The sequence below is a fragment of the Ramlibacter sp. G4-7 genome (assembly GCF_057784995.1).
Genome location: NZ_JBYNTT010000005.1, coordinates 1 through 217,617, shown reverse-complemented (window position 1 = coordinate 217,617; position 217,617 = coordinate 1). Strand labels below are relative to the sequence as shown.

General features: G+C 69.5%; 223 protein-coding genes and 1 pseudogene (1 of these 224 only partly in view). 97 read left to right on the top strand and 127 right to left on the bottom strand.

Annotation, left to right across the window (positions count from 1 at the left end; all coding sequences use genetic code 11):
• The 3 genes from AC3EGR_RS09315 to hemN all read right to left on the bottom strand — a co-directional run.
• Positions 1–83, bottom strand: partial view of a hypothetical protein gene (locus AC3EGR_RS09315; protein ID WP_488546187.1) — the start only. 1,636 nt of this gene lie to the left of the window's left edge; 83 of the gene's 1,719 nt are visible here — the first part of the coding sequence; it begins with the start codon at positions 81–83; the stop codon falls past the left edge of the window.
• Positions 84–159: 76 nt separating this feature from the next.
• Positions 160–840, bottom strand: a complete 681-nt coding sequence (locus AC3EGR_RS09310; protein ID WP_488546186.1) for a sulfite exporter TauE/SafE family protein — start codon at positions 838–840, stop codon at positions 160–162.
• Position 841: 1 nt separating this feature from the next.
• The gene (gene hemN, locus AC3EGR_RS09305) at positions 842–2,227 is read right to left on the bottom strand and encodes an oxygen-independent coproporphyrinogen III oxidase (protein ID WP_488546185.1); all 1,386 of its coding nucleotides are present in this window, start codon (positions 2,225–2,227) and stop codon (positions 842–844) included.
• 194 nt (positions 2,228–2,421) lie between these two features.
• On the opposite strand from hemN, the gene AC3EGR_RS09300 reads away from it, so the two are divergent.
• Both AC3EGR_RS09300 and AC3EGR_RS09295 read left to right on the top strand, forming a co-directional pair.
• A complete protein-coding gene (locus AC3EGR_RS09300) occupies positions 2,422–3,087 on the top strand; it encodes a helix-turn-helix domain-containing protein (RefSeq protein ID WP_488546268.1) in 666 nt (221 codons plus the stop codon).
• Between the two features lie 131 nt (positions 3,088–3,218).
• Positions 3,219–3,434, top strand: coding sequence for a CsbD family protein (locus AC3EGR_RS09295; RefSeq protein WP_488546184.1), 216 nt, complete (start codon positions 3,219–3,221; stop codon positions 3,432–3,434).
• Between the two features lie 56 nt (positions 3,435–3,490).
• Here AC3EGR_RS09295 and AC3EGR_RS09290 read toward each other — a convergent pair whose 3' ends face one another.
• Complete coding sequence (locus tag AC3EGR_RS09290) at positions 3,491–6,388, bottom strand: penicillin-binding protein 1A (RefSeq protein WP_488546183.1); 2,898 nt, start codon at positions 6,386–6,388, stop codon at positions 3,491–3,493.
• A gap of 229 nt (positions 6,389–6,617) precedes the next feature.
• Between AC3EGR_RS09290 and AC3EGR_RS09285 the strand changes: the two genes are divergently transcribed.
• Positions 6,618–6,941 (top strand): DUF2917 domain-containing protein, encoded by a 324-nt coding sequence (locus tag AC3EGR_RS09285; RefSeq protein WP_488546182.1) that lies wholly within the window; start codon positions 6,618–6,620, stop codon positions 6,939–6,941.
• A gap of 4 nt (positions 6,942–6,945) precedes the next feature.
• Here the strand turns inward: AC3EGR_RS09285 and AC3EGR_RS09280 are convergent, their stop codons facing one another.
• Together AC3EGR_RS09280 and AC3EGR_RS09275 are read right to left on the bottom strand one after the other, a co-directional pair.
• Positions 6,946–7,590, bottom strand: coding sequence for a response regulator (locus AC3EGR_RS09280; RefSeq protein ID WP_488546181.1), 645 nt, complete (start codon positions 7,588–7,590; stop codon positions 6,946–6,948).
• Positions 7,587–8,660, bottom strand: a complete 1,074-nt coding sequence (locus AC3EGR_RS09275) for a PAS domain-containing sensor histidine kinase (RefSeq protein ID WP_488546180.1) — start codon at positions 8,658–8,660, stop codon at positions 7,587–7,589. Before AC3EGR_RS09275 ends, AC3EGR_RS09280 begins: the two co-directional genes overlap by 4 nt.
• Before the next feature lie 126 nt (positions 8,661–8,786).
• Here AC3EGR_RS09275 and AC3EGR_RS09270 point away from each other — a divergent pair, with 126 nt between their 5' ends.
• Complete coding sequence (locus AC3EGR_RS09270) at positions 8,787–9,533, top strand: hypothetical protein (RefSeq protein ID WP_488546179.1); 747 nt, start codon at positions 8,787–8,789, stop codon at positions 9,531–9,533.
• Here the strand turns inward: AC3EGR_RS09270 and AC3EGR_RS09265 are convergent.
• Positions 9,502–11,982, bottom strand: coding sequence for a sensor domain-containing protein (locus AC3EGR_RS09265; protein WP_488546178.1), 2,481 nt, complete (start codon positions 11,980–11,982; stop codon positions 9,502–9,504). The genes AC3EGR_RS09270 and AC3EGR_RS09265 overlap by 32 nt on opposite strands.
• 160 nt (positions 11,983–12,142) lie before the next feature.
• On the opposite strand from AC3EGR_RS09265, the gene AC3EGR_RS09260 reads away from it, so the two are divergent.
• Positions 12,143–12,565 carry a response regulator gene (locus tag AC3EGR_RS09260; RefSeq protein ID WP_488546177.1) on the top strand — a complete coding sequence of 141 codons (423 nt, stop codon included), beginning with the start codon at positions 12,143–12,145 and terminating at the stop codon, positions 12,563–12,565.
• On the opposite strand, the gene AC3EGR_RS09255 is transcribed toward AC3EGR_RS09260, so the two are convergent.
• From AC3EGR_RS09255 to ccoG, 3 genes are read right to left on the bottom strand one after another with little or no spacing between them, the layout of a single operon-like run.
• Positions 12,566–12,859 (bottom strand): hypothetical protein, encoded by a 294-nt coding sequence (locus tag AC3EGR_RS09255; protein ID WP_488546176.1) that lies wholly within the window; start codon positions 12,857–12,859, stop codon positions 12,566–12,568.
• A gap of 36 nt (positions 12,860–12,895) precedes the next feature.
• Positions 12,896–13,150: a FixH family protein gene (locus AC3EGR_RS09250; protein WP_488546175.1), complete on the bottom strand. Its 255-nt coding sequence runs from the start codon at positions 13,148–13,150 to the stop codon at positions 12,896–12,898.
• 10 nt (positions 13,151–13,160) lie between these two features.
• Positions 13,161–14,579: a cytochrome c oxidase accessory protein CcoG gene (gene ccoG, locus AC3EGR_RS09245; RefSeq protein WP_488546174.1), complete on the bottom strand. Its 1,419-nt coding sequence runs from the start codon at positions 14,577–14,579 to the stop codon at positions 13,161–13,163.
• Positions 14,580–15,227: 648 nt separating this feature from the next.
• Here ccoG and istA point away from each other — a divergent pair.
• Together istA and istB are read left to right on the top strand one after the other, a co-directional pair.
• Positions 15,228–16,232 carry an IS21 family transposase gene (gene istA, locus AC3EGR_RS09240; RefSeq protein WP_488546173.1) on the top strand — a complete coding sequence of 335 codons (1,005 nt, stop codon included), beginning with the start codon at positions 15,228–15,230 and terminating at the stop codon, positions 16,230–16,232.
• A complete protein-coding gene (gene istB / locus AC3EGR_RS09235) occupies positions 16,229–17,059 on the top strand; it encodes an IS21-like element helper ATPase IstB (RefSeq protein WP_488546172.1) in 831 nt (276 codons plus the stop codon). The genes istA and istB overlap by 4 nt, the downstream gene beginning before the upstream one ends.
• A gap of 492 nt (positions 17,060–17,551) precedes the next feature.
• On the opposite strand, the gene AC3EGR_RS09230 is transcribed toward istB, so the two are convergent.
• On the bottom strand, positions 17,552–19,513 hold the full coding sequence (locus AC3EGR_RS09230; RefSeq protein WP_488546171.1) for a sigma-54-dependent Fis family transcriptional regulator: 1,962 nt from the start codon (positions 19,511–19,513) through the stop codon (positions 17,552–17,554).
• A 154-nt stretch (positions 19,514–19,667) separates the two neighbouring features.
• Between AC3EGR_RS09230 and pedF the strand changes: the two genes are divergently transcribed.
• Entirely contained in the window at positions 19,668–20,138 is a 471-nt protein-coding gene (pedF, locus tag AC3EGR_RS09225) for a cytochrome c-550 PedF (protein WP_488546170.1), read from the top strand.
• Between the two features lie 11 nt (positions 20,139–20,149).
• Positions 20,150–20,989 carry a substrate-binding periplasmic protein gene (locus AC3EGR_RS09220; RefSeq protein WP_488546169.1) on the top strand — a complete coding sequence of 280 codons (840 nt, stop codon included), beginning with the start codon at positions 20,150–20,152 and terminating at the stop codon, positions 20,987–20,989.
• A 58-nt stretch (positions 20,990–21,047) separates the two neighbouring features.
• On the opposite strand, the gene adh is transcribed toward AC3EGR_RS09220, so the two are convergent.
• From adh to AC3EGR_RS09205, 3 genes are all read right to left on the bottom strand, one after another.
• The gene (gene adh, locus AC3EGR_RS09215) at positions 21,048–22,568 is read right to left on the bottom strand and encodes an aldehyde dehydrogenase (RefSeq protein WP_488546168.1); all 1,521 of its coding nucleotides are present in this window, start codon (positions 22,566–22,568) and stop codon (positions 21,048–21,050) included.
• A 285-nt stretch (positions 22,569–22,853) separates the two neighbouring features.
• Positions 22,854–23,867, bottom strand: a complete 1,014-nt coding sequence (locus tag AC3EGR_RS09210; protein WP_488546167.1) for a Bug family tripartite tricarboxylate transporter substrate binding protein — start codon at positions 23,865–23,867, stop codon at positions 22,854–22,856.
• Positions 23,837–24,847, bottom strand: a complete 1,011-nt coding sequence (locus AC3EGR_RS09205; protein WP_488546166.1) for an AraC family transcriptional regulator — start codon at positions 24,845–24,847, stop codon at positions 23,837–23,839. Before AC3EGR_RS09205 ends, AC3EGR_RS09210 begins: the two co-directional genes overlap by 31 nt.
• A 116-nt stretch (positions 24,848–24,963) precedes the next feature.
• On the opposite strand from AC3EGR_RS09205, the gene AC3EGR_RS09200 reads away from it, so the two are divergent.
• Entirely contained in the window at positions 24,964–25,698 is a 735-nt protein-coding gene (locus tag AC3EGR_RS09200) for a response regulator transcription factor (protein WP_488546165.1), read from the top strand.
• 19 nt (positions 25,699–25,717) lie between these two features.
• On the opposite strand, the gene AC3EGR_RS09195 is transcribed toward AC3EGR_RS09200, so the two are convergent.
• The 9 genes from AC3EGR_RS09195 to AC3EGR_RS09155 form a co-directional block, all read right to left on the bottom strand.
• Positions 25,718–26,980 carry a BaiN/RdsA family NAD(P)/FAD-dependent oxidoreductase gene (locus tag AC3EGR_RS09195; RefSeq protein WP_488546164.1) on the bottom strand — a complete coding sequence of 421 codons (1,263 nt, stop codon included), beginning with the start codon at positions 26,978–26,980 and terminating at the stop codon, positions 25,718–25,720.
• A gap of 136 nt (positions 26,981–27,116) precedes the next feature.
• Positions 27,117–28,073 carry a Gfo/Idh/MocA family oxidoreductase gene (locus AC3EGR_RS09190; protein WP_488546163.1) on the bottom strand — a complete coding sequence of 319 codons (957 nt, stop codon included), beginning with the start codon at positions 28,071–28,073 and terminating at the stop codon, positions 27,117–27,119.
• Positions 28,070–28,927, bottom strand: a complete 858-nt coding sequence (locus tag AC3EGR_RS09185) for a class III extradiol dioxygenase subunit beta (RefSeq protein WP_488546162.1) — start codon at positions 28,925–28,927, stop codon at positions 28,070–28,072. The genes AC3EGR_RS09190 and AC3EGR_RS09185 overlap by 4 nt, the downstream gene beginning before the upstream one ends.
• Positions 28,928–29,314: a protocatechuate 4,5-dioxygenase subunit alpha gene (ligA, locus tag AC3EGR_RS09180; protein WP_488546161.1), complete on the bottom strand. Its 387-nt coding sequence runs from the start codon at positions 29,312–29,314 to the stop codon at positions 28,928–28,930. It lies immediately after the preceding gene.
• Positions 29,315–29,329: 15 nt separating this feature from the next.
• Positions 29,330–31,009, bottom strand: coding sequence for a tannase/feruloyl esterase family alpha/beta hydrolase (locus AC3EGR_RS09175; protein WP_488546160.1), 1,680 nt, complete (start codon positions 31,007–31,009; stop codon positions 29,330–29,332).
• On the bottom strand, positions 31,009–31,947 hold the full coding sequence (locus tag AC3EGR_RS09170; protein WP_488546159.1) for an amidohydrolase family protein: 939 nt from the start codon (positions 31,945–31,947) through the stop codon (positions 31,009–31,011). Before AC3EGR_RS09170 ends, AC3EGR_RS09175 begins: the two co-directional genes overlap by 1 nt.
• An 8-nt stretch (positions 31,948–31,955) precedes the next feature.
• Positions 31,956–32,639, bottom strand: coding sequence for a 4-carboxy-4-hydroxy-2-oxoadipate aldolase/oxaloacetate decarboxylase (ligK, locus tag AC3EGR_RS09165; RefSeq protein ID WP_488546158.1), 684 nt, complete (start codon positions 32,637–32,639; stop codon positions 31,956–31,958).
• Positions 32,640–32,687: 48 nt separating this feature from the next.
• Positions 32,688–33,722: an amidohydrolase family protein gene (locus AC3EGR_RS09160; RefSeq protein WP_488546157.1), complete on the bottom strand. Its 1,035-nt coding sequence runs from the start codon at positions 33,720–33,722 to the stop codon at positions 32,688–32,690.
• A gap of 43 nt (positions 33,723–33,765) precedes the next feature.
• Positions 33,766–34,458, bottom strand: a complete 693-nt coding sequence (locus AC3EGR_RS09155) for a substrate-binding domain-containing protein (protein ID WP_488546156.1) — start codon at positions 34,456–34,458, stop codon at positions 33,766–33,768.
• Positions 34,459–34,555: 97 nt separating this feature from the next.
• Between AC3EGR_RS09155 and AC3EGR_RS09150 the strand changes: the two genes are divergently transcribed.
• Positions 34,556–35,470, top strand: coding sequence for a LysR substrate-binding domain-containing protein (locus AC3EGR_RS09150; RefSeq protein WP_488546155.1), 915 nt, complete (start codon positions 34,556–34,558; stop codon positions 35,468–35,470).
• A 111-nt stretch (positions 35,471–35,581) separates the two neighbouring features.
• Here AC3EGR_RS09150 and AC3EGR_RS09145 read toward each other — a convergent pair whose 3' ends face one another.
• The 7 genes from AC3EGR_RS09145 to AC3EGR_RS09115 all read right to left on the bottom strand — a co-directional run bounded on the left by AC3EGR_RS09145 (position 35,582) and on the right by AC3EGR_RS09115 (position 42,242).
• Positions 35,582–36,565, bottom strand: a complete 984-nt coding sequence (locus AC3EGR_RS09145; RefSeq protein ID WP_488546154.1) for a Bug family tripartite tricarboxylate transporter substrate binding protein — start codon at positions 36,563–36,565, stop codon at positions 35,582–35,584.
• Positions 36,566–36,570: 5 nt separating this feature from the next.
• Positions 36,571–37,275: an ABC transporter ATP-binding protein gene (locus AC3EGR_RS09140; RefSeq protein ID WP_488546153.1), complete on the bottom strand. Its 705-nt coding sequence runs from the start codon at positions 37,273–37,275 to the stop codon at positions 36,571–36,573.
• The gene (locus AC3EGR_RS09135) at positions 37,268–38,032 is read right to left on the bottom strand and encodes an ABC transporter ATP-binding protein (protein WP_488546152.1); all 765 of its coding nucleotides are present in this window, start codon (positions 38,030–38,032) and stop codon (positions 37,268–37,270) included. Before AC3EGR_RS09135 ends, AC3EGR_RS09140 begins: the two co-directional genes overlap by 8 nt.
• On the bottom strand, positions 38,032–39,084 hold the full coding sequence (locus tag AC3EGR_RS09130; protein WP_488546151.1) for a branched-chain amino acid ABC transporter permease: 1,053 nt from the start codon (positions 39,082–39,084) through the stop codon (positions 38,032–38,034). The genes AC3EGR_RS09135 and AC3EGR_RS09130 overlap by 1 nt, the downstream gene beginning before the upstream one ends.
• Positions 39,081–39,944 (bottom strand): branched-chain amino acid ABC transporter permease, encoded by an 864-nt coding sequence (locus AC3EGR_RS09125; protein ID WP_488546150.1) that lies wholly within the window; start codon positions 39,942–39,944, stop codon positions 39,081–39,083. Before AC3EGR_RS09125 ends, AC3EGR_RS09130 begins: the two co-directional genes overlap by 4 nt.
• A gap of 120 nt (positions 39,945–40,064) precedes the next feature.
• The gene (locus AC3EGR_RS09120; protein ID WP_488546149.1) at positions 40,065–41,237 is read right to left on the bottom strand and encodes an ABC transporter substrate-binding protein; all 1,173 of its coding nucleotides are present in this window, start codon (positions 41,235–41,237) and stop codon (positions 40,065–40,067) included.
• Positions 41,238–41,483: 246 nt separating this feature from the next.
• Positions 41,484–42,242 (bottom strand): GntR family transcriptional regulator, encoded by a 759-nt coding sequence (locus AC3EGR_RS09115; protein WP_488546148.1) that lies wholly within the window; start codon positions 42,240–42,242, stop codon positions 41,484–41,486.
• Between the two features lie 180 nt (positions 42,243–42,422).
• Between AC3EGR_RS09115 and AC3EGR_RS09110 the strand changes: the two genes are divergently transcribed.
• The 5 genes from AC3EGR_RS09110 to AC3EGR_RS09090 all read left to right on the top strand — a co-directional run bounded on the left by AC3EGR_RS09110 (position 42,423) and on the right by AC3EGR_RS09090 (position 47,886).
• Positions 42,423–43,466: an aromatic ring-hydroxylating dioxygenase subunit alpha gene (locus tag AC3EGR_RS09110; protein WP_488546147.1), complete on the top strand. Its 1,044-nt coding sequence runs from the start codon at positions 42,423–42,425 to the stop codon at positions 43,464–43,466.
• Between the two features lie 81 nt (positions 43,467–43,547).
• Positions 43,548–44,504 carry a PDR/VanB family oxidoreductase gene (locus tag AC3EGR_RS09105; RefSeq protein WP_488546146.1) on the top strand — a complete coding sequence of 319 codons (957 nt, stop codon included), beginning with the start codon at positions 43,548–43,550 and terminating at the stop codon, positions 44,502–44,504.
• Positions 44,505–44,612: 108 nt separating this feature from the next.
• Positions 44,613–45,722 carry a 5-methyltetrahydropteroyltriglutamate--homocysteine S-methyltransferase gene (locus AC3EGR_RS09100; RefSeq protein ID WP_488546145.1) on the top strand — a complete coding sequence of 370 codons (1,110 nt, stop codon included), beginning with the start codon at positions 44,613–44,615 and terminating at the stop codon, positions 45,720–45,722.
• A 67-nt stretch (positions 45,723–45,789) separates the two neighbouring features.
• On the top strand, positions 45,790–46,839 hold the full coding sequence (locus AC3EGR_RS09095) for a response regulator transcription factor (protein WP_488546144.1): 1,050 nt from the start codon (positions 45,790–45,792) through the stop codon (positions 46,837–46,839).
• 51 nt (positions 46,840–46,890) lie between these two features.
• Entirely contained in the window at positions 46,891–47,886 is a 996-nt protein-coding gene (locus tag AC3EGR_RS09090) for a Vgb family protein (RefSeq protein WP_488546143.1), read from the top strand.
• Here the strand turns inward: AC3EGR_RS09090 and AC3EGR_RS09085 are convergent.
• From AC3EGR_RS09085 to AC3EGR_RS09020, 14 genes are all read right to left on the bottom strand, one after another.
• On the bottom strand, positions 47,883–48,146 hold the full coding sequence (locus tag AC3EGR_RS09085) for a hypothetical protein (protein WP_488546142.1): 264 nt from the start codon (positions 48,144–48,146) through the stop codon (positions 47,883–47,885). The genes AC3EGR_RS09090 and AC3EGR_RS09085 overlap by 4 nt on opposite strands.
• A gap of 23 nt (positions 48,147–48,169) precedes the next feature.
• The gene (locus AC3EGR_RS09080; protein ID WP_488546141.1) at positions 48,170–48,658 is read right to left on the bottom strand and encodes a GFA family protein; all 489 of its coding nucleotides are present in this window, start codon (positions 48,656–48,658) and stop codon (positions 48,170–48,172) included.
• A complete protein-coding gene (locus tag AC3EGR_RS09075) occupies positions 48,655–49,338 on the bottom strand; it encodes a hypothetical protein (protein WP_488546140.1) in 684 nt (227 codons plus the stop codon). The genes AC3EGR_RS09080 and AC3EGR_RS09075 overlap by 4 nt, the downstream gene beginning before the upstream one ends.
• Before the next feature lie 4 nt (positions 49,339–49,342).
• A complete protein-coding gene (locus AC3EGR_RS09070) occupies positions 49,343–49,735 on the bottom strand; it encodes a DUF4345 domain-containing protein (RefSeq protein WP_488546139.1) in 393 nt (130 codons plus the stop codon).
• Between the two features lie 69 nt (positions 49,736–49,804).
• Complete coding sequence (locus AC3EGR_RS09065; RefSeq protein WP_488546138.1) at positions 49,805–50,227, bottom strand: DUF1801 domain-containing protein; 423 nt, start codon at positions 50,225–50,227, stop codon at positions 49,805–49,807.
• 23 nt (positions 50,228–50,250) lie between these two features.
• Positions 50,251–51,153, bottom strand: a complete 903-nt coding sequence (locus AC3EGR_RS09060) for an SDR family oxidoreductase (protein WP_488546137.1) — start codon at positions 51,151–51,153, stop codon at positions 50,251–50,253.
• Positions 51,154–51,222: 69 nt separating this feature from the next.
• Complete coding sequence (locus AC3EGR_RS09055) at positions 51,223–51,948, bottom strand: sensor histidine kinase (RefSeq protein ID WP_488546136.1); 726 nt, start codon at positions 51,946–51,948, stop codon at positions 51,223–51,225.
• Between the two features lie 7 nt (positions 51,949–51,955).
• A complete protein-coding gene (locus AC3EGR_RS09050; RefSeq protein WP_488546135.1) occupies positions 51,956–52,984 on the bottom strand; it encodes a hypothetical protein in 1,029 nt (342 codons plus the stop codon).
• Position 52,985: 1 nt separating this feature from the next.
• On the bottom strand, positions 52,986–53,222 hold the full coding sequence (locus tag AC3EGR_RS09045) for an RNA recognition motif domain-containing protein (protein WP_488546134.1): 237 nt from the start codon (positions 53,220–53,222) through the stop codon (positions 52,986–52,988).
• A 10-nt stretch (positions 53,223–53,232) separates the two neighbouring features.
• Positions 53,233–54,012 carry an enoyl-ACP reductase FabI gene (fabI, locus tag AC3EGR_RS09040; RefSeq protein ID WP_488546133.1) on the bottom strand — a complete coding sequence of 260 codons (780 nt, stop codon included), beginning with the start codon at positions 54,010–54,012 and terminating at the stop codon, positions 53,233–53,235.
• Positions 54,009–54,542, bottom strand: a complete 534-nt coding sequence (locus tag AC3EGR_RS09035; protein ID WP_488546132.1) for a GNAT family N-acetyltransferase — start codon at positions 54,540–54,542, stop codon at positions 54,009–54,011. Before AC3EGR_RS09035 ends, fabI begins: the two co-directional genes overlap by 4 nt.
• Positions 54,543–55,724: an acetate/propionate family kinase gene (locus AC3EGR_RS09030; RefSeq protein ID WP_488546131.1), complete on the bottom strand. Its 1,182-nt coding sequence runs from the start codon at positions 55,722–55,724 to the stop codon at positions 54,543–54,545. It abuts the gene before it with no gap.
• 9 nt (positions 55,725–55,733) lie between these two features.
• Positions 55,734–56,672, bottom strand: coding sequence for a phosphate acetyltransferase (locus tag AC3EGR_RS09025; protein WP_488546130.1), 939 nt, complete (start codon positions 56,670–56,672; stop codon positions 55,734–55,736).
• Positions 56,669–59,017: a DUF3141 domain-containing protein gene (locus AC3EGR_RS09020; protein WP_488546129.1), complete on the bottom strand. Its 2,349-nt coding sequence runs from the start codon at positions 59,015–59,017 to the stop codon at positions 56,669–56,671. Before AC3EGR_RS09020 ends, AC3EGR_RS09025 begins: the two co-directional genes overlap by 4 nt.
• Before the next feature lie 367 nt (positions 59,018–59,384).
• Here AC3EGR_RS09020 and AC3EGR_RS09015 point away from each other — a divergent pair, with 367 nt between their 5' ends.
• Positions 59,385–59,840 (top strand): hypothetical protein, encoded by a 456-nt coding sequence (locus AC3EGR_RS09015; RefSeq protein WP_488546128.1) that lies wholly within the window; start codon positions 59,385–59,387, stop codon positions 59,838–59,840.
• Here AC3EGR_RS09015 and AC3EGR_RS09010 read toward each other — a convergent pair.
• The 7 genes from AC3EGR_RS09010 to AC3EGR_RS08980 form a co-directional block, all read right to left on the bottom strand.
• Entirely contained in the window at positions 59,827–60,726 is a 900-nt protein-coding gene (locus AC3EGR_RS09010; protein ID WP_488546127.1) for a DMT family transporter, read from the bottom strand. The two genes, AC3EGR_RS09015 and AC3EGR_RS09010, sit on opposite strands and share 14 nt — an antisense overlap.
• A 29-nt stretch (positions 60,727–60,755) precedes the next feature.
• Positions 60,756–62,306, bottom strand: a complete 1,551-nt coding sequence (locus AC3EGR_RS09005) for a SpoVR family protein (protein ID WP_488546126.1) — start codon at positions 62,304–62,306, stop codon at positions 60,756–60,758.
• Positions 62,303–63,583, bottom strand: coding sequence for a YeaH/YhbH family protein (locus AC3EGR_RS09000; RefSeq protein WP_488546125.1), 1,281 nt, complete (start codon positions 63,581–63,583; stop codon positions 62,303–62,305). The genes AC3EGR_RS09005 and AC3EGR_RS09000 overlap by 4 nt, the downstream gene beginning before the upstream one ends.
• 84 nt (positions 63,584–63,667) lie before the next feature.
• Entirely contained in the window at positions 63,668–65,590 is a 1,923-nt protein-coding gene (locus tag AC3EGR_RS08995) for a PrkA family serine protein kinase (RefSeq protein ID WP_488546124.1), read from the bottom strand.
• Between the two features lie 196 nt (positions 65,591–65,786).
• Positions 65,787–66,797, bottom strand: a complete 1,011-nt coding sequence (locus AC3EGR_RS08990; RefSeq protein WP_488546267.1) for an SIS domain-containing protein — start codon at positions 66,795–66,797, stop codon at positions 65,787–65,789.
• A complete protein-coding gene (gene nagA, locus AC3EGR_RS08985) occupies positions 66,787–67,920 on the bottom strand; it encodes an N-acetylglucosamine-6-phosphate deacetylase (RefSeq protein ID WP_488546123.1) in 1,134 nt (377 codons plus the stop codon). Before nagA ends, AC3EGR_RS08990 begins: the two co-directional genes overlap by 11 nt.
• Positions 67,917–68,801 carry a glucosamine kinase nucleotide-binding domain-containing protein gene (locus AC3EGR_RS08980; RefSeq protein WP_488546122.1) on the bottom strand — a complete coding sequence of 295 codons (885 nt, stop codon included), beginning with the start codon at positions 68,799–68,801 and terminating at the stop codon, positions 67,917–67,919. Before AC3EGR_RS08980 ends, nagA begins: the two co-directional genes overlap by 4 nt.
• A 157-nt stretch (positions 68,802–68,958) precedes the next feature.
• Between AC3EGR_RS08980 and AC3EGR_RS08975 the strand changes: the two genes are divergently transcribed.
• Complete coding sequence (locus AC3EGR_RS08975) at positions 68,959–69,564, top strand: DsbA family protein (RefSeq protein ID WP_488546121.1); 606 nt, start codon at positions 68,959–68,961, stop codon at positions 69,562–69,564.
• A gap of 10 nt (positions 69,565–69,574) precedes the next feature.
• Here AC3EGR_RS08975 and AC3EGR_RS08970 read toward each other — a convergent pair whose 3' ends face one another.
• Positions 69,575–70,450, bottom strand: a complete 876-nt coding sequence (locus AC3EGR_RS08970) for an amidohydrolase family protein (RefSeq protein WP_488546120.1) — start codon at positions 70,448–70,450, stop codon at positions 69,575–69,577.
• 104 nt (positions 70,451–70,554) lie between these two features.
• Between AC3EGR_RS08970 and AC3EGR_RS08965 the strand changes: the two genes are divergently transcribed.
• From AC3EGR_RS08965 to AC3EGR_RS08875, 19 genes are all read left to right on the top strand, one after another.
• Positions 70,555–71,331: a crotonase/enoyl-CoA hydratase family protein gene (locus AC3EGR_RS08965; protein ID WP_488546119.1), complete on the top strand. Its 777-nt coding sequence runs from the start codon at positions 70,555–70,557 to the stop codon at positions 71,329–71,331.
• A gap of 23 nt (positions 71,332–71,354) precedes the next feature.
• On the top strand, positions 71,355–73,238 hold the full coding sequence (locus AC3EGR_RS08960; RefSeq protein ID WP_488546118.1) for a feruloyl-CoA synthase: 1,884 nt from the start codon (positions 71,355–71,357) through the stop codon (positions 73,236–73,238).
• Entirely contained in the window at positions 73,235–73,999 is a 765-nt protein-coding gene (locus AC3EGR_RS08955; RefSeq protein ID WP_488546117.1) for an SDR family NAD(P)-dependent oxidoreductase, read from the top strand. The genes AC3EGR_RS08960 and AC3EGR_RS08955 overlap by 4 nt, the downstream gene beginning before the upstream one ends.
• A gap of 88 nt (positions 74,000–74,087) precedes the next feature.
• Positions 74,088–75,224: an ABC transporter substrate-binding protein gene (locus tag AC3EGR_RS08950; RefSeq protein WP_488546116.1), complete on the top strand. Its 1,137-nt coding sequence runs from the start codon at positions 74,088–74,090 to the stop codon at positions 75,222–75,224.
• A gap of 136 nt (positions 75,225–75,360) precedes the next feature.
• Positions 75,361–76,425, top strand: a complete 1,065-nt coding sequence (locus tag AC3EGR_RS08945) for a branched-chain amino acid ABC transporter permease (RefSeq protein WP_488546115.1) — start codon at positions 75,361–75,363, stop codon at positions 76,423–76,425.
• Positions 76,425–78,185: a branched-chain amino acid ABC transporter ATP-binding protein/permease gene (locus AC3EGR_RS08940; RefSeq protein ID WP_488546114.1), complete on the top strand. Its 1,761-nt coding sequence runs from the start codon at positions 76,425–76,427 to the stop codon at positions 78,183–78,185. Before AC3EGR_RS08945 ends, AC3EGR_RS08940 begins: the two co-directional genes overlap by 1 nt.
• Position 78,186: 1 nt before the next feature.
• The gene (locus AC3EGR_RS08935) at positions 78,187–78,927 is read left to right on the top strand and encodes an ABC transporter ATP-binding protein (protein ID WP_488546113.1); all 741 of its coding nucleotides are present in this window, start codon (positions 78,187–78,189) and stop codon (positions 78,925–78,927) included.
• Positions 78,928–78,961: 34 nt separating this feature from the next.
• Positions 78,962–79,951: a Bug family tripartite tricarboxylate transporter substrate binding protein gene (locus AC3EGR_RS08930; RefSeq protein WP_488546112.1), complete on the top strand. Its 990-nt coding sequence runs from the start codon at positions 78,962–78,964 to the stop codon at positions 79,949–79,951.
• 13 nt (positions 79,952–79,964) lie between these two features.
• A complete protein-coding gene (locus AC3EGR_RS08925) occupies positions 79,965–81,593 on the top strand; it encodes a tannase/feruloyl esterase family alpha/beta hydrolase (RefSeq protein WP_488546111.1) in 1,629 nt (542 codons plus the stop codon).
• The gene (locus AC3EGR_RS08920; protein ID WP_488546110.1) at positions 81,590–83,374 is read left to right on the top strand and encodes an acyl-CoA dehydrogenase family protein; all 1,785 of its coding nucleotides are present in this window, start codon (positions 81,590–81,592) and stop codon (positions 83,372–83,374) included. Before AC3EGR_RS08925 ends, AC3EGR_RS08920 begins: the two co-directional genes overlap by 4 nt.
• 5 nt (positions 83,375–83,379) lie before the next feature.
• Positions 83,380–83,859, top strand: a complete 480-nt coding sequence (locus AC3EGR_RS08915; protein ID WP_488546109.1) for a MarR family winged helix-turn-helix transcriptional regulator — start codon at positions 83,380–83,382, stop codon at positions 83,857–83,859.
• Between the two features lie 114 nt (positions 83,860–83,973).
• Positions 83,974–84,294, top strand: a complete 321-nt coding sequence (locus AC3EGR_RS08910; RefSeq protein ID WP_488546108.1) for a winged helix-turn-helix transcriptional regulator — start codon at positions 83,974–83,976, stop codon at positions 84,292–84,294.
• Positions 84,294–85,460 (top strand): fumarylacetoacetate hydrolase family protein, encoded by a 1,167-nt coding sequence (locus AC3EGR_RS08905; protein WP_488546107.1) that lies wholly within the window; start codon positions 84,294–84,296, stop codon positions 85,458–85,460. The genes AC3EGR_RS08910 and AC3EGR_RS08905 overlap by 1 nt, the downstream gene beginning before the upstream one ends.
• Positions 85,461–85,480: 20 nt before the next feature.
• On the top strand, positions 85,481–85,831 hold the full coding sequence (locus AC3EGR_RS08900) for an FKBP-type peptidyl-prolyl cis-trans isomerase (RefSeq protein WP_488546106.1): 351 nt from the start codon (positions 85,481–85,483) through the stop codon (positions 85,829–85,831).
• 190 nt (positions 85,832–86,021) lie between these two features.
• The gene (grpE, locus tag AC3EGR_RS08895; RefSeq protein WP_488546105.1) at positions 86,022–86,573 is read left to right on the top strand and encodes a nucleotide exchange factor GrpE; all 552 of its coding nucleotides are present in this window, start codon (positions 86,022–86,024) and stop codon (positions 86,571–86,573) included.
• Between the two features lie 102 nt (positions 86,574–86,675).
• Entirely contained in the window at positions 86,676–88,619 is a 1,944-nt protein-coding gene (gene dnaK, locus AC3EGR_RS08890) for a molecular chaperone DnaK (RefSeq protein ID WP_488546104.1), read from the top strand.
• A 120-nt stretch (positions 88,620–88,739) separates the two neighbouring features.
• Entirely contained in the window at positions 88,740–89,894 is a 1,155-nt protein-coding gene (dnaJ, locus tag AC3EGR_RS08885; RefSeq protein ID WP_488546103.1) for a molecular chaperone DnaJ, read from the top strand.
• 96 nt (positions 89,895–89,990) lie between these two features.
• Positions 89,991–90,539, top strand: a complete 549-nt coding sequence (locus AC3EGR_RS08880) for a hypothetical protein (RefSeq protein WP_488546102.1) — start codon at positions 89,991–89,993, stop codon at positions 90,537–90,539.
• An 85-nt stretch (positions 90,540–90,624) separates the two neighbouring features.
• Positions 90,625–91,536, top strand: coding sequence for a cation diffusion facilitator family transporter (locus tag AC3EGR_RS08875; protein WP_488546101.1), 912 nt, complete (start codon positions 90,625–90,627; stop codon positions 91,534–91,536).
• Here AC3EGR_RS08875 and AC3EGR_RS08870 read toward each other — a convergent pair.
• The 5 genes from AC3EGR_RS08870 to AC3EGR_RS08850 form a co-directional block, all read right to left on the bottom strand.
• A complete protein-coding gene (locus tag AC3EGR_RS08870) occupies positions 91,533–92,645 on the bottom strand; it encodes a PA0069 family radical SAM protein (protein WP_488546100.1) in 1,113 nt (370 codons plus the stop codon). The genes AC3EGR_RS08875 and AC3EGR_RS08870 overlap by 4 nt on opposite strands.
• A 37-nt stretch (positions 92,646–92,682) precedes the next feature.
• Positions 92,683–93,660 (bottom strand): NAD(P)H-dependent flavin oxidoreductase, encoded by a 978-nt coding sequence (locus tag AC3EGR_RS08865; protein ID WP_488546099.1) that lies wholly within the window; start codon positions 93,658–93,660, stop codon positions 92,683–92,685.
• A gap of 46 nt (positions 93,661–93,706) precedes the next feature.
• Entirely contained in the window at positions 93,707–95,497 is a 1,791-nt protein-coding gene (locus tag AC3EGR_RS08860; protein ID WP_488546098.1) for an acyl-CoA dehydrogenase, read from the bottom strand.
• Between the two features lie 116 nt (positions 95,498–95,613).
• Entirely contained in the window at positions 95,614–96,546 is a 933-nt protein-coding gene (locus AC3EGR_RS08855; protein WP_488546097.1) for an electron transfer flavoprotein subunit alpha/FixB family protein, read from the bottom strand.
• Positions 96,547–97,296 (bottom strand): electron transfer flavoprotein subunit beta/FixA family protein, encoded by a 750-nt coding sequence (locus AC3EGR_RS08850; protein WP_488546096.1) that lies wholly within the window; start codon positions 97,294–97,296, stop codon positions 96,547–96,549.
• Between the two features lie 283 nt (positions 97,297–97,579).
• On the opposite strand from AC3EGR_RS08850, the gene AC3EGR_RS08845 reads away from it, so the two are divergent.
• Genes AC3EGR_RS08845 through AC3EGR_RS08835 form a run of 3 tightly spaced genes read left to right on the top strand, consistent with a single transcriptional unit; the run spans position 97,580 to position 100,374 of the window.
• Positions 97,580–98,596 (top strand): TRAP transporter substrate-binding protein, encoded by a 1,017-nt coding sequence (locus AC3EGR_RS08845; protein WP_488546095.1) that lies wholly within the window; start codon positions 97,580–97,582, stop codon positions 98,594–98,596.
• Positions 98,597–98,599: 3 nt separating this feature from the next.
• On the top strand, positions 98,600–99,085 hold the full coding sequence (locus AC3EGR_RS08840) for a TRAP transporter small permease (protein WP_488546094.1): 486 nt from the start codon (positions 98,600–98,602) through the stop codon (positions 99,083–99,085).
• Positions 99,082–100,374 carry a TRAP transporter large permease gene (locus AC3EGR_RS08835; protein ID WP_488546093.1) on the top strand — a complete coding sequence of 431 codons (1,293 nt, stop codon included), beginning with the start codon at positions 99,082–99,084 and terminating at the stop codon, positions 100,372–100,374. The genes AC3EGR_RS08840 and AC3EGR_RS08835 overlap by 4 nt, the downstream gene beginning before the upstream one ends.
• On the opposite strand, the gene AC3EGR_RS08830 is transcribed toward AC3EGR_RS08835, so the two are convergent.
• The 3 genes from AC3EGR_RS08830 to AC3EGR_RS08820 are packed head-to-tail and all read right to left on the bottom strand — an operon-like array spanning position 100,343 to position 103,419.
• Positions 100,343–101,653, bottom strand: a complete 1,311-nt coding sequence (locus tag AC3EGR_RS08830) for a mechanosensitive ion channel family protein (RefSeq protein ID WP_488546092.1) — start codon at positions 101,651–101,653, stop codon at positions 100,343–100,345. The two genes, AC3EGR_RS08835 and AC3EGR_RS08830, sit on opposite strands and share 32 nt — an antisense overlap.
• Positions 101,654–101,659: 6 nt before the next feature.
• The gene (locus tag AC3EGR_RS08825) at positions 101,660–102,436 is read right to left on the bottom strand and encodes an enoyl-CoA hydratase (protein WP_488546091.1); all 777 of its coding nucleotides are present in this window, start codon (positions 102,434–102,436) and stop codon (positions 101,660–101,662) included.
• A 29-nt stretch (positions 102,437–102,465) separates the two neighbouring features.
• Positions 102,466–103,419 (bottom strand): histone deacetylase family protein, encoded by a 954-nt coding sequence (locus AC3EGR_RS08820; protein ID WP_488546090.1) that lies wholly within the window; start codon positions 103,417–103,419, stop codon positions 102,466–102,468.
• A gap of 43 nt (positions 103,420–103,462) precedes the next feature.
• On the opposite strand from AC3EGR_RS08820, the gene AC3EGR_RS08815 reads away from it, so the two are divergent.
• The 6 genes from AC3EGR_RS08815 (at position 103,463) to AC3EGR_RS08790 (ending at position 109,661) form a co-directional block, all read left to right on the top strand.
• Complete coding sequence (locus AC3EGR_RS08815; RefSeq protein ID WP_488546089.1) at positions 103,463–104,383, top strand: AAA family ATPase; 921 nt, start codon at positions 103,463–103,465, stop codon at positions 104,381–104,383.
• A 97-nt stretch (positions 104,384–104,480) separates the two neighbouring features.
• The gene (locus AC3EGR_RS08810; RefSeq protein ID WP_488546266.1) at positions 104,481–105,443 is read left to right on the top strand and encodes a DUF58 domain-containing protein; all 963 of its coding nucleotides are present in this window, start codon (positions 104,481–104,483) and stop codon (positions 105,441–105,443) included.
• Entirely contained in the window at positions 105,437–107,455 is a 2,019-nt protein-coding gene (locus AC3EGR_RS08805; protein WP_488546088.1) for a transglutaminase TgpA family protein, read from the top strand. The genes AC3EGR_RS08810 and AC3EGR_RS08805 overlap by 7 nt, the downstream gene beginning before the upstream one ends.
• Positions 107,440–108,531, top strand: a complete 1,092-nt coding sequence (mltB, locus tag AC3EGR_RS08800; protein WP_488546087.1) for a lytic murein transglycosylase B — start codon at positions 107,440–107,442, stop codon at positions 108,529–108,531. Before AC3EGR_RS08805 ends, mltB begins: the two co-directional genes overlap by 16 nt.
• The gene (locus AC3EGR_RS08795; RefSeq protein ID WP_488546086.1) at positions 108,528–109,154 is read left to right on the top strand and encodes an HD domain-containing protein; all 627 of its coding nucleotides are present in this window, start codon (positions 108,528–108,530) and stop codon (positions 109,152–109,154) included. Before mltB ends, AC3EGR_RS08795 begins: the two co-directional genes overlap by 4 nt.
• 144 nt (positions 109,155–109,298) lie before the next feature.
• Positions 109,299–109,661: a SpoIIAA family protein gene (locus AC3EGR_RS08790; RefSeq protein WP_488546085.1), complete on the top strand. Its 363-nt coding sequence runs from the start codon at positions 109,299–109,301 to the stop codon at positions 109,659–109,661.
• Positions 109,662–109,678: 17 nt separating this feature from the next.
• Here AC3EGR_RS08790 and AC3EGR_RS08785 read toward each other — a convergent pair whose 3' ends face one another.
• The 18 genes from AC3EGR_RS08785 to AC3EGR_RS08700 all read right to left on the bottom strand — a co-directional run bounded on the left by AC3EGR_RS08785 (position 109,679) and on the right by AC3EGR_RS08700 (position 130,163).
• Positions 109,679–110,632, bottom strand: coding sequence for an alpha-E domain-containing protein (locus AC3EGR_RS08785; RefSeq protein WP_488546084.1), 954 nt, complete (start codon positions 110,630–110,632; stop codon positions 109,679–109,681).
• Between the two features lies 1 nt (position 110,633).
• Positions 110,634–110,810: an alpha-E domain-containing protein gene (locus AC3EGR_RS08780; protein ID WP_488546083.1), complete on the bottom strand. Its 177-nt coding sequence runs from the start codon at positions 110,808–110,810 to the stop codon at positions 110,634–110,636.
• Between the two features lie 20 nt (positions 110,811–110,830).
• Positions 110,831–112,327, bottom strand: a complete 1,497-nt coding sequence (locus tag AC3EGR_RS08775) for a circularly permuted type 2 ATP-grasp protein (protein WP_488546082.1) — start codon at positions 112,325–112,327, stop codon at positions 110,831–110,833.
• Between the two features lie 67 nt (positions 112,328–112,394).
• Positions 112,395–114,842, bottom strand: coding sequence for a DNA internalization-related competence protein ComEC/Rec2 (locus AC3EGR_RS08770; protein ID WP_488546081.1), 2,448 nt, complete (start codon positions 114,840–114,842; stop codon positions 112,395–112,397).
• A gap of 55 nt (positions 114,843–114,897) precedes the next feature.
• Positions 114,898–115,953, bottom strand: coding sequence for a protein-glutamate methylesterase/protein-glutamine glutaminase (locus AC3EGR_RS08765; protein WP_488546080.1), 1,056 nt, complete (start codon positions 115,951–115,953; stop codon positions 114,898–114,900).
• The gene (gene cheD, locus AC3EGR_RS08760) at positions 115,950–116,552 is read right to left on the bottom strand and encodes a chemoreceptor glutamine deamidase CheD (RefSeq protein WP_488546079.1); all 603 of its coding nucleotides are present in this window, start codon (positions 116,550–116,552) and stop codon (positions 115,950–115,952) included. Before cheD ends, AC3EGR_RS08765 begins: the two co-directional genes overlap by 4 nt.
• Before the next feature lie 10 nt (positions 116,553–116,562).
• Positions 116,563–117,399: a CheR family methyltransferase gene (locus AC3EGR_RS08755; protein WP_488546078.1), complete on the bottom strand. Its 837-nt coding sequence runs from the start codon at positions 117,397–117,399 to the stop codon at positions 116,563–116,565.
• The gene (locus AC3EGR_RS08750; RefSeq protein WP_488546077.1) at positions 117,396–119,033 is read right to left on the bottom strand and encodes a methyl-accepting chemotaxis protein; all 1,638 of its coding nucleotides are present in this window, start codon (positions 119,031–119,033) and stop codon (positions 117,396–117,398) included. The genes AC3EGR_RS08755 and AC3EGR_RS08750 overlap by 4 nt, the downstream gene beginning before the upstream one ends.
• Before the next feature lie 16 nt (positions 119,034–119,049).
• Complete coding sequence (locus tag AC3EGR_RS08745) at positions 119,050–120,765, bottom strand: methyl-accepting chemotaxis protein (protein WP_488546076.1); 1,716 nt, start codon at positions 120,763–120,765, stop codon at positions 119,050–119,052.
• 58 nt (positions 120,766–120,823) lie between these two features.
• Positions 120,824–121,291, bottom strand: a complete 468-nt coding sequence (locus tag AC3EGR_RS08740) for a cache domain-containing protein (RefSeq protein ID WP_488546075.1) — start codon at positions 121,289–121,291, stop codon at positions 120,824–120,826.
• Between the two features lie 285 nt (positions 121,292–121,576).
• Entirely contained in the window at positions 121,577–121,996 is a 420-nt protein-coding gene (locus AC3EGR_RS08735; RefSeq protein ID WP_488546074.1) for a hypothetical protein, read from the bottom strand.
• A gap of 176 nt (positions 121,997–122,172) precedes the next feature.
• Positions 122,173–123,546 carry a methyl-accepting chemotaxis protein gene (locus AC3EGR_RS08730; RefSeq protein ID WP_488546073.1) on the bottom strand — a complete coding sequence of 458 codons (1,374 nt, stop codon included), beginning with the start codon at positions 123,544–123,546 and terminating at the stop codon, positions 122,173–122,175.
• A 19-nt stretch (positions 123,547–123,565) separates the two neighbouring features.
• Positions 123,566–124,072 (bottom strand): chemotaxis protein CheW, encoded by a 507-nt coding sequence (locus AC3EGR_RS08725; RefSeq protein WP_488546072.1) that lies wholly within the window; start codon positions 124,070–124,072, stop codon positions 123,566–123,568.
• Between the two features lie 178 nt (positions 124,073–124,250).
• The gene (locus AC3EGR_RS08720) at positions 124,251–126,434 is read right to left on the bottom strand and encodes a chemotaxis protein CheA (RefSeq protein WP_488546071.1); all 2,184 of its coding nucleotides are present in this window, start codon (positions 126,432–126,434) and stop codon (positions 124,251–124,253) included.
• Positions 126,435–126,450: 16 nt separating this feature from the next.
• Positions 126,451–126,813 (bottom strand): response regulator, encoded by a 363-nt coding sequence (locus tag AC3EGR_RS08715; protein WP_488546070.1) that lies wholly within the window; start codon positions 126,811–126,813, stop codon positions 126,451–126,453.
• Positions 126,810–127,685: a response regulator gene (locus AC3EGR_RS08710; protein ID WP_488546069.1), complete on the bottom strand. Its 876-nt coding sequence runs from the start codon at positions 127,683–127,685 to the stop codon at positions 126,810–126,812. Before AC3EGR_RS08710 ends, AC3EGR_RS08715 begins: the two co-directional genes overlap by 4 nt.
• A 1-nt stretch (position 127,686) precedes the next feature.
• On the bottom strand, positions 127,687–128,538 hold the full coding sequence (locus AC3EGR_RS08705; RefSeq protein ID WP_488546068.1) for a serine/threonine-protein kinase: 852 nt from the start codon (positions 128,536–128,538) through the stop codon (positions 127,687–127,689).
• A gap of 2 nt (positions 128,539–128,540) precedes the next feature.
• Positions 128,541–130,163, bottom strand: a complete 1,623-nt coding sequence (locus AC3EGR_RS08700) for a protein kinase domain-containing protein (RefSeq protein WP_488546067.1) — start codon at positions 130,161–130,163, stop codon at positions 128,541–128,543.
• A gap of 215 nt (positions 130,164–130,378) precedes the next feature.
• Here AC3EGR_RS08700 and AC3EGR_RS08695 point away from each other — a divergent pair, with 215 nt between their 5' ends.
• From AC3EGR_RS08695 to AC3EGR_RS08680, 4 genes are all read left to right on the top strand, one after another.
• The gene (locus AC3EGR_RS08695) at positions 130,379–133,858 is read left to right on the top strand and encodes a transglutaminase family protein (protein WP_488546066.1); all 3,480 of its coding nucleotides are present in this window, start codon (positions 130,379–130,381) and stop codon (positions 133,856–133,858) included.
• A gap of 70 nt (positions 133,859–133,928) precedes the next feature.
• A complete protein-coding gene (locus tag AC3EGR_RS08690; RefSeq protein ID WP_488546065.1) occupies positions 133,929–136,505 on the top strand; it encodes a circularly permuted type 2 ATP-grasp protein in 2,577 nt (858 codons plus the stop codon).
• Between the two features lie 2 nt (positions 136,506–136,507).
• Positions 136,508–137,428, top strand: a complete 921-nt coding sequence (locus tag AC3EGR_RS08685) for a transglutaminase family protein (protein ID WP_488546064.1) — start codon at positions 136,508–136,510, stop codon at positions 137,426–137,428.
• A 64-nt stretch (positions 137,429–137,492) separates the two neighbouring features.
• On the top strand, positions 137,493–137,945 hold the full coding sequence (locus AC3EGR_RS08680; protein WP_488546063.1) for a RidA family protein: 453 nt from the start codon (positions 137,493–137,495) through the stop codon (positions 137,943–137,945).
• Between the two features lie 39 nt (positions 137,946–137,984).
• Here AC3EGR_RS08680 and AC3EGR_RS08675 read toward each other — a convergent pair whose 3' ends face one another.
• The 6 genes from AC3EGR_RS08675 to AC3EGR_RS08650 form a co-directional block, all read right to left on the bottom strand.
• Complete coding sequence (locus AC3EGR_RS08675; protein WP_488546062.1) at positions 137,985–138,185, bottom strand: hypothetical protein; 201 nt, start codon at positions 138,183–138,185, stop codon at positions 137,985–137,987.
• A complete protein-coding gene (parC, locus tag AC3EGR_RS08670; RefSeq protein ID WP_488546061.1) occupies positions 138,185–140,518 on the bottom strand; it encodes a DNA topoisomerase IV subunit A in 2,334 nt (777 codons plus the stop codon). The genes AC3EGR_RS08675 and parC overlap by 1 nt, the downstream gene beginning before the upstream one ends.
• A 10-nt stretch (positions 140,519–140,528) precedes the next feature.
• Positions 140,529–141,689 (bottom strand): diguanylate cyclase domain-containing protein, encoded by a 1,161-nt coding sequence (locus AC3EGR_RS08665; RefSeq protein WP_488546060.1) that lies wholly within the window; start codon positions 141,687–141,689, stop codon positions 140,529–140,531.
• A gap of 50 nt (positions 141,690–141,739) precedes the next feature.
• Positions 141,740–142,564, bottom strand: a complete 825-nt coding sequence (locus AC3EGR_RS08660; protein WP_488546265.1) for a lytic transglycosylase domain-containing protein — start codon at positions 142,562–142,564, stop codon at positions 141,740–141,742.
• The gene (locus AC3EGR_RS08655; RefSeq protein ID WP_488546059.1) at positions 142,564–143,115 is read right to left on the bottom strand and encodes a GNAT family N-acetyltransferase; all 552 of its coding nucleotides are present in this window, start codon (positions 143,113–143,115) and stop codon (positions 142,564–142,566) included. The genes AC3EGR_RS08660 and AC3EGR_RS08655 overlap by 1 nt, the downstream gene beginning before the upstream one ends.
• A gap of 141 nt (positions 143,116–143,256) precedes the next feature.
• Positions 143,257–145,224 carry a DNA topoisomerase IV subunit B gene (locus AC3EGR_RS08650; RefSeq protein WP_488546058.1) on the bottom strand — a complete coding sequence of 656 codons (1,968 nt, stop codon included), beginning with the start codon at positions 145,222–145,224 and terminating at the stop codon, positions 143,257–143,259.
• 158 nt (positions 145,225–145,382) lie between these two features.
• Here AC3EGR_RS08650 and AC3EGR_RS08645 point away from each other — a divergent pair, with 158 nt between their 5' ends.
• The 7 genes from AC3EGR_RS08645 to AC3EGR_RS08615 all read left to right on the top strand — a co-directional run bounded on the left by AC3EGR_RS08645 (position 145,383) and on the right by AC3EGR_RS08615 (position 151,042).
• Complete coding sequence (locus tag AC3EGR_RS08645) at positions 145,383–146,609, top strand: MFS transporter (RefSeq protein ID WP_488546057.1); 1,227 nt, start codon at positions 145,383–145,385, stop codon at positions 146,607–146,609.
• A gap of 1 nt (position 146,610) precedes the next feature.
• Positions 146,611–146,742, top strand: coding sequence for a hypothetical protein (locus tag AC3EGR_RS08640; protein ID WP_488546056.1), 132 nt, complete (start codon positions 146,611–146,613; stop codon positions 146,740–146,742).
• A gap of 67 nt (positions 146,743–146,809) precedes the next feature.
• A complete protein-coding gene (locus AC3EGR_RS08635) occupies positions 146,810–147,622 on the top strand; it encodes an SDR family oxidoreductase (RefSeq protein WP_488546055.1) in 813 nt (270 codons plus the stop codon).
• Between the two features lie 39 nt (positions 147,623–147,661).
• Positions 147,662–148,198: a class I SAM-dependent methyltransferase gene (locus AC3EGR_RS08630; RefSeq protein ID WP_488546054.1), complete on the top strand. Its 537-nt coding sequence runs from the start codon at positions 147,662–147,664 to the stop codon at positions 148,196–148,198.
• A 30-nt stretch (positions 148,199–148,228) separates the two neighbouring features.
• On the top strand, positions 148,229–149,122 hold the full coding sequence (gene dapA / locus AC3EGR_RS08625; RefSeq protein ID WP_488546053.1) for a 4-hydroxy-tetrahydrodipicolinate synthase: 894 nt from the start codon (positions 148,229–148,231) through the stop codon (positions 149,120–149,122).
• Between the two features lie 20 nt (positions 149,123–149,142).
• The gene (gene bamC, locus AC3EGR_RS08620; RefSeq protein ID WP_488546052.1) at positions 149,143–150,225 is read left to right on the top strand and encodes an NlpB/DapX family lipoprotein; all 1,083 of its coding nucleotides are present in this window, start codon (positions 149,143–149,145) and stop codon (positions 150,223–150,225) included.
• 40 nt (positions 150,226–150,265) lie between these two features.
• The gene (locus tag AC3EGR_RS08615; protein ID WP_488546051.1) at positions 150,266–151,042 is read left to right on the top strand and encodes an MBL fold metallo-hydrolase; all 777 of its coding nucleotides are present in this window, start codon (positions 150,266–150,268) and stop codon (positions 151,040–151,042) included.
• A gap of 260 nt (positions 151,043–151,302) precedes the next feature.
• Here AC3EGR_RS08615 and AC3EGR_RS08610 read toward each other — a convergent pair whose 3' ends face one another.
• The 3 genes from AC3EGR_RS08610 to AC3EGR_RS08600 all read right to left on the bottom strand — a co-directional run bounded on the left by AC3EGR_RS08610 (position 151,303) and on the right by AC3EGR_RS08600 (position 153,345).
• Positions 151,303–151,548, bottom strand: a complete 246-nt coding sequence (locus AC3EGR_RS08610) for a hypothetical protein (protein ID WP_488546050.1) — start codon at positions 151,546–151,548, stop codon at positions 151,303–151,305.
• A 166-nt stretch (positions 151,549–151,714) separates the two neighbouring features.
• Entirely contained in the window at positions 151,715–152,215 is a 501-nt protein-coding gene (locus tag AC3EGR_RS08605; RefSeq protein ID WP_488546049.1) for a hypothetical protein, read from the bottom strand.
• Positions 152,212–153,345 (bottom strand): JmjC domain-containing protein, encoded by a 1,134-nt coding sequence (locus tag AC3EGR_RS08600; RefSeq protein ID WP_488546048.1) that lies wholly within the window; start codon positions 153,343–153,345, stop codon positions 152,212–152,214. The genes AC3EGR_RS08605 and AC3EGR_RS08600 overlap by 4 nt, the downstream gene beginning before the upstream one ends.
• Before the next feature lie 30 nt (positions 153,346–153,375).
• On the opposite strand from AC3EGR_RS08600, the gene AC3EGR_RS08595 reads away from it, so the two are divergent.
• Positions 153,376–153,870, top strand: a complete 495-nt coding sequence (locus AC3EGR_RS08595) for an FKBP-type peptidyl-prolyl cis-trans isomerase (protein WP_488546047.1) — start codon at positions 153,376–153,378, stop codon at positions 153,868–153,870.
• A 41-nt stretch (positions 153,871–153,911) separates the two neighbouring features.
• On the opposite strand, the gene AC3EGR_RS08590 is transcribed toward AC3EGR_RS08595, so the two are convergent.
• The 3 genes from AC3EGR_RS08590 to coaBC all read right to left on the bottom strand — a co-directional run bounded on the left by AC3EGR_RS08590 (position 153,912) and on the right by coaBC (position 156,244).
• Positions 153,912–154,406: an outer membrane lipoprotein gene (locus AC3EGR_RS08590; protein ID WP_488546046.1), complete on the bottom strand. Its 495-nt coding sequence runs from the start codon at positions 154,404–154,406 to the stop codon at positions 153,912–153,914.
• 158 nt (positions 154,407–154,564) lie between these two features.
• Positions 154,565–155,011 (bottom strand): dUTP diphosphatase, encoded by a 447-nt coding sequence (gene dut / locus AC3EGR_RS08585; protein ID WP_488546045.1) that lies wholly within the window; start codon positions 155,009–155,011, stop codon positions 154,565–154,567.
• A 9-nt stretch (positions 155,012–155,020) separates the two neighbouring features.
• Positions 155,021–156,244 (bottom strand): bifunctional phosphopantothenoylcysteine decarboxylase/phosphopantothenate--cysteine ligase CoaBC, encoded by a 1,224-nt coding sequence (gene coaBC / locus AC3EGR_RS08580; RefSeq protein WP_488546044.1) that lies wholly within the window; start codon positions 156,242–156,244, stop codon positions 155,021–155,023.
• A 126-nt stretch (positions 156,245–156,370) separates the two neighbouring features.
• Here coaBC and pyrG point away from each other — a divergent pair, with 126 nt between their 5' ends.
• From pyrG to AC3EGR_RS08550, 6 genes are read left to right on the top strand one after another with little or no spacing between them, the layout of a single operon-like run.
• The gene (gene pyrG / locus AC3EGR_RS08575) at positions 156,371–158,056 is read left to right on the top strand and encodes a CTP synthase (RefSeq protein WP_488546043.1); all 1,686 of its coding nucleotides are present in this window, start codon (positions 156,371–156,373) and stop codon (positions 158,054–158,056) included.
• Positions 158,056–158,910, top strand: a complete 855-nt coding sequence (kdsA, locus tag AC3EGR_RS08570; protein ID WP_488546042.1) for a 3-deoxy-8-phosphooctulonate synthase — start codon at positions 158,056–158,058, stop codon at positions 158,908–158,910. Before pyrG ends, kdsA begins: the two co-directional genes overlap by 1 nt.
• Entirely contained in the window at positions 158,903–159,193 is a 291-nt protein-coding gene (locus tag AC3EGR_RS08565) for a DUF1330 domain-containing protein (protein ID WP_488546041.1), read from the top strand. Before kdsA ends, AC3EGR_RS08565 begins: the two co-directional genes overlap by 8 nt.
• 52 nt (positions 159,194–159,245) lie before the next feature.
• Complete coding sequence (eno, locus tag AC3EGR_RS08560; protein ID WP_488546040.1) at positions 159,246–160,529, top strand: phosphopyruvate hydratase; 1,284 nt, start codon at positions 159,246–159,248, stop codon at positions 160,527–160,529.
• A gap of 6 nt (positions 160,530–160,535) precedes the next feature.
• Positions 160,536–160,811, top strand: a complete 276-nt coding sequence (locus tag AC3EGR_RS08555; RefSeq protein ID WP_488546039.1) for a septum formation initiator family protein — start codon at positions 160,536–160,538, stop codon at positions 160,809–160,811.
• Entirely contained in the window at positions 160,808–161,272 is a 465-nt protein-coding gene (locus tag AC3EGR_RS08550; protein ID WP_488546038.1) for a hypothetical protein, read from the top strand. The genes AC3EGR_RS08555 and AC3EGR_RS08550 overlap by 4 nt, the downstream gene beginning before the upstream one ends.
• Here the strand turns inward: AC3EGR_RS08550 and AC3EGR_RS08545 are convergent.
• The 3 genes from AC3EGR_RS08545 to AC3EGR_RS08535 form a co-directional block, all read right to left on the bottom strand.
• Positions 161,269–162,201: a MerR family transcriptional regulator gene (locus tag AC3EGR_RS08545; protein WP_488546037.1), complete on the bottom strand. Its 933-nt coding sequence runs from the start codon at positions 162,199–162,201 to the stop codon at positions 161,269–161,271. The genes AC3EGR_RS08550 and AC3EGR_RS08545 overlap by 4 nt on opposite strands.
• Positions 162,202–162,266: 65 nt before the next feature.
• Positions 162,267–163,223 carry an Hsp33 family molecular chaperone HslO gene (gene hslO, locus AC3EGR_RS08540; RefSeq protein WP_488546036.1) on the bottom strand — a complete coding sequence of 319 codons (957 nt, stop codon included), beginning with the start codon at positions 163,221–163,223 and terminating at the stop codon, positions 162,267–162,269.
• Positions 163,223–163,747, bottom strand: a complete 525-nt coding sequence (locus AC3EGR_RS08535) for a gamma carbonic anhydrase family protein (RefSeq protein ID WP_488546035.1) — start codon at positions 163,745–163,747, stop codon at positions 163,223–163,225. The genes hslO and AC3EGR_RS08535 overlap by 1 nt, the downstream gene beginning before the upstream one ends.
• A 121-nt stretch (positions 163,748–163,868) precedes the next feature.
• Between AC3EGR_RS08535 and AC3EGR_RS08530 the strand changes: the two genes are divergently transcribed.
• Positions 163,869–164,669: a ferritin-like domain-containing protein gene (locus tag AC3EGR_RS08530; RefSeq protein WP_488546034.1), complete on the top strand. Its 801-nt coding sequence runs from the start codon at positions 163,869–163,871 to the stop codon at positions 164,667–164,669.
• 51 nt (positions 164,670–164,720) lie between these two features.
• Here AC3EGR_RS08530 and infA read toward each other — a convergent pair whose 3' ends face one another.
• The 5 genes from infA to AC3EGR_RS08505 form a co-directional block, all read right to left on the bottom strand.
• Positions 164,721–164,987 (bottom strand): translation initiation factor IF-1, encoded by a 267-nt coding sequence (gene infA / locus AC3EGR_RS08525; protein ID WP_488546033.1) that lies wholly within the window; start codon positions 164,985–164,987, stop codon positions 164,721–164,723.
• A gap of 164 nt (positions 164,988–165,151) precedes the next feature.
• A complete protein-coding gene (locus AC3EGR_RS08520; RefSeq protein ID WP_488546032.1) occupies positions 165,152–165,370 on the bottom strand; it encodes a cold-shock protein in 219 nt (72 codons plus the stop codon).
• Between the two features lie 221 nt (positions 165,371–165,591).
• Complete coding sequence (locus AC3EGR_RS08515; protein ID WP_488546031.1) at positions 165,592–166,569, bottom strand: Bug family tripartite tricarboxylate transporter substrate binding protein; 978 nt, start codon at positions 166,567–166,569, stop codon at positions 165,592–165,594.
• 10 nt (positions 166,570–166,579) lie between these two features.
• A complete protein-coding gene (gene xerD, locus AC3EGR_RS08510; protein WP_488546030.1) occupies positions 166,580–167,464 on the bottom strand; it encodes a site-specific tyrosine recombinase XerD in 885 nt (294 codons plus the stop codon).
• A gap of 110 nt (positions 167,465–167,574) precedes the next feature.
• Positions 167,575–168,546, bottom strand: coding sequence for a tripartite tricarboxylate transporter substrate binding protein BugE (locus AC3EGR_RS08505; protein WP_488546029.1), 972 nt, complete (start codon positions 168,544–168,546; stop codon positions 167,575–167,577).
• A gap of 128 nt (positions 168,547–168,674) precedes the next feature.
• Here AC3EGR_RS08505 and AC3EGR_RS08500 point away from each other — a divergent pair, with 128 nt between their 5' ends.
• A complete protein-coding gene (locus tag AC3EGR_RS08500; RefSeq protein WP_488546028.1) occupies positions 168,675–169,589 on the top strand; it encodes an AEC family transporter in 915 nt (304 codons plus the stop codon).
• Between the two features lie 129 nt (positions 169,590–169,718).
• Positions 169,719–170,147 (top strand): response regulator, encoded by a 429-nt coding sequence (locus AC3EGR_RS08495; RefSeq protein ID WP_488546027.1) that lies wholly within the window; start codon positions 169,719–169,721, stop codon positions 170,145–170,147.
• Here the strand turns inward: AC3EGR_RS08495 and AC3EGR_RS08490 are convergent.
• On the bottom strand, positions 170,144–170,530 hold the full coding sequence (locus AC3EGR_RS08490) for a response regulator (protein WP_488546026.1): 387 nt from the start codon (positions 170,528–170,530) through the stop codon (positions 170,144–170,146). The two genes, AC3EGR_RS08495 and AC3EGR_RS08490, sit on opposite strands and share 4 nt — an antisense overlap.
• A gap of 104 nt (positions 170,531–170,634) precedes the next feature.
• Positions 170,635–171,690, bottom strand: coding sequence for a tRNA epoxyqueuosine(34) reductase QueG (gene queG / locus AC3EGR_RS08485; RefSeq protein ID WP_488546025.1), 1,056 nt, complete (start codon positions 171,688–171,690; stop codon positions 170,635–170,637).
• Positions 171,691–171,717: 27 nt separating this feature from the next.
• On the opposite strand from queG, the gene tsaE reads away from it, so the two are divergent.
• The 4 genes from tsaE to AC3EGR_RS08465 all read left to right on the top strand — a co-directional run bounded on the left by tsaE (position 171,718) and on the right by AC3EGR_RS08465 (position 174,410).
• Positions 171,718–172,212, top strand: coding sequence for a tRNA (adenosine(37)-N6)-threonylcarbamoyltransferase complex ATPase subunit type 1 TsaE (gene tsaE / locus AC3EGR_RS08480; RefSeq protein ID WP_488546264.1), 495 nt, complete (start codon positions 171,718–171,720; stop codon positions 172,210–172,212).
• Positions 172,209–173,519: an N-acetylmuramoyl-L-alanine amidase gene (locus AC3EGR_RS08475; RefSeq protein WP_488546024.1), complete on the top strand. Its 1,311-nt coding sequence runs from the start codon at positions 172,209–172,211 to the stop codon at positions 173,517–173,519. The genes tsaE and AC3EGR_RS08475 overlap by 4 nt, the downstream gene beginning before the upstream one ends.
• A 210-nt stretch (positions 173,520–173,729) precedes the next feature.
• Complete coding sequence (locus AC3EGR_RS08470) at positions 173,730–173,936, top strand: YMGG-like glycine zipper-containing protein (RefSeq protein WP_488546023.1); 207 nt, start codon at positions 173,730–173,732, stop codon at positions 173,934–173,936.
• Positions 173,937–174,185: 249 nt separating this feature from the next.
• On the top strand, positions 174,186–174,410 hold the full coding sequence (locus tag AC3EGR_RS08465) for a YMGG-like glycine zipper-containing protein (protein WP_488546022.1): 225 nt from the start codon (positions 174,186–174,188) through the stop codon (positions 174,408–174,410).
• 100 nt (positions 174,411–174,510) lie between these two features.
• Here AC3EGR_RS08465 and AC3EGR_RS08460 read toward each other — a convergent pair whose 3' ends face one another.
• From AC3EGR_RS08460 to AC3EGR_RS08445, 4 genes are all read right to left on the bottom strand, one after another.
• The gene (locus tag AC3EGR_RS08460) at positions 174,511–174,987 is read right to left on the bottom strand and encodes an aromatic-ring-hydroxylating dioxygenase subunit beta (RefSeq protein WP_488546021.1); all 477 of its coding nucleotides are present in this window, start codon (positions 174,985–174,987) and stop codon (positions 174,511–174,513) included.
• On the bottom strand, positions 174,984–176,309 hold the full coding sequence (locus tag AC3EGR_RS08455) for an SRPBCC family protein (RefSeq protein ID WP_488546020.1): 1,326 nt from the start codon (positions 176,307–176,309) through the stop codon (positions 174,984–174,986). Before AC3EGR_RS08455 ends, AC3EGR_RS08460 begins: the two co-directional genes overlap by 4 nt.
• A gap of 101 nt (positions 176,310–176,410) precedes the next feature.
• Positions 176,411–177,067 carry a VTT domain-containing protein gene (locus AC3EGR_RS08450; RefSeq protein WP_488546019.1) on the bottom strand — a complete coding sequence of 219 codons (657 nt, stop codon included), beginning with the start codon at positions 177,065–177,067 and terminating at the stop codon, positions 176,411–176,413.
• A gap of 8 nt (positions 177,068–177,075) precedes the next feature.
• Positions 177,076–178,395: an Hsp70 family protein gene (locus AC3EGR_RS08445; protein ID WP_488546018.1), complete on the bottom strand. Its 1,320-nt coding sequence runs from the start codon at positions 178,393–178,395 to the stop codon at positions 177,076–177,078.
• 37 nt (positions 178,396–178,432) lie between these two features.
• Here AC3EGR_RS08445 and mutL point away from each other — a divergent pair, with 37 nt between their 5' ends.
• A complete protein-coding gene (mutL, locus tag AC3EGR_RS08440) occupies positions 178,433–180,256 on the top strand; it encodes a DNA mismatch repair endonuclease MutL (RefSeq protein WP_488546017.1) in 1,824 nt (607 codons plus the stop codon).
• A gap of 39 nt (positions 180,257–180,295) precedes the next feature.
• Positions 180,296–181,141: an alpha/beta hydrolase gene (locus AC3EGR_RS08435; protein ID WP_488546016.1), complete on the top strand. Its 846-nt coding sequence runs from the start codon at positions 180,296–180,298 to the stop codon at positions 181,139–181,141.
• On the opposite strand, the gene aroD is transcribed toward AC3EGR_RS08435, so the two are convergent.
• From aroD to AC3EGR_RS08420, 3 genes are all read right to left on the bottom strand, one after another.
• Positions 181,128–181,844: a type I 3-dehydroquinate dehydratase gene (gene aroD, locus AC3EGR_RS08430; RefSeq protein ID WP_488546263.1), complete on the bottom strand. Its 717-nt coding sequence runs from the start codon at positions 181,842–181,844 to the stop codon at positions 181,128–181,130. The two genes, AC3EGR_RS08435 and aroD, sit on opposite strands and share 14 nt — an antisense overlap.
• Before the next feature lie 113 nt (positions 181,845–181,957).
• Positions 181,958–182,173, bottom strand: coding sequence for a hypothetical protein (locus tag AC3EGR_RS08425; RefSeq protein ID WP_488546015.1), 216 nt, complete (start codon positions 182,171–182,173; stop codon positions 181,958–181,960).
• Between the two features lie 83 nt (positions 182,174–182,256).
• Positions 182,257–182,643, bottom strand: coding sequence for a response regulator (locus AC3EGR_RS08420; RefSeq protein ID WP_488546014.1), 387 nt, complete (start codon positions 182,641–182,643; stop codon positions 182,257–182,259).
• Between the two features lie 119 nt (positions 182,644–182,762).
• Here AC3EGR_RS08420 and miaA point away from each other — a divergent pair, with 119 nt between their 5' ends.
• Positions 182,763–183,701 (top strand): tRNA (adenosine(37)-N6)-dimethylallyltransferase MiaA, encoded by a 939-nt coding sequence (miaA, locus tag AC3EGR_RS08415; RefSeq protein WP_488546262.1) that lies wholly within the window; start codon positions 182,763–182,765, stop codon positions 183,699–183,701.
• A complete protein-coding gene (locus AC3EGR_RS08410; RefSeq protein ID WP_488546013.1) occupies positions 183,701–184,345 on the top strand; it encodes an ABC transporter ATP-binding protein in 645 nt (214 codons plus the stop codon). Before miaA ends, AC3EGR_RS08410 begins: the two co-directional genes overlap by 1 nt.
• Here AC3EGR_RS08410 and AC3EGR_RS08405 read toward each other — a convergent pair.
• The 3 genes from AC3EGR_RS08405 to AC3EGR_RS08395 are packed head-to-tail and all read right to left on the bottom strand — an operon-like array spanning position 184,342 to position 185,617.
• Positions 184,342–184,929, bottom strand: coding sequence for a thioredoxin fold domain-containing protein (locus AC3EGR_RS08405; RefSeq protein ID WP_488546012.1), 588 nt, complete (start codon positions 184,927–184,929; stop codon positions 184,342–184,344). The two genes, AC3EGR_RS08410 and AC3EGR_RS08405, sit on opposite strands and share 4 nt — an antisense overlap.
• Positions 184,926–185,318 (bottom strand): response regulator, encoded by a 393-nt coding sequence (locus AC3EGR_RS08400; RefSeq protein WP_488546011.1) that lies wholly within the window; start codon positions 185,316–185,318, stop codon positions 184,926–184,928. The genes AC3EGR_RS08405 and AC3EGR_RS08400 overlap by 4 nt, the downstream gene beginning before the upstream one ends.
• A gap of 35 nt (positions 185,319–185,353) precedes the next feature.
• Positions 185,354–185,617 (bottom strand): hypothetical protein, encoded by a 264-nt coding sequence (locus tag AC3EGR_RS08395; RefSeq protein ID WP_488546010.1) that lies wholly within the window; start codon positions 185,615–185,617, stop codon positions 185,354–185,356.
• Positions 185,618–185,843: 226 nt separating this feature from the next.
• Between AC3EGR_RS08395 and AC3EGR_RS08390 the strand changes: the two genes are divergently transcribed.
• From AC3EGR_RS08390 to AC3EGR_RS08380, 3 genes are all read left to right on the top strand, one after another.
• Positions 185,844–186,320, top strand: a complete 477-nt coding sequence (locus AC3EGR_RS08390) for a hemerythrin domain-containing protein (RefSeq protein ID WP_488546009.1) — start codon at positions 185,844–185,846, stop codon at positions 186,318–186,320.
• Between the two features lie 115 nt (positions 186,321–186,435).
• Positions 186,436–188,952, top strand: a complete 2,517-nt coding sequence (locus tag AC3EGR_RS08385) for an FtsX-like permease family protein (protein WP_488546008.1) — start codon at positions 186,436–186,438, stop codon at positions 188,950–188,952.
• Between the two features lie 223 nt (positions 188,953–189,175).
• Positions 189,176–190,186 (top strand): lipocalin-like domain-containing protein, encoded by a 1,011-nt coding sequence (locus AC3EGR_RS08380; protein ID WP_488546007.1) that lies wholly within the window; start codon positions 189,176–189,178, stop codon positions 190,184–190,186.
• A 40-nt stretch (positions 190,187–190,226) separates the two neighbouring features.
• Here AC3EGR_RS08380 and AC3EGR_RS08375 read toward each other — a convergent pair whose 3' ends face one another.
• The 4 genes from AC3EGR_RS08375 to AC3EGR_RS08360 form a co-directional block, all read right to left on the bottom strand.
• A complete protein-coding gene (locus AC3EGR_RS08375) occupies positions 190,227–191,198 on the bottom strand; it encodes a TRAP transporter substrate-binding protein (RefSeq protein WP_488546006.1) in 972 nt (323 codons plus the stop codon).
• 73 nt (positions 191,199–191,271) lie between these two features.
• Entirely contained in the window at positions 191,272–191,730 is a 459-nt protein-coding gene (locus AC3EGR_RS08370; protein ID WP_488546005.1) for a cupin domain-containing protein, read from the bottom strand.
• 104 nt (positions 191,731–191,834) lie between these two features.
• Positions 191,835–193,058, bottom strand: a complete 1,224-nt coding sequence (locus AC3EGR_RS08365; RefSeq protein WP_488546004.1) for a CoA transferase — start codon at positions 193,056–193,058, stop codon at positions 191,835–191,837.
• Positions 193,055–194,740: an acyl-CoA dehydrogenase family protein gene (locus AC3EGR_RS08360; protein ID WP_488546003.1), complete on the bottom strand. Its 1,686-nt coding sequence runs from the start codon at positions 194,738–194,740 to the stop codon at positions 193,055–193,057. Before AC3EGR_RS08360 ends, AC3EGR_RS08365 begins: the two co-directional genes overlap by 4 nt.
• Positions 194,741–195,248: 508 nt before the next feature.
• Between AC3EGR_RS08360 and AC3EGR_RS08355 the strand changes: the two are divergent.
• A pseudogene (locus AC3EGR_RS08355) lies at positions 195,249–195,433 on the top strand (type II toxin-antitoxin system HicA family toxin).
• A 7-nt stretch (positions 195,434–195,440) separates the two neighbouring features.
• A complete protein-coding gene (locus tag AC3EGR_RS08350) occupies positions 195,441–195,653 on the top strand; it encodes a type II toxin-antitoxin system HicB family antitoxin (protein WP_488546002.1) in 213 nt (70 codons plus the stop codon).
• A 398-nt stretch (positions 195,654–196,051) separates the two neighbouring features.
• On the opposite strand, the gene AC3EGR_RS08345 is transcribed toward AC3EGR_RS08350, so the two are convergent.
• On the bottom strand, positions 196,052–197,068 hold the full coding sequence (locus AC3EGR_RS08345) for an IS110 family RNA-guided transposase (protein ID WP_488546001.1): 1,017 nt from the start codon (positions 197,066–197,068) through the stop codon (positions 196,052–196,054).
• A 647-nt stretch (positions 197,069–197,715) separates the two neighbouring features.
• Here AC3EGR_RS08345 and AC3EGR_RS08340 point away from each other — a divergent pair.
• The 10 genes from AC3EGR_RS08340 (at position 197,716) to AC3EGR_RS08295 (ending at position 203,286) form a co-directional block, all read left to right on the top strand.
• Complete coding sequence (locus tag AC3EGR_RS08340; RefSeq protein ID WP_488546000.1) at positions 197,716–198,345, top strand: dihydrofolate reductase family protein; 630 nt, start codon at positions 197,716–197,718, stop codon at positions 198,343–198,345.
• A gap of 84 nt (positions 198,346–198,429) precedes the next feature.
• Complete coding sequence (locus AC3EGR_RS08335; protein ID WP_488545999.1) at positions 198,430–198,933, top strand: hypothetical protein; 504 nt, start codon at positions 198,430–198,432, stop codon at positions 198,931–198,933.
• A gap of 101 nt (positions 198,934–199,034) precedes the next feature.
• Positions 199,035–199,415, top strand: coding sequence for a RidA family protein (locus AC3EGR_RS08330; RefSeq protein WP_488545998.1), 381 nt, complete (start codon positions 199,035–199,037; stop codon positions 199,413–199,415).
• Positions 199,416–199,422: 7 nt separating this feature from the next.
• Positions 199,423–199,761: a GlpM family protein gene (locus AC3EGR_RS08325; protein ID WP_488545997.1), complete on the top strand. Its 339-nt coding sequence runs from the start codon at positions 199,423–199,425 to the stop codon at positions 199,759–199,761.
• Between the two features lie 67 nt (positions 199,762–199,828).
• The gene (locus AC3EGR_RS08320; protein WP_488545996.1) at positions 199,829–200,254 is read left to right on the top strand and encodes a VOC family protein; all 426 of its coding nucleotides are present in this window, start codon (positions 199,829–199,831) and stop codon (positions 200,252–200,254) included.
• 111 nt (positions 200,255–200,365) lie between these two features.
• Positions 200,366–200,863: a hypothetical protein gene (locus AC3EGR_RS08315; RefSeq protein ID WP_488545995.1), complete on the top strand. Its 498-nt coding sequence runs from the start codon at positions 200,366–200,368 to the stop codon at positions 200,861–200,863.
• Positions 200,848–201,090 carry a DUF1653 domain-containing protein gene (locus AC3EGR_RS08310; protein WP_488545994.1) on the top strand — a complete coding sequence of 81 codons (243 nt, stop codon included), beginning with the start codon at positions 200,848–200,850 and terminating at the stop codon, positions 201,088–201,090. The genes AC3EGR_RS08315 and AC3EGR_RS08310 overlap by 16 nt, the downstream gene beginning before the upstream one ends.
• Before the next feature lie 11 nt (positions 201,091–201,101).
• Positions 201,102–201,788 carry a hypothetical protein gene (locus AC3EGR_RS08305; RefSeq protein ID WP_488545993.1) on the top strand — a complete coding sequence of 229 codons (687 nt, stop codon included), beginning with the start codon at positions 201,102–201,104 and terminating at the stop codon, positions 201,786–201,788.
• A gap of 99 nt (positions 201,789–201,887) precedes the next feature.
• Positions 201,888–202,289 (top strand): cupin domain-containing protein, encoded by a 402-nt coding sequence (locus tag AC3EGR_RS08300; RefSeq protein ID WP_488545992.1) that lies wholly within the window; start codon positions 201,888–201,890, stop codon positions 202,287–202,289.
• A gap of 31 nt (positions 202,290–202,320) precedes the next feature.
• Positions 202,321–203,286 (top strand): Bug family tripartite tricarboxylate transporter substrate binding protein, encoded by a 966-nt coding sequence (locus AC3EGR_RS08295; RefSeq protein WP_488545991.1) that lies wholly within the window; start codon positions 202,321–202,323, stop codon positions 203,284–203,286.
• A gap of 27 nt (positions 203,287–203,313) precedes the next feature.
• Here AC3EGR_RS08295 and AC3EGR_RS08290 read toward each other — a convergent pair whose 3' ends face one another.
• Positions 203,314–204,090 carry an IclR family transcriptional regulator domain-containing protein gene (locus AC3EGR_RS08290; RefSeq protein ID WP_488545990.1) on the bottom strand — a complete coding sequence of 259 codons (777 nt, stop codon included), beginning with the start codon at positions 204,088–204,090 and terminating at the stop codon, positions 203,314–203,316.
• A gap of 68 nt (positions 204,091–204,158) precedes the next feature.
• Between AC3EGR_RS08290 and AC3EGR_RS08285 the strand changes: the two genes are divergently transcribed.
• Genes AC3EGR_RS08285 through AC3EGR_RS08275 form a run of 3 tightly spaced genes read left to right on the top strand, consistent with a single transcriptional unit; the run spans position 204,159 to position 206,909 of the window.
• Positions 204,159–205,436 carry an SRPBCC family protein gene (locus AC3EGR_RS08285; protein ID WP_488545989.1) on the top strand — a complete coding sequence of 426 codons (1,278 nt, stop codon included), beginning with the start codon at positions 204,159–204,161 and terminating at the stop codon, positions 205,434–205,436.
• A gap of 2 nt (positions 205,437–205,438) precedes the next feature.
• Complete coding sequence (locus AC3EGR_RS08280; protein WP_488545988.1) at positions 205,439–205,921, top strand: nuclear transport factor 2 family protein; 483 nt, start codon at positions 205,439–205,441, stop codon at positions 205,919–205,921.
• Between the two features lie 25 nt (positions 205,922–205,946).
• Positions 205,947–206,909, top strand: coding sequence for a Bug family tripartite tricarboxylate transporter substrate binding protein (locus AC3EGR_RS08275; protein ID WP_488545987.1), 963 nt, complete (start codon positions 205,947–205,949; stop codon positions 206,907–206,909).
• Between the two features lies 1 nt (position 206,910).
• Here the strand turns inward: AC3EGR_RS08275 and AC3EGR_RS08270 are convergent, their stop codons facing one another.
• Together AC3EGR_RS08270 and AC3EGR_RS08265 are read right to left on the bottom strand one after the other, a co-directional pair.
• On the bottom strand, positions 206,911–208,809 hold the full coding sequence (locus tag AC3EGR_RS08270) for a multicopper oxidase family protein (protein WP_488545986.1): 1,899 nt from the start codon (positions 208,807–208,809) through the stop codon (positions 206,911–206,913).
• 23 nt (positions 208,810–208,832) lie between these two features.
• Positions 208,833–209,303, bottom strand: coding sequence for an SCO family protein (locus tag AC3EGR_RS08265; RefSeq protein ID WP_488546261.1), 471 nt, complete (start codon positions 209,301–209,303; stop codon positions 208,833–208,835).
• Between the two features lie 333 nt (positions 209,304–209,636).
• Here AC3EGR_RS08265 and AC3EGR_RS08260 point away from each other — a divergent pair, with 333 nt between their 5' ends.
• Together AC3EGR_RS08260 and AC3EGR_RS08255 are read left to right on the top strand one after the other, a co-directional pair.
• Positions 209,637–210,071: a DUF1810 domain-containing protein gene (locus AC3EGR_RS08260; RefSeq protein ID WP_488545985.1), complete on the top strand. Its 435-nt coding sequence runs from the start codon at positions 209,637–209,639 to the stop codon at positions 210,069–210,071.
• A complete protein-coding gene (locus tag AC3EGR_RS08255; protein WP_488545984.1) occupies positions 210,068–210,379 on the top strand; it encodes a GNAT family N-acetyltransferase in 312 nt (103 codons plus the stop codon). The genes AC3EGR_RS08260 and AC3EGR_RS08255 overlap by 4 nt, the downstream gene beginning before the upstream one ends.
• 83 nt (positions 210,380–210,462) lie before the next feature.
• On the opposite strand, the gene AC3EGR_RS08250 is transcribed toward AC3EGR_RS08255, so the two are convergent.
• Complete coding sequence (locus AC3EGR_RS08250) at positions 210,463–211,902, bottom strand: NAD-dependent succinate-semialdehyde dehydrogenase (RefSeq protein ID WP_488545983.1); 1,440 nt, start codon at positions 211,900–211,902, stop codon at positions 210,463–210,465.
• Positions 211,903–211,999: 97 nt separating this feature from the next.
• On the bottom strand, positions 212,000–212,359 hold the full coding sequence (locus tag AC3EGR_RS08245) for a DUF4148 domain-containing protein (protein WP_488545982.1): 360 nt from the start codon (positions 212,357–212,359) through the stop codon (positions 212,000–212,002).
• Positions 212,360–212,582: 223 nt separating this feature from the next.
• Here AC3EGR_RS08245 and AC3EGR_RS08240 point away from each other — a divergent pair, with 223 nt between their 5' ends.
• Complete coding sequence (locus tag AC3EGR_RS08240) at positions 212,583–212,801, top strand: DUF6494 family protein (protein ID WP_488545981.1); 219 nt, start codon at positions 212,583–212,585, stop codon at positions 212,799–212,801.
• A gap of 74 nt (positions 212,802–212,875) precedes the next feature.
• Here the strand turns inward: AC3EGR_RS08240 and AC3EGR_RS08235 are convergent, their stop codons facing one another.
• From AC3EGR_RS08235 to AC3EGR_RS08225, 3 genes are read right to left on the bottom strand one after another with little or no spacing between them, the layout of a single operon-like run.
• A complete protein-coding gene (locus tag AC3EGR_RS08235; protein ID WP_488545980.1) occupies positions 212,876–213,325 on the bottom strand; it encodes a DUF6691 family protein in 450 nt (149 codons plus the stop codon).
• An 11-nt stretch (positions 213,326–213,336) separates the two neighbouring features.
• Positions 213,337–213,768 (bottom strand): YeeE/YedE family protein, encoded by a 432-nt coding sequence (locus tag AC3EGR_RS08230; RefSeq protein ID WP_488545979.1) that lies wholly within the window; start codon positions 213,766–213,768, stop codon positions 213,337–213,339.
• A 3-nt stretch (positions 213,769–213,771) separates the two neighbouring features.
• A complete protein-coding gene (locus tag AC3EGR_RS08225; protein WP_488545978.1) occupies positions 213,772–214,128 on the bottom strand; it encodes an ArsR/SmtB family transcription factor in 357 nt (118 codons plus the stop codon).
• 88 nt (positions 214,129–214,216) lie between these two features.
• Here AC3EGR_RS08225 and AC3EGR_RS08220 point away from each other — a divergent pair, with 88 nt between their 5' ends.
• Complete coding sequence (locus AC3EGR_RS08220) at positions 214,217–215,089, top strand: MBL fold metallo-hydrolase (RefSeq protein WP_488545977.1); 873 nt, start codon at positions 214,217–214,219, stop codon at positions 215,087–215,089.
• An 80-nt stretch (positions 215,090–215,169) separates the two neighbouring features.
• Here AC3EGR_RS08220 and AC3EGR_RS08215 read toward each other — a convergent pair whose 3' ends face one another.
• The 4 genes from AC3EGR_RS08215 to AC3EGR_RS08200 all read right to left on the bottom strand — a co-directional run.
• Positions 215,170–215,646 carry a hypothetical protein gene (locus AC3EGR_RS08215; protein ID WP_488545976.1) on the bottom strand — a complete coding sequence of 159 codons (477 nt, stop codon included), beginning with the start codon at positions 215,644–215,646 and terminating at the stop codon, positions 215,170–215,172.
• Positions 215,647–215,722: 76 nt separating this feature from the next.
• Positions 215,723–216,634, bottom strand: a complete 912-nt coding sequence (locus AC3EGR_RS08210; RefSeq protein ID WP_488545975.1) for a LysR family transcriptional regulator — start codon at positions 216,632–216,634, stop codon at positions 215,723–215,725.
• A 47-nt stretch (positions 216,635–216,681) separates the two neighbouring features.
• Positions 216,682–216,846 carry a hypothetical protein gene (locus tag AC3EGR_RS08205; protein WP_488545974.1) on the bottom strand — a complete coding sequence of 55 codons (165 nt, stop codon included), beginning with the start codon at positions 216,844–216,846 and terminating at the stop codon, positions 216,682–216,684.
• Positions 216,847–216,859: 13 nt separating this feature from the next.
• Positions 216,860–217,617 (bottom strand): Tim44 domain-containing protein (locus AC3EGR_RS08200; RefSeq protein WP_488545973.1); only part of this gene is annotated, 758 nt, incomplete at its 5' end.

The following is a 217,617-nucleotide window of genomic DNA, read 5'->3' as shown; positions in this document are numbered from 1 at the left end:
AGCGCCGCGAGCAGCACCATGGCCGGGAACATGCCGGTCAAGGCCACCGTGATCGGGTCCGGGGCAGCAGGGTTGTCAGGCATGGCGCCCTCCCCTCGCGCCGTCGCGAGGCTCCGTCCCATTGTGGTCGCGGGCCGTCAGCGCGGCCAGCGCTTCAGCTCAACCGATGCCGCACCATTCCGCAACCCGGTGCGCAACGTCGATCCAGAGCGCCCAGGCGGCCGTCAGGGCCAGCAGGCCGCCTGCGATGCGCGTGCCCCAGTCCTGGCGCAGGCGGTTGCCCAGTTGCTGCAGCTTGCGCAGCGCCGACGGCCCGAGCCCCAGCGAGATGCCGCTGCCGGCCGCGAACAGCGCCATGCACAGCGCCCCCTGCAACGGCCCGCCCGAGAGCGAAGCGACGAGCAGCGCCGAGTACAGCAGCCCGCAGGGCAGGAAGGCCCACAGGGCGCCGGTGGCGACCAGGCCGCCGCGCCGCTGCGCCAGCGGCCGCACGCGCGACCAGACGCTGCGCCCCGCGCTTTCCACCCAGGCCGGTTGCCTTGCCTGCGCGAACAGGACCAGCCCCCACAGCAGCACCATGACGTGGAACAGCGTCCACACGGGCCGCAAGGCCACTGTCTGCGAGGACAGCCACGCGAAGGTCTGCACCGCAAACCCTGCCGCGGCGCCCGCGACGGCGTACCCCAGCAGCCGCCCGCCCTGGAAGGTCCACATCCCGCGCGCCGGCTTCGCGCCCGCGGCCCGGATCACCCCGCCGCAGGCGGCGCCGCACATGGCCAGGCAGTGGGGCCCTCCCACCAGCCCCATGAGGAATGCGGTCCCTGCGAGCGTGAGCGTCATGTCAGATGATGCGCGAGAAGCGCTTGCGGTTGCGGTCGGCCTGCAGGTACTTGTCGAACTGCATGGCCACCGCGCGCACGAAGAACCAGCCCTGGGCCGTCACCTGGATGCCGGTGCCGTCCAGGATCACCAGCCCCTGCTTGCGCAGCTCCTCCATCTGCTGCATCTCCGCGGCGAAGTAGCTGCGGAAATCGAGCAGCCATGCGAGCTCGATGGACTCGAACACCACCTGCCCCTGGCACATCAGGGCCATGATCACGGCGCGCCGCGCCAGGTCGTCGCGCGAGAGCGCCAGGCCCCGCACCACCGGCAGCTTGCCCTGGTCCAGCAGGTCGCAGTACTCCTCCATCGTCTTCGCGTTCTGGCTGTAGGTGGCGCCCACCTTGCCGATGGCGGACACGCCCAGGCCGACCAGGTCGCAGTCCGCATGGGTGCTGTAGCCCTGGAAGTTGCGGTGCAGCCGGCCCTGGCGCTTGGCGATGGCGAGCGCATCGTCGGGCAGCGCGAAGTGGTCCATGCCGATGTAGACGTAGCCGGCGCTCAGGAAGGTGGCCAGCGCGTTCGACAGCATGTGCACCTTGGCGCCGGCTCCGGGCAGCTCCGAGGCCGCGATGCGGCGCTGCGGCTTGAAGCGCTCCGGCAGATGGGCATAGGCATAGAGCGCGATGCGGTCCGGCTTCAGCCCGGCGACCTGCGCCAGCGTGCGGGCGAACGATTGCGAGGTCTGCCGCGGCAGCCCGTAGATCAGGTCGACGTTGACGGAATCGAAGCCGATGCGGCGCGTGTCCTCGATCAGCGCGGCGACCTGCGCATACGGTTGCACCCGGTGCACCGCCTTCTGCACCTCCAGGTCGAAGTCCTGGACGCCGAAGCTGATGCGGTTGAAGCCCAGATCGGCCAGCACCTGCAGGCGCTCCGCGGTCACGGTGCGCGGGTCGATCTCCACGGAGCACTCGGCGCCGGGCAGCAGCGCGAAGTTCCGGCGCAGCATCGCCATCAGGCTGCGCAGTTCGTCGTCGGACAGGAAGGTGGGCGAGCCGCCCCCCAGGTGCAACTGGCTGACCGGCTGCGCGGTGCCCAGGGCTGCCGTGTGCAGCTCGATCTCGCGCGCCAGGTAGCGCAGGTAGGCCGCGGCCCTGGCATGCTGCTTCGTCACGATCTTGTTGCAGGCGCAGTAGTAGCACAGCGACTCGCAGAAGGGGATGTGCACGTACAGCGACAAGGGCAGGTTCATGGCCGCCGGCCCTTCCCGGCGTTGCGCCAGGGCGCAGCCGTAGTCGCCCGGCCCGAAGGCCTCGACGAAGCGGTCCGCCGTCGGGTACGAGGTGTAGCGCGGCCCGGGGACGTCGTACTCGCGCAGGAGCTTGGGCAGGATGGAGGCGTTCATGGCTTGTTCTTGCAGCGAGCCGCCATGGTGCGCGCCAACCGGTCCGGCCGGCTTGATTTGCATCAAGCCCCGTCCGCCCGTCGCGCCGCAGAATTTGATGCAGGTCACCAGGCCCTCCCTCCGTGAAACCCATCCCCACCGCTGCCGTCGCCCAGTCCGTCGCCTGCTCCAACTGCAACCTGCGCGAGCTGTGCATGCCGGCGGGCCTCTCGCCCGAGGAGATGTCCCGCATCGACCGCCTGGTCGCCACCCGGCGCAGGGTCAAGCGCAAGGCACCCTTGTTCCGCACGGGCGAGAAGTTCCAGGCGCTGTACGCGATCCGCACGGGTGTGTTCAAGACCTGCGTGACGGCGGAGGACGGCCGCGGCCAGGTGACCGGCTTCCAGATGGCCGGTGAGATCGTCGGCCTGGACGGGATCGTCGGCGACGAACATACCTGCGACGCCGTGGCCCTGGAGGACTCCGAGGTCTGCGTGCTGCCCTTCGAGCGCATCGGGGAGCTTTCCCGCGAGGTGGGCGCGCTGCAGCACCACCTGCACCGCGTCATGAGCCGCGAGATCGTGCGCGAGCACGGCGTCATGCTGCTGCTGGGCACCATGAACGCGGAAGAGCGCCTGGCCGCCTTCCTCCTCAACCTCGTGCAGCGCCTGCAGGCCCGCGGCTTCTCGCCCTCGGAGCTGCTGCTGCGCATGACCCGCGAGGAGATCGGCAGCTACCTCGGCCTGCAACTGGAGACGGTCAGCCGCACGTTCTCGACCTTCGCCGGGCAGGGCATCCTGGAGGTCCACCACCGCCACGTGAAGATCGTCGACGTCGAGCGGCTGCGCGCGGTGCTGGCACAGCCGGTCGGCGCTCTCTAGGCCGGACGCCTGGCCCTGCCGTGGTGTCCTCTGCTGTAGGAAGGCGCGCACGGCAACTGCGGCCCCCTACGCCTACCTCGTCACAGCCCGCGACCCAACATGGAAGTATCGGAAACACAAAGGAGATCCTCATGAACAAGGACCACGTCAAGGGCGCCGCCAACCAGGCCACCGGCGAGATCAAGCAGCAGGTCGGCAAGCTGACCGGCGACAAGACCCTGGAGGTCAAGGGCCACGCCCGCGAACTCAAGGGCAAGCTGCAGCAGCGCGTCGGCGATGCGAAGGACGACGTCCGCACCGAGCGCGAGCTGGACAACGTCGAGAAGGACCGCGACCTCGATAATTGAGGCGCAGACGATGTGAAAGAGCCGGGTTTCCCCCGGCTCTTTTCATGTGGCCTCCCTCACTGCGAGCTCGTCGCGCTCCCCGTCGCGTCGCCGACCGAGCCGGTCGCAGTAGGCGCGCTGGACGATGACGGGCTGCTGGCACCGTTGCCGGAGTCGCCGTCGAAGAGCGGCGCCGTCCGCGGCGACGCCGGGGTGCCGGACCCCACCTGGCTGCTCGTCTCGCGCCGGCCCGCCGGCGGTGATGCGCCGTCGTGCGGCACCGTCACCGTCGCCGCCGAATCCCGCGACAAGGTGATGGTGGAACCACCCTCGCGAGTGCTCCGAGACGAAGACGCCGCCGCGCCGTTGCTGCCCATGGACGCGGTGGAACCATTGCCCGTGCCCGTGCCCGCCGCCGGCGCCACCCGCGCGCTTTGCGTCGGCGCCCTCGCCGCGTCCGCGGGGCTCGCAGCCTCGGGCGTGCGCGTTGCCGTCTCGGGACTGCGGTACACCTGCGTGCCCGGGATCGTGTCGACCGGGCGCGTGGCCTCCAGCGGCCGCGGGAAGGTCGGCACGCGCTGCGAATCGGTGGCGATCACGGGCGCCGTCGGCATCACCGCCGGCGCAGCCGGCGTCTGTGCCATGTCCAGCGACCTCGGCGGCGGCTCCAGCCTGGGCGGCTCCGTGCTGATCTCCGGCAGCTTCATCTCCGGGATGGTGGCCACCGCGGGGGCGCTTTCGGGCGACGACGGTGTGTTGAACACGCTGTTCCACCAGTCGCCCATGCGGTCCATCAGCGGCTTCTCCTGGTCCAGCAGGTGCGGCGCTGCGAAAGCGGCCTTGGTGTCGATCACGCCGGCCTTCTGCGCCTGCTGCATCATGTCGCCGACCAGGAACAGCGCGTTGTGCGCGCCCTGCCCCCAGTACGAGCTGCGCATCGTCACGCGGTTGTCGTTGAAGCCGACCCAGGCGCCGGCGACCAGTTGCGGGTGCATCAGGATGAACCAGCCGTCGGTGTTGTCCTGGGTGGTGCCGGTCTTGCCGGCCAGGTCGCCGGCGAGGCCGAAGCGCGGGCGCAGGCCGGCGGCGGTGCCGTAGTCGATGGTGCCGCGCATCACGTCCAGCAGCGTCTGGGCCGCCTGGTTGGACAGCGCCTGCTCGGTCGTGCCGCGGCCGAAGCTCTCCAGCACGTTGCCGTTGCGGTCTTCCACCGCCGTCACGACGATGGGCTCGACGTAGCTGCCGCCGTTGGCGATGGTGGCGAAGGAGGTCACCATCTCCTTGAGCGTCACCGGGCTGGTGCCCAGGGCGAGCGAGGGCACTTCGTTGAGCTTGCTCTGGCGCACCCCCATGGCGCGGGCGAGGCTGGCGACGCGCGATGGGCCGACCTGCATCATCAGCTGCGCCGTGATGGTGTTCTTGGACTTGGCCAGGCCGTCGCGCAGCGTCATCGGCAGGTTGCTGGGCGAGCCTTCCACGTCGCCGGGGCGCCAGACCTGGTTGCGGTCGATCTGGATGGCCACGGGCTGGTCCATCAGGGTCTCGCTCGGCTGGTGGCCCTGCTCGAAGGCGGCGCCGTACACGAAGGGCTTGAAGGTCGAACCGGGCTGGCGCCTGGCCTGCTGCACGTGGTCGAACTTGTCGTCGCCCCAGTCGCGGCTGCCGACCCAGGCGCGGATCGCGCCCGTGCCCGGCTCGATGGCCAGGAAGCCTGCCTGCAGCATCGTCTTCTGCCGGCGCAGGTCGCGCATGAACTCCGCGTCGCCCTGCAGCTGCTTGATGGCGTCCGCCTCGCTGACGCCCTTGTCGCGCGCCTGCTTGTACTCCACGGAGTCCTTGATCCAGGACTTCACGAGGGGCGCGTTGCTGGTCCAGAAGTACTCGAAGGGCGACACGCGGCTGCGCGCGGCGACATAGGCCGCCGTGTCGCTGCCCAGCCCCGGCAGGCCGCTCTTGCTCCACTCGACGTCCGCCACGGCCTGCAGCGCCTTGGTCTGGCGCTCCACGGCCTCGTTGGCCATCGCCTGCAGGCGCGAGTCGATGGTGGTCTTGACCACCAGGCCGTCGGCGTAGACGTTGTAGTCGTGCTTGTCCGCCCAGTCCATCAGCCAGCGGCGCAGGGACTCGGCCAGGTGGGGCGCGGGCCCGGTGTTCTCCTCCACGCGCTCGAAGTTCAGCTTCAGCGGCTGCGCCTTGAGCTGCTCGTAACGCGCCTCGGGCAGCTTGCCTTCCTTGACCATCATGGCCAGCACCGTGTTGCGCCGCTGCACGGCGCGCTCCGGGTTGATCACGGGGTTGTAGTAGGCGGTGCCCTTGAGCATGCCCACCAGCGTGGCCGCCTCCAGTTCACTCAGCTGCTTGGCCGACTTGCCGAAGTAGGTGCGCGCGGCCATCTCGATGCCCCACGCGTTGTAGAGGAAGGAGACGGAGTTGAGGTAGGACTCCAGGATCTCGTCCTTGCTGTAGATCGCCTCGATCTTCAGCGCGGTGATCGCTTCCTTCACCTTGCGCGAGACGGTCTGCTGGCGGCCGATCTCCTCGGGGTACAGGTTGCGCGCGAGCTGCTGGGTGATGGTGGAGCCGCCTTCGACGTCGCCCGTCAGGGTGTTGATCACCGCCTTGCCGGTGCGCACCAGGTCGATGCCGTGGTGGTCGTAGAAGCGCTTGTCCTCGGTCGCGAGCAGCGCCTCGGTCACCTGCGGCGCGATGTCGGGGAGCTTGACCCAGTCGCGGTTGGCGCGCCGGAAGACGGCGAGCTGCTTGCCGTCGGCGGACATGACGACCGAGGGGGACTCCTGCTTGGACTTGCGGATGTCGCCGATGCTCGGTGTGAACGGGTACAGGGCGGCCACGTAGAGCGCCACGGCCAGCGGGGCCGCCGCGACGACCTTGATCGGGTGGCGGCGCATCCATCGTCCGAGGCGAAGCAGTCTTGCGCCCAGGCCCGCCGCCATGCCCTCGATTCTTTCGTTCATGGTGCTCTCTTCCAGGTGGTGCACGAATCTAGAAGCGCCGAGCTAGGCGCGACTGTAGGACGCCTGCGCAACGGAATCGGGGCTTTGCCCCGCGCTCGCGGGGCGCGGCGACTACGCAGCCGAAGCGCGGTCCGGCGCCCGCCTACAAGGAGGTGCGGCGCCGTCCTACGATCGTGCTACGCGTTTGTCCGGCTGTGCTTGCGCCGCGGCGGCCGCAAGATCCGCAGCCATGCAGCTGACGGTCCCCGCCCTCCCCTGGCTCCCCGCCTTGAGCGACATGGCGCGCCTGGTGGGGCTCGCGCCGACGGTGCGGCCCAGCATCACGCGCCGCTTCTTCGCCCTGGTGACGGGCGGGCGCACGCGGGAGGTCAATCCGCCGCCCGGCGTTGTGACGGTGCACTGCCGCCAGGGGGAAGTCTGGATCACGCACGACGGGGACCCGCGCGACGTCGTGCTGCGCGAGGGCGAGAGCTACGTGGCGGACACGAGCAGCCGCATGACCGTGCATGCGCCGCGGCACGATTGCGTGCTGGAGTTCGAGGTCGTGGAATAGGCGGTCAGGACAGCGGGTCCGCCAGCCCGTGCTTCAACGCGTAGCGCACCAGCTCCGTCTGGTTCGCCAGTCCCAGCTTCTGCATCAGATTTGACTTGTGCGTGCTCACCGTCTTCACCGACAGGTTGAGCTTGGCCGCGATGTCCGACACCGCGTCGCCCGCCACCAGCGCCCGGAACACCTCGAACTCGCGGTCCGAGAGCGTGTCGTGGGCCGGCGCATCGCTGCCGGGCATGGCGCCCAGCGCGAGCTGTTCCGCGACTTCCGCGCTGATGTAGGCGCCGCCGCCGGCGATCTTGCGGATGGCCTGTTCCAGCTGCGCGGGGGCGCTCTCCTTGGTCAGGTAGCCGCTGGCACCCGACTTGATCGCCCGCACCGCGTATTGCATCTCCTGGTGCATGCTCAGCACCAGGATGCGCAGCCGCGGCTTTTCGGCTTTCACCAGCTTGATCAGCTCCATGCCGCTGCGGCCCGGCATCGACAGGTCCAGCAGCAGCACGTCGAACTCCAGGCTGCGCACGATCTGCATCACCTGGGCGCCGTCGGCCGCCTCGCCCGCCACCGCGAAGTCGGCCACGTCCGAGACGATGCGCTTGAGGCCTTCGCGCACGATGGCATGGTCGTCCGCCAGCACGATGCGCACGGTCATGACGCCACCCTCGCCGACAGCGGGATGCGCGCCTCGACCCGCGTGCCGCGGCCGGGGCGGCTGTCGACGCGGACCTCGCCGCGCAGCAGCTGCGCCCGCTCGCGCAGACCGACCAGGCCCAGCGACTGCGGCGGGCGCGCATCGGTGACGCAGAAGCCGACGCCGTCGTCCTCCACCCGCAGCAGCAGCTGCGCAGCGGCAGTGCGCAGCTCCACGTGCACGTGGCTCGCCTGCGCGTGCTTGGCGACGTTGGCGAGCGACTCCTGCAGCATGCGGAACACGCCCGTGGCGCAAGGCTCCTGCAGCTCCAGGGATTCGTCCACGTCCAGGTCGCAGGGGATGCCGGTGCGCTGCCGGAAGCCCTGCACCAGCCACTCGATCGCGGGCACCAGGCCCAGGTCGTCCAGGACCAGAGGCCGCAGGTCGGCGGCGATGCGGCGCACGGCGGCCACCGAGGAATCCAGCAGCGCCAGCATCTGCGTGACCCGCTGCTGGGCGGCCGTGTCGTGCGCGGCGAGCTGTTCCCGCAGCCAGATCGTGTCCATCTTCAGCGCGGTGAGCGACTGCGCCAGTTCGTCGTGCAGCTCGCGCGCGATGCGCGACTTCTCCTGCTCGCGCACGCCGGCGGACTCGGCGGCGAAAGCGGCCAGTTCTTCCTGCGAGCGGACGCGCTCCGTGACGTCGCGCAGGATCACCGTGTACAGCTTGCCCTCGGGCGTCTGCAGCTGCGAGATGGACGCCTCGATCGGGAATTCGCTGCCGTCCTTGCGCAAGGCGTGCAGCACCGTGGCGTCGCCCATGCGGCGCGAGGTGGTGCCGGTCGCGCCGAAGCGGCGCACCTGCTGGCCATGCACCCCGCGGTAGCGCTGGGGCAGCAACACGTCCAGCGACTGGCCCTGGATCTCCTTGAGCGACCAGCCGAACATGCGCTCGGCCGCGCGGTTGTACAGCACGATGCGCTGGGTGTCGTCGACGCTGATGATCCCGTCCATCGCGGAGTCGAGCAGGCCCCCCAGTCGCGCGGCGGCACTGTCGTCGGACGGCAAGGAGAAGGTCACGGGCACCTGCATGGATCAAAATTACAGCACAACCGCAGGATATCGCACGCGTCCTACAGGCCGGCCCGGGACCTCCTGACATGTCGAATGGAACCGGGACAGGAGACTTGGCTCAGGAATGCATCAACCTTAGCAGTGTTGGCCATCGAAGACTCCATCGTCCCTCCCGCAGGGGCCCCGCCCCCGGCCGCCTCGGACGCATCGCCGCAGCGCCTGCGCAGCCTTGCGCGCGCGGCGCAGCACGACATCCTGCGGCGGGTGACGCCGCCGCTGCGGCACGACATGGTCGTGCACCTGCAGTCCCTGGGCATGATGGCCGAGGCGCTGAGCGCCCGGGTGGAACGCGGCGCCGTCGCGGGCGAGGACCTCGCGAACTCGGTGTCCAAGCTGAACCGGCTGTCGCGCCAGGCCGTGGCGCGCTGCCTGGACGTCTGCACCTGGATGGAGCCGGCCGAAGACGACAACATCACGCTGCGCGACGGCGTCGGCGAAATGGTGCGGCTGCTGTCCACGAGCCTGAACTTCCGCGGCTTCGACCTGCGCACGGAACTGGGCGACGGCGAATTCGCCGTGTGCCGCAGCGCCCTGCGCTTCCTGCTGGCCGCCGTCATCCTGACGCTCACCGACGCGGCGCCCGCCCCGGGCGAAGTGGCGGTGCGCACGGAGCAGTCCTCCTCGCACGGGGTCATCGCCGTGGAGTACCAGCCGCAACCGGAAGGCAACTTCACGCAGCTGCACGATCCTGGCGACGCGCCGCTGTCCTGGGTGGAGGTGCAGGCGCTGGCGACGCAGTACGACGTGGAGCTGCAGCGCAAGGGGCAGGCCATCATCCTGCGCCTGCCGCGCGCCGTGGTCACGACCCCACTGAAGATGGTTCCGGTGTGAGCGCGGCGCCGGCGCCGCCGGCCGCCTGGATGAAGGCCTCCAGCTGCTCGATCGGCAGCGGCCGGCAGAACAGGTAGCCCTGGTAACGCTGGCAGCCCTGGCGCGCCAGGAAGGCGCGCTGCTCCTCCGTCTCCACGCCCTCGGCGATCACCTCCAGGCCCAGGTTGCGGCACAGGCCGATGATCGTCCCGGCGATCGCCGCGTCGTTGCCGTCGGTGAGGATGTCCTTGACGAAGCCGCGGTCGATCTTGAGCTCGTCGATGGGCAGCCGCTTCAGGTAGGACAGCGACGAGTAGCCGATGCCGAAGTCGTCGACCGACAGCCGCACCCCCATGTCCTTGAGCGTGCGCATCTTGGCGATGGTGGCTTCGATGTTCTCCATCAGCAGGCTCTCGGTGAGTTCCAGCTTGAGGCGGTCGGGCCGGATGCCGGCCCGCTGCACGCAGCTCACGACCTCGTCGACGAACTCGGGATGGCGGAACTGGCGCACGCTGACGTTGACGGCGATCAGCAGGTGCGCGCGCTCGGGCCGCTGCGCCCAGAGCGCCAGCTGCGCGCAGGCCGACTCCAGCACCCAGTGCCCGATGGGGATGATGAGCGAGGTCTCTTCCGCCGTCGGGATGAACTCGTCCGGGCCGACCGTGCCCCGCGTCGGGTGCTCCCAGCGCAGCAGCGCCTCGACGCCGGTCATGCGGCCGTCCATGCCCACCTGCGGCTGGTATTCGACCTGCAGGTGGCTGTCCTGCCAGGCCTGGCGCAGGTCGGCCGCGAGCGCCGCATTGGCCGTGGCCACCGCCTGCATCTCGGGATCGAAGAAGCGCACCGCATTGCGCCCGGCCGCCTTGGCCTGGTACATGGCCAGGTCGGCCTGCTTGAGCAGCTCGTTGACGCTGGAGGGCGTCTTGCCGAACAGGGTAACCCCCACGCTGCAGGTGCTGTGGTGCAGGTAGCCGGGCAGCACGTAGGGCTCGCCCAGGCCGTCCAGGATGCGCTGGCTCACGACGCGGGCAGCGGTCAGGGGGTCGAGCGGCTTTTCCGGCGTGTTCTCGATCAGCACCACGAATTCGTCGCCGCCCAGGCGCGCGACCATGTCGCCCTTGGCGACGCAGTTGCGCAGGCGCCGCCCGACCTGCTGCAGCAGCATGTCGCCCTTCTGGTGGCCCAGCGTGTCGTTGAGCACCTTGAAGTTGTCCAGGTCGATGAACATCAGCGCGCCTTCGTGCGCGTGGCCGTTCTCGCCGACCGCCGCCTGCAGGCGGTCCAGCAGCATCCGCCGGTTGGGCAACTGCGTGAGCGTGTCGTAGAAGGCCAGGTACTGGATCTCCTCCTCGTCGCGCTTGCGCTCGGTGATGTCGCGCCCCACCGCCACCCAGTGCGTGAGGCGGCGCGACTCGTCCCACACGGGGGAGACGTCCAGGTCGACCCAGTAGGCTTCGCCGGCCTTGGTGTAGTTGATCAGGTCGACGCGCACGCGCTCCCACTGCTCCAGCGCGGAGCGGATGCGATCGAGCTGCGCGCGCTGGGTATCGGGGCCTTGCAGCAGGCGCGGCGAATGGCCGATCACCTCCTGCCGGGTGTAGCCCGTGCGGCGTTCGAAGGCCTCGTTCACGAACACGATGCGCGGCCCGGGCGCGCGGAAGGGGGCGGCCTCGGTGATGATGACGATGTCGTTCAGGCGGGCGATGCTGCTTTCCAGCAGCGTCAGGTGCTGCTGGGCGTGGCGGCGCGTCGACACGTCGCGCAGGTGCAGGGCCAGGCCGGCGCCGAAGGGAAAGCCGCGCACTTCCAGCCAGTGGACCACCTGCGCATCGAGCTCCTCGAGCTCGATCGCCTCGCGCTTTTCCAGCGCGTGCATGAAGCGCTCTTCCAGCGCGAGCCGCACCCGCTTCTGGAAGAAGCTCCAGATCTTGCGTCCCATGAGCGGCTCGCCGCCCGGGGCGAGCACCTGCTCCGCCTGCTCGTTGGCATAGTTGATCCGGCCTTGCCGGTCGACCGTGACGAAGGCTTCGGCGCTTCCGAGCGCCCCCCCCATGCCGACCGTGTGCCGCAGCAGCGTGCCGGGTGCGTATCCCGCGGGAGCGATCTCCTGCACGAAGCCTTCGCAGCCCACGGGCCGGCCGTCCTCGTCGCGCAGCGGCTGTCCCACGCAGCGCACCCAGATGCGCCTGCCTTGCAGCGACAGCACCTGCACCTCGACGTCGAAGGCTTGCCCCTTTTCGCCGCACGCCTGCAGGCGCGCCGCGAGTTCGGCGCGATGCTCCTCGGCGAAGTGGGTCAGCGCGTGGTCGAAACCGGGCGTGTAGCCGGGCGGCGCGCCGTGCAGGCGCGCCATCTGCTGCGACCAGTACAAGGTGCGCTCGGCTGCGTCGAGCCGCCAGAAACCCACGAAGGTGCTGCGCTCGACGAGGTGCAGCAGTCGTTCTGGGTCGTGGACGGTCACCGGATCCATGTCGTTCCTTGTCGGGCATCTTACGTGGAGCACGCCCGCACCGGGTCCGGCCGTAGGCACTCTCCTACGTGCAGACGGGAGCCCAAGGCGGAACATGTCGCCTACCTCAGGGGCTAGAGTCCCTTACGCCTTGACACCCACCCTTACCCATTGAGCTCTCGTGCAACTGGAAGTCTTTGTCGTCGAGGACAACGCCGAGATCCGGGAGAACCTCGTGGGGGCCCTGGAGGAGCTGACCTGCGTGAAAGTGGTCGGCGGCACTCCGACCGAGGAAGGCGCACTGGCCTGGATCGGGGCGCAGAACCACTGGGACATGCTGATCGTCGACCTGTTCCTCAAGGGCGGCAGCGGCATGCGGGTCGTGCAGCACGTGCAGCGCTCGCGGCCTGAACAGAAGATCATCGTGTTCAGCAACTACGTCAACGCGAGCGTGCGCAAGCGCTGCGCGCAGCTCGGCGTCGACGCCGTGTTCGACAAGTCCACCGAGATCGACGCGCTGGTGGACTACTGCTCGCACCAGTGCACCGTCATGGGAGCGAACTCCGCCCCGGCGCCGCTCACTCCGTCCGGAAGCTCGATGTAGTCAGGCTGCGGTGCGGCCCTGCTCCTGCGAGCCGATCGGCGCCGGGCTCGCGTCGAACGGCCGCGCGTTGACCTGGGTGGGCGCGAGCCGCAGCAAGGTCGTCAGCGCGCAGGCCCCCATCGTCACCAGCCAGAACACGAAGAAGCTGGCGGTGTACACCGCCTGCCGCGACCAGCCCAGGTCGCGTCCCGACCACTGCAGTTCCATCGGGTCGACGAAGGCGAAGACGAGCAGCTCGAGGGCACAGGCGGCCATGAAGGCCGGCCAGGCAATCCACAGGAAGCGGTTGGTCACGGTCGATGTCTCCTGAAGCGCGATGGACTGCACCGCTCAGCGCGCGGGCGTCGCCGCATGGTTGCGGCCCTGCACGGCCGGAAGCGTGGCGCGCTCCTGCGCGGCCGCCAGCGCCTTGTTGATCTCCATGCCGCGGCGGTAGTAGTCGGCTTCCACCACCGGGTCGGCACCGCGCACGGCGATCACGGCCGTCACGATGCCCGCCACCACCACGGCGGCCGGTCCGGCGATCACCAGCCAGACAAGGCCGTACTTCCACCAAGGGCCCGTCGTCGTCGTGTCATCGTTCATTCGTCTCTCCTCAACGGGGCACCAGGAACACCGACTTCTCGCGGACGTGGGCGTCGCCGCCGACGGTGCGGACGTCGAAATGGATGGGATGCGAGCCCGCCGGCGCGCTGCCGTAGGGGACCTGCAGCCGCACCGCCACCCAGCGTGACTCGGCCGGGCCGACCTCCACCTCCGCCTCGGAGGCGATCGAAAGCCCTTCGAGTCCCTCGGCTTCGATGCGGTAGCGCTGCGGCTGCTCGGTGGCGTTCATGACCTGCAGCCGATAGACGTTCTCCAGCCGGCCGCCCGCGACGATGCGCGAGAGCGCGGCGCGGTCGCGCACCACGTCGACCTTCAGCGGCATGCGCAGCGCCAGGCTGAACATCATGGCACCCGTCAGTGCCAGCAGGATGGCCCCGTAGACCAGCACGCGCGGCCGCAGCACGCGGCCCAGGATGAACTGGCGCCCGCGGCCGCCGCCCTCCTTCAGCGCGTTCTGCGTGGTGAAGCGGATCAGGCCGCGCGGATAGTTCATCTTGTCCATGACGCCGTCGCACACGTCCACGCAGGCGGCGCAGCCGATGCACTCGTACTGCAGGCCCTCGCGGATGTCGATGCCGGTGGGGCACACCTGCACGCACAGGGTGCAGTCGATGCAGCTGCCCAGGCCCATGGCCTGGAAGTCGTCCTTGCGCCCGCGCGTGCCGCGCGGCTCGCCGCGCACGGTGTCGTAGCTGACGATCAGCGTGTCCTTGTCGAACATGGCGCTCTGGAAGCGCGCGTAGGGGCACATGTACTTGCAGACCTGCTCGCGCATGAAACCCGCATTACCGTAGGTGGCGAAGGCGTAGAAGAAGACCCAGAACACCTCCCAGGAGCTCATGCGCGTCTGCAGGAACTCCATGCCCAGCTCGGTGATCGGCGTGAAGTAGCCCACGAAGGTGAAGCCGGTCCACATGGCCACCATCCCCCACAGCAGGTGCTTGAACCACTTCTTGACCAGCTTTTCCAGCGAGAACTCCGCCGCATCGAGCTTCATGCGGTGCGGCCGGTCGCCTTCGACCTTGCGCTCGATCCACAGGAACATCTCGGTGTAGACGGTCTGCGGGCAGGCGAAGCCGCACCACAGCCGCCCGGCCACGGCGGTGAACAGGAACAGCGACAGCGCGCTCACCACCAGCAGGCCCGTGAGGTAGATGAAGTCCTGCGGATAGAGCACGAAGCCGAAGATGTAGAACCGCCGCGCCGCCAGGTCGAACAGCACCGCCTGCCGCTCGCCCCAGTGCAGCCAGGGCAGGCCGTAGAAAACGATCTGCGTGAGCCAGACGAACGCCCAGCGCCAGCGCGCGAACGGGCCGGTCACGGCCCGCGGATAGATCTTCTTCTCGGAAGCGTACAGCCCCTGCCCTTCCTCTCCGGAAGCCACAGGAGTGATGGGGATCACTTTCATCGTGCTGGGATGGTGCGCGGGGGAAGATGCAGGGGACTTGACCTTGATCAGATGGGAAGGGGAAAAGAGGGATTCGTCATCACCGCGCAGGCGGACCGGGGGCGTTCAGGAGCGTGCTTACCAGCGCTGCGCCAAGGGCCGTCGGTCCGGGCACCCGCTCTCCGGTCAGCTCGCGATGAAGCCGCCGTTGAGAACCCAAGGCCAGTTGCTCGGAATCCGGCAAGCGCCACACGAGCGCCTCAGGGGCCGCGAATGATCCCTGCGATCGGGTACCCGAACCGCCGACCCCTCGTGGACAGTGACGCATTGGGAAGTTCCCGGTCCTGGGCACGGCGCGCGATCAGGCGTCCTCGATCAGCCGCGGCGATGAGGGGGTGAAGGGTTCGGGTATCCGATCGCAGGGATCATTCGCGGCCCCTGGGGCTCACCATCAGCCACTGGCCGTGTTCCGAGCCGAGGCCGTGGCAAGCCACAGGCACTTCATCGCGAGCTGACCGGAGAGCGGGTACCCGGACCCTTGCCCCTGGGTGTGGGTGGCGGACGTAAATTGCACGAAATCGGCGGACGAAATTTGCACACTCGGGCAAGGTGGCGACTCCACCAGAGACCGGGGAGCCGCCGATGTATGGGAGGGAACAACGCGTGCTATTGCGTCACTACCTCGAGCAAGGCCTGCCCAAGGCGGAGATCGCCCGACAACTGGGCATCAGCCTGCGCACCCTGTACTACTGGATGGAGGCGGGGCACCTGGATCGAGCGCTTGATGACGCCCCGGTGCGCTACAGGCCTCGACCTGCAGTGCCGCGCAAGATCGACAGCTTCACCGGCATCATCACTGCCCGCCTGGCCGAATACCCCCGGCTGAGCGCCGTCCGGTTGCACGAGGAGATCCGGGCTGCCGGCTATGGAGGCGGCTATACGCAGGTCAAGGACTTCGTGCGCCAAGCACGTCCGGGCGCACTCCCCGAGCCCGTCGTGCGCTTCGAGACGCCGGCCGGACGCCAGGCGCAGGTGGACTTCGCCGAATTCCGGCTGCCCTGGGGCAAGCGCTATGCCTTGGTCGTGGTTCTCGGCTACTCGCGCCGCCTGTGGCTGCAGTTCTATCCGCGCCAGACCATGGCAGTTCTCATGCGCGGGCTGGAGGAGGCCTTTGCCTTCCTTGGTGGCGTGCCCACCGAGCTTTTGTTCGACCAGATGAAGGCGGTGGTGATCGATGACCAGCGCACCATCGGGGGCAAGGTATTGGAGAACGCCGAATTCGCTCGCTTTGCCGCGCACTGGGGCTTCCGCATCCGCGCTTGCCGCCCCTACCGAGCTCAAACGAAGGGCAAGGTGGAGCGGCCAATTGGCTATGTGCGGCAGAGCTTCTTCTACGGCAGGCACTTTCTCAACGACGCCGACTTGAACGCACAGGCCCTGTCTTGGCTCACGCAGAAGGCCAACCGGCGCATCCATCGCACCACGGGCGAAGTGCCGGATGTCCGCTTCCTGCGTGGCGAGCTGGCGTTGCTGCAACCGCTGGCGCGCACAGCCTATCGAAGCGTGGTCGCCGCCGCGCCGGCCCAGACGCGCACGGCCATGCCAATGGCGCTGCCGCGAGTCGAGCGCCGTCCATTGAGTGTCTACGGCAGTCTCGCTGGAGGTTTCCGATGAGCACCGCACATTCGTCCCGCGACACCATCCGCGGCATGCTGGCCGACCTGAAGATGCCGGGAGCGCTTGAGGCGGTGGACCACATCCTCAGCGACGTCGATGGCGGCCAGCTCACGGCATCCGAGGCCATCCAGCGCCTGTTGGATGCACAGATCTCGCTGCGCAACAACCGTCGCCTAGAGGCTGCAATGCGATCGTCCAGGCTGCCGGCCATCAAGACTCTGGAGAGTTTTGATTTCGCCTTCCAGCCCTCCATCAAACGCGAGCAGATCGAGAGCCTGCACGAACTGGGCTTCCTTGAGCGCAAAGAGAACGTCGTCCTGCTTGGCCCGCCGGGCGTAGGCAAGAGCCATCTGGCCATCAGCCTGGCCATTGCGGCCGCGCAGCGCGGGCGTCGCGTGTACTACGGCACACTGATCGACCTGATCACCTCCCTGGAGGAAGCGCAGGCCGCGGGGCACTTGATGCGCCAGTTGGCCGTACTCTCGCATCCGGCACTGCTGGTCGTCGATGAAATCGGCTACCTGCCGATCTCGCATACCGGCGCCGTGCTCTTCTTCCAGCTCATGAACCGGCGCTACGAACACGCCTCGACCGTGCTGACGTCCAACAAGGGCTTCGAGGACTGGGGCTCGGTGTTCGGCGACGAAGTCATGGCTGCTGCGCTCATCGATCGCGTGCTGCATCACTGCCACATGGTGAACATCCGTGGCAACAGCTACCGCATGCGCGAACACAGCGACCTGTATCGCTCCCTTCGCGATGAGCTCCTCGTCTCACCGGACGCAGAGCGGCGCAGTCGGCGCCCGAAGGTCACCCAGCAATGAAGTTGGACGGCGTGCAATTTCCAGCCGCCACGACCATGCAATTCTCGATCGGCGTTGACACCACGGCGCGCGATCAGGCGTCCTCGATCAGCCGCGGCGATGAGGGGGTGAGGGTTCGGGTATCCGATCGCAGGGATCATTCGCGGCCCCTGGGGCTCGCCATCAGCCACTGGCCGTGTTCCGAGCCGAGGCCGTGGCAAGCCACAGGCACTTCATCGCGAGCTGACCGGAGAGCGGGTACCCGGACCCTTGCCCCTGGGCGCAGCGCGCGATCAGGCGTCCTCGGTCAGCCGCGGCGATGAGGGGGTGAGGGTTCGGGTATCCGATCGCAGGGATCATTCGCGGCCCCTGGGGCTCGCCATCAGCCACTGGCCGTGTTCCGAGCCGAGGCGGTGGCAAGCCACAGGCACTTCATCGCGAGCTGACCGGAGAGCGGGTACCCGGGCCCTCGCCCCCGGGCGCAGCGCTCGATGAGGGGACTCCTGAGGCGTCCTATTTCCCCCGCAACTTGCGATAGATCGTGTTGCGGCTGATGCCCAGGCGCTTGGACACCGCGGAGATGTTGCCGTCGGCTTCGGCCAGCGCGCGGTGAATGGTCTGCAGTTCCACGGCTTCCAGCGTGAGGGGGGAGCCGCCATCCGTGGCTCCGGGGGCCACCTCCTCCGCCACCGCCATGTTGCGTACCGGCCCGGGGCCGGGCTTTCCGGCCAGTTCGCCCAGCGCCCGTTGCGCGTCCTCCAGGAAGTCGTCGGAGAGGTGCGCCTGCGTGATGCGCCCTTCTCCGCCGGACATCACGCACGCGGTGCGCAGCACGCTCGCGAGCTGGCGGATGTTGCCCGGCCAGCGGTAGGTGCGCAGCAGCTGCAGCACGTCCTCGGCGAGTTGCGGCGGCGTGCCCTGGCATTCGGCGCGCAGGATCTTCTGCACGATCGCCTCCAGGTCGCTGCGTTCGCGCAGCGCGGGCAGGCGCACGACCAGGCCGTTGAGGCGGTAGTACAGGTCCTCGCGGAAGGCCTGGCGCTCGATCATCTCGCGCAGGTTGCGGTGCGTCGCGGCGACCACGGCGACGTCGACCGGGATGGGCTTGGCGCTGCCCAGCGGGGAGACCTGGCGCTCCTGCAGCACGCGCAGCAGGCGCGCCTGCAGCGGCAGCGGCATGTCGCCGATCTCGTCGAGGAACAGCGTGCCGCCGTGGGCCTGCAGGATCTTGCCGGCGGCGCCCTTGCGGCGCGCACCGGTGAAGGCGCCCTCCTCGTAGCCGAACAGCTCGCTTTCGATCAGGTTTTCCGGGATCGATGCGCAGTTCACCGCGACGAAGGGCTGGCGGGCGCGGTCGGAGTCCTGGTGCAGGGCGCGCGCGAGCAGTTCCTTGCCCGTGCCGGTTTCCCCCAGCACGAGGACGGCAATGCCGCGGTTCAGCACGCGCCGGACCTTGCCGATCACGGCTTCCATCTGCGCGTCGCCGGTCTGCAGGTAGCGCAGGCCCGAGAGCGCGCCGGCGCCGCCGCTGGCTGCGCGCGGTGCGCTCGGTGCGGCCGCCGCGAATCCATCGTCCGCCCCGAGCGCCGGCACGCTGCCCAGGTGCTGCCACGTCGGCCAGTTGAAGCGGGCCTGCACGTGCACGACACGGCCGTCGACCAGGTGCAGCGGCAGCGGCATGGCCATGGGCGAGCGGAAGTGGTCGACGAGCGCGCTCACCGGCACCCCGAACAGCGAGGTGACGCTGTTCATGCGCAGGCCCGCGCCGCTCATGCCCAGCATGTCGAGCGCCGCCCGGTTCGCGCCGAGGAAGCGGCCGTCGCGGTCCAGCGCGAGGATGCCTTCCATCAGCGTGCCGATGAATTCCGGCCGGATGTGGAAGTGCAGCTTCAGGGCGTGGCGGAAGTCGTCGTTGAGCCAGTGGTTCTCGATCATCCGCGCCGACATCTTCACCAGCCCCATGGTGTGCTGGTGGTACGAGCGCTGCTCGCCCGAGACGTCGAGCACGCCCAGCATGCTGCCGCGCGGATCGAAGATGGGCACCGCCGAACAGGTGAGGAAGCCGTTGGCGCGCATGAAATGCTCGTCGGCGTGCACGAGCGTCGGCGCCTCGTTCATCAACGCGGTGCCGATGGCGTTGGTGCCCTTGCTCGGCTCCGACCAGTCCGCGCCCGGGGCCAGCGCCACGCGCGATGCGCGCTGCAGGAAGTCGTCGTGCCCCACCGAGTGCAGCACCGTCCCTTGGGCGTCGGTGAGCACCACCATGCTTTGCGTCGCGAGGATCTGCTCCAGCAGCAGTTCCATCACCGGCATCGCGTGCCCGCACAGGCGCAGGTTGCGTTCGCGCGCGATCGCCAGCTCGGCCCGTCGCAGCGCGCTGTGGTCCGGCCGGTTGGCGCGGTCCAGGCCGAGCGCCGTGCAGCGCTCGTGGGAACGCTCGATGGCATCGCGGTGGGCGGGGTCGGGAGTGTCCATGGCGGATTCTCATTCTGGGTGGGCGCGCCGGCACGCACTTGACCTGGGTCAAGGCGTAACTGTCTCAATCTGGAGCACTCGCGGGCGCTGCGCCCCTGGCATGTTGCTTGCGCTCCACCCCTCGTCCGCAACCCCCTTCCTGAAGGAGACAGCCATGACGAGACCTTTCCCCCGACGCATCGCCTGTGCGCTCGCCGCACTGCTGGCCGCGCCCCTGGCACTGGCGCACGGCGACGTGACGCCGCAAGCCGTCGACACGCGTGAACTGCCGCCTCTCGGCCAACAGTGGCGCGAGCAGAACCCCTACCGCAAGGACGACGCGGCCATCCGCATCGGCACCTCCGCGTACAACCAGAACTGCGCGCGCTGCCACGGGCTGGAAGCCATCTCGGGCGGCATCGCGCCGGACCTGCGCAAGCTGGACAACGAGTGCGCCACGATCAAGGACGAGAAGAAGAAGGCCGCCTGCACCAAGGAAATCGACGGCTACTTCCTCACCACCGTGCGCAACGGCCGCACGCGCAACGGCGCCGTCTACATGCCGCCCTTCGAGGGCACGCTCAACCAGGAGGCGCTGTGGTCGATCAAGAGCTACCTCGAGACGCGCCGCGAGAAGCCCTTGTGAGGAGGACTGCGATGGACCACGCCCACGATCCCGGCCGGCGCCGCTGCCTGGCCGGCGCGCTGGCGGCGGCCGCGTGTGCCGCTGCCTGGCCCGTGCGCGCCGCGGAAGGCGAGGCGCTGGCGCGCATCCGTGCGCGCGGCAGCCTCGTCGCCGGCGTGTACGCGGACATGCCGCCCTTCCACGTGGCCGGCAAGGGCATCGACGTCGAGGTGGCGCGTGCGCTGGCCGCGCGGCTCGGCGTCGGCCTCTCGCTGCTGCCCTTCGCCGCCGGCGAGAGCATGGACGACGACCTGCGCAACATGGTGTGGCGCGGCCACTACCTGGGCTGGGGGCCGGCCGACGTCCTGCTGCACGTGCCGGTCGAACCCGGCCTTGCGACGGCGAACCCGAAGGTGCGCATCCTCGCGCCCTACTACCGCGAGCGGCTCGCCATCGCGCTGCGCCGTGACGCCCTGCCCGCGCTCGCCACGCTGGGCGCCTTGCGTGGGCACCACGTCGCGGTGGCGGGGCGCTCGCTTGCCGGCTGGCTTCTGATTGCAGCGGAAGACGGTGCGCTCGCCGCGGACCTGTCCACCGGTTTTGCCGATGGCGTGGCCGCGGCGCAGGCGCTGCGCGAAGGCAGGGTCGCGGCCGCCGCCGGCCTGGCGTCCGAGCTGGAGGCGGTGCTCTCCGGTGACGCGCGCTTCGCGATCGAGCCCTTCCCTTCGGCGCGCGTGCCGCGCGAAGGCTGGGCCATCGGCTGCGCGGTGAAGAAGGAAGCCGGCGACCTCGCCGCTGCGTTGCAGGAAGCGATGCCGACGACCCAGCTGGCGGAGATCTTCGAGCGCGGCGGGGTGAAGTGGCGGGTCTGAGCCGACCACGCAAGAAAAGGCCCGGGATCCCCGGGCCTTTTTCCTGCCGCCGCCGTGTTCAGAAGAACCCGAGCGGCTTTTCCCCATAGCTCACGAGCAGGTTCTTCGTCTGCTGGTAGTGCTCCAGCATCATCTTGTGGGTTTCGCGCCCGATGCCCGACTGCTTGTAGCCCCCGAAGGCCGCATGCGCGGGGTAGGCGTGGTAGCAGTTGGTCCACACGCGTCCGGCCTGGATGCCGCGGCCCATGCGGAAGGCGGTGTTCATGTCGCGGCTCCACACGCCCGCGCCGAGGCCGTAGGGCGTGTCGTTGGCGATGGCAAGCGCCTCCTCCTCGTCGCGGAAGGTCGTGACCGACACCACGGGACCGAAGATCTCCTCCTGGAAGATGCGCATCTTGTTGTGGCCCTTGAACACCGTCGGCTGGATGTAGTAGCCGCCCTGCAGGTCGCCCTCCAGCACGTTGCGGGCGCCGCCGGCCAGGCACTGCGCGCCCTCCTGCTTGCCGATCTCCAGGTAGGACAGGATCTTCTGCAGCTGCTCGTTGGACGCCTGCGCGCCGATCATGGTGGACTTGTCCAGCGGGTTGCCCTGCCGGATGGCCGACACGCGCTGGAGCGCGCGCTCCATGAAGCGCTCGTAGACGGATTCCTGCACCAGCGCGCGCGACGGGCAGGTGCACACCTCGCCCTGGTTCAGCGCGAACATCACGAAGCCCTCGATCGCCTTGTCGAGGAAGGCGTCGTCCCTGGCCATGACGTCGGCGAAGAAGATGTTGGGCGACTTGCCCCCCAGCTCCAGCGTGACGGGGATGATGTTCTGGCTGGCGTACTGCATGATCAGCCGGCCGGTGCCGGTCTCGCCGGTGAAGGCGATCTTGGCGATGCGCGGGCTGGAGGCGAGCGGCTTGCCGGCCTCCAGGCCGAAGCCGTTGACGACGTTGACCACGCCCTTGGGCAGCAGGTCGCCGATGATCTCCATCAGCACGAGGATGGAAGCCGGCGTCTGCTCCGCCGGCTTGAGTACCACGCAGTTGCCGGCCGCCAGCGCGGGCGCCAGCTTCCACACCGCCATCAGCAGCGGGAAGTTCCACGGGATGATCTGGCCGACGACGCCCAGCGGCTCGTGCAGGTGGTAGGCGAAGGTCTCGTGGTCGACCTCGCCGATCGAGCCTTCCTGGGCGCGGATGCAGCCGGCGAAATAGCGGAAGTGGTCGATGGCCAGCGGCAGGTCGGCCGCCATCGTCTCGCGGATCGGCTTGCCGTTGTCCCAGGTCTCCGCCGTCGCCAGCAGTTCGAGGTTGGCCTCCATGCGGTCGGCGATGCGATGGAGCACCTGCGCCCGCTCGGCGGGCGAAGTGCGGCCCCAGGCGGCCTTGGCGGCGTGCGCCGCGTCGAGCGCGCGTTCGACATCCTCCGCCGTCGAGCGGGGGATCTCGCAGAACGGCTTGCCGGTGATGGGCGTGACGTTCTCGAAGTAGCGGCCCTGCGTGGGGGCGACCCACTCGCCGCCGATGTAGTTGCCATAGCGTTTCCTGAACTCCACCGCGAAGCCGAAGCGGCCAGGTTCCAGCATGTCCATGCGAGTCTCCAGAGAGCTGAACGCCACGGCAGATGCGCCGGTCGCGGCGTGAGGTTGGAAGGTCGGCGCTTGGGCAGGAGAACGCGAATGCCGTGCCAGTGCCTCGAAGCTGCGTCGAAGGCCGCCGGGATGCGGGAACACCCTGAGCGCCAGGCTCTCTCCGCGCGCACGGCGTCGTGCGGGACGGCGCAGTGTCACGCGATGGAACAGGGGTGGAACAGCAGCGGACCTCGCGCGGCCGGTCGCGCTGGAGCGCAAGCGCGACCCGGGCGGCCAGCGGACACCTTACTCGGGCTTGAAGCCGATCGCTCGCAGCACCCTGGCGTTCTCCTCGCCCGCGCGGCGCATGTCCTGCGAGAGTTCCTCGCTCGCCAGGGGCAGCCCCGGCTCCATGCCCAGCTCCGCCAACCTCCCTTGCGTTTGCGGGCTGGCCAGGTACAGCAGCGTCGCCGCACGCACCTGCTGCTGCAGCGCCGCCGGCATGTCCGGCCGCGACCACAGCGCGAACCAGCTCACGTCCGTGAGTTCGGGGTAACCGAGTTCCGCGAAGGTGGGCACGTCCGGCAGCAGCGGCGAGCGCTGCGGGCCGGTCGTCGCGTGCGCACGGACCTTGCCCGCGCGCAGCATCGGCAACACCGCGGCAGGGCCTTCCACCATCAGCGGCAGGTGCCCGGCCACCAGGTCCTGCAAGGCGGGAGGCGCGCCCCGGTAGGGAACGAAGGTGAGCTCGATCCCGGCAAGCTGGGCGAACTGCACGCCCAGGGTGTGCGAGCGCAGCCCGACACCCGCGGTGCCGAAGGCCAGCGTGCCGGGTTTCGACTTCGCGAGAGCGACCAGCTCGCCCAGGTTGCGGGCCGGCAGCTGCGGGCTGGCCAGCAGCAGCTGCGGCTGCCGGGCCAGCTGCACGATCGGCCTCAGGTCCTGGTAAGGCTCGTAGCGCACCCTCATGGCCTGCGGCACCTCGGTGACGATGCCGCGCTGGATCATGAGGAAGGTGCCGCCGTCGGCCGGTGCGGACAGCAGCTCCTGGACCGCCAGCACGCCGCTCGCGCCCGGCTTGTAGTCCACGATCACGGGCCGCCCGAGCGCCCGCTCCAGGCTTTCGGCCAGGGGACGCGCCACCACGTCGGCCGCGCCGCCCGGCGGGCCCGCGATGACGATGCGCACGATGCGCGTCGGCCATTCGGCCGCGCGCGCCGGCGCGGGCGCCGCGAGCAGCAGGCCCGCCAGCGCGAGACCGCCGAACGCCACCAAGCGCCGGCTGCGGTTCATGCCGCTGCCCGCCCTGCGCGCCGCCATTGCGACGGTGACTGCCCGAACTCCGCGCTGAACCAGCGCGAGAACGCACTCGTGCTGGTGAATCCGACCCGCGCCGCGACGTCCGCCACCGGACAGCGCGGGTCGCTCATGTACCGGCCCGCAAGCCCCCGGCGGGCCTGCGTGACCACGCGGGAGAATTCCGTCCCCTCCTCTTCCAGCCGCCGCTGCAGCGTGCGGGGACTCATGCCCAGGCTGGCGCCCACGTCCGCGATGCCGCCGCGCCCCTGCGGCAGCAGCACTTCCAGCGTGCGGCGGACGTTGGCGGTGTTCGCACCCGGGCCACCGGGTGCCGGCTGGTCGAGCAGTTCCTGCGCGTACTGCGCAAAGGAGGCGTCGGCCTGGGGATTGGGCCGGTCGAGGTGCGCGCGCGGCAAGACGATGCCATCGACTTCGCAGCCGAATTCCACCGGACAGCAGAACAGCTGGTGGTGCAAGGCGATGTCCGCCGGGGCGGAGTGCACGAAGCGCACCTCCTGCGGATGCCAGCTCGCCCCCAGGAAGGCGCGCAGCAGCGTCATCAGCGAGCCGAGTGCCAGTTCCACCGTGTGGCGGCCGGGCCGTGCGCGCTCGGTCCGCAAGTGCAACTGGATGACGGCAAGCTCGCCGGCTTCGTGCAGGTGGAGGGTGACCGGTTCGCTGCGCAGGTGCCGGTAGTGCTCGAACTGGCGCAGCGCCTCGCGCAAGCTGGCCTCGTGCTGCATCAGCAGGCCCAGGCGGCCGAAATCGGACATGCGCCAGGACCGTGCGACCAGCAGCCCCACGGAGCGCAAGCCGGCCTCGCGCTCTGCCGCGTCGATGACGCTCGCCAGCCACGATTCAGGCACCCGCAGCTCGGGCGAGACCATGCATTGCGGGTCCACGCCGGCGCGCCGGAACAGGCGCGCGACGTCCACACCGGCGGATCCCGCGACCTCCGAGAACTTCACCAACGGAGCGCTGCGAATCAGCTTGGCCGCCATGCGGTCCATCTTACGCGCCAGTTGACGAAACGCGCCATCCCTGCGCGGATCGCGCCACGCGGTGCCGTCCGGTGGATCGCGCTTCCTAGGATGGTTCCCACAGCAGGAGCCAGACCATGCATGACGACACTTCGACCGGGGGCGACAGCCAGGCGGCACCGACGGTGCACCTGGTGGACGACGATCCGATGGTGGCATCGGCGCTGGGCCGCCTGCTGCGATCGCATGGCTACGAGGTGGTACTGCACGACCATGGGCAGGCCTTCCTGGATGCCTATCGCCCCGGGCGGCCAGCCTGCGCGGTCGTCGACATCGTCATGCCCGTGATGGACGGCCTCGCCTTGCAGGCCAGCTTGCTGGATCTGCCCGAGCGTCCGGCGCTGGTCTTCCTGTCCGGGCTGGCCGATATCCCGGTGTGCGCCACCGCGATGCGGCGCGGCGCCATCGATTTCCTCACCAAGCCCGTGGACGAGGAGAGGCTGCTGGCCGCCATCCGCACCGCGCTCGAGCGCGACGCCGAGGCCCATGCGAAGCGCGCGTACCAGCGTGCCGTCGAGGAGCGCTTCGCCAGGCTGACCGGGCGCGAGTGCGAGGTGCTGGGACACGTCGCCCGGGGCCGGCTCAACAAGCAGATCGCCTACGACCTGGGCATTGCGGAGAAAACCGTGAAGGTCCACCGGGCACGCGCCATGGACAAGGTCGGTGCCCGCTCGGTGGCGGCACTGGTCAAGCTGCTGGAGAGAAGCACCGTCGTGCTGGAGCACGACGGTGATGCCTGGCCGGGCCAGGTGACCGTGGTGGACCTGCCTTGCCGACCTCAGCCGCAGCAGCAGCACGCCGCCCAGGTGTGACGTTCCTTGGCGGAAGGGCTCAGCCGGCTCCGCGCAGCCAGCACGCGGCGCCCTCCCCCGCCACCCGGCCCGTGGCGAAGCAGGCCGTGAGGAGGTAGCCGCCGGTCGGCGCCTCCCAGTCCAGCATCTCGCCCGCGCAGAACACGCCGGGCAACGCGCGCACCATGCCATTCGCATCGAGCGCCTCCAGCCGCACGCCGCCCGCGGTGCTGATGGCTTCCGCCACCGGGCGCGGGCGGACAAGCGTCAGCGGGAGCGCCTTGAGCGCGATGGCGAGGGCCTGCGGATCGTTCAGCTGCTCATGCGAAAGCAGCTCGTGCAGCAGGGCCATCTTCAGTCCGGCGATGCCCAGCCGGCTCTTGAGGTGCGTGGACAGGCTGCGCGGTCCGCGCGGACGCGTGGTCTCCGCCAGCACCTGCGCCGCACCGTGCTGCGGCAGCAGGTCGACGAGCAGCGTGGCCTTGCCCTGCGTGGCGATCGCGTCGCGCAGTGGCGCCGAGAAGGCATAGACCAGGCTGCCCTCGATGCCGGTGTCGGTCAGCACGAACTCGCCCTGGCGCGCTTCCTGCGGCGCCTGCGTGGAAAGCCGGGCCGCGACCGGCTTCACGGGCTGGCCGGCGAAGCGCTGCCGCAGGTGATCGCTCCAGCCGGCGGCGCCGGCACGCGTGGGCGCGACGTCGAAGCCGCAGTTGGCGGCTTGCAGCGGCGCGATCTCCACGCCGCGCGCGGCCAGCAGCGGCACCCAGGCGCCGTCGGAGCCCAGCCGCGGCCAGCTGGCGCCGCCGAGGGCCAGCACGGTCGCGTCGGCGGCGTGCGTGATGCGGCCGGCCGGTGCGTCGAAGACCAGGGCGTTGGTGGCCTCGTCCCAGCCCTGCCAGCGGTGGCGCGTGTGCAAGCGCACGCCGGCCGCGCGCAGGCGGTGCAGCCAGGCGCGCAGCAGCGGCGCGGCCTTCATGTCCTCGGGGAACACGCGGCCGGAGGTGCCGACGAAGGTGGTGATGCCCAGGTCGGCCGCCCACCGGCGAACTGCGTCGCCACCGAAGGCGCCCAGGGCCTTGTGCAAGTCGCCGCTGCGTTCGCCGTAGCGCGCGAGGAAGGGTTCGGCTGGCTCGGAGTGCGTGAGGTTCAGGCCGCCGCGTCCTGCGAGCAGGAACTTGCGGCCCACGGAGGGCATGGCATCGAAGAGGTCGACGCTGACGCCTTGCTGCGCAAGGACTTCGGCCGCCATCAGGCCGGCGGGTCCGCCGCCGATGACGGCGGCGCGGGAGGAAGAGGAAGTCACGGCAGCGATTGTCGTCGGGCGGGAAAGCAGAAAGCGCCGCGGGTGCGGCGCTTTCACTGGGAAGCCCTGGGTCCCCGCCTGTCGCGCAGTCACGCGGCCATGCCGCCTTGCAGGCGGCGCGGCCACAGGAAGGGCGTCAGGTGGCCAGCTGCCGTTCCAATTGGTCCAGCACCTCGTAGCAAGGCAGCACCTGGCGCACGCTGGAATTGGGCTCGCGCCCTTCCCTGATCGCGGCGATGAATTCGCGGTCCTGCAGTTCGATGCCGTTCATGGACACGTCGACCTTGGACACGTCGATCTTCTCTTCCTTGCCGTTGACCAGGTCGTCGTAGCGCGCGATGTAGGTCGCGGTGTCGCCGATGTAGCGGAAGAAGGTGCCCAGCGGCCCGTCGTTGTTGAAGGACAGCGACAGCGTGCAGATCGCACCGCTCTCGGTCTTGAGCTGGATGCTCATGTCCATCGCGATGCCCAGCTCCTTGTGGATGGGACCCTGCACGGCGTTGGCCTTCACGACCTTGCTGCCGGTCTGGTACTGGAACAGGTCCACCGTGTGCGCGGCGTGGTGCCACAGCAGGTGGTCGGTCCAGCTGCGCGCCTGGCCCAGCGCATTCATGTTGGTGCGGCGGAAGAAATAGGTCTGCACATCCATCTGCAGGATGTTGAACTCGCCGGCCTGGATCTTCTTGTGCACGTACTGGTGGCTGGGATTGAAGCGGCGCGTGTGGCCCACCATGGCGACAAGCCCGGTCTTCTTCTGTGTCTCCACCACCGCCCGGCCCTCTTGCAGCTTGTCGCACAGGGGAATCTCCACCTGCACGTGCTTGCCCGCCTTCATTGCGGCGATGGATTGCGCGGCGTGCATCTGCGTGGGCGTGCACAGGATGACGGCGTCCACGTCGGGACGCGCCAGCGCCTCGTCGAGGTTGGTCGTCACGTGCCTGGCGCCATACTTCTGCGCCACTTCCTGCGCCTTGGACAGCTCGCGGCCGATGATGGAGGTGACCTCCACCCCCTCGATGTTCTTCAGCCCGTCGAGATGCTTGATGCCGAAGGCGCCGGGTCCGGCGAGTGCGATGCGGACGGTCTTGGTCACGGGTTGTTCTCCAGGATCATGTGGCCCACGGCGGTGTTGCTCGCCGGGACGTGATAGAAGCGGTGCTTCAGGGTGGGCTTGCCGCCGCCGTTGACGTCGGCCATCGCGCCGCGCGCGATCAGCCACATCACCAGTTCGATGCCTTCGCTGCCGGCCTCCTGCACGTACTCCATGTGCGACATGGCGGCCAGGCCTTCGGGGTCGTCGACCAGGCGGTCGAGGAAGCGGTTGTCCCACTCCTTGTTGATGAGGCCGGCACGCGGGCCCTGCAGCTGGTGGCTCATGCCGCCCGTGCCCCAGATCTGGACGTTCAGGTCCTCGTCGAAGCTCTCCACCGCCTTGCGGATCGCCTGCCCGAGGCGGAAGCAGCGCATGCCGCTGGGCACCGGGTACTGCACCACGTTGACGGCGAAGGGGATGACCTTGAAGGGCCATGCCCGCGGCTGGCCGCACATCAGCGACAGCGGCACCGTCAGGCCATGGTCCACGTCCATCCTGTTGACGATGGTGAGGTCGAAGTCCTGCTGGATGACCGAGTGCGCGATGTGCGACGCGAGCTCGGGCGCGCCCTGCACGTCGGGCACCGGACGCGGGCCCCAGCCCTCGTCGGCCACCTTGAACTCCGCCGCCGTGCCGATCGCAAAGGTCGGGATGATGTCGAGGCTGAAGGCCGTGGCGTGGTCGTTGTAGACCAGGAAGACGACGTCCGGCTTGTTCTCCTTGATCCACTGGCGGGAGTACTCGTAGCCGGAGAAGACCTTCTGCCAGTACGGCTCCTGGGCCTTGCCCAGGTCCATCGCCGCGCCGATGGCCGGCACGTGCGAGGTGTAGACGGAAGCGGTGATGCGCGCCATTTATTTCTTCTCCTCCTTGCCCGTCCACGACGCGGGGCGGCCGCCGCCCACCATCATGTCGCGGTAGGCCTCCTCGCTCATGCCGGTCATGGAGCCGGCCATCTGCTGGAAGCTCTTGCCGTCGGTGGCGCCGATCTTGGCCAGGAAGTAGATGTTGCCGCCTAGCGCGATCATGGCGTTCATGTCACGCGAGATCACGGCCTTCTTCTGCTCCTCGCTCATGGGCCACTGGTCCAGGTAGGCGCGCTCGTCGGCCTTGAACTTCTCGCGGTTCTCCGCCTTCATCAGCGACATGCAGAACTGGTTGAGCCAGTAGCCCTTGCGGCTCTGTTCGGCGTCGAAGATCGTGGTGCCGGGGATGTTGGTATAGGGTCTGTCCAAAGGCATGGGGGCCTCCTCTCGTCATTGCAGGCAGGCGAAACTCGCCGCCGCGTTGGGGTCGCCGGCGCGGTAGCGCGGCACTTGCGGCCATTCGCAGGCGGGCCGGCCACGCTTGACGGCGAATGGCGCTTTCGCATCCTGTTCGACCAGCACCAGGCCCGTGGGTACCCGGCCCTGCTCCACCCAGCCGACGAGCGCCTGGAAGAAGTCGGCATTCGCCGGGCCGCCGCTGCCGACGTGGTCGACGTTGGGAGCCGTGTAGGCCTTGAAGAACGAATCCACGTTCTCGCGGCCCAGGCGCTGCACCACCGACTGGTGGTACTCGAGGCCCGTATACGGGCTCTGCGCATAGTCGCCCAGGTTCTCCAGCAGGATCAGCTTGCCGCCGGCAGCGCGGAAGGCGGAGAGGTCCGGGTTGGTGGAGTCCATCAGCTCGGACACTTCGCGCACGCGCGGCAGGTGGTCCTGGATGCGGTAGCTGCGCAGGTCGGCGTTCGGGTTGCGGGCGTAGAAGTACTGGATGGCGCCCGCTCCGTAGAACCAGGCGATGCCGTTGGCCTGCACCGGCGGGAAGGCCGGCGCCTGGGTCCCCGTCCACCACGACTGCCAGCCGCCGGTGGGCCCGAAGGACGCCGTGCCTTCCCCGCTGGGGCCCCGGCCCGGATAGCTGGTGAGGCCGTTGGCGAGCCCCGCGCCGCTGAGGTCCAGGCGCGAGTGCAGCGTCTGCACCGCGCGGATCTGCGCGTCGGTGAGGCAGTTGTCGCCGGCCGCCGCGGGGCAGCGCAGCTTGGCGAGGTCGAAACGGGTGCGGCAGCTCACCGGGTCGGAGACCAGGCCGTCGGCAACGCCGTCGGCGGTGTCGCAAGCCCCCAGCACCGCCTCGTGCACCAGCTTCACCTGCGCCGGGTTGATCCAGCCGCCGTCGGTGAGCGCCAGGCCGTCGCGCAGGCCGGCGTGCTGCAGCGCGGTCCAGTGGATCACGGGCACGCGGCTGAAGATGCCGTTGAAGTCGCGCGGATAGCGCTGCGCCATCGTCAGGCCCTCGCGCCCGCCTTCGGAGCTGCCCACGAAGTACAGCTTCTGCGGTCCGCGGCCATAGGCCTTCGTCATCACGGCCACGGCGACGTCGCGCACCTTCTTGTACGAGGCATGCGCGAAATTCACCAGCGCCTCGTCATTGAGCGCGAAGGTCTGCGGCGGCTCGTTCGGCTTGTTCTGGTGGCCCGAGTCGGTGCCGTAGGTCACGTAGCCCTCGGCCAGGGGCGCGGGCCGGTCGTAGCGCGCCGCGGGCACCAGCGCTTCGCCCGAGATCAGCACGCCGTTGAAGCCGCCGCCGCCGTACTGCACCGAGCGGCCGTTCCACTGCACGGGCAGGTTGATCTGGAACTGGATCGGAGGAGCGTTCGGGTCCAGGGGGGCGATCTGCCCCAGCACCTTGCAGCGCTCGGGCAAGGCCGGCGTGATCATGGCCGCGGGCGTCGGGCCGCGCTCGGCGACGGCCAGCGGGCTCGCGGGCTGCAGCACGGCGGAATTGAGCACGGCATGGCCGCTCGGGATGCCGATGGCGGACGCTGCAATGGTCGTGCCGGCCAGCGACGCGCAAACCGCCTGCGGATTCGCGGCGAGCAGCGTCTTCGTGGGCGTCGATGCGCAACCGGCCAGCAGCACGAGGGCGCCGGCGACCAGGATCCTCTTGTCCATCACTTGCCTTCCTCCGGCCAGTACAGGCGGTTGGGGTTGTCGACCAGCAGCTTCTGCTGCAGCTCCTTCGTCGTCGCGATGTGCGGGATGAAGTCCACCAGCAGGCCGTCATCGGGCATGTGGCCCTTGAGGTTGGGGTGCGGCCAGTCGGTGCCCCACAGCACGCGGTCCGGGAAGGACTCGACCACCTTGCGCGCGAACGGCACCACGTCGCGGTAGGCATTGCGCTCCCCATTGAGCGCTGGCGGGCCGGAGACCGACAGGCGCTCCGGGCAGCTGACCTTGCTCCACACGTTGCCGTGCTCGCGCATGAACTGCAGGAACAGCTGGAACTCGGGGCCGTCGATCGGCTTGCTCACGTCGGGGCGGCCCATGTGGTCCACCACCACGGTGGTGGGCAGCGCGGTGAAGAAGTCCCACAGCTGCGGCAGGTCCACCGCCTCGAAGTAGATCACCACGTGCCAGCCGAGCGGCGCGATGCGGCCGGCGATTTCCAGCAGTTCGTCCTTCGGGGTGAAGTCCACCAGCCGCTTGACGAAGTTGAAGCGCACGCCGCGCACGCCGGCGGCGTGCATGTCCTGCAGTTCCTGGTCGGTCACGCTGCGCCTGACGGTCGCCACGCCCTTGGCCTTGCCGTTGGCGTGCTGCAGCGCGTCCACCAGCGCACGGTTGTCGGCGCCATGGCAGGTGGCCTGGACGATCACGTTCTTGCTGAAGCCCAGGTGGTCGCGCAGGGCGAACAGCTGCTGCCAGCTCGCGTCGCAAGGCGTGTACTTGCGCTCGGGCGCGTAGGGGAACTGGTCGCCGGGGCCGAACACATGGCAGTGCGCGTCCACGGCATTGGGGGGCAGCTTGAACTGCGGCTTGCTCGGGCCGGCGTACCAGTCGAGCCAGCCGGGAGTCTTCTCGAATCCGCCGGAGGTGGGTTTTCCGCTCATGGTTGCCTTCAGTCGATGTAGCGCAGGCCGGCTTTTTCGAGGCCTTCGCGCATCTTGTACATGTCCAGACCCAGCACGCCGCCGGCCAGCTTGGCGCGCTTCTCGCCTTCGTTCGCTTCGCGGGCCGCGGCGGCGTCCAGGGTCTTCCTGGCCACGGCCGCGGGCACGCACACCACGCCGTCGTCGTCGGCCACGATCACGTCACCGGGGTGCACCAGCGCGTTCGCGCAGACCACGGGAATGTTCACCGAGCCCAGCGTGGCCTTCACGGTGCCCTTGGCGCTGATCGCCCTGCTCCAGACCGGGAAGTTCATTTCCGTCAGCGTCTTCACGTCGCGCACGCCGGCGTCGATCACGAGCGCGACCGCGCCGCGGGCCTTGAACGAGGTGGCGAGCAGGTCGCCGAAGAAGCCGTCGGTGTTGGGCGAGGTGAGCGCCGCGACGACGACGTCGCCGGGCCGGATCTGCTCCGCCACGACGTGCAGCATCCAGTTGTCGCCGGGTTGCAGCAGCACGGTGACCGCGGTGCCGGAGACCTGGGCGCCCGCGAAGATGGGCCGCATGTAGGTGTTCATCAGCCCCACGCGGCCCATGGCCTCGTGCACGGTTGCCGACCCGTACTGGGCCAGCTTGTCGGCCACCTCGCGGTCGGCTCGCTTGATGTTCCGATAGACGACGCCTAGTTCGTACATGGTTGCTTCTCCAGTTCATTCACCGCTGGGCGCAGGGTGAGGGGCATTTCACTTGCCGCGCTTCTTCAGCTGCGCGTCCAGCCGCGGGAAGACGCGGCGGGTGTTGGCTTCGAAGATCGCGTGCTTGTCCTCGGCCGAGAGGATGGGCGACGCGTCGATGTACTTCTTGGTGTCGTCGTAGTAGTTGCCGGTCTGGGGATCGATGCCGCGCACGGCGCCGATCATCTCGGAGGCGAACAGCACGTTCTTGACCGGGATCACCGTGTTCAGCAGGTTGATGCCCGGCTGGTGGTACACGCAGGTGTCGAAGAACACGTTGTTCATCACGTGCGTGTCCAGCGTCGGCTTCTTGATCTCCTGCGCCAGGCCGCGGAAGCGCCCCCAGTGGTACGGCACCGCGCCGCCGCCGTGCGGGATGATGAAGCGCAGCGTCGGGAAGTCCTTGAACAGGTCGCCCTGCACCAGCTGCATGAATGCTGTCGTGTCGGCGTTCAGGTAGTGGGCGCCGGTCGTGTGGAACGCGGGATTGCACGACGTGGACACGTGCACCATCGCCGGCACGTCGTACTCCACCATCTTCTCGTAGATCGGGTACCACTGGCGGTCCGTCAGCGGCGGCTCCTTCCAGTGGCCGCCCGAGGGGTCCGGGTTCAGGTTGATGCCCACCGCCCCGTACTCGCGGATGCACTTCTCCATCTCGGGGATGCAGGTCCTGGGGTCCACGCCGGGCGACTGCGGCAGCATGGCCACCGGCACGAAGTGCTCGGGGAACAGCTGGCTCACGCGGAAGCACAGCTCGTTGCAGATGGCCGACCAGGTGCTGGAGACGTTGAAGTCGCCGATGTGGTGCGCCATGAAGCTCGCCCGCGGCGAGAACAGCGTCAGGTCGTTGCCGCGCTCCTTCATCAGGCGCAGCTGGTTGTTGACGATGGTCTCGCGGATGTCCTCGTCGCTGATCTTCAGCTCGGACACCTTGGGCATCGCGGACGGATCCTTGATGCCGGCGATCTGCTTGTTGCGCCACTGTTCCAGCTGCGGGGGAGCCGTGGTGTAGTGGCCGTGGCAATCGATGATGATGCTCATCTCGTCTTTCCTCGGGGTTGCCGCGCGGCGCGCGGCGGGTTCTTCAGGCGGCGGGTTCCATGCCGTGGCGGCGCTTGGCCGCCTCGGCATCCGGCGAGGCCATGAAGGCCAGCATGGCGTGCACGGCCTCGCCCTGGGTCGAGGCCTTGCACAGCGCCCCGGAGAATGTGGTGGTGATCTGCACGGGCGGCGGCATGGCGCCGATGACGTCGATGCCTTCCAGGTGGATCAGCTCGCTCAGTTGCTGGAAGCCCAGGGCGACCTCGCCGCGCGCGACCAGCGCGCCGACCGGGATGCCGGGTTGCGCCTGCACCAGGCGGCCCTGCAACTCCTGCGCGATGCCCCAGCGCTCGAACAGCTTCACCAGCGACACGCCGCTCGGGCCCGTGGAGTAGCCCACGGTGGGCGCGGCGAGCACGGCGCGCTGGAGCGCCTCCTCGCTGAACACGTCGGGGTGCGGTGCACCGGAGCGCACGGCGATCGCGACGCCCGAGTCGACCAGGTCCACGCGCGTGCCGGGCACGACGTGGCCAGCGGCCACCAGTTTGTCGATCGCGTCGGCCGCCAGGAACACCACATCGAAGGCTTCGCCCGCGGCAACGCGCTTGGCCGCATCGACCCCGCCCACCGACTCGATCTGCACGGCGCGTCCGGAGCGCTGCTCCCACGCCTTGGCCAGCTCGTTGAGCACCTGGCGCGTGGCCATGGAGGAGATTCCCGTGAGCTTGGCGGTCATGGCGGAATTGTGGGCGCCACAGGCACCCCGTCAAAGCCAGCCGTGCCACTAGCAGCTATAGCGCTTCGGCATAATTGCTGATCAGCTATTCACGCCCATGGACCTCAAGCAGCTCGAATACTTCGTTCGCGTCGCCGAGCTCGGCAGTTTCACGCGCGCCGCGATCGAGCTCGACGTGGCGCAGCCGGCCCTGAGCCGGCAGGTGCGCCTGCTCGAAGTCGAACTGCGGCAGAACCTGCTGGTGCGCAACGGCCGCGGTGCGGTGCCGACCGAGGCAGGCAAGCTGCTGCTGGACCACGGTCGCGGCATCCTGCACCAGGTCGAGCGCGCGCGCGACGACCTGGGGCGGCTGCGCGGCGGGCTGGCCGGCCGGGTCGCCGTGGGCTTGCCCAGCAGCGTGGCGCGGGTGCTGACCGTTCCCCTCACCCGCGCCTTCCGGGAGGCGCTGCCGGAGGCGCGGCTGTCGATCAGCGAAGGCCTGTCCAGCGGGCTGCAGGAAGGCCTGATCTCCGGCCGGCTGGACATCGTCGTGCTCTACAACGCGCAGCCTTCGCGCGAGCTGGACCTCACGCCGCTGATGGAAGAGGAGCTGGTGCTGGTGCAGGCGCGCCCGCCCGGCATCGCGGAAGACCCGCCGCCGGGGCCGCTGTCCCTGGCCGAAGTGGCCAGGCTGCCGCTGGTGATCCCGACCCGGCCGAACGCGATCCGCATGCACGTGGAAGCCGAGATGGCCGACATCGGCTGCCGCCCGGACGTGGTGCTGGAGATCGACGGCGTGTCGGCCATCCTGGACCTGGTGCTCGATGGCGCGGGCTGCGCCATCCTCTCGCGCAACGCCCTGCTCAACTCGCCGCGGCCCTCGGCCTACACCGCCCGGCAGATCGGCGCGAACCCGCTGCGCATCCGGCTGTCCCTGGCCACCAGCCTGCAGCGTCCGACGACGCCGGTGCAGAAGGCGACGCTGGAACTCATTCGCGACAAGGCGCCGGCGGTGGTGGCGCGTCTGCTCTAACCCGTCATCCCCGCGCAAGGGGCGCGCAGGCGCAGGCCCAAGGCGGCCATGGTCCTGCTCCCTAGCGCTGCGCGCAGGGCCGTCGGTGCGGGCACCTGGACGCAGCGTGCGCTACATCTTCGGGATCTTCGCCTGTGCGATCACGCCGCTCCAGCGCTTGATCTCGCTGGAGAGCAGGCTCGCCAGCTGCGCCGGCGTGCTGGACTTCGCGTCCACGCTCAGGTCGGCCAGCTTCTTCTTCAGGTCCGCACTCGCCAGCGCCACCTGGCATTCGTGCGCCAGCCGCTCGATGATGTCTTTCGGCGTCTTCGCGGGCGCGGCCAGCGCGTTCCACGACGCGATGTGCAGCCCCTTGAGGGCGCCGCCGGACTCGGAGGCGGTCGGCACGTCGGCCAGGCCCAGCGCCCGCTTCTCGCCGAAGGTGGCCAGCGCGCGCAGCGCCTTGGAGGTGATCTGCGAGCGGATCGGCGCCAGGATCTCCACGCCTGCATCGACCTCGCCGCCCCGCAGCGCGGTGACGACCGCCGGCGTGCCGTTGAAAGGCACCACCTGCGCCTGGATGCCGGCCGTGGTCTTGAACAGTTCGGCCGCGAGGTTCTGCGTGCTGCCCACGGCGATGGTGGCGATGTTCAGCTTGCCCGGCTTGGCCTTGGCTTCGGCGAGCAGGTCGCCCAGCGTCTTGAAGCGCGAGTTCTCCGGCACCACCAGCGCGATGTCGAAGGTGCCCAGCAGCGAGATCGGCGCGAAATCCTTCTCGGCGTCGAAGGGCAGCTTGGAGAACAGGCCTTCGCTGACGGCGGTGCCGTTGCTCATGAGGAGCAGCGTGTAGCCATCGGGATCCGCTTGCGCGACGAGGTTGCCCGCCGTGACGCCGCCGGCGCCCGGCCGGTTGTCGATGATGAAGCTCGTGCCCATCTGCTCGCCGAGCTTCTGGCCCACGGCGCGCGCGGTGAGGTCGGCCACGCCGCCGGCGCCGAAGGGCACCACGATGCGCACCGGCTTGGCGGGCCACTTGGACTGGGCCCGCACCCAGGGGGAGGCGATGGCGGCGCCCAGCGCGGCCACCGCATGGCGACGGGAAAGCGAAGTGTTCATGGTCCTTATCGTGCCACGCCCAGGAGGCGGTCGAGGAGCTCGGGGGCGCCGCGAAGTGCAGCGGCGGTATCGGAATGCACCACGGTTCCGTGGTCCAGCACGATGGCGCGGTCGGAGATGGCCAGGATCGCCTGCGGGTGCTGCTCCACGATGATGGCCGACAGGCCCTCCTCGCGCGTGATGCGCGCGATCGCCTTGAGCAGTTCCGCCACGATGATGGGCGCGAGGCCTTCGAGCGGCTCGTCGAGCAGCAGCAGCCTGGGGTTCACGACCAGTGCGCGACCCACGGCGAGCATCTGCTGCTCGCCGCCGGACAGCTGCGTGCCCAGGTTGGTCTTGCGCTCGGCCAGGCGCGGGAACATCTCGTAGACGCGCTGCGGCGTCCAGCGGCCCGGACGCGCCACGGCCGTGAGGTTCTCGTGCACCGTGAGCGACTTGAAGATGTTGCGCTCCTGCGGCACCCAGCCGATGCCCGCCGCGGCACGCTGGTGGGACGGCAGCTTGTGCAGCGCCGTGCCAGCCAGCGTGATGCTGCCGCCGTGCTGGCGCGTCGCGCCGGCCAGGGTGTTGATCAGCGTCGTCTTGCCGGTGCCGTTGCGGCCCAGGAGCGCGAGCGTCTGCCCTTCGCCGAGGCCGAAGGACACTTCGTTGAGGACCACCGCCTCGCCGTAGCCGGCGCTGAGCTGGTCGACCCGCAGCAGTTCAGACATGGGCAGCCTCCTCGCCGTGTCCCAGGTAGACGGCCTTGACTTCCGGGTTCGCGGCGATCTCGGCCGGCGAGCCTTCGGTGAGCACGGTGCCGTTCACGAGAACGGTCATGCGGTTGGCGAAGCTGAAGACCAGGTCCATGTCGTGCTCGATCAGCAGCACGGACACGTCGGCGGGCAGCGCCGCCACGGTCTGCAGCAGCTCCTCGCGCTCGCCCGCCGGGACGCCGGCCACCGGCTCGTCGAGAAGCAGCACGCGCGGCTCGCACGCCAGCGCGATCGCGATCTCCAGCAGCCGGCGCTTGCCGTAGGCGAGGTGCTCGGTCTTCTGCGTGGCCACTTCGGCCAGGTGGAACTGTTCCAGCAGCAGCTGCGCCCGCTCGGCCACGCCGGCATCGCTGCCCAGCGACTTCCACCAGCGCGCGCCCAGCCCGCGGTGCTGCGACACGACCAGCGCCAGCGTCTCCAGCGGCGTCATGGACGCGAACAGCTGGTTGATCTGGAAGGTGCGCACCATGCCGCGGCGCACGCGCTTGTAGGGCGCCAGCTGCGAGATGTCCTTGCCTTCGAGGGTGATGCTGCCCGAGGTGGGCTCCAGCACGCCGGTCAGCAGGTTGATCAGCGTCGTCTTGCCGGCGCCATTGGGGCCGATCAGTGCGTGACGCGCGCCGCGGCGCAGGTTCAGGGTGACGTCGTTGGTGGCGGTGATGCCGCCGAACTTCTTCACCAGCCCCTGGCAGGAGAGGACGACGTCGTTCATCAGGAACCTCCCCCGGGCTTGCCCACTGCGGGGTCCGCGCCTGCCGCCTCCGGAACGAGGGGGCCCGCAGCTTCGGGCGGCCGCGCTGCGTCGGGCCGCCTCCTCCACCAGGTCCAGGGCTTCAACAGGCGGTCGCGGCCGACCAGCACCAGCACCACCAGGAACAGGCCCAGCCAGAAGGTCCAGTACTGGGGCGTGATCTGCGACAGGAAGTCCTGCATCAGCCGGAACACGGCGGCGCCCAGCACGCCGCCATACAGCCAGCCGGTGCCGCCGATCACCAGCATCAGCATCACGTCGGCGGAGCGGTGGAACTCCAGCACGTCGATCGATGCGAAGCCCGAGCTCTGCGTGAACAGCGCCCCGGCGGCACCCGCCATCGCGGCGGCGACGGTGTAGACGGCGACCAGGCGGGCATGCACCGGCACGCCGATGGCCATGGCACGCAGGCGGTTGTCGCGGATCGCCTTGAGCGTTGCGCCGAAGGGCGAGTTGACGATGCGCCGGGCGACGAGGAACAGGATCAGCAGCACCGACAGCGAGTAGTACGAGGCGGTGTGGCCGGCGAGGTCGAACTCGAACTTGCCGAGCACCGGCGAGAACAGCAGGCCCTGGATGCCGTCGGTGCCGCCGGTGAGCCAGTCCAGCTTGTTCGCCAGTTCGGCGAGCAGCAGCGCGACGCCCAGCGTCACCATCAAGCGCGTCAGGTCGCTGCCGCGCAGCACGGTCAGGCTCGCCACCAGCCCGAGCAAGGCCGCGACGCCCATGGCCACCAGCAGGCCCAGGTGCGGGTCCGGCATGACGTGCTTGCAGAACAGCGCCGCGGTGTACGCGCCCAGTCCGAAGAAGGCCGCGTGGCCCAGCGACACGATGCCGGCGAAGCCGAGCACCAGGTCGAGCGACACCGCGAACAGGGCCAGGATGGCGATCTCGTTGATCAGCGCCGCATGGGAAGGGAACACCAGCGGCATGGCGAACGCGGCGAGCCACAGCACGGGCTCCCAGGGCTTCATGCGGCTGGCGCGCTGCAGGTTGGTCTGGGCCGGGATCATGCCTTGCCCCCTTGCCGCACGAACAGGCCGTTGGGCCGCCACAGCAGGATGACGATCATCAGGCTGTACACGATGAAGGCCCCCATCTTGGGGATGTAGTACTTGCCGGCCACGTCCGCGATGCCGAGCAGCAGCGCGGCCAGCAGCGGCCCGGTGATGGAGGACGTGCCGCCCACGGCCACCACGATCAGGAAATAGATCATGAACTTGAGCGGGAAGGTGGGGTCCAGCCCCAGCACCTCGGCGCCCAGCGCCCCGCCCAGGCCCGCCAGGCCGGAGCCGAAGGCGAAGGTGGAGAGGAACACCACGTTGACGTTGATGCCCATGCCGGCCGCCACGCGCTGGTCGTCGACCGCGGCGCGCAGGCGGCTGCCGAAGCGCGTGCGCGAGAGGATGTATTGCAGTCCCAGCGTCAACGCCGCGCACACCGCGATGATGAACAGCCGGTAGTGGCCCATGCCCAGCGAACCGATCTCCGTGCGTCCCTTGAGCCACGGGGGCAGCTGCATGATCTGCTGCGTCGAGCCCACGTAGTAGTCCACCGCCGCCACCGCCATGAACACCAGGCCGATGGAGAACAGCACCTGGTCCAGGTGGGGCTTGTGGTACAGGGGCCGGTACAGCGTGCGTTCCAGCACCGCGCCGAGCAGCGCCGAGCCCGCGAAGGCGATCGGCAGGCAGACCAGGAACGGCACGTCCAGCCGCTGCATCAGCAGCACCGTGATGTAGCCGCCCGCCATGGCGAAGGCGCCGTGGGCCAGGTTGATGAAGTTCATCAGGCCCATGGTCACGGCCAGTCCGACCGCCAGCACGAACAGCAGCATGCCGTAGGCGATGCCGTCGAAGAGGATGGTGAGCATGGTGGGAGTGGAGGTTACTCCCTCCCCTCTCGGGGGAGGGTTGGGGCGGGGGCGCGCCGTCCTGCGGGCTTGCGCGCCCCCCTCCCGGCCTTCCCCCGCAGGGGGAGGAGCAAGGCAGGATTACTTGGTCTTGCCCGGGTCCTTCACGTCCTTGATGACGTCGAACTCCACGTTCCAGAGCTGGCCGTCCTTCTTCTCCACCTTGCGCAGGTAGATGTTCTGCACGACGTCGCGGGTCTGGGCGTCGATGAACACCGGGCCACGCGGGCTCTCGAAGATCTGGCCCTTCATCGCCGCCAGCAGCGCGTCGCCGCCGCCCTTGCCGCCGGTCTTCTTGAGCGCTTCGTAGATGACGCGCATGCCGTCGTAGCCACCGACGGCCATGAAGTTGGGACGCAGGTTCTTGTTGGCCTTCGTGAAGGCTTCGACGAACTTCTTGTTGGCCGGCGAGTTGTGGTTCGTAGAGTAGTGGTGCGAGGTCACCACGCCCAGCGCGACGTCGCCCATGTCGTTGAGCTGGTCGTCGTCGGTGATGTCGCCGGTGCCGATCAGCTTGATGCCGGCCTTGTCCATGCCGCGCTCGCCGAACTGCTTCATCAGCGCCGCGCCGGCGCCCGAGGGCGTGAACACGAACAGCGCGTCGGGCTTGAGGTCACGCACCTTCTGCAGGAAAGGGGCGAAGTCCGGGTTCATCAGCGGCACGCGCAGCGACTCGGTCACCTTGCCGCCGTTGAACTGGAAGCGCTCCTTGAAGAACTTCTCGGCGTCGATGCCCGGGCCGTAGTCGGACACCAGCGTCACCACGTTCTTGATGCCGTTCTTGGGCGCCCAGTCGGCCAGCGCCACGGAGGCCTGCGGCAGGGTGAAGCTGCTGCGCACGATGTAGGGCGAGGCTTCGGTGATGCTGGAGGTCGCGGCGGCCATCACCACCAGCGGCGTCTTGGACTGCGTGGCGATCGGCGCGACGGCCAGCGCCGAGGGCGTGATGCCCATGCCGGCCAGCACGTTGACCTTGTCGTTGACCACCAGTTCCTGCGCCAGGCGGCGCGTGTTGGCGGGCACGCTGGCGTCGTCCTTGACGATCAACTGCACCTTCTTGCCGGCCACCGTGTCGCCGTTCTGCGCCATCCACAGCTTGGCGGCCGCCTCGATCTGGCGGCCGGTGGTGGCCTGCTGGCCGGTCATCGGCAGGATCAGGCCGATCTTGAACACGTTGTCCTGCGCCAGGCTCAGGCCGCTGGCCCCGGCGAGCGCGAGGACCGCGGCGGTCTGCAGAAGGGTTCTTTTGTGCATGGCGTGGGATCTCCTTGGTTGACTTGGACCGGGCGCGTGCGAGCGCTGCCTGCCGAAGCGTGCGCTGCGCATTCTGAAGGCCCGCTTCGCCATCGCAAACCTCAGGCGCGTCTAGCAGTTATGAGGCTTTGCGATATCGAAGCGCGAGTTATTGCACATGGCTGGGTGGCTGGCCGGAAAACACCGGACTGCCGAGCCAGGTGGCGGGAGTATCGCCCATGCCGCATGAACGCAACCGGCCCTGCGCTACCGCTGTCGGATCAAGCGCACCCCCGGCATCCGGCCCAGGTCCTCGGCCCGCACGGCTTCGCGCAGGTTGCGCTGGGCGATGCGCGAATGCTCGCGCATGATGGCCTCGGCCCGCGCGCCTTCCCGCCCCTCGATGGCGTCGAGCACCTGCCGGTGCTGGTCCTGGGCGACGATCAACATGTCGCGGGCCCGGGGCGAATCGGCCTGCACCACCACGAACCCGGAGGGCGAGGCGAACGGCAGGTTCACCACCCGCTCCAGTTCGCGCGACAGCACGGGGCTGGCCGCCATCTCGACCAGCAGCACGTGGAAGCGCTGGTTCAGCACGACGTAGCGGGTGAAGGCCTCGTCGTCCAGGGCGGGCTGCAGCAACAGCGTGTCGATGTCGGCCAGGCACGCGCGGGCTTCGGCCAGCACCACGGGGGCGACGCCGCGCTCCGCCGCCACGCGCGCCGACAGGCCTTCCATGGTGCCGCGCAGTTCGATGGCGTCCGCCACGTCCCGCTCGGAAAAGGTACGCACGGCGTAACCGCCGTTGGGCAGGGCCTGGAGCAGCCCTTCCTGCTCCAGGCGCATCAGCGCGGCGCGGATCGGCGTGCGCGACACGCCCAGGCGCTCGACCAGGTTGAGCTCGGCGATGCGGGCGCCGCCCGGCAACTCGCCGGCCAGGATCATCTCGCGCAGGCGCAACTGGGCCTTCACGGCCTGCGAACCACCCTGCTCGTCCGCCGGCACGACCGGCATCCCGGCGTTCATGCTGAGCCTCTTGTATACATGGACGGCAGATTAACCGCCGCACGCGGCACCGTCAATCGGCTCTCTCCAGAGGTAAACATCGGCGGAGACCCTGGCGAGGTCGGCCGAGCCTGTATACAACGCGTATCCCGTGACGTATGATCCGGCCGAAATTTCCCCCCAACCCTGCCGGACCCGCCCATGTTTCCCAAGAACGCCTGGTACGTCGCCTGCATGCCGGACGAGATCGACGACAAGCCGCTCGGCCGCACCATCTGCAACGAGAAGATCGCTTTCTACCGCCGCGGCGACGGCCAGGTGGCGGCGGTCGAAGACTTCTGCCCGCACCGCGGCGCCCAGCTGTCCCTGGGCTACGTCTCGGAAGGCAACCTGGTCTGCGGCTACCACGGGCTCGTGATGGGCTGCGACGGCAAGACCGTCGCCATGCCCGGCCAGCGCGTGCAGGGCTTCCCGAAGAACAAGTCCTATCCCGTGATCGAACGCTACGGCTTCGTGTGGGTGTGGCCCGGCGACGCGGCGCAGGCGGATCCGGCGAAGCTGCACCACCTGGCGTGGGCCGAGAGCCCCGACTGGACCTACGGCGGCGGGCTGTACCACATCAAGTGCGACTACCGCCTCATGGTCGACAACCTGATGGACCTCACGCACGAGACCTACGTGCACACCACCAGCATCGGCCAGAAGGAGATCGACGAGACGCCGGTCACGACGAAGACCGAAGGCGAGCACGTCGTCACCAGCCGCTTCATGGAGAACGTGATGCCGCCGCCGTTCTGGCGCGCCAACCTGCGCGGCAACGGCCTGGCCGACGACGTGCCGGTGGACCGCTGGCAGGTGTGCCACTTCTACCCGCCCTCGCACATCATGATCGAGGTGGGCGTGGCCCATGCCGGCAAGGGCGGCTACAACGCGGATGCCAAGGACAAGGTCTCCAGCATCGTCGTGGACTTCCTCACCCCTGAGACCGAGACCACCATGTGGTACTTCTGGGGCATGGCGCGCAACTTCAACGTGAAGGACACCAACCTCACGGCGCAGATCCGCGAGGGGCAGGCCAAGGTGTTCTCGGAAGACACGGCGGTGCTGGAGGCCCAGCAGCGCAACCTGCTGCTGAACCCGCAGCGCAAGCTGCTGATGCTCAACATCGACGCCGGCGGCGTGCAGTCGCGGCGCATCATCGACAAGCTCGTTGCCGCGGAAGACCCGCAGAAGCTGGTGGCCTGAAAATGTGCCCCCACGCTCACATTCGTTCGCTGCCCCCCGAAGGGGCTTCAGCCTCCTTGAGGCGGCTCGGCGGAGGCTGACATGACGCAGATCACCGTCAAGGTTGCGCGCAAGGCGCAGGAAGCGCAGGACATCGCCAGCTTCGAGCTGGTCAAGCCGGACGGCTCCGCCCTGCCCGGCTTCAGCGCCGGCTCGCACATCGACGTGCAGGTGCCCGGCGGCCTCACGCGCCAGTACTCGCTGTGCAACGACGCGGCGGAAAAGCACCGCTACCGCATCGCGGTGCTGCGCGACCCGGCTTCCCGCGGCGGCTCCGCGGGCATGCATGACGCGGTCAAGGAAGGCGACACGCTCCTGATCAGCGAGCCGCGCAACCACTTCCCCCTGGTGCATGCCCAGCGCACGGTGCTGCTGGCCGGCGGCATCGGCGTGACGCCCTTGTTGTGCATGGCGCAGCGCCTGGCGCAGATCGGGGCCGAGTTCGAGATGCACTACTGCACCCGCTCGCCTTCGCGCACCGCCTTCCGCGACGAGATCGCGGGCGCCGACTGGGCCGAACGCGTGGACTTCCATTTCGACGATGGAGATGCGGGCCAGAAGCTGCAGCTCGAGGAAGTGCTGGCCAAGCATGACCCGGGCACCCACGTCTACGTCTGCGGCCCCACCGGCTTCATCGACTGGGTGGTCAAGACCGCGGACCGTCTCGGCTGGGCCAAGGACCAGGTGCACCTGGAATACTTCGGCGCTGCCCCGCAGGACACCACGGGCGACCGCCCCTTCCAGGTGAAGATCGCCAGCAGCGGCGCGACCTACGCGGTCGGCGCCGACGAGACGGTGGTGCAGGCGCTGCAGAAGCACGGCATCGAGATCCTCACCTCCTGCGAGCAGGGCGTCTGCGGCACCTGCATCACCCGCGTGCTGCAGGGCGAGTGCGACCACCGCGACCTGTACTTCACCGACGAAGAGAAGTCCAAGCACGACCAGTTCACGCCTTGCTGCTCGCGGGCGAAATCGGCGGTGCTGGTGCTGGACATGTGAGGGGGCACCGGTGGGGTTCGCGCGGAGGGTGAGCGAACGCGAACCCGCCGCGCCCGGAGCACCCCTCCCCGACCGTTTAAGATCCCCGCTTCCCCGAGAGACACCACCATGATGAAACTCCCCGCCCGCTACGACCACGTCGGCAGCTTCCTGCGCCCGAAGTACCTGCTCGAAGCCCGCGCGCAGAAGGCCCGCGGCGACATCACGCCCGAGCAGCTGCGCAAGGTGGAAGACCAGGCGATCACCGAGATCGTGAAGTTCCAGGAGGACGTGGGCCTCAAGAGCGTCACCGACGGCGAGTTCCGCCGCACCTACTTCCACATCGACTTCCTCGAGCAGCTCGGTGGCGTCAAGACCGACATCCCGGTCACGATCAAGAAGCCCGACGGCACCGAGGAGCTGGCCCCGCCGGTGATCCGCGTCACCGACAAGGTGCGCCACGCCAAGGACATCCAGAAGGCCGACTTCGAGTACCTCAAGTCCCAGGTCTCCGCCGGCCACACGCCCAAGGTGACCATCCCCTCGCCGACCATGCTGCACTTCCGCGGCGGCCGCGCGGGCATCAGCAAGGACGCCTATCCCGAGCTGGACCCGGCCTTCTACGACGACGTGGCCAAGGCCTATGGCGACGAGCTGCGCTCCCTGTACGAGGCGGGCTGCCGCTACGTGCAGATGGACGACACCAACCTGGCCTACCTGTGCGACGAGAAGATGCGCGAGGCGGCCCGCCAGCGCGGCGACGACCCCAACGAGCTGCCGCACCGCTACGCGAAGTTCATCAACAAGGTCGTGGCGCAGAAGCCCGAAGGCATGCTGCTGGCCATGCACCTGTGCCGCGGCAACTTCAAGAGCACGCACGCCGCTGCCGGCAATTACGAGCCCGTGGCCGAGGCGCTGCTCACCGAGATGAACATCGACGCGTTCTTCCTGGAGTACGACGACGAGCGTTCGGGCGACTTCCGGCCGCTGCGCTACCTGAAGCCGGGCAAGACGGTCGTCCTGGGCCTGGTCACCACCAAGTTCGACCAGCTCGAAGACAAGGACGCCCTGAAGCGCCGCATCGACGAAGCGGCGAAGTACGCCCCGATGGAGCAGCTGGCACTGTCGCCCCAGTGTGGCTTTTCCAGCACGGTCCACGGCAACAACATCCACGTCGAAGCGCAACGCAACAAGCTGCGGCTGGTGATCGACACCGCGCGCGAGATGTGGGGCGACTAGGCGTCCGTCTCGTCCGCTCAGTCAAGCGCCGCCCCCGCGGCGCTTTTTTTTCGCCGAGAATGACCGCATGGCAGCTGTGTTGTTGATCGAGGACGACGAGGCCCAGCGCTTCGTCGCCCGTTTCGCCCTGAAGAAGGCAGGCCACGAAGTGCAGGAGGCCGCAGATGGCGTGGAAGGCCTGCGCGCCGCGCGCGAGCAGTGCCCGGACGTGATCGTGTGCGACGTGATGATGCCGGCGGTGACCGGCTACGACGTCCTGGCACAGCTGCGCGCGGACCCCAACCTGGCCACGATTCCCGTCATCCTGCTGACGGCCATGTCCGACCGCAAGCACATGCGCCAGGGCATGACCGCGGGTGCCGACGACTACATCACCAAGCCGTACCGCCCCGACGAGCTGTGCGAAGCGGTGACCGCGGTGCTGGCGCGCCGCCAGGTGCAAGAGGAAGCGTTCCGCACGTCCGTGTCCGACATCGTCGAGACCGCGCTGGAGCAGCAGAAGGAAACCCTGGGCCGCCACTACGAAAGCCAGCTGCAGCGCGCGATCAACAAGCGCTGGACGCAGGCCCACGGCGCCACCGACCTGCACTACGCGCGCGCCTTCCTCCTGCTGGCCGACCTGATCGGCGACACGCCGGACGAAGAGGCAGCGCTGGCGGAGCGCGTCAAGCAGGGGCAGCAGGCGGCGCGCGACACGCTGTACCTGTTCGGCGCCACGCAGGTGCTGCCTTATGGGCCCAAGCTGATGGCCGTGTTCGCGGCCGATGCCGAAACGAGGACGACGCCGGTGGAACGGCAGGTGCTGCGCGCCGCCGTCGCGCTGGCAAAGAGCGTGCCGCGCGAGCGCAAGGTGCGCATCGCCCTGCACGCCGGCCCGGTTGCGCTGGTGGCCATGACGGACGGGCTGCACGGTGACCAGGGCCATGCACTGGTCCCCGGTGAAGCGGTGCACGCGGTGGGCGCGCTGGAGGAAGCGGCCGCCGCCGAAGGCTGGCGCATCGCCGCCAGCGACAGCCTCGCGACCTTGCTGGGGGCGCAGGCCATGCTCGGGCGGCGCGGCCGCACCCGGCGCGGCGACGCGGGCGTCGAGATCCTGGGCGTGGCGCCGGCCACTTGAGCCCTCCCCCCGCGGCGCGCACAATGGCGCGGCGCAACGCAGGAGGCTTCCATGCTGCAGTTCCCGCTGTCCCGCCGTCCCGTGCTGGCCTGGCTGGCCGCCGGCGCCCTGCTCCCTGGAACCTCACGCGCGCAAGCCGGCAGCGCGTTCCAGTCCTGGAAGCTCGCGACCTCGCGCCGCACCGGCATCCACGACGTCGCGCCGGCGCCCGATGGCGGCGTGTTCTTCTCCGCACAGGCCAGCGGCCACCTAGGCTGGTTCGAGCCGTCCACGGGCCGCACCGAACTCGTCCCGCTGGGTCCGGGCTCCTCGCCGCACGGCGTGGTGCAAGGGCCGGACCGCGCAGCCTGGCTCACCGACGGCGGACAGAACGCCATCGTGCGCGTCGGCTGGCCGGACCGCAAGGTGAGCGCCTTCCCCCTGCCCGCCGGCACGCCCTGGGCGAACCTCAACACCTGCACCTTCGATGGCGACGGCGACCTCTGGTTCACCGGCCAGTCCGGCTACGTCGGCAAGCTCGCCGTGAAGACGGGACAGGTGAGCGTGAAGCAGTCGCCGCGCGGCCGCGGGCCCTACGGCATCTGCACGACGCCTGCCGGCGAGGTGTGGTGGTGTTCGCTTGCCGGCTCCTTCATCGCCCACGTCGACCGCAAGACCGGCGAGTCGCGCATCGTGGAGCCGCCCACGCGCGACCAGGGCGCGCGGCGCGTCTGGAGCGACAGCCGCGGCCGCATCTGGGTCAGCGAGTGGAACAGCGGCCAGGTCTCCATGCACGACCCCGCCGCGAACAGCTGGCGCGCCTGGAAGGTCCCGGGCGACCGGCCGATGATCTACGCCGTCTACGTGGACGAGCGCGATCGCGTCTGGGTCAGCGACTTCGGCGGCAACGCGGTGTGGGCGTTCGACCCGCGCAGCGAGAAGTTCGAGAAGTTCGCCCTGCCGCGCGAGAGCGGCAACGTGCGGCAGATCCTGGGTCGCAAGGGCGAGGTGTGGCTGCCGGAAAGCGGCACGGAGCACATCGCCGTGATCCGCAGCGCGGCCGCCTAGTTCAGCACGTACACCAGGCCGAAGGCGCCCACGGACAGCGTCCTGTCGCCGGCGTTGGTGTACGAGGCGACGCCCAGCGAGTGGTAGTTCGATGCGAAGGCCTTGAGCGCCCCCACGCCGAACACCTTGGCGACCGGGCTGCGCTCGCCCACCGATTCCTGGATGCGCTCGCGGTGGCGCTGCGGCGAGGGGTTCAGCACGGCGGCGAGCAGCAGCGCGGCGACGAGGACGATGGCGGTGGTGAGGGTCTTGTGGCGCATTCGGTTTCCGTCAGGGCTGCGGCTCAGGCGCGTCCGAGCAGGACGTCGCGCCGCTGCAGGCTGTCCGCCGGCCAGTACTGGCGGCGGTCGTAGTACGCGGGCACCGCCGGAACGCCCGCAGGCAGTTGCACCCAGGGCTGCCTGGAGGCGGTGTAGATGTGGATGTCGGGCGGCAGCGCGTCCGGGTCGTCCAGCGTGCCCACGCGCACGAAGTGCACGCGCGCGCCGGCACCGGCGTAGTTGCTCCAGACCGCGATCTGGCAGCGCGGGCAGCGCGCGATGCGCTGGCCCTTGCCGCTTTCCGACGGCGTGTCGACCACGACCGGCTCGCCGGCCAGCAGCTCGACGCGGTCGGCCTCGATCATCGCGTTGAGGGCGAAGGAAGCGCCGCTCTCGCGCTGGCACCAGCGGCAATGGCAGCAGTGCACGAACAGCGGCGCCGTGCGCATGCGGTAGCGCAGGTAGCGGCAGTCACAGCCACCTTCGAGCGGGAAGTGCGCGGGACTCGTCACGGTTGGGCTGCATCATCCGGGAGTTCGGCGGCAGGCACAAGCCGGGCGCGGCCCAGCCACCACACCGCCCCGCACAGCGCCAGCAGCGTGGCGAGGGAACTGGCGGCCATCGCCCGGGCCGAAGGCGGTGGCGGCGCGACGGTCATCCCGGCCAGCGTCAAGCCAAGGATGGCGAGCACCAGCACGACCAGGGCGCGCGAGCGCCCTTGCGCAAGTGCCGCTCCCCTGGCGAATACCCAGAGTCCGGCCAGGACGATGCCCGACTCCAGCGCGAGCGCCCAGGGCAGGTGGTCCCACGCGCCCAGCCCCAGGTGCGGCGAGTCCGCGCCAAGCAGCGGCAGTTCGGGCCGATGGACCAGGAGGTCGAGGATCCAGTGCGAGAACACGGCCGCGGCGAGCAGGAGGGCGGCCCGCCGGCTGCCCGTGACGCCGAACGCCGCCGCGCCGACGGCCGCCGACCACCCGAGGCTGGCTGCCAGGCCGTGCGACCACGGGAAGACGAACGCGGCCTGGTGGGATGCCGCGAAATCCGGCGGGATGGTGACGGACTCCCACCCCAGCAGGATGAAGGTCCACAGGAGCAAATCCGACAGCAGCGCGGCGGCGACGAAGGCGCCCGCATTCACGCGGCGCTGCGCACCCGCGAGCGCCAGCGCCGCCCCGACGTGCCCGGCGAACACGGTCTCACACGGCGGGTCGCACGCCGGCGTGCGTGCCGGCCCATTGGCCAGCGACGATGACCAGCGGGATCAGGAGCTCGGCGATCACGTAGGTGAGCCACAGCGCATGCGGTTCGGGCAGGCCGACCTGGGACATGGAGATCAGCCGGCCGACGCCGCCCATGAAGCAGCCCAACGCGATCAGGTAGACCAGCGTGCCCTGCTCCCGCACGGTCCACGCCGCCCAGGCCGCGATCACTCCCATCGACAGGTAGACGGCGCCGAGGAAGCGGTGCAGGTTGTCCAGCCGCGGGGTGGTCTCGGGCTGGCCCAGGCTGACCTGCAGGGTGCCGCCGAACAAGGCGATGGCGGCGACGAGGAAGAGGCAGACCTGCACGACGCGTTGGCTGGCTGGCATGGGGCACCCCGCTGGATGCGCGCATGGTAGCCCTGCGCCCCGGCCCGGCCAACCCCGGCCGGCGCCGCCCTATTTCGCCCGCTTCGCCTTCGCGGTGGAGGCGTTGAGGGCCACCGCGGCGCGGACCAGCGCCTTGAACGCGCCTGCGTCCACGGTCTCGCCCTCGTGGATGTCGATCGCGCGCCGGGTGTTCCCTTCCAGGCTGGCGTTGAACAGGCGCGCCGGGTCCGCCAGCGCGGCGCCCTTGGCGAAGGTCAGTTTCACCACCGCCTTGTACGACTCGCCGGTGCACAGGATCCCGTCGTGGGACCAGACCGGCGTGCCCCGCCACTTGACCTCCTCCACGACACCGGGGTCGGCTTCCAGGATCAGCTTGCGCATCCTGGCGAGGGTCGTGCCGCGCCAGTCGCCGAGATCGGCGATCCTGCGGTCGATCAGGGTGGACGCGTTCGCGTCGCCCGGCGCGGCGGCGGTCGAAGGCCGGGATTTCATGGGCGGGAGCCTGGCGCCGTCCTTCAACGCTGCGCCTTGTCCTTGGCGTTCTGTGCCTCGATGCGCTCGCGCGCCGCCTGCCACTCGGCGTCGCTCCAGTCGCGCAACTCGTAGAAGTTGCCGCCGGTGGCGAGCGCGTTGCCGCCGTCCATCATGATGGCCTGGCCGGTGAGCCAGTCGCATTGCCCGGGCGCCATGAGGAAGGCGGCGAGGTTCTGCAGTTCGCTCATGCGGCCGGCGCGCGCCATCGGGTTGCGCGCCTTGCTGCGCGCGCCCGGCTCCTCGCCGGGATTGAGCCGCTTGCTCATGCCCTCGGTCGGGATCTCGCCGGGCCCCACGGCGTTCAGGCGCACGCCATGGCGCGCCCACTCCACCGCGAGCGACTTGGTCATGACCTCGATGCCGGCCTTGCTCATGGCCGAGGGCACGACATAGGGGCTGCCGTTGTCCACCCAGGTCGTGATGATGCTCATGACGCTGCGCCAGGGCTGGTCGGGCTTCCACTCGCCCGACTTGGCCTGCGCAATCCAGCGCTTGCCCACGGCCTGGGTGACGTAGAAGGTGCCGTGGAAGACGATGTTGGCGATGGCGTCGAAGGCGCGCGGCGACAGGCTTTCGGTCGGTGCGATGAAGTTGCCCGCCGCGTTGTTCACCAGCCCGGTGAGGCCGCCGCCGTCCCACAGGGCCTGCACCATCTCCTCCACGGCCTGTGCCACGCGGATGTCGACGCCGAAGGTGTCGACGCGCCGGCCCGGGAAGCGCTCGCGCCACTGCGCGGCGGTCTCGTCGCAGACCTGCTTGCGGCGGCCGCAGATGGCGACGTCGCCGCCGAGGGAGAGGAAGTGTTCGGCCATCGCCCGGCCCAGGCCGGTGCCGCCGCCGGTGACCAGGATGCGCTGGCCCGCGAACAGTTGCGCTGCGTACATGGCTGTCTCCCCCGGGCGGCGCCCGATGCCGGGCAATGTAGCAGCCGCCGCGGCTGCCAGGAAGCCGGCTCAGGCCGGCAGCGGCACCTGGACTTCCAGCCGCGTGCCCCCGCCCGGTTCGCTCGCGATGGCGAAGGTCCCTTGCAGCAGCTGCACGCGTTCGCGCACGCCCACCAGGCCCAGCGAGGCCGGCCGGCGCGGCCGGGCGGGCGCGAAGCCCACGCCATCGTCCTGCACGGCGAGCACCACGTCGTCGCCCTCGCGGCGCAGGCGCACCTGCACGCGGCTGGCGTGCGCGTGCTTGGCCACGTTCACCAGCGATTCCTGCAGGATGCGGAACAGGCCGGTGGCCTGCGGGTCCTCCACGTGCAGCGCCGCGTCCACGTCCAGCTCGCAGGCGATGCCGTGCCGTTCCTCGAAGTTGTGCGCCAGCCATTCGACCGCGGCCAGCAGGCCCAGGTCGTCGAGAACGGGCGGGCGCAGGTCCGCGGCGATCCTGCGCGTGGCTGCGACGGCCATGTCCAGCAGTTCCAGCATGGCTTGCAGGCGTGCCTGGCTCGCTTCGCGCTGCTCCAGGTTGTCGCGGACCCACGCCGTGTCCAGCTTGAGCGCCGTGAGCGTCTGCGCCAGTTCGTCGTGCAGCTCGCGAGCGATGCGCGCCTTTTCCTCCTCGCGGGCGCGCACCGCCTCGGCGGCGACGGCCGCGAGCTCCTCCTTGCCGCGTGCGCGTTCGCCCGCATCGCGCACGACGACGGGCAGGATGCGGCCTTGCGGTCCCTGAAGCTGTGCGTCCATGCGGCCCCTAGAGGTAGCGTTCCGCCTGCGCGAGCAGGTCCTGCGGTGGCGGCACGTCGGCGCGTGCGCAGCGCACGAACGCGACCACCGCCTGCGTCCGCTCGCCGATGCGCAGCTCCACGAGCGTCAGCGCCTGCTGCGGCTCGGCCTCGGCCGCGTCCACCTTCACGTTCATGCGGTCCAGGCGCAGCTCGGTGCGCTCCAGGCTCACGTAGCGCGCGGGATGGCCGAAGACCTCCTTGATCTGCGCGATGTAGCCGTCCAGGGTGACCAGCGTGGACTTGACCTCGATGTAGTCCTTGACGGCCTCGTCGAGCTCGCGCTTGACCTCCGCGATCTGCTGCTCGATGGTGGCGGGGTCGTCCACGATGCCCTGCATGCCGTCCTGCGCCAGTTTCAGGAAGCGCAGGCGGGTGGAGAGCCAGGCCTTGTGCTGCTCCTTCTTCACGCCCTGGCGATCGATCTCCAGGATGCGGCCCAGCGCCACCTGGGCCAGGCGCAGCACGATGCGCTTGCCGACCTCCAGCCGCGTCTGCGCCTCGCTGTCGGACGGCCCGACGAGCCGGTGGCCGGTGAACGCCACCGTCGTGCGCGTCACGTCCTCCATCAGCATCCCGCCCTGGTAGCGGGGCGCGAACACCGTCTTCTCCTCGCGCCGCATGCCCAGCAGCGCGATCGCCTCCTGCGCACCCGCGTGCGAGGCGAAGAAGGCGCGCAGTTCCTTGCTGCGTCCCAGGAAGGCGGGGATGTCGTCGGGACTGGCGAAAAAGGCGTTCAGGCAGCGGTCCTCGCCCCAGCGGCTGCGGGTGAGCAGCAGCGGCTCCAGCGGCGTGCGGCCGATCTCGCGCAGGTAGGCGATGGTGGCGCGGATGCACGGGTCCAGCTTCTCGCGGTAGCGCCGGTCGGCCCGCACCCGGGGCTCCACGGTGTCGACGACCAGGTCCGTCAGCTCCGCGACCAGCGCCTGGTCGGGCGCGTCTTCCGTGCGGCCGAACAGGGCCGCGACCACGCGGTCGATCAGGGAGGCGGCGGCCACGCTACCAGTCCATGGTGGGCACCCACGCGTTCAGCGGCTTGCCCTGGTACAGGCGGCCCCGGATGCGGTTGGCCAGTTGCTCGGCATGCGAGCGGGTGGTTTCCATTTCGATCAGCGCCGTCGGGGCGCCGCTCTCGTGCACGAGCTTGATGGCCTCCACGGGCGCGAAGGGCGACAGCGCGTCGCGGATGCCCTCCTCGTCGACGTCGTCGGGCAGGTTGCCGATCACGATGCGCATGGTTTGCTCCTCACCCCATGATGTTCACGCCGCCATCGACGTACACGGTGCCGCCGGTGATGCGGCGCGCGTACGGCGTGGCCAGATAGGCGCAGGCGAAGCCCACGTCCATGATGTCCACCAGCTCGCCCACGGGCGCGCGCTGCATCGCTTCGTTCAGCAGCAGGTCGAAGTCCTTCAGGCCGGAGGCGGCACGGGTCTTCAGCGGACCGGGCGAGATGGGATGCACCCGGATGCCCCTGGGCCCGAGCTCGTAGGCCAGGTAGCGGCAGGACGCCTCCAGCGCCGCCTTCACCGGGCCCATCAGGTTGTAGTTGGCCACCACCTTCTGGGCGCCGTGGTAGCTCATGGCGAACAGGGTGCCGCCTTCCGTCATCAGGGGCGCGGCGAGCCTGGCCATGCGGATGAAGGAGTGGCAGGAGATGTCCATCGCGCCGGCGAAGCCCGCGGCGCTGCTGTCCAGGAGGCCGCCCTGCAGGTCCTCCTTGGGCGCCCAGGCGATCGAGTGCACCACGATGTCGAGCCGACCCCAGGTGTCGCGCACGCGCTCGAACACGGCCTCCATCTCGCCCGGCTTGGCCGCGTCCAGCGGCAGCAGCAGCGGCGACTCGATCTGCCGCGCCAGCGGCTCCACGTAGGTCTTCGCCTTCTCGTTCAGGTAGGTCAGCGCCACCTCGGCGCCCAGTTGCCGGAAGGCCGACGCGCAGCCCCAGGCAATGGAGTGTTCGTTGGCGACGCCGACGACCAGCGCCTTCAGGCCCTTCAGGGGCGGCGTGGGGACAGGCTTCATGGTGCGCTCCTCGGTTCCAGCGTGAGGGTGAGGTGGACGGCGCCCGAGGCGCGTTGCTGCGCGAGCGGCAGGCCGGCGCCGCGCAGCAGGCGCAGCATGGGGGTGTTCTCGGCCAGCACGTCGGCGTGGATGCGTTGGATGCCCGCGGCACGCGCGACCGCGCCCAGGTGACGCAGGAGCACCGTGCCCAGGCCGCGGCCCTGGTGCGTGTCCTCCACCGCGCAGGCCATCTCGGCCTCGCCCGGCGCCAGCACGACGTAGCGCGCGCCACCCACGATGCGCTCGCCCCCGGCATGCGGCTCGGTGGCGACGAGCGCCACGTGCCGGATGAAGTCGACATTCACGAAGCGGGAGACTTCCTCCTCGCTGAAGCCGTTGCGCGGCGCGAAGAAGCGGCGCACGACGGATTCATCGCTCATGCGGCCGACCGACTGGCGCAGGGCGTCCGCGTCGCCGGGGCGCAGGGCGCGGATCTCCACGCACGTGCCGTCCCGCAGCGTGTCCCGGGCACGGTAGGCCGCCGCATCCATTCAGCCGGCCATGAGCGCCCGCGCATGCCGGGCGATCATCAGCTCTTCGTTCGTGGGAAGCACCCACGCGGACACGCGGCTGCCGGCGGCGCTGATGCGCGGCCCGTCCTTCGCGTTCGCGGCCGGATCGAGTTCGACGCCGAGCCAGGCGGCGTCCTCGCACACGCGCTGGCGGATGAAGGCGGCGTGCTCGCCGATGCCGGCGGTGAACACGATCGCATCCAGCCCGCCGAGCGACGCGGCCAGCGAGCCCAGCTCGCGGCGGATGCGGTAGATGTACAGGTCGATCGCCATCCGCGCCCGCGCATCGTCGCTGGCCAGCAGCGCGCGCATGTCGCTGGAGATGCCGGACACGCCCAGCAGCCCGGACTGGTTGTAGACCAGCTTCTCGATCGCGCGCACATCCATGCCGCGCTGGTCCATGAGGTAGAGGATCACGCCGGGGTCCACCGCACCGCAGCGCGTCCCCATCGGCAAGCCGTCCACCGCCGTGAAACCCATGGTGCTCGCCACGCTGCGGCCCGCCTGCAGCGCGCACATGCTGGCGCCGTTGCCCAGGTGCAGCACCACGGTGCGGCCCTGGGCCGCGCGCTCGTCCACCTGCGGCAGCACCGAGGCGATGTACTCGTACGACAGGCCGTGGAAGCCGTAGCGGCGCACGCCCTCCTCGTGCAGCTTCGCGGGCAGCGCGAACATCTGCGCCACCTCGGGGTTGCCGCGGTGGAAGGCGGTGTCGAAGCAGGCGACCTGGGGCAGTTCCGGCAGGCGCTCCAATACCACCTGGATCGCCCCCAGGTTGTGCGGCTGGTGCAGCGGTGCCAGCGGCTCGAAGCGCCGCAGCTGCTCCACCACCGCCGCGGTGACGCGCACCGGGGCGGCGAAATCCATCCCGCCGTGCACCACGCGGTGCCCGATGGCGGCCAGCCGGTCACGCCCCAGGTGCGTGCGCACGTAAGGCACGAGGTGGTCCAGGGCCCCCGCATGCCCCAGTTGCACGCCGTCGGCCCAGGTGGTCTCTTCCAGCACTTCGCCGTCCTTGTCCTTCGCCACGAAGCGCGGACGCGTGTGCAGGCCCTCGACCTGGCCGCGCAAGGACAGCTCGAGGCCGTTGCCGCGCAGCAGGAACAGGGAGTACTTGATGCTCGAGGAGCCGGCGTTGAGGACCGCGATCGCGTCTGCCATGGCCTGCTCCTATTGCACCGCCTTGGCCAGCGCGTCGCGCCGGGCATTGGCCACCAGGGAGGCGACGGCGCAGGAAGCGAGCCGGGTCATCACCGAGTCGGCGCGGCTGGTCAGGATCACCGGCACCTTGGCGCCCAGGACGATGCCCGCGGCATCGGCGTCGGCCAGGAAGCTCAGGCTCTTGGCGAGCATGTTGCCCGCCTCGAGGTCCGGCACGATCAGCACGTTGGCCCGGCCGGCCACCGGCGAGTCGATCTTCTTGATCGCCGCCGCCTTCAGGTCGATCGCGTTGTCCAGCGCCAGCGGACCGTCCAGGATGCCGCCGGTGATCTGGCCGCGGTCGGCCATCTTGCACAGCGCCGCGGCCTCGACCGTCGAAGGCACTTTGGGGTTGACCGTTTCCATGGCCGACAGGATGGCCACGCGCGCCTCTTCCCCGCCGAGGGCGTGGATCAGGTCGATCGCGTTCTGCACGATGTGGACCTTGTCTTCCAGGGTCGGGGCGATGTTGACCGCGGCGTCGGAAATGACCAGGGGCGTGTCGTGGTTCGGCACGTCCATGACGAAGCAGTGGCTGACCCGCCTGGAGGTGCGCAGGCCGCCTTCCCGCGCGACCACCGCTGCCATGAGTTCGTCCGTGTGCAGGCTGCCCTTCATCAGGCATTCCGCCCGCCCTTCGCGCACCAGCCGCACCGCCTCCGCCGCCGCGGCATGGCTGTGCGGCGCGTCGACGATCTCGTACTTCGAGATGTCGATGTCGGCCGCCTGCGCCGCCGCCCGGATCTTGTGCACGGGGCCGACCAGGATGGGCGCGATCAGGCCCAGCTTCGCCGCGTCGACGACGGCCGTGAGCGAGGACGCGTCGCACGGGTGGGCGACGGCCGTCGGCACCGCCGGCAGCTTCTTGGCCCGGGCGAGCAGCAGCTCGTAGTTGTGGTGCGTGCTCATCGCGCGCCTTTCTGCGCCACGCGGCGCCCACCGGAGCGACTGCGGCTGCCGCCGTTGCCCGCGCCCACGCTGGTGCGGATGCGCTCCATCATCGCGACCTGCTCGGGCAGCGGCTTGACCTTCTGCACGCGCTTGTCGGCCAGCACGTGGTCCAGCAGCGACAGGAAGCGCTCCCGGTCCGAAGCCGCGGGCAGCAGCCGCGGCAAGGTCTCGATGGCCTGCTCGGGCGCATACCGCACGATCAGCTCCTGCTCGCCGCGCACGCGCCGGGCCTCGTCCAGCGTCATGGCGGGCAGCAGGTCCTTGTATTCCTTCATCAGGTCCTTCTTCAGCTCCAGCCGCTCCAGCGGCAGCGGCTCGCCCTTGCGCGCGAGCAGGTAGGCGGCGCGCGCGGTCGCTTCGGCATAGCCGCCGTGGTCGATGGCTTCCAGCGCCTCCTTCACCACGGGAAGCTGGCGCGGGTCGCGCACCACGTCGCGGGCGCCGGGCGCGTCCCCGGCGCGATCGGCGAGATAGACCGAGAACATGTTGCCGTACAGCTGGAAGAACTGCGCCTCGCTGAGCGCGTCGCGCACCCCGCGGTAGTAGTCCATGGAAGCGCTGGTCAGCTCGGACATCAGCTTCTCGCCCTGGCGCGACGGGTGCTCGGGCGGCAGCGCCTTGCGCTGCTGCCGCACCATCTCCGCCGCCGGCTTGAGCCACCAGGTCGCGGGATTGAGGTCGGACACCGCCCAGCGCTGGTAGCGCAGGGGGTGGAAGCTGCGCCCGAGCTTGGCCCCGAGGTCGGTGGACATGGCCTGCACCAGCGGCCGCGCGAACAGCTCGTAGGCGTGCTGGTTGAAGTCGGAGAGGGCGGCGACCGCCTCGAAGGGCTTCTCGTCGCTGCGCTCGAAGCGGTTCAGGTTCGGGGTCAGCTCCTCCAGCGTCTTTTCCTGGAAGCTCACCTCGTACACGGGCTTGCCGTCCGGCCCCTTGCGCTCGGCGATCGCCATGCCGTACAGGCCGGGCGCGAGCGCCTCGATGGACTCCATCACCTCGACGATCTGCGCGTGTTCCTTCTTGGCCACCTTGCCCGAGACGAAGATTCCGAGGTGGCCGATGTCCTGGTGCAGCAGCCCGACGATCACCTGGCCGCGCACCTTGATCTCCTCGGTGCTGCCGTACACGTCGGCGACCCAGTTGAAGGCCTGTTCCGGCGGCGTGATGTTGTCGCCCATGGAAGCGAACAGGATGATGGGCACCTTCATCTCGCGCAGGTCGAACACGCCGCCCGCGCCGTCCTGCACGCCGCCCTTCCACAGCTTGTTGCCGACGAACAGGTTGCGGGTGATCCACTCGATCTCCTCGCGGTTCATCAGGAAGAAGCCGCCCCACCAGCGCTCGAACTCCAGGTAGCGCGGCGGCTCGGTGTCGACGTTCGCGAACAGGTGGTAGTACTTGTCCCAGTAGGTGTTGGCCGGATGCAGGTTCTCGAAGTTCTGCACCAGCCAGGCGCCGTCGAACTTGCCGCCGCCGATGTCCGAGGTGAGCGATGCGAGCCAGGTGCCACCGAGCAGCCCGCCCGCGTAGCGCATCGGGTTGTCGCCCTCGCCCTCTTCCCAGGCGCCACCCCAATACGACATCGGAGCGCCGTTGATCACCACCGGGCCGGTGTCGTCGGGATTGGCGCTGGCCAGCATCATCGCGGCCCAGCCGCCCTGGCAGTTGCCGACGATCGCCGGCTTGGGCGCGTCGGGATGCCGCGCGCGCACGTGCTGCACGAACAGGCGCTCGGCCTCGCACACGTCCAGCAGCGTCTGGTCCGGCTCGGGCTCCGGGAAGAAGATCACGAAGTAGACGGGGTGTCCTTCGCGCAGCGCCACGCCGACCTGCGAGTCGTCCTTGAAGCCGCCGATGCCGGGGCCATGGCCCGCGCGCGGGTCGATGATGACGTAGGGGCGCAGGCCGTCGTCCACGGTCACGCCGCGCGGCGGCACGATGCGCACCAGCGCGTAGTTGACGGCCCGCTCCAGGGTGCGGCCGTCCATGACCATCTCGTACTCGAAATGCAGCACGGGCGGCAGGCCGGCGCGCGTGTGCTCCACGAAGTTGTTGCCCCGTTCGCGCAAGGTGTCCCAGAACAGCACGGAGCGCTGGGCGAAGTCGATCGCGTACTGCCCGGCGCTGGCCAGGGCCTCCATTGGCGTGGGCGGCGTGTCGCCGGCGGCTGCGCCATAGCGGTCGACCGCTGCGCGGGCGCGTTCGGTGAACAGTTCGCGGGCGACGTTCAGGCGCTTCTGCAGCAGCTGGCCGACCTTGGCCGACAGCTCCGCGCTGCGCGACAGGTGACGGGTGGGGTCTTGCATGGCTCTCCCGGTGCGACGAGGTTGCGCCCGCGGCGGAACGTCCGCACGGGCTGCAGCGATGGTCGGGAATTGCTGCAGCGCCGGCCATCGGACCAAGGTCCCATGGGTGCCAAAGAGGCGCGCCACCCCTGCCAATGCGAGCGCGCGGGGCCGCCGCTGCCGCGTCGTGAAGTCGTGGCCAGCATCGGGGCCGCGCCGATCCATTCCGAAAAATCGCAGGAGGTCTCTGCGCGGGCCGAACGCAAAAGGTCGAGGCGCCGGGCCCGCGGCGTGTAACAGTTTTTTGTTACACGCTCGCCTCTGAGCGGCCATTGCGGGCCGGCAGCGGGAGTGCTACCTTCTGTTACCCCATCCAACGGAGCCCGCCATGAAGGTCCGCACCCTGGTCGCCGCGATCGCGACACTCGTCGTGGTTCCTGCCTTTGCGCAGGCCGTAGGAACCGTGACGACCGTCAACGGCGTCGCCACCATGCTGACGGGTGGGTCCGCGACCGCGCTGGCGCCCGGGATGACCGTCGTGCACGGCGCGCGCATCGTCACCACCAGCACCTCGTCCGCCACGCTGCGCATGAACAGCGGCTGCACGGTCACGGTGCCGCCCGGCCATGGGCTCACGGTGCTCTCCACGCAGACCTGCCCGCAGCTGCAGGCGGCGCTGCTACCGGTCACGCCGGCCGGGCCGTCCACCACGGTCATGGGCCAGACCGGCATGTTCGGCGGCGGGGTCGACCCTGCGGTCGCCCTCTGGGGGCTGGGTGTGGCCGGCTTCGTCATCTACGACGCGACCCGCGACGACGACGCGGTGCCGATCAGCGGTCGCTGAGCGGCTTTTTTTCCGGCTTCTTCGCCAGCGCGAGATAGAGCGCGCCGGCGGAGCACGCCATCGCTCCCAGCTGCCAGGGGCCGAGCGGCTCGGCGTGCACCACGGCTCCCGTGACCATGGCCACGACCGGCACCATCACCGACGACAGCCCGGCGACGCTGGGCGGCAGCAGCCCCACGATCGCGAACCACGCGGCATTGCCGATCGCCATGGGCACGACCGTGATGTAGGTGATGACGAGGACGGTCTGCAGCGACACGGCGTGGGTCTGGCCGCGGGCGAACCAGACGGCGCCGATGGCGAGCGGCACCGCGGCGATCAGCAACTGCCAGCCGGTGAGCACCAGCGCCGGCACCGGCACGTTGGCCCGTTTCAGCAGCACGGTGCCGATGGCCCACCCCAGGCCGGCCAGCAGTCCCAGCAGGAACCCCGCCGGGGCGTCGGCATAGGCCGCGCGTGCCGGCACCGCCAGGAGCGCCACGCCCAGCGCCGCCAGCGCGATCGCGAGCAGCATCCGCGGCGCCGGCTTCTCCCCGAACGCGAGCCACACGACCAGCACTGTCCACAGCGGCATCGTGAAGCCCAGGATGGCCGCCTGCCCGGAGGGGATGAGGATGGCGGCATAGGTGCTCGCGAGGTTCCACACCACCAGGTAGACCAGCGCCGCCGCGGTCACCGCGGGCCAGTACCGCCGGGGGATGGCGATGGGCAGGTGGCGCGCGCGGGCGAAGGCCAGGAGCAGGACGCCAGCCACGGTGAGGCTCACCGCGCGAAAGGTCCAGACGGACACTTCCTGCACGGCCAGGGGGAACAGGGCCCAGTTGGTGCCCCAGACGAGGGTGAGGACGAGGACGAGGGGAAGGGCTTTGGCGGCGGGAGACTTCATGCGCCCGCGATTGTGTCATCCACGGCGGCTCAGTGATGCTGCGGCGGCGTGACTTCCCAGTGCTGCATCACCCGGTCGTGGCCGTCCACGCTTTCCAGGCGCACGCGGAAGCCCCACAGCCTGGCCACGTGCTTGACGACTTCCTCCGCGCTGTTGTCCAGCGGACGGTCGTTGTGCCGGATGTGGCGCAGCGTGAGCGAGCGGTCGCCGCGCGCATTGACGTTCCACACCTGGATGTTCGGTTCGCGCCAGCCCAGGTCGTGCTGCCGCGAGAGCGACTCGCGCAGGCGCCGGTAGCCGTTGTCGTCGTGGATCGCCGCGACCTCCAGCTCCGACTGCGCGGCATCGTCCAGCACGGCGAACAGGCGCAGGTCGCGCATCAGCTTGGGCGAGAGGTACTGGCCGATGAAGCTCTCGTCCTTGAAGTGCCGCATGGCGTAGTCGAGCGACTTGATCCAGTCGCTGCCGGCGATGTCCGGGAACCACTCGCGGTCCTCGTCGGTCGGGTTCTGGCAGATGCGCTTGATGTCCGAGAACATGGCGAAGCCCAGCGCGTACGGGTTGATGCCGCTGTACGCCGGGTGCGTCACCGGCGGCTGGAACACCACGTTGGTGTGCGAGCTGAGGATCTCCATCATGTAGCCGTCCGAGAGCTGGCCCTCGTCGTACATGGTGTTGAGCAGCGTGTAGTGCCAGAAGGTCGCCCAGCCCTCGTTCATCACCTGGGTCTGGCGCTGCGGATAGAAGTACTGCGCCACCTTGCGCACGATGCGCACGATCTCGCGCTGCCAGGGCTCCAGCAGCGGCGCGTTCTTCTCGATGAAGTACAGGATGTTCTCCTGCGGCTCCTCCGGGAAGCGGCGCACCTCCTTCTTGGCCTGCTTGCCCGCCTTGGTGGGCAGCGTGCGCCACAGGTCGTTGACCTGTTGCTGCAGGTAGGCCTCGCGGTCCTTGCGGCGGTTCTCTTCCTCCACCATCGAGATCTTCTGCGGCCGGCGATAGCGGTCCACGCCGTAGTTCATCAGCGCGTGGCAGGCGTCCAGCGTCTGCTCCACCGCCTCGATGCCGTGGCGCTCCTCGCATTCGGCGACGTAGCTCTTGGCATACACCAGGTAGTCGATGATGGAGCTGGCGTCCGTCCACATGCGGAACAGGTAGTTGCCCTTGAAGAAGGAGTTGTGCCCGAAGCAGGCGTGCGCCATCACCAGCGCCTGCATCGGCATCGTGTTCTCCTCCATGAGGTAGGCGATGCAGGGATCGGAATTGATCACGATCTCGTAGGCCAGGCCCATGTGGCCGCGCCGGTAGCTCTTCTCCGTCTGGATGAAGTGCTTGCCGTAGGACCAGTGGCGGTAGTTCACCGGCATGCCGACGGAGGCGTAGGCGTCGAGCATCTGCTCGGAGGAGATCAGTTCCAGCTGGCTGGGATAGGTGTCCAGCCCGAAGCGCTCCGCGGTGCGGCGGATCGCCTGGAAGTAGGTGTCGATCAGCTCGAAGTTCCAGTCCGAGGGGCTGGGCAGGCGCCTGCCCTCGTCCTTGCCCTTCGCATCGGACGGGGTGAGAAGTGCTTCTTCCATCATGTGGTCCCGGCGGGTTGCTTCTTGAACAGGTCCCGGAACACCGGGAAGATCTGCGAGGGCGTGCAGATCTTCTGCATCGCGAACTGCGGGTTGGCGTCACGCACGCGCGTGTACTCCTCCCACAGGTTCTGGTCCTCGTCGGCCACCTGCACGTACGCGTAGTAGCGCACCAGGGGCAGGATCTTGTTCTCCAGCAGCTCACGGCACTTGGACGAGTCCTGCTGCCAGTTGTCGCCGTCCGAGGCCTGGGCGCCGTAGATGTTCCACTCGCTGCCCATGTAGCGCGCGCGGATGATGTCGTTCATCAGCGTGAGGGCGCTGGACACCACCGTGCCGCCGCTTTCGGTGGCGTGGAAGAACTCGTCTTCGGTCACCTCCGCCGCCTGCGTGTGGTGGCGGATGAACACCACCTCGGTCTTCTCGTAGTGCCGCGTGAGGAACAGGTACAGCAGGATGAAGAAGCGCTTGGCGAGGTCCTTGCGCGACTCGTCCATCGAGCCGGAGACGTCCATCAGGCAGAACATCACGGCCTTGCTGGTCGGCTTGGGCTCGCGCACGCGGTTGCGGTAGCGCAGGTCGAAGGGATCCAGGAAGGGCACCTTCTTCAGGCGCTCGCGCAGTTCGGCGACGCGCTTCTTCAGGATCTCGACCTCCGGCGGCGCGGCATCCGGCCGGCGCTCCAGGTCCTCGAGCTGTTCCAGCGCGCGCTTGAGTTCGATGCGCGCGTCGCCGCCCATGGCGATGCGGCGGGCGAGCCCCACGCGCATGGAGCGCACCACGTGCAGGCTGGTGGGGTTGCCTTCGGAGACGAAGCCGGCGCGGCGCAGTTTCCATTCGGGCACGTCCGCCAGCAGCTGCGTGCGGATCATGCGCGGCAGCGCCAGGTCGTCGAAGAAGTACTGCATGAACTCTTCGCGCGAGATGCGGAAGACGAAGTCGTCCTCGCCCTGCCCGTCCTGCGACGCGCCGCTGCCGCCGGAGCCGCCGCCACCGCCGCCCTGCGGCCGCTGGATGCGGTCGCCTCGGACGTATTCCTGGTTGCCGGGGTGCACGAGTTCGCGGCTGCCGCCGGGCGCGTGGCCGAAGGTGGGCTCGGTGACGTCGCGCTTGGGCAGCGTGATGTCGGCGCCCTCCTCGATGTCGCGGATGCTGCGGTCGCCCACCGCCTTGCGCACCGCGTCCTTGATCTGCTCGCGGTAGCGGCGCAGGAAGCGCTCGCGGTTGCCGATCGACTTGTTCTTGCCTGAGAGGCGGCGGTCGATCACCTGGTGGAGCATGGACCGCTCGCCTCCGCTCGAATTGCTCACTGGGCGGCCCTTCCTCTGTTCAAGTCGTGTGGCCTGTCGGTTCGCATCGCTCCGTCAGGAGCTCTTTCGCACGCGCAGGTACCACTCGCACAACAGGCGCACCTGCCGCTTCGTGTAGCCCTTCTCGACCATCCGGTTGACGAAGTCCTCGTGCTTCTTGGCCTCGTCGGCGCTGGCCTTCGCGTTGAAGCTGATGACTGGAAGCAGCTCCTCCGTGTTGGAGAACATCTTCTTCTCGATCACGGTGCGCAGCTTCTCGTAGCTGGTCCACACCGGGTTCTTGCCGGCGTTGTTGGCCCGCGCGCGCAGCACGAAGTTGACGATCTCGTTGCGGAAGTCCTTGGGGTTGGACAGCCCCGCGGGCTTCTCGATCTTTTCCAGTTCCGCGTTGAGGGCGGCGCGGTCGAAGATCTCGCCCGTGTCGGTGTCGCGGAACTCCTGGTCCTGGATCCAGAAGTCGGCGTAGGTCACGTAGCGGTCGAAGATGTTCTGGCCGTATTCCGAATAGGACTCGAGGTAGGCGGTCTGGATCTCCTTGCCGATGAACTCCGCGTAGCGGGTGGCCAGGTGTTCCTTGATGTACGCCAGGTACTTCTGTTCGGTCTCCGCGGGGAACTGCTCGCGCTCGATCTGCTGTTCGAGCACGTACATCAGGTGCACCGGGTTGGCGGCGACTTCCTCGGAGCCGAAGTTGAAGACCTTGGAGATGATCTTGAACGCGAACCGCGTCGAGATGCCGTTCATGCCCTCGTCGACGCCCGCGTAGTCGCGGTACTCCTGGTAGCTCTTGGCCTTCGGGTCCGTGTCCTTGAGGTTCTCTCCGTCGTAGATCAGCATCTTGGAGAAGATGCTCGAGTTCTCCGGCTCCTTCAGGCGCGTGAGCACGGAGAACTGCGCCATCATCTTCAGCGTGCCGGGGGCGCACACGGCCTGGGCCAGCGAGGAGTTGGAGATCAGCTTCTCGTAGATCTTCACTTCCTCGGTCACGCGCAGGCAGTAAGGCACCTTCACCACGTAGATGCGATCGAGGAAGGCCTCGTTGTTCTTGTTGTTCTTGAACGCCTTCCACTCGCTTTCGTTGGAGTGGGCCATCACGATGCCGTCGAAGGGGATCGCGCCGAAGCCCTCCGTGCCCTTGAAGTTGCCTTCCTGGGTGGCGGTCAGCAGCGGGTGCAGCACCTTGATGGGCGCCTTGAACATCTCGACGAATTCGAGCAGGCCCTGGTTGGCCAGGCACAGGCCGCCGGAGTAGCTGTAGGCGTCCGGGTCGTCCTGCGCGAAGCTCTCGAGCTTGCGGATGTCGACCTTGCCCACCAGCGAGGAGATGTCCTGGTTGTTCTCGTCGCCCGGCTCGGTCTTGGCGATGCCGATCTGCTTGAGGATCGACGGGTAGCGCTTGACGACCTTGAACTTGCGGATGTCGCCGCCGAACTCCTCCAGGCGCTTGACCGCCCAGGGCGACAGGATCTTCTGGGTGTAGCGGCGCGGGATGTTGAACTGCTGCTCCAGCAGCGGCCCGTCCTCGTCGTTGCTGAACAGGCCCAGCGGCGACTCGTTCATCGGCGAGCCCTTGAGCGCGTAGAAGGGCACCTGCTCCATCAGCTGCTTGAGGCGCTCCGCGATGGACGACTTGCCGCCGCCGACCGGGCCCAGCAGATACAGGATCTGCTTCTTCTCTTCGAGGCCCTGCGCCGCATGCCTGAAGTGCGAGACGACCTGCTCGATCGGCTCCTCGAGTCCGTAGAAGTCCTTGAATGCCGGGTAAACGCGGATCACCTTGTTGCCAAAGATGCGGGACAGGCGCTGGTCGTGGCGCGTGTCGACCATTTCCGGTTCACCGATCGCGGCGAGCATGCGCTCGGCAGCCGTTGCGTACGTCAGCGGCTCCCTCTTGCACAGCTCGAGGAATTCCTCGATCGACATCTCTTCCTCGCGCTTTTGTTCGTATCGCGTGAGGAAATTGCGGACGACGTCCATGAAGCCTCCTTCGTTACGCACCAAGCCGATCATTGCGCAGTGCGGAAATCACTGTACTCCGCGAGCGGCGTCCTGACTCAACGTGTGATGTAGTCCAAACGCCGACTTCACTGTAGGTGAACGGTAGATAAAAACAAGGGGCGAGAGTTCGTTGCAGCACTGTCAGCAGCGTGTAAACGACAGTGCGGATTTTCCCTCAGCTCGTGCGCGTCACCTTCTTCAAGTGCGGCGGGCTGTCAGGATCGTTGCCGCGTGCGCGCGCCAGCGCTTCGACCATCGGGTAGAAGCTCTGGATCGCGCACACGGGATCGAGTTCTTCGACCGGCGCTTCCACCAGCGGCAGCACCGCGTCGGGGACGCCGGGTGGTGCGGCGAGCAGCACGCGCGCACCACGCGCGCGCATCGCGGCCGCGAGTTCGAGCAGGCCCGCCTGCGCGGGGCCGCGCGGCGCGAACACGAGCAAGGGATAACCCTCCTCGATCAGCGCCATGGGGCCATGCTGGATCTCCGCCCCGGAGAAGGCCTCGGCCTGGATGCCGCAGGTCTCCTTGAACTTCAACGCCGCTTCCATGGCAACGGGCAGGCCGAGACCGCGGCCGACGACGAACAGGCGGTCAGCTTGCGACAAGGGTTGCAACGCGCGCGACCAGTCGGCGTCGACTGCACGCTGCATCGCGCGCGGAAGGTCTTCCAGTCCCGCCGCGAGTGCGGCATCATCCTGCCAGGACGCCACCAGCCGCGCCCCGGCGACCAGCTGCGCGATGAAACTCTTGGTGGCGGCCACGCTGCGCTCCTCACCGGCGTGCAGGGGGAAGAGCCACTCCGCGGCACGCGCGAGCGGCGACGCCGGGTCGTTCACGAACGCGCAGGTCAGCGCGCCGCAGTCGCGGAAATACCTTGTAGGACTGACCAGGTCCGGGCTCTGCCCCGATTGCGAGAACGCGAGCGACGCGAGGCCGTCGCAGCGGATGCGCGACTGATACAGCGTCACCAGCGACATCGGCATCGAGGTGACCAGGCGGCCGAGCCGCGCCATCACCAGGTAGGCCGCGTAATGCGCGGCATGGTCCGAACTGCCGCGCGCGATCGTCAGCAGCGACGCGGGAGGCTGCTGCCGCAGCCGTTCGCCGAACGCTCGCCAGCGGTCGCGGTCGGCGGCGAGCTGGCGGGTGACGGCCTGCGGCGCCTCGCGGGCCTCATCGAGCATGCGCGACATCGAGCGAACCTCCTTCGACGAAGACCTCCTGCACACGCAAGTCCCGGTCCAGCACCACCACGTCCGCCCAGGCGCCGGGCTGCAGCCGGCCGCGGTCGGCCAGCTCCAGGAAATCGGCGGGGAAGGTGGAAACCCGGCGTGCCGCGTCGTCCACCGGCAGGCCGATCACGTCCACCAGGTTGCGCAGCGCGCGGTCCATGGTGAGCGTGGAGCCGGCCAGCGTTCCGTCGGCCAGCCGCACGCCGCCCAGGCACTTGGTGACGGGCTGGCGGCCCAGGCGGTACTCGCCGTCCGGCATGCCGGTGGCAGCCGTGGAATCGGTGACGCAATAAAGACAGGGGATGCTGCGCAGGGCGGCGCGGATCGCGCCGGGATGCACGTGCAGCAGGTCGGGGATGATCTCGGCGAAGCGCGCATGCGCCAGCGCCGCGCCCACCATGCCCGGCATGCGGTGGTGCAGCGGGGTCATGGCGTTGAACAGGTGCGTGAAGCCGCGGGCACCGCGTTGCAGCGCCTGCACGCCGTCTTCGTAGCTGCCCACGGTGTGGCCGATCTGCACGCGGAAGCCGGCTTGCACCAGCTCGGGAATGGCCTCGAGGTTGCCGGGCACCTCGGGGGCGAGCGTGAGCAGGCGCACCGGCGCGAGTGCGTGCAGTTCCTTCAGCTCCGCGAGCGAGACCGGCCGCGCGAAGTCGGGCTGCGCGCCCAGCTTCTGCTTGTTGATGTACGGGCCTTCGAGGTGCACGCCCAGGATGCGCGCGGCACCGCCGGCGCCGGAGGCGGCCAGGGCGCCGATGCCGGCCAGCGCCAGCCGCAGGTCTTCGGCCGGCGCCGTCATCGTGGTGGCAAGCAGCGCCGTGGTGCCGTGCTCCGCGTGGCGGCGCGTGACCTGCAGGGCGGCGTCGCCGCCTTCCATGATGTCGCGCCCGGCGCCCCCGTGCACGTGCAGGTCGACGAAGCCGGGCAGCAGCAGGGGCGCCTTGCCGTCGCGGGCTGCGTCGGTCGCGACCGAGCTGCCTTCGACCGCCGCGATGCGACCGTCGCCGCCGATGCGCAGGGTGCCCTTCACCAGGCCCGCGGGCGTCAGGATGCGTCCCTGCAGGCTGCGCGTCACAGGGCCGCTTCCGTCTCTTTCCGCAGGGCGCGGGCCAGCATCAGCGCACCCTCGGCCGGACCGGCCTGGGCGGGGACGATGCGGCTGCGCACGAAGGGGCGCATGCGCGGGACGAGCCGTTCGCCGATGCTGCCGGCCACGGCCAGCGGCAGCCGGCCGCGCGGATCGATCGCCAGCGCGAGCTCTTCCAGCGCCGAGGTGGCCTGGGCGAGCAGGCGGCTGGCCACCGGATCGCTCTCCTCGCACTCGAAGACCGCGCGGGCGAGCTGGGCGAATTCGAACTGGCCGGCCCGGCCGCACCACTCCTGCAGGCTGTCGCGCTCGTCGCCGCAATGCATCCAGACCCGGCGCGCGAGCGGGCTGGGGTTGGCCCGGCCGTCGAACGCCGCCAGGCCATGGCGCACGGCCTGCTGGCCGAGCCAGCCGCCGCTGCCTTCGTCATCCACGCGGAATCCCCATCCACCGACTGTAGCGCGGCTGCCGTCGGCGCGGAGGGCTTCGGCGATGCTGCCGGTGCCCGCGATCAGGATGGCCCCGGGCTGGCCGCCATGGGCGCCCATGAGCATGGTGAAGGAATCGGTTTCCGCCTCCAGCGCCGCAAAGCCGGGATCGCGAGCGAGGAAAGCCTCCCGCCACGGTGCATGGCTGACCCCGGACAGGCCGGCGGCAAGGACGCACCGGTCCCAGGACGGCACGGCGCGGCCGGCGGCCGCGAAGGCGTAGCGCACGGCCGCCAGCACGTTGTCCCAGGCCTGCGGGATGCCTTGCTGGAGCGCGGACGGGCCGGCGGCGCCGGTGCCGACTTCACCGCCGCGCAGCGAATGGACGAGCGCACGGGTGCCGCTGCCACCGCCATCGACGCCGACGAGGTAGTCCACCATCAGAGCGGGCCCCTCCCCCCGCTGGCACTCAGCTGGTCCATGACGGTTAGAAGCCTTTGGCCCCGCGGAGTTGCAGCCCGGCGGCGTGCGCGAGCAACGCATCCGCACGTAGTCCTCGGCCTGCGGTCGAGCTGCCGCTAAGCTGTGGGGGATGGGGATGCCGCCCGTCCGGTTCTATTTCGATTTCATCTCGCCCTACGGCTACTTCGCCAGCCTGCGCATCGACGAGATCGCCGCCCGCCATGGCCGCACGGTCGACTGGCGGCCCATGCTGCTGGGCGTGGCGGTGATGAAGGTCATGGGACTGAAGCCCCTGCTGGAGACGCCGCTGAAGGGTGACTACATCCGCCGCGACGTGCTGCGCTATGCCCGGCGGCACGGCGTGGCGATCGGGCGCGACCTCAATGCGTCCGTCGGCAATCCGCTGCCGCCCGCGCGCGCGCTGTACTGGGTGAAAAAGCACCGGCCGCAGCTCGCGGCGCCGCTGGCGCATGCGCTGTTTCGCGCGTTCTGGGTCGACGGCCTGGACCTGTCGACGCCCGAGGCGCTGGGGCAGGCCAGGCTGCCGCAGGGGCTGGATGGCGACACGCTCATCAAGGGTGCGGCCAGCGACGAGGCCGCGACGCTGCTGCGCACGGCGGTGGGCGACGCGATCAAGGCCGGCATCTTCGGCTCGCCCACCATCGTCGTGGACGACGAACCGTTCTGGGGATCGGACCGGCTGGCGGACGTGGAGGAGTGGCTGGCGAGCGGGGGGTGGTGAGGGCGACCCCTCACCCCTTCGGCTGATCGAACCCCAGCAACCGGATCGCGTTGCCCTTCAGGATCCCCGGCATCACTTCCGGCTTGAACCCCGCTTCCTCGAAGTCCTTCATCCAGCGGTCGGGCGTGATCAGCGGGTAGTCGCTGCCGAACAGGATGCGGTCCTTCAGCAGCGTGTTGGCGTACTGCACGAGCTGCTTGGGGAAGTACTTCGGGCTCCAGCCCGAAAGGTCGATCCACACGTTCGGCTTGTGCGTGGCGACCGAGAGCGCTTCGTCCTGCCAGGGGAAGCTCGGATGCGCCATCACGATCTGCATGTCGGGGAAGTCGATCGCGACGTCGTCGAGGTGGATCGGGTTGCTGTACTCCAGGCGCAGGCCGCCGCCGCAGCGCATGCCCGAGCCGATGCCGCTGTGGCCCGTGTGGAAGATGGTCGGCATCTTGTAGGCGTTGATCACCTCGTAGATCGGCCACGCCATCTTGTCGTACGGGTGGTAGCCCTGCACCGTCGGGTGGAACTTGAAGCCCTTGATGCCCTCTTCCTTGATCAGGCGCTCGGCCTCGCGCGCGCCCATCTTGCCCTTGTGCGGATCGATGCTGGCGAAGGCCACCATCATGTCGCTGTTCTCGCGCGCGGCCTGCGCGATCTCCTCGTTGGGGATGCGCCGGCGGCCCAGCTTGGACTCGCTGTCCACGGTGAACATCACCAGGCCGATCTTGCGTTCGCGGTAGTACGCGATGGTCTCGGGGATCGTCGGGCGGCGGTTGCTGCGGAAGTACTTGTCGGCGGCGCGGTCGTACTCCTCGCCGTAGTTGTCGAAGGGGTTCCAGCAGCTGACTTCGGCGTGCGTGTGCACGTCGATGGCGACAAGGTTGGGGTGGTCCATGGTGTCTCCTGTTTCTCTCGGGAACCTAGGGTAAGCCCTAGGGCGTCAGGCATTGAGTTGGTTATTGTTTATAACAATAATCCGCCCACTCCGCAAACGTTCCCATGACCTCCACCCAAGACATCCAGCTCGAGATCGACGGCGAAGTCGCCATCGTGCGCCTGAACCGCCCGGCCAAGCGCAATGCCCTCTCCGACGCGCTGGTGCTCGCCGTGCGCAACACCTTCCAGAACCTGCCCTCCACCGTGCGCGCCGCCGTGCTGGACGGTGCAGGAGAGCACTTCTGCGCCGGACTCGACCTGTCCGAACTCAAGGAGCGGGACGCGGGCGCGGGGCTGATGCACTCGCGCATGTGGCACGCCGCACTGGAAGAGGTCCAGTACGGTCCGGTTCCCGTCATCGCCGCGCTGCACGGCGCCGTGGTCGGCGGCGGCCTCGAACTCGCCGCCTCCTGCCACATCCGCGTGGCCGATGCGAGCACCTTCTACGCCCTGCCCGAAGGCTCGCGCGGCATCTTCGTGGGCGGCGGCGGCGCCGTGCGCATCCCGCGCCTCATCGGCGCCGCGCGCATGGCGGACATGATGCTGACCGGGCGCGTGTACCAGGCCGAGGAAGGCGAACGCGCCGGCTTCGCGCAGTACCTCGTGCCGCAGGGACAAGCCTTCGCCAAGGCGCTGGAACTGGCCAGGCGCGTCGCCCAGAACGCGCCGCTGACCAACTACGCCCTGATGCACGCGCTGCCCCGCATCGCCGAGCAGCCCGCGGACCAGGGCTTCCTGACCGAAGCGCTGATGGCGGCGATCGCGCAGAGCGCGCCGGAAGCCAAGAAGCGCGTGCGCGACTTCCTCGAAGGCCGCGCCGCCAAGGTCAGCAAGAGCTGACCGGACCCGCAGGAGACAAGCCGATGAGCACCACCCCGGGCACGCAAGTCCGCTACCGCCCCATGCGCTTCGGCGTGACCCGCGGCGTGCTGCGCGAGGGCGCCGGCGGCGTGCAGTACCTGCGCGCCGACGTCCCGCTGGAACCGTACGCGCGGCGCATGACCGACCGCCTGCTGCACTGGGCGGAGACCACGCCCGAGCGCACCTTCATGGCCCGGCGCGTGCGCAATGCGGACGGCAGCACCGGCGACTGGCAGCGCATCAGCTACCGCCAGGCCCTCGACAGCGCGCGCCGCATCGGGCAGGCGCTGCTGGACCGCGGCCTGTCGGCCGAGCGGCCGGTGGCCATCCTGTGCGAGAACAGCCTGGAGCACGCGCTGATGGCGCTCGGCTGCGTCTATGCGGGCATCCCGTTCTCGCCCGTGTCCTCCGCCTATTCCACCGTGAGCCAGGACTACGAGAAGCTGCGCCACGTGCTGCAGACGCTCACGCCCGGGCTGGTGTTCACCACGGACGCCAAGGCCTATGGCAAGGCGATCCTCGCCGCCGTGCCGCCGGACGTGGAAGTGGTGCTCGCGCACGGCGAGATCGAAGGCCGCAGGACGACCCGCTGGCAGGAGTTGCTGGACACGCAGCCGACGCCCGCCGTCGACGCCGCCATGGCCGCCACCGGACCGGACACGATCACCAAGTTCCTCTTCACCTCGGGCTCCACCAAGCTGCCCAAGGCGGTGGTCAACACGCACGGCATGTGGTGCGCCAACCAGCAGCAGATGCGCCAATCGATGCCCGTGCTGGCCGAGGAGCCGCCGGTGCTGGTCGACTGGCTGCCCTGGAACCACACCTTCGGCGGCAACCACAACATCGGCCTGACGCTCTACAACGGCGGCACCTACTACATCGACGACGGCAAGCCGACGCCGGCGCTGATCGGCGAGACGCTGCGCAACCTGCGCGAAATCGCGCCCACCGTCTACTTCAACGTGCCCACCGGCTTCGAGATGGTGGCGCACGCCATGAAGGCCGACCCGGTGCTGCGCAAGACGCTGCTGTCGCGGGTGCGCATGTTCTTCTACGCCGGCGCCGCGCTGGCGCAGCCGGTGTGGGACCTGCTGCACGAGGTGCAGGAGCAGGAGATCGGCGAGCGCGTCGTCATGGGCACGGGCCTGGGCATGACGGAGTCCTCTCCCTTCGCCGTGTTCATCACCAGCCCGGAGGTCAAGTCCGGCTACCTCGGCCTGCCCACGCCCGGCATGGAGCTCAAGCTCGTGCCGGCGGAAGGCAAGACCGAGATCCGCTACAAGGGCCCGAACATCACCCCGGGCTACTGGCGCAATCCGGAGGCCACCAGCGAGTGCTTCGACGAGGAGGGCTTCTTCGCCACCGGCGACGCCGTGCTCTGGATCGACGAGACCGACATCCACAAGGGCCTGAAGTTCGACGGCCGCATCGCCGAGGACTTCAAGCTCGCCACCGGCACCTTCGTCAGCGTGGGGCCGCTGCGCGCGAAGATCATCGCCGCCGCGGCGCCTTACGTCTGGGATGCGGTGATCACCGGCCTGAACCGCAACGAGGTGGGTGCGCTGGTCTTTCCGACCCCGAAGATCCGCCAGCTCGCGCCGCACCTGGCCGCCGACGCGCCCCTGCGCGAGGTGCTGGAAAGCGCCGCCGTGCAGGACCACTTCCAGGACGTGCTGAACGCGCTGGCGCGGCAGGCCACGGGCAGCGCCAACCGCGTCGCGCGCCTGCACCTCATGGACGAAGCGCCTTCGATCGACAAGGGCGAGGTCACCGACAAGGGCTCGATCAACCAGCGCGCCGTGCTCAAGCACCGCGACGCGCTGGTGCAGGCCCTGCACGACGACCGCCTGCCCTTCACCCTGAAACCGCAGAAGGAGAAAGCATGAAGATCCAGGGACAGGCCGCGCTGGTCACCGGCGGCGCCTCCGGCCTGGGCGAAGCCACCGCGCGCGAGCTCGCGCGGCTGGGCGCCAAGGTCGCCGTGCTGGACGTGAACCTCGCGCTGGCCGAGCAGGTCGCCAGGGAGATCGATGGCATCGCCTGCCAGTGCGACATCACCAACGCCGACAGCATGGCCGCGGCCATCGCCAAGGCGGCCGACAGGCACGGCCCCGCGCGCATCCTGATGAACATCGCCGGCATCGGCACGGCCAAGCGCATCGTGCAGAAGGACGGAAGTGCCGCGCCGCTGGAAGACTTCGCTCGGGTGGTGAACATCAACCTGGTCGGCACCTACAACGCCTCGCGCCTGTTCGCCGCCGCCTGCGCCAAGCTGCCGCCGCTGGAGGACAACGAGCGTGGCGTCATGCTGTTCACCGCCTCGGTCGCCGCCTTCGACGGCCAGGTCGGCCAGCAGGCCTACAGCGCGTCCAAGGGCGGCCTGGTCGGCATGACCTTGCCGATGGCGCGCGACCTGGCGCAGCACGGCATCCGCGTGTGCACCATCGCGCCGGGCCTGTTCGCCACGCCGCTGATTAAGCAGTTGCCCGAGCCGGTGCAGGAGTCGCTCGCCAAATCCATCCCCTTCCCGCAGCGCCTGGGCAAACCCGAAGAGTTCGCCGAGCTGGCCTGTCATATCGTCACCAACACCCACCTCAATGGCGAGGTGATCCGCCTCGACGGCGCGCTGCGCATGGCGCCGCGCTGAGGAAGCAACTAGGGAACGGTGCAGCGCGGCCGGTGGCCGCTCCCGGCCCGTCCCGCAAAGTCCTTTGTTAACCCGGAGACAAGAAGCAATGAAACTCGCACGCACCCTGGTCGCCGCCGCGATCGCCCTCACGGCCGCCGGCGCGGCGCTGGCCGACATCAACGTCGGCGTGGTCCTGTCGCTCACCGGCCCCGGCTCGGGCCTGGGCATCCCGATGCAGAAGCAGCTGCAGCAGTTCCCCAAGGAGATCGGCGGCCAGAAGGTCAACCTGATCGTCCTGGACGACGCGTCCGACCCGGGCAAGGGCGTGAGCAACACGCGCCGCCTGATCACCGAGGACAAGGTCGACGTGATCCTGGGCTCGACCCTGACCCCCGTTGCCGCCGCGATGGCGCCCGTCGCCGCCGAAGGCAAGACGCTGCAGATCGCCGCCTCGCCCGTGGGCGTGCCGCCCGGCCAGGACCAGTGGCTGTTCCGCCTGCCGCAGGGCAACGACGTCATGGCCCATGCCATGGTCGAACACATGAAGAAGCAGGGCATCAAGACCATCGGCTTCATCGGCTACACCGACGCCTATGGCGAGCTGTGGCTCAAGGCACTGGAGGCCGAGGCGGCCAGGAACGGCATGAAGATCGTGGTGGCGGAGCGCTTCGCGCGCACCGACACCAGCGTCACGCCGCAGGCCCTGAAGGTCACGGCCGCCAACCCCGACGCCATCGTGGTCGTGGCCACCGGCTCCGGCGCGGCGATGCCCGAGAAGGCCATCGTCGAGCGCGGCTTCAAGGGCAAGATCTACCAGACGCACGCCGCGGCCACGCCCGACCTGGTGCGCATCGGCGGCAAGGACGTGGAAGGCACCTTCGTCGTTTCCGGCCCGGCCATCGTCGCCGAGCAGCTGCCCGACAGCCATCCCTCCAAGAAGGCTTCGATCGACTTCGTCACCAAGTACGAGAAGGCCAACGGCGCCGGTTCGCGCAACCAGTTCGCGGGCCACTCCTACGACTTCGAGATCGTGATGGAGAAGATCGTGCCGGTGGCGCTGAAGAAGGCCAAGCCGGGCACGCAGGAGTTCCGCACGGCGCTGCGCGACGCCGCCGAGAACATGGGCCGCACCATCTTCTCGCACGGCGTGATGAACTGGACCAAGGACAACCACTGGGGCTACACGAACGAGACCGGCGTGATGCTGCAGGTCAAGGACGGCAAGTTCGTCGTGGCGCAGTAAGGCGCCCGGCAGCAAGACAGCTCCTTCCCCCTCCGGGGGAAGGTTGGGGAGGGGGGCTCGCGGCGCGCGTACCGGCCGGAGCCTCCACCCCGGCCCTCCCCCGGTGGCGGAGGGAAAAACGACAAGAAACTTTCCCATGGATCTCTCCGTCGCCGGCATCCTGGCACTCGATGGCCTCACGAATGGCGCGGTCTACGCGCTGCTCGCGCTGGCCACCGTGCTGGTGTTCGCCGTCACCCGCGTCATCTTCATCCCCCAGGGCGAATTCGTCGCCTTCGGTGCCCTCACGCTGGCGCTGCTGATCGCCCCCAAACTGCCCGAGACGCCCTGGTACCGGCAGGTGCCCGGCACCGTGTGGTTCCTGCTGGTGCTGGCGGCACTGGCCGCGGTGGCGGATCTCGTGAACGGACTGCGCCATCACCATGGCGCCGCACGCACCGCCCGGGCCGTGGGCAAGACCCTGGCCTGGCCCGTCCTCGTTTCCCTCGTCACGTTCTGGGCTGCGCCGCGCGGCCTGCCCCTGGCCGCCTACGCCCTGCTCACGCTGGCCCTGGTCGCGCCCTTCGGCAACCTGATCTACCGCCTCGCCTACGAGTCGCTGGCGGACGCCTCCGTGCTGGTGCTGCTGATCGTCTCCGTCGGCGTGCACTTCGCGCTGGTGGGCCTGGGCCTGTTCTTCTTCGGCGCGGAAGGCTTCCGCAATCCGAGCTTCTGGGACCAGCGCTTTGCCGCCGGCCCGCTGGCCCTGAGCGGCCAGACGGTCATCATCTTCGTGGCCTCGATCGCGCTGATCGTGCTGCTGTACCTGTATTTCGAGCGCACGCTCAGCGGCAAGGCGCTGCGCGCGACCGCGGTGAACCGCGCCGGTGCCCGCCTGATGGGGATCTCTTCCAGCGCTGCCGGCCGCCTCGCCTTCACCATGGCCGCGGTGATCGGGGCGCTCTCGGGACTGCTGATCGGCCCGACCACCACCGTCTTCTACGACAGCGGCTTCCTCATCGGCCTCAAGGGCTTCGTGGCCGCCGTGTTCGCCGGCCTCTCCAGCTACCCGCTGGCCCTGGTCGGCGCGCTGGCCGTCGGCCTGCTGGAAAGCTTCGGCTCCTTCTGGGCCAGCTCCTTCAAGGAAGTGATCGTGTTCTCGGCCATCCTGCCGGTGCTCCTGTGGCGCTCGATCGCCGATCCCCACGGCGAAGAACACTGATGCGCCGCTTCGCCTTCCCCCTCTTCGCCCTGGTGATGCTGGTCCTGCCGGCGCTGCCGGTGCCCGATTTCTGGATCACCCAGAGCAACTACATCGGCCTGTACGCCCTGGTGGCCCTGGGCCTCGTGCTGCTGACCGGCGTGGCCGGCCTCACCTCCTTCGGCCAGGCCGCGTTCGTGGGCATAGGCGCCTACACGGCCGCCTTCCTCACCGTGAAGATGGCGGCCTCGCCCTGGCTCGCGTTGCTGGTCGGTGTCGGGCTGGCGGTCATCGCGGCCATGGTCGTCGGCGCGATCACGCTGCGCATGTCGGGCCACTACTTGCCGCTGGCGACCATCGCCTGGGGCCTTGCCCTGTACTACACCATGGGCAACATGGAGTGGCTGGGCAAGTACGACGGCATCCTGGGCGTGCCCACGTTGCGCCTCTTCGGCGTGGACCTGGGCACCGGCCGCGGGCTGAACGTGCTGATCTGGGCGATCGCGCTGCTGGCGGCCTGGGGCTGCGCCAACCTGCTCGATTCGCGCCCGGGCCGCGCGATCCGCTCGCTGCGCAGTGGCGCCACGATGGCCGAGGCGATGGGCATCTCCACCTTCCGCTACAAGATGGTGGTGTTCGTGCTGGCCGCGGTGCTGGCCGCCGTCTCCGGCTGGCTGTTCGCCTTCTTCCAGCGCGCCATCAATCCTTCGCCCTTCTCCATCGGCAAGGGCATCGAGTACCTGTTCATGGCGGTGCTGGGCGGCGTCTCGCACGTCTGGGGCGCCTTCCTCGGCGCCGCGGTGGTCAAGCTGCTGGAGGACCAGCTGCAGGTGCTGCTGCCCAAACTGATCGGCACCAGCGGCAACTTCGAGACCATCGTCTTCGGCATCATCCTGATCGTGGTGCTGAAGTACGCGCCCGACGGCCTGTGGACCTTCGTGCAGAAGCTGCTGCCGCGCAGCGACCGCAAGCGCGACTGGGAAGGCGCGCCCGCCCTGCCCGCGCGCGAGAAGCCGGCGCGCGGCGAGGCGCTGCTGCAGGTGGACACCGTGCGCAAGCAGTTCGGCGGCCTCACCGCGGTGAACGACGTGAGCTTCGACATCCGCGCCGGCGACCTCGTCGGCCTGATCGGCCCCAACGGCGCCGGCAAGTCCACGACCTTCAACCTGATCACGGGCGTGCTCTCGCTCACCGGTGGCCAGGTGCGCTGGCGCGGCGAAGCCATCGGCGGCCTGCCCTCGCGCGAGATCGCGCGCCGGGGCATCTCGCGCACCTTCCAGCACGTGAAGATGATTCCCGAGATGACCGTGCTGGAGAACGTGGCGCTGGGCGGCTACCTGCGCGGGGCCAGCGGCACCACGCGCGCCATGCTGCGCATGGACCGCGCGGAAGAGCGGCGCCTGTTCGCCGAGGCCGAACGCCAGCTGGCGCGCATCGGCATGGCGGATCGCATGAACGAGCTCGCCGGCAACCTGGCGCTGGGCCCGCAGCGGCTGATGGAAATCGCCCGCGCCCTCTGCACGGACCCCGCGCTGCTGCTGCTGGACGAGCCCGCCGCGGGCCTGCGCCACAAGGAAAAGCAGGCCCTCGCCGACGTGCTGCGGCAGTTGAAGGGCGAAGGCATGAGCCTGCTGCTGGTGGAACACGACATGGAATTCGTCATGGGCCTCACGGACCGCATCGTGGTGATGGAGTTCGGCACCAAGCTGATGGAAGGCACGCCGCGCGAAGTGCAGGCCAGTCCGCAGGTGCGCGCCGCCTATCTCGGGACGGAGCACTGACATGAACAGCACGCCATTGCTCCAGGTGCAGGCCCTGCATGCCGGCTACGGCCGCGCCGAAGTGCTCACCGGGCTGGACTTCGAGCTGCCCGCCGGCCAGGTGGTCACCGTCATCGGCCCCAACGGCGCCGGCAAGTCCACCACGCTCAATGCGCTCATGGGCCTGCTGCCCGCGCGCGGCCGCATCGTCTTCGACGGCCAGGACATCGCCGACAGCACGCTGGAGGAACGCGTGATGATGGGGCTGGCGCTCGTCCCCGAAAAGCGCGAGCTGTTCGGCACCATGCCGGTGGAGGACAACCTGGTGCTCGGCGGCTTCCGTCCGATGAAGTTGCGCGTGCCGGGCTGGAAGTCCGGCCTGGACCGCGTCTACGAGCTGTTCCCGCGCCTGAAGGAGCGCCGCACGCAGCTGGCCGGCACGCTGTCCGGCGGCGAGCGCCAGATGCTGGCCGTGGGGCGCGCCCTCATGTCGCAGCCCAAGCTGCTCATGCTCGACGAACCCAGCCTGGGTCTCGCCCCGCTGGTGGTGCGCGAGATCTTCTCGATCATCGAGCGGCTGCGGCGGGAGGGCGTGTCGATCCTGCTGGTCGAACAGAACGCGCGCGCGGCGCTGCAGGTCGCCGACTACGGCTACGTGCTGGAGACCGGCGAGATCAGCATGCAAGGGCCGGCCAGGCAGCTCGCCGGCGACCCGCGCGTCATAGAGACTTACCTGGGTGCGGCGCGTGCCGCGCCGGGGTGACACTGGAATCCTTCCCCCCACAGGAGACCTCCGCATGAGCACACGCCGCCTCTTCGTGCATTCGGCCGCCTCGCTCGGCCTCGCGTCCGCGCTGCCGCTGCGGGCGCTGGCGCAGGCCTTCGAGCAGCCGAAGATCATCAACGGCTTCCCCCCCGGCGGCACGGCCGATGCCACCAGCCGCCGCATCGCCGAACGCCTGGGCGGCACCGCCTACGCGAAGAACGCCGCCGTGGTGGAGAACAAGGTGGGCGCGGGCGGCCGCATCGCCTGCGAGGTCGTCAAGGCGGCGCCGCCGGACGGGGCCACGCTGCTGCTGACGCCGTACTCGTGCATGTCCATCTACCCGCACATCTACACCAAGCTGAGCTACGAACCCTTCAAGGACTTCGCGCCGGTGAGCATCGTGGCGGTGATGACGCACGCGCTCTCGGTCGGTCCCATGGTGCCGGCCAGCGTGAAGAACGTGAAGGACTACCTCGCCTGGGCCAAGGCGAACCCGGACAAGGCCAGCTACGGCTCGCCGGCCGCCGGTTCGACGCCGCACTTCCTGGGCGCGCTCCTGGGCCTGAACCACGGCGTGGAACTCAAGCACGTGCCCTACCGCGGCTCGCTGCCGGCCATCACCGACATGCTGGGCGGCACGCTCGCCTCGGCCTCCACGCCCACGGGAGACGCCATCGCCAACCACAAGGCCGGCAAGATCCGCATCCTCGCGACCTCGGGCGCCACGCGCTCGCCGTTCGCACCGGAGGTGCCGACCTATGCCGAACAGGGCTTCGCGGAACTGACCGCGGACGAATGGTTCGGCATCTACGCGCCGGCGCGCACGCCCGCCGGCGTGATCGCCAACGCCAATGCGGCGATCAACGCGGCCCTCAAGGACCGCAGCGTGATCGACACGCTGGCCGTGTCGGCCCTGCTGCCGCAAGGCTCCACGCCCGCGGAGATGGACAAGAGCCAGAAGGACGAGTTCACGCGCTGGGGTCCCATCGTCAAGAAGATCGGCTTCACCGCCGAGAGCTGAAACCGGAAGCACCATGAAGTTCCTGTCGCACCGCAAGCTGGCCGTCGCCGGCAGTTCCCTCCTCCTGGCCGCCTGCGGTGCGCCGGGGCCGCAGGCGCCGTCCGCGGCGGCATCCGCATGCAGCGCCGCGGCGCAGGCCTTCGCCGTGCCCGGCCTGCGCATCACCGAAGCCGAAGCGGTCGCGGCCGATACGGTGCGGCCGCCAGGCCAGGCCACGGGCCCGCTGCTGGCCGCCCACTGCCGCATCCAGGGCCGCATGAACGAGCGCGTGGGCGTCGACGGCAAGCCGTACCACATCGGCTTCGAACTGCGCCTGCCCGCCAGCTGGAATGGCCGCTTCCTGTACCAGGGCGGGGGCGGCAACGACGGCGTGATCCGCCCCGCCGTGGGCCCGCAGGCAGCGCCCGGCTATGCGCTGAACCGCGGCTTCGCCGTCGTGACCACCGACGCCGGCCACCAGGGGCCCAGCGCGGACTTCGGTTTCGATCCCGTGGCGCGCGTGGACAACGCCTACAACGCGCACGACCGCGTCGCGGTCACCGCCAAGGAACTGGTCCGCCGCTGGTACGGCAAGCCCGCCGACCGCTCCTATTTCATCGGCTGCTCGGGTGGCGGCCGGCAGGGGATGATGTTCACGCAGCGCTTTCCCTCGTACTTCGACGGGGTGATCGCCATGGCGCCGGCCATGCGCGTGTCCAGGGGCGCGACCATCGCCGCTGTCTGGGACACGCAGGCGCTGGGCGCCATCGCGCCGGCGGGCGCCGACGGCAAGCCGGTGCTGGCCAACGCGCTCACCGACACCGATCTCGGCCTGGTGCGCAATGCCATCCTGCAGTCCTGCGACGCGCAGGACGGCCTCGCGGACGGGCTGGTGTCGCATCCCGCCGCCTGCAAGTTCGACGTCAAGGCCTTGCAGTGCAGCGGCGCCAAGAACGCCAGCTGCCTGTCGCAGCCGCAGGTGAACGCACTGGAGAAGATGTTCACCGGGCCGGTGGACTCCGCCGGCCGCAAGCTCTATTTCAGCTGGCCGCGGGACCCGGGCCTGGGCCACCCGGCCAACGACTGGCGGGCGTGGAAGCTGGGCAAGTCGCAGACCGCCGTGCCCGACTCGCGCCACGTGTTCCTGATGGAGGACGCGCTGCAAGGCTACTTCGTCACGCCGCCGGACCGCTCGCTGTCCATCTTCGCGTTCAACTTCGACCGCGATCCGGCGCGCATGGACGCGCACGACTGGATGTTCGACACCGACAAGGACGTCGACCTCGCCGGCTTCCGCGCCCGCAACGGCAAGCTGCTGTTCGCGCACGGCCTGGCGGACCCGATCTTCTCGCCGCACGAGATGATCGACTACTACGAGCGCCTGCGCGGCAAGCACGGCCCCGCGACCGCGGACTTCTCGCGTCTGTTCCTGATCCCGGGCATGGGGCACTGCGCCGGCGGCGCCGCCACCGACAGCTGGGACGGATTGGGCGCGCTGGTGGACTGGGTCGAGAAGGGCCAGCCGCCGCAGCGCATCGTCGCCACCGGCACCACGGTGTACCCGGGCCGCTCGCGCCCGCTGTGCCCGTATCCGCAATACGCGCACTACAACGGCAGCGGCAACCCCGAGGACGCGGCCAGCTTCAGCTGCCGCAACCCATGAACGCCTACCAGCCGCCCGTGGAGGAGCAGCGCTTCCTGCTGCTGGAGGTGCTGCGCGCGGGGGAGAGCCTGCAGTCGCTGCCGGCCTTCGCCGAAGCCGACGCCGCGCTCCTCACGCAGGTCATGGAGGAAGCCGGCAAGTTCGTGGGCGAAGTCGTCGCGCCACTGCAGGCCGTGGGCGATGCGCCCGGCTGCCGCTTTGCCGACGGCGAGGTGCGCACGCCCCCCGGTTTCGCCGACGCCTACCGTGCGTTCTGGCAGGGGGGCTGGCCGTCGCTCGCCTGCGCGACCGAGGACGGCGGCCAGGGGCTGCCCTGGGTGCTGGAAGGCGTGCTGTACGAAATGCTCAGCGCCGCCAACCACGGATGGACCATGGCGCCTGGCCTGCTGCACGGCGCCTACGAGTGCCTGAAGCACCACGGCAGCGAGGAACTGAAGGCGCGCTACCTGGCCAAGATCGCCAGCGGCGAGTGGCTGGCGACCATGTGCCTGACGGAACCGCACGCCGGCAGCGACCTGGGCCTGGCGCGCACGCAGGCGCTGCCGCAGGCCGACGGCAGCTTCCGCCTGCGCGGCACCAAGATCTTCATCTCCGGCGGCGAGCACGACCTCACGGACAACATCGTGCACCTGGTGCTCGCGCGCGAGCCGGGCGCGCCCGCCGGCCCCAAGGGCCTGTCGCTGTTCCTCGCCCCGAAATTCCTCCCCGCCGATGCTCCCCCTCCCCCTCTGGGCGAGGGCGGGGGTGGGGGCACCCTCCGGGGTGGCGGCACGCTCCGCCCACGCAACCCCGTCGTCTGCGAACGCATCGAGGAAAAGATGGGCCTGCACGGCAGCCCCACCTGCGTGCTGCGCTTCGACGATGCGACCGGCTGGCGCGTCGGCGAGCCGGGCCGCGGCCTCAACGCCATGTTCGTGATGATGAACGCGGCGCGCCTGCACGTCGCCCTGCAAGGCATCGGCCTGCTGGACGCCGCCTGGCAGAAGGCGCACGCCTACGCGCAGGAGCGCACACAGATGCGCGCACCCGGCGCGCTGCGCGGCCCGGGCGCGGCCGACCCGATCATTCGCCACCCCGCCGTGCAGCGCATCCTGGACACCGAGCGTGCCTGGATCGACGGCCTGCGCGTGCTGGCCTACCGCACGGGCGTCGAACTCGACATCGCGCGGCAGCACCCCGACCCGCAACGCCGCGCGGCCGCGCAGCAGTGGTGCAGCCTGGTCACCCCCGTTCTCAAGTCCATCTGCACCGAGCAGGGCTTCGGCGGCGCGAGCCGCTGCCTGCAGGTCTTCGGCGGCCACGGCTACGTGAAGGAGTGGGGCATCGAGCAGATCGTGCGCGACTCCCGCGTGACCATGATCTACGAAGGCACCAACGAGATCCAGGCCATCGACCTGCTCGCGCGCAAGGTCCTGCCGGACGGCGGCGCGGGGCTGTCGGCGGTGCTCGCCACCGTGGCGGGCGAGCTCGATCCGCACCGTGACCGCGAACTGCTCGAGCGCTTCGAGGCGCTGCGTGCGCTCACGCGCGAGCTCGTTGCCGCCGCCGCGCACGACGACACCCTGCCCTACGAAGCCGCGGACGACTACCTGCGCGCCGTCGGCCTCGCCCTCCTGGGCTGGGCCTGGTCCGCCATCGCACGCACGCCGGGTGCCGACACGCCGCGCTGGACGGCGCCCGCGCGCGCCGCGCAGCTGCGCGTCCTGCCCGAATTCGAGCTGCGCCTGCACATCCTGCGCACGCAGTGCGCCGCCGCCACGCCGCGACTCAACGCCGCCTGAACCCCATGCCGAGGCCAGCAGTTTCCGCCCGCACCACGCCGCCGCCCGCCGTCGAGGAAGTCGACACCAGCTTCCTGGAGACCCTCCTGGGCTACAACGCGCGACGCGCGGCGCTGGCGGTCATCGACGTGTTCGTGCAGCGCATGGCGCCCTACGAACTCAAGCCGGTGGACTTCTCCGTGCTCTCGCTGGTCGGGCACAACCCGGGCATCACCTCGCGCCAGCTCTGCACCGCCCTGGGCATCCTGCCGCCCAACCTGGTGGGCATGGTCAACGCACTGCAGAAGCGCTCCCTGGTCGAGCGGCTGCCGCACCCGCGCGACGGCCGCGCCGTCGGCCTGCACCTCACGCCGCGGGGACAGAAGCTCATGCGGGAGGCGGAAAAGACCGCGGCGGAGCTGGAAGCCGACTTCGCCTCGCGCCTGACGCCGGCGGAGCTGCGCACGCTGATCGGCCTGCTCAAGAAGGTCTACCGCAGCGACTAGCGCTCGTCGACCCGACGTTGCGCCGTTGTCACGATGCTATTGTTTCAGTAGCGAGGGCTGCGTACACTGCCCCTCCCGCCCTGCAAACCCGCAGCGGCGGGACCGCACCCCGCCATGAGCCCCAAGGAAAACGTCGCCACCAATCAGCTGCTCGCGCTGCTCGAGGCAAGATATGCGATCCGGGTGCTCTGGGCGCTGCGCGACGGCCATCCGCAGACCTTCCGCCTGTTGCAGGACAGCGTGGGCGGCATCACGCCCAACACGCTGAACACGCGCATCAAGGAACTGCGGGAAGCCGGCCTGATGCAGCACAACGGCGACGGCTACAGTGTCACCACGAGCGGCACCGATCTTCTCAAGCGCCTGGCCGACCTGCAGCCCTTTGCCGCACGGTGGGTGGCCGCCCAGGCGAAGAAGAAGCAACAGACAAGCTGATGCAAGCCTTCCTCCAGGCGACGCTGCCCGCCGATGCGCAGCAGGCCACGCTGGTCGGCCGGGCCTGGCTCCAGGGCCAGGGCGCGGTCCTCGTCAAGGTCGAGGGCGACACGCTCGTCGACCTGTCGCGCCTCGCGCCCACCAGCAGCGCCCTGATGGAACTGCCCGACCCGGCCGCGGCCGTGCGCTCGCACAAGGGCGCGCCGCTCGCCTCGCTGCCGGAGGTGATCCGCAACAGCAGCGCCGACAGCCGCGTGGAGGACACGCCCTGGCTGATGGCACCCTGCGACCTGCAGGCGGTGAAGGCATCGGGCGTGACCTTCGTGGCCTCCATGCTGGAACGCGTGATCGAGGAGCAGGCCCGCGGCAACCCGGCGCTCGCCGAATCCGTGCGCAAGGAAGTGGTCGCCGTGATCGGCGACGACCTGTCCAAGGTGCGGCCCGGCTCGCCGGAGGCGGCGCAGCTCAAGCAGGTGCTGGTCGCCAAGCACCTCTGGTCGCAGTACCTGGAAGTGGGCATCGGCGCGGATGCGGAGATCTTCACCAAGGCGCAGCCCATGAGCGCGGTGGGCACCGGCTGCGAGATCGGCATCCATCCGAAGAGCGAGTGGAACAACCCCGAGCCCGAGATCGTGCTGGTGGTCAACAGCCGCGGCGAGACCGTGGGCGCCACGCTCGGCAACGACGTGAACCTGCGCGACTTCGAAGGCCGCAGCGCGCTCCTGCTCGGCAAGGCCAAGGACAACAACGCCAGCTGCGCCATCGGGCCCTTCATCCGCCTGTTCGATGCGCACTTCGGCATCGCGGACGTGCGGCAGGCCGAGCTGGCCATGCAGGTGGAGGGCCCGGAAGGCTTCCGCATGGAAGGCTCCAGCAGCCTGCGCCTGATCAGCCGCGACCCGCTCGACCTGGTGCAGCACGCCATCGGTCCGACCCACCAGTACCCGGACGGGCTGGTGCTCTTCCTCGGCACCATGTTCGCGCCCACCCAGGACCGCTTCGGTCCGGGCCAGGGGTTCACGCATGCGGTCGGCGACCTGGTGGCCATTTCCACCCCGCGCCTCGGTACACTCGTCAACCGCGTCAACACCAGCGACCGGATCGCCCCCTGGCACTACGGCACGGGTGCGCTCATGCGCGACCTCGCCCGCCGGCGCCTGCTCTGAAACCAAGGAAAGACGAGAACATGATTACCACCCCCAGCGGCCTGCAGTACGAAGACGAAGTGGTGGGCAGCGGCCCCGAGGCCCAGGCCGGCAAGGACGTGCGCGTGCACTACACGGGCTGGCTGTTCCAGAACGGCGTGCAGGGAGCGAAGTTCGATTCGAGCCGGGACCGCAAGGACCCCTTCGAGTTCTCGCTGGGCGCCGGCATGGTCATCCGGGGCTGGGACGAAGGGGTGGCCGGCATGAAGGTCGGTGGCAAGCGCACCCTGGTCATCCCGCCGGACCTGGGGTACGGCGCCCGCGGCGCCGGCGGCGTGATTCCGCCGAACGCCACGCTGAAGTTCGACGTCGAGCTGCTCGAGACCCGCTGACGCGGTCCGCAGCCTTCCTTCTCTCCCTGCACCTGCGGCCTCCCCTGGGGGTGGGCGGCGCGCTTGCGCCGGACGGTGAGCGCTTGAACCCCACCGGGCCTCCGGACCCGGTATTCTTTCACCCCTCTCCTTGAAACCGGCTCTGCCGCCCCAAGCTCCCCGGGCGACAGAGACCTCCAAGCGTTTGCCCATGTCCAACGACAGTACCACCCAGAACGAACAACCCCAGGACGCCTCGCAGGCCCCCGACGCCGCCGGCAGCGAAGCCGGCCAGCCATCCGCCCAGGACTGGCAGGCGCAGGTGGCGCAGCTCGCCGCGAAGAATTCCGAGCTGGCCGACCAGTACATGCGCGCGCAGGCCGAGATGCAGAACGTGCGGCGCCGCTCCGAGGAAGAAATGTCCAAGGCGCGCAAGTACGCCCTGGAGAGCTTCGCCGAAAGCCTGCTGCCGGTAGCCGACAGCCTCGAGGCCGGCCTGCACCACCAGGACCAGACGGCCGAGCAGATCCGCGCCGGCGCCGAAGCCACCCTGCGGCAGCTGAAGGCGGCCCTGGAGCGCAACAAGGTGCTCGAGATCAACCCCGCGGCGGGAGCGAAGTTCGACCCGCACCAGCACCAGGCGATCTCGGTGGTGCCGGCGGACCAGGAGGCCAACACGGTCGTGACCGTGCTGCAGAAGGGCTACCTCATCGCCGACCGCGTGCTGCGCCCTGCCCTGGTCACGGTGACCGGGCCGAAATGAATTCCGCCCGCGCCGGCGCGGCCTTGAATCCGTAACAGTTATCCACAACTAGGCCACAGACTGATTCCCACCCTCCCGGGGGCGAACAGATAGGAGAAAAACATGGCAAAGATCATCGGCATCGACCTGGGCACGACCAACTCGTGCGTTGCCATCATGGAAGGCAACAACATCAAGGTCATCGAGAACTCCGAGGGCGCCCGCACGACGCCTTCGATCGTCGCGTACCAGGAAGACGGCGAGATCCTCGTGGGCGCTTCCGCCAAGCGCCAGGCCGTCACCAACCCGCGCAACACCATCTATGCCGTCAAGCGCCTGATCGGCCGCAAGTTCACCGAGAAGGAAGTGCAGAAGGACATCGAGCTGATGCCCTACAAGATCGTCCAGGCCGACAACGGCGACGCCTGGGTCGAGGTGCGCGGCAAGAAGCTGGCGCCCCCGCAGATTTCCGCCGAGATCCTGCGCAAGATGAAGAAGACCGCCGAGGACTACCTCGGTGAAGAGGTCACCGAGGCCGTGATCACGGTGCCCGCGTACTTCAACGACAGCCAGCGCCAGGCCACCAAGGACGCCGGCCGGATCGCCGGCCTGGACGTCAAGCGCATCATCAACGAGCCCACCGCCGCGGCCCTGGCCTTCGGCCTGGACAAGCACGGCAAGGGCGACCGCAAGATCGCCGTGTACGACCTGGGCGGCGGCACCTTCGACATCTCGATCATCGAGATCGCCGACGTCGAGGGCGAGAAGCAGTTCGAAGTGCTGTCCACCAACGGCGACACCTTCCTGGGCGGCGAGGACTTCGACCAGCGCATCATCGATTACATCGTCACCGAGTTCAAGAAGGAACAGGGCGTCGACCTGAAGAACGACGTGCTGGCCCTGCAGCGCCTGAAGGAAGCGGCGGAGAAGGCCAAGATCGAGCTGTCCAACAGCACGCAGACCGACATCAACCTGCCGTACGTCACGGCGGATGCGTCCGGTCCCAAGCACCTGAACATCAAGCTGTCGCGCGCCAAGCTCGAAGCGCTGGTGGACGACCTGATCTCGCGCACGATCGAGCCCTGCAAGATCGCCATCAAGGACGCCGGCGTGTCCGTCAACGACATCCAGGACGTGATCCTGGTGGGCGGCATGACGCGCATGCCCAAGGTGCAGGAGAAGGTCAAGGAGTTCTTCGGCAAGGAGCCGCGCAAGGACGTGAACCCCGACGAGGCCGTGGCCGTCGGCGCCGCCATCCAGGGCCAGGTGCTCTCGGGCGAGCGCAAGGACGTGCTGCTGCTGGACGTCACCCCGCTGTCGCTGGGCATCGAGACCCTGGGCGGCGTGATGACGAAGATGATCAAGAAGAACACGACGATCCCGACCAAGTTCGCGCAGACCTTCTCGACGGCCGACGACAACCAGCCGGCGGTGACGATCAAGGTCTACCAGGGCGAGCGCGAGATGGCCACCGGCAACAAGCTGCTGGGCGAGTTCAACCTCGAAGGCATCCCGCCGGCCCCGCGCGGCCTGCCGCAGATCGAGGTGAGCTTCGACATCGACGCCAACGGCATCCTGCACGTGGGCGCCAAGGACAAGGGCACCGGCAAGGAAAACAAGATCACCATCAAGGCGAATTCGGGCCTGTCCGAGTCCGAGATCGAGAAGATGGTCAAGGACGCGGAGATCAACGCGGTCGAGGACAAGAAGAAGCTCGAGGTCGTGCAGGCGCGCAACCAGGGCGAGGCCATGGTGCACAGCGTGCGCAAGAGCCTGAGCGAGTACGGCGACAAGATCGATGCTTCCGAAAAGGAAAAGATCGAGGCCGCGGCCAAGGAGCTGGAAGAAGTCCTCAAGTCCGAGGACAAGGACCAGATCGAGGCCAAGACCAACGCGCTGATGACCGCGAGCCAGAAGCTCGGCGAGCAGATGTACAAGGCGCAGGAAGCCGCGGGTGGCGCGGGTGCGCAGGCGGAAGCCGGCGCCGGTGCGCAGCAAGCCTCCTCGGGTCCGGCCAACGACGACAACGTCGTGGACGCCGAAGTCAAGGAAGTCAAGAAAGGCTAAAGAGATTCACCGCAGGGGCGCAGAGGGCGCAGGGGGCCGCGGGGAACCTTCGGGATTTCCCTCTGCGTTTCCCCTGCGTCCTCTGTGCCTCTGTGGTGAACGCTGTTTGAACAAGCACGCATGGCCACCAAACGCGATTACTACGAAGTCCTGGGCGTTCCCAAGAACGCGTCCGAGGACGAGATCAAGAAGGCTTATCGCAAGCTGGCGATGAAGTACCACCCTGACCGCAACCAGGGGGACAACGCCAAGGACGCCGAGGCGCGCTTCAAGGAGGCCAAGGAAGCGTACGAGATGCTCGCGGACGCCGAAAAGCGCGGTGCCTACGACCAGTACGGGCACGCCGGCGTCGACCCGAACATGCGCGGCCCGGGCGGTCCCGGGGCGGAAGGCTTCGGCGGCTTCGCGGAAGCCTTCGGCGACATCTTCGGCGACATCTTCGGCCAGCAACGCGCCGGTGGCGGCCCCGGGCGGGGCGGGCGCCAGGTGTACCGCGGCAGCGACCTCTCCTATGCGATGGAGATCACGCTGGAGGAAGCGGCCAAGGGCAAGGACGCGCAGATCCGCATCCCGTCCTGGGACGAATGCGAGACCTGCCACGGCAGCGGCGCCAAGCCCGGCACGCAGGCCAAGACCTGCAGCACCTGCCACGGCGCCGGCGTCGTGCAGATGCGCCAGGGCTTCTTCAGCGTGCAGCAGACCTGCCCGCATTGCCGCGGCACCGGCAAGATCATCCCCGAGCCCTGCCAGACCTGCCACGGCCAGGGCAAGGTCAAGCGCCAGAAGACGCTGGAGGTGAAGATCCCCGCCGGCATCGACGACGGCATGCGCATCCGCAGCGCCGGCAACGGCGAGCCGGGCACCAACGGCGGCCCGCCGGGCGACCTGTTCATCGAGATCCGGCTGAAGAAGCACGCGATCTTCGAGCGCGACGGCGACGACCTGCACTGCGTGCTGCCCGTGAGCATCGCCCGCGCCGCGCTCGGCGGCGAGATCGAGGTGCCCACGCTGGAAGGCAAGGCGATGATCGACATCCCCGAAGGCACCCAGGCCGGCAAGCAGTTCCGCCTGCGCGGCAAGGGCATCAAGGGCGTGCGCTCCACCTACCCGGGCGACCTCTATTGCCACATCGCGGTGGAGACGCCGGTCAAGCTCACGGAGCACCAGCGCAAGCTGCTCAAGGAACTGGACGAGTCCCTGAAGAAGGGGGGCGCCAAGCACTCGCCGAACGAGGAGTCCTGGGCGGATAAGCTGAAAGGCTTCTTCAGCGCGTAGCGCGCGAAGCGGCCACTGTGGCGGCCGCGGGACAGCCGGCGGCGCCGCGCCGACGGCACGGGTGCGAAACGCGAACGCCGAGCCCACAATCGGGGCATGGCGCTTCGCCTCTTCCGTACCACCGGGTACTCGACCCTGCTCATGCCGGGCGAGTCGCGCGTGCGTCCCCATCCGGGGCGGCTGGTGCTGTGGGGCAGCCTCTGGCCCGCGCTCGCGTGCAACGTGGGTCTCTGGCGGCTGCTCCTGCAGCGCAGCGACGACTGGCGCAACGCCCTCGCATCGGTGCTGGTGATCGGCGGCGCGGCCGGCGTCGTCCTGAGCCTCCTGGGCTGGCGCCGCACCATCAAGCCCGCGCTCACCCTGGTCCTGATCGCAGCCGCACTCGGCGCCGACGGCCTCTGGAGCCACCAATTGCCGGTGGAGGCGCTGTGGCAGGGGCGGCCGGCCAGCTGGATGCCGGGCTGGGCCAGCTTCCTGCGCCTGCAGGGCCTCCTGCTGCTGCTGGTGCTCGCCGTGCTGCCGATCGTGGCGGTGTGGAATGCGCAGGTGCGCCGGCTCCCCGGTCCGGCGCAACTGAAGTTCAATGTCTGCGCTGCGTTGCTCGGCGCAGCCGTCCTCGCGGCGGGACTCGTCCTCGCGCACTGAGCCCGGCCGCATCCGGCCGCCTCCTACAGGGAGCTCCCCGCTGTTCCTACCGCCTGCACGGCAGCTCCGGCCCCAGCCTCGATGGATGTCCGAATCGCGCCTGGCCATCTACGGTGCGATCGCTGCCAACGCGGCGATCTCCGTCACGAAGTTCGTCGTGGCCGGCATCACGGGCAGTTCGGCGATGCTGTCCGAAGGGGTCCACTCGGTGGTGGACACCGCCAACGGCCTGCTGCTGCTGGTAGGGGTGCACCGCAGCCAGCGGCCGCCTTCGACCGAGCATCCTTTCGGCCACGGCAAGGAGCTGTACTTCTGGAGCCTGATCGTCGCGGTGCTGATCTTCGGCGCCGGCGGCGGCGTCTCGTTCTACGAAGGCGTGCTGCACGTGCGCGACCCGCACCCCCTGGAAGAGCCGCTGTGGAACTACGTGGTGCTCGCGTTCGCAGCGGTCTTCGAAGGCGCAAGCTTCGGCATCGCGCTGCGCCAGTTCCTGCGCGACAAAGGCGACCTGCCCTTCTGGCGGGCGCTGCGCACCAGCAAGGACCCCGCGACCTACACCGTGATGGCGGAGGACGCGGCGGCCCTGGCCGGCCTGGCGATCGCCGCGCTGGGCATCTTCGCGAGCCACAAGCTGGACATGCCGCGCCTGGACGGCGTGGCCTCGATGGCCATCGGCGTGCTGCTGGCGGGCGTCGCGGTGCTGCTGGTCCACGAGTCGCGCGGGCTGCTGGTGGGCGAAGGCGTGCGGCCGGAGACCGCCCGCGCCATCCAGGACATCGCCCGAGCCGAGCCCGGCGTGCGGGACGTGGGGCCGGTGCTTTCGATGTACGTGGGCGCGGAGGACGTGCTGGTCACCTTCGCCGTGCACTTCGCGCCGCAGCTGCCGGCGGGCGAAGTCGCCGAGGCCATCCGACGCATCGAGAGCACCGTGCGCGCGCGCTTTCCAAAGGTGCGGCGCATCTTCCTGGAACCGGTGGCGGACCCGGCGGCAGGCTAGAACAAGGTGCCCTGCCCTTGCGGCGCGGGCGGGCGGAACAGGTCGGTGCGGAAGTCGACCTTCTTGGCGTTGAAGCCCAGGCGCCTGGCGGTCTTGTCGAAGCGCTGGCGGATCAGCTGTGCCCAGGTGCCGGAGCCCTTCATGCGCGTGGCGAAGTCGCTGTCGTAGTCCTTGCCGCCGCGCATCTCCTGGATGCGGTGCATCACCCGCTCCGCGCGCTGCGGATAGTGCGTCTCCAGCCACTGGCGGAACAGCGGCGCCACCTCCCAGGGCAGGCGGATCACGTGGTAAAAGGCCTCGCGCGCCCCGGCCTCCCAGGCCGCCTCCAGCACCTGCTCCATGTCGTCGTTGAGGAAGGGAATCTGCGGCGCCAGGCTGACGCCGCAGGGCACGCCCGCTTCGGCCAGCGTGCGCAACACGCGCAGGCGCCGGTGCGGGGCGGCCGCCCGCGGCTCCAGCTTGCGGGCCAGCTCCGCGTCCAGCGTGGTGATCGTGACGTAGACGGCGGCGAGCCCCAGGTGCGCCATCGGAGCGATGAGGTCCAGGTCGCGCTCGACGCCGCTCGACTTGGTCACGAGGCCGAAGGGATGGTTGGTCTCGTGCATCACCTCGATGAGGCCGCGCGTGAGGCGCAGCTCGCGCTCCACGGGCTGGTAGCAGTCGGTGGCGGTGCCGATCGCGATCAGGTCCGGCCGGTAAGACTTGCGGGCCATCTCGGCGCGAAGCAGTTCCACCGCGTTGCGCTTGGCGATGATCTTCGTCTCGAAGGCCAGCCCCGGCGAGAGGTTCAGGTAACTGTGGGTGGGCCGCGCGTAGCAGTAGATGCAGCCGTGCTCGCAGCCCCGGTAGGGATTGATCGACCGGTCGAAGTAGATGTCCGGCGAGTCGTTGCTGGCGATGATGCTCTTGGCGGTCTCCCAGGTCACCTGGGTGCGGGGGCCGCCGCCGGCATCTTCGCCCTCATGCTCCCAGCCGTCGTCGAAGACCTCGCGCGCGTCCTTCTCGAAGCGGTGCGGGAAGTACGTCGCCGTGCCGCGGCCCTTGAGCGCGGACAAGGGCACGCGCACCTCGGGAACGGTCGTGTCGGTGCTGCGGTCGATACTGTCCATCCATACAGTATGCCACCGGAAGCGGCGCGGCGAAAGCCTAGGCGGTCGCGAGCGAAGGCAGGCCCAGGCGGGCGCGCGCGTCGGCGTATTCGCGCTTCAGCCGCGCCACGAGGTCGGCCACGTGCACGATCTCCTTGACGGCCGAAATGCCCTGGCCCGAGCCCCAGACGTCCTTCCAGGCCTTCTTGCTGCCCTCGCCGCCGCCGAAACTCATCTTGCTCGGGTCGCTCTCGGGCAGGTTCTCCGGGTCCAGCCCGGCGGCGCGGATGCTGGACTTCAGGTAGTTGCCGTGCACGCCGGTGAAGAGGCTGGAGTAGACGATGTCGTCCGAGCTGCCTTGCACGATCGCCTCCTTGTAGCCCTCGCTCGCGCGCGCTTCGTGGGTCGCGATGAAGGCCGAGCCGATGTACGCGAAGTCGGCGCCCAGCGCCTGCGCGGCGAGGATCGCCCCCCCGTTGGCGATCGCGCCCGACAGCGCGATCGGGCCGTCGAACCACTCACGGATTTCCTGCACCAGGGCGAAGGGACTCTTGACGCCCGCATGGCCCCCGGCGCCGGCCGCCACGGCGATCAGCCCGTCCGCGCCCTTCTCCACGGCCTTGCGTGCGAAGGTATTGTTGATGATGTCGTGCAGCACCACGCCGCCGTAGGAGTGGATGGCCTCGTTCACGTCCACGCGCGCGCCCAGCGAGGTGATCACCACGGGAACCTTGCGCTTCACGACCACTTCCATGTCGTGCTCGAGGCGGTCGTTGCTCTTGTGGACGATCTGGTTGATCGCGTAAGGCGCCGCCGGCCGGTCCGGGTTCGCACGGTCGTAGGCCGCCAGCGTTTCCTCGATCTCGTGCAGCCACTCGTCCAGCTGCGACGCGGGCCGCGCGTTGAGCGCCGGCATGGAGCCCACGACGCCCGCCTTGCACTGCTCGATCACCATCTTCGGATTGCTGACGATGAACATCGGCGAGGCGATGACGGGCAGCGGGAGCTTGCGCAGGGCGGGCGGCAGTTTGGACATGTTTTCCTTGCAGGGCGGCGGTGGGTGAAACGAACCCACCGACCAGTCAGAACGCTTCCAGCGGCAGCGCCGTGACGCTCTCCGCACCTTCGACGATCGCGTCGCGCTGGCCCGGCGCCTTGGCCAGGATGTGCTCGGCGTAGAAGCGCGCGGTGGTGATCTTCGCCTGCAGGAAGTCCTGGTCCTGTCCCTTCTGCAACAGGTCCTCGGCCACGAGCAGCGAGCGCGCCAGCTGCCAGCCGGCCACGAGGTTGCCCGCAAGCATGAGGTAAGGCACGGAGCCGGCGAACACCGCGTTCGGCGACCCCTTGCCCTGCTGCACGATGAAGCCCACCACGTCCAGGAAGGCCTTGCGGGCGGCGGTGAGGCGCCTGGCCACGGCGCGGGCGGCCACGCTGTTGCGCTTGCCGAGCTCGCCTTCGGTCTGCTCGATCTGGCCGGCGATGGCCTGCGCCACCTGGCCGCCATCGCGCGCCGTCTTGCGGCCCACGAGGTCGTTGGCCTGGATGGCTGTCGTGCCTTCGTAGATGGTCAGGATCTTGGCGTCGCGGTAGTACTGCGCGGCGCCGGTTTCCTCGATGAAGCCCATGCCGCCGTGCACCTGCACGCCCAGCGAGGTCACTTCCAGGCTCATCTCGGTGCTGTAGCCCTTGACCAGCGGCACCAGGAACTCGTAGAAGGCCTGGTTCTGCTTGCGCACCGCGGCATCGGGATGATGGTGCGCCGCGTCGTAGGCGGACGCCGCCACGCTGGCCATGGCGCGGCAACCCTCGGTGTAGGCGCGCATGGTCATGAGCATGCGGCGCACGTCCGGGTGGTGGATGATCGCCGCCGGCCCGTTGACGGAGCCGTCGACGGGGCGCGACTGCACGCGGTCGCGCGCGTAGGCCACGGCCTTCTGGTAGGCGCGCTCGGCGACCGCGATGCCCTGCACGCCGACGGCGTAGCGTGCGGCGTTCATCATGATGAACATGTACTCCAGGCCGCGGTTCTCCTCGCCCACGACGTAGCCGGTGGCACCGCCGTGGTCGCCGAACTGCAGCACCGCGGTCGGCGAGGCCTTGATGCCCAGCTTGTGCTCGATGCTCACGCAGTGCACGTCGTTGCGCGGGCCGAGCGAGCCATCCTTGTTCACGAGGAACTTGGGCACGACGAAGAGGCTGATGCCCTTGACGCCCTCGGGCGCGCCGGGGATGCGGGCCAGCACCAGGTGGACGATGTTGTCCGCCATGTCGTGCTCGCCGTAGGTGATGAAGATCTTGGTGCCGAAGACCTTGTAGGTGCCGTCGGGCTGCGGCTCGGCGCGGGTGCGCACCAGCGCGAGGTCGCTGCCCGCCTGCGGCTCGGTGAGGTTCATGGTGCCGGTCCACTCGCCCGTGACCAGCTTCTCCAGGTAGACGCCCTTGAGGTCGTCCGAGCCCGCCGTGAGCAGCGCCTCGATGGCGCCGTCGGTGAGCAGCGGGCACAGCGCGAAGCTCAGGTTGGCGGAGTTGAGCATCTCGATGCACGCCGCGCCTATGGTCTTGGGCAGGCCCTGGCCGGCGAAGTCGGTCGGATGCTGCAGGCCCTGCCAGCCGCCTTCGGCGAACTGCTTGTACGCCGCCACGAAGCCGGGCGTGGTGGTGACCTTGCCGTCCTTCCAGCTCGAAGGATTCCGGTCGCCCTCGACGTTGAGCGGCTCCAGCACGCCTTCGTTGAACTTCGCGCATTCCTCCAGCACCGCCTGCGCGGTTTCCAGGCCGGCTTCCTCGAAGCCGGGCAACTGCGCGATCTGCGCGAGGTTGGCCAGGTGCTCGATGTCGAACAGCATGTCCTTGAGGGGGGCGCGATAGCTCATGGCGGATCTCCTTCGTTGTGACTCCCTCCCCGCTGGGGAGGCTGGGGGCGACCAGTGTGCGGCGGCGCCCCCTGCGCGACCCTCCCCTGGAGGGGGAGGGTGGGTTGCACGCAGCTCTACAGCGCCTTCACCAGCTCGGGCACCGCCGTGAACAGGTCGGCCTCCAGGCCGTAGTCGGCGACGCTGAAGATCGGCGCTTCGGGGTCCTTGTTGATCGCGACGATCACCTTGGAGTCCTTCATGCCGGCCAGGTGCTGGATCGCGCCGCTGATGCCGCAGGCGATGTACAGCTGCGGCGCGACGATCTTGCCGGTCTGGCCGACCTGCAGGTCGTTGGGCGCGTAGCCCGCGTCCACCGCGGCGCGCGAGGCGCCGATGGCCGCACCGAGCTTGTCCGCCAGCGGCTCCAGGACCTCGTGGAACTTCTCGCTCGAACCCATCGCCCGGCCACCCGAGACGATGATCTTCGCGGCGGTGAGCTCGGGCCTGTCGTTCTGGGCGATCTCCTGGCCCAGGAACCTGCTCTTGCCCGCGTCGCCGGCGGCCGTCGCGGTCTCGACGGACGCGCTGCCACCGGAAGCGGCGGCCGGATCGAAGGCGGTCGTGCGCACCGTGATCACCTTCACCTTGTCCGCGCTCTGCACGATCGCGATCGCGTTGCCGGCGTAGATCGGGCGCTCGAAGGTGTCGGCGGCGTCGACCTTGGTGATGTCGGAGATCTGCGCCACGTCCAGCTTGGCGGCCACGCGCGGGGCGATGTTCTTGCCGCTGGCGGTGGCGGCAAAGAGGATGTGGCTGTAGCTGCCGGCCAGGGCCAGCACCTGCGCGGCGACGTTCTCGGCCAGGCCGTGCTCGAACTGCGCGCCGTCGGCGTGGATCACCTTGGCCACGCCGGCGATCTGCGCGGCCGCCTTGGCCGCATCGGCCGCGTTGGCGCCGGCCACCAGCACGTGCACTTCGCCGCCGCAGGCAGCCGCCGCGGTCACCGTGTTCAGGGTCGCGGGCCGGACGGACTTGTTGTCGTGTTCAGCAATCACCAGGGCTGCCATTTAGATCACCTTCGCTTCCGTCTTCAGCTTCTGAACCAGGGTGGCCACGTCGGGCACCTTCACGCCGGCGCCGCGCTTGGCCGGCTCCGTGACCTTCAGCGTCTTCAGCCGCGGCTTGACGTCCACGCCCAGGTCCTCGGGCTTGACGATGTCGAGCTGCTTCTTCTTGGCCTTCATGATGTTGGGCAGCGTCACGTAGCGCGGCTCGTTCAGGCGCAGGTCGGTGGTCACGACCGCCGGCAGCGTCACTTCCAGCGTCTCCAGGCCGCCATCGACTTCGCGCGTGACCTTCGCCTTGCCGTCGGCCACTTCCACCTTGGAGGCGAAGGTGGCCTGCGGCAGGTCGGCGAGTGCCGCCAGCATCTGGCCGGTCTGGTTGCAGTCGTCGTCGATCGCCTGCTTGCCCAGGATCACCAGGCCGGGCTGCTCCTTGTCGAACAGCGCCTTGAGCAGCTTGGCCACGGCCAGCGGCTGCAGTTCCTCGTCGGTCTGCACCAGGATGGCGCGATCGGCGCCGATCGCCATCGCCGTGCGCAGGGTCTCCTGGCACTGCTGCACGCCGCAGGAGACGGCGATCACTTCCGTGACCACGCCCTTCTCCTTCAGGCGCACCGCTTCTTCCACCGCGATCTCGTCGAAGGGATTCATGCTCATCTTGACGTTCGCGATGTCCACACCCGTGTTGTCCGACTTGACCCGGACCTTCACGTTGTAGTCCACCACCCGCTTGACCGGGACCAGGACCTTCATTGGGGCACTCCTAGAGTTGTGGGGAGAAATTGACGTGTACGTAAACCCGAAATTCTATGTGCGGGGCGGGTCCCCTCCCCCCGCGCTTCGGGGGGCGGCACAAAAAAGAACGACCGTTCGTTTTTGGGATTATAGGGGTGCGCAGCGCGCCTTCGGGGCAAGTCCCTCCGGCCGACTGTCATTCGCCGGACATTCCCCGCCGCGCGATGCGGGTAAGTCAGGACCGGGGCCGCAGGAGCCGCGTCTTACAGTCGCTCGCACTTTCCTACCAGGAGTTCGTTGGATGAAGCGCTCCCTGTTCCCCCTGCTCGCTGTCGCCGCCGCCGTCACCGGCGGGTCCGCCGCGGCCCAGACCGTGCTCACCGTCTCCAGCTGGGTGCCGCCCACGCACTCCCTCAGCATCGCGCAGAAGGAGTGGTGCGACCTGGTCGAAAAGAACGCGGCGGGAAAGATCAAGTGCAACATCCTGCCGCGCGCGGTGGCCAACCCGCCCGGCACCTACGACGCCGTGAAGAACGGCCTGGCCGACGTCTCCTTCACCGTCCACGGTTATACGCCTGGCCGCTTCGTGCTCACGCAGATGGCGGAATTCCCCTTCCTGGGCGACCAGGCGGAGCCGATCTCCGTGGCCTTCAACCGCGTCGCCATGAAGAACCCCGCCTTCGCGCAGGAGCACCAGGGCGTGCACGTGCTGGCCTTCTTCACGCACGGACCCGGCATCGTCTTCAACACCAAGCGGCCGGTCACCAGGCTGGAGGACCTGCAGGGCCTGAAGTGGCGCGTGGGCGGCGGCATGGTCAACGAGATCAGCAAGGCGCTGGGCATGAACGTCACGCTCAAGCCCGCGCCCGACTCCTACGAGCTGCTCTCCGGCGGCGTCATGGACGGCACGCTGTTCCCGGCCGAATCGATCGAGTCCTTCAAGATCGACAAGGTGATCAAGTACGCCACCACCTTTCCGGGCGGCCTGTACAACACCAGCTTCGTCTTCATGATGAACCCGGCCGCCTACGACAAGCTGGACGCGGCCGGCAAGAAGGCGGTGGACGCCGCCTCGGGCGAGGTGGCCGCGCGCATCATGGGCCGCAACTGGGACAAGGTGGACCGCCGCGCCTTCGCCCTCATGCAGGCCAACAACGTGCAGGTCACCAAGGCCGACGCGAAGTTCGTCGCCGACATCAAGTCCAAGACTTCGACGCTGGAGCAGAAGTGGGAGCAGGAGGCGAAGGCCAAGGGCCTGGCCGACCCGGCCAAGGTGCTGGCGGAGTTCCGCTCCGAGATCGCCAAGGCCTCGAAGTAGTCCTTGAACAAGCTGCTGGACCTGCTGTGCGGGCTGCTGTCCGGGGTCGCGCTGTTCGCGATCATGGCCCTGACCTTCTTCGACGTGCTGGGACGCAAGTTCCTGTCGCACAGCCTCACCGGCGCGCTGGAGCTCACCGAGCTGCTGATGGTGGTGGTGATCTTCGCCGCGCTGCCCCTGGTGTCGCGGCGCGGCGAACACGTGGAGTTCGATTCGCTCGACCCTTACCTGCCGCTGTGGGTGCGTCGGGCCCAGGCCGTGATCGTGCACCTCCTGTGCGCCACGGTCCTGCTCGCGCTGGCCTGGCTGATGTGGCGCACGGGCGGGCAGTTCCGGGAGAGCGGTGAGACCACGGCGCAGCTGCAGATCCTGAAGGCGCCGTTCCTCTACGGCATGGGCGTGCTGTGCGGGCTCACGGGGCTGGTGCACCTGGCCGCGCTGCGCGAGCCGCCGCAGGAAAAGATCGAAGGCGAAGGGGCGGCCCTGTGACCGCGGCGCTCCTGGGCTTCGGCGCCATCTTCCTGCTGGCGCTGCTGCGCGTGCCGCTCGCCTTCGCCATGGGCCTGGTCGGCTTCGCGGGCATCGGCCTCACGCGCGGCTGGCAGCCCGCGCTGGCCAGCACCGCGCAGGTCGTCTACGAGACCGGCTTCGCCTACACGCTCTCGGTCATCCCGCTGTTCATCCTGATGGGCAACTTCGTGGCGCGCGCCGGGCTCGCGCACGAGTTGTTCCAGGCGGCGTATGCCTTCATCGGCCACCTGCGCGGCGGGCTGGCGCATGCGACCGTGGCGGCCTGCGCCGGCTTCGGCGCCATCTGCGGCTCCTCGATCGCCACCGCCGCCACCATGAGCAAGGTCGCCTATCCCTCGATGCGCAAGCTGGGGTACAGCGACGCGCTGTCCACCGGCGTCATGGCCGCGGGCGGCACGCTGGGCATCATGATCCCCCCGTCCACCATCATGGTGATCTACGGGATCGTGACGGAGACCAACATCGGCAAGCTGTTCGCCGCCGGCGTCATCCCCGGGCTGCTGACCGCTGCGCTGCTGATGCTGGCGATCGTCGCCATGACCTCGCGGGACCCGGAGCATGCGCCTGCGGGCGAGCGGTCCACCTGGCCGCAGCGCTGGCAGGCGCTGCGCGGCATCTGGGGCGTGCTGGTGCTGGTGCTGGTGGTGCTCGGCGGCATCTACGGCGGCTTCTTCACCGCCACCGAAGGGGCGGGGTTCGGCGCGGCGGGCGCGTTCCTGTTCGCGGTGCTGCGCGGGCGCCTGGGCTGGCGCGCGCTCTACGAGGTGCTGGTCGAATCCGCGCGCACGACGGCGATGCTGTTCACGCTGCTGATCGCCGCGACGCTGTTCGCCAACTTCGTGAACTTCACGACGCTGCCCGGCGACCTGAAGAACTGGATCACGCACCTGGGCCTGTCCCCCATCATGGTGGTGGTCGCGATGATGGCGATCTACGTGGTGCTGGGCACGGTGATGGAGGAGCTCACCATGGTGCTGCTCACCATCCCGCTGTTCTTCCCCATCGTGACCTCGATGGGCTTCGACCCGGTGTGGTTCGGCGTGCTGATCGTCATGATCGTGCAGATCGGCCTGATCTCGCCGCCGGTGGGCATGAACCTGTTCGTGCTCAACGCGCTGCTGCCCGGCGTGGGCCTGGGCAACATCTTCCGCGGTTGCTGGCCCTTCGTCGCCGTGATGGTGGTGATGCTGGGCCTGCTGATCGCGTTCCCGCAACTCAGCCTGTGGCTTCCGTCCCTGATGCGTTGAAGACGATGCGGCGGCCGGCCGCGGTGCCGTCCTCCTGCGTCGGGGCTGCCTTGATGTGCAGCACCCGTTGCGGGTACGGGATGTCGATGCCGGCATCGCGCAAGGCCCGCAGGATCTTGAGGTTCACGTCCGACTTCACGTTGACCTGGCCGTTCTGCGGATCGTCAATCCAGAAGAACAGGCGGAACTCCAGGCCGTCCGCCCCGAAGCTCACCAGCCGCGCCGAGGGCGGCGGGTCGGCCAGCACGCGCTGGGTACGCATCGCCGCGTCCACCAGCAGCGCCAGCACCTGCTCCGCATTGCTGTCGTAGCCCACGGCCACGTCGGTGGCGACCAGCACGCGCGGATCGGCGATGGACAGGTTCTCCACCCGTTCGGAAATGAGCTTCTCGTTGGGGACCACGCAGGCGCGGCCGTCGCCCGCGCGGATCAGGGTGTAGCGCGTCTTGATGTCCGCCACCACGCCCTCGAAGCCGTCCACCTTGATCGTGTCGCCGATGCGCAGGCTGCGCTCGGCCAGGATGACGAAGCCGCTGACGTAGTTGGCGGCGAGCTTCTGCAGGCCGAAGCCCAGGCCGACGCCGACCGCGCCGCCCAGCACCGACAGGGCCGTGAGGTCCACGCCCGCGGCCGACAGCGCGAACAGGAAGCCGATGGACAGCAGCGCCGCACGGATGGCATTGACGGCGACCTTGCGCAGCGACAGGTCGGTGACCGCGTCGCGCAGCACCTTGCGCTCCAGCGCGGCCGACACCCACAGGGCCAGCACGAGCACCAGCCCCGAGGACAGCGCCCCCTGCAGGATGGACAGCAGGCTGATCTTGCCCTTGCCGAAGGTGAAGCGGATCCCTTCGAGCTCCGCGAGCACGGCCGGCAGCAGGCCCATGATCCAGAGCACCGCCGCGATCCAGGCGAACCAGGAGAACACCCGCTCCATGGTGCGCGCCATCTTCGAGCGCGGGAACACCAGCGTGAACACGCGCGCCAGGAAGCGGATGCCGGCGAGCGACACCAGCACCGGGATCGCCAGGCGCAGCAGCGGCACGGCCTGCAGGCCGCCCAGCCCGACCCGGGCGGAGTAGGTCAAGGCCAGCGCCACCACCGGGAACAGCAGGCCGTCGACCAGGTAGCGGCCATAGAGCACGGATTCGGGCGGCTGCCGGCGGCCGGTGAGCCAGCACAGGCCGTAGGCGGAAGCGAGGCACGCCACCAGGGCGAAGGTCTCCCAGCCGATGCCCCGGTGGTTCAGGGCACCGATCAGTTCATCGAATTCGAGCATGCGTCTTTACTGCGCCCAACCGGGCTTGCGTTTCTCGGTGAAGGCCTGCACGCCTTCGAGCGCGCACGGTTCCATCATGTTGGCCGCCATGGTCTGCGATGCGAGCTTGTAGGCGGCCTCGATGCCCATCTCGCGCTGGCGGTAGAACAGTTCCTTGCCCATCGCCAGGGCCTCGCGCGGCTTGGCGAGGATGGCCTGCACCAGGCGCTCCACTTGCGCGTCGAGCTGCTCCGGGGCGACCGCATGGTTCACCAGGCCGCGCGCCTGCGCTTCCTGCGCGGAGACGAATTCGCCCGTGACGAGCATTTCCATGGCCTGCTTCGCCGGCATGTTGCGCAGCAGGGGCACGCTGGGCGTGGAGCAGAACAGGCCGTAGTTCACGCCGCTGACGGCGAAGCGCGCCTCCGTCGACGCCACTGCGAGGTCGCACTGCGCCACGAGCTGGCAGCCCGCCGCCGTGGCCAGGCCCTGCACGCGCGCGATCACGGGCACCGGCAGCTTCTGCAGCGCCAGCATCATGCGGCTGCACTGCGCGAACAGGCGCTGGTAGTACGCCGCGTCGGGCTGCGCGATCATCTCCTTGAGGTGGTGGCCGGCGCAGAAGGCCTTGCCCGCCGCGGCGAGCACCACCACGCGCAGCGAGGCGTCCTGCGCCAGGCGGTCCAGGGCGGACTGCAGCGCGGCGAGCAGCTCCTCGCTCAAGGCGTTGAAACTCGCGGGCCGGTTCAAGGTGAGCGTGCTCACGCCCCTGGCGTCGCGGGACTCCATCAGCGGCTGCTCCATGGCGCCACCCTCCTCTTCGTTCGTTCCGGTCAAACTTCGGCCAGCGTGCGCAGGTGCGCCTCGACGCTGCGCCCGAGCGCGTCCAGGTTGTAGCCCCCTTCGAGGCTGGACACGATGCGGCCCTTGGCATGGCGCCTGGCCACGTCCATGATCTTCTGCGTGATCCAGGCGTAGTCCGCCTCGACCAACCCGAGCTGCCCCAGGTCGTCCTCGCGGTGCGCGTCGAAGCCGGCGCTGACGAAGATCATCTCCGGCCGGAACTCCTCCAGCCGCGGCATCCAGTGCTTCTCGATCAGGTCCCGGATGACGGGGCCCTTGGTGTATGCCGGCACCGGCACGTTCACCATGTTGTCGCCTTCGGCCGGATAGCCGCTGTAGGGATAGAACGGGTGCTGGAAGATGCCCACCATCAGCACGCGCGGGTCGCCGGCCAGGATGTTCTCGGTGCCGTTGCCGTGGTGCACGTCGAAGTCGACCACCGCGACGCGCTGCAGGCCATGGTGCTCCAGGGCGTAGCGCGCGGCGAGCGCCACCTGGTTGAAGATGCAGAAGCCCATCGCCCGGCTGCGCGTCGCGTGGTGCCCGGGCGGGCGCACGGCGCAGAACGCGTTCTGCAATTCGCCCGCGATCACGGCGTCGGTCGCCGCGAGCGTGGCGCCGGCGGCGCGCAGGGCGGCGTTGAGGCTGTGGCGGTTCATCGCCGTGTCCGGGTCGATGTGCACGTGGTTGTGGCCGCCGGCCTCTTCCTGCTGGCGCAGTTCCTCGGCCAGGCCGACGATGGAGGCGACGTGCAGGCGTTCGTGGGCCAGCGCCAGGAGCTCCGTGCTCGCGAGAGGGGCCTCGCGCCGGTCGACGACGTCCAGCAGGCGCGCGGCGAGCAGGCGGTCCTCGATCGCGTCGAGGCGCTCGGGGCACTCGGGGTGCCCGCGGCCCATGTCGTGTCTCCTGCAGTCCGGGTGCGTGAAATAGCCGGTTTTGCCCATGGCCTGCCTCGGCGGTCGCTGAAATTCGGATATGGTCGGCTTCATGGAAGCACGACAACAACTCAAAACGCTCCTGGACCAGCTTAACACGGTGATCGTCGGGAAGCCGGCGCAGGTGCGCGATTGCGTGGCCTGCCTGCTGGCGGGGGGGCACCTGCTGATCGAGGACGTTCCGGGCGTCGGCAAGACGACCCTCGCGCACGCCCTGGCGCGCGCGTTCGGCCTGCAATTCTCCCGCGTGCAGTTCACCGCGGACCTCATGCCCAGCGACCTCTCCGGCGTGTCCGTCTACGACCGCGGCAAGGAGGGCTTCGTCTTCCACCCGGGCCCGGTCTTCGCCCAGGTGCTGCTGGCCGACGAGATCAACCGCGCCAGCCCCAAGACCCAGAGCGCCTTGCTGGAAGCGATGGAGGAAAGGCAGGTGACGGTGGAAGGCGAGACCCGCGCCCTGCCCTCCCCCTTCTTCGTGATCGCCACGCAGAACCCGCACGACCAGCTGGGGACCTTCGCGCTGCCGGAGTCGCAGCTGGACCGCTTCCTCATGCGCATCTCGCTGGGCTACCCGGACCGCGCCGCGGAGCGCGCCCTGTACGCCGGCGCGGACCGCCGCGACATGGTGGAGCAGCTGGGCAACACCCTGTCGCCCGCCGAACTGCAGTCGCTGCAACAGAAGGTGATGCAGGTGCACGCGGCGGAGCCCCTGCTCGATTACGTGCAGGACCTCGTGGCCGCCACGCGCTCGGGACGCTGGTTCCTGCAGGGCCTGAGCCCGCGCGCCGGCATCGCCGTGATCCGCGCCGCCAAGGCGCAGGCGCTGTTGTCGGGACGCGACTATGTCGCGCCGGACGACGTGCAGTCCATCTTCCCGCAGACCGTCGCGCACCGGCTGGTGCCCGTGGGCGATGCCGGCCGCGGGCCGATGGAACAGGTGCGGGCGATGGTGGAGGCCGTCGCCCTGCCCTGAGAATGACAGAATGACCTCGCCCATGGCGTCGATGACGCGCCCGGCGCGTGACCAGACGGCATCCGCGCATGTCGGGCCCAGCCCGCGTCTGTCCGTCATGAATCCCGTCAGGTACGCCCGCGGCCGCTTCCGCCAGTGGTGGCAGGCGCGGCTGCCGCTGTCCGACACGATGACGCTCACCCAGCGCAACGTGTACATCCTGCCGACCCGCCCGGGCTTCATGCTGGGCGCGACGCTGCTGGTGCTGCTGGTCGGATCGATCAACTACCAGCTCAACCTCGGCTATCTCCTCACCTTCCTCCTGGCAGGCTGCGCCGTCGTCGGCATGCACGTGTGCCACGCGACCTTGCGCGGGCTCACGCTGGCCCTGATGCCGCCGGCGCCGCAATTCGCCGGCGCCAGTGCGCCCTTGACGGTCGTCCTGGGCAATGCCCGCAAGGCGACGCGCTACGGCATCGGCCTGGCCGTGCTGGACGAAACGCACGCGGACCACTGGGCCTGGACCGACGTGCCCGCCCAGGGCAGCTGCTCGGTGCAGGTGGCGTTCCGGCCCGGCCGGCGCGGCCTGCACCCGGTGCCGCCGCTGACCGCCGAAACCCGCTTTCCGCTGGGCACCTTCCGCGTCTGGACGGTGTGGCGGCCGGCCGCACAGGTCCTCGTCTACCCCGCGCCGGAGCTGCAGCCGCCGCCGCTGCCACCGGGCGAGCCGCGCGCCGGCGGCTCCGCCCTGCTGCGGGCGCAGAACAGCGGCGAGTTCGAAGGCGTGCGCGCCTACCGGCGCGGCGACCCGCTCAAGCTGGTGGTGTGGAAGAAGGCGGCCAAGACCGACGAACTGGTGAGCCGCGACACGCTGCAGGCCCAGCGCATGGAACTGTGGCTGGACTACCAGCAGTGCGGCGTCGCCGAGCGCGAGGCGCGCCTGTCCCGCCTGGCCGCATGGATCCTGCAGGCCGACCGGCTCGGGCAGGACTACGGCCTGCGGCTGCCCGGCCAGCAGGTCGCCCCGGGCGCCGGCGAGGCGCACAAGCGGCGCTGCCTGGAGGCCCTGGCCCTGTGCTGACGCTGCCCGCCCGCATCGCCGCGCTGCCGCGCGACACCCGCGATACGCTGTTCCTGCTGGCCGTGATCGGCTGGGTCACGCTGCCGCACGTCTCCCACCTTCCGTGGTGGGTGTCGCTGCTGGTGGCGGGCGTGCTGGCCTGGCGCGCGACGCTGGCCTTCCAGGGACAACCGCTGCCGACGCGCGTCTGGCTGGTCCTGCTGGTGGGCGTGACCCTGCTGGCGACCTGGCTGACGCACCGCACGCTGCTCGGGCGCGACGCCGGCGTCACGCTGATCGTGTGCCTGCTGGCGCTCAAGACCCTGGAACTGCGGGCCAGGCGCGACGCCTTCGTCGTGTTCTTCCTGGGCCTGTTCACCATGCTCACGAATTTCTTCTTCTCCCAGTCGCTGGCCGTCGCGGCGGCGATGCTGGTGGGACTGCTCGGCCTGCTGACCGCGCTCATCAACGCGCACATGCCGGTCGGGCGGCCGCCGCTCGCGCAAGCGGCGCGCACGGCGGCCTGGATGACGTTGCTGGGGGCGCCGGTGATGGCGATCCTGTTCGTGCTGTTCCCGCGCTTCGCGCCGCTGTGGGGCATCCCCTCCGACGGCATGACCGGCCGCAGCGGCCTGTCGGCGCAGATGCGGGTGGGCACCATGGCGGACCTGGTGCTGGACGAAAGCATCGCCTTTCGCGTGCGCTTCGAAGGAACGCCGCCGGCGCAGAGCGACCTGTACTTCCGCGGCCCCGTCTTCGCCGACTTCGACGGGCGCGAGTGGCGGCCGCTGGTGCGCCTGTCCCGCTTCCCGCCCATGCGCGTGGGCAAACCGCAGCTGGTGCCGCTGGGGGCCCCGGTGCGCTACGAGATGACGCTGGAGCCGAACAACCGGCCCTGGCTGCTCACGCTCGATGCCGTGGCGCAGACGCCGCAGGTGCCCGGGATGGACGCCGTGATGACGTCCGAGCTGCAATGGCTGGTGTCGCAGCCCGTGGTGGACCTGGTGCGCTACACCGCCGAAAGCCACCTGCTGTACCGCCAGGGCCCGACCCGGCGCGTGCTCGTGCTGCCGGAGTACACGCAGCTGCCGCCCGGCTTCAACCCGCGCACGCTGGCGCTGGCGGACAAGCTGCGCGAGGACAACCCGGGCGCCACGTCCGCCACGCTGGTGCAGGTGGCGCTGCGGCTGCTGCGCACCGGCGGCTACCACTACACGCTGGCGCCCGGCGTCTACGGAGAGGACACCGCCGACGAGTTCTGGTTCGACGCCAAGGAAGGCTTCTGCGAGCACATCGCGTCGGCTTTCGTGGTGCTGATGCGCGCCATGAACATCCCGGCGCGCGTGGTCACCGGCTACCAGGGCGGCGAGCTGAACCCGGTGGACGGCTACTGGGTGGTGCGCCAGTCCGACGCCCACGCCTGGACCGAGGTGTGGATCGAAGGGCGCGGCTGGATGCGGGTCGACCCGACGTCGGCCGTGGCCCCCAACCGGACCGGTTCCTTCCAGCGGCTGGTCGCGCCGCAAGGCGTCTTCGGGGCGGCCATGCAGAACGTCAGCCCCGACCTGTGGGCCGCCTTGCGCTCCTCGTGGGACGCCATGAACAACGGCTGGAACCAGTGGGTGCTGAACTACACCCAGAGCCGCCAGCTCAGCATGCTGCGCAACGTGGGCTTCGATTCGCCGAGCTGGGAGGACCTCAGCCGCGTGCTGCTCGCGGTGGTCGTCATCGTGGCACTCGCCGGTGCGTTGTGGAGCTGGTGGGACCGGCTGCAGCACGACCCCTGGCTGCGCCTGCTGAGCCGGGCGCGCCGGAAGTTGCGCCAGGCAGGCGTCGAGATCGGGAACACGGCGCCGCCCCGGGCGATCGCAGACCTGGTGACCACCCGTTTCGGCGCCGAGGCGCGCACCGTCGCGCAATGGCTGCTGAAGCTCGAAGCACAGCGGTATGCGCCCGCGCCCGCCGTGTCCCTGTCCGCGCTGCGGCGCGAGTTCCACCGGATTGCCTGGCCCCGTCGATGCGAAGCTCTCTGATCCTGTCCGCCCTCCTGCTGGCCCTGCCCCTCGCCGCCTGGGCCCAACCTGCCGACGCGGCGCCCCGCGCGCGTGCCAAGCCCGGTTCGCAGCGCAGCGGACCTGCGTACGCTGCGCGCGCGGACGCGATGGAGTTCGCCGAGGACATGGCGGCGCGGCGCAACCTCGATCCCGCCTGGGTCAAGCGCATGGTGGGCCAGGCGCAGAACCTTTCCATCGTGAGCCGCCTGATGCAGCCGCCGCCGGCCGGCCAGCCCAAGAACTGGAGCGCCTACCGGGGCCGCTTCATCGACCCGGTGCGGATCGCGGCCGGCGTGCGCTTCTGGCAGGAGCAGCGCGGCACGCTGGAGCGCGCCGAGCAGGAGTTCGGCGTGCCCGCCGAGATCATCGTCGGCATCATCGGCGTGGAGACCATCTACGGCCAGCAGATGGGCGACTTCCGCATCCTCGACGCGCTCGCCACGCTGGCTTTCGACTTCCCGGAAAGCCACCCGCGCGCGGCCGAACGCAGCAAGTACTTCCGCGGCGAGCTGGAACAGTTCCTGGCATGGCACGAGTCCGCCCACAGCAGCCCGCTGGCACCGCGCGGCAGCTATGCCGGCGCCTGGGGCATGCCGCAGTTCATGCCCAGCAGCCTGGCGCGCTGGGGCGTCGACTACGACGGGGACAAGCGCGTGGACCTGGCGCGCAGCCCCGAGGACGTGATCGGCTCCGTGGCCAACTACTTCAAGGGCTACGGCTGGGTGAGCGGCATGCCGACGCACTACCCGGTGCGCTTCGACGCGGCCACCCTCGACAAGGACGCGCTGCTGGCGCCGGACATCCTGCCGACGTTCACCGTCGCGCGCTTCCAGGAGAAGGGCGCCGTGCTCGAAGGCGCGGCGCTGGAACACAAGGGCCCGCTGGCGCTCATCGAACTGCAGAACGGCGCCGAGCCCGCCTCCTATGTCGCGGGCACCGAGAACTTCTACGTGATCACCCGCTACAACTGGTCCAGCTACTACGCCATGGCGGTGATCGAGCTCGGGCGCGAGGTGAAGGAGGCGCTGGGCCGCCAGTCCGCGCGCAATCCATGAACATCTCGGGCGAGGAATGGCGCCGCATGTGGACGGCGCTGGGCGCGCAGTCCATCTCCGGGGGCCTGTTCAACCAGCTGGTGCGCGCCTACGGTGAGCCCCAGCGCCACTACCACACGCTGCAGCACCTGCGCGAATGCCTGGCGAACTGGGAGGCGGCCTCCTCCCTGGCACGCCGGCCGGAAGAAGTCGAACTGGCCCTGTGGTTCCACGACGCCGTCTATGCGCCGCAGCGGCAGGACAACGAGGAGCGCAGCGCCGAATGGGCGCATGCGAGCGTGCTGGCCGCCGGCTGCGATGCGGCGGTGGCGCAGCGCGTCGCGGACCTGGTGCGCGCGACGGCGAAACACGTCGCCGGCGCGGAAGACCTGGATGCGCAGCTCCTGCTGGACGTCGATCTGGCCATCCTGGGTTCGAGCGCCGGCCGCTTCGCGGAGTACGAGCGCCAGGTGCGCGCGGAGTACGCCCACGTTGCCGAAGGCGACTGGCGCACGGGCCGCGCGCGGGTGCTGGCCGGCTTCCTCTCCCGGCCGCGCATCTATGCCACGGCGCCCTTCCACGACGCGCTGGAGCAGCGCGCACGCGAGAACATCGGCCGTTCGCTGACCGCCTTGCAGGCCTGATCCGACGCGGCCCGGACGGGCGTGGTGCACTCCACGCCGCGGAAGTTACTTCGGTAACACCCTTGCCGGTTTCGCAGAGAACGTCACAAGCGCATACCGCGCGCACAGGCCCTCTGGCACATTGGGTGCGCGATGAAACAGGCGATGAACTTCGACGTCGCGATCGAGGATCGCGGGCACTTCATGCGCGTGCGGGTCACCGGGGAACCGTCGCTGGACGAGCTCCTGAGCATGATCCACCTGCTTGGCGTGGAGAGCGAGACCTGGCAGGAGCACAAGGTGCTGGTGGACCTGCGCCGCGTGGCCACGCCCTTCACGCGTGCGGAGCAGTTCCGCATCGGCGAGGAGGCGTCGCTGAGCCTGTCGCACATGGACCGCATCGCTTCGCTGGTGCTGCCGGAGCGCGTCACGCGCGTGAGCGAGAAGGCAGCGCGCCGCAATGGCGTCAACGTGCGCGTGTTCGACGACGAAGGCCAGGCGGTGGCCTGGCTGCGGGAGTCCTTCTAGGTTCCGCCGCCGGCCTCCTAGGTCGGGATCAGGAAGTCGCGGCTGATGCGGCCGCCCAGGTCGTTCACGCGGTCCAGGAACTGCGTGAGGAAGCCGTGCAGCCCATTGGACAGGATCTCCTCGATGTTGCCGTACTGCAGTTCGGCCCGCAGCCGGCCGGCGTGGCGCTGCGTCTCCGCGGACTGGTCGTTGGCCACCATCCCCAGGTTGCCGACCACCTCGTTCATGCTGGCGTGCAGCGAACGGGGCATGTCGGGACGCAGGATCAGCAGGTCGGCCACCCGCTGGGGCTTGATCACGTCGCGGTACACCTTGCGGTAGATCTCGAAGCCGGAAACCGAGCGCAGGATCGCGCTCCAGTGGTAGAAGTCGTACTCCTGGTCCCGTTCGCTGGCGGCGCCGAAGAAGTCGCTCTGCACCGCGTGGAACTTGACGTCGACCAGCCGCGCCGTGTTGTCGGCACGTTCCAGGAAGGTGCCCAGGCGCATGAAGTGCAGGGCCTCGTCCATCAGCATGGTGCCCACCGTCACGCCGCGCGAGAGGTGCGAGCGGAACTTCACCCACTCGAAGAACTGGCCCGGGTCGCGCTCGAACTCGCCGCCGCGCAGCATGCGGTTGAGTTCCAGCCAGGTCTGGTTCTGCGTCTCCCACACCTCGGTGGTGAGGGAGCCGCGCACGGCACGCGCGTTCTCGCGCGCGGCGCGCAGGCACGACAGGATGGAGGAAGGATTGGTCTCGTCCTTCACCATGAACTGCATGACCTGCTGCGGCTCGACCTCGCCGTGCTTGGCCTGGTAGGCCGGCATCAGTTCGCTGATGGACAGCATGCCCTGCCAGCCCACCTTGGACACCGCCGCCGATTGCGGCAGCAGGGACGTCTGGTAGTTCACGTCCAGCATGCGGGCGGTGTTTTCGGCGCGCTCCGTGTACCTGGACATCCAGAAGAGGTGATCGGCGGTTCGTGACAACATATCAGGCCCTCCGCGCCAAAAACCCCGAAAGCGCTGCGCGCTTTGACCGTGTTTTGGTGAGGACGTGACAAGCGCTTCGCGCAGTTGTCAGTCCTCCCCGCGAATGCCTGCGGCATTCGCCGGCGCGCTCCGTGTACCTGGACATCCAGAAGAGGTGGTCGGCCGTGCGCGAAAGCATGTTCCTGTTCTCCGTCAGGTTCAGATCTCGAGGATCCAGGTGTCCTTGGTGCCGCCGCCCTGCGAGGAGTTGACCACCAGCGACCCCTCCTTGAGCGCCACGCGGGTCAGGCCCCCGGGCACCATCTGCACCTCCTTGCCCGAAAGCACGAAGGGACGCAGGTCGATGTGGCGCGGCGCGATGCCCTTGTCCACGAAGGTGGGGCAGCTGGACAGGGACAAGGTGGGCTGCGCGATGTAGCGCTCGGGATTCGCCTCCACCACCTTGCGGAACTGCTCGATCTCGTCGCGTGTGGCGGCCGGGCCCACCAGCATGCCGTAGCCGCCGGCGCCGTGCACCTCCTTGACGACCAGGTCCTTCATGTTGGCGAGCACGTATTTCAGGTCCTCGCCGTTGCGGCACATGTAGGTCGGCACGTTGGACAGGATCGGCTTCTCGCCCAGGTAGAACTCGATCATGCGCGGCACGAAGGGGTAGATCGACTTGTCGTCGGCCACCCCGGTGCCGATGGCATTGCAGACGGTCACGTTGCCGGCGCGGTAGACGCTCAGCAGCCCCGCGGTACCCAGGGTGGAATTGGCGCGGAAGGCGAGCGGATCGAGGAAGTCGTCGTCCACCCGCCGGTAGATCACGTCCACGCGGCGCGGCCCGCGCGTGGTGCGCATGTAGACGAAGTTGTCGCGCACGAACAGGTCCTGCCCCTCGACCAGTTCCACGCCCATCTGCTGGGCGAGGAAGGCGTGCTCGAAGTAGGCGCTGTTGTACATGCCGGGGGTGAGCACCACCACCGTCGGATCGTCGGTGGTCGAAGGCGCCGAGGCCCTCAGCGTCTCGAGCAGCAGGTCCGGGTAGTGCATCACCGGCGCCACCTGGTAGGCGCTGAACAGGTCCGGGAAGAGCCGCATCATCATCTTGCGGTCTTCCAGCATGTAGCTCACGCCGCTGGGGACGCGCAGGTTGTCCTCCAGCACGAAGTACTCGCCCTCGCCCTTCGCGTTGGGCGCGCGCACGATGTCGATCCCGGCGATGTGCGAGTAGATGTTGTTGGGCACGTTCACGCCCACCATCTCGGGACGGAACTGCGCATTGGCCTTGATCTGCTCCAGCGGCACGATGCCCGCCTTGACGATCTCCTGCTCGTGGTAGACGTCGTGGACGAAGCGGTTGAGGGCCGTGACGCGCTGCACCAGCCCGCGCTCCATCTGGCGCCATTCGGCGGCCGGGATGATGCGCGGAATGAGGTCGAAGGGAATCAGGCGCTCGGTGCCGCTGCCGTCCTCGTCCTTGGCGCCATAGACCGCGAAGGTGATGCCCACCTTGCGGAAGATCATCTCCGCCTCTTCGCGGCGCGAACGCATGATCTCCTGCGGCTGGCGCCCCAGCCAGTCGGCGTAGGTGCGGTAATGATCGCGCACGCCCTGCACCTGCACCTGCGTCATCCCCCCCAACGATTGCCCCTGGAACTGGACCGGTCCGTCTCCGGGCAGGCGGGCGAACATCTCGTCGAATTTCTGCATGTCGGTGGGCTTTCTGGCAGACAGGATAGCAAGTTCCCGGCCACCGAAGGGGTAGTCGGCCGCCGTTTCATGCACCGTTGCGGCCCGCGGGCGCGACGCCGTGGTGCCAGTAGCGGGGCGCGTCGCGCCGCTCGCAGCGCACCACCGCGGGTGCCTGCGAGCCCCAGGTGAGTGCACCGCAGGAAGGCGACGCCTCCAGCGCAATCGCATGCGCCGCATACCGCTGCACCACGTCCGCCGCGGGGTGGCCGAAGCGGTTGCGGTAGCCGGCCTGGGCGAGCGCCAGCGAGGGTCGAACGGCGTCCAGGAAGGCATCGCTCGACGAGGTGCGGCTGCCGTGGTGGGGGACCAGCAGCCAGTCCGCGCGCAGCGGTGCCGCGGCTTGCACGAGCCGCAGTTCCTGCGGCCTTTCGAGGTCGCCGGCGAGCAAGGCATGGGTGCGGCCGTTGCCCACGCGCAGCACGCAACTCAGGGCGTTGGGCCGGGTTGCGGGCGCGTAGTCCTGGGGCGCCGGGTGCAGCACCTCGAAATGGACGCCGTCCCAGTCCCAGGCCTGACCCGCGATGCAGCGCTGCGACGGGCGCAGTGCCTGCAAGGGGTGTCCCGGCTCCAGCGAGCTGAGGAGCGCCGCCTGCGGCTGCATGTGCAGGATGGCCGCGGCCCCTCCGGTATGGTCCGTGTCGCGATGGCTGAGCACCAGCAGGTCCACCCGCTCGCCGAGCGCGCGCAGCAGCGGCACCACCACCCGCTGGCCGGCATCCGTTTCGCGGCTGTAGCCCGGTCCGCTGTCGTAGACCAGCGTGTGCGTCGCGGTGCGCACCAGCACCGCGTTGCCCTGTCCCACGTCGGCGGCGACGAACTCGAACTCGCCGGGCGGCGGCCGCGGCGCCTGCCACATCAGCACGGGCAGCAGCAGCGGCAGGCCGAGCACCCGCAGCGCACCCGGCAGGCGCGCCGCCAGCAACACGCCGCCGCACACGCCAGCGCCCGCAGCCCAGGCCGGCGGAGCCGGCGCGGACCAGGTGGCCAGGGGCAGGCTGGCCAGCAGGCGCAGCACCGCGGCAAGTCCTTCCACCGCGGCCGCGCCGGCGGTCCAGGCCGCCGGCAGCAGCACGCCCGCGAGGCCCAGGGGCGTCACCGCCAGCGTCACCCAGGGAATGGCCAGCAGGTTGGCCACCAGCCCCACCAGGGACACCTGCTGGAACAGCAGCAGCGACAAGGGCGTCAGCGCCACCGTCACCACTGCCTGCTCCCGCCCCATGGCCGCGGCCGCATCGAGCGCGCGGCGCGCCAGCGTGCGAGGCGTTGCCGGCCGCTCGCGCGCCGCCGCCGGCCCGCTGGCGAACAGCACGCCCACGGCCACGAAGCTCAACCAGAAGCCCGCCTGGGACAGGGCCCACGGATCCCCCATCACCACGACGGCGCACGCGAGCAGCCACACCCAGGGCCAGGGCCAGTCGCGCCCGCCCAGGCGCAAGGCCGCGACCGTGGCGAGCATGAGGACCGTGCGTTGTGCCGGCACGCCCCAACCGCTGAACAGCGCGTAGGCCGCTGCGAGCAGGACGCCACCCAGCAGCCCGGCATGCTGCGCCGGCCAGGCCAGGCACAGGCGCGCGCTGCGCCGCCAGCCCCAGCCGATCGCGGCAGCCGCCACCCAGGCGAACATGGTCACGTGCAAACCGGAGATGCTCATCAAATGGGCAACCCCCGTGGCCCGGAAGACGTCCCAGTCGGCGCGCTCGATCGCTCCCTGGTCGCCGACCACCAGCGCCGCCAGCACGCCTGCCACCGCCGGCTCCGGCACCTGCCGGAAGATGGCGTCGCGCACGGCCTGGCGGGCCTGTTCCACGGGGTGGCGCCAGGTCGCCGCCAGCCGTTTCGGCAAGGGGTCGCGCGCGCCGGTGCGCACGGAGGCAGTGGACTGCAGGCCCTGCTCCCACAGCCAGAGCTCGTAGTCGAAGCCATGCGGATTGCACTGTCCGTGCGGCGCCTTGGGCCGCAGCGCGAAGGTCCAGCGCTCGCCGGCACGCACGTCGGCCGGCACGCGCTCGGGGTCGGGGGCGACGTCGCCGGCCGCCTCGGCGCCTGCATACCAGCCCACCAGCGCCAGCGGCGGCAGCCGCACCTCGCGGCCGGCCAGCACGGCCGCTTCGACTTCGAGCCGAAAGCGCAGGCCCGCCTCGTTGCGGTTGGGCATGGCCGCGATGACGCCGGTGACCTGCAGGTCGCGGCCTTCGAGCGCCGGGTCCAGGCCGCCGGCGAGGTAGCTCGCCGCGCGCCAACCGCTCACCCCGAAGGAAAGGGCGGCAGCCAGCGCCAGCACCGCGGCGCCGCGCAGCGCCTGCACGCGGCGCCAGGCGAGCACGAGCAGCGGCACGGCGGCCAGCGCCAGGCCTGCGTAGGCAGCGAGCGGCCACAGCGCGGGCTGCTGCAGCTGCCCGCCGGCGCCGAGCACGAGGCCCAGCAGCGCGGGCGCGATGGCAACGGCAGGAGAGCGGCGGGGAGCAGGCTGCACCCTGCTTCAACGCGCCAGCCGCGCGGCGGCCCTCCCGCGAATGGAGGACGCGGTCTCAGGCCGGCGACTGCAGCAGGTTCTCCAGCCGCGCCGGAATCTCAGCCAGCGGCAGGACTTCGCTCACGCCACCGGCGACGATGGCCTGGCGCGGCATGCCGAACACGACGCAGCTGGCCTCGTCCTGCGCGATCGTCCAGGCGCCGTTCTGGCGCATCTCCAGCATTGCCTCGGCCCCGTCGCCGCCCATGCCCGTGAGCATCACGCCCACCGCCTGGCTGCCCGCGGCGCGCGCGATGGAGCGCAGCAGCGTGTCCACGGAGGGCCGGTGGCGGTTGACCGGCGGATCCTCGTTGACGCGCAGGTAGTAGCCGGCACCGCGGCGCATCAGCACGAGATGCCGCCCGCCGGGAGCGATGTAGGCCACGCCCGTGCGCACCACCTCGTTGTCCTCGGCCTGCTTCACGTGGATGCGGCACAGCGTGTCCAGGCGGCGCGCGAAGGTTTCGGTGAAGCCGGGCGGCATGTGCTGCGCGATCAGGATGGGCGGCATGTGCGGGGGCAGCGGCGTGAGCAGGTCGCGCAGCGCCTCGACGCCGCCGGTGGATGCGCCGATGCCGATCACCCGCTGCATGCCCGCCGGCGCCGGCGCCTGCGCGAGCGGCGCCAGCTCCGCCTTCTGCGGCGCAGGCACGGCGCTGGCAACCAGGCGGCGGCGCACGATGCGCGCGCCCGCGGCGGCCCGGATCTTCTCCGCGATCTCCTGCGCCGTCGCCTCCAGCCCGTCGAAGTTTTCCGGTTTGGGGAAGAAGTCCACCGCACCGAGTTCCAGCGCCCGCATGGTGGTCTCCGCGCCCTGGCGCGTGAGCGAGGAAATCATGATCACCGGCAGCGGCCGCACGGCCATCAGGTTGCGCAGGAAGTCCAGGCCGTTCATGCGCGGCATCTCGACGTCCAGGGTGATGACGTCGGGCGGATGGCGGCGGATGCGGTCGATCGCCAGCAGCGGGTCGGGCGAAGCGCCCAGCAGCTCCATGTCCGGCTGCGAGCCGATCACGCGCGACAGGAAGGCGCGCATCACGGCGGAATCGTCGACGACGAGGACGCGGATCATCGGGGCGGCGAGAAGATCTCGATGTCGCCGGAGCGCTTGCCGTCCAGGCGCCGGAGGTAGTCGCGCTCGCGGCGCTCCACCGACTCGCTGGGCGAGAGCGCGAGCCGCTTGACCTGCACCTTGCCGGTGTCGACGAAGAAGTGCACCTTGCGCGGGCACACGTCCAGCAGGTCCTGCGCCAGCACGCGGATGCCTTCGACGCGCAGGAACTCCAGCACGAACTCGGAGTTCTTGGCGCCGACGTCGAGCCGGTCGAAGCCCTGCAGCAGCTGCGCGCCGCCGAAGACCTTGGCCACCAGCCGGCGGCGGTCCGCCCCCAGGCGGATCATCTCGTTGATCACCACTTCCATCGCGTAGACGCCAAAGCGTGCCGAGGCGGCCCAGGGAGAGCCCGGGCTGGCCTGGTCGCCCGGCAGCATGAAGTGGTTCATCCCGCCTATGCGCTCGATCGGGTCCCACAGGCAGGTGGAGACGCAGGAGCCGAGCACCGTCGTGATCGCGCCCTCGCGCGCGGCGTGGTACTGGCCGGGGAGGATCTTGATGGCGTCGACCCGGAACTCCCGGTCGAAGTACTGCAGCGGGACCGAGGTCGCGATCAAGGGGTGACCTTCAGGCGCCCACGCGCTCGTAGGCCGTGCGGCCGCAGGAGCGGAAGCCGGGGTGGGCGGCGGGGAAGCTTTCGGAATGGCCCACCATCAGCAGGCCGCCGGGCACCAGCAGGCCGGCAAGCCGCGCCAGCAGCTGCTTCTGGAACTCGCGGTCGAAGTAGATCACCACGTTGCGGCAGAAGATGACGTCGTAGGCTTCCTGGGCCGGCCAGGCGGGCGACTGCAGGTTCAGCTGGGCGAAGCGCACCATGGAACGCAGCTCCGGCCGCACGCTCACGAAGCCCTCGTTGGCGCCGGCGCCGCGCAGGAAGTGCTTGCGCAGGCGCTCGGGCGGCAGGGCCGCGGCGCGCTCCATGCGGTAGATCGCGGACTGCGCCGTGTTGAGCACATCAGTGTCGATGTCGGTGCCCAGCACCTCGCCGCGGCAGTCGGCCTCGCGCAGCACCATGGCGATGGACCAGGCTTCCTCGCCCGTGGAGCAGGCGCTGCTCCAGCAGCGCAGCGGCCGGCCGCGTCCGGCCTGCCTGGCGGCGTGCGCGTGCAGCAGCTCGAAGTGGTGCGGCTCGCGGAAGAAGGCGGTCAGGTTGGTGGTCAGCGCATTGACGAAGGCCTCGCGCTCGTCCGAGGCCTCGCGCTGCACGAGCGCCAGGTAGTCGGCGAAATTGCCCACGCCGCGCGCGCGCAGCCGGCGCAGCAGCCGGTTGTAGACCATGTTGCGCTTCTGCAGGCTCAGCTTGATCCCGGCGTAGTCGGAGATCAGCTGGCGCACGGTGGCGAAGTCGCGGTCGTTCAGCATGGACGCCGCGTTCTCGAACATGTATTCGGGCAGTGCGCTCATGGGGCGGACGGTGTGCCGCCGGCCTCCAGCCGGAACTGGGCGACGGAGGCGCGCAAGGCGCCGGAATGGCGATGCAGCGCTTCCGTGGACTGGCCGGTGCGGTCCACCAGCGCCGCATTCTGCTGCACGGCCTGGTCCATCTGGCCGATGGCGGTGTTCACCTGCTCGATGCCGGCGCGCTGCTCCTCGCTCGCCGCGGCGATCTCGGCGATGAGGTCGCTGACCTTCTTCACCGAGGAGACGATCTCCTGCATGGTGTTGCCGGCGGCGTCGACCAGTTTCGTGCCGTTCTCCACCTCGCCGGCGGAGGCCTGGATCAGGCCCTTGATCTCGCGGGCAGCAGCGGCGCTGCGCTGCGCCAGGTTGCGCACTTCGGCGGCCACTACGGCGAAGCCGCGGCCCTGTTCGCCCGCGCGTGCGGCTTCGACCGCGGCGTTGAGCGCCAGGATGTTGGTCTGGAAGGCGATGCCGTCGATCACGCCGATGATGTCGGCGATCCGGCGCGATGAGCCGGAAATGCCTTCCATGGAGCGGACCACCTGGCCCACGACATCGCCGCCCTTGCGCGCCACCTCGGCGGCGTCCAGCGCCAGCTGGCTGGCGGTGCGCGCGGTGTCGGCGTTCTGCGTCACGGTGGCCGTGAGTTCCTCGATGGAGCTGGCCGTCTCCTCCAGCGTGCTCGCCTGCGACTCGGTGCGTTGCGCCAGGTCGCCCTGTCCCTGGCGCACCTGGTCCCCGGCTTCGGCGACGGCGCCGGCGCTGCGCACCACCTCACCGACGATGCGGCGCAGGTTTTCGGTCATGTCGTCGAGCGCGAGCATCAGGCGCGCCGTCTCGTCCTGGCCGCCGGTGCGCACCTTCACGGTCAGGTCGCCGTCGGCCACCTGGCGCGCGATGCGCACGGCGCCGTACAAGGGGCGCAGGATGTGGATGATCAGCACAACGACCAGCGGCAGCATGAGTGCGGAAAGCAAGGCGGTCAGCGCCAGCAGTTCCCAGGCGGCGCGCTCGGCGCCTCCCTGCAGGGCGGCGGCCCCCGCGCCTTCACCCCCCAGGAAGTCGAGCACGGCGTGGGCCGCGGCGACGTGGGCGGTTGCCGCCGCTCCGAGAGCGGGAGCCGCTGCGCCCGGCGGCTGGGCGCCGCCCGTGCGGCCTTGCAGCGCCGCTTCCCAGGCCTTGCCGAAGGCCTGCCGGCTTTCCTCGGCGCGCCGCAGCAGGTCCTGCCCCTGCGCGCTGCGGATCCGCGGCGCCAGCTGCCGGTGCAGTTGCTGCTGGCGTTGCTCGGTCTCGCGGAAGGAAGGCAGCAGCGACTGCGGCACCGGCGCTTCCGCGGCATGCGCCAGCGTTGCGGCGCGCGACGCATTCACCGCCACCGCTGCGTGCAACTCGCCGGCCAGCCGCGCGGTGCGCACGTCTTCCAGCGACTGGCGCTCCAGCCCGTAGAGCTGGAAGATGCCGACGCCGGTGACGAACAGGCTCAGCACGCCGAGCGCCAGGAAGGCAACCGTCAGCCGGGTCTGGATGGTCGCGCGGCGAAAGAAGCTGCGCGCCTTGACGTTGGCCACCCGGTGCACCGCGGCGGGCGCGCCCGCGGTGGCCGCGGCCAGCGGCATGGAAAGGGACTGCTCGCTCATGGCGCGACGCGTGCGCTCAGAACTCTTTCCACTCCCCGTTCACCGCCGCCTTCGGCGGGGGAACCGCATCCTGCAGGGTGGGCGGCAGCCTGGCAGGCGCGCGCTTGACCGGAATGGGCTGGGGCGCGAGCGCCTGCGGCGCCGGCTGGCCATAGGGTTGCGCTTGCGGCTGCGCCGCCATGCTCACGGACTGGGTGTCGCCCAGGTGGAAGCGCGACACCATCTGCAGCAGCGATGCGGCCTGCGACTTCATGGACTCCGTCGCGGCGGCGGCCTCCTCCACCAGCGAGGCGTTCTGCTGCACGACCTGGTCCATCTGCGTGACGGCGGTATTGACCTGCTGGATGCCGGCGTCCTGCTCCTCGCTCGCCGCGGCGATCTCGGCGATCAGGTCGCTGACCTTCTTCACCGAGGAGACGATCTCCTGCATGGTGTTGCCGGCGGCGTCCACCAGCTTGGCGCCCGTGTCGACCTTGTCCACGGACTCGTTGATCAGCGCCTTGATCTCCTTGGCGGCGGCGGCACTGCGCTGGGCCAGGTTGCGCACTTCGGCGGCCACCACGGCGAAGCCCCGGCCCTGTTCACCGGCGCGTGCGGCTTCCACCGCGGCGTTCAGCGCCAGGATGTTGGTCTGGAAGGCGATGCCGTCGATCACGCCGATGATGTCGGAGATCTTGCGCGAGGACTCGGAGATGCCGTTCATGGTGGTGACCACCTGGCCCACCACCGAGCCGCCCTTGCGCGCGACATCCGAGGCGCTCAGGGCGAGCTGGCTGGCCTGGCGCGCATTCTGTGCGTTGAGCGACACGGTGGAGGTCAGTTCCTCCATGGAGCTGGCCGTTTCCTCCAGCGTGCTGGCCTGTTCCTCGGTGCGCTGCGACAGGTCCTGGTTGCCCTGCGCGATCTGCGCGCTGGTGTCGGCGACCATGTGGGAGCCGCCGGCCACCTCGCCGACCAGCTGGCGCAGGTTCTGCGTCATCTCCGCCAGGGCCCGCAGCAGGTCGCCGGTCTCGTCACCGCCGCGGACCTTCACCTCCGCGGTCAGGTCGCCCTTGGCGATGCGCTGCGCGGCGCGGATGGCCACGTGCATGGGACGGACGATGGCGCGGCTCATGAGCAGTGCGGCAGCGAGCGCAGCAGCCACCGCGATCACCAGGATGGTCACCAGCAGCATCACGGCCGCCCGCGAGGCAGCGGAGGCGCTTTCGTAGTCCTCCTGCGCCAGCTTCTTCTGCAAGGCGACCAGTTCCTCCAGGTTCTTCACCGCCAACTGGTACTGCTGGTCGGCCGACTGCATCAGCATGGCGCCGGTGCTCACGTCGATGGAGCTGATGTCGATCGCATCGTCGGCGAGCTTGCGGTACTTGGCGATCGCGGGCAAGGCCGCGTCGATCACCGCGCGCTCGCCGTCGCTCACGTGCGGCAGCCCCCGCATGCGGGTCAGGTTCGCGGCCAGGCCGTCGATCTTCGCGCGCTGCTCGCCGACCGCCTTCTTCACCTTGTCCTCGCTCAGGTTGGCGATCCAGGTGAACAGGCGGTAGACGCCGGAATGGACTTCGGCCAGGTCGTTCTGCGCGTCCATCGCGAGGGACACGCCTTCGAGCCGCTTCTTGGCCAGGTCGTCCAGCGCGCGGTTCTGCTGACTCACCACGCCGTAGGAGATCGCACCGAAGCCCAGCAGGAAGGCGATGGCGAGGATGGGGGCGATCAGGATCTTGTGCCAGATTCTCATGGGGACGACCTGTTCTTGGAAAAACGAAAAGGGGCGGCAGGCGCCGCCCCGGTGGCGATCAGACGCCCGGCTTGTAGATGCCGCCGCAGACGATCAGCTTGTCGTCGGTGCGCTCGCAGTACATCTGCTTGGGTTCCATCTTCTTGTTCACCGGGTTGATGAACGTGAAGTCCTGCCAGAACGAAGCCTTGGTCTTCGCCAGTTCCATGCGCTCGCGGATGTGCTCCTTGCCGTTGCCGTCGCGCAGCTCGATCATGTTCTTGCCGACGAACTTGGCGTTGGCGCCGTGCGCCAGGGCGGTGCCGTCCATCTGGTAGACGGTCAGGTACAGCTCACGGTCCACGAAGGAGCCCTTCGGGTCCGTGATGTCGGCCATGGCCTTGTCACGCGGGCTGGCCTTGATGTAGGCGACGCCCTTCTTCACCATGGCTTCGGCTTCCTTGGGGGTCACGCGCTGTTCGGCGGCGATCGCGCTGGCGGCAAAGGCCACGCCGAGGGCGGCGGCCAGGATCACGTTCTTGTTCATCTCGACTTCCTTTTGGCTCACGACATGCCGGAGATCCGGGCCGGCTCCCTGCCCGGACGGCGGGCTGAAATGCGGGCGGTCCCGTGCGGAACTGCTCGCGGCGACTCTGCTGATGAGGATGCCACCGCCGCCATCCTGTAGCAATCGTTAACGCATGTAACGTCATTGCGGCTGCGGCGATTTGTTGCATGCGCGCTGCTTGTCGCCTGCACACGGCCGCTGGTCGTCGCCGCAACGGGCGCGCGCGGCAGCGACTGTGGCGTGACTTCAACAGCGCGCACGGGCTCAGTTCTTCGCGACGTTGGCGATCGCGGCGGGGCGCACCCGCACGGGCGCCGGGCGCGCCTTGGCCTTGGCGGGGACGAGCACGGTCGGCGGGAAATCCGGCATGGCCCGCGCCGAGGTGCCGCTGTTGCGCACCAGCGTGTTCCAGTAGGCGACGTTCTGCGGACCCGCGTCCCAGTCCTTGCCGTACAGGACAGGACCGTAGGAGTGCATGAACAAGGCGACGCGCGCGGAGTCGACGTCGCCGCGGTTGGCCAGGTCCATGAACTGGCCGAAGGCTTCGGAAAGACGGCCGGCGCGGAAAGAGCGCACGGCGCTCTCGTACTCGCGTTCGACGGGGTTGGCGGCGAGCGTCGGCAGGCTGCAGGCGAGCAGCGCGGTGGCCAGGACGGCGGCGGCGTGGCGGCGAAGGAATCCCATGACGTCTTTCCTTTGTGACACTTGTTGCAAGAAGTATCGAAGAGGGATCGACGCCGGGGCAACACCGTTCGCGCCGGTGGACCGGCCGTCCATCGCTATGAAAGAAAGAACGTGCACAGCGCCCGGACGCAAGCGGCTTGGCGCGGGCCGCCATCCGGATCAAGGAAGTGCGAAAGCTAGAAAGCGGTCCAGTCGCTGCCGTCAGCAGGCTTGGCACGCGGCGTTGCGTCAGCCCGCCGCGGAATCGCCGCCGGCTGGTAACGGATAGGTGCCACCGCGGCCAGGGGCGCCGAAGCCGTCCCGGCAGCGCCCCGGTGCGCCGCTTCGCTTGCGCCTTCCTCCAGCCGGAAGCGCCGCGCCATCGCCAGCAACGCGGCGGCCTGTGCGTTCATCGCCCCGGTCGCCTGCGTCGCTTCCTCGACCAGCGCAGCGTTGCGCTCGACGACGCGGTCCATCTGCGAGATCGCGGTGTTCACCTGGCCGATGCCCGCGCTCTGCTCCTGGCTCGCCTGCGCGATCTCGGCGATCAGGGCACTGACCTTCTCCACCGACAACACGACTTCGACCATGGTGTGGCCGGCGGTGTCCACCAGCGCGGCGCCGGCTCTGACCTTGTCCGCGGACGCACCGATCAGCCCCTTGATCTCGCGCGCCGCGGCGGCACTGCGCTGTGCCAGGCTGCGCACTTCGGCGGCCACCACCGCGAAGCCGCGGCCCTGCTCGCCCGCACGCGCGGCCTCGACCGCGGCGTTGAGCGCCAGGATGTTGGTCTGGAAGGCGATGCCGTCGATCACGCCGATGATGTCGGAGATTCTGCGGGACGCGTCCGAGATCTCGTCCATCGTGTGCACGACCTGGTCCACGGCCTCGCCGCCGCGGCGCGCAACCGCCGATGCTTCCAGCGCGAGCTGGCTGGCCTGCCGGGCGTGGTCGGCGTTCTGCGCCACGGTGCCCGTGATCTGCCCCATCGAGCTCGCGCTCTCTTCCAGCGTCGTCGCCTGTTCCTCGGTGCGCTGCGACAGCTCCACGTTGCCCTGGACGATGCGCGCCGAAGTTTCCGCGACCGTGTGCGCGCCCTCCACCACCTGGCCCAGGATGCTGCGCAGGTTCCCGGTCATGTCCGCCAACGCGTGCATCAACTGCGCAGCCTCGTCGGTCCCGCCTGTGCGCACGCGCACGGTGAGGTCGCCGGCGGCCACCTTGGTGGCGATGCGCGCGGCCACGCGGATCGGCTTCACGATCGCCACCACCAGCGGATAGCAAAGGACGAAGCACAGGACGAACACGCTGCCGGCCAGTCCCAGCACCACGGCCTGCCCGGACCGCGTGGCCGCGGCGAGGGCCTCCGCCGACGGCTGCTTCGCCGCGACGTCCGCAAGCTGCTGCAACTGCCAGGCGCCGACGGCGCCCAGCAGCACCATGACCAGGGCGATGGAGAGAAAGGCGATCGTCAGCCGGACGCGGATCGTGGAGCGGCGAAAGAAACCGAGCGCAGCCCGATCCAGTTCCGTGCCGGCCGTGTGCGCGCTGCCTCGGGGCTGGGTCGCCATGGCGTGCGGCGCAGCGCTGTCAGTGCACCGCGCCGTCGACGAGCGCCATGTCCGCACCGGTCATGAGCTTCTCGATGTCCAGCAGGATGATCATCTGCTCGTCGACGGTGCCCAGGCCGGTGATGTACTTGGTGTCGAAGGTCGCGGAGGCGAACTCCGGGGTCGGGCGGATCGCCTCGTCGGCGAGCGTCAGCACGTCGGAGACCGAATCGACCACCACGCCGACGACGCGGCCGGCCACGTTCAGGATGATGACGACGGTGAACTCGTCGTACTTCGATTCGCTCAGGCGGAACTTGATCCGCAGGTCCAGGATGGGGACGATCACGCCGCGCAGGTTGATGACGCCCTTGATGAAGGCCGGCGCGTTGGCGATCGCCGTGGGCGCCTCGAAGCCGCGGATCTCCTGGACCTTGAGGATCTCGATGCCGTAGCTCTCCGCCCCCAGGCGGAAAGTCAGGAATTCGCTGGCGTCCTGCACGGCGTTGTCGCGGCGCGAACCTGTGTTCGTGGCCTGCTGCTGCATGTACTTTTCTCCTCGTTCCGCGGATGAGTTCAGGATGCCATGCACCCTGGGCGCTGGCAACCGCAATGTCTTGTTACAACGAAAGGCGCGTCCACTTTTGCGGCTTTCACGCAAAAAACCCGAAGCGTCTGCGCGGGGGGACGGATGCGGCGCGTGGCCGCAGTCGCAGCCAGGACGCTCACAGCAGCATCGCCCCTTCGCGGCCGGACAGGCGCGCGAGGTGCGCCACGTCCAGGATGAGGGCCACCGATCCGTCGCCCATCACCGTGGCGCCGGAGAGGCCCGGCACCTTGCGGAAGTTGGTCTCCAGGCTCTTGACCACCACCTGCTGCTGGCCGACGAGTTCGTCCACCAGCAAGGCGGCCTTGGCGCCGTCCGCCTCCACGATCACGGCGATCGCCGCGGCCTGCTCCCGCGCCTTTTGCGGCGGGAACAGCTTGGCCAGGTGCAGCACGGGCAGATACTCGTCACGCACGCGCAGCGCGTCGCCGTGCCCCGGCAGCGTGTGCAGTTCGTCGCTGGCGACGGACAGAGACTCCACCACGCTCGCCAGCGGCAGCACGTAGGTCTCGCCGCCGATCGCGATGGTCATCGCTTCCATGATCGCGAGCGTGAGCGGCACGCTGACCGTCACGCGCGTGCCCTGCCCCGGCACCGAGGACAGGTCGACGGTGCCGCTCAGCGCGTGGATGTTGCGCTTGACGACGTCCATGCCCACACCGCGGCCGGAGATGTCGGTCACCTTTTCCGCCGTGGAGAAGCCGGCCTCGAACACCAGCTGCCAGACCTCGCTGTCGGGCGCGTCGGGCGAGATCGGGATGCCGCGGCGCCTGGCGCCCGCGAGGATGCGCTCGCGGTCCAGGCCCCGGCCGTCGTCGCTCACCTCGATGATGATGTTGCCGCCACGCTGGCTGGCCTTGAGCGTGACCGTGCCCGCCGCGGGCTTGCCGGCCGCGATGCGCGCCTCCGGCGGCTCCAGGCCATGGTCGATCGCGTTGCGCACCAGGTGCGTGAGCGGATCGGAGATCTTCTCGATCAGGCCGCGGTCCAGCTCGGTGGTCTCGCCCACCATCTTCAGCTCCACCTTCTTGCCCAGCCGCGCCGCCAGTTCATGCACCACGCGCGGGAAGCGCTGGAACACGTTGGAGATCGGCAGCATGCGGATCGCGAGCACCGCCTCCTGCAGATTGCGCGTGTGGCGCGACAGGTCCGCCAGCCCGGTGCCGGCGCCGTAGCGGCCTTCGTTGGCCCCTTCCGCGAGCGCACCGGTGCGCGCCAGCATGGCTTCGGTGATCACCAGCTCGCCCACCAGGTTCACCAGCAGGTCGATCTTCTCGGTGGACACGCGGATGAAGGTGGTTTCGTGCGCGGTGGGCAGCAGGTCGTGCAGCACGTCGGGCGCGGCAGCCGGCGCGGCGGCGGCCTTGGCCGTGCGCGACTTCCTGAACTGCTCGGGCGACACGAACAGGTCCACGTTCTCGATGGCGTGCTCGGCGGCCGCGAACTCCGCCGGCTTCGGGTCGGCGGCCTTCGCGCGGTTCTTGCGGAATTCGGCCGGGTCCACGAAGAACTCGTCGAGCGGCTCCGGTGCCGGGGCGGACGCGGGCGCCGGCGAAGGCACCGCTTCCAGCCTGGGCGCACCGGGCAAGGTGGTCTGCAAGCGCTCGTCGTCCTGCACCGCCACGACGCCCAGCGTGTCGATCGCGATCTGCTCGGGGGCGACCACCAGCGCGAGCACGCTTTGCAGGTCCGCTGCGGCGCCCTGCAGCAGCACGTCGAAGCTCACGCCGCCGCCGGCGGTGTTGTCCACCACCGTGTCCTTGACCGTGCCCATGTCGGACAGGCCGGTGAGCATCATGTCCAGTTCCAGCTCGTCGATCGGCTGCTCCAGCGGACCGAGCCTGACGCGGAAGCTGCGCGTCACCGGACCCGATTGGCCGGCGCCCGCATCGGCGGCGGGCTGCGCCACGCGCTCGCGCAGTTGCGCCTCCACGGCGGACGGGTCCGGCGCCTGCGCCAGGCTGCCGCGGCGGTGCAGCACCTGCAGGCGCAGCACGTCGCCGGCCTTGAGCATGGCATCGACGTCTTCCGCGGTGATGGGGCGCTCGTCCTTGCGCAGCAGGTCCAGCAGGTTCTCCTGCAGGTGCGTGAGGGCAGCGATCTCGGTGCAGCCCAGCATCGCGGCGCTGCCCTTGATCGAGTGCACCGCGCGGAAGATCGCGTTCAGGTCGTCGGGAAGCGGCGCGTCGGTGTCCATGCGCAGCAGGATCGCTTCGACGTTGGCCAGGTGCTCCTGCGCTTCCTCGAAGAAGATCGTGCGGAAGGCAACCGGGTCGCCGAACGAATTGGAAGGCTGGAACATGGCGGGCTCCCGGGCCTCAGATGAACTGGCCCACGATGTCGAGCATGCGCTGCGGATCGAAGGGCTTGGCCATCCAGCCGGTCGCGCCGGCCTCTCGCCCTTTCTGCTTGAGCTCCGGGCTGGCTTCGGTCGACAGCACGATCAGCGCCACCGGGTCGTAATTGGGCAGGGCGCGCAGCTCGCGCACCAGCGTGACGCCATCCATGCGCGGCATGTTGTGGTCGGTCACGACCAGGTCGAAGACGCGCTTGCGCGCGAGCTCCAGCGCCTCGACGCCGTCGCCGGCCTCCGACACCTCGTAGCCCGCGCCCTGCAGCACGGAGGCGACCATGGCGCGCATGGAGCGGGTGTCGTCTACCACCAGAATGGATTTGTTCATTGTTGCTTGCTCCCGGACTTGTCGCGCTTCTTGCGGCTGGAAGGAAGGAACTGGGCGATCACCTCGAGGAGGCGGTCCTCGTCGAGGGGCTTGGTCAGGTACTCGTCGCAACCGGCCAGCGAACCGCGCAGCTTGTCGAAGGGCGAACTGCGGCTGGTGAGCATGACCACCGCCGTCTTCTTCATGGCCTGCTTGTTGGCCTTGATCATCTTGCAGACCTGGTAGCCGTCGATGCCGGGCAGCACCACGTCCAGGAACACGCAGGTGTACTCGCGGCTGCCGGTCAGGCCCACGGCCTCCTCGCCCGTCTCGGCGAAGTCGACCTCGAAGTTGAACGGCGCGAGCTTGGCCTTCATGAACATGCGCACCGAAGCGTTGTCGTCCACGACCAGCACGGTGTCGCCGAGCGCGCGCTTCTGCGCCGACGCCGCGTCCAGCGGCTGCGTGTTGGCGCCGCCCGGGTGGGAGCGGCCGGCGCTGGTCGCGGTCAGGGCCTTGTTGCCCAGGGGCAGCGTGCCGTCCTCGTCGGGCTTGCTGCCGCCGGAGGTGCTGACCGTCTGCTCCAGCGCCTGCAGCAGGCGGGCCCACTGCAGCGGGCGCGGCAGCAGCGGGTAGCCGGCGCTGTCGCCCGCGCCGACCATCACGGCCGGCAGGTTCGTGCGCTTGGACAGCGTCTTGAACTCGTTGAGCGATTCGGGGTTGTCGGCATCCACGAGGTAGATGTCGGCCGAGCCGCTCGCGGTGGTGGCAGGGTCGAACTGCACGAAGGCCGGATCGCGCCGGGCTGCCAGCGCGAAGATGCTGGCCAGCATCGAGCGCTCCACCGGGTTGAATCCGATCACGTCGACCAGGTATTGTTCGTTCAAGGTCACTTCAGCACCTCTGGCCCAGGAGGCCGAGTACGGCGTCCGCATCCGGGAGCCGGCCTTGCGGTTGCCTGCAAAGCATGCGGTCCACCAGCGGCTGCAGGTCTGCCGCCGGGGCGGGCAGGCGCGCGGGTTCGGCGAGCAGGCGCTGCGCGAGCACCTCCTCCACGGTGTCGCCGGGGAACGGGGCGCGGCCGGCCAGCAGTTCGTGCAGCAGCACGCCCAGGCTGTAGACATCGGCCGCGGGCGCGGCGGGCGCGCCCTGCAATTGTTCGGGCGCGACGTAGCGCGGCGTGCCGTACAAGGCGCCGGACGCAGCCTCCGCGTCGACGCTGCCGGCCGCCACGGTCAGGCCGAAGTCGGCCAGCACCAGGCTGGCGTCGGCGCGCAGCAGGAAGTTGCCGGGCTTCACGTCGCGGTGCACCAGGGCGTGCCGGTGCAACTGGGCCACCGCCTCGGCGGCCTGGCGCAGGATCGGCAGGGCCTGTTCACGCGGCAGCGCCCGTCCCATGCGGGAGGCCAGGTCGCCACCGGGAAGATGTTCCATCGCGAGGTAGGCCCAGGCCGCGGTGCGGCCCTGGCTGTGGATGCGCACCAGGTTGGGACCTTGCACGCGGGCCGCCACGGCGCAGTCGCGGTCCAGCGAGATGCCCGGCGCCGCTTCCAGCTTCAGCACGACGTCGGCGCGCTTGTTCAGGTCGAAGGCGAGCCAGGCGCGCGTGTTGCGGCCCCGGCCGATCGGGCGCAGCAGGCGGTAGCCCGGGATGCGCGGCGGCACTTCGATGATGGTCTCGTCGTCGCTGGCCGCCCGGGGCGAGCGCCAGAACAAGGATGCGTCGGGGGCGACTGCGCTCGGCATGGTCAGAGTCCCATCTGCGCGAGGTCGTCGAGCAGCGTGCGGGCCGAGGGATAGCGCTGCTCCCGGTCCTTGGCCATCATGCTTTCCATGAGGGCCTGCAGGTGGGCATGCTCGGGCGGCAGCATGGGGACGGGGTCGTGCACGTGCATGCGCAGCAGCTCCTGGGCGGAATTGGCGTGGTAGGGCTTGCGCCCGGTGAGCAGCTCGAAGGCGAGCACGCCCAGGCTGTAGATGTCGCAGCGGGCGTCGACGCCCTTTCCGAGCGCCTGCTCGGGGCTGAGGTAGTAAGGCGTGCCGACGATGTCGCCGTCGCCCGTGTCGGTGATCTTCATCGCCGTCTGCTTGGCCACGCCGAAGTCCGCCAGGGCCAGGCTGCCGTCGCTGCGCAGCATCAGGTTGTCCGGCTTGAGGTCGCGGTGCACGATGCCGACGTCGTGGATCGCCGCGAGGCCGGCGGCGGTCTGCTTGATGTACGAGAGCGCCGTCGCCTGGTCCAGCGGACCGGCCTTCATGCGCGCGCGCAGGTCGCCCTGCGGGAAGTACTCCATCGCGATGTAGGCATGCGCCACCGAGAAGTCCTGGCGGAAGATGCGCGCGACGTTCGGGTGCTGGATCTGTGCGAGCAGCGCGAATTCCTGGATGAAGCGCTGCAGGCCGTCGGCCTCCACCGCCCGATCGAGCTGCATCACCTTGAGCACCTGCGGCGGCCCGCCCTCCGCGGCCTGCGCCAGGAAGATGGAGGCCATGCCGCCCTCCCCGATCTTGCGCAGGATGCGGTAGCCCTCGATCAGGAACTGGGCGCCCGACATCCCCGCGGCCGTGGCCGGGGCGGCGCCGTGGCGCTTGCGTCCCTGGCTGTTGGCGGCGAGCGCCTCGCGCAGCATGTCGAACACGCGCTGCGGCGTCTGCGAGCCCTTGCGCGGCACCAGGCCGGTCACTTCGACCACGTCGATGAAGGTGTGGTCCGGAAGTCCGACCGAGCCGATGCGGCCGCCGTCGGCCCGGCCCGCGGCGGCGAGCCGCGTGCCCGCCGATGTGGCTACGCTCCAGTTCAGATCCATCGCGGTGACTTCCAGCAGGCGGGCCACCTCGACAGCATCGCCGATGGCATGCACTTTGACGCTGCCGCCGTTGTTGCGTCGCGACAATTCGGCCTGTCCGAGGTGAACGCCCGCCGCGAGCGACAGCACCGGCAGGCCGGCCAGCTGCGGCTTGCTCGCCGCGAGCTGCGCCAGCTGCACGGCTTCGTGCACGGCGAGGATGGCGGCGTGCAGTCCGCGTTGGGCGTGGTTCGGCTTGCGGTCGTCGTGCTTGTTGCTGAACACCGCGAGGATGGAATCGGGCCGTCGCTGCGCCACCTCGCCCCCGAGTTTCAGCACGGGTTCGGTCAGCACGCGCCGCACTTCGTTGACGAAGGATGCGGCTTCGTCCGGGCCCAGCGCGTTGGCCACGGCCGAGAAGTTGTGCAGGCGGGCATAGAGGAAAGTGGCGACCGTCAGCCCTTCGACCAGGCTGGCGTCCGTGGTGCCCAGCACCGAACTCAGCTGCGACTCTCCGACGAAGTCGGCCAGCCCGGGCGCTTGGGGCGCCTCGGCGGGTGAACGGGCTTCCAGAGGTTGTCGCATTTCGTTACATGGTACCGTTCAACTACATCTCGTCACAAGCGGCCGGGCTACTTTGTCACACGGTCGCAACGCAGCAATGCGGTACCTCTGCACATCCGGGCAGTCTGTTACAAATCGCGCGGAAGAGCGGCAGCGCGCGGCCGGCAGCCGGTTGATCGCCGTGGCGGCGCGAAGCTGCCCCATCGGTGGCGCGCTCATTGCTACGATCCCGGGCCATGTCCATCCACGCTGCCCTGAACCACGTCACGCATTACAAATACGACCGGGCAGTCAACCTGGGACCCCAGGTCGTGCGGTTGCGCCCCGCCCCGCATTCGCGCAGCAAGATCATTTCGTACTCGCTGCGGGTCGAGCCGGCCACGCACTTCATCAACTGGCAGCAGGACCCGTTCGCGAACTACCAGGCGCGCCTGGTGTTCCCGGAGAAGACGACCGAGTTCAAGGTGACGGTCGACCTGGTCGTCGAGATGGCGGTCTACAACCCCTTCGACTTCTTCCTCGAACCCAGCGCCGACAAGTTCCCCTTCCAGTACGAGCCGCAGGTCGCCGAGGAGCTCGTGCCCTACCTCGCCTGCGAGCCGCTCACGCCCATGGTGCAGGCCTACCTGGAGAAGATCGACCGCACGCCGCGCACCACCATCGACTTCCTGGTGGCACTGAACCAGCAGCTGCAGCGCGACGTGCGCTACCTGATCCGCATGGAGCCGGGCGTGCAGACGCCGGAGCAGACGCTGCAGCTCGCGAGCGGCTCCTGCCGCGACTCCGGCTGGCTGCTGGTGCAGCTGCTGCGGCGCCTGGGGCTGGCGGCGCGCTTCGTCTCCGGCTACCTGATCCAGCTGAAGTCCGACGTGAAGGCGCTCGATGGCCCGAGCGGCACCGAGGTGGACTTCACCGACCTGCACGCCTGGTGCGAGGTCTACCTGCCCGGCGCCGGCTGGGTCGGACTGGATCCGACCTCCGGCCTGCTCGCGGGCGAAGGGCACATTCCGCTGGCCTGCACGCCACAGCCTTCCGGCGCCGCGCCGATCGAGGGCCTGATCGACGAGGCCGAGGTGGAGTTCAGCCACCACATGGAGGTCACGCGCATCCACGAATCCCCGCGGGTGACCAAGCCGTACACCGAGGACCAGTGGCAGCACGTGGTGGCCCTGGGCCACGCGGTCGACCGTGATCTGCAGGCCGGGGACGTGCGCCTGACCATGGGCGGCGAGCCGACCTTCGTGGCCGTCGGCGACCGCGATGCGGCCGAGTGGAACACCGACGCGCTCGGCCCCACCAAGCGCGCCTATGCCACCGACCTGGTGCACAAGCTGCGCACCGAGTACGGCAAGGACGGCTTCCTGCACTTCGGCCAGGGCAAGTGGTATCCCGGCGAGCAGCTTCCGCGCTGGGCGCTGTCGATCTGCTGGCGTGCCGACGGCCAGCCGTGCTGGCGCAACCCGGACCTGTTCGCCGACGAGCGCCAGGCCGCGCACTACACGAGCGAGGACGCACAGCGCTTCATCCGCAGCCTGACCGCGCGCCTGGGCATCAGCGACCAGTACGTCCAGGCCGCCTACGAGGATGTCTTCTACTACCTGTGGCGCGAGCGCAAGCTGCCCGTCAACGTGGACCCCTTCGACTCGCGCCTGGACGACGAACTCGAACGCACGCGCCTGCGCCGGGTCTTCGAGCAGAAGCTGGGCTCCGCCGTCGGCCACGTGCTGCCGCTGGAGGCCCGGGAGGACGCCCCGGAGCTGGGCGGGCCGCGCTGGAAGACGGGCCCCTGGTTCCTGCGCGACGACCGCCTGTTCCTCATCCCCGGCGACTCGCCCATGGGCTACCGGCTGCCGCTGGACTCCCAGCCCTGGGTGCGCAAGGCCGACTACCCCTTCCTGGTCGAGCGCGATCCGATGGCGCCGGTGGACGCGCTGCCGGCGTTCGACGAACTGCGCGGCCGCTACGAGCAAGGCGGCGCGACCCAGCGCACGGAAGCACCGCGCGTGTTCCAGGACGTGCGCGGCGCGCCTGGCCAGGAGCAGGCTGGCACCGGCACGGGCAGCGGCCTGCCGGGCGAGGCCGCCGACTTGCAACGCGCGCCGGCCCGGCACGAGTCCGCGAACTGGATCACGCGATCGGCCCTGTGCGTCGAAGTGCGCGACCCGCAGCGCGCCAACGGACCGAAGGCCGAAGCCGAGGCGGGCGGCAAGAGCAGCCTCCTCTACGTGTTCATGCCGCCGCTGGCGCGCCTGGAGGACTACCTCGAGCTGCTCGCCGCCGTCGAAGCAACCGCCGAAGAACTGCACATGCAGGTCGTGCTGGAAGGCTATCCGCCGCCGCGCGATCCGCGCCTGAAGCTGCTGCAGGTCACGCCGGACCCGGGCGTCATCGAGGTGAACATCCACCCCGCGCACGACTGGGACGAGCTCGTCGACCACACGGAGTTCCTGTACCAGGCCGCCTTCGAGTGCCGCCTCTCGGCCGAGAAGTTCATGACCGACGGCCGCCACACCGGCACCGGCGGCGGCAACCACTTCGTGCTCGGAGGCGCGACGCCGGCGGACTCGCCTTTCCTGCGCCGGCCGGAGCTGCTGGCCAGCCTGCTGCTGTACTGGCACAACCATCCCAGCCTCAGCTACCTGTTCAGCGGACTGTTCATCGGCCCCACCAGCCAGGCGCCGCGCGTGGACGAAGCGCGCAACGACCAGCTCTACGAGCTCGAGATCGCGCTCAGGGAGATCGACCGCAACCGGCAGGCCTACGGCCAGGCCATGCCGCCGTGGCTGGTCGACCGCACCCTGCGCAACATCCTGATCGACGTCACCGGCAACACGCACCGCAGCGAGTTCTGCATCGACAAGATGTACTCGCCCGACGGGCCGACCGGCCGCCTGGGCCTGCTGGAGCTGCGCGCCTTCGAGATGCCGCCGCACGCGCGCATGAGCGTGGTGCAGCAGTTGCTGCTGCGCGCGCTCGTCGCCCGCTTCTGGCGCGAGCCCTATCGCGCGCCCGTCACGCGCTGGGGCACCGAGCTGCACGATCGCTGGCTGCTGCCCACCTTCATCTGGATGGACCTGCAGGACGTGCTTACCGAGACGAAGCAGGCCGGCTACGAATTCGACCCCCACTGGTTCGCGCCGCACTTCGAGTTCCGCTTCCCGGTCGCGGGCGACCTGAACGTGCTGGGCATGGAGCTGACGCTGCGCAACGCGCTGGAGCCCTGGCACGTGATGGGCGAGGAAGGCGCAACCGGCGGCACGGTGCGCTACGTCGATTCCTCGCTGGAGCGCGTCGAACTCAAGGTCACCGGCCTGAACCAGAGCCGGCACGTGATCACCGTCAACGGCCGGGCGCTGCCGCTGCAGCCCACGGGCACGGCCGGCGAATTCGTGGCCGGCGTGCGCTATCGCGCCTGGCAGCCGCCCTCGGCGCTGCATCCCACCATCGGCGTGCACGCGCCGCTGACCTTCGACATCGTGGACACGTGGATGCACCGCTCGATCGCCGGCTGCCGCTACCACGTCGCGCATCCGGGCGGCCGCAACTACGTCACCTTCCCGGTGAACGCCTACGAAGCCGAAAGCCGCCGCCTCGCGCGCTTCTTCCGCATGGGCCACTCGCCGGGCCGGCTGCAGGTGCCGCCGGCGACCATCAACGTGCCGGGCAGCCGCGAATTCCCGTTCACGATGGACCTGCGCCGTCCTCCGTCGAGCTAGAGCCCACGGCCGTCGGGCGGCCGCAACATCCGCGGCGCGCCGCACGAAGCGGATGGGACAATCCCGCGCAGTGGACTCCCTCAACGACTCGCTGTTCGGCGCCCAGGCCGGTGAGACGCCAGCCGCGCTCGCCGCGGCCCTGGCGCCCCCGGCTGCGGCCGGCCACTACGACGAGTTGCGCGGCGGGCTCGGCCACGACGCCGCTCCGGCCCCGGCCTGGGGCCGGTTCTTCGAGCAGCTCGGGCGCGAAGGCTTCGCCGACCTGGACCGCCGCACCACGGAATTGCAGCGGCAGGTGCGCGACAACGGCATCACCTACAACGTCTACGCCGACGCCGGCGGGCCGCAGCGCCCGTGGTCGCTGGACCTGTTCCCGCTGATCCTCACGCCGCAATCCTGGCAGCGCATCGAGGCCGGCGTGCTGCAGCGCGCGCGCCTGCTCGAACGCATCCTGCAGGACATCTACGGGCCGCAGGAACTGCTGGCGCGCAACCTGCTGCCGCCGGCGCTGGTGCAAGGCCATCCCGGCTACCTGCGCGCCATGCATGGCGCCAAGCCGGCCGGCGGGCGTCACCTGCACATCGCCGCCTTCGACCTGGCGCGCGACACCGACGGCGCCTGGTGGGTGGTGGCGCAGCGCACGCAGGCGCCCTCGGGCCTGGGCTACCTGCTGGAGAACCGGCTGATCATCTCGCGCCTGTTCCCGGAGGCCTTCCGCGAGCTGAAGGTGCAGCGGCTTGCCGCGACCTACCGCGCCCTGCTGGAAAGCCTCACGGCGCTGTGCCCCGGCGGCGAGCGCGAGCCGCGCATCGTGCTGCTCACGCCCGGCCCGTACAACGAGACCTACTTCGAGCACGCCTACCTCGCGCGCTACCTGGGCCTGACGCTGGTGGAAGGCAGCGACCTCACCGTGCGCCACGAGCGCCTGTTCCTCAAGACGCTCAAGGGCCTGGAGCCGGTGCACGGCGTGCTCAAGCGCCTGGACGACGAATTCCTGGACCCACTGGAGCTGCGCGCCGACTCGCACCTGGGCGTGCCGGGCCTGCTGCAGGCGATCCGTGCGGGCAACGTGCTGGTGGCCAACAGCCCCGGCTCCGGCTTCCTGGAATCCAGCGCCCTGCTCGGTTTCCTGCCTGCCATGAGCCGCCGGCTGCTCGGCGAGGAGCTGAAGCTGCCCGCCCTGCCGACCTGGTGGTGCGGCGAGCGGGCTTCCATGCTCTCGGTGCTGCCGCAGATCGGGCAGAGCGTGATCAAGTCCACCTACGGCGGCGCCAATGCCGGCGCGGTCCTGGGCCGGACCCTGCCGCGCGCGCGGCTGGACGAATGGGCCGGCCGCATCATGCGCGAGCCCGGCGAGTACACCGTGCAGGCCTACCTGCCGCTGTCGCAGATGCCCACCTGGAACAGCAGCCCGCACGGCAACCGCATCGTACCGCGCTCGCTGCTGCTGCGCGTGTTCGCCGTCTCCGACGGCGCGCAGGGCTGGCGGGTGCTGCCCGGCGGCCTCACCCGCATCGGGTCGCGCGACTTCGACATCGCCTCCATGCAGCGCGGCGGCAGCAGCGCCGACACCTGGGTGCTGACCGAAGGCGAGGTGGACCGCACCAGCCTCCTGCACCACGAGCACCCGTCCGTGGACACGCCGCACCGCAACCGCACCGTCACCAGCCGCGCGGCAGAGAACCTGTTCTGGCTCGGACGCTACACGGAGCGCACGGAGAACACCTCGCGGCTCGCCCGCCTTGCCATCGAAAGCCTCAACGGCGAGGACCAGTCGGCGCAGCCGCTGCTCGCCTGGCTGGGCCAGGCCGCGGTGAGCAGCGGACTGGTGCTGCCCGCCGTGCCTGCGCCGACGCAGGCGCGGCGCGTGTTCGAGCGCTCGCTGATCGCCGGCCTGGGCGACACCAAAAAGGTGGCGAGCGTGGGCTACAACCTCTCGGCCCTGCGCAACGCCGCCGCCGCCGTGCGCGAGCGCCTGTCGGTGGAACAGTGGAACCTGAAGGTGCGCGCGGAGCAGGAGTTCCGCGCCGGCTGCGCGGCCTGCACCGGCGATGGCGACTATTCCCCCGTGGAGGCGATGCGCGTGCTGGAGGTGCTCTCCAGCCACACCGCCGCGATGACCGGGGCGCAGACCGACCGCATGACCCGCGACGACGGCTGGCGCCTGCTGTCCACCGGCCGCCACCTGGAGCGACTGGGCTTCCTGGCGCAGGCGCTGGCCGGCGCCTTCCACACCGGCGCCGTGCACGACGAGGCCGGCTACGAGGCCGTGGTGGCGCTGTTCGACAGCACCATCACTTTCCACGCCCAGTACCAGCAGCGGCACGACATCGCCGCGCTGGTCGACCTGCTCGTGCTGGACCGCGACAATCCGCGTTCGCTGGGCTGGGTGGCGCAGACGCTGCGCGGGCGGCTCGCGCGCATGGCGAATTCTCCGCAGGGCGTGATGCCCGTGATCGCGATGGTGGTGCCCGACCCGCAGCGCTGGACGCTGGAGGCGCTGTGCGCACGCGACGCGCACGGGCGCCACGCCGTCCTGCTCGAACTGCTGCAGCAGTGCGTGGACGCGGCCTTCCGGCTGTCCGACGACCTGAGCGCGCGCTACTTCGCGCACTCCGGCGACGCGCGCTTCTCGGTGGGGGCCTGAGCATGCTGCTGCACGTCGTCCACGAGACCGCCTACGACTACGCGCCCATGGTGCGCACCGCGCAGCACATGGTGCACCTCAAGCCGCGCGCCGACGAGCGCCAGCAGGTGCTGCGCCACCGGCTGTCGATAGCCCCGGCGCCGGTGCAGCGCGGCGAGGCCGTCGACGTGTTCGGCAACACGCGCAGCTTCTTCAGCCTGGAATACGCGCACGAATTCCTGCGGGTCGTCGCCGACACCGTGGTGTCGACGTCCGAGCCCGAGGCGCCCGCCAGCAGCCTGCCCTGGGAAGAGGTCGTCGAACGCATGCGCTACCACCGCGAGGCGCGCTACGACCCCGCGGCGGAATTCGCCTTCGCCTCGCCCTACGTGCCGCGCGACGACGCCTTCGTCGCCTACGCGCAGCCCAGCTTCGCCAAGGGACGCCCCTTGCTCGAGGCGGCGCGCGACCTGATGGCGCGCATGCACGAGGACTTCGAGTACGCCACGACCGCGACCGACGTGAACACGCCGGCGCTGGAGGCGCTGAAGCTGCGCAAGGGCGTCTGCCAGGACCTGGCGCACGTGATGCTGGGCTGCCTGCGCAGCCTGGGCCTGTCCGCGCGTTACGTGAGTGGCTACCTGTTGACCGAGCCGCCCCCGGGGCGGCCGCGCCTGGTGGGCAGCGATGCCTCGCACGCCTGGGTGTCGGTGTACCTGCCGGCCGCGGGAACGGGCGGCGAATGGGTCGACCTGGACCCGACCAACGACCGCAGCCCCGGCGAGGACTACGTCACGCTGGCGCTCGGCCGCGACTATTCCGACGTCTCGCCCATGCGCGGCGTGATCCACGGCGGCGCGCACCACACGTTGCGGGTGGGGGTGACCGTCGCGCCTGCCGGCGATGACGCCATGGCCGCTGCTGCGCCGACGATGACAAAATGACCCGCATGCGCGCTGCGCGCCGTCGAGCGCGCAGCGCCAGTCATTTCGTCATCAGGAGCAGAACATGAACGTCTACGACAAGCTCAAGGAACTGAACATCACCCTGCCCCCGGTCGCCACGCCGGCGGCCGCGTACGTGCCTTTCGTCCGTACGGGCAACCTCGTCTTCCTCTCGGGCCATGTCGCCAAGAAGGACGGCAAGTCCTGGGTCGGCCAGCTGGGCAAGACCATGCAGACCGAGGAAGGCAAGCAGGCGGCCCGCGCGATCGCCATCGACCTGATGGGGACACTGCACGCGGCCGTGGGCGACCTGAACAAGGTCAAGCGCATCGTGAAGGTCATGAGCCTGGTGAACTCCGCGCCCGACTTCACCGAGCACCACCTGGTCACCAATGGCGCCAGCGAGCTGTTCGGCCAGGTCTTCGGCGAGAAGGGCGCGCACGCGCGCAGCGCTTTCGGCGTCGCCCAGATCCCGACGGGCGCCTGCGTGGAGATCGAGCTGATCGCGGAGGTCTGACCCTGCGGCTCCCTCCCCGCAGGGGGAGGGAGAAAAGCATCATTCGTCCAGCAGCCCGCCCTTGTAGAAGCTGTACGCCGTTCCGTCGTGCAGGTAGAAGAAGCCGTCCGCGCAGCCGTCCTTGCCGGGGAAGAATTCCCGGTACTTCTTCGGCACCAGCCGCTCCAGCTCCTCGTCCGACAGTTCGTCGAACTCCTGGGGCGTGATGGGCCGTCCGGCGCGCAGCCAACGGCGCTCCATCACTCGACCCGGGTGACGCCCAGCGGCTTGAAGCCCAGGTCGGCCTGCTTGCCCTTGCGGCCGCGCGCGCCCTTGGCGTTGTTCAGCGAGCGGATCTCCAGCACTTCCTCGCGCTCCTTGTCGCCACGGCCCAGGCCGGTGATGCGCACCGAGCGCGTGTAGGCCGCCGCGCCCGCGAGTTCCTCCTTGGGCTCCAGGTCCATCAGCATCAGGCCGCGGCCGCCGTTGCTCATCGGCTTGAGCTCGCTGATCTCGAAGGTCAGGATGCGCTTGCCGGTCGACGCGCAGCACACGTGCGTGGCGAAGCCGGGCGTCTGCGGCACGCCGATCAGGGAAGGACGGCAGACGGTCTCGCCCGCGCCCAGCGACAGGAAGGACTTGCCGCCCTTTTGCCGGGACACCAGGTTCTCCAGCGCCGCGACGAAGCCATAGCCGCCGGAATTGGACAGCAGCAGCCAGGTATTGCCGGCGCCGGCGAAGTAGTGCACGAGCTGGGTGCCCGCCTCCAGCTCGATGATCGTCGTCAGCGGCTGGCCGTCGCCGCGCGCGCCCGGCAGGATGGACACCGGCACGGAGTACACGCGCCCGTTGCTGCCGAAGGCCAGCAGCGTGTCGACCGTGCGGCACTCGAAGGTGCCGTAGAGGCCGTCGCCCGCCTTGAACGCGAAGCTGGCCGCGTCGTGCCCATGGCCCTGGCGCGCGCGCACCCAGCCCTTCTCCGACACGACCACCGTCACCGGCTCGTCCACCACCTTCACTTCCGCCACGGCCTTCTTCTCGGCCTGGATCAGCGTGCGGCGCGCATCGCCGAAGGTCTTGGTGTCGGTCTCGATCTCCTTGACCATCAGCCGGCGCAGCGCGGCGGGCGAGCCGAGGATCTCCTCCAGCTTGCCCTGCTCGGTGCGCAGCTCCTTGAGTTCCTGCTCGATCTTGATCGCCTCCAGCCGTGCCAGCTGGCGCAACCGGATTTCAAGGATGTCCTCGGCCTGCCGGTCGCTGAGGTTGAAGCGCGCGATCAGCGCCTGCTTCGGCTCGTCGCTGTGGCGGATGATCCGGATCACCTCGTCGATGTTCAGCAGCACCAGCTGCCGGCCCTCGAGGATGTGGATGCGGTCCAGCACCTTGTCCAGCCGGTGCCGCGACCGGCGCTCGATGGTGCGCTGGCGGAACTCGATCCACTCGGTGAGCATCTGGCGCATCGACTTCTGCACCGGCCTGCCGTCCAGGCCGACCATGGTGAGGTTGATCGGCGCGGAGGTCTCCAGCGAGGTGTGCGCCAGCAACGTGGTGGTCAGCTCCTGCTGGTCGATCTTGCTGGTCTTGGGCTCGAACACCAGCCGCACGGCGGCGTCCTTGCTCGATTCGTCGCGCACCGCGTCCAGCACCGACAGCACGGTCTGCTTCAGCTGCACCTGGTCCGTCGACAGGGCCTTCTTGCCGGCCTTGACCTTGGGGTTGGTCAGTTCCTCGATCTCTTCGAGCACCTTCTGCGAGCTCACGCCCGGCGGCAGTTCCGTCACGACCAGCTGCCACTGGCCGCGCGCCAGGTCCTCGATCTTCCAGCGCGCCCGCACCTTGAGCGACCCGCGCCCGGAGGCGTAGGCCTCGGCGATGTCGGCGGTGCTGGAGATGATCTGGCCGCCGCCCGGGTAGTCCGGCCCGGGCAGCAGCGCGAAGAGGTCCTCGTCGGAGAGCTTGGGGTTCTTCACCAGCGCCACGCAGGCCTCGGCCACCTCGCGCAGGTTGTGCGAAGGGATCTCGGTCGCCAGGCCCACCGCGATGCCGCTGGCGCCATTGAGCAGTGCGAAGGGCAGGCGCGCGGGCAGCACCACCGGCTCCTGCGTGCTGCCGTCGTAGTTGAGGATGAATTCGACCGTGCCCTCGTCGATCTCCTCCAGCAGCAGGTTGGAGATCTTGGCCAGGCGCGCTTCGGTGTAGCGCATCGCCGCCGCGCCGTCGCCGTCGCGGCTGCCGAAGTTGCCCTGCCCATCGATCAGCGGGTAGCGCTGCGCGAAGTCCTGCGCCATGCGCACCAGCGCGTCGTACGCAGCCTGGTCGCCGTGCGGATGGAAGCGGCCCAGCACGTCGCCGACCACGCGGGCGCACTTCACGGGTTTGGCGCCGGCGTTGCCGCCGCCGAAGCCCAGGCCCATGCGCCACATCGAGTAGAGGATGCGCCGCTGCACCGGCTTCTGGCCGTCGGCCACGTCCGGCAAGGCGCGGCCCTTCACGACGCTCAGGGCGTACTCCAGGTAGGCGCGCTGGGCGTAGCTCGCCAGGTCCAGCCCGCTGCCGTCGTCGCCGTTCGCGAAGGAGATGAGTTCCTGCTCCATGGTGTTTCTTCTAGGGGGTCAAGGGGGTGGGTGCCGTGTACTGCAGGTCTTCCTGCGACATGGTCACGATGCGCCGTTCGGAGCCGCCGCGCAGCTCCGCGTCCATGCGCTGGTTCAGCCTGTGCAGCAACTGCTTGGGCGGCGTCTCGTCGGGCGGCACCGCCGTCATCACGATGCGAAAGCGCAGGTACTCGGCCCGCGCCGCCGCCAGGGGTTCCTTCAGTCCGGCCACAAGGATACGCGTTGCCACCGTGGCCGCCGCTTCCGCCGGCGCGGCGCCTTCGGCCAGCACGCCGATGCGCGCATGCGCCAGCCGCGCGGCCACGTCGCCGTCGCGCATCAGCGAGTCGCGCACGCGGCTGGCCGCGGCCAGCACGGCCGACTCGGCGGCTTCCGGGCCGAATTCGTCGGCCAGCGCCGGCAGGTTCTCGATGTGCACCAGCATGACCACGCTGGGGTGGCCGTAGCGGCGCGTCAGGTGGCGCGCGGCCTGGATGCGCTCGGCCAGCACCAGCGGCGTGGCAAGCCCCGTGAGCGGGTCGACGGTGTTGCGGGCGTGCACGCGCGCGCGGGTCTCGCCGAAGATGCGTCCGCGCCACGCGCTCGCCAGGTAGGTGCAGGCTGCCCACACGGTGAGCAGGCCGGCCACCAGCACGGCATCGTCCAGGTCGTACGGCGGCTCGTCGGCTGCGACCACCAGTGCGGCGAGCACCAGCGCGCAACACGCGGGCGGCAACCACCACACCCAGGGCCGGCTCTGGCGCCAGGCCCGCAGCAGCATCAGCACCACCACGGACGCCCACAGCACGATGCCGGCCACCAGCGCCCCGTCGGTGTAGATCGCCACGATCCCGAGCACCGGCAGCACGCCGGTGCTGGTGGCGAGCAGCCAGCGGCGCGCCTGGCGCATGCCGCCGGCGTGGCTCATGAGCTCGATCAGCTGCAAGCCCGCGAGCGCGGGCACCAGCAGCAGCACGGCGGGCCGCAGCAGCGGGTTGTTGCCCACCAGCGCCTGCACCGCGACCACCCCCATCAGCGTGGCGGCGCCATGCAGCAGCAGGCTGCGCTCGCGGTAGATGTTGGCCTGGATGACGGCCAGGAACACCAGCAGCACCTGGGCGCCCACGCAGGCACCCAGCCACAGCTGCGCGGAATCGATGTGCTCGCTCACGGGCCCGGCGCTTCCCGGCCGCAGCCCTTGTCCTGGCGCTGCTGCATGCGTCAGTAATCGAGCACGGTGTCGGCGTCCGACCCGGCTGCGGCCGGCGGCATCGCGGCGGCGCCGGGGGCAGGCGGCAGGTTGCGCCGCGCGGACGGGCCGGGCAGTTCCATCTGCACGCGCCGCGGCGCCTCGCCTCCCGCGGCCGCCATGGCCGGCGGCTTGAGCATCCCGTACAACTGCATGACGGTCTTCACGTAATTCTGGGTCTCGCGGAAATTGGGCACGCGGTTGCCGGCGCGCTGCACGGCGCCCTCGCCCGCGTTGTAGGCGGCCAGGGCGAGTTCGAGCTGGCCGGGGAACATGCGGATCAGGTCGCGCAGGTAACGCGAGCCCGTGCGGATGTTGGTGCGCGGGTCGGCCAGCTTGCGCGCGACCGGTGTCCTGGTGTCGCCCGCAACGCCGTAGCGTTCGGCGGTGGCCGGCATGATCTGCATCAGGCCGACCGCCCCCTTGGGCGACACCGCCGTGGGGTCGAAGCCGGACTCGGTGGCGATCAGTGCCTGCAGCAGTTCGAGGTCGATGCCCTGCTCGCGCGAGGCCTCGCGCAGGTGGTGCTTGACCTGCCGGTAGCTGGGGGAGATGTCGAAGTAGGCCAGCAGCTTGCTCGCCGACCGGGTGGGCACGCCCACCGCGCGCGGCGTCTGCACGCCCTCGGCGGTGTCGAAGCTCTCGCCGCCGCGGAAGAACAGCTCGTAGCGCTCGTCGACCTTCTCGGACGCGAAGTGCGCCACGCCCTTGTCGTCGACGTAGCCCCAGACCTCCGCGTGCGCGGGCGCCGCTGCCAGCGCGGCGGCGAACAGCACGGCGCAGGCGAGGCGGCGCATCATCCGGGCAGCTCCAGGCCGCCTTGCCGGCGGCCGGCGAATTCTTCCTGCAGCATGGACAGGACCACGAGCGAGTCGTATCCGCCCTGCACCTTCACGGCCTGGCGCAGCTCGCCCTCGACGACGAAGCCTTCGGTGTCGTACAGGCTCCTGGCCCGCACGTTGCGCTTCTTGACGTCCAGCCAGAAGCGATGCGCCCCGAGGTCGTCGAAGGCGATCTTCTTGGCCACGCGCAGGGCCGCCCGGCCGAAGCCCTGGTTCTTGTCCCGCACGACCATGCGCTTGAGCTCGATCGACTGGTGCTGGTTGCGGCAGCCCACGAGGATCATGAAGCCGCCGGCGTCCAGCCCGTCGCCCGCCTCGATGATGAAGTGGCGGAAGTCGGGAAAGCGGATCGCCGCCTCGTGCTGGATCCGCTCCCAGGGCGTGATGTACGGCAGGTTCTCCGGATCGCGCTCGAGCGACAGCACGAACTCCAGGTCGCTCTGCATGGTGGGGCGCAGCCGCACGCGCGCGTGCGGGCGGGTCACGGCGGCTGCGACACCGTTCATCTCAGTGCACCATGGCGATCATGACGGCACTCGGCGCGTACGAGCGCGCTGCCGGATCCACTGCCGCCGCGGAACCGGCTTTGCCGGGCCGCTGGGGGCGCCCCCTCGAGGGGGATGCGCCGAAGGCGCTTCGGGGGTGGGTCATATGTCGATTTCCACGGCGTCGCCGTGCAGTTCCATCAGCTCGCGGCGGGCGGCGGCTTCGCCCTTGCCCATGAGCTTCGTGATCAGGGACTCGGTGCCGGTGAAATCCATCTTGCCCAGTTGCACCGGCAACAGGCGCCGGGTGTCGGGATTGAGCGTCGTTTCCCACAATTGTTCCGCGCTCATCTCGCCCAGGCCCTTGAAGCGGCTGATCGCCCAGGATCCTTCCTTGACGCCTTCCTTGCGCAGCTTGTCCAGGATGTGCGTCAGCTCGCCCTCGTCCAGCGCGTACTCCTTGCCGGCCGGCTTCTTGCCGCGCGCCGGCACGTCCACGCGGAACAGCGGCGGGCGCGCGACGTAGACGTTGCCCGCCTCGATCAGCTTGGGGAAGTGGCGGAAGAACAGCGTCAGCAGCAGCACCTGGATGTGCGAGCCGTCGACGTCGGCGTCCGAGAGGATGCAGACCTTGCCGTAGCGCAGCCCCGAGAGGTCCACGCTGGTGTCGCTCGCGCCATGCGGATCGACGCCGATCGCCACCGAGATGTCGTGGATCTCGGTGTTGGCGAACAGGCGGTCGCGCTCGACCTCCCAGGTGTTGAGCACCTTGCCGCGCAAGGGCAGGATCGCCTGCGACTCCTTGTTGCGGCCCATCTTGGCGCTGCCGCCGGCCGAATCGCCTTCGACCAGGAACAGCTCGTTGTTGGCCAGGTCCTTGCTCTCGCAGTCGGTGAGCTTGCCGGGCAGCACGGCGACGCCGGAGCCCTTGCGCTTTTCCACCTTCTGGCCGGCCTTCTGGCGCGACTGCGCCGCCTTGATCGCGAGCTCGGCGAGCTTCTTGCCGTATTCGACGTGCTGGTTCAGCCACAGCTCCAGCGCGGGGCGCACGAAGCTGGACACCAGGCGCACGGCGTCGCGCGAGTTCAGCCGCTCCTTGATCTGCCCCTGGAATTGCGGGTCCAGCACCTTGGCCGACAGGACGTAGGAAGCACGGGCGAAGACGTCCTCGGGCAGCAGCTTCACGCCCTTGGGCTGCAGGTTGTGCAGCTCGATGAAGCTCTTGACCGCGTTGAACAGGCCGTCGCGCAGGCCGCTGTCGTGGGTGCCGCCGGCGGTGGTCGGGATCAGGTTGACGTAGCTCTCGCGCACCGGCTGGCCGTCCTCGGTGAAGGCCACGCACCACGCCGCGCCCTCGCCTTCGGCGAAGTTCTCGTTGCTGTCGGCAAATCCTTCACCCTCGAACAAGGGGATCACCGGGTCCCCGGTCAGGGTCTGCATCAGGTAGTCGCGCAGGCCGCCCTTGTACTGCCAGGTCTGCGTTTCCTTCTTCTTCTCGTCGACCAGCTGCACGGTGACGCCGGGCATGAGCACGGCCTTGCTGCGCAGCAGGTGCGCCAGCTCGTTCATCGGCACCGCGGTGCTGTCGAAATACTTCGCGTCCGGCCAGACACGCACGGTGGTGCCCTGCTTGCGGTCGTCGGGGCCGGTCTTGCGCTTCTTCAGCTTTTCCTCGACGTCGCCGCCCGCGAACACGATGGTCGCCGCCTCGCCGTCACGGTAGCTGGTGGCCTCCAGCCGCTTGGCCAGCGCGTTGGTCACCGACACGCCCACGCCGTGCAGGCCGCCGGAGAAGCTGTAGGCGCCGCCCTTGCCCTTGTCGAACTTGCCGCCCGCATGCAGCCGGGTGAACACCAGCTCGATGACGGGCGCCTTCTCCTCCGGATGCAGGCCGAAGGGGATGCCGCGGCCGTCGTCCTCCACGCTCACGGAGCCGTCGCCGTGCAGGATGACGCGGATGCGCTTGCCGTGGCCTGCCAGGGCCTCGTCGGCGGCGTTGTCCAGCACCTCCTGCAGCACGTGCAGGGGGTTGTCGGTGCGGGTGTACATGCCGGGCCGCTGCTTGACGGGCTCCAGCCCTTTCAGCACGCGGATCGAACCTTCGGAGTACTCGGAGGGTTTGGTGGCCATAGGGGTGGGGATTGTAGTCGGCGAGTCTTGCGCCACTGGATGCATGTACAGAGGAGCCTACATTCATGCGCGACTCTCATCAATCCCCGCAAAACATTTCAACAGGGTTGTCAGGCGCGGCACAAGCCTGCGTGAGGCCTTCCCGCTACAGTCCGCGCATGAATCCCGCCGAACGCAAGCTTTCGATGGCGCAGGTGCTGGCCTGCGGCGCCATGATCGTGACGCTCTCCATGGGCATCCGCCACGGCTTCGGCCTCTGGCTTCAGCCCATCACCCAGGCCCAGGGCTGGACCCGCGAGACCTTCGCCTTCGCGCTGGCCATCCAGAACCTGGCCTGGGGCGTGACCGGCATCTTCGCCGGCATGCTGGCCGACCGCTTCGGCGCCTTCAAGGTGCTGATCATGGGCGCCGCGCTCTATGCACTGGGGCTGGCGGGGATGGCGCTGTCGCCCGATGCCTTCACCTTCACCCTGACCACCGGCCTCCTGATCGGCGCGGCCCAGGCCGGCACGACCTACGCGGTGGTCTACGGGATCATCGGCCGCCAGATCGCGCCGGAGAAGCGTTCCTGGGCGATGGGCGTGGCGGCGGCGGCCGGCTCCTTCGGCCAGTTCCTGATGGTGCCGGTGGAAGGCTTCCTGATCGGCGGCATCGGCTGGCAGCAGGCGCTGCTGGTGCTGTCGCTGGTGGTGCTGGTGGTGGTGCCGCTGGCTTTCGGCCTGCGCGAGCCGGGGTTCGGCGGCGGCGCCGTGCCGGTCAAGCGTGACCAGACCATCGTGCAGGCGCTCGCCGAGGCTTTCAAGTACCCCAGCTTCCAGCTGCTGATGGCCGGCTACTTCGTCTGCGGCTTCCAGGTGGTTTTCATCGGCGTGCACATGCCCAGCTACCTGAAGGACAAGGGCCTGTCGCCCCAGGTCGCGAGCTACGCGCTGGCGCTGATCGGCCTGTTCAACGTGTTCGGGACCTACATCGCGGGCGCGCTGGGCCAGAAGCTGGCCAAGCGCAAGATCCTGGCCTTCATCTACCTGGCCCGCTCGGTGGCAATCGCCCTGTTCCTGTGGGCGCCGCTGTCGCCGCTGTCGGTCTACATCTTCTCCGCCGTGATGGGCCTGCTGTGGCTGTCGACGGTGCCGGTGACCAATGCCTCCATCGCCGGCATCTTCGGGGTGGCCCACCTGTCGATGCTGGGCGGCTTCGTCTTCTTCAGCCACCAGATCGGCTCGTTCATGGGCGTGTGGCTGGGCGGCCTGCTGTACGACCGCACCGGCAGCTACGACATCGTCTGGTACCTCTCGATCGCGCTGGGCGTGTTCGCGGCGATCGTGAACCTGCCGGTGCGCGAGGCGCCGATCGCACGCGAGCGGGCGCAGCCGCAACCGGCGTGACATGAGCGCGCGCGCCAAGCACGTCCTGGCCTGGCTGGCCGCCACGGCCGTCCTCGCGGGCGTGTTCGCGCTTTACACGCGGCCCGACATGATGGTGGCGGTGAGCGAGATGATCTGGGCCTGCTTCCGGTGACGAGGCGTTTCCTCCTATCCCATCAGGGGCTGCGCCAGCCCGGCCGCCGCGTTCACAATCCGCGGCCATGAACGTCACCCTCATCACCGGCGGCTCCGACGGCATCGGCGCCGAGATGGCGCGCCAGCTCGCGGCCAGGCACAAGGCAGGCATCGCCCTGGTCCTCGCGGGCCGCAGCCAGGACAAGCTCGATGCCGTCGCCGCCGAGTGCCGGGCGCTGGGCAGCGAGGTGCTGACCGTGGCCATGGACATGGCGGTCGAAGCCGATTGCCGCGGACTCGTCGCCCGCACGGTCGAACGCTTCGGCCGGCTGGACACGCTCGTGAACAATGCGGGCATCTCGGCGCAGGCCCTGTTCGAGGACGTACGCGCCGAAGACCTGCGGTGGTACCAGGACTTGATGCAGGTGAACCTGTGGGGTGCCGTGTGGTGCACGCACGCCGCCCTGCCCCACCTGAAGGCCAGCCGCGGGCGGATCGTCGCCGTCAGTTCCCTGTCGGGCCTGCTGGGCGTGCCGGGCCGCTCTGCCTATGCAGCCACCAAGTTCGCCATGACCGGTTTTTTCGAGGCGCTGCGCGCCGAGATGAAGAACCAGGGCGTGAGCGTGACCATCGCGTACCCGGGTGTCGTCCGCACGAACCTGCGCCATCGCGGCTACGACGCGCGGGGCCAGGCCGCCGGCTCCAGCGGATTGAAGGAAGACGACGCGATGAGCGTCGAAGAATGCGCCCGGCTCATCGTCGAGGGCATGGAGCGCCGCCAGCGCGACATCGTCATGACGGCCAAGGGCAAGCTGGGACGCTTCATCAAGCTGGTCGCCCCATCGCTCGTGGAGAACATGGCCTTGAAGGCGCTCAAGGAAGACGTGCGCCCCCGATAGCGCCCACCCTGCCCTCCCCCGGAACGGGAAAAAAGAGCCATGCACGGTACCGAAGAACCTTCCCCCTGGATCACCCGCTTTGCCCACCTCGTGCCCGCCGGCGGCACAGTGCTGGACCTGGCTTGCGGGCGCGGGCGGCACGCGCGCTTCTTCGCCCGGCGTGGCCACCGCGTGCTGGGCGTGGACCGCGATGCGGACGCGCTCGCCACCTTGCAGGGCGTGGCCGAGACGCTGCAGGCCGACATCGAGAACGGCCCCTGGCCGCTGGCGGGCCGCAGCTTCGACGCGGTCATCGTGACGAACTACCTCTGGCGCCCTCTCTTTGCCCCGATCGCCGGGGTGGTCGCTCCCGGCGGCGTGCTGCTGCACGAGACCTTCGCACAGGGCAACGAGACGGTCGGCAAGCCGGCGCGTCCCGACTTCCTGCTCGCGCACGGTGAACTGCTGCAGGCCTACCCGGGACTGCGGGTGGTGGCCTACGAGGACGGCTTCCTCGACCACCCGCCCCGTTACCTGCAGCGGATCGCCGCCGTGCGCGCGCCGGACGGCCCCCCGCCTCCCCGTTACCTGCTCTAGTTAGAATCCTCCATTCCCGGGAAGAACCCCATGACACCGATTACAGGCAGCATCGTGGCGCTCGTGACGCCGATGCACGAGGACGGCAGCGTCGATTACCCGACGCTGCGCAAGCTCGTCGACTGGCACATCCAGCAAGGCACGGACTGCATCGGCGTGGTCGGCACCACGGGCGAATCGCCCACCGTCGACGTCGAGGAACACGAGGAAATCATCCGCGTGTCCGTGGAACAGGCGCGCGGCCGGGTGCCCATCATGGCCGGCTGCGGCGCGAACTCCACGGTGGAGGCGATCGCGCTGGCCAGGTACGCGCAGAAGGTCGGCGCCGACTGCCAGCTGCAGGTCGTCCCCTACTACAACAAGCCCACGCAGGAAGGCCTGTTCCGGCACTTCAAGGCGATCGCCGAGGAAACCGGCGACCTGCCCATGGTGCTGTACAACGTCCCCGGCCGCACGGTGGCGGACATGCAGCACGACACGGTGCTGCGCCTGGCGGACGTGCCAGGCATCGTCGGCATCAAGGAAGCGACCGGCAACATCGAGCGGGCCCAGTGGCTGCTGCGCGATGCGCCCAAGGGCTTCTCGGTGTACTCGGGCGACGACCCGAGCGCCGTCGCGCTCATGCTGTGCGGCGGCCAGGGCAACATCAGCGTGACGGCCAACGTCGCGCCCAGGCAGATGCACGAGCTGTGCGTGGCGGCGATCGCCGGTGACGCCAGGCGCGCCATGGAGATCCAGTTCCAGCTCATGCCGCTGCACAAGCACCTGTTCGTGGAAGCCAATCCGATCCCGGTGAAGTGGGCGATGGCCCGCATGGGCCTCATGGGCGGCGCGCTGCGCCTGCCGATGACGCCGCTCGCCAAGGGCAACGAGGCGGTGGTGGAAGGCGCGCTTCGCGCCGCGGGCCTGCTGCAGGCGGCCTAGGACAAGACAGAGGGGATTCGATGAAGTTGACCGTGAAGTTCGGCCTGCTGGCCATGGCCGTGGCCCTTTCCGCCTGCTCCGTGCTGGAAGGCGACAAGATCGACTACAAGAGCGCGCAGAAGGGCCCGACGCTGGAAGTGCCGCCCGACCTGACGCAGCTCAACCGCGAATCGCGCTACGTCGTGCCCGGCGGCGGCCCCGTTTCCGCGAGCAGCTATGCGCTGGGCCAGTCCGTCCCCAACCTGCCCACCGCCGCGACCGCGGTTGGCGATGTGCGCATCGAGCGTGCGGGCAACCAGCGCTGGCTGGTGGTGAACCGCCCGGCCGACCAGCTCTGGGGCCCGGTGCGCGACTTCTGGCAGGAGAGCGGCTTCCTGCTCGCCATGGACCAGCCCAACCTGGGCATCATGGAGACGGACTGGGCCGAGAACCGCGCCAAGATCCCGCAGGACTTCATCCGCAACTCGCTGGGCAAGGTGATCGACTCCGCCTATTCGACCGCGGAGCGCGACAAGTTCCGCACGCGCTTCGAGCGTTCCGCCACCGGCTCCACCGAGATCTACGTCAGCCACCGCGGCATGCAGGAGGTGTACGCCAACCGCGAGCAGGACCAGACCGTGTGGCAACCGCGCGCGGCCGACCCGGAACTCGAAGCCGAGTTCCTGCGCCGCCTGATGGTCAAGCTCGGCGCGCCGCAGGCGCAGGCCGCTGCTGCGGCCAACGTCGCTTCGGACAAGCCGAGCTCGCGCGTGGCCTCGCTCAACAACCAGCCGGTGGTCGTGATCGACGAGGGCTTCGACCGCGCCTGGCGCCGCGTCGGCCTGGCGCTGGACCGCACCGGCTTCACGGTCGAGGACCGCGACCGCAGCCAGGGCACGTACTTCGTGCGTTACGTGCCGCCGAACCCGGACAAGAAGGAGCCCGGATTCCTGGGCAAGCTGTTCAGCCGCGCCACCCCGGCCGAGCAGCCGCTGAAGTACCGCATCAACCTGAAGTCCGAAGGCCAGACCACCACGGTGTCCATCCTCAACGCCAGCGGCGCTCCCGAGACCTCCGCCAATGCGCAGAGGATCGTGCAGGTGATCGCGGACGACCTGAAATAAGCAGGATCCGGGGCCCGCTGCGCGGGCCTTGTCCTTCGACGTGATCCGATTCAAGTCCCTGGGCAGCGGCAGCACCGGCAACGCCACCGTGATCCAGGTGCGCGGTGACGGCGCGCCCACCCACCTGCTGGTCGACTGCGGCCTCGGCATCCGCGAGCTGGAAAAGCGCCTCGGCGCCGCCGGAATGCTCGCCGAGCAGATCGACGCCATCTTCATCACGCACGAGCACGCCGACCACATCGGTTGCGCGCAGCGGCTGGCCGTGCGCGAGCGCATCCCCGTCTACATGAGCGAGGGCACCTACGCGTCCCTGCGCCAGCCCGACTTCCACGGGCTGCTGCGGCTGGCCGCGGACGGCGAGGAGTTCGAGGTGCGGGGCCTGCAGGTGCGGCCGTTCACGGTGCCGCACGATGCGCGCGAGCCGCTGCAGCTGTCGTGCACGGACGGCAACGTGCGCCTGGGCGTGCTCACCGACCTGGGCCACATCACGGCGCACGTCCAGCAGGAGTTGTCCGGCTGCGGCACGCTGCTGCTGGAGTGCAATCACGACGAAGCCATGCTGCAGGACGGACCGTACCCCTGGTTCCTCAAGCGGCGCGTCGGCGGCGACTGGGGCCACCTGGCCAACAGCGCCGCGGGCGCATTGGCGCAGGCCCTGCTCGCCGCCGGCAAGCTGCGGCAAGTGGTGGGCGCGCACCTGAGCGAGCAGAACAACACGCCCGAGCTCGCGCGCGGCGCGCTGCTCGCGGCGCTGGGCACCGCGGCCGAGATCCATATCGCGGATGGGGCGACGGGGAGCGGCTGGCTGACGGCGTGAGAGGTGGCGGGTTGGGCACGGTGGGGGTCGCTGCGGTGGGGTTCGCTGTCGCTCACCGTCCGGCGCTGGCGCGCCGCCACCCTACATGACCGGCGCCGGCGCGCCGGACCGCATACACGACGGGGCGCTGGCGCATTGGAACCTGTAGGGTGGCCGCGGCGCACGCCGGGGGAATGTGAGCGAGAGCGAACCCCACCGGAGCTTCTCCCCCCAAAGAAAAAGCCGCCCGAAGGCGGCTTTTTCTTGCAAGCGGAAAGGGCTTACTTGGAGCCGGAAGCGGCGCCGGAAGCAGCGGCAGCGGCGTCGGACGCGGCGCCGGCAGCAGCGGAAGCAGCACCAGCGGAGGCGGAAGCGGCACCAGCGGCAGCGTCGGCGGCAGGAGCCGGGGCCGGGGCGGGAGCAGCAGCGGGCGCCGGAGCGGGCGCGGGCGCCGGCTCTTCCTTCTTGCCGCAAGCGGCGAGGGCGGCGGCGGCGATCAGCGTGGCCAGAACGAGCGATTTCTTCATTTCAGGTTTCCTTCTATGGGATGTGGGACAAGCGGGATCCGGGATGTCCACGCGGTCGAAGCCGCGAGTGACCGAGTGGAAAGGCTCGAACCCTATCCAGCTCAGCCTAACATTATAGCGTTCAAATGCTTTTTCTCGGGGATAACCAGTAGATGGGGAACTCTCGTCACAGCCCGAGCGTGGTGGCCGGAAAAGCGGGCGTCGCCTGGCGCAGCCACGCGTCGAGCGTCTCGCGCAGCGCGACCCGCCGCTCGGGCTCGCTGCCGCAGTAACCATTGCTGCGCTCGGGGTCGCGGCGCTCCAGCACCCAGTGCGGGCTCCACACGGCGCTGGGCAGGTCCAGCGGGTCGGCCGCGGGACAGGCGTTGGCGCTGACGATGTGCGACCAGGTGCCGCGCCACTGCACGAAGCGCGCGTGCTGCCGCACCACCCGTTCGTAGCTGCGGGCCAGCAGCACCATGCGCCGGCCGCCCGCGGACCACGCCTGCAGCGACTCGATCACCGCGCGCTCGCCCAGCGGCCAGTCCTCGAAGCTCGCGTCGCTCAGCACGATCTCGCGCCAGCCCGCACGGGCCGCCGTGGCCAGCGCATCGCGCACGAGTTGCCGGAATTCCTCGCGGCCCTCGAAGCGCTTGCCGGGCAGCGGTGCTTGCGTTTCCTCGCTCATGGGACACCTCCGTTCGCGTGCAGCCAGCCCGCCTCGCACCAGGACTGCAGCAGCTCCCGTGCGGCCTCGCTGGCGGCTTCCAGCTCCTTCGCGTCGAGCCGGCGCTGGTCGGCCAGGCGGCGCATGAGCGCGGCGTCGCGCCCCGCGGCACGCCAGGCCTCGCCGTTGATGAACACGTGCCGGCCATCGTGCAGCATGCGCGTGCGCGGGTCCAGCGCCACCGAGCGCAGGCGGCGCGGTGCGCGTGCCGACTCGAACCAGACGCTGGGCTTGGGTTCGGTGAGGTAGGCGCCCAGGGCGCGGTCCAGCGCATGCGGGTCCTTCATGGCCGCGGCCAGTGCATCGCGCGCAAACTGCGTCATCGCTTCGGGGATGGCGCCGGGGCTCGCGGTCGCCGGCTGGGCGGCATCGCGGTACAGGCGCGGCTCGCCCTCTTCCTCCGCGGCCTCGTCGGCGATGCGCTGCAGCAGCTCGCGCGCCAGCTCCGCCTGCGCCGGCGCCCGGAAGCCGATCGAATAGGTCTGGCACTCGCCTTCGGCAATGCCGTCGTGCGCCCAGCGCGGCGGCAGGTAGAGCATGTCACCCGGTTCCAGCACGTACTCCTCCTCGGGCTCGAAGCGCGCCAGGATCTTCAGCGGCACGCCGTCCTGCAGCGTGAAGTCGCGCTGCCGGCCGATGCGCCAGCGCCGCCGCCCTTGCGCCTGCAGCAGGAACACGTCGTAGCTGTCGAAGTGCGGACCGACGCCGCCGCCGTCCGTGGCGTAGCTGATCATCAGGTCGTCCAGGCGCGCGGCCGGCAGGAAGGAAAAGCCGTGCAGCAGCGCATGCGCGGCCGGCTCGTGCAGGTCCACCCCTTGCACCAGCAGCGTCCAGTCCGGCCGTTTGCTGGACGGCAGCGCGCGCCGCGCGAAGGGCCCGCGCTGCAGACGCCAGGACTTGCCTTCCCGGGCGACGAGGCGCGACTCCACCTCCTCGCGGCCGGCGAGCTCGAACAGTTGCGCGGGTGCCAGCAGCGGCTGGAAATCCGGGATGGCCTGGCGCACCAGCAGCGGTTTCTTCTGCCAGTGCTTCTTCATGAACCGGGTCGGCGTCAGGCCGCCCAGCAGGGTCGAAGGTTGCGCGATGTCCATGCGGTCGGGGGGAGCTGCGACAATTCTCCTATGGAAATCACACCGCACTGCGTGGTCGCGCTGACCTGGACCCTGAAGGACACGCTGGGCGAGGAACTCGATCGGCTGGAAGAGCCCGTGGAATTCCTCGTGGGCGGCAACGACCTGCTCGCCAAGATCGAGGAGGCGCTGCAAGGCCACGAGCCGGGCGAGCGCGTGGACCTGCACCTGGAGCCGGAAGACGCCTTCGGCGACTACGACGAGGAGAAGGTCTTCCTCGAGCCGCGCTCGCTGTTCCCCGAGCAGCTGGAAGAAGGCATGACCTACGAAGGCCTGCCCGCCGGCGCCAGCAGCCAGGACGCGCCGCGCAACCTGCTCTACACCGTCACCGAAATCTACCCGGAGCACGTGGTGCTCGATGGCAACCACCCGCTGGCCGGCATCGCATTGCGCCTGCACCTGAAGGTGGAAGGCGTGCGCGAAGCGACCGACGACGAGGTCGGCCGGGGCACGCTGGGCACCGGGTTCTTCAAGGTCGGCGAGTAAAAAAGCCCGGGCAAGCCGGGCTTTCCTTGGACGGCCGCCGCTTACGCGCGATAGATCACGCCGTTGTCGACGCGCACGCGGTCACCCACGCGCAGGTCGCCGGTGGCGGGCACTTCGTACGTGCGCATCGCGCCCTGGTCCGACTGCATGGTGATGCGATAGCCCGGCTGCGTGAGCGCGCCGGAGGAGTTGCGGGCCAGGTGCTGGCCGACCGCCGCACCGCCGACCGCGCCCAGGACCGTCGCCGCCGCACGTCCGCCGCCGCTGCCGATCTGGTTGCCCAGCAGGCCGCCCGCCACGCCGCCGATCACGGCGCCGAGGATGTTGTTGGTCGGGGCAGCCGTGCCGACCGGCATGTACTCGATATTCACGATGCGGCCGTACTCGGTGCCGGCGGCCGGGTACGACGAGACGGTCGGCGAGCTGGAGTAGGTGGGGGCCGAGCCGTAGGTCGGGCCATAGGACGAACAGGCGGCCAGCGTGGCGATGGCGACGGTGCCGGTGATCAGCGAGGCGAGGCGGGTGAGCTTGGTCATGGAATTCTCTCCTTGTACGACAGGCGTCATCCCACCATGGGTGCGCCCTGTACAGCTGATTCAACAGGGATGTGCTCCCGCCCGGGCGCTGGCATCCCCGCGCTTTGCTGTAGGAGAGGGTTCGCCGGCTTGTCAGCCGCGGCGCACGCCGGCCGGCGTCAGCTCTTGCCGGTCGAGCCGTAGCCGCCCGCCCCGCGCTTGCTGGGCGGAAATTCCTCGACGACCTTGAAGCTGGCCTGCACCACCGGCACGATCACCAGCTGGGCCAGCCTTTCCATGGGCTGCAGGGTGAAGGCCGTGTCGCTGCGGTTCCAGGCGCTGACCATCAGCTGGCCCTGGTAGTCGCTGTCGATCAGGCCGACCAGGTTGCCCAGCACGATGCCGTGCTTGTGCCCGAGGCCGGAGCGCGGAAGGATCAGCGCCGCGAATCCCGGGTCCTTCAGCCAGATGGCGATGCCGGTGGGCACCAGCCGCCATCCGTTGGGCTCCAGCGTCAGCGGCGCGTCCAGGCAGGCGCGCAGGTCCAGGCCGGCGCTGCCGGGCGTGGCATAGGTGGGGAGTTGGTCCGCCATGCGCGGATCGAGGATCTTGACGTCGACTTGCATCGGGTGGGTTCAGGTTCTGCGCGCCGTCAGGCGCTGCGCGATTTCCGCGACCAGCCGGCGGGCGCATTCGATCTTGGAGGCGCGGGGCAGTTCGGTGGCGCCATCGGCGTCCACCAGCAGCATCTGGTTGTCGTCCTGGCCGAAGGTCAGCGGGCCGATGTTGCCCACCAGCAGCGGGATGCCCTTGCGCTCGCGCTTGGCCTTGGCGTGCCTGGCGAGGTCCTGGCTCTCGGCGGCGAAGCCGACGCAGAACAGCGCGCCGCTCCTGGCGCGTTCGCTCCTGGCCACGGTGGCGAGGATGTCCGGGTTCTCGGTGAAGGCCACGGTGGGCGCGCTGCCGCTGCCGTCCTTCTTGATCTTGTGTTCGGCCTCGGCCACCGGGCGCCAGTCGGCCACCGCCGCCGCGGCGATGAAGATGTCCGCCTGCGGGGTCTCGGCCTGCGTCGCCGCGAGCATGTCGCGCGCCGACTTCACGTCGATGCGGCGCACCCCGCGCGGCGTGGGCACGGCCACGGGGCCGGCGACGATCGCCACGTCGGCGCCCGCTTCGCGGGCCGCGCGCGCGATGGCAAAGCCCATCTTGCCGGAGGAATGGTTGGTGATGCCGCGGATCGGGTCGAGCGCCTCGAAGGTGGGGCCGGCGGTGATCACGACCTTGCGCCCGGCCAGCGGCTTGGGCTGGAAGAAGGCGACGATGTCCTCCAGCAGTTCCGCCGGCTCCAGCATGCGGCCGTCGCCGGTCTCGCCGCAGGCCTGGAAGCCGCTGCCCACGCCCAGCAGGGTGGCGCCGTCGGCGGCGAGCTGCGCCATGTTGCGCTGGGTCGCCGGGTGCGCCCACATCTCGCGGTTCATCGCCGGTGCGATCAGCAGCGGCACCTGCGCGATCGGCCGCGCCAGGCACATGAGCGACAGCAGTTCGTCGGCGCGGCCGTGCACCAGCCTGGCCATGAAGTCGGCGCTGCAAGGCGCGATCACGATCGCGTCCGCCTGCCGCGACAGGTTGATGTGCGGCATGTTGTTCGGCTCGCGCGGGTCCCACTGCGAGGTGTAGACCGTGCGGCCGGACAGCGCCTGCATGGTCACCGGCGTGATGAACTGCTCGCTCGCCTCGGTCATCACGACCTGCACCGTCGCGCCCTCCTTGACGAAGCCGCGGCACAGCTCCGCGGCCTTGTAGCACGCGATGCCGCCCGTGAGCCCCAGGACGATGTGTCTGCCGGCGAGGTCGTTCATGAGGGCCGAGTGTACTGATGACCCGTCGTTTTTCGGCACAGCATGGCCGGGCTCGACGGGGGCCATGAGCACCTTCCTTATAATCTCGCTTTACCACCTCCCCGGGAGCGCTCCTCCCGACCTGACATGACCAAATTCGTCTTCGTCACCGGCGGTGTGGTGTCCTCCCTCGGCAAGGGAATCGCCTCAGCCTCCCTCGCAGCGATCCTGGAGTCGCGGGGCCTCAAAGTCACCCTGATCAAGCTCGATCCCTACATCAACGTGGATCCGGGCACGATGTCGCCCTTCCAGCACGGCGAGGTGTTCGTCACCGACGACGGCGCGGAGACCGACCTCGACCTCGGCCACTACGAGCGCTTCGTGTCCACGCGCATGCGCAAGGCCAACAACTTCACCACCGGCCAGATCTACAAGTCGGTGCTGGAGAAAGAGCGGCGCGGCGACTACCTGGGCAAGACCGTGCAGGTGATCCCGCACGTCACCAACGAGATCCAGGAATTCATCCGGCGCGGCGCCGGCGTGGCCACCCCCAACGCGGTGGACGTGGCGATCGTGGAGATCGGCGGCACGGTCGGCGACATCGAGTCCCTGCCCTTCCTGGAGGCGGTGCGCCAGATGGCGCTCAAGCTCGGTCCCAACAACGCGGCCTTCGTCCACCTCACCTACGTGCCCTTCATCCAGGCCGCGGGCGAGCTCAAGACCAAGCCGACGCAGCACACCGTGCAGAAGATGCGCGAGATCGGTATCCAGCCGGACGCGCTGCTGTGCCGCGCCGACCGCAAGATCCCGGAGGACGAGGCGGAGAAGATCAGCCTGTTCACCAACGTGCCGCGCTGGGGCGTGATCTCCATGCCGGACGTGGACACCATCTACAAGGTGCCGCGCGTGCTGCACGAGCAGGGCCTGGACGGCCTCATCTGCGACAAGCTGCGCCTGAACACGCCGCCGGCGAACCTCAAGCGCTGGGACGACCTGGTGTACGAGGTGGAGCATCCGCGCGGCGAGATCAACATCGCCATGGTCGGCAAGTACGTGGACCTGTCGGACAGCTACAAGTCGCTGAACGAGGCGCTGCGCCACGCCGGCCTGAAGAACCACGTGCGGGTGAAGATCGACTACCTCGACTCCGAGACCATCACGCCCGAGAGCGTGGGCAGCCTGGCCAAGTACGACGCCATCCTGGTGCCGGGCGGCTTCGGCAAGCGCGGCATCGAAGGCAAGATCGGCGCCGCCCGCTTCGCCCGGGAACACAAGGTGCCCTACCTGGGCATCTGCCTGGGCATGCAGGTCGCCACCATCGAGTACGCACGCGACGTCGCCGGCCTGCCCGGCGCCAACAGCACCGAGTTCGAGCCCACCACCCCGCACCCCGTGATCGCGCTGATCACCGAGTGGCAGGACGCCGACGGCACGATCAAGACGCGCACCGAGAGCTCCGACCTCGGTGGCACCATGCGCCTGGGCGCGCAGAGCTCCGACGTGGCCCCGGGCACGCTGGCGCACAAGATCTACGGCGACGTGGTGACCGAGCGGCACCGCCACCGCTACGAGGCCAACGTCAAGTACCTGGACCAGCTGCGCAAGTCCGGCCTGGTGATCTCCGCGCTGACGCAGCGCGAGCACCTGACCGAGATCGTGGAGCTGCCGCAGGACGTGCACCCCTGGTTCATGGGCGTGCAGTTCCACCCGGAGTTCAAGTCCACGCCCTGGGACGGCCACCCCCTGTTCAATTCCTTCATCCACGCCGCCTGCGAGCACCAGGCCAACGCGCACAAGGGTGCGGGCGGCAAGTCGCTGAAAGCGGTGGCCTGATGAAACTCTGTGGCTTCGAGGTGGGGCTGGACCGGCCCTTCTTCCTCATTTCCGGTCCCTGCGTCGTCGAGTCCGAGCAGCTGCAGATGGACGTCGCCGGCCAGCTCAAGGAAATCACCGCCGCCCTGGGCATCCCCTTCGTCTTCAAGAGCAGCTACGACAAGGCCAACCGCTCCTCCGGTTCCAGCTTCCGCGGACCCGGCATGGACAAAGGCCTGGAGATCCTGGCCAAGGTGAAGCGCGAGCTGAAGGTGCCGGTGCTGACCGACGTGCACACCGAGTCCGAGATCCCGCGCGTGGCCGAAGTGGTGGACGTGCTGCAGACGCCGGCCTTCCTGTGCCGCCAGACCGACTTCATCCGCGCCGTGGCCCAGTCCGGCAAGCCGGTGAACATCAAGAAGGGCCAGTTCCTCGCCCCCGGCGACATGAAGAACGTGATCCAGAAGGCCCGCGACGCCGCGCGCGAGAAGGGCCTCCCCGAGGACAACTTCTTCGCCTGCGAGCGCGGCGCCAGCTTCGGCTACAACAACCTGGTCTCGGACATGCGCTCGCTGGCGATCATGCGCGAGACCGGCGCGCCGGTGGTGTTCGACGCAACGCACTCCGTGCAGCTTCCCGGCGGCCAGGGCACCAGCTCCGGCGGCCAGCGCGAGTTCGTGCCGGTGCTGTCGCGCGCCGCCGTGTCGGTAGGCATCGCGGGCCTGTTCATGGAAACGCACCCCAACCCCGCCAAGGCCCTGTCCGACGGCCCCAACGCCGTGCCGCTCGCCAAGATGCGCGCGCTGCTGGAGACGCTGGTCGAACTGGATCGCATCACGAAGAAGAACGGCTTCCTGGAGAACGACTTTGCCTAGCGCCTACATCCTCGCCAACGTCGACGTGAAGGACCCGGCCGCGTACGAGGAGTACAAGCGGCTGTCCACCATCGCCATGAAGGCGCACGGCGCCGAAGTCTGCGTGCGCGGCGGCAAGACCGAGGTGCTCGAAGGCGACTGGACGCCGCACCGCGTGGTGCTGCTGAAATTTCCTTCCGTGGAGAAGGCGAAGGCCTTCTACGACTCGACCGAATACAAGGCAGCGATCAAGGCCCGCGAAGGCATCGCCGTCATGCGCATGGTGCTGATCGAAGGCACCTGACAGCCGGCCACCGGACGTTTGTTTTTTTGAAACTCGAAAAGAAGCTTGAACAATGAGCGCCATCGTTGACATCGTCGGCCGCGAGGTCCTGGACTCGCGGGGCAATCCCACCGTGGAATGCGACGTCCTGCTGGAGTCCGGCACCATGGGCCGTGCGGCCGTGCCTTCCGGTGCGTCCACCGGCTCGCGCGAGGCCATCGAGCTGCGCGACGGGGATCCCAAGCGCTACCTGGGCAAGGGCGTGCTCAAGGCCGTGGAGCACATCAACACCGACATCTCCGAGGCGGTGCTGGGCCTGGACGCCAGCGAGCAGAACTTCCTCGACAAGACCCTGCTGGACCTGGACGGCACCGAGAACAAGAGCCGCCTCGGCGCTAACGCGATGCTGGCCGTGTCCATGGCGGTCGCGCGTGCCGCGGCCGAAGAGTCCGGCCTGCCCCTGTACCGCTACTTCGGCGGCATGAACGGCTGCCAGCTGCCGGTGCCGATGATGAACGTCGTCAACGGCGGCGCCCACGCGAACAACAACCTGGACCTGCAGGAGCTGATGATCATCCCGGTGGGGGCGCCCAGCTTCCGCGAGGCCGTGCGCTACGGCGCCGAGGTGTTCCACGCGCTGAAGAAGATCATCCACGACAAGGGCATGTCGATCGCGGTCGGCGACGAAGGCGGCTTCGCGCCCAACGTGGAGAACCACGAGGCGGCCATCCAGATGATCCTGCAGGCCATCGAGAAGGCCGGCTACCGGCCCGGCGAGCAGATCGCCCTGGGCCTGGACTGCGCCTCCAGCGAGTTCTTCAAGGACGGCGTGTACGACCTCTCCGCCGAAGGCCAGAAGCTGAACGCCGCGCAGTGGATCGACACGCTGGAGAGCTGGGTCGGCAAGTACCCGATCATCAGCATCGAGGACGGGATGGCCGAAGGCGACTGGGACGGCTGGAAGCTGCTGACCGAGCGCCTGGGCAAGCGCGTGCAGCTGGTGGGCGACGACCTGTTCGTCACCAACACGAAGATCCTCAAGGAAGGCATCGAGAAGAACATCGCCAACTCGATCCTGATCAAGATCAACCAGATCGGCACCCTGACCGAAACCTTCGCCGCCATCGAGATGGCCAAGCGCGCCAACTACACGGCCGTCATCTCGCACCGCTCGGGCGAGACCGAGGACTCCACGATCGCCGACATCGCCGTGGGCACCAACGCCGGCCAGATCAAGACCGGGTCGCTCTCGCGTTCGGACCGCATGGCCAAGTACAACCAGCTGCTGCGCATCGAGGAAGACCTGGGCGAAGTTGCCCAGTATCCCGGACGCGCGGCGTTCTACAACCTGCGCTAGGAACCGTTGGACTCACGCGCCGTCGCCGCCCTCCTCATCGGCCTGCTGGCCGTGGTGCAGGCCCAGCTCTGGCTGGGCCGCGGCAGCGTCGGCGACGTGGCGCACCTGCGCCAGAAGCTGGAAGAACAGAAGGCGCACAACACCGCCGCCCAGCAGGCCAACGCGCAGCTCGCCGCCGAAGTGCGCGACCTGCAGGAAGGCCTGGACATGGTGGAGGAGAAGGCCCGCTCCGAGCTGGGCATGGTGCGTCCCAACGAGGTGCTGGTCCAGATCGTCAAATGACGCCCGGCCCAGCGCGCGTCGTCCCCGCGCAGGCGGCGTTGAACTCCCCGAGACGCGTCGGCGTTCTCGGTGCGCCGCGAACCGGGCGGACACGGCTGGCGGCGGAACTCTCCACCCATCTCGCCGACCACGGCGTGGCCGCCCTGGCGATCGCCGAGATCGGGCCCGAGGGCCTGGCGGCTTGCGATACCGCCTTGCTGATGGGCCTGGACCTGCCCGCTGCCGCCGGCAGCGAAGCCGAAGACGCATGCCTGCGCGCGCTGCTGCAGGCCGCCGGCGTGCCTTTCCAGATCATCTACGGCCACGGCGCGCAGCGGCTGCAATCGGCACTGCGCGCGCTCGACCTCGTCGAGCGCCAGGACGAGGGCGGCGCCGGCCGCGCCTGGAACTGGGTCTGCGAGAAGTGCAGCGACCCGGCCTGCGAGCACCGGCTGTTCACCCGCCTGAAGGAGTCGCGCTAGGCGGCCTGCACGCGCGCCGCCCGCCACTGCGCGATTGCGCCGGGCAGGTCGGCGATCTGCGGCATGGGCTGCACCCCCTCGATGCGGTGCCGCGCCAGCACCGGCGAGCGGCCGCCCGCCCAGATGGCGACTTGCTCAGGGAGGTCGGCGCGCAACTGCTCCAGCCCGCGCAGCGCATGCGCCGGGTTCATGCTGGCCGTGAAGCTCAGGCCCACCACGTCGGCGTGCACGGCCTTGCTGGCGCTGACGATCTGCTGCAGCGGCACGCGCACGCCCAGCGAGGTGCAGGGGCAGCCTTCCAGCACCAGCAGGGCCTGCGCCATCAGGAGCCCGAGGCCGTGCCCCTCCTCGGGGAAGGTGGCGAGCAGCACGCGCGGCCCGGCCCGCGCGGGCACCGGCACGCGCGCGAGATGGCTCCGCACGACGTGCTGCACGCATTCGGTATAGAGATGCTCCTGGTAGACCTCCAGCTCGCCGCGCGACCAGGCCAGGCCGACGTCCACGTTCAGGCGGGCCATCTGCCCGGTGACGAAGCCGGCCAGCCCGCGTTCGCGGATGCCGTGCTCCAGCAGGCGCATCACGGCGGCGACGTCGTGCTCGCGCAGGGCTGCGATCACCGGCTGGTCCACCGAGGGCAGGCGCGGCGCCGCGCCGCCTTGTTCGCCCGAAGTCCCGTTCAGGGCTTCGAGCTGTGCCACGGTGAGCTGCACCAGCCGCCCCGGCCGGTGGCCTTGCGCCATCAGTTCCGCGATGAGGCGCAGCTTGCGCACCTGTTCGTGCGGGTAGCTGCGCTCCCCGCGGACGTCCCGCCCGGGCTGCGGAAAGCCGTAGCGCCGCTCCCAGATGCGCAAGGTGGCCCTGGCGATCCCGGTGGACTGTTCCACCGAAGCGATGGGCACGCCTTCCTGGACCTCGGTCGTGACGGACATGGGGCGCATTGTGGCTCCGGCCGCGTATGCCTTGGGGTGGGAGCCACCCCATGTATGAATAGGTGCTACTGCACCGTCGACGACGCCGGCGGCCGGTCGCCCGGTGCCATGAACACCTGCGCGGCATCGACGGCGTCGAAGCGGTAGTGCTGGCCGCAGAAGTCGCAGGTGACGTCGATCGCGCCGCGTTCGGCCAGGATGCTGTCCGACTCCTCCTGGCCGAGCCCGCGGATCATGCCGGCGACGCGCTCGCGGCTGCAGGTGCAGGCAAAGCGCGGCGTCTGCGGGTCGAAGCGCAGGATCTTCTCCTGCCAGTAGAGCCGGCGCAGGATGGTTTCCACGTCGAGCTGCAGCAGCTCGTCGCCCGTGAGGCTGGCCGTCAGGGTCGCGATGCGGTTGAAGTGCTCCATCTGCTCCTCCAGCTCCATGCCCTTGATGTTGGCTTCGCCCTCGGCGGGCAGGCGCTGGATGAGGAGCCCGGCGGCGACGTTGTTGTCGGCCGCGAGCACGAGCCTGGTATCGAGCTGCTCGGACTGGCGCATGTAGTGCTCCAGCACGTCCGCCAGGTTGGGTTGGCCCGCGCCCTGCGTCGCATTGAGCGGCACCACGCCCTGGTAGGCCTGCTGGCCCGGCAGCCGGTCCTTGGGGTCCAGCGTGATCGCACAGCGGCCGCGGCCGTTGACGTTCACCAGGTCCTGCAGGTGCGCGTCGGCCTCGACCTCGCCCACCACCTTGGCCGTCACGCGCAGGCTCAGGTCATGCTGCACCTCGGCCACGGCCACCTTCACGGGGCCTTCGCCGAAGATCTGCATGATCAGCGCGCCGTTGAACTTGATGTTGGCCTGCATCAGGGCGCCGGCCGCGGCCATTTCGCCCAGCATGCGGGTGACCGGCCAGGGCCAGGTCGAGTGCGCGTCGTCGGCGCGCCGGCGCGTCAGGATCTCCTGCCAGGCGTCGGTGAGGCGCACGATCATGCCGCGCACCGGCAAGCCGTCGAACAGGAACTTGTGCAGCTCGGACATCAGCCGATCTTCTTGAGCTTGCGGCCGTGGCGCAGCGCGTTGTCGACATAGTGCGGCGGGATGGTCTGGAAGCGCGCGATCTGCTCGGCGTCGAGCGTGCGGATGGCCTTCGCCGGCGAGCCGACGATCAGCGAGTTGTCCGGGAACTCCTTGCCTTCGGTGACGACGCTGCCGGCGCCGACGATGCAGTTCCTGCCGATCTTCGCGTTGTTCAGCACCACCGCCTGGATGCCGATCAGCGAGCCGTCGCCGATGGTGCAGCCATGCAGCATCACCTGGTGGCCCACCGTCACGTTGTCCCCGATGGTCAGCGGCACGCCGAAGTCCGCGTGCAGCACCGACAGGTCCTGCACGTTGCTGTTCCTGCCGATGCGGATCCATTCGGTGTCGCCGCGCACCACGCAGCCGTACCAGATGCTGGCGTTCTCGCCCATCTGCACCTGCCCGATCACCTCCGCGCTGTCGGCGACCCAGGCGCCTTCCGCAAGTTCCGGCGCCATGCCGTCGAGTTCGTAGATCGCCATCGTTTTTTCCTGACCTTGTTATTCCGGCGGGCCTGCGTGCCGCTGCACGCAGAGCCAAACCAGGATCTTGCGAGGACCGCGCGGGACAACATGCAGCGCGGTGTTCCCTACAATTGTAGGGATGGAGCTCCGTGAACGGGCTCTGCGGGCCCTTTGCGAGGCCGATCCCGGCGCGAAGGCCGCGCTGGCGACGCAATTGCATGCGCAGGCCGGGCAGTGCCCCCTCTCCCCCACCATCCCGGTGCCGCCGGCTTGCCTGCCTGGCCGGCCGGCGCTCCCGCGCCTGGTGCACCCGGCCCGGGTGCCGCGGCGCTCGCCGGCCAAGCCCGAGGGACTGGCAGCGCTGCTGCACGCCATCGCGCACATCGAATTCAACGCGATCAACCTGGCGCTGGATGCCGCCTGGCGCTTCGAGGGCATGCCGCTGGCCTTCCACCACGACTGGGTGCGCGTGGCGGCCGAGGAGTCGTACCACTTCGGCCTGTTGACAGACCATCTTGCCTCGCTCGGCCACGCCTATGGCGACTTCGACGCGCACGACGGCCTGTGGGCCATGTGCGAGAAGACGAAGGACGACATCGTGGCGCGCATGGCGCTGGTGCCGCGCACGCTGGAGGCGCGGGGCCTGGACGCGACGCCGCAGATCCAGCAGAAGCTGCGCCAGGTGGGCACGCCGGCCGCCCTGCGCGCCGTCGACATCCTGGACATCATCCTGCGCGACGAAGTGGGCCATGTCGCGATCGGCAACCACTGGTACCGATGGCTGTGCGAGCGCAACGGGCTGGACCCGGTGGCGCACTACGGTGTGCTGGTGCAGCGCTACGCGGCGCCGCGGCTGCATCCCCCGTTCAACGAGGAAGCACGGCGGCGGGCGGGTTTCAGCGCGGAGGAACTGGCGTGGCTGGCGGCGCAGCCGGAGTGAGCCGTCGGGCGCGATGCCGACGGGCTCCAGGGTGTGCGCGGGACGTGCGTCTCAGCGCTTGAAGGTCTTGCGCGGCGTCGGCGCCCCGGTGCGGCGCTCCGGCAGGTGGCGGAACATGATCCGGCCCTTGTTCAGGTCGTACGGCGACAGCTCCAGCGTCACGTCGTCACCCGCGATCACGCGGATGCGGTGCTTGCGCATCTTGCCGCCGCTGTAGGCGATGAGCTCGTGACCGTTTTCCAGCTTCACGCGGAAGCGGGAGTCGGGCAGGACTTCCTCCACCCGGCCACGCATTTCGATCAATTCCTCTTTGGCCATGAAAAGCTCCTTGCAGGGCTGCGGCTCACGCCGCTCGGGGGTGTGGTGACGGGACGATCCGGGAACGGACGGGGATCGTCCGCGCGGCAGCTTCGGGCCACCGGGGCCGGTGGCCCTTGCAGCCACCGACGGGAGGGCCCTCGGGCCTTCCGCGATTGCCGGTCTCAGGCAACCGGGCGGATGTTGGAGGCCTGCAGGCCCTTGGCGCCCTCGGTCACGTCGAACTGCACGCGCGCGTTCTCGGCGAGCGTCTTGTGGCCGTCGCCCTGGATCTCGCGGAAATGCGCGAACAGGTCCTTGCCGCCGTCATCGGGCGCGATGAAGCCGTAGCCCTTGGTGTCGTTGAACCACTTCACGGTTCCGGTCTGGTTGGTCGTCGTCATGTCGAACTCTCTTTATGCAAAGGTTTCCGGGCGGGCAGCACTGCGCCGCGCGGCGCGAACGCCAAGAAAACCATCGGTGGGAAATTCGACTGAAGCTCGCCGCGGAAGCGGAAGCGGGGGAAGAGCAACCTAGAGATGCAGACTCTTGTAAAACGTCAGCGCAGCGATGGTAACCGATTTCGCGTCCCGCCGCTTGCAGCGAGGCGGCGAGACACGCTCGGCTAGTCGACCTTGATCCCCACCGCCTTCACGATCTGCGCGGTACTGTCGGCCTCCGCCGTCACCTGGCGCGCGAACTCGCGCGCTGTGCCGCCGGTGGGCACGTTCTCGCTGGCCAGCAGGCGATTGCGCACGTCGGCGGACTCGATGGCGCGGTTGATCTCGCCGTTGAGCCGGTCGGAGATGCGCAGCGGCAGGTTGGCCGGGGCGAAGAAGCCGAACTGCGAGGACAGGTTCGCCGACGGATAGCCCAGCTCCGCCAGCGTGGGCACCTGCGGCAGGCTGTCGAGGCGGCGCGGCGCGCCCACGGCGAGCGGCCGCAGCCGGCCCGCCTTGATGTGCTCGGTGATCGTGGGCCCCGCATTGACGGACAGCACCTCGAACTGGCCGCTCAGCGCATCGGTGATCTGCTGGCCGCCGCCCTTGTAAGGGATGTGCACCATGCGCACCTTCGCCGCCGCCTGCAACTGCTCCAGCATCAGGTGCCCCAGCGAAGCCTGGCCCGAGGTCGCCCAGCGGACGGTGTTGGGCCAGTCGCGGGCGCGCGCGAGCAGCTCGCGAAAGTCGCGCGCCGCCGCGGCGGGAGTCGCCAGCAGCAGCACCGGCGACACCATGACGCTCGCCACCGGCGTGAAATCGCGCTCCGCGTCGTAGGGCACCTTGCCCACCGCGGGACTCAGCGTCAGCGGGCTGATCGCCGAAAACGCCAGCGTGTGGCCATCGGGCTGCGCCTTGGCGAGCGCATCCATGCCGATGGTGCCGCTCGCGCCGGCCTTGTTCTCCACCACCACGGGCTGGCCCAGCGCCGCGGCCAGCTTCTCGCCGATCGCGCGCGTGACCAGGTCGCTGATGCCACCCGGAGGATAGGGAACGATGACGCGGATCGGCCGCGAGGGCCAGCTCTGCGCGTGCAGGGGCAGCGCGAGCGCCGACAGCGCCAGCAGCGCGGCGCGGCGGGAGCAGGAGCGAGGAACAGTCATGGCATGGGGCTCACCCGCGCGGGTGGTGCTGCGCATGCAGCACCTTCAGCCGCTCGCGGGCGATGTGGGTGTAGATGGTGGTGGTGGAGATGTCGGCGTGCCCGAGCAGCATCTGTACGGCACGCAGGTCGGCGCCGTGGTTCAGCAGGTGCGTGGCAAAGGCATGCCGCAAGGTGTGCGGCGACAGCGGCGCGGTGATGCCGGCGGCGCGGGCGTGTTTCTTCACGATGATCCAGAACATGGACCGCGTCATGCCCTGGCCGCGCGCGGTGACGAACATGTCCTCGCTCTGCTGGCCCGCGAGGATGTCGGCGCGCGCCTCGGCGAGGTAGCGCACGATCCAGTCGCGCGCCACCTGGCCGAAGGGCACCAGGCGCTCCTTGCTGCCCTTGCCCAGCACGCGCAGCACGCCCTCGTTCATGCCGACGTTGTAGGTCTTGAGGCCCACCAGTTCGCTCACGCGCAGGCCGCTGGCGTACAGCACCTCCAGCATGGTGCGGTCGCGCAGGCCCAGGGGCGTGTCCACGTCGGGCGCATCGAGCAGCGCCTCGACCTGCGCCTCGGTGAGCGTCTTGGGCACGCGCAGCGGCTGCTTGGCCGACTGCAGGCGCAGCGTGGGGTCGGCATCGATCAGGCGCTCGCGCAGCGCCCAGCGGAAGTAGCGCTTGAACACGGTGAGCCGCCGGTTGGCGGAGGTGGCCTTGGTGTCCGCGTGGCGCGCGGCGAAATAGGCGTGGAGGTCCGCTTCGCCGGTGGCGGGAAGCTGCAGCCCGCGCGGCGCCAGCCAGCGCTGGTACAGCTCCAGGTCCCGCCGGTACGCCGCCAGCGTGTTGCGCGACAGGCCCTCCTCGAGCCAGAGGGCGTCGATGAAGGTGTCGATGGCTTCGGTGCTCATGCCGCAGAGCATGTCATGCGGGGCTGGACCCGGCATCCAGGCGGCGTGGGAGGCCGCCTGGATGGCGGGCCAGGCCCGCAATGACAAGGGTCGGTTGCGGTGGGCCGGACTCAGTCCAGCTTCAGTTTCGCCGACTCCACCACCTTCTTGTACACGTCGAATTCCGCCTTGATCTGGGCGGCGAACTGCTCGGGCGTGTTGCCGATGACGATGGAGCCGGTGTCCTCGATGCGCTTGCGCACCGCGGGGTCCTGCAGGGCCTTCATCGTGCCGTCGTGGATCCTGGCCACGATCTCCTTGGGCAGGCCCTTGGGGCCGACGATACCGTAGTAGGCCAGGCGGTTCACCGGCTCCAGCCCCACCTCCTTGAAGGTGGGCACGTTGGGCAGGTCCTTCAGGCGCTGCGGCGCCGCCACCACGATCGGCACCAGCCGGCCTTCCTTGATGAAGGGCAGCGCCGACGGCAGGTTGTCGAAGATCATGGGCACCTGGCCGGCCACCGTGTCGTTCAGGGCCGGGCCCGCGCCGCGGTAGGGGATGTGCGTGACGAAGGTGCCAGACATGGTCTTGAACAGCTCCATCTGCAGGTGGCCGATGCCGCCCGTGCCGGAGGAGGCGTACGAGTACTTGCCCGGGTTCTTCTTCAGCACCTCCAGGAAGGTCTTGTAGTCCTTGGCCGGGAAGCCGGGATGCACCGCGATGATGTTGGGCGTCGCCGCGATGTTGATGATGGGCGTGAAGTCGCTCACCGGGTTGTACGGGATCTTGGGGTTGATCGCCGGGTTGGCCGCGGTGGTCGAGACGGTGGCCACGCCCAGCGTGTAGCCGTCGGCCGGGGCACGCACGAGCTCCTGCGCGCCCACCACGCCGCCGCCGCCGGACTTGTTGTCGACGATCACGCTCTGCCCGAGCTGCTTGCCCAGCGGCTCGGCGATCACGCGGCCGACGATGTCGGTCGTGCCGCCGGGCGCGAACGGCACGATGAGGCGGACCACCTTGGTCGGATAGGCCTGCCCGAAGGCAGGCGCCGCGGCCAGCGCCAGCACGCCCGTGGCAGCGGCGATCCAGACACGTCGATTCATTCAGCTCTCCTTGTCGCAGTCGATGCGAAACCCGCATCCTAAGCCCGCAACGCGGGGCCGCCGCCGGCAGCGGACATCTTGCGGGTAAGCCCTCAGCCGCACGCAAGCCTTCCGTTATCCTGCGCGCGGTGAATTTCCTGCAGCTGCTCCTTCCCGACTTCGCGCTCATCCTCTGCGGCTACCTGGTGTGCCGCTACACCGCCTTGAACCGGACCGTCTGGGAACAGGTCGAGAGCCTGGTGTACTTCTTCCTGTTTCCCGTGCTGCTGTTCCAGTCCATCGTGCGCAGCCCGCTGGACCTGGGCGCCACCTCGGGCCTGATCGGCGCCGGGCTGCTGCTGGGCGTGAGCGGCATTGCGCTGGCGTACCTGCTGCCGCACCTGCCCTGGCTGGCGCGCCGCATCGACGCCCGCGAGCACGCGGGCGCGGCGCAGGTGGCCTTCCGCTTCAACTCGTACATCGCGCTGGCGCTGTCCGAGCGGCTCGCGGGCGCCCAGGGCCTGCTGCTGATCGCGGTGCTGATCGGCGTGTGCGTGCCGCTGTTCAACGTGGCGGCGGTGTGGCCCATGGCCAGGCATTCGCAGACCGGCCTGGCGCGCGCGCTGCTGCGCAATCCGCTGATCATCGCCACCGCGCTGGGCCTGGCGGCCAACTTCGCGGGCCTGCGCGTGCCGGCCTGGCTGGAACCCACGGTGGCGCGCGTGGGTGGCGCGTCCATCCCGCTGGGGCTCATGGCGGCGGGCGCGGGCATGCGCCTGGCGCACCTGGCGCAGCAAAAAGCATTGAGCGCCAGCCTGCTCGCCATCCGCCACGTGCTGTTGCCGCTGGTGGGCGCCGCGCTGGCCTGGGCCTTTCGGCTCGATCCGGTGCAAGCCAGCGTGCTGCTCGCCTTCGCTGCCCTGCCCACGGCGTCGAGTTGCTACGTCCTGGCCGCCCGAATGGGCTACAACGGCCCGTACGTCGCAGGGCTGCTGACGCTGTCGACGCTTCTCGGTCTCGCCAGCCTGCCCTTCGCGTTGGGCGTGTTGTGGCCGGGGGGTTGACACAAAAGTTGCGCGTGCACGCCGTGAAGTGCTGCGCACACCGGGCGGGGACTGACAGGCGCGCAGGACATTGCCTACAGTGCCGCCCAGCCCGGCATGCGCCAATGCGCCGCTGAGGGAAGGAACGCCATGAGCCAGGACGTCGTGCGGTCGGGAGCGGCGAAAGCGCCGGATGCAGCGGATGCGTTGAAGATCTTCATCGTCGAAGACGCCGTCAACATGCAGGTGGCCTTGAAGGAACTGGTGTGCTCGGTGGCCGAGGCGGAGATCGTCGGCGTGGCCGCGTCCGAAGCCGCGGCCCTGGCCTGGGCCGCCGCGCATGCGGGTCGCTGGGACCTGGCGATCGTGGACCTGACGCTGGAACAAGGCGACGGCTTCAACATCGTGCGCCGCCTGAAGCAGGACCCCGATGGCGGCGCCGTGGTGGTCTTCAGCGCCTTTGTCACGGACGTGATCCGCCGCCATTGCCACACGCTGGGCGCCGACGAGGTGTTCCACAAGACCGACAGCGCCGCGCTCGCCCGCTACGTCGAGGAGCTCGCCGGAACGACCGCCTAGGACGCCTGGCCCGACGCTGCCTGTTCCAGGTAGTGGATGAAGGAGTTCATGTCCGACTTCAGGAAGGCGGCGTCCGCGCCCAGCTGCAGGCAGCGGTCCTTGACCGCGGGACTGGCGAACTCGCTGAAGACGACCACCTTGACCTGCGGATCGTTGCCGCGGCAGCGCGGCACCAGCCCGAAGCCGCTGCCTTCGGCCAGCAGCAGGTCCAGGATCGCGATGCGCCAGGCGCTCTGGTGGCGCTGCAGCCAGTCGGTGGCCTCGGTCTCGGAGCCGGCCGTCCCCACCACCTCGAAGGCGCCGGTCACGGCCAGCAGCTCCCGCAAGGCACTCTGCATGTGCGGGGAGTCTTCGACGATGAATACCGGGACCTGCTCTGGCACGCGTACCTTCCTGTGCACGCACAACGGCGACGTGCCATGCACATTCGATGTGAATTGCACGGTTGAGTAAGTCAGAAAAGGCCGCGATCGCCGTAGGACGGGCCTTACGCCACGGGATCGCCGTGGCCCTCGCCCGCCAGGGCCCACGCGACATGCTCCCGTACCACGGGGTCCGGATGCCCGAGGCGCGCCTGCAGGCCGGCCCGCATGGCCGCGTCTTCGCCCTTGCGCAAGGCGTTGCCCATGGCCACGGCGATGTTGCGCAGCCAGCGGGCATGGCCGATGCGCCGGATCGGGCTGCCCTCGGTGCGGCGCAGGAACTCCTCCTCGCTCCAGGCAAAGAGCTCGACCAGGCTGCCGCCCACCAGGCCCGCGCGCGGCGCGAAATCAGGCACCAGCGCGGGTTGCGCGAACTTGTTCCAGGGGCAGACCAGCTGGCAGTCGTCGCAGCCGTAGATGCGGTTGCCCAGGAGCGGGCGCAGTTCCACCGGGATGGAGCCCGCGTGCTCGATGGTGAGATAGGAGATGCAGCGACGCGCATCGAGCCGGTACGGCGCCACGATCGCCCCCGTGGGGCAGACGTCCAGGCAGGCATGGCAGCTGCCGCAATGGTCGGCCACCGGCTCCGTGGGCGGCAGCGCGAGGTCCACGTAGATCTCGCCCAGGAAGAACATCGAGCCGCCTTCCCGGTTCAGCACCAGCGTGTGCCGCCCGCGCCACCCCTGGCCGCTGCGCGCGGCGAGCTCCACTTCGAGCACGGGGGCCGAGTCCGTGAAGACCCGGTGGCCGAAAGGCCCGACGGCCGAAGCGATGCGGTCGGCCAGCTTTTGCAACCGGTTGCGCAGGACCTTGTGGTAGTCCCGGCCCCTCGCGTAAAGGGAAACGACGGCTTCCCCCGGCCGCTGCAGGCGCTCGAACTCGATCGCCTGCCAGCCCTCCGGTGTGGCGGGCAGGTAGTCCATGCGTGCGGTAATCACGGATGTCGTGCCCGGCACCAGTTCCGCGGGCCGCGCCCGGCGCAAACCGTGGGCCTGCATGTAGTCCATCGAACCATGGAAACCGTTGGCAAGCCAGGCAAGGAGGCCCGGTTCGGCGCTCGAAAGATCGACACCGGCCACGCCGATTTGGGAAAATCCCGTCTCGCTGGCCCAATCACGCAATTGGGCAAGCTGCAAAGGACCATCGCTCTGGGCACCGTCGAACACCACCCGCCGATTGTAGGAACGGCACCCCGACCCCTCACCTGGCAGGGCGAGGAGGACACGCGCGCCTTCGCCGAGCGCCTGGCCGCGCAGCCGGGCATCGCCGATGCGTTCATCGCCCTGCACGGCGACCTGGGGGCGGGCAAGACGACGCTGGTGCGCCACCTGCTGCGCGCGCTCGGCGCCGAAGGCCGCATCAAGTCGCCGACCTACGCGGTGGTCGAGCCCTACGAGCTGCCGCGCCTGCCCGCCTGGCACTTCGACTTCTACCGCTTCGACGACGCGCGCGAATGGGAGGACGCCGGCCTGCGCGACATCTTCGCCAGCCCGGGCCTGAAGCTTGCCGAATGGCCGGACAAGGCCGCGGCGGTGCTGCCGGTGGCCGACCTGGACATCCACATCGCACTGGCGGAAGACGACGTCGGCCGCAACGTGACGCTGCGGGCCAACACGGCGCGCGGCCGGGAGCTGCTCGCATGAAGCGACGCTCCCTCCTGCGGGGCGGCAGCGTGGTGCTGCTGCTCGGTGCGCGCGAACTCGCCTTCGGCGCCACCATCGTGGCCGTGCGCCTGTGGCCCGCGCCCGAGTACACGCGCCTGACCATCGAATCCGACGGCCTGCTCGCGAGCCGCATGAATGCCACGGCGCAGGCCCTCACGCTGGACATCGACGGCCTCGCCCTGGACCCCACCCTGCGCGAGCTGGTCGCCAAGGTGCGGGCCGACGATCCCTACATCGGCTCCATCCGCATCCTGCAGCACGCGGCGAACACCGTGCGCCTGCAGGTGGAGCTCAAGCAGCCGGCCTTGCCGCAGCTGTTCAACCTGCCGCCGGTGGCCGCGTACAAGAACCGGCTCGTGGTGGACTTGTTCCCGCCCCGGCAGGTCGATCCGCTGGAAGCCCTGATCGCCGAGCGCATGAAGGAAAAGGGGCCGGTGGGGGCTCCCGCGCCGGCGGTCGATCCGCTGGGCGAACTGATCGCGCAGCAGATGCAGCGCGCGCCACGCGCCACGACCACGCCGGCCGCCGAAGTGCAGGCTCCGGCACTGGCCATGGCCAAGACGGACCGGCTGATCATCGTGGCGCTGGACCCCGGCCACGGCGGCGAGGATCCGGGGGCCGTCGGCCCCGGCGGCACGCGCGAGAAGGACGTGGTGCTGCAGATCGCGCACCTGCTGCGCGACCGCATCAACGCCAGGAGCGTCAAGGGCAGCCCGATGCGCGCCTACCTCACGCGCGATGCGGACTTCTTCGTGCCGCTGCACGTGCGCGTGGACAAGGCGCGGCGCGTGCAGGCCGACCTGTTCGTGAGCATCCACGCGGACGCCTTCATGACGCCGACGGCCCGCGGCGCGAGCGTGTTCGCCTTGAGCCAGAACGGCGCCTCCAGCACCGCGGCGCGCTGGATGGCCGACAAGGAGAACAAGGCGGACCTGATCGGCGGCGTCAACATCAAGGCGCAGGACCAGCACGTGATGCGCGCGATGCTGGACATGAGCACCACCGCGCAGATCAACGACAGCATCAAGCTGGCCGGCGCCCTCCTCGGCGAGATCGGCAGCGTGGGGCGCCTGCACAAGGGCCAGGTGGAACAGGCCGGCTTCGCGGTGCTGAAGGCCCCCGACATTCCCAGCGTGCTGGTGGAGACGGCCTTCATCTCCAACCCCGAGGAAGAGGCCAGGCTGCGCAGCGGCGACTACCAGGAGCAGCTCGCCGATGCCCTGATCCGCGGCATCGAGCGCTATTTCTCGCGCAACCCGCCGCTGGCGCGCAACCGGCCGCTCTGATTTCCATGCCATTGCGGGCCGGACCCGCCATCCGGACCTCCAGGCCTGTCTCAGCCAATGAGCATCAGCCTGCAACGAAGCCTTGCCGCAGACGACAGCCCCTTCGGCGCGCTTCCTACAGTCCGGCAAATCGCACCTGCCTACATTCACTGGCACAGGTTGCCGCGCCTCCAGCGGTTTGCGAAAAATTCGAATCGGAAGGTGTTTGACATGAAGACCAAGATCCTCTCCGCGGCCGTTCTCGCCGCTTCCCTCCTGGGCCTGGGTGGCTGCGCCACGATGGACCGCACGACCGTCGGCACCGTCGGTGGCGCCGTCGTGGGTGGCGTGGTGGGCTCCGCCATCGGCGGCACGGGCGCCACCATCCTGGGTGCCGGCGCCGGTGCCTACCTGGGCAACCAGGCCGCCAAGCGCTGATGTAGCTCTGGAGGCGCGGCCCGCAGCGGCAGCCTTCCGGACCGCCATCGCCCAAGGGCCGGGACGCAAGTCCCGGCCCTTTTCCATGGTGACTCAGCAAAGCTGCCTGCGCCTGCACGCAAGGCCCGGGACAGACGACAGCCACAGCCTCGCGCCTCCTACAACCCGGCAACGCTCCACTTCCTAGAGTCAAAGGCACAGGTCGCCGCGGCCCTTCGCGGCATGTCGCAATTCAAACCGGAGAGATCCATGAAAACCAAGATCCTGTCCGCGGCTGTCCTCGCCGCTTCGCTTCTGGGCCTCGGCGGCTGCGCCACGATGGACCGCCAGACCATGGGTACGGTGGGCGGCGCGGTGGTCGGCGGCGTGGTCGGCAACGCGGTCGGCGGCACGGGTGCCACGATCCTGGGCGCTGGCGCCGGCGCGCTGGTGGGCAACCAGCTGACCAAGCCCGGACACGCGCTGAACCGCTAAGCCCGATCCAAAACCGTCCTTGTCGCTGCGGGCCCGACCCGCGGTCCATGCGGCCTTCGGGCGTCGCATGGATGCGGGCCAGGCCCGAAATGACACAGGCTCAGATCGGGTAGATCAGCGAGTTGAGCACCATCTCGCTGTCGTACACGCACGTGCGGCTGGCAAACCGGAGGCCGGCCGGCGTGCGGACGATCTCGTCGATGTAGCGGCCTACGTTGTAGACCTCGCTGGCGTCGCCGGGACGGGTGCGGAACACGGCGTAGTGCGCCTGGGTGCGGATGCGCCCTGCTTCCTCGCCCAGCACCAGCGCCGGGCTCAGCACGTGCCGCGTGTAGTAAGGGCCGTGGTAGATGGTCTGGGTGATGCCGTACACGCGGTCCTTCATCATGCCCTGGCTCTCCAGGGCGATGAGCGCCAGCGGCAGCCCGCGGTCGAAATTCTCGCGCGCCTGCACCGTGTAGCGTCCCTCCTCCAGGAAGAAGCCGGGCCAGTCGTCGAAGCGCCGCTCATCCAGCGCCGCCGCATAGGCCGCATTGAGCTGGTCGACCTCCAGCTGCAACAGCAGTCGCTCGCTCATACCCCCATCACCTTGCGCCAGTAGCCGTACATGCTGCGGATCAGGGTCTCGGTGACCATGTGCTCCGTGGCCTGCGTGTCGGTGCCCCCGAGCTCGCACAGCGTCTCGCCCTCTTCGCCCCACTGGCGGAAACCGTCCTGGCTGAACTGGATCACTTCGCCGTCGTCGGCGCTGACGAAGCCGGCCGGGCCGAACAGGTTGGCCTGCCGCAGGCGCCTGCGCGTCATCTCCTCGCTGTCGTCGGCAAAGCCGAAGTGCGTCCAGACGAAGTCGAACGCGCCCTGCCCGCGCGGCACGATGTGGCGCGTGGACAGCGAGTTCACCTGCTGCTGGATGATGAGGCTGGGAAACAGCGTGATCATCGTGACGGAGGGCGTGATCTCCGTGCCCGGGTTCGACGGGTCCGGCACCTTCCACCAGGGCTCGGGCACCACGTCCAGCAGCCGCGTGTCGTGCAGCGCCATGTCGGCCTTGAAGCTGGTCACGCCCTGCGTCACCGCCTTGTTCTCGCCGCCGTCGTTGCGGCGCGAGATCATCACCGCGTGGCGGCCATGGGCGTCCATCACCATGCGGCTTTTCTGGTCCGCGCGCCACAGGCCGAAGGTGACGAACCAGGTGTGCAGCAGGCCCGGGTGGTACGGGTCCTTGATGTTCTCCATCATCAGCTTCCAGTTGCCCGGGATGCGCTGGCGGTTGTAGCCCAGCAGCGTGAGCTTGCGGCCGGCGAAGATGCGATCCAGCCAGGGACGCACCTGCGGGCCGATGTAGTCCTCGAAGGGTTCGGCCTCCTCGCTGAAGGTGGCGAACACCAGCCCGTGCAGCACCGCGACGCGCAGCCGCGTGAGGCCATGCTGCTTCACGTCGAAGTCCGCCGGCATGCCGCCATGCACGCAGGGCTGGCCGTCCGCATCCACGGCCGGCACGCCGTCCTTGAACGGCAGGCCCGCGAGTTCGCCGTTGAGCTTGTAGGTCCACTGGTGGTAGGGACACACGAAGCTGCGCGCGTTGCCGTGCGGCTGCTGGCAAAAGCGCACCCCGCGATGCGCGCAGCGGTTCTCGACCACGCGGATGCCGTGGTCCATGCCCCGGTCCCTGGGCGCCACGCGGTCGCGCACCAGCAGCACCTGCCGCTCGCCGACCCAGGTCAGGCGGTAGTCGCCGACGTTGGGCACCTCGATCTCCAGCCCCACGTAGCACCAGTGCGGGCCGTAGAAGATCTTCTCCAGCTCGCGCGCATAGAGCTGCGGGTCGGTATAGGCCCAGAAGGGCACGCGGCTGGAACCCGTGCGGCTCCAGCGGGACAAGGCGTCAGGGGCGTTCATGGGGGCGTCTCCTGCCCCGGATGATAGGCGGGCGTCGCTCCGGCCGAGCCAGGTCCGGCCGGGCTGCGCCATCCCGGGGCTTGGCCCGGGATCCGGGAGGCTCAGCCGCCCGCGCCCGCCGCTGCCGCGCGCCGTGCCTTCCACGCGCCGGCCAGCACCAGCAGGCCGGGAAGCAGGATCATGGCCCAGATGATCTTGTCCAGGTGCTCCTTGACCCAGGGGATGCTGCCGAAGAAGTAGCCCGCGGTGATCACGCCGCCCACCCACAGGGCGCCGCCGGTCACGTCGTACAGGCTGAACTTGCTGCGCGTCATCTGCGCCACCCCGGCGACGAAGGGCGCGAAGGTGCGCAGGAAGGGCATGAAGCGCGCCGCCACGATGGTGATGCCGCCGTACTTCTCGTAGAAGGCATGCGCCTGCTCGAACGCACGCTTGTTGAAGTAGCGCGAATCCTCCCACTGGAAGACCTTGGGCCCGAAGTAGCGCCCGATCGTGTAGTTGCTCTGGTTGCCCAGCACCGCCGCCGCGAACAGCAGCGCCACCGACAGCGGATAGCTCATGAGCCCGACGCCGCACAGGGCGCCGACCACGAACAGCAGCGAGTCACCGGGCAGGAAAGGCATCACCACCACGCCGGTCTCGACGAAGATGATGAGGAACAGCAGCGCGTAGACCCAGGCTCCGTAGTTGGTGACGAAGGTTTCGAGGTAGCGGTCGACGTGCAGGATGAAGTCGACCAGCAGCATGATGGCATCCATGGCCGGGATTATCCCCGTCCGGCTGCGTACAGCCGCTGCGCATGCACGCCCAGGCCCTGCGCGACGCTGGCATGCCGGTCGCCCTGCCGCACCCGGGCCTGCGGAACGGCCGCGGCGATGCGCTGCACGAGCGGCGCGAAGCCCGTCGAGCCGCCGGTGAGGTACAGGACGTCGACGTCACCCGGCGCGGCGCCGGCCGCCTGCAGCGTCTCGTGCGCCGCATCGACGATGCGCTGCAGGTCCCCTTCCAGGGCCTGCACGGCTTCGGCCTCGTCCAGCCGAGCGGCCAGCCCGCGTTCCAGCCGCCCCAGGTCGATGTGCGTGGCGCCGCCTGCGGCCACGGCGATCTTGGCCGCCTCCGCATCGGCCAGCAGTGCGTGCCCCAGGTGCTCCTGCACCACCGTCATCAGCCGCTCGTGCTGGCGCGGGTCGCCGTAGAAGGACTTCATGCGGCGCAGCTCGTGCACCCGCGCCGACGTGTAGACCGTGTTGACCAGGTGCCACGTCGCCAGGTCGAAATACACGCGGCTGGGGACTTCGCGCGGCGAAGCGCCGGAACGCGCCGGACCCAGCCCGCGGTAGCCGCAGGCCGGCAGGATGGTGGCCAGTTCCACCTGCCGGTCGAAGTCGGTGCCGGCCACGTGCACGCCGTGGTTGGCCAGGATGTCCGCGCGCCGGTCCAGGCGCTTGCGCCGCTGGGGGCCCACCCGCACCAGCGAGAAGTCGGAGGTGCCGCCGCCGATGTCGGCCACCAGCACCAGTTCTTCCGCCTCCAGCGCGAGCTCGTAGTCCAGGGCGGCGGCGATCGGCTCGAACTGGAAGCTCACCTCGGCGAAGCCGACGCTGTGCGCCGCGGCCTCCAGCGCCTGCTGCGCCTTGGCGTCGCGCACCGGGTCCTCGTCGACGAAGTACACGGGCCGCCCCAGCACGGCGCGGCGCAGCGGTGCGCCGGCCGCCTGTTCCGCGAGGCCCTTGAGATGCTGCAGGTAGCCGCCCACGACGTCCAGGTAGCGCACCGCGTGGCCGCCGCCCACTTCCGTCTGCTGGTCGGCCAGGGTGGAGCCGAGCACGCTCTTCATCGACCGCATCAGCCGGCCCTCGTGGCCCTCGATGTACGCGGCCAGGGCCGCGCGGCCATACAGGCGCAGCGGCGGCTCGTGGGCGGCGCGGCCCTCGACCTGGTAGAAAACCGCCGTGGGCATGGTCGGCTGGCCGTCCTCCACCGGGACCAGCGCCATCTGCCCGTGCGCGCCGGGCACGGCGATGGCGGAATTCGAGGTGCCGAAATCGATGGCGCAGAAGGCGCCGGGGCTGGTTGCTGCGGTCATGGGGGCGCGGATTGTAGTTCCCTAGAATGGGCCCCAGATGAATGCCGTCCTCTCCCCTGCCCCCCGCCGCCCGATCCGGGAGCTGCCCGACGAGCTGGTCAGCCAGATCGCCGCCGGCGAGGTGGTCGAACGCCCGGCCTCGGTGGTGCGGGAGCTGGTCGACAACGCGCTGGACTCCGGCGCCACGCAGGTCACCGTGCGGCTGCTGGCCGGCGGCGTGCGCCTGATCTCGGTGGAGGACGACGGCTGCGGCATCGAGCGCGAGCAGCTGCCGCTGGCGCTCAAGCGCCATGCCACCAGCAAGATCGGCTCGCTGGCCGACCTGGAATCGGTGGCGACCATGGGCTTTCGCGGCGAGGCGCTGGCGGCGATCGCCTCGGTGTCCGAGCTGCACCTGCTCTCGCGCACCGCCGGCCAGCCCAGCGCCTTCCTGCTCGATGCCTCCAGCGGCGAGCTGCGGCCGGCGGCACGCTCCACCGGCACCACGGTGGAAGTCAAGGAGCTGTTCTTCAGCACGCCCGCGCGCCGCAAGTTCCTCAAGACCGATGCGACCGAGCTCGCCCATTGCCTGGAAGCCGTGCGGCGGCACGCGCTGGCGCGGCACGACGTCGGCTTCACGGTCTGGCACGAAGGCAAGCTGGTGGAGCAGTGGCGCGCCGGCACGCGCGACCAGCGCCTGTCCGCCGTGCTGGGCGAGGACTTCCTGGCCGACAGCGTGTCGGTGGACCACCGGGTGGGCCCGTTGCGCGTCACCGGCCGCGCCGGCATGCCCGATGCGGCGCGTTCGCGCGCCGACTGGCAGTTCGCCTACGTCAATGGCCGCTTCGTGCGCGACAAGGTCATCACGCACGCAGCCCGCAGCGCCTACGAGGACCTGCTGCACGGCAACCGCCAGCCCGTGTACGTGCTGTTCCTGGAGATCGACCCGACGCGCGTGGACGTCAACGTGCACCCGACCAAGATCGAGGTGCGCTTTCGCGATGGCCGCGAGGTGCACCAGGCCGTGCGGCACGCGGCCGAAGGCGCGCTGTCCGCGCCGCGCGCCGCGCAGGCGGGCCAGCCGCAAGCGGCCTTGCCCGCCGTGCCCGCCTTTGCTGCGCCCGGCACGCCCCAGTGGCGGCAGCCGGCCATCCCGTTCGCGGGGGAGCGGGTCGCGGACCTGGGCGCCCTGTGGAACCCGGCACCCGCGGCCGAGGCAGGGTGGCGCGGCGAAGCCGCGGCCGGTGCGAAAAGCGAACCCCAACGCCCCGCCGCCGACGCTCCCATCCCCGACGGCGCCTGGCCCCTGGGCCGCGCCATCGCCCAGCTCCAGGGCATCTACATCCTCGCCGAGAACGCCCAGGGCCTGGTGGTGGTCGACATGCACGCGGCCCACGAGCGCATCGTCTACGAGCGCCTGAAGACCCAGATGGACGCGCAGGCGATCCGCAGCCAGCCGCTGCTCATCCCCGCCACCTTCCCCGCGACGCCCGCCGAAATCGCAACAGCCGAAGCGTCGCAGGCCACCCTGGAGATGCTGGGCCTGCAGGTCACGCCTTTCACGCCGAAGACGCTGGCCGTGCGCGCCGTGCCCACCACCCTCGCCCAGGGCGACCCGGTGGAGCTTGCCCGCAGCGTGCTGGCCGAGCTCGCCCAGCACGACGCCAGCAGCGTGGTGGAACGCGCGCGCAACGAGCTGCTGGCCACCATGGCGTGCCACGGCGCGGTGCGCGCCAACCGCAAGCTCACCCTGGAAGAGATGAACGCGCTGCTGCGGCAGATGGAGGAGACCGAGCGCTCCGACCAGTGCAACCACGGTCGGCCCACCTGGCGCCAGCTCACGCTGCGCGAACTGGACGGCCTGTTCCTGCGCGGCAGGTAAACGGCTGAACTTCCGCGCCACCAACGACTCAGCAGCCGGATGAAGCGCCGACTCCTCTACAGCCTGATCGCCGCCGGCGCCGTTGCCCTGAGCGTCGGCTGCTCCACGCTCGACGAGCGCCAGCGCGAGTGGATCTTCCAGCCCAGCGACCGCGCGTGGGGCGGCAGCGCCCGGGACGCCGAGGGCATGGAAGACGTCTGGATCGCCTTCCACTCCGAAGTGACCGGCAGGGAGTCGCGCCTGCATGGCCTGTGGCTGCCGGCGGAACGCCAGGCCAAAGGCGGCCCCGTGCTGCTGTACCTGCACGGCGCGCGCTGGAACGTCAGCGGCTCGGCCCCGCGCATCCGCCGCCTGCAGCAGCTCGGTTTTTCCGTGCTCGCCATCGACTACCGCGGCTTCGGCAAGTCCACGCACGAACTGCCGTCGGAGCAGATGGCCTACGAGGACGCGCGGGCGGCATGGGACTGGCTGGCGGTCCACCATCCCGCGCGCGCCCGCTACGTGTTCGGCCACTCCCTGGGCGGCGCCATCGCGATCGACCTGGCCTCGCGCGTGGAAGACGAGCAGGGGGTCATCGTCGAAGGCACGTTCACCTCCATCGCCGACGTGGCCAGCTCGATGAAGTGGGGCTGGCTGCCGGTGGGGCCGCTGATCACGCAGCGCTTCGACTCGCTCAGGAAGGTGGCCCAGGTGCACTCGCCGCTGCTGGTGGTGCACGGTGCCGAGGACGCCCTCATCCCGAGCAAACTCGGCGAGCGCCTGTACGAGGCGGCGCGCGGCCGCAAGCAGTTCCTGCTGGTGGACGGCGGCACGCACTACAGCACCATGGCCGTGGGCCTGGCGCAGTACCAGCAGGCGCTGGCGAGCTTCTTCAGCCTGAAGTAGCGCGCTGCAGCACGGCGACCGTCCCGCGCACGTCGGCGATCGGGATCTGCCCCGGTGCCGAAGGGGCCGAGCCCACCGCGAACGTCAGCGCCGAGCCGAAGGCACCGCCGGCCAGCCGGGTCACCGCGCCCAGCCCGCCCATGGACATGCTGACCACCGGGATGCGCAGCGCCGCGCTCGCGCGCAGCGTCGCCCCGAGCAGCCGGTGCACGTCGTCCATGTCCTGCGGCATCACGGCGACCTTGGCGACGTCGGCGTCCAGGCGCTGCGCCTGCGCGAAGCTGGCATCGAGCTGCGCATCCGGCGGCGTGCGCTGGAAGTCGTGGAAGGACAGGACCAGGGCCAGGCCGTGGCGGCGCGTCAGCGTGCGCACCTGCGCGACGTGGGCGGGCTCGTTGGCCATCTCGAAATCCATCGCGTCCACCGCACCGCTGGCGGCCACTGCCTCGTACAGGGCGAGCACCTGCGGCTCGTCCAGGGCGATGGGCTGTCCGCCTTCGCGCTGCGCGCGCCGGGTGAAAAGGATGGGAATGCGGCGCGCTGCCTCGCGCACGGCGCCGGCGGCAGCCAGCACCTCGGGCGTGTCCGCCAGGGCCGCGAAGAAGTCGACGCGCCACTCCAGCAGGTCGGGCTGCAACGCGGCGACCGCGGCCGCTTCCTGCACGAGGGCTGCGCGCGTGCGCGCAACCAGCGGCGCACACACGGCCGGCAAGCGCCCACCCGCCAGGGGCTGGCCGCGCAAGAGGATGGGTAAGGCCCGCAATTCACGCTCCCGCACCGCACGGTGCGCCGGAGCGATTGTAGGAGCTCAGGCTCTCAGTCTTTTTCGCCCGCGTCCGTGGCGTTCGGATGCGAAGACGCCTGCGGCTGCTGCTGTTGCTGGCCTACGGGCGCATCGCGGCCGCCCGCCTTGCGAAAGCCAAGCTTCTTCAGTTCACGCTCCAGCAATTGCTTGCGCACGTCCATGGGCAGCGTCTCGCACGCCCACGAGTCACCCTCACCTGCTGGTCCGTCGGACCCGATGTCGTTCATGCGCAGAACATAGTTCCAACGCCCAGGCGCATCTGTAGTCAGCGTCGGGGAACTGTTGTACGAAGACGCCGACAGTTCCCGCCTCACGGACCGGAATTTTCCCGCGACGCGAGCTCGTCCAACCAGTGGATGAATCCCGCCGTCTCGGTCTTGTCGAAGACGGCATCCGCGCCCAGCTCCAGGCAGTGCTGCCGCACGCCGGGGGTCGCGTAGCTGCTGAAGACCACCACCTTGCCGCCGCCAGCCTGCGCCTTGCAGCTGCGGATGACCTCCATGCCGGAGCCTTGCTCGAGGACGAGGTCGATCACCACGACGTCCCAGGCGTCCGGATGCTCGCTGAGCCACAGCCGCGCCTCGGCCTCGGTCGCAGCGGACCCCACCACCTGCAGGCCGCCCATGGAAGAGAACAGGTCGGCCAGCAGGCCACGCATGCGTTGCAGGTCTTCGACGAGGAACACGCGCAGTTCCACGCCAGCCTCCCGTTCCAGATTGCACTGCGGCCATTCTCGTCGTTCGCGCCGGCCGAGGGCCGTCGCTGCAACCATTTGCGTACCGCTCGCCGTCCATGGCATCTGCTAACCTCGACCGGATGTCCACCGACGCGCTGCCCGCCATCGTGGCGCTCGCCGGCCCCACGGCATCCGGCAAGAGCGCGGCCGCACTCGCACTCGCGCTGCGGCTCGATGCCGAGATCGTGAGTGTCGACTCCGCGCTCGTGTACCGCGGCATGGACATCGGCACGGCCAAGCCCACGCCCGCGGAGCGCGCGCTGGTGCCGCACCACCTGCTGGACATCCGCGATCCCGCCGAGACCTACAGTGCGGCGGACTTCGCCGCTGACGCGCAGCGCGCCGTGCGCGAGATCCGCGCACGCGGCCGGCGCGTGGTGCTCGCCGGCGGCACCATGCTGTACTTCAAGGCGCTGTTCGAAGGACTGGCCGCCTTGCCGCCGGCAGACGCGGACCTGCGTGCGGAGATCGAGGCGCAGGCCGCGGCGGCGGGGTGGCCCGCGCTGCATGCGCAGCTGGCGCAGGTGGACCCCGTCACCGCCGCCCGGCTGGCGCCCAACGATGCGCAACGCATCCAGCGCGCGCTGGAGGTGTTCCGTCTCACCGGCCAACCGCTGGCGCAGCTGCACGAGGGCACGCGGCGCGGCGAGGCGCTGCGGCCCGATCGTTTCCTGTCGCTGGAGCCCGGGGACCGTGGCTGGCTGCACGAGCGCATCGCCCAGCGCTTCGACGCGATGCTCGCGGCCGGCTTTCTCGACGAGGTGCGGCGCCTGCGCGCGCGCGGCGACCTGCACGCGAACTTGCCCAGCATGCGCGCCGTCGGCTATCGCCAGGCCTGGGAGGCGCTGGCTGGCGACCATCCGCTGGAGAGCGTGCGCGAGCGCGGGATCGCCGCGACCCGTCAGCTGGCCAAGCGCCAGCTCACCTGGCTGCGCGGCATGGCGCAGCGGCAGGTGATCGCCTGCGACGCGCCGGACGCGCTGCAGCAGGTCCTGCGTGCCTGCGGAGTGCCCGCCTGATGCTCGCGGTGCAAGGGCTTGCCAAGCGCTACGGCGAGGTGCCCGTGTTCCGCGAGGTCTCGCTCGGCGTGGGCGCGGGCGAGTTCGTCGCCATTGTCGGCGAGTCCGGCGTGGGCAAGTCCACCCTGCTCAATTGCATGGCCGGCCTGGACACCTGGGACGCCGGCAGCGTGGTCGTCGACGGCACCGACCTGTCCACGCTCGACGACGAGGGGCGCGCGCTGCTGCGCCGGCACAAGCTCGGGTTCGTGTTCCAGGCCTTCCACGTGCTGCCGCACCTGGACGTGGCGCAGAACGTGGGCCTGCCCTTGCTGCTGCTGCAGCGCCCCGATGCGGCGCGGGTGGAGGCGATGCTGGAGGCCGTCGGCCTCGCCGGACTGGGGCAGCGCCTGCCGCAGGAGCTCAGTGGCGGCCAGTTGCAGCGCGTGGCCATCGCCCGGGCACTGGTGCACGGCCCGAAGCTGCTGCTGGCCGACGAGCCCACCGGCAACCTCGACCCGACCACCGCGGCGCGCGTGCTCGGCGTGCTGCGCGAGCAGGCGCGCAGCAGCGGCGCGGCACTCGTGCTGGTGACGCACTCGTCCGCCGCGGCGGCCCAGGCGGACCGCGTGCTGCAACTGCAGGCGGACGGCGTGCGCTGCTAGGAAGCGGGGGCGTTCAGGCCCAGGCGCTGCGCCAGCGGCGCGGTGGGCAGGGCACCGTCGATCGTCACCAGCTCGCCCGTGGTGGCGTGCTTGCCGACGACGGTGGGAACGCCGTTGAAGCCGAAGGCCGTGAGCAGCTGCGTGTTGCGCCGCACGGCTTCCTTGTGCGCGTCGGCCACGTTCACCGCGCCGATGCCGCCAGACTTGGCCTGCACGGAGGCTTCGTTCTCCTCCATCGCCGCCACCGGATCGGGCGCGGCCAGGATGGCGCCGCCCTGCGCGATGCTCTTGTCGCCGAGCAGGCCGACGGGGATCCAGACGAAGCGCGCCTGCGACTTCAGCGGCTTGGCGGCTTCCCACAGCGCTGCGCAGTGGGGGCACTGGGCGTCGAAGAAGACGTAGACGACCCGCGCGCTCATCGCCGGGCCGACGTTGAAGCCCTTGGCGTCCGAGGCGATCTTCTCCAGCGAGACCGGTACGCTGGCCGCGGGTGCCGCGGGCTGGTCGCCGCCTGCTTCCTTCTTGCCGCAGGCAGCCAGCACCAGGGAGGCCGCAGCGGCGGCCATGCAACTGCGGCGCTTCACGCCGCGGGCGTGGCCGCGAGGCCGCCGAGTTCGGAGCAGTAGTCCATGAATTCCTGCATCTGGGACTTGAGGAACACCACGTCGGCCCCGAGCCGCAGGCAATGCGCGCGGATGCCGTCGCTGGCATAGTCGCTGAACACGACGACCGCGCTGGCCTCGCCCCGGGCCGCATCGGCGGCGGGGATCACCCCCATGCCGCTGCCCTGGTCCAGCACCAGGTCGACCACCGCGAGGTCCCAGCCGCCCGGGTGCTCGGCGAGCCACAGCCGGGCCTCGGCTTCCGTGGCGCAGACACCGACCAGGCGGAAGTCGCCCAGCGCCGCGAGCAGATCCGACAGCGCGGCCTGCACGTGCTTCATGTCCTCGACCAGGAAAACGCGAACCGTCATGTGTGTTCTTCAGCTTCCGCGATTCTAGTGCGGCCTCAGGGCGCGGCGCCCTTGGCCTGGTCCAGCAGCTCCGTGACCTCCTCCAGCTCCTCCGCCGCCTTCTGGACCTTGCGTTCCAGCTCCTTGTTCTGGTGCAAGGCCCACGCCACGTCGCCCTTCTTCACGTTCGGCGGCAGTTCGCGGTCGAGCGCACCGTGGGTCAAGCCGAGTTCGGCGCTGGCGACTTCGAGGTCGCGCTGCACCTGGTCGGTCTTGGTTCGTGCTTTCGCGATGGAAGGATGGGACGGCACGTGACTCATTGGAGCTCCTTTCTTCTGACGAATGGCCGGAGGTTAAGCGGCGCCGCAAAGGCTCAACCGTCATCCATCCGCCCGCACGCTCATCGGAACAGCGCGCATGCGCGCGCGGCAGGCGGCAGCGCACGCGTCGGTCGCGGGAGCTCCAGCTACCGGAGTTCTCCTACAAGTCGTGACGCAGAGCCTCGCGATCATGCTGCGATCCGCTTAACACCAAGGAGAACGACCGATGGCAACCCGTGCCCAGAAAGACGCTTGCGACCTGCTCGACGCCGACCACAAGGCCGTGAAGAAGATGTTCAAGGAGTACGAGGAACTGACCAATTCGCGCGGCCGCACCGTCGCGCAGAAGAAGGTGGACCTGGCGCGCCAGATCTGCAACGAGCTGACCGTGCACGCGCAGATCGAGGAGGAGATCTTCTACCCCGCGCTGCGCGCCGTGCTGAAGGACACGGACCTGCTGGCCGAAGCCGAGGTCGAGCACCAGTCGGCCAAGGACCTGATCGCGCAGATCGAGGGCATGGGCGAAGCGGACGAGATGTTCGACGCCAAGGTGACGGTGCTGGGCGAGTACATCGACCACCACGTGAAGGAAGAGCGCAACGAAATCTTCCCCAAGGCCCGCTCGGCCCGCAAGTTGGACCTGGTGTCCATGCGCGACGAGCTGATGGCGCGCAAGGAAGAACTGATGGGCGAGACGGCCTGATCGCGCGCACCATGGATCCCGGGTCGCGCCCGGGATGACCCGCACCATGTCCCTGCGGGCCCGACCCCAGGGACATGGGCAGGTGAGCCAGGCACGCGGGCGGCACAATGGCCGCATGCTCGCGCTCCTGGCGACCTATTCCTGGCAGGAAGTCCGGCAGCACGCGTGGCGCAGCGCCACCGCGGTGCTGGCGGTCATGCTGGGCGTGGCGCTCGCCTTCTCCGTCCACCTGATCAACGCCTCGGCCCTGGCCGAGTTCTCCAGCGCCGCGCGCTCGGCCGGCGGCCAGCCGGACCTGGAACTGCGCGCCGCGCAAGGCGCCATGGACGAGGCGCTCTACCAACGCGTTGCGACCGATCGCGACGTGGCAGTCGCCAGCCCCGTGCTCGAACTGCAGACCTTCGCCATCGCACGCAGCGGCAGCCGCACCAGCGTGCGCGTCCTCGGCATCGACCCGCTCGTGGTCGCGGCGGTCGCGCCCGGCCTGATGCCCTCCCCCGCGCCCGGCGTGGATCGCCTGGCGGTGCTCTCGCCCGGCCAGGTGTTCCTCAACCCGGCGGCGCAGCGCCTGCTGGCAGAAGAGCACGTGCGCCTGCAGGCCGGCCTCGCACTGCGCGAGGTGAGCGTCGCGGGCACCACGACGGCGGGCGGCGGGCCGCTGCTGGTGATGGACATCGCGGCGGCGCAGGACCTGTTCGGCCGTGCCGGGCAGCTCACGCGCATCGACGTGAAGCTGCGTCCCGGCGTCGCCCACGGCGAGTGGCTGGATCGCATGCAACTGCCCGCGCAGGTGCAGGCGGGCGAGCCGGGCGATGCGGGCCAGCGCGTGAGCCAGCTCTCGCGCGCCTACCGCGTGAACCTGACCGTGCTGGCGCTGGTCGCGCTGTTCACGGGCGCCTTCCTCGTGTTCTCCGTGCTCGCGCTCAGCGTCGCGCGGCGGGCCCAGCAGTTCGCCCTGCTGGGCGTGCTGGGGCTGACGCCGCGCCAGCGCCTGCACCTGGTGCTGGCGGAGTCCGCCGTGCTGGGCACGATCGGCAGTGCCCTGGGCATCGCCCTCGGCACCGGTCTCGCGGCGGCGGCCATGTCGCTGCTGGGTGGCGACCTCGGCGGCGGCTACTTCCCCGGCGTGCAGCCACGGCTGCAATGGAACACGGGCGCGGCCGCGGCATACGGGCTGCTGGGCGTGGCGGCCGCGATGGTGGGTGGATGGCTGCCGGCGCGCCATGCGGCAGCCCTGCCCCTGGCGCAGACGCTCAAGGGCCTGGGCACGCGGCTGCCGCGCTCGCGGCACCATGCGCTCGGATGGCTGGCGCTGCTGGGCGCGGTCGGCCTTGCCATGCTGCCGCCGATCGGAGGCGTCCCCCTTGCGGCCTACCTGTCGGTGGCCTTGCTGCTCGTGGGCGGCATCGCGGTGCTGCCCACTGCCGTCGGCGCGCTGTACGACAGGGTCGCGCCGCACGTGGCGCACCGGCTGTTGCCCCTGCTTGCGGTGGAGCGCGCCCGCCGCGTGCGCGAGACCGCGGCCGTCGCCGTCAGCGGCGTCGTCGCCGCCCTGAGCCTGGCCGTGGCGCTGACCGTGATGGTCGCGAGCTTTCGCCAGTCCGTGACCGACTGGCTGGACGTGCTGCTGCCGGCGGACCTGTACCTGCGCACCAGCAACGGCACCGCGGCCGGGGACACCGCCTTCCTCGAGCCGCGCCTGGTCCAGGGACTGGCACGGGTGCCCGGGGTGCAGCGCGTGGCGACGCAGCGCGCGCGCCAGTTGCTGCTCGACCCCGCACGGCCGGCGGTGGTGCTGCTGGCGCGCCGCATCACCGACGCGCGCCGCGATCTCCCCCTCGTCGGCGACCCGGTGCCCGTGCCTGCGGGCGCGGTCGCCGTGTACGTCAGCGAAGCGATGGTGGACCTGTACGGCGCCCGCCGCGGCCAGCTGCTGCGCGCGCTGGAGCCCGCGCTCGGGCCCGGTCCCTTCGTCGTGGCCGGCGTGTGGCGCGATTACGTGCGGCAGACCGGCGCCATCGTGATCGACCACGCCGACTACCTGCGCCTCACGGCCGACACGCGCATCAACGACGCACAGCTGTGGCTGGCGCCCGGCGCCTCGCAACAGGACGTGCAGCAGCACCTGCGCGAACTGGTCGCGCGCGAGGCGGCGCAGCCGGACCTGGTGGAATTCGCTTCGGCCTCGGAGGTGCGCGCCGTGTCGCTGCGCATCTTCGACCGCAGCTTCGCCGTCACCTACTGGCTGCAGGCGGTGGCGATCGCGATCGGCCTGTTCGGCGTGGCCGCGAGCTTCAGCGCGCAGGTGCTCGCGCGCCGCAAGGAGTTCGGCCTGCTCGCGCACCTGGGGCTCACGCGGCGCCAGATCCTGAGCGTCGTCGCCGGTGAAGGAGCGGCCTGGACCGTGATCGGCGCGATCGCCGGCCTGGCACTGGGGCTGGGCGTGGCGGTGGTGCTCGTGCACGTGGTGAATCCGCAAAGCTTCCACTGGACCATGGACCTGCTGTTGCCCTGGGGCCGCCTGCTCGCGCTGTGCCTCGCGGTGGTGCTGGCGGGCACCATCACCGCCTGGGTGGCGGGGCGCGCGGCGGCCGGCCGCGACGCCGTGCTGGCCGTCAAGGAGGATTGGTGATGCGTCCATGCGACACCTCCTCCTCACGGCGGAGGCGGCTGCCTGTCAAAGCGGCAGCGCGTGCAAAGCAAGCACTGGCGCGGGCTTGCGGCGGCCTGCACAGGCTTGTCCACAGGCCTGTTCACACCAGCTGTGGGAAGTTTCTCACGCGGCGTGTGCTAGGAACCCGCTTGCCATGAAGGACATCGGCCGCCGACCGCTCTTGGCCCTACTGCCGGGTGTGATGCTCGCGCGCACGGGATGGGCCTTGCCTGCGCGGCCCATTGTCTTTCCCGCGGACCACGGCGCGCACCCGGGCTTTCGCACCGAGTGGTGGTACATCACCGGCCAGGCACAGTCGGGCGGACGCCTGTTCGGCTTCCAGGTGACCTTCTTCCGCTCGCGCGTCGAGGCAACGCAGGAGATGCGATCCGGCTTCGCCGCCAAGCAGCTGCTGTTCGCGCATGCGGCCCTCACCGACGTCAAAGGCGCACGCCTGCTGCACGACCAGCGCATCGCCCGCGTGGGCTTCGGCATCGCGGAGGCGGCCACCGACGACGCGCGCCTGCACCTGCGCGACTGGTCGCTGGTGCGCGAGGCGGGCGCCTGGCGCGCGGTGGTGCCGGCCGCGGACTTCGCGCTGGACCTGCGCTGCGCACCGACGCAGCCCGTGCTGCTGCAAGGCAAGGCCGGGCTCTCGCGCAAAGGCCCGCTGGAGCAACAGGCCAGCTACTACTACAGCGAACCGCAGCTCGCGGTGAGCGGTGCGGTGTCGCTGCGCGGACAGCGCTTCGAGGTCACCGGCCGCGCCTGGATGGACCACGAGTTCAGCGACGAGTACCTCGCGAAGGAGGCGGCGGGCTGGGACTGGGTCGGGATGAACCTGGACGACGGCAGCGCGCTGATGGCGTTTCGCATCCGTCGGCCGGATGGCAGCACGGTGTGGGACGGCGGCGCCTTCCGCAGCGCGCGCGGCGGGCTGTACATCGCCAGCCCCGGCGAAACGCAATTCCAGCCGCACCGGCGCTGGACGAGTCCGCTCTCGGGCACCAGCTACCCGGTGGAATGGGGACTGCGCACGCCGGCCGATTTCTACACGGTGCGCGCGGTGATCGACAACCAGGAACTCGATAGCCGCGCGTCGACCGGCGCGATCTACTGGGAGGGGCTGTCGGACCTGCTGGACAGCCATGGCAAGCGCGTGGGGCGCGGCTACCTGGAGATGACGGGGTACGGGACGCGGTTGAAGATGTAGAACGGCCCGGCCGCCGCCATGAGGCGCCCCGCGCCCGCGCCTACTGCATCCCCTTGACGATCTTCTCGCCGTCCGGCCCGGCGCGCTTGCTCCATTCCTGGATCAGCACCTGGCTGACCTTCTCGAAGTCGTTGCGCATCGCGGGCGAGGGTTCGTGGACCTTCAGGCCGTTCTTCGCCAGCACGTCCGTCGACTCTTTGGCCGCCGCGCGCGCCAGGTTCCAGCCGCGCTGCTCCGCCTGCGCCGCGACCCGCGTGATCGCCTGCTGGTTCTCCGGCGAGAGCTTGGCGAACTCGCGCTCGTTGACGATCACCGCGTTGCGCGGGTGCATGGCGTTGGTGTCGTAGAACGAGGTGAGGAACTCCCACGCCTTGGTGTCGACGCCGATCTGCGGCGAGGCGATCATCGTGGTGGCGATGTTCATGGTGAAGGCCTGCGCCAGCTCCGCCGCCTGAATCGTCGTCGGCTGCGCGCCCAGCTCCTCGGCGAAGCGCGCCGTGATGCGGTTGTAGGCGCGGAACTTCGCGCCCTTGAACGACGAGAGCGAGTCCATCGGCGTCTTGCTGAAGATGCCGTTGCCCGGCCACGCGACCGAGTACAGCATGCGCATGCCCTGCTTGCCGAGCTTGTCCTGCAGCAGCGGCTTCTGCACGGTGTACAGCTTCCACGAGCGGTCGAAGCCGGCGGCGAGGAAGGGGATCATGTCCGCTTCGAACAGCGCGTCCTCGTTGCCGTGGTTCGACAGCAGGATCTCGCCGATCGGCACCTGGCCGCCCTGCACCGCGCGCTTGATCTCGGGCAGCTTGTACAGCGAGGCATTGGCGTGCACCTGGATCTCGACCTCGCCCTTGGTGGCCTTCTTCACCTCCTCGGCGAACCAGCGCAGGTTCTGCGTGTGGAAGTTGTGCTCGGCGTAGCCGGCGGGGAGGTCCCATTTCACCTTCTGGGCGCACGCGATGGGCGTGGACAAGGCAAGGCACAGCGCCGCGCAGGCGGCGAAAGTCGTCTTCATGGCTGTCTCCTGATTGGATGGGCGATCGGTGGGGTTCGCTTCGTTCCCCGCCACCCTGCGAAAACCGTTCCGCTCACCCGAGCACGTGGTTCCACTTCGTGCCCCAGTCGTTGCCGATCAGGTCGACGACCTTGCCGTCCTTCTCGAAGAACTTGTTGGGCACCTGGAAGATGGCGACCATGAGGCCGCCTTCGGGCGTGTACGCGGCGTGGCGGCTGCCGGCGGGGCGGTAGACGAATTCACCGGGACCGACCTCCAGGCCTTTCTCGGGGCCCTCGCAGTCGACGAGGCGGCCTTCCAGCATGTAGGTCTGCTCCATCAGCGCATGCTCGTGGTCGGGCAGCTGCGCGCCCGGCTCCATCTTCAGCAGCACGGTGAGCAGGCCCAGTTTCGGGTCGACCATCAGCGTCTTGACCTTGCAGCCCGGGTAGCGGATCGGCTCCCAGTCCATCTCGTTCGCATGCACCACGCGCGAGGCCATCGGCCCGAGGTTCTGGTGGTTCTTCGCCTGTGGCGTGAAGGCCGTCGTCATTTGGGGGAGGCTCCTGAGCACTGCAAAGGGCCGACGGTAGGCCCCGCGCTGCCGCGCTGGCAGCCGGGCTTACCCCGAAAGGGTTGGGCCTTACAACCTTCACCTTAGCCCGCTTGGCCGACGACACCCGCATCGTGCAGGCGCCCGAACTCCTCGTGCGGCATCCCGAGCAGCTCGTGCAGCACCTGCTCCGTGTGCTCGCCCAGGCGCGGGGCGGGCGCAGCGGGGATGCGCTCGCGCGCCGAGAAGTCCAGCGGCAAGCCAGCGGCGAGCATGGGCCCGACGCCCGGCTGCGTGATCGTGGAGAAGATCGGATTGGCCGGCGAGCATTCCGGGTCCTCGGCCACCAGCTGCGCGATGTCCTGGTAGCGGTCCCAGCACACGCCCAGGCGATGGAACGCCTGCTCGATGGCCGCGTAGCTGCGCGCCGCGATGCCCGGGCCGACCAGCGCGGCCAGCTCGCGCCGGGCGCGGAAGCGGTTGCCTTCCTCGTTCAGGTCCAGGCCCAGGCGCGCGGCGAGCTGGTTGACCTCCGCCTGCAGGTCCAGCGCTTCGCACAGCGTGCGCCACTGCTTCAAGGTCAGCCCCACCACCATGATGCGCACGCCATCCGCGGTGAGGAAGTCGCGCCCGAAGGCACCGAACAGCTCGTTGCCGTGGCGCTGGCGCGGCTGGCCGCGGCGCGCCTCCTCGACGAAGCCGAGGTGGCTGATGACGGCCAGTCCCACGTCCTGCAGCGCGAGTTTCACGTGCTGCCCCTCGCCGGTGAGGCGCCGGTGCCGCTCGGCCGCGAGCAGGCCCACGGCAACCATCTGGCCGGTCACCAGGTCCCAGGCCGGAAGCACGTGGTTCACCGCGGCATCGGTGCCCGGATCGCCGGTGAAGAAGGGCACGCCCAGGCGCGCATTCACGGTGTAATCCACCGCGGAGCCGCCGTGCCGGTCGCCCATCAGCGTGAGCTGGATCAGGTCGGCGCGGCGCGCGCGCAGCTTGTCGGGGTCCAGCCAGCCGCGCGGCGGAAAGTTGGTGAGGAACAGGCCTGCGTTTTCGCCCGGCGCGCACACCAGCGCCATCGCGATCTCGCGGCCTTGCGGCGAGGCGAGTTCCAGCGCCACCGAGCGCTTGGACTTGTTCAGGCCGCACCAGAAGAGACTGGTGTTGTCTTCCGTGACGGGCCAGCGCCGGTAGTCGAGGCCGCCGCCCAGCGTGTCGATGCGGATGACGTCCGCGCCCATCTGCGCGAGCGTCATGCCCCCGAGCGGCGCGGCGACGAAGGCCGCGGCCTCCACCACGCGCATGCCGGTAAGGATGCCGGGGGTCGCGCTCATGCCGCGCTCCCGGCGAGGCCCAGTGCCCGTTCCATCAGGCTGCGCGCCACCACCTTGAGCGCGAGCGTCTCCTCCGCGCCCTCGAAGATGGACAGCACGCGCGCATCGACGAAGTAGCGGCTGACCGCCGACTCCTCCGCGTAGCCCATGCCGCCGTGCAACTGCAGCGCCTCGCGCGTGACCAGTTCGGCCGAGCGGCAGGCCAGCAGCTTCACCAGGCTCGCCTCCATGCGGCCCTCGCCCTTGTCCACGAGGCCGGCCACATGGAAGGCGAGCTGCCGGCACGCCGCGAGCCGCGCGGCCATGCGCGCGAGCTTGGCGCGCGTGAGCGGATACGCGACGAGCGCCTGCCCGAACACCTTGCGGTCTTCGCCGTAGCGGATGGCCGCGCGCAGCGCCGCGCGCATGACGCCGCAGGCGCGCGCCGCCGTCTGCATGCGCCCGCCCACCATGCCGGCCATCGTGTAATAGAAGCCCTTGCCCACGCCGGCTTCACCGCCGACCACGTTCGCGTCCGGCACGAAGAAGTCCTCGAAAGCAAGGTCGAAGGAATGCATGCCGCGGTAGCCGATGGTAGGGATGGCACGGCCGGTGAGCCTGCCGCCGCCCTGCTCCTGCCGGAACACGAATTCGTGGCCGTCGTAGGAGGGCTTCTCCACCAGCAGCACGCTCAGGCCCTTGTGCCCCAGCGAGCGGTCGGGATCGGTGCGCGCCACGACCATCAGCACGCCGGCCTTGCCGGCGAAGGTGCACCAGGTCTTGGCGCCGGCAAGCCGCCAGCCGCCCGCCACGCGCGTGGCACGCAGCGTGAGGCCGGCCACGTCGGAGCCGTGGTCGGGCTCGGTGATCGCAATCGCGCACAGCGGGTCGCCGGCCGCGAGCCTGGGCAGCCAGTGCGCCTGCTGCTCCTTGTGGCCGCCGGCGAGCAAGGCGCGCGTGAGGATTTCGGGGCGCGTGATCAGGCTGCCGGCAGCGGCGAGCGAGCCTTCGGAGAGGGCTTCGGTCACCAGGACCATGAGCAACGAATCCTCGTGCTCCTCGGGCGCGCTGCCGCCGTGCGACTCGGGAACGGACAGGCCGAAGACGCCCATCTCGCGCAGCGGCTGCAGCAGCGACTCGGGCACCGTCAGGTTCTCACGGTGGATCTGCTCGGCCAGCGGCGCGACGACCTCCTCCGAGAAGCGGCGGAAGCTGTCCTGGGCGAGGGCATGCGGCTCGTCCAGGGGCAGCACGCCGACTTCTCCGCGGGAAGCGGCGACCGCCTGGCCTGCGGCGTCGAGGGCGGCGGACGCGGAAGCGGCTTTGCGCAGTGCGCTCCAGCGGGGGTCGTCGCGAAGCGTGCGCAGCGCTGGGTCCGACAGGTCGAGGTCGAGCGAGAGCGATTCCAGCCGGCCCAGGACGGACGTCGCGGCGTCGACCGCGAACAGGAGGGAGAGACGTGTGTCGAGGTCGGGGCTTTGCGGGCCGAGCAGCCCGATCGTGTTTTCGGCAGCCAGCAGTTCAGCGGCGGCCCAGGCCAGTTCGAAGGAAGGGACCTGGTGCGCGTCGAGCTGGCGCGAGGCAAGTTTTCCGTCCGCTGTGCATTGCCGCGCGAGCGCGAGTGCCGCCTCGTCGAGGGCGGTGCGGAGGGTGGCGAGGACGGTACGTGCGGCCTCGAAGTCGAGCGCGGGTGAGCCGGGCATGGTGGTGAGGGGTCTCCTGGGGGCATTCTGCGACAAGGGGCAGACCCAGCCGCTGCGTCGGCTGGTGAGCAGGGGCGCGGCGCGGGGAGCCGTGGCAGTTCGCGCGCCTGGCCGCCGGGTCCGCGGCTTGTTGCGTTTGCACACCACGAGGCTCTGATTCTTGTAGCGATGCCGGCCGGCACTTACCATCCGGGCGAACCGCAGTCCTGCCGCGGACTTGCAAAGAAAGAGGCAAGCAGATGGCGGTGCCCGGCCAGCTTGTCCGGCGGCTTTTTCCGGCAGAGACGCGCAAGGACCGAGTGCGGGACAAGAGCCCGTCTTGCGAAGGCGCCGGCAGAGGGCCGCAGTTTTTGCAAAGGCTTGTCAGGACGAAGTTTTTCAGATCGCGGCCGTTGCTTTATCCGTCACGTGCGGGATATGGGAGTTCGGCGTGCGGTCTACATTACGTTATACGGCGAGTGCAACGGTCCGTTTGGAGCATGAGGCCCCTGCTGCTATCCTTTTGGCGATGAAGATTGCCGAGGTGCTCCGCCTGCTCCATGAGGACGGCTGGTACCTTGTGGCAACTCGCGGGAGCCACCGCCAGTTCAAGCACCCCACGAGCCTGGTCGAGTGACCGTGCCAGGCAAGCCGAGTGACGATGTGGCTCTTGGAACCCTGAACAGCATCCGGAAGCAGGCCGGGTTGAAGTGAGGCTTGTATGCGCTACGCGATCGTGATCGAAAAGGCGGAAGGCAACTACTCCGCTTACGTTCCGGATCTCCCGGGCTGCATCGCCACGGGCGCAACTCTCGCGGAAGTCGAATCCGAAATTCGCGAGGCCATCGTGTTCCATCTCGAGGGTCTCCGCGAAGACGGCCTCCCTGTCCCTCCAGGTGCGAGCACGGTCGACTACGTGGATGTCGCCGTATAACAGACCGGTCGACTCGGACACGTTGCGGCAAGGGGCCGCACAGTGCCGTTGGAAATCCTGCACCGCGCGGCCGCTTGCCGCAACGTGCCGGTCACCTTCACTACAAGGGCTTCCCTTCCTGTCAAGCAAATTGACGCCTTGATCGCGCGCGGCAATCGCGTGGCGTACTGTCCTGGTGACATGCTGACTCTCTGAGCGAAGGGTGCGGACAGCGAAACTACAAGCGGTCATTGATGCAGCGGTTCAATGCTGCGGACCCTGATGAAAGACGCACGCGGGGGCCTCAATCGTTAGCCGAAGACCACGGCTTCCATAAGATGAACAGGTACACCCCGCGCAGGTCCAACCTTCACTCACATCAACGCTTGCACATCACGCGGTGATCTGGCTACTGGCGCTCAGGCCGGCAGCTTGAAACCTTCTCCTCGCTGCAGAACCGCCCAACACATGCGGGCGTTCTTCGCCGCGATGGCCACAACAGCCTTCCAGTAGCCCACGCGGCTGGCCAGCTGCACGGCCCATCGGCTGACCGCATCAGTCTTGTTCGTGGCGGTCTGCAACACCGAGCGGGCGCCCAGGATCAGGAGCATGCGCAAATACGGATCGCCGGCCTTGGTGATGCGCCCCAGGCGCTGTTTGCCTCCGGAGCTGTACTGGCCTGGCACCAGGCCAAGCCACGCGGAGAGTTGGCGACCGCTCTTGAATTCATGACCACTGCTGACCATCGCAACCAGCGCGGTGGCGGTCGTTGGGCCCACGCCAGGCAGTTGCATGAGGCGCTGCGCCGCGGTGCTCTCCTTGGCGATGCTCTCGATGTGCCGGTCGTATTGCGCGATGCGCTCGTCCAGGTGATGCACTTCGCTCAGGAGGTCGCCAACAACGGTGTTCGCCCAGCCAGGCAGATCTTCAAGTTGCAGCAGCGCCTCGCGCCGCACCGTCGCGGCCTTCAGCGGCAGCACGATGCCAAACTCCGACAGCAGCCCGCGGATGCGGTTGATCGTGGCGGTCCGCTGGGCGACAAAGCCTTGGCGCGCACGGTGCACCATCAGCTCCGATTGCTGCTGCAGGCTCTTGAGCGGAACGAAGCGCATGCTCGGGCGGGAGACGGCCTCGCAGATCGCGGCCGCATCGGCGGCGTCGTTCTTGCCACGTTTTCCCGAGAGCCGATAGGGAACGACGAACTTCGGGGCGATGAGGCGCACAGTGTGGCCGTGCGCCTGGAACAGGCGAGCCCAGTGGTGGGCGCCAGAGCAGGCCTCCATCCCGATCCGGCACGGCGGCAGGGCCGCGACCGCCTCCAGCAGCTTGCCGCGAGGCACGCTCGGGCGCACCAGCACCGACCGGCCCGTCGCATCCACACCATGGAGGGCAAACACGTTCTTGGCGAGATCGATACCCAAGGTCAGAATGTCCATGGACTTCCCCTTTCGAGCGCGTTGATGAGACTTCGACAATCCCATCGTGGCACTTCGTTGCCGGTTACCGCAAATCCGCGGTCGTCTCGGGACGGGGAAGTCCGTTTCATTCGTTAGACCTCACAATGGCGCGCCATGTCCTAACCAAGCTGAAAGCCGCAGAGCGTCAAATCCGGACTGCTGTGACCTCTACTTCTTGCACGGCGACTTGGTCTCCGTTATGACGCTGGCAGGCGCAGCCGAAGAAATCTGCGGCAATCTTCTTCGGCGGCAAGGCAAGATGAACATTCTTGGGGTCATGCACGAGGAGAGCAAGCGCCAAGGCCTCAATCTCTCCGAAGAGACGTTGTATGCGAGGGCGTCAAAGCTACGGAACGCGCTAAAGCACGCGAAGAGCCCAACGGAGGACAGGTTCACCTTTGACGACGAAGCCGCTGTTCTGATGCTGGTCCGAGCGGTCATAAATTTTCAACTTTGTGGCCGTGCGCTCCCGGCGGAGGCGGAGAAGTTCATCCTATGGGTGCGACAACATGGGCTACTTAGCGTCTATGAGTCCTAACAAGTCGATCCACTCGGACGCGGAGCTTGTATCAGTTTAGTGGACACCTTCAATTCGGCCCCCCTTTCGAACACCCGGCAGGAGAACCATGAGCAAAGTTTTCGTCAACATCGGACTCAGCCTCGACGGCTACCTGGCTCCCGAGGGCATGACCATGGGCAAGCCCGAGTACAAGAACTGGGGCGCCAAGTGGGGCGCGATGATGGGCTGGGCGCTGCGGCAGCAGTACTTCCGCGACCTCCTCGGGCTCGGGCCAGGGGGCGAGACCGGGGCGGTCAATGAGCTGCTTCGCAGCACCAACGAGCGCATCGGCGCCAACATCATGGGCAAGCGGATGTTCGACCAGGGTGAGGTCGCCTGGCCGGAGGAAGCCCCGTTCCACACACCGGTGTACGTCCTGACCCACCAGAAGCGCGAACCCTGGGTGCGCCCCGGCGGCACGACCTTCTTCTTCATCAACGACGGCCCGGAGCGTGCCCTGGAACTGGCGCGGGAATCGGCGGGCAGCCGTGACATCCGCATCTCGGGTGGGGCGGACGTGATCCAGCAGTACCTGAACCTGGGGCTCGTCGACGAGCTGGAGCTCGCCCTGGCCCCCGTGTTGTTCTGCGGCGGACGGCGCCTCTTCGAAAACCTGCGCGAGCCCGCACCGCAGTTCCGCATCGACAGGGTGCTCGATGGTCCCTCCGCCACGCACTTGCGCTACGTGCGCCAGTAAGAGGCGGCCGGACCAGCGGTTGCAGCGGACGTTGCACCGGTTCAGGCCGCGCCACGGTCTGACACCGACCAAGGGGAGGCAATCGTGACACCGGCAGAATCCGACTACCTCATGCGCCTTGCAGGCCTCTCCCTGTCCTTCGTCGGTTTTTCGGCGGTGGTCGTCACGCTGCGGGGCGCATTGCGAGGCGAGATCGCCGACCGGCACCTGCGACTCGTGCGCCTCTACATCGAAGGTGGCCTCCTGGTCACGGCCCTGGCCCTGGTCCCCGCGCTTCTGAGCCTTCTCCACGTCCCCGACAGCGTCACCTGGCCGCTGGCCAGTGCGGTGGCTGCCTCGATCTTCACTGTCGTCCTCGTGGTCCAGTTCCGTCGCCGGCGCGCAGTCGAAGGGGGCCGGTTTCCGCCCTGGGTCGTCATCGTTTACGCCGCTTCCACGCTTGCGGTCGCGGGCCTCTGGCTCAATGTCGCGGGAACCCCCTTTCCACCCAATGTCGGCCCGTTCGCAGTCGGCCTCACGTGGGCCCTGTGCGCCTTCGGGTTCATCTTCGTTCGAACGATCGACGTGTTCCTGCACCGTGAGGCGTGACCTGTCCCGTCCACGCCGGCGTCGCACGCGCCCTTCGGGCCAGCGCCGCAACGGCCACCGCACCTCCACCTGCTTCTCGTCACCCCCGAAGGAAAGCAACCATGCCTCGCCAGATCATCTTCACGCCCAACGCAGCCAAGCCACCGCCGGCCTACAGCCAGGCGGTCAAGGCGGCTGGTCTGGTGTTCGTCTCGGGCACTGCGCCGAACGACCCCGCTACGGGCGCCATCCAGGGCACGACCATCCAGGAACAGACCAGGCAGTGCCTGGCCAACATCCAGGCGATCCTCGAGGCGGCAGGCAGTTCGCTGGACAAGGTGGTCAGCGCCACCGTCGTGCTCGCCGACGAGGCTGAATTCGCGGGCATGAACGAGGAGTGGCTCCGCTGGTTCCCTTCCGACCCACCGGCGAGGCAAGGCGCGAAGCTGCCGGTGCGCATTCCCGGCCTGAAGGTCTCCATCGCTGCCATCGCCGAAGCCTGAGCCTCCCTTGTCCCTGTCCCTCCTCCTCAAGGCCCTGCTCGGGGCCGGCGTCGTGCTGCTCATCGCACTGCTGTCCAAGTCGAAGGCCTACTACGTCGCGGGGATGGTTCCGCTCTTCCCGACGTTTGCCCTGATCGCGCACTACATCGTCGGCACGGAGCGCTCCGGCGCTGACCTGCGGCAGACCGCCCTCTTCGGCTTGTGGTCGCTGCTTCCCTACGCCGTGTACCTCGGCATCGTGTACTTCTTCAGCGTGCGCGCCGGACTCCTTGCGACGCTGGGCGCCGCCACGGCCGGCTGGTTCCTCGCGGCCGCGCTGGTGCTCGTCGCCTGGACGCGCGGCTGAAACCCGCCGGGCGCTTCCCAAGTGGCCCCTTTGGAGCGAACATGACCGCACGCTCCGGGAGCCCGCCATGCAGCCGCGCATCACCCTCCTCACCCTGTGCGTCGACGACCTGCAGCGCGCCGTGCGCTTCTACCGCGACGGCCTGAGCCTGCCCACGCAAGGCATCGTCGGCGAGCAGTTCGAACACGGCGCGGTCGCCTTCTTCGACCTCGCGTTCGGACTGCGCCTCGCCCTGTGGCCGCGCGCCAGCCTGGCGCACGATGCGCAGATCGCGGTCGGCCCGCGCAGCGCCACCGAGATCTGCCTGGCGCACAACGTGGGCAGCCGCGAGGAGGTCGACACGGTCATGGGCGAGGCCAGGCGCGCCGGCGCCGGCATCGTGAAACCGGCGCAGGACACCTTCTGGGGCGGCTACGCCGGCTATTTCCAGGACCCGGACGGGCATCTCTGGGAGGTGGCGTTCAACCCGGAACTGCTGCCGGACGACTCCTGAGGCCCCGCATCGTGCCCTGCGCGCAACGCCGCACACGGGCCTGCAAGCTTGCGTGACAACTTTCCCGGCCGGAGCGTGGACGGTCCCCGGGCCTGCCCCGACAATTCCCGGATGCGCTTTCGCCGCCTGATGCCTTGCCTTGCCGCCGCCTGCGTCGCCCACGCGGCCGCGGCGCAGACCGCCGCCTCCGTCGCCACGCCGGCGCGCGATTCGGCGGCGGTCTTCATCGCCCAGGGCAGCGTGGTGGTCGCGCGGCTGGCGGCTGAATGCCTCACCGTGGTGGGTCGCACCGAGTCGCCGCAAACCCTGCTCGCCTCCTGGCAGGACCGCAACGCGCGCTACGTCGGCGCCTCGGCGAAGTACCTGGACGTCCGGCTCCAGGAAGCGGAGGCGGCCGGCGGCAAGGAACGGCGCGAGTCGGCCCTGGCCGAGGTGCGCGCCGCCGTGCAGGCCAGCGCCGAGTCCAGCCTGCGCGCGCTGCTGCAGGGACGCAAGGAGGACGTGTGCATGCGCGCCGTCACCCTGCTGGATGCCGGCGCCCTGGACGTCAACACCAAGCTCCCCCAGTTCGAGCAACTCGAAGCGCTGGCGCGTTGGGCCGAGCAGTGAGCGAGCTGGCGCCGCTGCCGCCCACGCCCACGGGCCGCTACCGCCATTACAAGGGCGGCGAGTACGAGGTGATGGGCGTGGCCCGCCACAGCGAGACGCACGAGCCCCTGGTGGTCTACCGCCCGCTCTACGACGACAGCGGCTGGTGGGTGCGCCCGCACGCCATGTTCTTCGAAGAGGTGGTGGTCGCCGGTGTGCGGCAACCGCGCTTCGCGCGCATCGGCTGAAGGATCGCACCATGTGGCGCGTGCTCCCCTTCCAGTGGCTGGTCTACTACTTCCTGTTCGGGCTGGTGCTCGTGTTCCTGCTGATGTGGAAGGTGCAGGGCCAGCCCAATTACCTCAAGAAGGGCGGCAAGGGCCTGTTCAAGCTGTTCACGACGCTGTGGACCACCGTCACGGTGTTCACGATCGTCACGCTGCTCGCCGGCAAGTTCCTGTGGACGCCGCTGGCCTCCACCCGCTGGTTCTCCGACGCCGTGTTCGCGGACGTCTCGGGCGACTGGGTGGGCCTGCTGCAAAGCGCCACCGCCGCGCAGGTCCCCGGCTCGCGCGGTCCGGCCGACAAGGTGGAGGTGCACATCGAGCAGGACTTCTTCGAGCTGGAGATCACCTTCACCTCCAACCGCAGCCGCACCGACTCGCACACCATCACGGTCTGGCCCGAGCGCGACGTGGCCAAGCGCAAGCAGCGCCTCTGGTACATGTACGAGGCCCGCACGCCCGGCCCGCTGCCGGGCGATCCCGCGGTCTACCAGGGCGGCGGCTTCATCGACGTGCGCCAGGCCCGCTCCGGCCGCGTGCTGGAAGGCCTCTACTGGACCAACCAGAACTGGCAGCGCAACGCCCATACGGCCGGCCTGATGCGGCTGCACCGCGCGGGGTCCGCGCCCGGCCCCGCGCCGGCCGCCGGCGCCCCCATGTGACCGCTGACGAGCAGGCTGGGTCCGCGGCAGCGGAGCCGTCCTACAAGCCGCAACGCGGCTTGCGCCCATGATGGCCCAAGAAGACGCACGAGGTGAACGATGGCGCTGCCGCATGCACAACCGATGGACGTGATCAACGTGGGCCCGTATGGCGAGGAGCTGCACGGGCAGGTGAGCACCAGCCTGATCAAGACCGATCGCATGCAGCTGCTGCACATGGTGCTGGCGCCGCGCCAGGACGTGGCGCAGCACCACGTCGACGAGGAGTGCACGATCCACTGCCTCGAAGGCTTCGTGGAAGTGGTGACGGGCGCGGGCGTGCGCCAGCTGCGCCCGGGCAACGTGATCCTGCTGCCCGCCAGGGAAAAGCACTCGGTGCGGGCGCGCGACCAGGAGTCGGCGGTGCTGGTGACCCTGATCCTCAATGGCGGCGACGCCGGCAACCAGGGCGGCGCGGGACACCGGCGCGCCCTGGACAAGGACGCGCCGGTCAAGCCCTGAAGCGCACTACCATCCGGGGAGGAGACTCCCCATGCAAAGACCTCTCGCCGCCCTCGCAGCCTGCGCACTGCTGCTCGTTCCCGCCCACTCGCACGCCCAGGCCTGGCCCACGAAGCCGATCCGCATCCTGGTCGGCTCGCCTCCCGGCGGTCCTTCGGACATCACCACGCGCGTCTTCGGCGAGCAGCTCAGCCAGCGCCTGAAGCAGCCGGTGGTAGTGGAGAACCGGCCCGGCGTCGGCAACAGCCTGGCCGCAGGCGTGGTCGCCAAGGGAGAGGCCGACGGCTACACGCTGGTCATCAGCCCGGACACCGTGGTCACGGTCAACCCGCTGGTCTACACCAAGCTCAATTTCGATGCGCGCACGGAGCTCGCCAACGTGTCCGTGCTGGCGGCGTTCACGCAGATGCTGGTGTGCAACGCCGGCAAGGGCGTGCGCACGGTGCCCGAACTCGTCGCCAAGGCGAAGACCACGCGCATGAACTACGCCTCGGGCGGCCCCGGCGTGCCGGGGCACCTGGCGGCGGAGATGTTCCTGCAGACCGCGGGCGCGAAGATGGAACACGTACCGTACAAGGGGCCGGCACCGGCAACGCTGGCGGTGCTCTCGGGCGAAGTCGACTGCGGTTTCCTCGCCACGCCCACCGTCCTGCCGCACGTGAAGGCCGGCAAGCTGGTCGCCCTGGCCGTGTCCTCCGTCGAGCCCTCCCCGCTCGCACCCGAGGTGCCCACGCTGGCCAAGGCGCTGAACCGGCCGGACCTGGACATCAGCTTCAAGCTCGTGCTGCAGGCGCCGAAGAACACGCCGGCCCCGGTGCTCGCGGAACTCGAACGCGCGGCCATGGACATCATGAGGAAACCGGAAGTGCGCGCCAAACTGCAGGCCTCGGACCTGGTGGTGGTGGGGAGCTCGATGAAGGATGCCGAGGCGGACGTGAAGAAGGAGACGGCGCGCTGGGAGCCGGTGGTCAAGCGGCTCGACATCAAGGCGGAGTAAGCCGGTCACTCCGCCGCCCACGTCACATCAGGCGCGCCATGACATCCGCGCCGCATCCCGGCTGCGCAGCAGCAGCGGCAGATAGGCCCCCGCCATCTCCGCCACCGTCATCCTCTCCGCCCGCGTGGAGATGCTGATCGCGGCGATCGTCGCGCCTTCCCGGTCCGGGACGGGGACCGCGATCGAGCGCACGCCCAGTTCGATTTCCTCGTCACACACCGTGTAGCCCCGCGCGCGGGAGGCGGCCAGTTCCCGCAGCACGTCGCGCACGCTGGTGATCGTGCGCGCCGTGAAGCGCTCCAGCGGCCCCGCACCCAGCAGCGCTCGCACCTCCTTGTCGGCCCGCCCCAGCAGCAATGCACGCCCCGCCGCCGAGCAATGCAGGGGCAGCGAAGAACCCACGGCAAGGCCCACGCGCATCGTGCGACGCGCGGTGGACCGGGCGGCGATCAGCACCCGCGCCCCGTTCAGGACGGCCAGCGAGGCCGACTCGCGGCTGCGCTCGCTCAGTGCGTCCAGCGCCGGCTGGAACAGGCGCGGCAACTGCGTCGAGGACGCGTACGCATAGCTGATCCGCAATGCGCCATGGTCCAGCCAGTAGCGCTTGCCGTCCGTGCGCAGGTAGCCCAGCCCGCACAACGTCAGCAGGCAGCGGCGCGCCGAGGCGGGACTGAGGTCCACCCGCCGGGCCGCTTCGGTCACGGTCATGCTGGCATGCGCCGCGTCGAAGGACTCCAGCAGGCGCAAGCCCTTCGCCAGGCCGCCCATGTGGTCCTTGTTGCGATCGGACTCTTCAGCAGGCATGGCGCCGATTGTGCGCTATGCGCAAAACGACATTGGCAGGGCGGCCGGCATGGCGCATGCTGCGGCGAATGGAATGCCCTTCTTCCCCCGTCGCGGTGCAGGAGATCCCTGCCGCCGCCATCCGCCGGCCCTGGCCCGCCGGCGGCTTCACCAGCGCGCCCTACTGGGTGTACAGCGACCCCGCGGTCTACGCCCGCGAGCAGCAGCAGATCTTCCGCGGCCGTTCCTGGCACTACGTGGGCCTGGAAGCCGAGGTGCCCGAACCGGGCTCGTACAAGAACACCTACATCGGCGAGGCCAACGTGCTGCTCACGCGCGCCGAGGACGGCACGCTGCACGCCATGCTCAATCGCTGCGCGCACCGCGGCAACATGGTCTGCCGCGAGGCCTTCGGCAAGGCGCAGAAGCTGCACTGCGTCTACCATTCCTGGAACTACAACCTCAAGGGCGACCTCACCTTCGTGGCTTTCCGCAACGGGCTGCGCGGCGAAGGCGGCCTGCCCAAGGACTTCGACATGGCCGCGCACGGACTGCAGAAGCTGCGCGTCGCGTCCATCGCCGGCGTCGTGTTCGCCACCTTCCGGGACGACACGCCGCCGCTGGAGGAGTGGCTGGGCGACGTGGGCGACGGCATCCGCCGCGTGTGCAGGAAGCCGCTGAAGGTGCTGGGCTACGACACCCAGCGCATCCACGCGAACTGGAAGGCCTATCACGAGAACCCGCGCGACTCCTACCACGCCAACATCCTGCACACCTTCTACGGCACCTTCGGGCTGTCGCGGCAGTCGCAGGAGTCGGGCATGGTGCTGGACCGGTCCGGGCGCCACGTCTACTTCTACACCAAGGCCGGCACCGAGAAGCAATCGGCCGACTACAAGGAAACGGCTTCGGCCCTGCGCTCGCACAACGAGGGCCTGCAGCTGGAGGACCCGAGCATCCTGAAGTGGCGCGATGAGTTCGGCGACGGCGTCAGCGTGCAGATCCTCTCGGCCTACCCTTCCTTCGTGCTGCACCAGATCGCCAACAGCCTGGCCACCCGGCAGCTGCTGCCCAAGGGCCCGGGCCAGTGCGACCTGGTCTGGACGTATTTCGGCTTCGCCGACGACGACGAGGCGACTGCCAAGGCGCGGCTGGCGCAGATGAACCTGGCGGGCTCCGCCGGCATGGTGTCGGTGGAGGACGCCGCCGTCTGCGAGATGATCAAGCGCGCCATTGGCGACGGACAGGATGGCGAGAGCTACATCCACATGGGCGGAAGCACCCTGGAAAGCGGCGGCAGCAGCAAGCTGTCGGAGCGGGCGATCCGCAATTTCTGGAACGCGTACCGCGAGGACATGGGGATCTGACGATGGCGCTGCTGCACGAAAACCATTTCCGCGCCGTCGAGAACCTCGTCCACGAGTGGGCACGCTGCATCGACGAGAACCGTGTCGAGGCCGTCTGCGAGCTGATGCTGCCGGACGGCCGCTACACGGTGCAGTCGCGCTTCAATGCCGACCGCGGCCTGCCGCATGCGCTCATGGACGCGCACTCCGCGGCGCAGCTGCGCGACCGCATCAAGTCGATGCGGCTGGCCAACATCTACGAGCCGCAGCACTACCGGCACGTCATTTCCGGCGTGCAGATCGTGGGCGGGGACGCGCAGGCGCTGCAGGTGCGCTCGAGCTTCCTGGTGGTCCGCACGCTGGACCTCGACGGCGACATGAAACTGTTCGCCGCCGGACAATGCGAAGATGTGGTGGACGTGAGCGGGGCGCAGCCGCTGTTCCGCGCGCGCCACTTCAAGCTGGACTCGCGCGTCGTCGAGACCCTGATGGTGATCCCGCTCTGAGCCCTTCGAACAACAAGGAGACGACATGATCCGCAACATCGCCGCGGTGCTCGCGGCTGCACTGGCCCTGGGCGCCCTGCCCCTGGGCGCGTCCGCGCAAGCCTGGCCCAAGGGAACCATCACGGTCGTGGTGCCGCTCGCGGCCGGCGACGGCGGCGACGCCACGGCGCGCGCGATGTCCGAAGTCCTGTCCAGGGAGCTGGACACGTCCGTGGTCGTGAGCAACAAGCCCGGCGCGGGCGGCGCGCTGGGCGTGCAGTCGGTGATCGCCGCCAAGAAGGACGGCTACACGGTGCTGTTCACGCAGAACAGTCCGCTCACGATCCGCCGCGTGCTGGAGCCGGCCGCGGCCGCCTACGACCCGCTGCGCGAATTGAGCCCGCTGGCGATCACCACGCGCACGCCCTCGGTGCTCGTGGTGCGCAAGGACGCGCCCTTCTCCACTTTCCAGGACATGATCGCGTATGCGAAGAAGAACCCGGGCAAGGTGCGCATCGGCAACGCCGGCCCGGGATCGTCCGGCGACCTGAGCGTGCAGGTGATCAACACCGCGGCCGGCACCGACATGACGTCCGTCCCGTACAAGGGTGCGGCGCCTGCCGTCACCGACGTTCTGGGCGGGCAGGTCGAAGGCGTGATCCTCGCGCTCGGCGCCGTGGCCACGCACATGAAGGCGGGCACCCTCAAGGCGATCGCGATCTCCAGCCCCTTCCCCGAACTGCCGGACGTGCCCACGCTGGGCAAGCTGGGCTACAAGCAGGAGATCCTGGGCGTGTGGTTCGCGTGGATGCTGCCCGCGGGCACGCCGCCGGAGGTCGCGCAGGCCTTGCTGCCGGCCCTGCAGAAGGCGGCGCGCGACCCCGGCGTGGCCGCACGCCTGCTGCCCCTGGGCATCGTGCAGGAGTGGGAGCCGGCGAACCGGCTCGCCGCCGAGATCACGCACGAGTACGACACGATCACGCAGGTCACCAGCAAGTTGCGCAAGTAGCTCAATGGTGCTCCGGGGGCGGCTGGCATTTCGTCTTGAACAGCGGTGTCCCCGTCGGAGGGTCGACCACGTCGAACCGGGCCATCATTGCGTGGTCTTCGTGCTCCATGTTGTGGCAGTGGAACACGAACGGCCCGGGGTAGTCCGCGAAGCGCACGTACACCTCCACCGCACTGTTGGGCCCGAGCAGGATGGTGTCCTTGCGCGCGAGGCCATCGGCTTCGACGGATTGGCCCCGGTCGGGCTGCGTGCCGTCGAAGGGGCGCTGGCCGTTGCGGCTCAACACGCGCATGAACTCGTGGTGCACGTGGATGGGATGCCACCAGCCCCCACCCCCGTTCACCAGTCGCCAGACCTCGGGCAAGCTGTTGACGGCCGTGGCCATCGGCGTGTGCAGGTCGCCGGCCAGCCTGCCGTTGATCTGCCACTGGCCGTTGCCACGCTCGAACCTGAAGGTCCTCGTGCGCTTGCGCGCCTCCGCCAGATCGGCTTCGCAGATGGGCGCGAACGGCCGCAGCGTGGCGGGCACGCGGCTGTGATCGTTGTAGTCCACCTCGCCGAGCACGAACTTGAGAACGCGGGTGCCGCGCGAGGCGAGCTTGGGCTCCTCGAACTTGCCTTCCGGCCCGCGCCCATCCGTCTGGATCAGGCGGTTCTCGAGGTAAAGCTCCGTGATGCCGGGATACGCAAACTCAGGAGCGTTGAAATCGATCACCACCTCCACGCGTTCCGCCATCCCCAGGAGGAAACTGGGCCGCCTCACGGGCCGCGACAGCAGGCCGCCTTCCGTGGCGATCTGCGTCATGGAGTAGCTCCTGCCGGTGGAATCCGTCAGGAACAACTGGTAGATCCGGGCGTTGGATCCGTTGAGCACGCGGAAGCGGTACTTGCGGCGCTTGACGTTCACATAAGGCTGCACCTTGCCGTTCACCAGGTAGTTCGCTCCCAGGAAACCGTCGGTGTCGAACTGGTTGAACACCAGCTCGCCGTTGGCGCCGAAGGTCTTCTCCTGCAGCACGAGCGGGATGTCGTGCTCGCCGCTGGGCAGGCGCAGCGGGCTGATGTCCTTGAGGGTCGCCGGGTCCTCCTCGCCGGTATCCAGCGTGTTCGACAAGAGGAAGCTCCGGAGGTCGTCGTTCTCGTCCGGGTTCGGGTTGTCGTGGACAAGGAAGAAGCCCGCCAGTCCTCGGTAGACATTCGGCCCCGTGAAGTCCAGCGTATGGTCGTGGTACCAGAGCGTGCACGGGCGCTCGAAGTGCTCGCCGTGGTCCTGGGCGGTGGGGTAGTTGGGGTCGACCAGCGGGTAGATGTAGTCGTAGTGCTCGCCGCGCGCATAGCGCGGTTCGAACTCCTTGCCGTCGACCGTGATCTTGCCGGGGAAGCCGTCGAAGCGGTAGGGCACATGGGCGCCATGCAGGTGCACGGACAGGAGCGGCTCGCCGAAGCCGTGGTGCTCGTGCAGCGCGGGCAGCATGTTCTCGTGCCGGACCACCACGCAGGCCTTCTTGTTGTGGTTCGAGAGCTGCTCGCGGAACGTGGGGCCGAGCGCATACGGCCAGTACTTCACGGACGGGTGGCCGTCGCGGTAGCCCCAGATCTCCGTGTAAGGCAAGTCGCGGTGGAACTTGACCTGGCGCACCTCGGCGACCACCTTGTAGAACCGGGAAGCCGAGCCGACGTAGTTGTAGAAATCCTTCTGGTTGAAGTCCGAGAACTCGGGTGGCAGCTTGTTGTTCGCCGCATCGCGGTCGAACGCGATCGGCGAAGGCGGCAGGGGCAGCGGGTCGACGAAAGGCGTGAGCACCCGCCCGGTCTGCGCGTCGGCGCGAAAGGCGGGCAAGGCGACGGCCGCGGCGGAACCGCCGAGGGTCGCACGGAACAGGGTTCTCCGATTCATCATGTTCTTCTCCTCGGGGTGGCGGCTCAGGACCAGCGCGTGATGCTTTCCACGATGCGCTCCGGGTCCGCCAGCGCCGAGACCTTGGCCCAGCGCCCCAGCGCGTCGTTGCCGTACACGACCATGCCGGTGTGCTGCGTGATGTCGCGGTCCAGCGCCGGATCGCGTTCGAAGACGCCCAGCGCCCGCCGCAGCAGGTCGATGTCGCGCGGTCTACCGGTCAGGAACTGCCAGCCGGCACGCGCACCGAAGCTGGCCGCATAGGCCTTCAGGACCGTGGGCGTGTCGTGCGCCGGGTCGATGCTGATGGAGGCCATGCGGACCTCCCGCCCCAGGCGTTCGCCCAGCAGCGTCTGCACCCGGACGAGATTGGCCGTGGTGGAGGGGCAGATGTCGGCGCACTGGGCGTAGATGAAGTTGATCGCCACGGTATGGCGGCCGCGCACCAGGTCGTCGTAGAAGCGCAGGGCGCGTCCTTCCTGGTCGAGCAGGCGCACATTGGGCAATTCGGTTTCTGCGGTGGCGGGCGTGGCGGCAGCGCGAGCGTGTGACGCCCACGTTACCAACGGAGCCACGACAAAGAGCCTGCGGTGTATCTGCATGTCGGTCCTCCTCATGGGACCAACGACGTCGCTTGCCCGGAGATGTGCTGCGTGGAGGGGCTTCTCGTTCGAACAACTTGTGCAGTCTTGTTGCGTGAGCGGGCGGGCGCAAGCGAAACAACAAAGCGAGACTGTCACGCGCTGGTCTGTAACCTTCGTGGAACGTGCAGCGCAACAACTTACGATTCGCCACGATCGGCGTGCTGGTACGCTGTCTGGCGCGAGCTCATGAACGCATCCGATCACCTCGACCGTTTCCTCACCGCCCAGGCGCCGGTGTTCGACCAGGTGCTGGCCGAACTGCGTGCCGGCCGCAAGCGCAGGCACTGGATGTGGTTCGTCTTTCCGCAGCTGCGCGGGCTGGGCATGAGCCCGACGGCGGAGTTCTTCGGCATCGCTTCCGTAGAGGAAGCGCGGGCGTACTTGGCCCATCCCTTGCTGGGGCCGCGCTTGCGCACGTGCTGCGCGCTCATGCTCCAGGTACCAGAACGTTCCGCCCACGAGATCCTGGGCTCGCCCGACGACCTGAAGTTCCGCTCCTGCCTGACGCTGTTCTCGCTGGCCGATCCCGCCGAGCCACTGTTCCGGGAGGGCCTGGAGCGCTTCTACGGCGGGCTGCCCGACCCCCGCACGCTGGCGCTTTGCGGCACCATGGGCGCATGAAGCAGCAACAACAAGCAGCAGGCAGCACGCCGCAGTTCCTCCACGACGAAAGCAGCTCGCGCTACGAGCTGCGGGTGAACGGCGATCTCGCCGGCCAGGCGCAGTACCGCCGCGAAGGCGACACGGTCCGCCTGACGCACACCGAAGTGGATTCCCGGTACGAAGGGCAAGGGTTCGGGTCGCGGCTGGCGGCTTTCGTGCTGGACGATCTGAAGGCGCGCGGAAGCAAGGTGATTCCGAGCTGCCGGTTCATGGCCGGGTATATCGCGCGGCACGAGAAGGAGTACGGCGGGTTGGTGGTGGGGTGAATGGGTGATGGGGCCGCCCCGCGCACGCCGAAAAAGAAAAGGCCCGGCAAGCCGGGCCCCTCCTCTCGCCTTCGCGCAGGCGCTCAGACGTTCATGATCGCGACCGAGCGCGCGTTGAGGTACGCCTCCAGCGACTCCGGACCGCCTTCGGAGCCATAGCCCGAATCCTTGATGCCGCCGAAGGGCATTTCGGCGCTGGGCATCGCCGGCATGTTGATCCACAGCATGCCGACTTCCACGCGCCGCGTGAGCAGGTCGGCGTTCTTCAGCGACTTCGTGAACGCATAGCCGGCCAGGCCGAAGGACAGGCGGTTGGCTTCCTTGATCGCGTCATCGAGGTTGGTGAAGCTGCGGATGCCCGCGACCGGACCGAAAGGCTCGTCGTTGAACACCTTGGCCTCCAGCGGCACGTCCACCAGCACGGTGGGCTCCCAGAAGTTGCCGGAGTCGCCGATGCGCTTGCCGCCGGTCAGCACGGTGGCGCCCTTCTTGACGGCGTCCTCCTGGAATTCGCTCATGGCGGTCACGCGGCGCGGATTGGCCAGCGGGCCCATCGTCGTGCCCTCGGCCAGGCCGTCGCCGACCTTCAGGCCCTGCGCGTACTTGGCCAGCGCCTGCGCGAAGTCGTTCTTCACGCTCTCGTGCACCAGGAAGCGCGTCGGCGAGATGCAGACCTGTCCGGCGTTGCGGAACTTGGCCGCACCGGCGGCCTTGACGGCCAGCTGGATGTCCGCGTCCTCGCACACGATCACGGGGGCGTGGCCGCCCAGCTCCATGGTCACGCGCTTCATGTGCTGGCCCGCCAGCGCGGCGAGCTGCTTGCCCACGGGCGTGGAACCGGTGAAGGTGACCTTGCGGATGATGGGATGCGGGATCAGGTAGCCGGAGATCTCGGCGGGGTTGCCGTACACCAGCTGCAGCACGCCGGGCGGGATGCCCGCATCGGCGAAGGCCTTGACGAAGGCGGCCGGACCGGCCGGGGTCTCCTCGGCGGCCTTCACCAGCATCGAGCAGCCGGCGGCCAGCGCCGGGCCGACCTTGCGCACCACCTGGTTGATGGGAAAGTTCCAGGGCGTGAAGGCGGCCACGGGACCCACGGGGTCCTTCACCACCATCTGGCGCATCTCCGGCTTGAAGCGCGAGGGCACGAGGCGGCCATAGACGCGCAGGCCCTCGTCGGCATACCACTCGATCATGTCGGCGGCGGCCATCGTCTCGCCCTTGGCTTCCACCAGCGGCTTGCCCTGCTCCTGGGTCAGCAGCGGGGCGATCTCGGCGGCGCGCTCGCGGATCAGGCCGGCGGCCTTGCGCATGATCTTGGCGCGGTCGGCGGGCGGCATGTCGCGCCACACCTCGAAGCCCTTCTGCGCGGCCGCCAGGGCCTTGTCGAGGTCGGCCTTGCCGGCCTGGGCGACGCGGCCGATTTCCTTGCCGTTGGCGGGATTGAAGACGGCGAGCGAGCGGCCTTCGGCGGCATCCTGCCACTGGCCGTTGATGAAGAGCTGCGTATTGGGGTAGGTCATGGGGCGGATCCCTTGTGCGGAGTGCAACCGGGATTATGCGTTGGCCCGCAACCCCTCGCTCCGGAGGGGGACGGCAGCGCGCCGTCCCCCTGCGCCCTCACTGCGCGTTCGTCGGCGTGCCGGCCAGCGTGCGCACCGGCAGCGCGCTCGCACGGGCCTGCGCCAGGTAGGCGGAGCCGCTGTCCTCGCGGGTCAGCGCCTGCACCTCGCCGCGCGAGGCCAGGTAGCCGGCGACGACGTCCTGGCGCGTGGCGCTGCCCTGGAAGTACTTCAGCGGCTGGTAGTGCGTGGCCCAGGGGTTCACGCCCGTGGCCTTGTAGGCAGCCAGTTCGGCATTGACTTCGGCGCGGCTCTTCGTGCCGGCAAAGCGTTCGTTCACGACGGTGGGGTCGTCGGCCAGGGCGTTGCCGGCAAAGGCGGCGAGCAGCAGGGCGGAGACGGTCAGCTTGGCGTTCATGGTGCTTCCTTCAGTGTTCGATCGGGGTTTCGGTCCGGGCGGTGCTCCTGCGCCGTCCGTGCATGCACTGTAGGAAGCGCCGTTTAGGCGGTTCTTAGGGTTGTCTTAGTTGGGAATGAGCGCACGCGCGCTGCTCCCGGCAGCCGAACGGAAGACAATCAGGGCAGGCGCCGGGCGAGCTTGCGCGTTCCGTGAAAGAGCCCCGCCTCACAGGAGTCACGCCATGGACGACGAAGTGTTCAACCTCAGCCTGCGCAAGTTCCTGAAGATGGTGGGCGTGAGTTCGCAGCGCGAGATCGAGCAGGCGGTGGCCAAGGCCCTGCAGGAAGGCGCGATCGCCGGCACCGAAACCTTCCCCGCCACGATGACGCTGGAGATCCCGCAGCTGAAGCTGCGTACGCACTTCCACGGCGAGATCCGGCTGCAGGACGCGGGGGACTAGCCGCAGCATTGCGCGCATGATGCGGGTGCGCTGCACCGCCCGCGATACACGCCGGCGGGCGCCGACAGCAATGGTCACTCCGGCAGCAAGGGCTCGGACCGGGTGCGGGCCCGGGCAGCGCGGTCGAGGAGCTTGTAGCCCAGCATGCCCACGAGCATGGACGCGACGAACAGGGCTGCCTTGGGCTGACCGGCCGCCATGGACACGATCGCCGGGCCGGGGCAGAAGCCGGCGAGTCCCCAGCCTGCGCCGAACAGGAGGGATCCGACGATCAGCGGCTTGTCGATGCCGCGCGCGCTTGGCAAGTACAGGGCGCCACCCAGCAAGGTCTTCGTGCGGCGCTTCGCCAGCGCGAAGGCGAACGAGCCCACGACGATCGCCCCGCCCATGACGAAGGCGAGGGATGGATCCCACGCGCCGAACAGGTCCAGGAAGCCCTGGACCTTTCCGGGGTCGGTCATCCCGGACAGCAGCAGGCCCCAGCCGAACAGCAGGCCGACGAGGAACTCGAGTGCGCGGTGCATCACCCCCTCCTTCAGGCGTGGCGGACGAGGAAGACCGTGGCGAAGCCCGCGACCATGAAGGCCAGCGTCGCCACCAGCGAACGGGGGGACAGCCGCGACAAGCCGCACACGCCGTGGCCGCTGGTGCAGCCAGAGCCGTAGCGGGTGCCGAAGCCCACGAGCAGGCCTGCAGCCATCACCGCGGCAGGGCCGGCCTCGATGCGCGGTGCCGGCAGGAAGCCGGCCGGCGCGAGCCAGCCGAAGGTCAAGGGCGCGACAAGCATCCCCAGGAGGAAGGCGACGCGCCAGCCTACGTCTCCCGGCTTCGCACCGAGCAGGCCGCCGACGATGCCGCTGATGCCCAGGATGCGCCCGTTGAACAGGATGAAGGCCGCGGCGGCGACGCCCAGCAGCACGCCGCCGGCGAGCGAGGCCCATGGCGTGAAATGGCTCCAGTCGATCATGAATCACTCCTTGCCCTTGGGGCGGGCCGTGCCATTGGCGCCGTCGTCGCAGCAGAACTCCACGTACAGCGTCTCGATCACGGCCAGCGCCTTCGGGCTGGCGAGCGAGTAGTAGATGTTCTTGCCTTCCCGGCGCGTGCTCACCAGCTCCTCCTCGCGCAGCACCGTGAGCTGCTGGGACAGGGTGGGCTGCACGATCCCCAGCGCCTCCTCCAGCTGGCCGACGCGGGCCTCCCCCTCCGAGAGGTAGCACAGGATCAGGAGGCGATCGGGGTTGGCCAGGACCTTGAGCAGGCCGCAGGCCGCGCGGGCCGCCTCCTGCATCTGCGCGAGAGGCAGCGGGAGGGAAGACGTGGACATCGGGTTCCTATCGGTTAGCTTGACGATAGTCTATTTACTTTAAATCTATCAGTCAATATATTGACCGCAGCTTGTCCAGGAGGCTGCAATGTCACCGTCCCCCCGCCCGCAGGTCCACGGCGTCTTCGACCGGACCACCGGGACGACCACGTATGTCGTGAGCGCCGGCCCCGGCTCCGCATGCGCGATCATCGATTCCGTCCTGGACTACGACCCGAAGTCGGGCCGCACGCGCACCAAGTCGGCCGACGAGGTGATCGCCTTCGTGAAGGCCAACCGGCTGAACGTCGAGTGGATCCTCGAAACGCACGCCCACGCCGACCATCTGACTGCCGCGCCCTACCTGAAGGCCAGGCTGGGGGGCCGCACCGGCATCGGTGAACACATCATGGCGGTGCAGAAGGTGTTCAAGGGCATCTTCAACCTGGAGCCCGGCTTCCGCCAGGACGGCTCGCAGTTCGACCATCTGTTTCGCGACGGCGAGGCGTTCCGCATCGGGGAACTGCAGGTCCGCGTGATGCACGTGCCGGGGCACACGCCGGCGGACATCGCCTTCCACGTGGGAGACGCCGTCTTCGTCGGCGACACGCTGTTCATGCCGGACGTGGGCACGGCGCGCTGCGATTTCCCCGGCGGGGATGCGCACGCACTCTACGCGTCGGTGCGCCGCATCCTGGCGCTGCCGCCGCAGACGCGGCTGTTCATGTGCCATGACTACCCGCCGAACGGCCGGCCCGTGATGTTCGAGACCACGGTCGCGGAGCAGCTGGCAGGGAACATCCAGATCCGGGACGGCATCACCGAGCAGCAGTTCGTCGAGATGCGCACGAAGCGCGACGCCACCCTGGAGATGCCCGTGCTGATCCTGCCCGCCGTGCAGGTGAACATCCGCGCCGGCGACCTGCCGCCGAGGGACGAGAACGGCGTGTCCTACCTGAAGATTCCCGTGAACGCGCTCTGAGCCACGGAGGTGATGGAGATCCGGCACCCTGGCCGGAGCGGGCGTCGCGCCGCAGGTGCGCCCCGAAGTGACGTGGGGGCCTAAGGCTCGGTCCCCGCCCGCACGCGCCGGTAGTGCACGGTGTGCGCGTGGATGTGGTCGACGCCGGTGAACTCGTTGCTGGACTCGAAGGCGATCTGGAAGGTGGCGAAGGGCACGTTCAGGCGCGAAGGCGGTTTGCCGTTCATGAGCGTGTAGCGGCGCTTGAGGTTGGTGCCGTCGTACAGCCAGGTGCCCTCGTGCACGAAACGCGTGACGGCGCCGCTGGCCTCGGTGACGAAGGCCTCTTCGCGGAACGCGCCCTGCGGCTCCAGCGTCAGCAGGCGGCGCACGCGCACGCCCTTCTCCCCGTATTCGCGCAGCCAGGTGCCGGGCAGCATCTCCGCGGTCTGGTCCGTGCTGAAGACCAGGCCCGGCCCGGTCTCGCCGCTGTCCGGCGGGCTTGCGCACTGGGCCAGCAGCGCTCCGAGTGCAAGCGCCGCGACCGCGGCAGTGGCGAGCGGGGACCAGCGGACCATGCGCGACTATTGCAGAAAGCCGCCCGACTTTCTCTGTCGCAGCGCGCGGGCGCGGCGGCACCCACGCCACTCCAGCTCAGCCGGCGCGACGGGACGTGGTCGCCGGCCCCGAGGGCCCCAGCAGCTTCTGCAGCAGCGGGTGCTGGATGCGGCGCTCCGCCGAGATCAGCCAGAAGTGCTCGACCAGCTCAGGCGTGTCGCCCAGCAGCCGCACGCCTTTGTCCGCGAGCAGTTCGGCGCGCGACCAGCGCGAAGCCGGGAAGGCGCCCATGCCGCTGCGGCCGAAGGTCGCCAGCAAGGCGCTGTCCTCGAACTCGCCGACCACGTGCGGCCGGAAGCCCTGGCGCTCGAACCACTGGTCCAGCCGGGCCCGCACCGCCGCATGCCCCGTGGGCAGCAGCACGGGCATTTCCGCGAGGCATTCGGGGAACCGCTTGCCGCCCTTTTTGGCGAGCGCCGCGGGTGCGAACCACGCCAGCGGCGCCTCGCCCAGTGCGTGGCTGTACAGGCGCAGGTTGGGATTGGGCGGTGCCGCGCGGTCCGACAGCACGGCGTCGAGCCGGTGCAGTGCGAGGTCGCCCAGCAGCCGGTCGAATTCGTCCTCGTTGCACAGGAGCCGCACGCCGGTTTCGTCCACCGCGGGCTGCAGCAGGTGGCGCACCACCAGCTTGGGCAGGCCGTCGGAGATGCCGACGGCCAGGCGCAGCCCCTGGCCGGTCGCCGCTTCCCGCACGGCGGCGGGAAGCTGCTCACCCAGTTGGAAGATCTGGTCGGCGTGCGCCATGGCAGCGACGCCGGCCTCCGTCAGGGCCATGCCGCGTCCGGCGGGGCGAAACAGCGCGTAGCCCAGCGACTGCTCCAGCGCCCGCACCTGCGCGCTCACGGTCTGCACCGCCATGTCGAGCCGGGCGGCGGCGCGTGCCATGCCGCCTTCCTTGGCCACCACCCAGAAATAGTAGAGGTGGCGGTAGTTGATGGGTGCTGCCATGGCGCAAGTGTGCCTTCAGGCGGACGGGCGCCCCGCCCGCCCGCGGCTCACAGCGCGTAGAGCAGCGCCGCGGCCGTGCCGAACACCAGGCCGGAGCCACCCAGGAGGGCAACGTCGGAGCGGCTGTTGCCGCTGCGCCAGCCGAAGAAGGCGGCGACCCCGCAGGCGGCGGCGAACAGCGCCGCCATCAGGCCGAAGTCGTCCGGGGACATGCGGCCCGCTCGCTCAGGACGCCTGCTGGATGCCGGCAACCATCCAGCCGCCGAAGCCGGTGCGCGGCTTGGTGAGGTGCCACACCTCGTCCAGGTCCTCCGGCGTCGCGCCGTGCTGGTCGCGCACGCTGCCCGTGAAGCGGACGCTGACCACGTAGCGGCTGTCTTCCTCCGCCACGTCCAGCACCTGCGCTTCCAGGCCGAACACCTCGGTCTGCTGCGTGGCCTGGCCGCGCTCGAGGATCTCGGCGCGGGCGACCTCGTGCATCTCCGGCGTGAGGAAGTCGCGCAGGCGCTCGACGTCGCCCGCATCGTTGGCGGCCTGCAGCGCGAGGAACTGCGACTTGGCATTGCGCACGAAGGCGGCCGTGTCGAAGTCGGCCGGGATGGTCCCGACGCCGGTGGTCGCCGGCGCGAGGCCGCCACCGATGCGCGAGCCGATCACGGAGCCGCCCTGCGGCTGCTGCACGGGGCTGCGGAACATGCCCGCGTCCGGCTGCGCTGCGCGCGGCATGCCGGCGCCGGCCAGTGCCGGGCCCTGGCCTTGCGCGCGCTTGCGCATCACGAAGCCCACCAGCAACAGGACGCCCATCGCGACGAGCGCGATGGTGAGCATGTTGGCCAGCGCCTCGCCGAAGCCGAAGTGCGAAGCGAGCGCGGCGATGCCCAGGCCCGCGGCGATGCCGGCCACCGGGCCCATCCAGCTGCGCTTGGGCGCGGCGGCGGCCGCGGCACCCGGGGCGGCCGCGGCGGCGTTGGTCGCGGCCGGCG

Bases quoted from the DNA above. Each gene is read 5' to 3' on its own strand.
- AC3EGR_RS09310 (WP_488546186.1), bottom strand. From the start codon at position 840: ATGACGCTCACGCTCGCAGGGACCGCATTCCTCATGGGGCTGGTGGGA.
- hemN (WP_488546185.1), bottom strand. From the start codon at position 2,227: ATGAACGCCTCCATCCTGCCCAAGCTCCTGCGCGAGTACGACGTCCCC.
- AC3EGR_RS09300 (WP_488546268.1), top strand. From the start codon at position 2,422: ATGCCGGCGGGCCTCTCGCCCGAGGAGATGTCCCGCATCGACCGCCTG.
- AC3EGR_RS09295 (WP_488546184.1), top strand. From the start codon at position 3,219: ATGAACAAGGACCACGTCAAGGGCGCCGCCAACCAGGCCACCGGCGAG.
- AC3EGR_RS09290 (WP_488546183.1), bottom strand. From the start codon at position 6,388: ATGAACGAAAGAATCGAGGGCATGGCGGCGGGCCTGGGCGCAAGACTG.
- AC3EGR_RS09285 (WP_488546182.1), top strand. From the start codon at position 6,618: ATGCAGCTGACGGTCCCCGCCCTCCCCTGGCTCCCCGCCTTGAGCGAC.
- AC3EGR_RS09280 (WP_488546181.1), bottom strand. From the start codon at position 7,590: ATGACCGTGCGCATCGTGCTGGCGGACGACCATGCCATCGTGCGCGAA.
- AC3EGR_RS09275 (WP_488546180.1), bottom strand. From the start codon at position 8,660: ATGCAGGTGCCCGTGACCTTCTCCTTGCCGTCCGACGACAGTGCCGCC.
- AC3EGR_RS09265 (WP_488546178.1), bottom strand. From the start codon at position 11,982: ATGGATCCGGTGACCGTCCACGACCCAGAACGACTGCTGCACCTCGTC.
- AC3EGR_RS09250 (WP_488546175.1), bottom strand. From the start codon at position 13,150: ATGAACGATGACACGACGACGACGGGCCCTTGGTGGAAGTACGGCCTT.
- ccoG (WP_488546174.1), bottom strand. From the start codon at position 14,579: ATGAAAGTGATCCCCATCACTCCTGTGGCTTCCGGAGAGGAAGGGCAG.
- istB (WP_488546172.1), top strand. From the start codon at position 16,229: ATGAGCACCGCACATTCGTCCCGCGACACCATCCGCGGCATGCTGGCC.
- AC3EGR_RS09230 (WP_488546171.1), bottom strand. From the start codon at position 19,513: ATGGACACTCCCGACCCCGCCCACCGCGATGCCATCGAGCGTTCCCAC.
- pedF (WP_488546170.1), top strand. From the start codon at position 19,668: ATGACGAGACCTTTCCCCCGACGCATCGCCTGTGCGCTCGCCGCACTG.
- AC3EGR_RS09220 (WP_488546169.1), top strand. From the start codon at position 20,150: ATGGACCACGCCCACGATCCCGGCCGGCGCCGCTGCCTGGCCGGCGCG.
- adh (WP_488546168.1), bottom strand. From the start codon at position 22,568: ATGGACATGCTGGAACCTGGCCGCTTCGGCTTCGCGGTGGAGTTCAGG.
- AC3EGR_RS09210 (WP_488546167.1), bottom strand. From the start codon at position 23,867: ATGGCGGCGCGCAGGGCGGGCAGCGGCATGAACCGCAGCCGGCGCTTG.
- AC3EGR_RS09205 (WP_488546166.1), bottom strand. From the start codon at position 24,847: ATGGCGGCCAAGCTGATTCGCAGCGCTCCGTTGGTGAAGTTCTCGGAG.
- AC3EGR_RS09200 (WP_488546165.1), top strand. From the start codon at position 24,964: ATGCATGACGACACTTCGACCGGGGGCGACAGCCAGGCGGCACCGACG.
- AC3EGR_RS09185 (WP_488546162.1), bottom strand. From the start codon at position 28,927: ATGGCGCGCATCACCGCTTCCGTCTACACCTCGCACGTGCCGGCCATC.
- ligA (WP_488546161.1), bottom strand. From the start codon at position 29,314: ATGCCTTTGGACAGACCCTATACCAACATCCCCGGCACCACGATCTTC.
- AC3EGR_RS09175 (WP_488546160.1), bottom strand. From the start codon at position 31,009: ATGGACAAGAGGATCCTGGTCGCCGGCGCCCTCGTGCTGCTGGCCGGT.
- AC3EGR_RS09170 (WP_488546159.1), bottom strand. From the start codon at position 31,947: ATGAGCGGAAAACCCACCTCCGGCGGATTCGAGAAGACTCCCGGCTGG.
- ligK (WP_488546158.1), bottom strand. From the start codon at position 32,639: ATGTACGAACTAGGCGTCGTCTATCGGAACATCAAGCGAGCCGACCGC.
- AC3EGR_RS09160 (WP_488546157.1), bottom strand. From the start codon at position 33,722: ATGAGCATCATCATCGATTGCCACGGCCACTACACCACGGCTCCCCCG.
- AC3EGR_RS09155 (WP_488546156.1), bottom strand. From the start codon at position 34,458: ATGACCGCCAAGCTCACGGGAATCTCCTCCATGGCCACGCGCCAGGTG.
- AC3EGR_RS09150 (WP_488546155.1), top strand. From the start codon at position 34,556: ATGGACCTCAAGCAGCTCGAATACTTCGTTCGCGTCGCCGAGCTCGGC.
- AC3EGR_RS09145 (WP_488546154.1), bottom strand. From the start codon at position 36,565: ATGAACACTTCGCTTTCCCGTCGCCATGCGGTGGCCGCGCTGGGCGCC.
- AC3EGR_RS09140 (WP_488546153.1), bottom strand. From the start codon at position 37,275: ATGTCTGAACTGCTGCGGGTCGACCAGCTCAGCGCCGGCTACGGCGAG.
- AC3EGR_RS09135 (WP_488546152.1), bottom strand. From the start codon at position 38,032: ATGAACGACGTCGTCCTCTCCTGCCAGGGGCTGGTGAAGAAGTTCGGC.
- AC3EGR_RS09130 (WP_488546151.1), bottom strand. From the start codon at position 39,084: ATGATCCCGGCCCAGACCAACCTGCAGCGCGCCAGCCGCATGAAGCCC.
- AC3EGR_RS09125 (WP_488546150.1), bottom strand. From the start codon at position 39,944: ATGCTCACCATCCTCTTCGACGGCATCGCCTACGGCATGCTGCTGTTC.
- AC3EGR_RS09120 (WP_488546149.1), bottom strand. From the start codon at position 41,237: ATGCACAAAAGAACCCTTCTGCAGACCGCCGCGGTCCTCGCGCTCGCC.
- AC3EGR_RS09115 (WP_488546148.1), bottom strand. From the start codon at position 42,242: ATGAACGCCGGGATGCCGGTCGTGCCGGCGGACGAGCAGGGTGGTTCG.
- AC3EGR_RS09110 (WP_488546147.1), top strand. From the start codon at position 42,423: ATGTTTCCCAAGAACGCCTGGTACGTCGCCTGCATGCCGGACGAGATC.
- AC3EGR_RS09105 (WP_488546146.1), top strand. From the start codon at position 43,548: ATGACGCAGATCACCGTCAAGGTTGCGCGCAAGGCGCAGGAAGCGCAG.
- AC3EGR_RS09100 (WP_488546145.1), top strand. From the start codon at position 44,613: ATGATGAAACTCCCCGCCCGCTACGACCACGTCGGCAGCTTCCTGCGC.
- AC3EGR_RS09095 (WP_488546144.1), top strand. From the start codon at position 45,790: ATGGCAGCTGTGTTGTTGATCGAGGACGACGAGGCCCAGCGCTTCGTC.
- AC3EGR_RS09090 (WP_488546143.1), top strand. From the start codon at position 46,891: ATGCTGCAGTTCCCGCTGTCCCGCCGTCCCGTGCTGGCCTGGCTGGCC.
- AC3EGR_RS09085 (WP_488546142.1), bottom strand. From the start codon at position 48,146: ATGCGCCACAAGACCCTCACCACCGCCATCGTCCTCGTCGCCGCGCTG.
- AC3EGR_RS09070 (WP_488546139.1), bottom strand. From the start codon at position 49,735: ATGCCAGCCAGCCAACGCGTCGTGCAGGTCTGCCTCTTCCTCGTCGCC.
- AC3EGR_RS09065 (WP_488546138.1), bottom strand. From the start codon at position 50,227: ATGAAATCCCGGCCTTCGACCGCCGCCGCGCCGGGCGACGCGAACGCG.
- AC3EGR_RS09060 (WP_488546137.1), bottom strand. From the start codon at position 51,153: ATGTACGCAGCGCAACTGTTCGCGGGCCAGCGCATCCTGGTCACCGGC.
- AC3EGR_RS09055 (WP_488546136.1), bottom strand. From the start codon at position 51,948: ATGGACGCACAGCTTCAGGGACCGCAAGGCCGCATCCTGCCCGTCGTC.
- AC3EGR_RS09045 (WP_488546134.1), bottom strand. From the start codon at position 53,222: ATGCGCATCGTGATCGGCAACCTGCCCGACGACGTCGACGAGGAGGGC.
- fabI (WP_488546133.1), bottom strand. From the start codon at position 54,012: ATGAAGCCTGTCCCCACGCCGCCCCTGAAGGGCCTGAAGGCGCTGGTC.
- AC3EGR_RS09035 (WP_488546132.1), bottom strand. From the start codon at position 54,542: ATGGATGCGGCGGCCTACCGTGCCCGGGACACGCTGCGGGACGGCACG.
- AC3EGR_RS09030 (WP_488546131.1), bottom strand. From the start codon at position 55,724: ATGGCAGACGCGATCGCGGTCCTCAACGCCGGCTCCTCGAGCATCAAG.
- AC3EGR_RS09025 (WP_488546130.1), bottom strand. From the start codon at position 56,672: ATGAGCACGCACCACAACTACGAGCTGCTGCTCGCCCGGGCCAAGAAG.
- AC3EGR_RS09020 (WP_488546129.1), bottom strand. From the start codon at position 59,017: ATGCAAGACCCCACCCGTCACCTGTCGCGCAGCGCGGAGCTGTCGGCC.
- AC3EGR_RS09015 (WP_488546128.1), top strand. From the start codon at position 59,385: ATGAAGGTCCGCACCCTGGTCGCCGCGATCGCGACACTCGTCGTGGTT.
- AC3EGR_RS09010 (WP_488546127.1), bottom strand. From the start codon at position 60,726: ATGAAGTCTCCCGCCGCCAAAGCCCTTCCCCTCGTCCTCGTCCTCACC.
- AC3EGR_RS09005 (WP_488546126.1), bottom strand. From the start codon at position 62,306: ATGATGGAAGAAGCACTTCTCACCCCGTCCGATGCGAAGGGCAAGGAC.
- AC3EGR_RS09000 (WP_488546125.1), bottom strand. From the start codon at position 63,583: ATGCTCCACCAGGTGATCGACCGCCGCCTCTCAGGCAAGAACAAGTCG.
- AC3EGR_RS08995 (WP_488546124.1), bottom strand. From the start codon at position 65,590: ATGGACGTCGTCCGCAATTTCCTCACGCGATACGAACAAAAGCGCGAG.
- AC3EGR_RS08990 (WP_488546267.1), bottom strand. From the start codon at position 66,797: ATGCTCGATGAGGCCCGCGAGGCGCCGCAGGCCGTCACCCGCCAGCTC.
- AC3EGR_RS08980 (WP_488546122.1), bottom strand. From the start codon at position 68,801: ATGGTGGACTACCTCGTCGGCGTCGATGGCGGTGGCAGCGGCACCCGT.
- AC3EGR_RS08975 (WP_488546121.1), top strand. From the start codon at position 68,959: ATGCCGCCCGTCCGGTTCTATTTCGATTTCATCTCGCCCTACGGCTAC.
- AC3EGR_RS08970 (WP_488546120.1), bottom strand. From the start codon at position 70,450: ATGGACCACCCCAACCTTGTCGCCATCGACGTGCACACGCACGCCGAA.
- AC3EGR_RS08965 (WP_488546119.1), top strand. From the start codon at position 70,555: ATGACCTCCACCCAAGACATCCAGCTCGAGATCGACGGCGAAGTCGCC.
- AC3EGR_RS08960 (WP_488546118.1), top strand. From the start codon at position 71,355: ATGAGCACCACCCCGGGCACGCAAGTCCGCTACCGCCCCATGCGCTTC.
- AC3EGR_RS08955 (WP_488546117.1), top strand. From the start codon at position 73,235: ATGAAGATCCAGGGACAGGCCGCGCTGGTCACCGGCGGCGCCTCCGGC.
- AC3EGR_RS08950 (WP_488546116.1), top strand. From the start codon at position 74,088: ATGAAACTCGCACGCACCCTGGTCGCCGCCGCGATCGCCCTCACGGCC.
- AC3EGR_RS08945 (WP_488546115.1), top strand. From the start codon at position 75,361: ATGGATCTCTCCGTCGCCGGCATCCTGGCACTCGATGGCCTCACGAAT.
- AC3EGR_RS08940 (WP_488546114.1), top strand. From the start codon at position 76,425: ATGCGCCGCTTCGCCTTCCCCCTCTTCGCCCTGGTGATGCTGGTCCTG.
- AC3EGR_RS08935 (WP_488546113.1), top strand. From the start codon at position 78,187: ATGAACAGCACGCCATTGCTCCAGGTGCAGGCCCTGCATGCCGGCTAC.
- AC3EGR_RS08930 (WP_488546112.1), top strand. From the start codon at position 78,962: ATGAGCACACGCCGCCTCTTCGTGCATTCGGCCGCCTCGCTCGGCCTC.
- AC3EGR_RS08925 (WP_488546111.1), top strand. From the start codon at position 79,965: ATGAAGTTCCTGTCGCACCGCAAGCTGGCCGTCGCCGGCAGTTCCCTC.
- AC3EGR_RS08920 (WP_488546110.1), top strand. From the start codon at position 81,590: ATGAACGCCTACCAGCCGCCCGTGGAGGAGCAGCGCTTCCTGCTGCTG.
- AC3EGR_RS08915 (WP_488546109.1), top strand. From the start codon at position 83,380: ATGCCGAGGCCAGCAGTTTCCGCCCGCACCACGCCGCCGCCCGCCGTC.
- AC3EGR_RS08910 (WP_488546108.1), top strand. From the start codon at position 83,974: ATGAGCCCCAAGGAAAACGTCGCCACCAATCAGCTGCTCGCGCTGCTC.
- AC3EGR_RS08905 (WP_488546107.1), top strand. From the start codon at position 84,294: ATGCAAGCCTTCCTCCAGGCGACGCTGCCCGCCGATGCGCAGCAGGCC.
- AC3EGR_RS08900 (WP_488546106.1), top strand. From the start codon at position 85,481: ATGATTACCACCCCCAGCGGCCTGCAGTACGAAGACGAAGTGGTGGGC.
- grpE (WP_488546105.1), top strand. From the start codon at position 86,022: ATGTCCAACGACAGTACCACCCAGAACGAACAACCCCAGGACGCCTCG.
- dnaK (WP_488546104.1), top strand. From the start codon at position 86,676: ATGGCAAAGATCATCGGCATCGACCTGGGCACGACCAACTCGTGCGTT.
- dnaJ (WP_488546103.1), top strand. From the start codon at position 88,740: ATGGCCACCAAACGCGATTACTACGAAGTCCTGGGCGTTCCCAAGAAC.
- AC3EGR_RS08880 (WP_488546102.1), top strand. From the start codon at position 89,991: ATGGCGCTTCGCCTCTTCCGTACCACCGGGTACTCGACCCTGCTCATG.
- AC3EGR_RS08875 (WP_488546101.1), top strand. From the start codon at position 90,625: ATGTCCGAATCGCGCCTGGCCATCTACGGTGCGATCGCTGCCAACGCG.
- AC3EGR_RS08870 (WP_488546100.1), bottom strand. From the start codon at position 92,645: ATGGACAGTATCGACCGCAGCACCGACACGACCGTTCCCGAGGTGCGC.
- AC3EGR_RS08865 (WP_488546099.1), bottom strand. From the start codon at position 93,660: ATGTCCAAACTGCCGCCCGCCCTGCGCAAGCTCCCGCTGCCCGTCATC.
- AC3EGR_RS08860 (WP_488546098.1), bottom strand. From the start codon at position 95,497: ATGAGCTATCGCGCCCCCCTCAAGGACATGCTGTTCGACATCGAGCAC.
- AC3EGR_RS08855 (WP_488546097.1), bottom strand. From the start codon at position 96,546: ATGGCAGCCCTGGTGATTGCTGAACACGACAACAAGTCCGTCCGGCCC.
- AC3EGR_RS08850 (WP_488546096.1), bottom strand. From the start codon at position 97,296: ATGAAGGTCCTGGTCCCGGTCAAGCGGGTGGTGGACTACAACGTGAAG.
- AC3EGR_RS08845 (WP_488546095.1), top strand. From the start codon at position 97,580: ATGAAGCGCTCCCTGTTCCCCCTGCTCGCTGTCGCCGCCGCCGTCACC.
- AC3EGR_RS08830 (WP_488546092.1), bottom strand. From the start codon at position 101,653: ATGCTCGAATTCGATGAACTGATCGGTGCCCTGAACCACCGGGGCATC.
- AC3EGR_RS08825 (WP_488546091.1), bottom strand. From the start codon at position 102,436: ATGGAGCAGCCGCTGATGGAGTCCCGCGACGCCAGGGGCGTGAGCACG.
- AC3EGR_RS08820 (WP_488546090.1), bottom strand. From the start codon at position 103,419: ATGGGCAAAACCGGCTATTTCACGCACCCGGACTGCAGGAGACACGAC.
- AC3EGR_RS08815 (WP_488546089.1), top strand. From the start codon at position 103,463: ATGGAAGCACGACAACAACTCAAAACGCTCCTGGACCAGCTTAACACG.
- AC3EGR_RS08810 (WP_488546266.1), top strand. From the start codon at position 104,481: ATGAATCCCGTCAGGTACGCCCGCGGCCGCTTCCGCCAGTGGTGGCAG.
- mltB (WP_488546087.1), top strand. From the start codon at position 107,440: ATGCGAAGCTCTCTGATCCTGTCCGCCCTCCTGCTGGCCCTGCCCCTC.
- AC3EGR_RS08795 (WP_488546086.1), top strand. From the start codon at position 108,528: ATGAACATCTCGGGCGAGGAATGGCGCCGCATGTGGACGGCGCTGGGC.
- AC3EGR_RS08790 (WP_488546085.1), top strand. From the start codon at position 109,299: ATGAACTTCGACGTCGCGATCGAGGATCGCGGGCACTTCATGCGCGTG.
- AC3EGR_RS08785 (WP_488546084.1), bottom strand. From the start codon at position 110,632: ATGTTGTCACGAACCGCCGATCACCTCTTCTGGATGTCCAGGTACACG.
- AC3EGR_RS08780 (WP_488546083.1), bottom strand. From the start codon at position 110,810: ATGCTTTCGCGCACGGCCGACCACCTCTTCTGGATGTCCAGGTACACG.
- AC3EGR_RS08775 (WP_488546082.1), bottom strand. From the start codon at position 112,327: ATGCAGAAATTCGACGAGATGTTCGCCCGCCTGCCCGGAGACGGACCG.
- AC3EGR_RS08765 (WP_488546080.1), bottom strand. From the start codon at position 115,953: ATGATCCGCGTCCTCGTCGTCGACGATTCCGCCGTGATGCGCGCCTTC.
- AC3EGR_RS08755 (WP_488546078.1), bottom strand. From the start codon at position 117,399: ATGAGCGCACTGCCCGAATACATGTTCGAGAACGCGGCGTCCATGCTG.
- AC3EGR_RS08750 (WP_488546077.1), bottom strand. From the start codon at position 119,033: ATGAGCGAGCAGTCCCTTTCCATGCCGCTGGCCGCGGCCACCGCGGGC.
- AC3EGR_RS08745 (WP_488546076.1), bottom strand. From the start codon at position 120,765: ATGAGAATCTGGCACAAGATCCTGATCGCCCCCATCCTCGCCATCGCC.
- AC3EGR_RS08740 (WP_488546075.1), bottom strand. From the start codon at position 121,291: ATGAACAAGAACGTGATCCTGGCCGCCGCCCTCGGCGTGGCCTTTGCC.
- AC3EGR_RS08735 (WP_488546074.1), bottom strand. From the start codon at position 121,996: ATGGGATTCCTTCGCCGCCACGCCGCCGCCGTCCTGGCCACCGCGCTG.
- AC3EGR_RS08730 (WP_488546073.1), bottom strand. From the start codon at position 123,546: ATGGCGACCCAGCCCCGAGGCAGCGCGCACACGGCCGGCACGGAACTG.
- AC3EGR_RS08725 (WP_488546072.1), bottom strand. From the start codon at position 124,072: ATGCAGCAGCAGGCCACGAACACAGGTTCGCGCCGCGACAACGCCGTG.
- AC3EGR_RS08720 (WP_488546071.1), bottom strand. From the start codon at position 126,434: ATGTTCCAGCCTTCCAATTCGTTCGGCGACCCGGTTGCCTTCCGCACG.
- AC3EGR_RS08715 (WP_488546070.1), bottom strand. From the start codon at position 126,813: ATGAACAAATCCATTCTGGTGGTAGACGACACCCGCTCCATGCGCGCC.
- AC3EGR_RS08705 (WP_488546068.1), bottom strand. From the start codon at position 128,538: ATGCCGAGCGCAGTCGCCCCCGACGCATCCTTGTTCTGGCGCTCGCCC.
- AC3EGR_RS08700 (WP_488546067.1), bottom strand. From the start codon at position 130,163: ATGCGACAACCTCTGGAAGCCCGTTCACCCGCCGAGGCGCCCCAAGCG.
- AC3EGR_RS08695 (WP_488546066.1), top strand. From the start codon at position 130,379: ATGTCCATCCACGCTGCCCTGAACCACGTCACGCATTACAAATACGAC.
- AC3EGR_RS08685 (WP_488546064.1), top strand. From the start codon at position 136,508: ATGCTGCTGCACGTCGTCCACGAGACCGCCTACGACTACGCGCCCATG.
- AC3EGR_RS08680 (WP_488546063.1), top strand. From the start codon at position 137,493: ATGAACGTCTACGACAAGCTCAAGGAACTGAACATCACCCTGCCCCCG.
- AC3EGR_RS08675 (WP_488546062.1), bottom strand. From the start codon at position 138,185: ATGGAGCGCCGTTGGCTGCGCGCCGGACGGCCCATCACGCCCCAGGAG.
- parC (WP_488546061.1), bottom strand. From the start codon at position 140,518: ATGGAGCAGGAACTCATCTCCTTCGCGAACGGCGACGACGGCAGCGGG.
- AC3EGR_RS08660 (WP_488546265.1), bottom strand. From the start codon at position 142,564: ATGCGCCGCCTCGCCTGCGCCGTGCTGTTCGCCGCCGCGCTGGCAGCG.
- AC3EGR_RS08655 (WP_488546059.1), bottom strand. From the start codon at position 143,115: ATGAACGGTGTCGCAGCCGCCGTGACCCGCCCGCACGCGCGCGTGCGG.
- AC3EGR_RS08650 (WP_488546058.1), bottom strand. From the start codon at position 145,224: ATGGCCACCAAACCCTCCGAGTACTCCGAAGGTTCGATCCGCGTGCTG.
- AC3EGR_RS08645 (WP_488546057.1), top strand. From the start codon at position 145,383: ATGAATCCCGCCGAACGCAAGCTTTCGATGGCGCAGGTGCTGGCCTGC.
- AC3EGR_RS08640 (WP_488546056.1), top strand. From the start codon at position 146,611: ATGAGCGCGCGCGCCAAGCACGTCCTGGCCTGGCTGGCCGCCACGGCC.
- AC3EGR_RS08635 (WP_488546055.1), top strand. From the start codon at position 146,810: ATGAACGTCACCCTCATCACCGGCGGCTCCGACGGCATCGGCGCCGAG.
- AC3EGR_RS08630 (WP_488546054.1), top strand. From the start codon at position 147,662: ATGCACGGTACCGAAGAACCTTCCCCCTGGATCACCCGCTTTGCCCAC.
- dapA (WP_488546053.1), top strand. From the start codon at position 148,229: ATGACACCGATTACAGGCAGCATCGTGGCGCTCGTGACGCCGATGCAC.
- bamC (WP_488546052.1), top strand. From the start codon at position 149,143: ATGAAGTTGACCGTGAAGTTCGGCCTGCTGGCCATGGCCGTGGCCCTT.
- AC3EGR_RS08610 (WP_488546050.1), bottom strand. From the start codon at position 151,548: ATGAAGAAATCGCTCGTTCTGGCCACGCTGATCGCCGCCGCCGCCCTC.
- AC3EGR_RS08605 (WP_488546049.1), bottom strand. From the start codon at position 152,215: ATGAGCGAGGAAACGCAAGCACCGCTGCCCGGCAAGCGCTTCGAGGGC.
- AC3EGR_RS08600 (WP_488546048.1), bottom strand. From the start codon at position 153,345: ATGGACATCGCGCAACCTTCGACCCTGCTGGGCGGCCTGACGCCGACC.
- AC3EGR_RS08595 (WP_488546047.1), top strand. From the start codon at position 153,376: ATGGAAATCACACCGCACTGCGTGGTCGCGCTGACCTGGACCCTGAAG.
- AC3EGR_RS08590 (WP_488546046.1), bottom strand. From the start codon at position 154,406: ATGACCAAGCTCACCCGCCTCGCCTCGCTGATCACCGGCACCGTCGCC.
- dut (WP_488546045.1), bottom strand. From the start codon at position 155,011: ATGCAAGTCGACGTCAAGATCCTCGATCCGCGCATGGCGGACCAACTC.
- coaBC (WP_488546044.1), bottom strand. From the start codon at position 156,244: ATGAACGACCTCGCCGGCAGACACATCGTCCTGGGGCTCACGGGCGGC.
- pyrG (WP_488546043.1), top strand. From the start codon at position 156,371: ATGACCAAATTCGTCTTCGTCACCGGCGGTGTGGTGTCCTCCCTCGGC.
- kdsA (WP_488546042.1), top strand. From the start codon at position 158,056: ATGAAACTCTGTGGCTTCGAGGTGGGGCTGGACCGGCCCTTCTTCCTC.
- eno (WP_488546040.1), top strand. From the start codon at position 159,246: ATGAGCGCCATCGTTGACATCGTCGGCCGCGAGGTCCTGGACTCGCGG.
- AC3EGR_RS08550 (WP_488546038.1), top strand. From the start codon at position 160,808: ATGACGCCCGGCCCAGCGCGCGTCGTCCCCGCGCAGGCGGCGTTGAAC.
- AC3EGR_RS08545 (WP_488546037.1), bottom strand. From the start codon at position 162,201: ATGTCCGTCACGACCGAGGTCCAGGAAGGCGTGCCCATCGCTTCGGTG.
- hslO (WP_488546036.1), bottom strand. From the start codon at position 163,223: ATGTCCGAGCTGCACAAGTTCCTGTTCGACGGCTTGCCGGTGCGCGGC.
- AC3EGR_RS08535 (WP_488546035.1), bottom strand. From the start codon at position 163,747: ATGGCGATCTACGAACTCGACGGCATGGCGCCGGAACTTGCGGAAGGC.
- AC3EGR_RS08530 (WP_488546034.1), top strand. From the start codon at position 163,869: ATGGAGCTCCGTGAACGGGCTCTGCGGGCCCTTTGCGAGGCCGATCCC.
- infA (WP_488546033.1), bottom strand. From the start codon at position 164,987: ATGGCCAAAGAGGAATTGATCGAAATGCGTGGCCGGGTGGAGGAAGTC.
- AC3EGR_RS08520 (WP_488546032.1), bottom strand. From the start codon at position 165,370: ATGACGACGACCAACCAGACCGGAACCGTGAAGTGGTTCAACGACACC.
- AC3EGR_RS08515 (WP_488546031.1), bottom strand. From the start codon at position 166,569: ATGACTGTTCCTCGCTCCTGCTCCCGCCGCGCCGCGCTGCTGGCGCTG.
- xerD (WP_488546030.1), bottom strand. From the start codon at position 167,464: ATGAGCACCGAAGCCATCGACACCTTCATCGACGCCCTCTGGCTCGAG.
- AC3EGR_RS08505 (WP_488546029.1), bottom strand. From the start codon at position 168,546: ATGAATCGACGTGTCTGGATCGCCGCTGCCACGGGCGTGCTGGCGCTG.
- AC3EGR_RS08495 (WP_488546027.1), top strand. From the start codon at position 169,719: ATGAGCCAGGACGTCGTGCGGTCGGGAGCGGCGAAAGCGCCGGATGCA.
- AC3EGR_RS08475 (WP_488546024.1), top strand. From the start codon at position 172,209: ATGAAGCGACGCTCCCTCCTGCGGGGCGGCAGCGTGGTGCTGCTGCTC.
- AC3EGR_RS08470 (WP_488546023.1), top strand. From the start codon at position 173,730: ATGAAGACCAAGATCCTCTCCGCGGCCGTTCTCGCCGCTTCCCTCCTG.
- AC3EGR_RS08465 (WP_488546022.1), top strand. From the start codon at position 174,186: ATGAAAACCAAGATCCTGTCCGCGGCTGTCCTCGCCGCTTCGCTTCTG.
- AC3EGR_RS08460 (WP_488546021.1), bottom strand. From the start codon at position 174,987: ATGAGCGAGCGACTGCTGTTGCAGCTGGAGGTCGACCAGCTCAATGCG.
- AC3EGR_RS08455 (WP_488546020.1), bottom strand. From the start codon at position 176,309: ATGAACGCCCCTGACGCCTTGTCCCGCTGGAGCCGCACGGGTTCCAGC.
- AC3EGR_RS08450 (WP_488546019.1), bottom strand. From the start codon at position 177,067: ATGGATGCCATCATGCTGCTGGTCGACTTCATCCTGCACGTCGACCGC.
- AC3EGR_RS08445 (WP_488546018.1), bottom strand. From the start codon at position 178,395: ATGACCGCAGCAACCAGCCCCGGCGCCTTCTGCGCCATCGATTTCGGC.
- mutL (WP_488546017.1), top strand. From the start codon at position 178,433: ATGAATGCCGTCCTCTCCCCTGCCCCCCGCCGCCCGATCCGGGAGCTG.
- AC3EGR_RS08435 (WP_488546016.1), top strand. From the start codon at position 180,296: ATGAAGCGCCGACTCCTCTACAGCCTGATCGCCGCCGGCGCCGTTGCC.
- AC3EGR_RS08425 (WP_488546015.1), bottom strand. From the start codon at position 182,173: ATGAACGACATCGGGTCCGACGGACCAGCAGGTGAGGGTGACTCGTGG.
- miaA (WP_488546262.1), top strand. From the start codon at position 182,763: ATGTCCACCGACGCGCTGCCCGCCATCGTGGCGCTCGCCGGCCCCACG.
- AC3EGR_RS08410 (WP_488546013.1), top strand. From the start codon at position 183,701: ATGCTCGCGGTGCAAGGGCTTGCCAAGCGCTACGGCGAGGTGCCCGTG.
- AC3EGR_RS08400 (WP_488546011.1), bottom strand. From the start codon at position 185,318: ATGACGGTTCGCGTTTTCCTGGTCGAGGACATGAAGCACGTGCAGGCC.
- AC3EGR_RS08395 (WP_488546010.1), bottom strand. From the start codon at position 185,617: ATGAGTCACGTGCCGTCCCATCCTTCCATCGCGAAAGCACGAACCAAG.
- AC3EGR_RS08390 (WP_488546009.1), top strand. From the start codon at position 185,844: ATGGCAACCCGTGCCCAGAAAGACGCTTGCGACCTGCTCGACGCCGAC.
- AC3EGR_RS08385 (WP_488546008.1), top strand. From the start codon at position 186,436: ATGCTCGCGCTCCTGGCGACCTATTCCTGGCAGGAAGTCCGGCAGCAC.
- AC3EGR_RS08380 (WP_488546007.1), top strand. From the start codon at position 189,176: ATGCTCGCGCGCACGGGATGGGCCTTGCCTGCGCGGCCCATTGTCTTT.
- AC3EGR_RS08375 (WP_488546006.1), bottom strand. From the start codon at position 191,198: ATGAAGACGACTTTCGCCGCCTGCGCGGCGCTGTGCCTTGCCTTGTCC.
- AC3EGR_RS08370 (WP_488546005.1), bottom strand. From the start codon at position 191,730: ATGACGACGGCCTTCACGCCACAGGCGAAGAACCACCAGAACCTCGGG.
- AC3EGR_RS08365 (WP_488546004.1), bottom strand. From the start codon at position 193,058: ATGAGCGCGACCCCCGGCATCCTTACCGGCATGCGCGTGGTGGAGGCC.
- AC3EGR_RS08360 (WP_488546003.1), bottom strand. From the start codon at position 194,740: ATGCCCGGCTCACCCGCGCTCGACTTCGAGGCCGCACGTACCGTCCTC.
- AC3EGR_RS08350 (WP_488546002.1), top strand. From the start codon at position 195,441: ATGCGCTACGCGATCGTGATCGAAAAGGCGGAAGGCAACTACTCCGCT.
- AC3EGR_RS08345 (WP_488546001.1), bottom strand. From the start codon at position 197,068: ATGGACATTCTGACCTTGGGTATCGATCTCGCCAAGAACGTGTTTGCC.
- AC3EGR_RS08340 (WP_488546000.1), top strand. From the start codon at position 197,716: ATGAGCAAAGTTTTCGTCAACATCGGACTCAGCCTCGACGGCTACCTG.
- AC3EGR_RS08330 (WP_488545998.1), top strand. From the start codon at position 199,035: ATGCCTCGCCAGATCATCTTCACGCCCAACGCAGCCAAGCCACCGCCG.
- AC3EGR_RS08320 (WP_488545996.1), top strand. From the start codon at position 199,829: ATGCAGCCGCGCATCACCCTCCTCACCCTGTGCGTCGACGACCTGCAG.
- AC3EGR_RS08315 (WP_488545995.1), top strand. From the start codon at position 200,366: ATGCGCTTTCGCCGCCTGATGCCTTGCCTTGCCGCCGCCTGCGTCGCC.
- AC3EGR_RS08305 (WP_488545993.1), top strand. From the start codon at position 201,102: ATGTGGCGCGTGCTCCCCTTCCAGTGGCTGGTCTACTACTTCCTGTTC.
- AC3EGR_RS08300 (WP_488545992.1), top strand. From the start codon at position 201,888: ATGGCGCTGCCGCATGCACAACCGATGGACGTGATCAACGTGGGCCCG.
- AC3EGR_RS08295 (WP_488545991.1), top strand. From the start codon at position 202,321: ATGCAAAGACCTCTCGCCGCCCTCGCAGCCTGCGCACTGCTGCTCGTT.
- AC3EGR_RS08290 (WP_488545990.1), bottom strand. From the start codon at position 204,090: ATGCCTGCTGAAGAGTCCGATCGCAACAAGGACCACATGGGCGGCCTG.
- AC3EGR_RS08285 (WP_488545989.1), top strand. From the start codon at position 204,159: ATGGAATGCCCTTCTTCCCCCGTCGCGGTGCAGGAGATCCCTGCCGCC.
- AC3EGR_RS08280 (WP_488545988.1), top strand. From the start codon at position 205,439: ATGGCGCTGCTGCACGAAAACCATTTCCGCGCCGTCGAGAACCTCGTC.
- AC3EGR_RS08275 (WP_488545987.1), top strand. From the start codon at position 205,947: ATGATCCGCAACATCGCCGCGGTGCTCGCGGCTGCACTGGCCCTGGGC.
- AC3EGR_RS08270 (WP_488545986.1), bottom strand. From the start codon at position 208,809: ATGATGAATCGGAGAACCCTGTTCCGTGCGACCCTCGGCGGTTCCGCC.
- AC3EGR_RS08260 (WP_488545985.1), top strand. From the start codon at position 209,637: ATGAACGCATCCGATCACCTCGACCGTTTCCTCACCGCCCAGGCGCCG.
- AC3EGR_RS08255 (WP_488545984.1), top strand. From the start codon at position 210,068: ATGAAGCAGCAACAACAAGCAGCAGGCAGCACGCCGCAGTTCCTCCAC.
- AC3EGR_RS08250 (WP_488545983.1), bottom strand. From the start codon at position 211,902: ATGACCTACCCCAATACGCAGCTCTTCATCAACGGCCAGTGGCAGGAT.
- AC3EGR_RS08245 (WP_488545982.1), bottom strand. From the start codon at position 212,359: ATGAACGCCAAGCTGACCGTCTCCGCCCTGCTGCTCGCCGCCTTTGCC.
- AC3EGR_RS08240 (WP_488545981.1), top strand. From the start codon at position 212,583: ATGGACGACGAAGTGTTCAACCTCAGCCTGCGCAAGTTCCTGAAGATG.
- AC3EGR_RS08235 (WP_488545980.1), bottom strand. From the start codon at position 213,325: ATGCACCGCGCACTCGAGTTCCTCGTCGGCCTGCTGTTCGGCTGGGGC.
- AC3EGR_RS08230 (WP_488545979.1), bottom strand. From the start codon at position 213,768: ATGATCGACTGGAGCCATTTCACGCCATGGGCCTCGCTCGCCGGCGGC.
- AC3EGR_RS08225 (WP_488545978.1), bottom strand. From the start codon at position 214,128: ATGTCCACGTCTTCCCTCCCGCTGCCTCTCGCGCAGATGCAGGAGGCG.
- AC3EGR_RS08220 (WP_488545977.1), top strand. From the start codon at position 214,217: ATGTCACCGTCCCCCCGCCCGCAGGTCCACGGCGTCTTCGACCGGACC.
- AC3EGR_RS08215 (WP_488545976.1), bottom strand. From the start codon at position 215,646: ATGGTCCGCTGGTCCCCGCTCGCCACTGCCGCGGTCGCGGCGCTTGCA.
- AC3EGR_RS08210 (WP_488545975.1), bottom strand. From the start codon at position 216,634: ATGGCAGCACCCATCAACTACCGCCACCTCTACTATTTCTGGGTGGTG.
- AC3EGR_RS08205 (WP_488545974.1), bottom strand. From the start codon at position 216,846: ATGTCCCCGGACGACTTCGGCCTGATGGCGGCGCTGTTCGCCGCCGCC.